Raw genomic sequence first — 222,377 nt, forward strand, 5'->3', positions numbered from 1 at the left:
CCGGCCTCTCCTCCGGGGAGGACCCCGGCCGCCACGAGCATGTCGTAGATCTCCTGCTGCTGCGGGTCGAGGCCGGAGTAGAGGAGGTCGTGGGCCTCCTGCTCGGCGCGCATCACCGCCGGCGGATCCCAGGCCACCCCGAGCGCGGTGACGACCGCGGCTCGTCGCCGCGTCTCGTGGGAGGACAGGTCGAAGTCGACCACGAATTCGGCGGGCTTACCGGTGCTGTCGTTGCTCATGGGGCGGCTTTCCGATGGGGTGGCGGACAGGTGCCGACGTGATCGGAGAAAGGCGGCCGGAGTGTCCCGGAGGGGGCGGCCGGCGCGGGGACGCCGTGGGGGACGCCGCCCCGGCACTCAACGATCACGTGACCGCGCGTCGCGCGGAGACCTTCGCGGAAGGAAGGCGGATCACTCTCTGTTTACCCGAACATGGGCCTCGGGGGGTAATCGCGGCGGCACGGGCGCCGGTACGGCGGGGTCGCGGGTTCCGGCGAACCGGGATCCGCGGCCCCGCGCGGGTCAGCACCGGCCGTCGGTAAGGACCCAGTGGTCGGGGCCGGTCTGCTTCAGCGTGTGGGTGGTGAAGGTGTTCCACAGCCCCATGGGGTCGTCGGACCCCTTGGCGTAGGTGTATCCGCCGGAGGCGTAGGCCCGGCCCGCCGTGGTGTGGGCGTAGTTGCTCGCCGTCACGCAGACCGGGGCGGTCGTCGGCGTCGCGGTCGGGGTGGCGGTCGGGGTGACGGTGGGCGTGACCGTCGGGGTCGCGGTCGGGGTCGCGGTCGGTCCGCCGCCCCCGCCGTCCAGGCCGAAGAACCGCGCGTCGTGGTAGGCCGAACAGATGGTGTCGAGGAAGTACGCCGCGGTGCCGCCGCACTGGTCGGGGCCGCCGCCCGGGTCGACCGGCAGGCCGTGGCCCATCCCGGATATCTCGTACAGGCGCACGTCGTCGTTGCCGTACACCTTCATCGACGTGCCGCCGGGGAGGCTCGACGTGGAGGCCGGGGTCTGGGAGACGCCCCGCACGTTCGTCCACTGGTCGCGCAGCTGGGCGCCGTTGGCCGGGGTGACCGTGTAGTCGGACGTGCCCTGCCATACGGCGACGCGGGGGTAGGGGCCGGAGTAGCCGCCGTAGGCGGCCCGGACCAGGTCGCCCCACTGCTGGGGGGTCCTGCTCGTGGCGTTGTACTGGCAGGAGGTGGCCTGGATCAGGCTGGTGGCGCAGCGGTAGGCGAGCCCGGCCCCGATCGACCCGGCCCTGAAGACGTCGGGGTAGGTCGCGAGCATCACCGCGGCCATGGCGCCGCCCGCCGACAGGCCGGTGACGTAGACCCGGGCGGGGTCGGTGCCGTAGGCGGTGACCGCGTGGGCGACCATGGCGCGGATCGAGGCGGCCTCGCCCTGTCCCCGGCCGGTGTCGCCGGGCTCGAACCAGTTGAAGCACTTCGAGGAGTTGTTGGAAGTGCCGGTCTGCGGCAGGACGAGGGCGAAGCCCCACTGATCGGCGTACTTGCGCCAGCCGGAGTTCGTGAAGTAGCCGTTCGCGTCCTGCGTGCAGCCGTGCAGGGCCACGACCAGCGGCCGGCCGGAGGGCAGGCCGTCGGGCCGGTAGGCGTACATGGCGAGGCTGCCGGGGTTCGAACCGAACGAGCCGACCTGGGTCAGCGACGCCGCCCGCGCGGGCGGCCCGGCGAGGGACACGCCGAGCAGGCCGAGCAGCACGAGCAGCGCGGTCGCGGCGGCGGTGAGGACGGCGGAGGGCGGCGACGGGCGGAGTCGGGGGGATGAGGGGGATCCGGCCATGACGTGCTCCTTTTACAACCGGGTTCACCGGTCCTTTCAGCGCACGGTAGATCCGCCGGAGCCTCCCGGACATGTCCCGGGCACACACTCTTCACCGCTGTGATGTGGACCACACGGCGGCCTCGCCGGGCGTCCGGAGGGGTCGTCGATGTGGTCGCCGTTCTCGCTCCAGGGCGTGGTCGTCGGGTTCGGTCCGCACCCCGCCCGGCGGCTGTTTTTGCGCGGCCCCGTCGCGGCGGGCGCCGGCTGCGTGCTGGTGGGCCCGGCAGATGGTGGAGTCCACGCCGGCTTCCCAGGTGATCAGTCCGGCCGCATCGGATCGCGCCTGCAACCGTGTGACAGCAGGCCGGCCCGGATACCTGCGCGTTGCCGGCGGCGGAACAGCCCATAGACCGTCTGCCAGGCTCCATGGGCGACGGGCGTGTCCCGCCACGGGGCGCCGGTACGCACCCCGTCGATCAACCGCCGTCGGCACCCGGCCGGACGCCCCGTCTCCGCCACGGGCAGCAACGGTTCCAGTACCGCCCACTGCTCGTCCGTTGAATCTCCACGCCCCACGCCCGGAGATCATCTCGGCGAACAGCCTCGCTTGGAGCCGACTTCTGAAACACGCCCTGGACGACGGCCGATCACGTGCCTTCCCCCGCGAGGGGGAGGTGGCCACGGCCACGAGTTCCTAGCGTGATCCGCATGACCAGAACCATCCGGACATTCGGCGCGCTCCTGTCGATCGCCGTGACCGCCGTGGGGATCTTGTGGTGGACGACTCCCACGAGTTACCCGTTCGGCGCGGCCGACCGCATCAAAGTGTCGCTCACGCACCTGCTCGAGCACGACGTGACCGGCCCGATGACCGTGGCCGCCGGAATCGTGGGCCTGGTGGTGATCTTCGGGCCAGGGCCGCTCGTGCGCGCCGGCGCGGTCGCCGAGCTGCTCTTCTTCGGCGTGGTGCTCTCCGACGCCGGCATCATGATCGTCCTCGCCTACGGCATGGCGATCCTGGGACCCGTGGCCCTGCTCGTCGTCGTGGTCATGGTGGCCGCGCGCAGGAAGGCGTTCGGCCTGGTGGGCATCACCGCGCTGGCCGTTCTGGTGGTGGCGGACACGATCACCGGGTTCGGTGCGCTGAGCCTGGTGGGACGCTATCTGGGCAATGTCGCGGGGAGCTTCGCCTCGTTCGGCGGACGGCTTAGCTGGACGCTGGCCAACGCCGCGGCCTGCGCGGTGTGGGCGGTGATCACGATGAAGGCGTTCAGGACGGGCGAGCCGCCGCGCTGGATCAGGCCCGAGTCCGCCGACAAATGGGGACGTATCGTCACGATCGGGGCGGCGATGTGCCCGCTTCCGTACGCGTTGTACCGGCTGACCTGGCTGACCCCGTGGCCCACCGACTCCGACATCACCGGGCCGCTCAGCGCCGACACACGGCTCCAGGGACTGCTTCTCGCGTTCGCCGCGTTGGCGGGCGCCGTACTGACCATCGGGCTGATCAGCAGGTGGGGCGAGGTGTTCCCACGCTGGGTGCCGATCTTCTACGGGCGTCCCGTCCCGGTACGGCTGCCGGTCATCGCCGGAGGGACGGTCGCGGGCATCTGCTGCCTGGCCTCGCCGGGGCTCGTGATCGACTCCGTCATGCGCGGCCAGCCCGTCGCGCTGCTGCTCTGGCCGTACCCGCTGTGGGGTGCGCTGCTCGCCGCAGCCGTCCTGGCCTACTGGCTGCGCCACCGGTCCGCACCGGAAAGATTCCGTGTCGGACCTTCCTGATGCATCCAGATCTCAGATCGTGGGCCCGTCGGTTCGTCCTTCGTGCAGGTCTCGCTAGAGAAGGGTGTCATCTGCGGTCTCGCGACCGTGAGGGCGAGCACCGTCCATGTCCGGACCGCGTGCCTGAGCACGCGGTCCGGACTGCGTGCCGTCGTGTCAGGTGGAAGCGTTGCCGGACCGGCCCCCCGGCCCAGCAGGGCGTTGACCATCCCCTGAAGCCGGTCGCGTCCGACGGTGCCGAGCGCGCCGGTCAGGGCTTGGGCGAGCTTGCCGAACGGGTCGTCCATCGGCGACTCCTGCACCTTCCCGGCCAGTGATCCCCCGGACGGGGGAAGAACGCCGGCGATGCCCCTGGCACTATGGCAGCTGACTGAGGAGCCGCACAGATGCCAGCACAGGGAACGCCGTCGTCCAAAGGCCAGGAGATCCAGCGGACGTTCGACAGGATCACTGACTACTACGACCTGATGAATCGCCTCATGACTCTGGGACGGCATGCCGCCTGGTGCCGGGAGATCGCGGCGGGCGCGAGAGTCCCGTCAGGTGGCAGCATGCTCGACATCGCCACCGGGACCGGCGTCATCGCGCTCGCCGCGTTGGAGAGATATCCGAACTCGACCGTCCACGCCGTCGATTTCTCGGAGCGGATGCTGGCGGCGGCGGCGAGCAAACCGGGGGCCTCCGCCATCACGTGGCAGCAGGCGGACGCCAACGACCTGCCCTTCGGCGACGAGTCCTTCGACGCCGTCACACACGGCTATCTCCTGCGGAACGTGGAGAATGTCGAGCGCGTGCTCGAAGAGCAGTACCGGGTGCTCAAACCCGGAGGCCGGGTCGTCATGCTGGAGACCTGCCCGCCGCGCGGACCGCTCCGTTACCCGGTGGAGCTGGGGGTCCGGATCGTGATTCCCCTCCTCGGCCAGGTGGTCGCCCGCGATCGGAAGTCGTACGCCTATCTGCAGGAATCCACGCTCGGCTTCATGACTCCGCAGGAGGTCTCCGAGGTCCTCCGCCGGGTCGGCTTCAGCTCCATCGCGTGGAAGAAAAGGTTCCTCGGCACCCATATGATCATATCGGCGGAAAAACGGTAAGTCTTCGGACATGCCTCTTGGTCGATATCGGCTGTGCGGGTCCCTTGGACATCCGGCCCGCCGTGCGCACGACAGCCAGGCGCCACGAGTGCACCAGGAGAACGCGAGAGATTCACAGGATCACTCTCGATGCCAGCGGCTCTTCGCCGCCTCCGCGACGCCGGTGCTGACGAGGCCGAGCTCGTAGGCGAGAACGGCCGCCTGGGTGCGGTCGCGGGCGCCGAGCTTGTTCAGGAGGTTGCCGACGTGCGTCTTGACCGTCTCCTTGGTGACGTGCAGCGCCGAGGCGATCTCCGCGTTGCTCTGCCCGAGCGCGATGTGCCGCAGCACGTCCAGCTCGCGCGGTGTCAACTCGACCGGCACGCGCTGCCGAGCGGTGCCCACATGCGGCGAGGCGATGCGGCGCAGCGCGTCGGGGAAGAGCACCGCGTCGCGCCGGTACACCAGGCGGACCGCCTCCACCAGTTCGCCGACGGGCGAGCGTTTGAGCACGTAGCCGGCGGCACCCGCGCGCAGGGCCCCCCAGACGAGCTGGTCGCTCTCGAACGTGGTGACCATGATGACGCGCGTCTTCGGGGAGCGGCGGGCGAGCTCCCGGGTCGCGGCCAGACCGTCCATGCCGGGCATGCGGATGTCCATCAGCACGACGTCCGCGCCGGTGCCGGCCGCGACCGCCGCACGGCCGTCGGCGGCCTCAGCCGTGACGTCGATGTCGTCGTGGAGGGAGAGCATGGTTGCCCAACCCGAGCGGATCAGCTTCTCGTCGTCGGCCAGGACGACCCGGATCACAGCGGCAGACTCGCCCGGACGCGCCATGTTCCACCCACCTCCTCCCAGGTGCACGTCCCGCCTGCGAGCCGGGCCCGCATGCGCATGCCGGTCAGGCCGCGCCCCGGCTCCCCGGGCGTGCCCAGGGTTGCGTTGTCCATGGTCAGGGTCAGTTCGGTGCCGACGGCGACGCCGAGCATGACCGGGCCTTGCCCGTGGCGCAGGGCGTTGGTGAGCGCCTCCCTGGCGATCGCGAAGGCGGCCCGCGAGGTCGCGGGGGACACCTTGCCGAGGTGGTCGACGCTGACCCGGACGTCGAGGCCGCGGGTGAGCGTGCCGAGCGCCTCCAAGGTGGGCGTCTGGCCCGCCGTGCCGTCGTCGAGCACACTGAGCAGCACGTCGAGCTCCTGCTGAGCGTTGCGGGCGGTAGTTGCCAGATGTCCGAGCGACTGCGCGGCGAGCGCGGGGGCGGCGCGCTGCAGTGCCACCTCGGCCGCCATGGCCTGCACCAGGACGACGCTGAGGGCGTGGCCGACGGAGTCGTGCAGTTCCAGGGCGAGTGACTGGCGGCGGCCGAGCTCGTCGATCAAGCGGGACGGCTCGGAGTGCAGCAGCCGGCGCGCGGCCCAGCGCTGGCCGAAACCCGTGGCCACCATCGCGGCCAGCGCGACAACGACGAGCAGCAGCACCTCGGTCACCTTGCCGGGGTCCACGCGCCACGCCCACGGGAGCAGCCCGGGAGACAGCGCCAGCACGGTCGCGCTGAGCGTCGCGCCGATGTACAAGTGCAGGCTGGTCAGGGCCACCAGGTAGAGGCGGTCACCGCGCTCGGACACGACGACGTCGAGCAGATCCGACAGCGCGGTCACCTCCAGGCGCCGCGTCAGCGGCATCATCGCGAGCAGCACCGAGGCGGGCAGGCACGCCGCCCACAGCCCCAGCAGTCGTCCCGGCGTCAGCTCCGTCAGGATCAGCAAGCCGAGCCCCGCAGCGACCGGAGTCAGCAGCGCGGCGCCGAGTAGCTGGTAGACCCCGGCCCGCACGGCCTGGGCGAGATGGCGCTTCACGCGACTGACGTTAGCCGACGTCTCCGGGGGTGCACTCCCCCGCCGGAGGGAGGTGACGCGGACCGGTCCTTCCTGGCGTGAGCGCCATGACGAGGACTGATCACTCACGTGCCCGACCCGGCCTACGACGGGGAGCCCACCCTGGACATCGGCGGCCGCGAGATGCGCGTGATGAACCTCGGCCCCGCCCACACCGGCGCGGACTCCGTCGTGCACCTGCCCGACACGGGCGTGCTCTTCGCGGGCGACCTGCTGTTCATCGGCTGCACGCCGATCGTGTGGAGCGGCCCGATCGCCAACTGGATCGCCGCCTGCGACGCGATGCTCGCCACCGGCACCGAGACGATCGTCCCCGGCCACGGCCCGGTCCCCGACCCCGACGGGATCCGCGCGGTGCGCGGCTACCTGGCCCACGTGGTGGAGCAGGCCGACGCTGCATACGCCCGCGGCCTGTCCTTCACCGAGGCGGTGCGGGCCGTGGACCTGATCACCGTGTTGGAGGCCATCGGGGTGTCCCGCCCGGGTGGCAGGATGACCCCTCGTGGTCCGCCTCGGCCGCGGTCACCGACGACGGCGGTCACGAGGTCGTCCGACGGGACACTCAGCGTCACGGACACGAGGTGACGGCCAGCCATGACCGCGGCGAGATCGCCCAGGACCCAACCATCTGGATGGCCGCCCGCACCTGTCCGGGACGGCCAGCCAGCACATCAACCTACTTCTAAAACACGCCCTAACCCCCGTACTCGCGGGCGGAACCCGCCGTCTGGGCGACGTCCTGGGCACCGTCCTGGATGAGCTGGGCGGCCAGGGTGGACAGCGCGCGGCCCGCCGCCAGCTCGTCGCCGATATCCGGCACCGGCTGGTCGACGGGGTTGCGCCGCGCGTGCGCGACGCCCTCGTGCCGCTTGCCGCGGTCGGTGAACAGCACGGCCCTGGCCGTGGTGACGTCGTCGTTGTCGTCCTCACTGATGGAGATCTGCACGTTCCACTGCTTGGCTTCCATGGCGAACACCCCCTATGCCACAGCGTCACCCCTGCCCGGCCCGCGGGGAAGGGACCTTGGGCCCGCCCGGAAAGGTCCTTACGCCTTCGGGACCTTCGGCCCTACTTGCCGGTGAAAAGCCAGGCGAATGCTGAGGAAAAGGGGGGTGTGAGATGTTCATCGACATCCTGTACGGGATCATTGGTTTCCTCATCGCATGGGTCGTGTCCGGCGGAGCCCGCGTGGTCAACCAGGTCGAGCGGGGCGTCGTCTTCCGGTTCGGCAGGGCGCTGCCGGCCCCGCGCCGTCCGGGCCTGGCGATCCTCATCCCGGTCGTGGACCGGATGAAGAAGGTCAACGTCCAGATCGTCACGATGCCGGTGCCCGCCCAGGAGGGCATCACCCGCGACAACGTCTCGGTCAAGGTGGACGCGGTCGTCTACTTCCGGGTCGTGGACCCCATGAAGGCGGCCATCGAGGTGGAGGACTACCTGTTCGCCGTCGGCCAGGTGGCCCAGACGTCGCTGCGCTCGATCATCGGCAAGAGCGAGCTGGACGACCTGCTGTGCAACCGCGAGCGCCTGCACGAGGGACTGGAGCTGATGATCGACAGCCCGGCGATCGGCTGGGGCATCCACATCGACCGCGTGGAGATCAAGGACGTGCAGCTTCCCGAGACCATGAAGCGGTCGATGTCGCGCCAGGCCGAGGCCGAGCGTGAGCGCCGGGCCCGCGTCATCACGGCGGACGGGGAGTTCCAGGCGTCCAGGAAGCTCGCCGACGCGGCGGGCATCATGCACGACACCCCGGGGGCCATGCAGTTGCGCCTGCTGCAGACCGTCGTGGAGGTCGCGGCGGAGCGCAACTCCACGCTGGTGATGCCCTTCCCGGTCGAGATGCTGCGCTTCTTCGACCGGATGGCGGGCGCCGTGTCGAAGAGCGTCGCGGCGAAGGGCTCCGCGCCGACGGGCGCCGCGTCACCGGGGCAGGACTCCCTCCCCGGCGGCACGCCCGTCCCGGAGAGCCTGCGCGACCTCGTACGGCCCCGCGAGGGCGAGCCGGTCGATCCGACCTGACCCGCGCGGGACCCCGCCCGAGCCGGCCGGGACTCTGCCTGACCCGCGCGGGACCCCGCCCGAGCCGGCCGGGACTCTGCCTGACCCGCGCGGGCCCCGCCTGACCCGCGGGCCCCGCCTGGTTCACGCGGGCCCCGCTTGGTTCACGCGGTCCGCCGGGGGAGCCGGCCGGGCGTCAGGCGCTCGGCTGCCGCGTGGCCGGCCGGTTGAGGTGCAGTTCGTCCAGTAGGGCCTGGGTCGCGGCGGCGACGGTCTCCACGGCCCGGTCGAAGACCTCGGCGTTGCGCGCCGACGGGGCCCGGAACCCGGAGATCTTGCGGACGTACTGCAGCGCGGCGGCGCGCACGTCCTCGTCCGTCACGTCGCTGGCGTACGGCTCACGAAGGGTCTTGATGCTCCGGCACATGACAGGACCGTACGCCATCCACGCCCCGTCGTTCCACCGTCCCGCGGCGCGGGTGTCAGCGGGAGGAGAGCAGGGCCTCCTCGGCGTGCTCGTCGTCCGGCTGCCTCTCGGCGGCCAGCTCGGCGTGGACCAGCCGGTGGTACTCCTCGGTCTCGTGCCGGATCGTCTCCGCGTTCCAGCCCAGCACCGGCGCGACGAGGGCCGCCGCCTGGGGCGCGACCGCCAGTCCCCGGTCCCGCTGCTCGATGGCGACGTGGGTACGGCGGGCCAGCACGTCCGAAAGGTGCAGCGCCTGCTCGTGCGACGCCGCGTAGACGATCTCGGCCCGCAGGTAGTCCGGCGCCGCGAACAGCGGCTCCCCGAGCATCGGTTCGGCCCCGACGATCTCCAGCAGCTCCTCGACGCCCGACCCGTAGCGGCGCAGCAGCCGCTCCATCCGGCTCACGCTGAGCCCGTACCGTTCGGCGAGGTTGCGGCGGCCGTTCCACACGGCCTCGTAGCCGGTCGCGCCCAGCAGCGGCAGCCGCTCGGTGACCGACTCCGGCACGCCGGGACCCAGCTCGTCGGCGGCGGAGTCGACGGCGTCCCTGGCCATGACGCGGTAGGTGGTGTACTTGCCGCCGCTGACCGTCACCAGGCCCGGCACCGGGTTGGCGACCAGGTGCTCGCGCGAGAGCTTCTCCGTGCCGGTCGCGGCGCCGGAGATCAGCGGCCGCAGCCCGGCGTAGACGCCCTCGACGTCGTCGTGGCCCAGGGGGGTGGTCAGCACCGCGTTGACGTGGTCGAGGATGTAGTCGATGTCGGCATGGTTGGCCACCGGGTGGTCGCGGGCCAGGGTCCACGGCGTGTCGGTGGTGCCGATGATCCAGTAGTCGTCCCAGGGGATCACGAACAGCACGCTCTTCTCGGTCCGCAGGATCAGCGCCGTGCGCAGGTCGAGCCGGTCGCGGCGGACCACCAGGTGGACCCCCTTGGACGGCCGCACGGTGGCGCTCTTCCCGGCCCCGGCCAGCCGCAGCATCTCGTCGGTCCAGACCCCGGTGGCGCCGATCACCACGCGGGCGCGGATGTCCATCCCCGAGCCGCTCTCCAGGTCCGTCACATGCGCTCCCACGACGCGTTCGCCGTCGCGGAGCAGGCCGGTGGCGCGCACCCGGTTGGCGACGGCGGCGCCGTACCGGGCGGCCGTCCGCACGATCGCCACCGCCAGTCGCGCGTCGTCGGTGTGGGCGTCGAAGTACTGCAGGGCCCCGACCAGCGAGCCGGGGCGCAGGGCGGGGGCCTCCCGCAGGGCGCCGCGGCGGGTCAGGTGCCGGTGCCGGGGCATGACGGTGCGCAGCCCGCCCAGGAAGTCGTAGAGGGTCATGCCCGCGCCGACGTAGAACCGCTCCCAGAAGCGGTGCGTGAGCGGGTAGAGGAACGGCACCGGCCAGACGAGGTGCGGTGCCAGCCGGGTCAGCAGCAGGTGGCGTTCCTTCAGCGCCTCCCGCACCAGCCCGAACTCGAACTGCTCCAGGTAGCGCAGGCCCCCGTGGATCAGCTTGCTGGACCTGCTGGAGCTGCCGGCCGCCCAGTCGTCCGCCTCGATCAGCGCGACCGTCAGGCCACGCGACGCGGCGTCGAGCGCGGTTCCCGCACCGACGATCCCACCGCCGATGACCAGCACGTCGTACTCTTTCTCACCCATCCGCCGCAGCGCCGACTCCCGGTACAGCGGTCCCAATGCCGGCTCGTTCAACGGGCACCTCCCGTGTCGTCGCCCCGCCTGCGCGGGGCGGGCGTTGTTCCCGGACCTCCCGGACCTCCCGGACCTCCCGGACCTCCCGGACCGGGCGGTCCGGCCGTGGCGGGCGGCGCGCCCGGCGGCGTGCCCGGCCGGGGTACGGCGGGGCGCGCGGTCAGTCGACGTCCACCCAGCCGAACGTGCGCTCCACGGCCTTCTTCCAGCACGTGTATCCGTGCTCGCGCTGCTCGTCGCTCCATCTCGGCTCCCAGCGCCGCTCCTCGTTCCAGTTCTGCCGCAGCCCGTCGGTGGACTTCCAGAAGCCCATCGCCAGGCCGGCCGCGTAGGCGGCGCCCAGGGCGGTGGTCTCGGCGACGACCGGCTTGGAGACGGGCACGCCCAGCACGTCGGCCTGGATCTGCATGCACAGGTCGTTGGCGGTGACGCCGCCGTCGACCCGCAGCACGTCCAGGGCGACGCCGGAGTCCTGCCGCATCGCCTCGACCACGTCGCGGCTCTGGTAGCAGATCGCCTCCAGCGTGGCCCGGGCCAGGTGGGCGTTGGTGTTGTACCGTGACAGCCCGACGATCGCGCCGCGGGCGTCGGAGCGCCAGTAGGGGGCGAACAGGCCGGAGAACGCCGGCACGAAGTAGATGCCGCCGTTGTCCGGCACCTGGCGGGCCAGCGCCTCGCTCTCGGCGGCCCCGGAGATGACGCCGAGCTGGTCGCGCAGCCACTGCACCGCCGAGCCGGTCACCGCGATCGATCCCTCCAGCGCGTACACCGGCCGGTCCGCCCCGAAGCGGTAGCAGACGGTGGTCAGCAGGCCGTTCTTGGAGCGGACCGGTTCGTGGCCGGTGTTGAGCAGCAGGAAGTTGCCGGTGCCGTAGGTGTTCTTGGCCTCCCCGACGTCGAAGCAGACCTGGCCGACGGTCGCGGCCTGCTGGTCTCCCAGGTCCCCGGACAGGGGCACCTCGCGGCCCAGGGGACCGGTCGGCCGGGTGACGCCGTACAGGGTGGGGTCGGAGGAGGGGCGGATGGTGGGCAGCATGGCGCGGGGGATGCCGAAGAACGACAGCAGCTCGTCGTCCCACTCCAGCGTTTCGAGGTCCATGAGCATGGTGCGGCTGGCGTTGGTGGGGTCGGTGACGTGGACGCCGCCGTCCCTTCCGCCGGTGAGGTTCCACAGCAGCCAGGTGTCGGTGTTGCCGAAGATCGCCTCGCCGTCCTCGGCGGCCTGGCGGACGCCGTCGACGTTCTCCAGGATCCACTGGATCTTGCCGCCGGAGAAGTAGGTGGCGGGGGGCAGGCCGGCCTTGCGGCGGATGACGTCGCCGCGGCCGTCGCGGTCCAGGGCCGAGGCGATGCGGTCGGTGCGGGTGTCCTGCCAGACGATCGCGTTGTGGTACGGCCGGCCGGTGCGCCGGTTCCACACCACCGCGGTCTCGCGCTGGTTGGTGATCCCCAGGGCGACGAGGTCGGAGGCGGTCACGAGGGACCTGGACAGCGTGGTCTCGATCACCGAGCGGGTGCGTTCCCAGATCTCCACCGGATTGTGCTCGACCCAGCCCGCGCGTGGCAGGATCTGCTCGTGTTCGAGCTGGTGGCGGGCGATCTCGTTGCCGCCGTGGTCGAAGATCATGAATCGGGTGCTCGTGGTCCCCTGGTCGACTGCTCCGACGAAGTCCGCCATGGGTGTCCCTCCTTCACGGTGCCGGTGACGTCTCTCCGGGGGAGGGTGGTTCGGGAGGCAGCCTGCCGGGTTCCGGTTTCTCCCCGGCCCGCAGGAACCGGCCGACGAGGACCTCGTACAGGGCGCCGCCCAGGACGCCGCCGATCAGCGGGCCCACGATCGGCACCCAGAAGTAGAGCTGGCCGTACTGGTCCCGCCAGGCGGTCCCGTAGCCGGTGAGGAAGGAGGCCAGGCGCGGCCCGAAGTCGCGGGCGGGGTTGATGGCGTAGCCTGCGTCGGTGCCCCAGGCCATGCCGATCGCCACCACGATCAGCCCGATGACGAGGGGGGCCAGGTTCGCGCCGGGCGGGGTGTTCAGCTCGTCGATGACGGCGAAGATGAGGAACAGCAGGATCGCGGTGCCGATCACCTGGTCGCGGAAGGCGCCCCAGAGGCCGACGGGCAGCGAGCCGTTGCCGGGCAGGGTGGAGAAGACGCCCTGCGTCTTGAGCGTCAGCCCGGGGTCGGCGGCGTGCAGCAGCTCGGTGTAGTTCCACCGCACGAGCAGCGCGGCGACGAACGCCCCGGCGATCTGCGCCACGCAGTACGGCAGCACCTTGCGCCAGGAGAAGCCCTTGAACGCGGCGAGCGCGACGGTGACGGCCGGGTTGAGGTGCGCGCCGCTGATCCGGCCGGCGGTGTAGACGCCGAAGGTGACGCCCAGGCCCCACGCCCAGGAGATGCTGTCGTGGTTTCCGATGTCGGCGGCGACGACCTGCGCCACGACGCCCACCCCGAACAGGATCAGGATCGCCGTGCCGGCGAACTCCGCGGCCAGCTCGGCGGTGAGACCGGGGAGCCTCCTCGGGTCCGCCATGCACGCCCCTTCTCGAAGCCGTACGGCCCGCCCTCCCGCTCCGAAACCGAGCAGTCTTGCCCGATAAGTAACGAAATATCCGCCTGAACCACTTGTCACACGGCTTTATCCGTCAATAAAGGTTCACGCTTATCCATGGGGAAGGTGCCGGCGAGGCCGTCCGCCGGGCGTCACCCCGGTTCGACCCGCGTTCTCCTCGCGCTCTCCCGGTGTTCTCCGGGCGTTCTCCCCGCGCCTTACCGCGGCCTTCCCATGGCCTTCCCATGGCCTTCCCGCGGCCATTCACGACCTTCCCCCTGGCTTCTCCCGGCCCTTCCGTCACTCGCCCGGGGCCCCCGCCGAAGGCCGTCCCGGGCCTCCACGGCCTTTTCCGTGATCGCCGAAATGGGTCCTGAGCTGGACGTTCCCCCGTCCCATCACACCGTAATTGTTCTGTTATGTGTTGTCCTCCCGCGCCGGGGCAGACGATCGGCAGCCGAGCAAAAGGAAGTGCGAACATGACTGTTACTGGAATCATCACCGCCATCGTCATCGGGGCCATCGTCGGTGCTCTCGGCCGTCTCGCCGTTCCGGGCAAGCAGCACATCCCGATCTGGCTGACCATCGTGATCGGCATCGTCGCCGCCTTCATCGGTACCGCCATCGCCGGAGCCCTCGGCGTCGCCCACACCTCGGGCGTCGACTGGATCGAGCTGCTCCTCCAGGTGGCCGTCGCGGCGATCGGCGTCATCCTGACCGTCAGCCTGTACCGCAGGCGCGGCGTCCGGTAAACGCCTCCACCCCCGCAACGGTGCGGGACGGTGAGAACCGCCGGCGGCCCCGCTCCCCACGCCCATCCGGGCGGGGAGCGGGGCCGCCGCCGCATGCCCGCCCCCATCCGGCCGCCGCCCGCCGACCGGCCTCCGCCCGCCCGTCCCCGGCTCGCTCCGGCCCGTCCTCGGTCCGGCGGAAGGGGCCGTCCCCGCCCGGCGGAAGGCCCGGACACTCTCAGGGGACTCCCAGGTAACCGTCAGGAAATCCCAGGTCACTGCCAGGAAAGCTCGGTAGTTTCCATGACATGAACTGGAAACGCAAGGCCAACGCCGCTGTGAGGGAGCTGACCGGGTTCCAGATCACTCGCGTCGCGAAGACGGGACCCGGGGTGAAACCCGGGGCCGGGCCGGTGGCGAAGGGCACGGGACGGGCGCCCGCCGTGGCGGCGGCCGACCTCGTCCGGCCTCCCGCCGATCCGGAGGCCGACCGGCTGCTCACCGCCCCGATCTTCATCCTCTCGCCGGTCCGGTCGGGCTCCACCCTGCTGCGCGCGATGCTCAACGCCCACCCGATGCTGCACGCCCCGCACGAGCTGCACGTGCGGCGGCTGTCCGTCGGGCTCACCACCCCCCTCGCCGCACGCGCGATGGAGGCCCTCGGCCACAACCAGGCCGATCTGGAGCACCTGCTGTGGGACCGGGTCCTCCACCGCGAGCTGGTCCGCAGCGGCAAGGCCCACATCGTGGACAAGACCCCGGCCAACGCCTTCGCCCACCGGCGCATCGCCACCTGCTGGCCCGACGCCCGGTTCGTCTTCCTGCTGCGCCACCCCGCCTCCATCGCGACCTCCTGGCACGAGGCGAGCCCCGACCGGCGCACCCCGCACGAGGCGGCGCTCGACGCGCTGCGCTACATGAAGGCCGTGGAACGTGCCAGAGGAGACCTGACCGGCCTGACCGTCCGCTACGAGGACCTGACCGCCGGTCCCGAGGCCGAGACCCGCCGGATCTGCGACTTCCTGGGCCTCCCGTGGGAGCCGGGAATGCTCGCCTACGGCGAGCAGACGGTCGTCCAGAAGGGGCTCGGCGACTGGAAGGACAAGATCCGGTCCGGGAAGGTCCAGGAGGGACGCGCCCTGCCCCGGGCGGAGGAGATCCCCGAGGAACTCCGCCCGATGTGCCGCACCTGGGGTTACCTCGACGGGGACGAGAGCCGGTGAGGATCCGCTACATGCTCCTGCACGCCTACGGCATGGGCGGCACGATCCGGACGGTGGTCAACCAGGCCAACGCCATGGCCGCGGCCGGCCACGACGTCGAGATCGTCAGCGTGGTACGGCGCCGCGCCACGCACCAGTTCCCCATCGACCGGCGCGTGGAGGTCACCACGCTGGTCGACCAGCGCGGCGGCGTGCACGCCGACTCGGTGGGCCGCCGGATCTGGCGGAGGGTGCGCGGCAAGGTCGTCCCGCGCGGGGAGTTCGCCGCGGGCTACTTCACCGAGCGCGTGGAGAAGGCCGTCATCGACTACGTCTCAGCCCTCGACGGCGGTGTCCTGGTCACCACCCGCCCGGCGCTGAACCTCATCTCCGCCCGGCGCGGCCCGAGCGGCGTGGTCCGCGTCGCCCAGGAGCACATGAACTTCGCCACCTACCGCGAGAGCGTGCGCCGGCAGATCGCCCGCCACTACGGCAGGCTGGACGCGGTCGCGGTGCTCACCGGCACCGACCGCGACGCTTACCAGCGCCTGCTGCCCGGCACGCCGGTCGTCCGCATCCCCAACGCGATCCACACCCTGCGCCGGACGCCCTCGGCCCAGGAGAACCCGATCGTGGTCGCGGCCGGCCGGCTCGTCAAGCAGAAGGGCCTCGACCTGCTCATCCCGGCGTTCGCCCAGGTCGTGCGGCGCTTCCCCGACTGGCGGCTGCACATCTACGGCACCGGCCCGAAGAAGACCGAGCTGAGCGCGCTCATCGGCGAGCTCGGCCTCGACGGCAACGTCGAGCTGAAGGGCCGCACCCCCCGGCTGGACGAGAAACTGGCTCAAGCCTCGGTGTACGCGCTCAGCTCCCGGTTCGAGGGCCTGCCGATGGTGATGATCGAGGCGATGTCCCACGCGCTGCCGGTCGTCGCGTTCGACTGCCCGACCGGTCCGCGCGACGTGCTGACCGACGGGGTGGACGGCCTGCTGGTCCCGCCCAAGGACGTCGACGCGCTGGCCGGGACGCTGATCCGCGTCATCGGGGACCGGGAGCTGCGCCTGCGGCTGGGCGCCGCGGCCGCCCGCACGGCCCGCGACTACGCCCCCGAGGTGATCATGCCGATGTGGGAGGACCTGTTCACCGAGCTGTCGGCCGCCCCGCGGACCGGCTGAGGGACCCGCCGTACTCCCGCCATGCTCCCGCCGTACTCCCGGACGGGGCACGGCGGGCGGTGACCGCCGGATGCCGGGCGCGTGCCGGTCACATCAGCAGTACGGCGGCGCCCTCGAAGCGGCCGGCGGCCAGGTCGGCCAGCGCCCGGTCGGCCACGCCGAACGGGTAGGGCACGGTCGTCACCTTCGGCGGATGGGCCACGGCGATCTCCAGGAACGCCCGGCCGTCGGCCCGGGTGTTGGCGGTGACGCTGCGCAGCGTCCGCTCCTGGAACAGGTGCCGCCGGTAGTCGAGCACCGGCACGTCGCTGAGGTGGATGCCCGCCACGGCCAGGGTGCCGCCCCGGTCCAGGGCCTCCAGGGCGACGGGCACCAGCTCGCCCGCCGGGGCGAACAGGATCGCGGCGTCCAGCGGCTCGGGCGGGGCGTCCGCCGCGCCGCCCGCGGAGGCCGCCCCCAGTTCCAGGGCCAGCTCCCGGGCCCTGGCCGAGCGGGTCAGGACGTGCACGGTGGCACCCTGGGCGATGGCGATCTGCGCGGTCAGGTGGGCCGAGGCGCCGAAGCCGTAGACGCCCAGGCGCCCGCCGCGCGGCAGCTCGCTGCGGGCCAGGGCGCGGTAGCCGATGATCCCGGCGCACAGCAGCGGCGCCAGCTTCTCGGCCGAGCCGTCCTCGGGCAGCCGGTAGGCGTAGTCCTCCGGGACGGTCAGGTAGCGGGCGTAGCCGCCGTCGGCGTCCCAGCCGGTGTAGGCGGAGTACGGGCACAGGTTCTCCGCGCCGCGCAGGCAGTGGCGGCAGCGCCCGCAGGTCGAGCGGAGCCAGGCCACGCCCACCCGCTCCCCGGCGGCGAGCCGTACGGTGTCCGGGCCCCGGGCCGCCACCCGGCCCACCACCTCGTGGCCGGGGACGGTCCGCGGGCGCCGCGGGGGCAGGTCGCCTTCGGCGAGGTGCAGGTCGGTGCGGCAGACGGCGCACGCCTCCACCTCGACCAGCACCTCGCCCGGTCCCGGCCGGGGGACCGGCAGGCGGACCCGCTCCAGGGGGCCCGAGGCGATCGGCCCGGGCCTGGCGACCACCCAGGCGTCCATCTCCTCCGGAACCGTCACGTGCCCGGCCATGGTGCCCTCCGTTCGCGTCCTTCCGTCCCTCCGCGCGGGACCGGCGAGCGTACGGCGGGCGCCCGCGCGCCGCGTCCTCCCCGTCATTCCCCGCGCGGCGGGCCGGGGAATCCGTCCCGGAGGTGATCGATGACCGGCTCTTTGGGCCGGGGTGACGGTCGGCGGGCACAAGACGAGGTGAGGACGGTCGCGAGGAGGGGTGACATGGCGACGGACGTGGTCGTGGTGGGGACCGACGGCTCGTCCCCGTCCCAGGCGGCGGTCGGGTGGGCCGCCGACGACGCGGTACGGCGCGGCGCCGTCCTGCGGGTCGTGCACGCCTGCGAGGGGATGGACTACGACCTCCCGGTGTTCTCCGAGCCCCAGTACGGCGCGGCGGTGTCGGAGCAGTGCCGCCAGGTGCTGGCGGACGCGGTCGACCTGGCGCGTGACCGCGTCCCGGGGCTGGAGGTGGAGGAGAGGCTGGAGGGCGGGCCCGCGGCCGAGGTGCTGCGCCGCGCGTCCGGGGACGCGGCGCAGCTCGTGCTCGGCCAACGCGGGCGGGGCGGCTTCCGCGAGCTGCTGCTGGGGTCGGTCCCGCAGCGGCTGGCGGGCCGCGTGGCCGTGCCGGTCGTGGTCGTCCAGGGCGAGACGGAGCGCGGGAGCGGCGAGGTCGCGGTCGGCTTCGACGGGTCCCCGCCCTCGCAGGCGGCGCTGGAGTACGCCTTCGAGGAGGCGGCGCGGCGCGGGGCCCGGGTGCGCGCGGTGCACGCCTGGGAGGCGCCGGTGATGGGACCGTACACGATGGTCTACACGCCGTTGCTGGAGGAGGTCTCCGCCGGGGCGGAGAAGACGGCGGAGCGGGCGCTCGCCCCGTGGCTGGAGCGGTACCCGCACGTCCCGGTGATCAGGTCGGTCGTGTGCGAGCATCCGGTGGTCGCGCTGCGGGAGGCGTCGGAGACGGCCGACCTGCTGGTGGTCGGCTCGCGCGGGCTGGGGAGGCTGGGGTCGGCGGTGCTCGGCTCGGTCGGTCACGGGGCGCTGCACCACGCCCGCTGCCCGGTCGTCGTGGTGCCCGCGCCCGAGTGACCTGGCGTTCCCGGCCCCCGCAACGGACGACCGTAATGCAAGATTTGCCGCAAGTACCGTAATTGCGGGAGCATCCTTTCCTATCGCCCGCCGGGCGTGGGGGTGTCGCCCGGCCGCCGAGCCGTGGCCGATGCCCGGGGGTTCAGGGAAGGGGAGCGAGGTGGCGGCTGTGTCCCGCGAGGTCCGGCGGCGGGGCGCGATCCGGGGCCTGGTCGCTTCGATCACCGCCGCGACGCTGTGCCTCGGCCCGGCCGGAGCCGGCCTCGCCGAGCCCAAGCCGACCGCCAAGCAGCTCCGCAAGGAGCTGGCGGACATGCAAAAGCAGTCCGAGTCCCTGATCGCCCGCTACTACGACTCCCGCGTCGAGCTGCAGAAGGTCCAGAAGACCGAGAAGGCGGCCCGGGACCGTCTGAGCCGGGCGCAGGGCGACCTCGACCGGGCCGCGCGGGAGATCCGCCTGCTGGCCGCCGCGCGGTACCGGAGCAGCGGGACGGAGGGCGTCTCCGCGATGATGGGCTCGGGCGACCCCGCCGCCATGCTGAACCGCCTGACGCTCGTCGAGCAGATCGTCGCCGAGCAGGACGCCAAACTCCGGGTGTTCGTCCAGGTCCGCGACGACCACCGCCGGGCCCGGGACGAGGCCAAGACCCGCGGGGCCGAGCTGAAGGCGAGCATGGCCAAGCTCGACGACGAGAAGGACCGGGCGGAGAAGCTGATCGAGAAGATCAAGGACCGGATCGACCTGCTCTACCCCACCCCGGGCGTCCGCCGGGCCGACGGCACGTGGGTCCCCCAGCTCCCGTCGGGCCCCGACAACATCACCCCGCGGATGCGGCTGACCCGGCAGCTCGTGGCCCAGCGGTTCGGCCCGCGCTTCGGGATCGGCTGCTTCCGGGTCGACGGCGGCATCGCGGGCGGCGGCGAGCACCCCCTCGGCCGCGCCTGCGACTTCATGCTCAGCGGCGGGGGCGCCATGCCGTCGGCGGCCGAGACCGGGCGCGGCGACGAGATCGCCGCCTGGGCGATCAAGAACGCCCGGCGGCTCGGCATCATGTACATCATCTACCGGCAGCGCATCTGGCAGACCCGGACCGGGAGCTGGCGCGCGATGTCCAACCGCGGCGGCGTCACCGCCAACCACTTCGACCACGTCCACATCTCGGTCTACTGACCGGCGGGGCAGGCGGGGAAGCTCGCCACGAACCGCGCGCCCTTCCCGGAGTCGCGGATCATCAGCGTCCCGCCGTGCCGTTCGGCGATCTCCCGGCAGATCGCCAGGCCGAGCCCGGTCCCGCCCTTGTCCTTGCTGCGCGCGGCGTCGAGCCGGGCGAAGCGCCGGAACACGTACTCCCGCTGCTCCGGCGGGATCCCGGGGCCGTCGTCGAGCACCTCCAGCACGCTCCGCCCGTCCTCGGACCGCACCGTCACGACGATCGCCGACTCGGCGTGCCGGTCGGCGTTGTCCACGAGGTTGGTGAGCAGCCGGACGAGCTGCATGCGGTCGGCGTCGACCAGCACACCCGGCTCCAGGCGCGTCTCGAGGGGCGTCCGGTGGACGCGGCGCGCCAGCTCGGAGCCGACCAGCTCTCCCAGGTCGACGCGCGCGTGGGGAGCGCCCGCGCCGGCCTCGAGGCGGGAGAGCACCAGCAGGTCGGTGACGATCGCCTGCAGCCGCCCGAGGCTGGCCAGCACCGCCCCGGCCACGGAGGGCCAGTCGCTCTCCTCCGGGTGCAGCAGCGCCTCCTCCACCTGCGTGCGCATCGCGGTGATGGGGCTGCGCAGGTCGTGCGAGGCGTCGGAGGCGAACCGCCGCTCCCGCTCGACGGCGGCCTCCAGCCGGTCCAGGGTCTGGTTCACCGTCATCGCCAGCTTGTGGATCTCGTCCCGGTGCGGGGGCACGGGCACCCGGCGTCCCAGGTCGGAGGAGGTGATCTCGGCCAGCTCGGTGCAGATGTCCTCCACCGGGAGGAGGGTCTTGCTGACGGTGCGGTAGGCCCCGACGATCGTGGCCCCGACCACCAGCCCCGACCCGGCCAGGAGGCTGAGCAGCAGCGAGCGGCTGACGTACCACGGGGTGGTGGGGCCGGCGCCGTAGACGATCCAGTCGCCGCCGGCGGCGGAGATCCGGACGGCCACGACGCGCAGGCAGGTGTCCGGGAACCCGGGGGCGTCGCAGACCTTCCGTTCCACCCGCGAGCTGTCATCCGGGGGCACGAGGTCGGTCAGCCTGGGTCTGCCGGCCAGTTGCGGGCTGGCCGCCGCGACCCGGCCGCCGGGGTCGACCACCTGGAGGAAAATGGACTTCCGGCTGGAGAGCACCGGGGGGACCTGGCCCTTCTCGACGAGGCGGATCACCCGCATGTTGTACAGGAGGAGCCGGTCGGACAGGTCGTTGACGACGCGGTCGTGCACACCGATCAGGATCAGCGCGCAGATTCCCCCGCACAGCGTTGTCATGATGACGCTCGCCAGCAGCGTCATCCGGACACGCAATGACCAGATGTGTCCAAATCTCACCGTTTTTCTTCGCCCCCCTGACGATCACGCTAAACGCGCTTCATTAGGGAACGGGGTGGAAATAAGTATGAAGTCGGTAATTAACTCAAAAGGCGGAGTAAAAAGCTTCAAGATGGCGAATATTCCCGGAGGGGATTCGCGGCGCTCTTCCCGGCGACGATCCGGGCGCCCGCTCCGTGGAACGCCCGGGCGATCATTCCGGGAAACCGCGCAGACGGATCGGGGAAGCCGGGTGCGAGACCCTCCCGGAATCCCACGGCCCGCGAGGCCGCCGGGTACGTGAAACGCGACGACCTCGGCGGAGCACCCCGGCATCCGCCTCCCGGACCGGGATCCACGGCGGGGGAGGGGCGGAACGGTCAAGGAACCGTCAAGCGTCCGCCCGGGAGATATGGCCGACGAGCGACGGGGTAGGGGAGCGCCCGTGAACGGCGAAACAGACATCACGGGGGCGGGCGGGGTGCCCGACCCCGTCACGGCCGACCTCCGCCTGTCGGTGAACGGCGTCCCCCGCCCGGTCACCGTGGACACCCGCGAGACGCTGCTGGACACGCTGCGCGAGAGCCTCGGGCTGACCGGCGCGAAGAAGGGCTGCGACCACGGCCAGTGCGGCGCCTGCACGGTGCTGGTGGACGGCCGGCGCGCGCTGTCGTGCCTGACGCTCACGGTGACCGCGGACGACGTGGAGATCGTCACGGTGGAGGGGCTCGCCGACGGCGACGCCCTGCACCCGCTGCAGGCCGCCTTCGTCGAGAACGACGCCTTCCAGTGCGGCTACTGCACCCCCGGGCAGCTCTGCTCGGCGGTCGGCGCGCTGGCCGAGGCCGCCGAAGGGTGGCCGAGCGCGGTCACCCCCGACCTGTCGGCCCCGCCGCGGCTGGACGAGACGGAGATCCGCGAGCGGATGAGCGGCAACCTGTGCCGGTGCGGCGCCTACCCCGGCATCGTCGCGGCCGTCGGCCAGGTGGCGCGGTGAGACCTTTCACCTACGAGCGGCCCGCCGACGTGCGGTCCGCGGTGGCCGCCGCCGGGCGGCCGGACGCCGTCTACCTCGGCGGCGGAACGAACCTGGTGGACCTGATGCGGCTCGGCGTCGCCACGCCGCGGACCCTGGTGGACGTCACCCGGATCTCCTCCCGCGCGATCGAGGAGACCGGCGGAGGCCTGCTGATCGGCGCGGGAGTGCGCAACGGCGACCTCGCCGCCGACCCGCTCGTCCGGCGTGCCCAGCCGCTGCTCGCCCGCGCCGTGCTGGAGGGGGCCTCCGGGCAGATCCGCAACATGGCCACGGTCGCCGGCAACCTGCTGCAGCGCACCCGCTGCCCCTACTTCCAGGACGTGACCAAGCCCTGCAACAAGCGGCTGCCCGGCTCCGGGTGCCCGGCCCGCACGGGCGACCACCGCAACCTCGCGATCCTCGGCCACTCGGAGCACTGCGTGGCCACCCACCCCTCCGACATGGCCGTCGCGCTGGCCGCGCTGGACGCCCTCGTCCACGTGGAGGGCCCCGACGGCGCCCGTACGGTGCCGATGCCGGGCCTGCACCGGCTGCCCGGCGACGAGCCGGACCGCGACACCGTCCTGGCGCCCGGCGAGCTGATCACCGCGGTCGAGGTGCCCCACCTGCCGTTCGCGGCGCGCTCGCGCTACCGCAAGGTGCGCGACCGGGCGTCCTTCGCGTTCGCGGTGGTGTCGGTGGCGGCCGCGCTGGACGTGGCCGGCGGGGTGGTGCGCGACTGCCGCATCGCGCTGGGCGGCGTGGCCCACGTGCCGTGGCGGGCCGAGGCCGCCGAGGCGGCGCTGCGCGGCGCGGCGGCCACCCCGGAGGAGTTCGCCCGGGCGGCCGACGCCGAGCTGGCCCGCTCCAGCCCGCTGCCGCGCAACGCCTTCAAGGCGCCGCTGCTGCGCAACGTCCTGGTCCGCACCCTCACCGACCTCGCGGAGCCCGCTGAGCCCGCGGGGTTCGCGGAGTCCGAGCCCGTGGAGACACCGTGACCGCCGTACGCCCCGGAGACGCCCCGGCCGCCGCGGCCGGCGCGGCCGGCGCGCCGCGACCCCTGGAGATGCCGTGAAGACCGAGGCCAGGCCGTACGTCGGCGCGGCGCTGGAACGCGTCGAGGGCGTCGAGAAGGTGACGGGCCTGGCCCGATACGCCTACGAGAACTTCCCGGACGACCTCGCCTACGCCGTACCGGTGCAGGCGACCGTCGCCCGCGGCACGGTCCTCGCGGCCGACGTCGACGCCGTCGTCCGGCTCCCCGGGGTGATCGCCGCCATCTGGCACGGCAACGCCCCCCGCCTGGCCCCGGCCGACAACGCCGAGCTGGCGGTGCTGCAGTCGGACCGGGTGGCCTACCGCGGCCAGTACGTCGCGGTCGTGGTGGCCGAGACGCTCCAGTGCGCCCAGGAGGCGGCCCGGCTGCTGCGGATCGACTACGACGCCGAGCCGCACGACGTCGAGCTGCGCGCCGACCACCCGGAGATGTACCGGCCCGACCGCGTCAACGCCGGCTACCCCGCCGACACCGAGCTGGGCGACCCGGACGCGGCGCTCGCCGCGGCGCCGGTCCTCGTCGACGCGACGTACCGCACCCCGGCCGAGCACAACAACCCGATGGAGCCGCACGCCACGGTCGCCGTCTGGAGCGGTGACGGCCTCACCCTCCACGACTCCACGCAGGGGGTGTCCGCGCTGCGCGAGACGATCGCCCCGCTGTTCGGCATGCCGCCGGACAACGTCCGCGTCATCTCCCCGCACGTGGGCGGTGGCTTCGGCTCCAAGGGCGCCGCGCTGCCGCCCGTGGTGCTCGCCGCGCTCGCCGCCAAGCACACCGGCCGCCCGGTCAAGCTCGCGGTGACCCGGCAGCAGATGTTCGCGGTGACCGGCTACCGCACCCCGACGATCCAGCGGGTACGGCTCGGCGCGGACACCGACGGGCGACTGACCGTGATCGTGCACGAGGCGTTCGAGCAGAGCTCCCGGCTCCGCGAGTTCGCCGAGCAGACCACCACCCCGACCCGCGTGATGTACGCCGCGCCCGACCGGCGCACCGCGCACCGCCTGGTCCGGCTCGACGTGCCGACCCCGGCCTGGATGCGCGCCCCCGGCGAGGCGCCGGGCATGTTCGCGCTGGAGTCGGCCATGGACGAGCTGGCCGTCGCCTGCGGGATCGACCCGGTCGAGCTGCGGATCCGCAACGAGCCCGCCGCCGAGCCGGAGAGCGGCCTGCCGTTCAGCTCCCGCGACCTGGTGGGCTGCCTGCGCGAGGGCGCCCGCCGGTTCGGCTGGGCCGACCGCGACCCCACGCCCGCGGCCCGGACCCGCGGCCGGATGCTCGTCGGCACCGGCGTGGCGGCGTCCACGTACCCGGTCTACCGGCGCCCCTCGCGGGCGAGCGCCCGGTGCGAGCCGGACGGCCGGTTCTCCGTGCGGATCGCCGCCGCCGACATCGGCACCGGCGCCCGGACGATCCTGACGCAGGTCGCCGCCGACGCGCTGCGCGTCACCCCGGACCGGGTCCGGGTGGAGGTCGGCGACACCGCGCTGCCCGCCGCCTCGCTGGCCGGCGGCTCGGCGGGCACCGCCTCCTGGGGGACGGCCGTGGTGCGGGCCTGCGAGGCCCTGCTGGAGGAGCTCGACCTGCGCGGCGGCGACGTGCCCGCCGAGGGCCTGGAGGCGACCGCCGACACCGCGGAGGAGGTGGGCGAGCAGCCGGAGTACGCCCGGCACGCCTTCGGCGCCCAGTTCGCCGAGGTGGGCGTGGACCTCGACACCGGGGAGACGCGGGTGCTGCGGCTGCTCGGGGTGTTCGCCGCCGGCCGGATCGTCAACCCCGTCACCGCGCGCTCGCAGTTCGTCGGCGGCATGACCATGGGCATGTCGATGGCCCTGCTGGAGGAGAGCGTCATGGACCGCGAGTTCGGCGACTACCTCAACCACGACCTCGCCCAGTACCACGTCCCGACCGCCATGGACCTGCCCGACGTCCAGGCGTACTGGATCGAGGAGGACGACCCGCACCTCAACCCGCTGGGCGCCAAGGGCATCGGGGAGATCGGCATCGTCGGCACCGCCGCCGCAGTCGCCAACGCCGTCCACCACGCCACCGGCGTCCGGGTCCGCGACCTGCCGATCCGGCTCGACAAGCTGGTGCGCTGAGCGCGCCGCGAGCCCGGCCGCCCACCATGCCCAGCCCGTTCCGCTCCGCCGCCGACCGGCTGGCCGACGCGGCGCCGGGCTGGCTGGTGGAGACCGTACGGCCCGTCCCGGCGAAACCCGCCTGGTGGCCGATGGTCCGCATGGCCCTCGCGGTGACCGTCCCGCTCCTCGTGGCCCTCGTCGCCGGGAATCTCACGCTGGGCCTGCTGCCCTCCATGGGGGCCATGGGGCCGGGCCTGGCCAACCGGGGCGGGCCGTACCGGGAGAGGGTCGCCCGGATCGGCCTGGTCGGCCTCGGCGGGGCGGCGGGCTACGCCATCGGCGCGATGGTGCGCGGCCACGGCTGGTGGACGGTCCCGGTGATCGTGGTGGTATCGGTGATCTCGGCGCTGATCAGCACGATCGGGGCCAAGGGGTCGCTGGCGGGACTGCAGCTCGTGGTGATGGCCGTGATCAGCACCGGCATCCCGCTGCCCGGCGGTCCCCTCCTCGGGGCCGCGCAGTTCCTGCTCGGCGTGGCCTGGGTGATCGTGCTCGGCGTGGCCGACTGGCCGCTGCGTTCCCGGAACCCGGAGGAGAGCGCGACCGTCACGGTCTACCGGGCGCTCGACCGGCTGATCGACGACCGCGACGCCGACGCCCTGGCCGCGTTCGACACCGCGCTGGAGAGCGGCTACGACGCCGTCTTCGGCGCCCGCTCCGCCTCCGCCGGCCAGGACCCCGGGCAGACCCGGCTGATCGCGCTGCTGAACCAGGCGTCGCTGATCCGCAACGCGCTGATCTCCCTCGGTCAGGAGGGACGCGATCCGCCGGAGGGGACGGCCGCCGCCGTCGAGGAGATCACCGCGGCGCTGGACGAGGGACGCGCGCCGCACCCGCCACCGCGTCTCCCCGGAGAGTCCCCCGCGCTGCGGGCGCTGAACTCCGCCGTGGACGGGGCCGTGGAGCTGGCCTCCGGCGGTGACGTCGAGACCGAGCAGTTGCCGTACCGGCCGGTCGGCTACGGCGAGCGGTTCCGCAACGCCTGGGCGAAGATGTGGTACGGCCACTTCACCCGCAAGTACGCCGTCCGGCTCGCCCTGTGCATGGGCGTGGCCACCGCGATCAGCGAGTTCGGCCTGTTCGAGCGGTCCTACTGGATGGTGCTGACCGTCGCGCTGGTCCTCAAGCCCGACTTCGGGTCGGTGTTCGCGCGGGCCCTGCAGCGGGCTCTCGGCACGTTCGCCGGCACGTTCGTCGGCGTCGCGGTGCTCCTGGTGGTCCCGTACGGCCCGCTGATCCTCGTCCCGATCGCGGTGTTCGCCGCGCTCATACCGTACGGCCTGCAGCGCAACTGGGGGCTGATGTCGACCTTCCAGGCGCCGCTGGTGCTGTTCCTGGTGGACCTGCTGACCCGGGGCGGCCCGCGGCTGGCGGAGGTCCGCCTGGTGGACACCGTCGCCGGGTGCGTGATCGTGCTGCTGCTGGGCTACCTGCCGTGGCCGGGAAGCTGGCACGCCCCGGTCCGGGGACCCTTCGCCGACGCGGTGTCGGCCACCGCGCGCTACCTGCGCGGCGCCTTCGACCCCGGCAACCCCGACCGGCCGGTGTACCGCCGCAAGGCGTACGAGGCCATGTCGGACCTGCGGGTCGTCTTCCAGCGCGCGGTGACCGAGCCGCCCACGGTCAGCAGGCGGATCACCACCTGGATGCCCGCGATGACCGCGCTGGAGAAGGTGGCCGACACCACGGCCGCCACCGTGGCGCGCGCCGAGCACGGCGCGTCCCCGCCACCCCCGGAGGCGGTACGGGCCCTGGCAGACTCCCTGGAGGAGATCGCCGAGGCCATCCGCCGGCGGCGCGTCCCCGCCGAGCCGGAGCCCGCCGCCGAGGGCACCCCGGAACGGCTGGACGACGCGATCCGCGCGCTGCGCGACATCGTCTCGGGCCACCACACCTGCTGAAGGCCGGTCGTGCCGTCAGGCCTTGCCGCCGAGGAAACCCTGCCGGCCGAGCCAGTCGGCGGAGACCTTGGCGGGCTCCTCGCCCTCGACGTCGACCCGCTCGTTGAGCTTCTGCATCGTGGCGTCGTCCAGCTTGTCGACCACCGGCCGGAGCACCTTCTCCAGCGCCGGGTACTTCTTGTAGGTGTCCTCCCGCAGCGTCACGGCGGCGTTGTAGACCGGGAAGAACCTCCTGTCGTCCTCCAGCACGGTGAGGCCGAGCGCGGTGACGCGCCCGTCGGTGGTGAACACCTCACCGAAGTTGCAGGTCCGGCCCTTGTCCGTCTCGGTGTAGACGACGCCGGCGTCCAGCAGGCTGACCCGGTTCTTCGGGATGGTCATGCCGTACGCCTTGGACAGTCCCGGCAGCCCGTCGTCGCGGGTGGAGAACTCCGTCTCGACGCACAGCGTGACCTCCTCCGGCTTGGTCTTCGCCAGCTTCGCCACGTCGGAGAGCGTCCTGACGCCCAGCTCCTTGGCCTTCTCGGAGCGGATCGCCAGGGCGTAGGTGTTGTTCAGCGGGGTCGGCCCGATCCAGCGGATCCCGTTCTTCGCGAGGTCGGTGGTCGCGGTGGCCTTGAACTGCTCGGCCGAGTCCTGGATGGGCTCGGCGTTCCTCAGGTGCTCGATCCACCCGGTGCCGGAGTAGTCCCAGTACATGTCGATCGCCCTGGCCTCCAGGGACTCGCGGTTGGGCACGGTGCCGCCGAGGTTGGTCTTGTCGAGGACCTCGGCCCCGTGCGCCTTCAGCACCTGCACCGCGATCTTGCCGAGGACGATGTTCTCGGTGAAGTCCTTGGAGCCGACGACGAACTTCGCCCCGGCCAGCTCGTTGCCCGCGCTGGAGGTCTCGACGGCCTCGGCGACGCCGCAGCCGCTCACGGCGGTGAGGGTCAGCGCCGCGGCGGCGAACGCGGCGGCCGTTCCGCGGAGGGGAGCCGTCTTACGGGGGGAAGCCGCCCTGCGGAGGGGATGGGAGAGACGGACACGCATGGAAGGGCACCTCTTCGTTCTTCTCGTGTCGGGGATGTCAGGAGGGGGCGGGGGACCGGCCGGCGGTCACGGGCGGCACGGCGCGCGGCGGCGCGGCGGGAGCCGGGGGCGGCCACGTACGGCGGGCGGAGCCGCGGGCGGTCGTGTACGGCGGCCCGGGGTCAGACGCCGCGGGGCCTGAGCATGTCCTCGGCGATCGCGCCGAGCCAGTCGATGAGGAAGGCGATGCACGCGGTCAGCACGCCGCCGACCACGGTCACGGGCATGCGGTTCAGCTTGAGGCCGTTGACGATCAGTTCGCCGAACCCGCCCGCGGCGACGAACGCGCCGAGCGTGGCGACGCCGACGGCCAGCACGAGCGCGGTGCGCAGCCCGGCGAGGATCGCGGGCACGGCGAGCCTGAGCTCCACCCGGCGCAGCACCTGGCCCCTGGTCATTCCCATTCCGCGGGCGGCCTCGACGAGCGCCGGGTCCACCTGCTGGACCCCGACCATCGTGTTGCGCAGGACCGGCAGGACGGAGTACGCCACCAGCCCGACCAGTGCGGTCTGGAAGCCCACCCCCATCAGGAAGGTGCACAGCACGAGGATCCCGACGCAGGGCACCGCCTGGCCGAGGTTGGCCGCGGTGAGGATGACCGGCGTGACGACCCGGTTGCGGGAGCGGGAGGCGACGATGCCCAGCGGGATCGCGATGACCACCACGAGCGCCGTCGCGGCGAGGGCCATCTCCAGGTGCTCCACGGCCTTGGCCAGGATCACCGACCGGTTGAGGCTGCGCCGCTCGATGGAGTCGAGGTCCTGGGTGCCGACCCAGACGTACAGGACGGCCAGTACGGCGCACACGGCGGCGGGGGTGAGGAGGACGCGCAGGCGCGCGGCGCGCCGGAACGGCCGCGCCCGGCCCGCGGTGCGGGCGCCGGGGGAGTCGGGAGCATCGGGGGAGTCGGGGGAGTCGGGGCTGAGGACGTCGGCGGTGAGGGTGTCAGCGGCCACCGGCGATCACCTTCTCCGGCGCGGGGAGGGAGGGCACCGCCTCCGGCTCCCGCCCGGGGGACGACGGCCGTCCGGTTCCCACTGCCCCGCACAGCGCGGCGTAGGTGAGGACGCCGGAGGGGGAGCTGCAGCGGTCGGAGCCGTGGGCGATCATGACGTCCAGGGCCTCGCGCAGGCTGGTCCCGGCCGCGACCTGCGGCAGGCCGACCGGCCGGGGCGGCGCGACGGGCGGCACGTCCTCCACGCGCAGCAGCGCGAGCCGTTTGAGCGTGGCGTCCTGGCCGACGAAGCCGGCGACGTAGTCGTCGGCGGGGCGGGCGAGGATGTTGGCGGGTGTGTCGTACTGCGCGATGCGCGAGCGCTCCCGGAGCACGACGATGCGGTCGCCCAGCTTGATGGCCTCCTCGAAGTCGTGGGTGACGAAGATGATCGTCTTGCGCAGCCGCTTCTGCAGCCGGACGAACTCCCGCTGCAGGTGCTCGCGCGTGATGGGGTCGGTCGCGCCGAACGGCTCGTCCATCAGCATCACGGGCGGGTCGGCGGCCAGCGCCCGGGCGACGCCCACGCGCTGCTGCTGGCCGCCGGACAGTTGGCGGGGGTAACGGTCGTGGAACAGCGACGGCTCCAGGTTCACCAGCGAGAGGAGTTCCTCCACCCGTGCGGCGATCCGCGCCGCGGGCCAGCCCAGCAGCTTGGGCACCAGCCCGATGTTCTGCCCGATGGTCAGGTGGGGGAACAGGCCCACCTGCTGGATGGCGTAGCCGATGTGCCGGCGGAGTTCGTCGGGGTGCAGGCTCAGGACGTCCTCGCCGCCGATGCGGATCTCACCCGACGTGGGCTCGACCAGGCGGTTGATCATTTTCATGGTGGTGGTCTTGCCACAGCCCGACGGGCCGACGAAGACCACCAGCTCCCCGGCGGGGATATCGAGGTCGACGTTGTCGACCGCGGGCGCCGGCTGCCCGGGATAGTGCTTGGTCAGTGCGCGCAGCTCGATGCGCGCTCCCTCTGTCTCAGTGTCGAACACGAAGCCCCCTGGGGACGGTCAGTTGGCGAACGGTGTAGAAGAACAGGTCGAACAGCACGGCGATGACCACGATGCCGAGCGTGCCCGCGAGCGTGGCGTTGAGCGCGTTCACCGACCCGAGCCGGGAGAGCCCCTCGAAGATCTGCGTGCCGAGGCCCGGCCCGTCGACGTAGGCGGCGATCGCCGCGATACCGATGATCATCTGGGTCGAGACGCGGACCCCGGTCAGGATCAGCGGCCACGCCAGCGGAAGCCGCACCTTCAGCAGGACGCGGGTACGGCTCATGCCCATCCCGCGCCCGGCCTCCACCGTGGTGGGGTCCACGCCGTTCAGCCCCGTCACCGTGTTGCGGACGATCGGCAGGAGCGCGTACGCGGTCAGCGCGACCAGCGTGGAGCCCCAGCCGAGGCCGGTGAGGGGGATCAGCAGGGTCAGCAGGGCCAGGGAGGGGACCGTCAGGATCGCGGCGAAGAACGTCAGTGAGGCGTTCCGGGCCTTCGGCGTCACGTGGACGAGGAGACCCGTCCCGATCCCGACGACCGCGGCGATGACGATCGCGAGCGCCGCGGCGAGGACGTGTTCGGCGGCGGCCAGCGAGAGAGTGTCCCAGCGAGAGGCCACGTACTCGCCGAAGTTCATGGGGAACCACCTTCGCTTACGCTTGCAGGGCTTGTAAACGTATGCGGCGGTTGCAGCCAGTGCAAAATAAGTTGCAACTACTGCAACAAAACGTAAAGCTTTCGCTGTGGACGGATGGGGATGAGCGAGAAGCCGCCGGTGCCCTCGGCCGGGTTGCGCCGGGACGTGGAGATCCTCGAGGTGCTCGCCGGTCACGGGGACGGCCCGGACGCCGACGGGTTCGGCGTCAACTGGATCGCCCAGCGCCTGGGCCGGGAGAAGAGCCAGGTGTCGCGGGCGCTGCGCGCGCTGGAAGCCGAGGGCATGGTGGAGCGTGACCCGATGACGCGCCGCTACCGCCTGGGCTGGCGCCTGTTCTCGCTCGCGGCGCGGACCCAGCAGTCGAGGCTCGTCCGGGTGGCCGAACCCTTCCTGCGGCACCTGGCCACGCTCTTCGACGAGGACACGCACCTGTGCGTGCTGCGCGGTGAGATGGTTCTCACGCTGTCGTCGGCGCCGTCCTCCCGGGCCTACCACCGGATCTGGGAGGGCGTCTCCGTCCCGGTGACCATGGCGGCCGCGGGGCGGTCGCTCCTCGCGGACTGGCCGGACGAGCAGATCCGCGCGCTGCTCCGGGCCGCCCTGCCCGGCGGTCTGGACTCCGCGCTCAGCGGCGAGGAGCAGTGGCTGGCCGACATCGGGCACGTGCGCGCCTTCGGGTACGCGGTGACCGACGTCGAGCTGGAGGACAGCGCGGCCGGGGTGTCGGCGCCGGTACGGGAGCACCGGGGACTGATCGCGGCCGCCATCAGCGTGTCGGTCACCCGCGCCCCGTCCACGCCCCGGCTGGGGGAGATGGGGGCCGCCGTCGCCGAGACGGCGCGCCGGCTCTCGACCGCCCTGGGCCTGCCCCCGGGCGCCCCCGGTCACTAGGATCCCGGCATGGCGGACGCCGAGGAGCTCGTCTGTCACAACGACGCCGCCCCGTGGAACCTCGTCAGACCGCCCCGGGGCTGGGTGCTGATCGACTGGGACGCCGCGGCCCCGGGCTCGCGGCTGTGGGAGCTGGCCTACGCCGCCCAGAGCACGGCCGGGATCAGTGATCGCCGTCCGCCCGGCTGCCTCAGCGGACCCGGTCGTAGACCATGGCGAGCTCGCCCAGCTCGCCGGTCTCCTGGTGCGTGAGCGTCCACTTCGTGGCCGGCAGGCCGTCGTCGAACAGCCGCTGCCCGCCTCCGGCGATCTCGGGGAAGACCATGAGGTACAGCCGGTCGATCAGGTCCGCCGACAGGAGGGGCTTGATGACGCTGGGGCTGCTGTTGACGAGGATTTCGCCCTCGCCGGTGGCCTTGAGTTCGGTGACGACGTCGGAGGCGGGGGCGTTCACCACGCGGGTGCGTTCCCACGGCGCTTCGGTCAGGGTGGTCGACAGGACCACCTTCTCCGTGTCGACCAGCCACTTGGCGTATCCGCGGTCACGCGGATCGGCGTCGTCGTCTTCGGCGACGGACGACCAGTACCCCATGAATCCCTCGGCGTTGTTCCGGCCGAGCAGCGCCGTCGTCGCGTTCTCCCAGATGCGGTTCATGTGGTTTCGCGCGAGCTCGCTGGTCACGTACGGGGCGAAGGCCGCGAAATCGCCGGGTCCACCGGGGCCGTGGTAACGCCCGTCGAGGGTGAGGCTCAGGTTCGCGGTCACCCTGCGGCCGGTCTGCTCCGTCATTTCGTGCTCCTTATATCGGTGCCGCCGGTGCCGCCGGTGCCGCCGGCGACGGCGGTGTCGTGCGGGTCCGCGGCGAGGGTCGCCGTGAGGGTCGCCGCGAGCTTGTCGAGGCTCTGGCCGAAGCCGAGTTCGATGCCCGCGATGAAGTCCGCGGAGCCGACCGTGCTGTCGGCGATCCGCCAGTGGGCGTCGAGGTCCGTGCCGGTCCCGGTGGGCCGGAGGCCGAGGTCGACGTGTGCGGTGAAGGCCGGGCCGCCGCCGGGAAGCAGCGGGGAGAGCCGGTAGGTCAGGCGCTCGGCGGGCCGTACGTCGTCGACGACCCCCTCCGCGCGCCCGGCGACCGGGTCGGAGCCGTCGGCGTCCTCGATGTCGCGGTACTCGTGGACGATCCGCCCGCCCGGCCGCGCCTCGAACACGAGCTCGGAGACGCGGAGGTCGTCGGGGGTCCACCATCGGGCGAGCAGGGAGGTCTCGGTCAGGTGGCGCCAGACCAGCTCGGGGCGTCCCGGCAGCGACCGGAGGAACCTGAACGAGCGCCCGTCGGCCCACCCCGGCTCCTCCGCGGCGAGTCGCTCCGCGTGAAGGCTGAGCCCGTACCGGTCATAGGTCGCGTGCGGGCCCTCGGCCTGGTCCGCGGTGTCGGCGAGCCGGGTGAGCGCGGCCGCCAGGTCCCGCAGGGGAGCGGGCCGGAGCGCGTAGACGCGGCGCTGGCCGGTGCGCTGGGAGGTGACGACGCCGGCGCGCTCAAGGGCCTGCAGATGCTTGGTCGTCTGCGGCTGGCGCGCCTCGGCGAGCCGGGCGAGGACGCCGACCGAACGGGGCCGTTCGGCCAGCAGGTTCACGAGCCGCCAGCGGGCCGGATCGGCCAGGGCGGCGAGGAGTGCGTCCATGGCCATGATTATTCTCCAAGGAGAATATTCGTGTCAAGGAATACTTGTGCTTCGTTCGATGACGGCGGACCGGCCGTGTCTTCTCAAGCCGTGACGTCGGCTCCGGGGCCGGGCTCCGCCTCAAGCGGCGGCGTCCGGCTCCGGGCTCCGCCTCAAACCGTGGCGTCGGCTTTGGAGCCGGACGCCGCGGTGGCGAGGAACGCGAGTTTCTCCGCCTCCGCCGAGTCCGGGGCCACGACGTAGACGACGATCAGCTGGTCGGGGTCGCCGGGCAGCGCCAGCGTCTCGTAGCCGACGTCGAGCGTGCCGACGACCGGGTGGCGGATCAGTTTGCGGCCACCGGCCTTCTCCTGGACCGTGTGGTCCTCCCACAGGGCACGGAACTCGGGGTTGCCCGCGGACAGCTCCGCGACCAGGGCGGTCATCCGGGGATCGCCCGGATGGCGCGCCGCGTCCAGCCGCAGGTACGCCGCGGTCTCGGCGGCGACCTCCGTCCAGCGCGGGTAGAGCGTCCGGGCCGCGGGGTCCAGGAACGCCCGCCGGGCCATGTTGCGCTCGCCGGGCGGCATCGCGGAGAAGCCGACGACGGCGTCGCCCAGCGCGTTCCACGCCAGCACGTCCATGCACCGGCCCAGCAGGAACGCGGGGGCCTGGATGGCGTCCAGCATCGTCCGCACCTGCGGGCGGACGGCGGCCGGGGCCGGTGGCACCGCCTCGCGCGGCGGCCGGGCCAGGTCGTACAGGTGCGCCCGCTCGGTCGCGTCGAGCCGCAGCACGCGGGCGACCGCGTCCAGCACGGCGTCCGAGACGTTGTGACCGCGTCCCTGCTCCAGCCGGACGTAGTAGTCGACGCTCACCCCGGCGAGCCGGGCCACCTCCTCGCGGCGCAGTCCGGGCACCCGCCGCCGCCGTCCCGCGTCCGGCAGGTCCGCGTCCTGAGGCCGGATGCGGGCGCGGCGGGACCGTAGGAAGCCGCCGAGTTCGTCCAGGTTGGTTCCGTTCATGCCCGTGACCTTAACGGCGGCCCCCGGTACGGCTCCGGCGTGGTGGTCCGCTGGGGCGCGGACGGCCGGAACCCGCGGCTCCGGCGGGAGCTGCCGGACGGCCGGGAGGACCGTCCCGGTGCCGAGGGGCGTCCCCGGCGAAGGTGGTAACCGCAGACCCAGGAAAACCGGTGCTCTGGGTAGGCGGCGTGGCCGGCGGCAGAGTGGTCTCACGCCGGGAGGACATCCCGGAGCGAGCGACCGGAACCCGGGGCGACCCGGCCGGGACCTCGCAGGACTTCGCCGAGCTACGCAGGACTACGCAGAACATGGAGAACACCGTGGACCACACTCCCCTTTCCTCCCTTTCCGGCCGCACCGCCGTCGTCACCGGGGCCGCGAGCGGCATGGGCGCCGCGACCGCCCGGCTGCTGGCCGCGCACGGCGCCCGCGTGGCGCTGCTGGCCCGCCGCGAGGACCGCCTCAAGGAACTCGCCGCCGAGATCGAACGGGACGGCGGCCGGGCGATCGCGGTGGCCGTGGACGTCACCGACCAGGCGTCGGTCGATGCCGGAGCCGCCCGCGTCCACGCCGAGCTGGGCGCGGCCGACCTGGTGGTCAACGCCGCCGGCGTGATGCTGCCCAACCCGATCGACGACGGCCGCGCCGACGAGTGGACCCGGATGATCGACACCAACGTCACCGGCGCCCTGCGGATCATCCGCGCGTTCACCGCCGACCTCGTCGCCGCCGCGGCCCGCGGGGCCGCCGCCGACCTGGTGAACATCTCCTCGATCGGCGCGCACGCGCTCTTCCCCGGCTACGCCGTCTACGCCGCGACCAAGGCGGCGCTGACCCACCTGTCGGCGTCGCTGCGCACCGAGTTCGGTCCGCGGGACGTGCGGGTGACCAACATCGAGCCGGGCCTGACCGACACCGAGCTGGCCTCGCACGTCGACAACCCGGCCCTGGGGGAGGAGGGCCAGCTCGGGGAGATGTTCGACGCGCTCGGCTCGCTGTCGGCCGACGAGATCGCCGACCTCGTCGCCTACGTGACCAGCCGCCCCCGCCACGTCAACCTGCGCCAGATCGTCGTCCTGCCCACCCGCCAGGCGTGACCCGCGAAGCGGAGGAACCCGAAGGTGCGCGCTGGAACAACCAGATGAAAAGCCCCAAAAGCCTTTTCTGATCATTTATTTCTTCATATAGCTATAAATGTTCATAACGGAGCACGCCGTCAGGAGGTGGTTGTTCAGCCGCATCCCGACGGAGGACCCCATGATCAGAAGGATCGTCGTCCTGCTGGCCGCCATGCTCGTCGTGCTGGGCGGCGCCGTACAGGCCGCCGTGGCCCAGCCGAACCTCAACGAGCAGGACAGGAAGTTCCTGGTCCAGGCGCACCGGGGCAACCTGGCCGAGATCCTGTCGAGCCGGCTCGCGCTGAGGAAGTCGGACTCCCAGGACATCAAGAACATCGCGCAGAAGTTCATCACCGACCACACGACCCTGGACGGCAAGCTGCGGCCGGTGGCCGAGCGGGCGGGCGTGCAGTTGCCGGACCGGCCGAACAAGATGCAGCGCGAGCAGATCAAGAAACTGTCGAGCCTCAGCGGCTCGTCCTTCGACAGCGCGTGGCTGGCCGCGCAGGCCGCGAGCCACCGCACGACGCTCAAGCTCATCGACCGGGAGCTGACCGACGGCTCCTCCCCGGCGGTGAAGAAGCTGGCGGAGGGCGCCAGGCCGATCGTCCGGGGGCACCTGCGCCTGGTGCGCGAGGCCCGCGCGAGCGAGAGCCCGAGCCCCAGCGGCAGCCCGAGCTGACCCGCCCCGGGCGCCACCTTGACCTCGACCTTGGTTGAGGCCCTAGGGTCGATCCGTCGATCCCTGAGAACCCGGTGGTGCCCTGATGAACATGGAAATGGCGGCGTGGCACTCGATGTACGCCACGATGCAGGCGCAGGAGGACAGGCGGCCGTTCTCCATGGCCACGCTGCGCCGGATCGGAGCCTTCGCCCGGCCGCACACCCGGAAGCTGGTGTTGTTCCTGCTGCTCAGCGTGGTGGGTGCGGCGCTGGCCGTCGCCACGCCGGTGCTCGCGGGCCAGGTCGTCGACGCGATCGTCAACCGCGCCCCGGTGGAGGCCGTGGTCCGCCTCTCGGCGCTGATCGCGGTCATCGCGCTGGCGGAGGCCGGGCTCGGCCTGGCGACGCGGTGGCTGTCGGCGACCCTGGGCGAGGGGCTCATCCTCGACCTGCGCGCCGCCGTCTTCGACCACGTGCAGCGCATGCCGGTCGCCTTCTTCACCCGGACCCGCACCGGTGCGCTGGTCAGCAGGTTGAACAACGACGTGATCGGCGCGCAGCGGGCGTTCAGCGACACCCTCTCCGGCGTGGCCGGAAACCTCGTCACGCTGCTGCTCACGCTGGTGGTGATGATCGGCGTCTCCTGGCAGATCACCCTGCTCTCGCTGCTCCTGCTGCCGGTGTTCGTGCTGCCCGCCCGGCGGATGGGCTCCCGGCTGGCCCGGCTGCGGCGCGAGGCGGCCGCGCACAACGCGACGATGAGCACGCAGATGACCGAGCGCTTCTCCGCGCCCGGGGCGACGCTGGTGAAGCTCTTCGGCCGCCCGGCGGAGGAGTCGGCCGAGTTCCACGCCCGGGCCCGCCGGGTGCGGGACATCGGGGTGCGCACGGCGATGACGCAGTCGGTGTTCGTCACCGCGCTGACGCTGGTCTCGGCGCTGGCGCTGGCCCTCGTCTACGGGGTCGGCGGGTTCTACGCGCTGCGGTCGCTGCTGGACCCGGGCGCCGTGGTCGCGCTCGCGCTGCTGCTCACCCGCCTGTACGCGCCGCTGACCTCCCTGGCCGGCGCCCGCGTGGAGGTGATGAGCGCGCTGGTGAGCTTCGAGCGGGTCTTCGAGATCCTCGATCTCAAGCCGCTCGTCGCCGAGCGGCCCGACGCCCGCGCCGTGCCCGAAGGACCGGTGTCGGTGGAGTTCGACGACGTCCGGTTCGCCTACCCGTCGGCGGACAAGGTGTCGCTCGCCTCCCTGGAGGACGTCGCCCGGCTCGACACGCGCGGCGGCGTGGAGGTGCTGCACGGGGTGTCCTTCCGCGCCGAGCCTGGCCGGATGGTGGCGCTCGTCGGCTCCTCGGGGGCGGGCAAGTCGACGATCGCCCAGCTCATCCCGCGGCTCTATGACGTCGACGCGGGCGCCGTACGGCTCTCCGGGGTGGACGTGCGCGACCTGACGGCCGAGTCGGTCCGCGGGACGGTCGGGATGGTCACCCAGGACGGGCACCTGTTCCACGACACGATCCGCGCGAACCTGCTACTGGCGCGGCCGGAGGCGACCGAGGAGGAGCTGCGGGACGTGCTGCGCCGCGCCCGCCTGACCGAGATCGTCGACGCGCTGCCCGACGGCCTGGACACCGTCGTGGGCGAGCGCGGCTACCGGCTCTCCGGCGGCGAGCGGCAGCGGCTGACCATCGCCCGGGTCCTGCTGGCCAGGTCCCGGGTGGTGATCCTCGACGAGGCCACCGCGCACCTGGACTCCACCTCCGAGGCCGCGGTGCAGGCCGCGCTGGGAGAGGCCCTGGACGGCCGGACGGCGGTGGTGATCGCGCACCGGCTGTCCACCGTCCGCGCGGCCGACCTCATCCTGGTGATCGAGGGCGGGCGGGTCGTGGAGCGCGGCACCCACGCCGAGCTGCTGGCGGCGGGCGGCCGCTACGAGCAGCTGTACCGGACCCAGTTCGACGAGGACGCCGGCCCCGCCGTACCCGTCATCGCGGGTACGGCCGGCTGAGCCGGGGCGGTCCCGTCGGCGGCCGGCCGGGACAGGCGGTGAACCGGCCCGGCCCGCCGCGGCCGGACGGTCACCCGGAACGGAGCGGTCAGGGCAGGCCGAGCTCGGCGAAGACCGGGCGGTGGTCGCTGCCGGGCAGGGAGTGCACGCCGAACGCGCTCACCGGCATCCGCCGGTCGGCGAGCACGTGGTCGATCGTCACGCCGGGCAGGGACGTCCACCCCAGCCGCGGCCAGGTCGGCGTCAGCCCCCGCCCGGCGGCGTCGGCCGCGTCGCGGTAGCCGCTCGCCAGCAGCTCCCGCACCGGCGGGTGGTCGAGGGTGGCGTTGAAGTCGCCGGCCAGCACCCGCGGCCGGCCGCCCGCCCGGGGCAGTGCCGCCAGGCCCGCGCCCCAGCAGGGCACCTCGCCGGTGTGCCGGGGCGCGCACGGGTGCACCGAGACGACCTCGACCTCCCGGCCGCCCGGCAGCGCGACGACGGCCCGCGACTGGCGGAAGCCGCCCAGTTCGATCATCGGCGCCTCGGCGAGCGGGTGGCGGGAGTAGATGCCCGACCCGGACACCCCCGGGCGGGAGCGGTCCACGACGTACGGCATGAGCCCCCGCAGACCCGCCCCGTCCAGGCGGCCGAGCGCGGCGGGGGTGAGCTCCTGCAGGGCGAGCACGTCCGGCCGCAGGTCGCGCACCAGCCTCATGAGCGACGCGGTGTCGCCCGCGCCCACCCTCAGGTTCGCCGCGAGCACCCGCAGCCGCGACGGCCCGGCGGGCGGGTCGCCGTCGGCGACGTACCGGGGAGCACGGCCGCGGCGAGCGCCACGCTCGCCACGAGGGCGACGGCGGCGGCCGTCCGGCGGCGCAGCGCCGCCGCGAGCAGCAGCGTGACCACCGAGAGCGCCGCCACGTACGGGGTGAACGCCACCAGCGGGACCCACTGCCAGACCGGGGTCCACCCGGCCGTCCTGACCACCGCCCACGCCGCGACCGGCAGCACCGCGAGCCACACCAGGACGTCGACCGCCTTTGACCTGATCATGACTCGGGAGCGTAACCGGCGCCGGTGCAGATTCCGTGAAGATCCGGTGCGCGCACCGCCGGACTCCCGGGACGCCCCGGTGGCGGTGGACGTCCCGGCGGCCGGGGCGGGGCCTTCCCGGCCGGGGGCCTTTCCGGTCGGGGTCTTCCCGGCCGGTGGGAGCGGGTTTTCGCCGGTCAGTAGGAGCCGGCGCGGCGCAGGGCGCGCGGTCGTCCGTCGGGGTCGTGCACGATCCGGTAGAGCGGGTCGGCCCACAGGGCGGCCCACCGGGACAGCCGCGGCGACCGGTAGGCGCGCAGCCGGCCGGGCGGCCGGGGTCCGCGCCGCCCCTCCTCGTGCCAGCGGTCGAGGCGGGCGGCGCAGGCGGCGAACGCGTCGAAGAAGGACCGCGGGTCCAGCAGGTCGCCGTCGTCGCCCTCCCGCCGGTCGAGGTGCTCCCGGGCGAGGGTGAGTCGCAGGTCGCGGGGGAACCGCCGGGCGCCGTCGCCGTGACCGCCGGGGTCCAGCGGCGCCCGGCCGTCCGGGGTCTCGTCGAGCACCGCGCAGGTCAGCTCGGAGTCGTAGGTCCAGGAGCGGCGGTTGAAGTTGTCGGAGCCGATGGTCGCCCACACGTCGTCGATGACGCAGACCTTGGCGTGGACGTAGACCGGGGTGCCGTGCCCGTTCTCCAGCCCGTACACCGCGAAGCGGTCGCCGCCGGCCTCACGGAGCACCGACAGCGCCTGGTTGCGGCCCAGCACCTGGGGGACACCGCCCAGCGCGCCGCCCTCGTCGGGGTGCAGCGGCAGGACGCTGATCATCAGCAGGCCGGGGTTGGCCCGCAGCGTGTCGGCGAAGGACTCGGCGATCTGCGGCGACCACAGGTACTGGTCCTCGATGTAGACGAGGGCGCGGGCGCGGCGCAGGGCCTTGAGGTAGCCGCGGGCGACGCTCCGCTCGCCCCGCGGCGCGAACGGGTAGCGGGTCAGCCGGTGGGCGTAGGTCCGCAGGGGCTGTACGGCGTGCGGCCCGCGGGCGGGCGGGTCGGGGAACTGCGGCGGCAGAGGGTCGGGGCGGGTGTCCTCGCGGCGCAGCAGGTCGGCCAGGCGGTGCACGGGGTTGCGGGTCAGCGGGCTGGGGTCCTCCCAGCGTTCCCGGAAGACGGCCTCGACGTCGCCCACGGCCGGGCCCTGGATCGCCGCCTGAACGTCGTGCCAGGGCGGGCGCTCGCCGTACACCCCCGCCATGGGCGCGGCCTGCGGGTCACCGGCGTGCGAGGCGTCGTCGCGGCGGCTCCAGCACAGGTCGATCCCGCCGACGAAGGCGATGTCGCGTTCGGGCCGGTCCCGGTGCCGCAGCACCACGAGCTTCTGGTGGTGGGAGCCGCCGGGCGGGACGCGCATGTCGCGCAGGCACTCGCCGCCGGCGGCCTCGATATCGTCGCCCAGGTGACGGTTCTCGGCCTCGCTGAAGCGGAGTCCGTCCCAGTGCGAGCGCCACAGCAGTCCCTTGACCACGACGCCGCGCCGGGCGGCCTCCCCGAAGACCCGGGCGACCTCCGTGCCCGGGCCGTCCAGCCGCTCGGTGGGATCGCCCCGCCAGTCGGTGAACAGCAGCAGGTCCCCGGCGCGCAGGTCACGGACCCGGGCGAGCAGTTCGGCGAAGTACGGCGCGCCGTGCGGAATGGGCCGGACCGCGTTGCCGCCCGACCAGGCGACGCCGGGGTCGTGCCGGCCGTCGACGGACGACGCCGGGTTTCCCCGTTCCTCGGGGGTGAGGAGCCAGTCGTTTACCTTCATCGCGGATGCTCTACCCGGCTTTGACCTGGTTTCACCCGTTGGTTGGCACGGCGGACCTTCCGGGGACCGGGCGCGGGCACGCCGCCGGGGCGGGAGGGGAGGCGGCGCGGGTGGTCCCCGCCGCCCGGGGGGACGGCGGCAACGATCCCCGCCGTCAGGGAGGACGGCGGGGAAGATCCCCACCGGTCGGGAGGGCGGCGGCAAAGGCCCCGGCCGTTCGGGAGGGCGGTGGCAAAGACCCCGCCAAAAGCCGCAACACCCCGATTTCCGGATGATGTTTCCCCAGGCCGGCTCCCTAGGCTGGCAGCGTCCGACGCCGCACCCGCCGAATGGGGGCAGCTCACGTGAGGATCGTCGTGGACCTCAACCGGTGCGAGGCGTACGCGCAGTGCGCCTTCCAGGCACCCGACGTCTTCGCCATGCACGGCGAGGAGGCGCTGATGTACGAGCCCTGCCCCGGGGACGAGCGGCGCGAGCAGGTCATGCGGGCCGCCGCGTCCTGCCCGGTCCAGGCGATCCTCGTCGAGTGGCCCGGCGGACCGGCCGTACCGGAGGAGGCGGGGACCGGTGCCCGCGGCTGACGGATCGGCCGAGGAGTTCCGGCGGCGCGGCCACGCCGTCGTGGTCGGCGCGTCCCTGGCGGGCCTGCGGGCCGCCGAGACGCTCCGCGAGGAGGGCTTCGCGGGGACGCTGACCATGATCGGCGACGAGCCGCACGAGCCCTACGACCGGCCGCCGCTGTCCAAGCAGGTCCTGCTGGGCCGTACCGGCGCCGGCGACACCCTGCTGCCCCGGCGCCGCGCGCTGGAGGCGCGCTGGCTGCTTGGGACGGCCGCCACCGGGCTGGACCTCGCCGGGCGGCGGGTGCGACTGGCCGGCGGGGAGGAGGTGCGCTACGACCGCCTGCTGATCGCGACCGGCACCCGCGCCCGCCCGTGGATCAAGGAGACCGAGGCCACCCTGGACGGCGTCCTCACCCTGCGCACCGCCGACGACGCGGCCCGGCTGGCCCGGCGGCTGGACGCGCGGCCCCGCCGGGTGCTCGTCATCGGCGCCGGGTTCACCGGCTCGGAGATCGCCTCGGCCTGCCGGGAGCGGGGGATCGACGTCACGGTCGCCGAGCGCGGCCCCGCCCCCCTCGTCGGGGCGCTGGGCGGCGTCGTCGGCGCGGTGGCGGCCGAGCTGCACCGCGCGCACGGCGTGGACCTGCGCTGCGGTATCACGGTCACCGCGCTGGAGGGCGACCAGGCCGGGCGGCTGCGGTGCGCCCACCTGTCCGACGGCACCGTCCTGGAGGCGGACGTGGCCGTCGTCGCGCTGGGCGCGGTGCGCAACACCGAGTGGCTCGCCGGGTCCGGGCTGGCCGCCGGGCCGCGGGGGATCGCCTGCGACGCCGGATGCCGGGCCTTCGACGTGCACGGCATCGTCACCGACGACGTCTTCGTCGCCGGGGACGTCGCCCGGTCCCCGCACCCGCTGTTCGGCTACCAGTTCCTGTCGCTGGAGCACTGGGGCAACGCGGTCGCCCAGGCCGAGGTCGCCGCGCACAACATGGTCAGCCCCGGCCCGGAACGCCGCCCGCACCTGTGGCTGCCGGCCTTCTGGTCCGCCCAGTTCGGCGTCAACATCAAGTCCGTCGGCGTCCCGCCCATGGGCCGCGAGCTGGCCGTCGTCCAGGGGTCCCTGACCGAGCGCCGGTTCGCCGCCGTCTACGGCCACCAGGGGCGCGTCATCGCCGCCGTCACCTTCGACCACGGCAGGTGGCTGCCGTTCTACGGCCGGCTCATCGAGTCGGCCGCGCCCTTCCCGCCGGACTTCGCCCAGGTGGACCGCGCCCCCGGAGGGCCGCGGCCGATCCCGGCGGAGTTCCCCGACCCCGCCCTGCCCACCCACGGCCCCACCGTCACCCTGAGCGGCTACGCGCCCAGCGAGCGGCGCGTCACGTTCGTCCCGGCCCGCGTCTGATAACCGCACGAGGAGCCCGCCATGACCTCCGCCACCCTGCTGCGGCGGATCACCGACTACGCCGCCCGCGCCGACCCCTACCCGCTGTACGCCGAGCTGCGCAGGACGCCGGTGGCGCGGCAGGAGGACGGCGTGTACGCGGTGAGCACGTACTGGGAGATCGCCGGACTGCTGCACGACCCGCGCCTCAGCTCCGACCCCCGCAACCGGGTGCCCACCGCCGGTGAGGAGGACATCCTGGAGGAGGAACAGGGGCTGCCGCCCAGCTTCCTGCGGCTCGACCCGCCCGAGCACGACCGGCTGCGCCGGCTGGCGACCCGGCCGTTCGGGCCGCCGGACAGCCCGCGGCGGGTCAGCGACATGCGCGGCGACCTCGCCCGGATGGTCTCCGGCCTGATCGACGGCCTGCGCGACCGGGAGAAGGCCGACATCGTCGAGGACTTCGCCTACCCCTTCCCGGTGATGGTGATCTGCAAGCTCCTCGGGGTGCCGCACGAGGACGAGGAGCGCTTCCACGTCTGGGCCGAGGCGATCGTCGCGGGGCTCGACCCCGGAGAGGAGGGGGAGGGCCCGGCCGAACGGCTCCGCGCCGCCCAGCGGGCCCGCATGGAGCTGGGCCGCTACCTGGCCGGGCTGATCGAGGACCACCGCCGCGCGCCCGGCGGCGACATGCTGTCCGCGCTGGCCGCCGGGCACGGCGACCGGGAACGCATGTCACCGCTGGAACTGGTCGTCACCGCGGTCCTGCTGCTCATCGCCGGCCACGAGACCACGGTGAACCTCATCACCAACGGCATGCTGACCCTGCTGCGCCACCCCGACGCCCTGCGGCGGCTGCGGGAGGAGCCCGGCCTGGCCGTGCCGCTGGTGGAGGAGCTGCTGCGCTACGAGCCGCCGGTGCAGCTCCTGCCGCAGCGCACCGCGCTGGCCGACATCGACGTCGGCGGCGTCACCATCCCCCGGGGCGCGCCCGTCTGGCTGGTCCTGGCCTCCGGCAACCGGGACCCCCGGCGCTTCCCCGACCCCGACCGGTTCGATCCCGGCCGGACCGGCAACGAGCACCTCGGATTCGGCGGCGGCATCCACTACTGCTTCGGCGCGCCGCTGGCCCGGCTGGAGGCGCAGGTCGCGCTCACCGAGCTCGCCCGCCGGCTCGTCGAACCCCGGCTGGTGGAGGATCCGCCGCCCTACCGGCGCAACCCGGTGCTGCGCGGCCCCCGCCACCTGCCCGTCGCCTTCGACGGCTGCGTGCCCTGACGCGAGGTCAGGCGCCGGGCAGGCCGTACGCCTCGGCGATCAGGCCGTAGGAGCGGATCCTCGCCTCGGGGTCGGCGACCTGCGAGGTGATCATCAGCTCGTCGGCCTCGGTGCGCTTGCGCAGCTCCTCCAGCCCCGCGCGCACCGCGGCGGCGTCGCCCAGCACCACGTTCGACAGGTGGTCGTGGACGAAGGCCGCCTCGGCCGCGGAGTAGGGGTAGGTCTCGGCCTCCTCGGGCGTGGGGATCGGCTCCGGGGCGCCGCGGCGCAGGCGGAGCATGGCCAGCGCGCCCGGCCGGGCCAGGCGCAGCGCCTCCTCGGCGGACCCGGCCGCCACGGCCGCGACACCGATCATCGCGTACGGCCGGTCCAGCGCCTCCGACGGCCGGAACGTCGACCGGTACAGCTCCAGCGCGGGGATGGTGTTGGCGGAGCTGAAGTGGTGGGCGAACGCGAACGGCAGCCCCAGCAGGCCGGCGAGCTGGGCACTGAAGCCGCTGGAGCCGAGCAGCCAGACCGGCGGGCGGCCGGACTCCGGCGAGCGGGGGACGGCCGAGAGCCGGTGCAGGGGGTTGTCGGCGGGGAACGAGGCGTCGAGGAAGCCGGTCAGCTCGGCGAGCTGCTCGGGGAAGTCGTCGGCGCCCAGGTCACCGCGGCGCAGCGCCCGCGCGGTGGCGGGGTCGGTGCCCGGAGCGCGGCCGAGGCCGAGGTCGATGCGGCCGGGGTGCAGGGCGTGCAGGGTGCCGAACTGCTCGGCGATGATCAGCGGCGCGTGGTTGGGCAGCATCACGCCGCCGGAGCCCAGCCTGATCGTGCGGGTCGCCGCGGCCAGATGGGCGATCAGCACGGCGGGGGAGGAGCTGGCCACCGATGGCATCCCGTGGTGCTCGGCCACCCAGATGCGGTGGTAACCCCACTCCTCGGCGCGCCTGGCCAGCTCGGTGCTCCCCGCCAGCGCCTGCGTGGCGGTGAAGCCCCTGCCGACGGGGGCGAGGTCGAGGATGGACAGCGGGACCTCGGCGGAGCCGCGCGCCACGCCGCGGATGTCACCGGGGATGTCATCGTGAGCCATGTCTGCGGCGAACCCGCCCCGGCCCGCGTTTATTCCGGCGCACGCTCCCCGGCCTCGGCCCCGGCCAGCTCCGAGTGCCGGTAGGAGTAGGCGAAGTACACCACCAGGCCGATCAGGAACCACACCACGAACCGCACCCAGGTCTGCCACGCCAGGAAGGTGATCAGCCAGAGCGAGAAGGCGATGCCGACGGCCGGGACGAACGGCATGCCCGGGGTGCGGAAGGTCCGCGGCAGGTCGGGCCGCCGGTAGCGCAGCACGATCACCGCCGCGCACACCACCACGAACGCCAGCAGGATGCCGATGTTGGTCAGCTCCGCCGCCTCCACGATGGGCAGGAACCCGGCGATGAGCGCCGAGACGACGCCGACGATCCAGGTCACCCGGGTCGGCACGTGCCGTACCGGGTGGGTCTTGGCGAACCACTTCGGCAGCAGCCCGTCGCGGCTCATCGAGAACCACACCCGGGTCACCCCGAGCATGAACGTGAACATCACGGTGAGGATGCCGATGATCGCCCCGACCGCGATCACATCCGCCAGCCAGGTCAGGCCCACCGACTGGAACGCCGTGGAGAAGCCGCTCACCCGGTCGATCTCGGTGTACTTCTGCATGCCGGTCAGCACCAGGCAGGCCAGCACGTACAGCGTCATCGCGATGGCGAGCGAGTACAGGATCGCCCTCGGCATGTGCCGCGTGGCGTCCTTGGACTCCTCCGCCGCGGTGCTCATCGCGTCGTAGCCGAACACCGCGAAGAACACCGTGGCCGCGCCCGCGAACACGCCTCCCACGCCGTAGGGGAAGAAGGGGACGTAGTTCGAGGACCTGATGTGGAAGGCGCCGACCACGATGACCACGATCACCACGACGACCTTCAGCCCGACGACGGCCATCTCGAACCGGGCCGCGTTGCGCATCCCGAGGTTCAGCAGCCAGGCGATCAGCAGGCACAGCAGCGCGGCGAACAGGTCCATCCGGTGCCCGTCGCCCGTCCCCGGCGCGCCCAGCATCCACGCCGGGAGATCGACGCCGAGGCTGCCCAGCAGGAAGGAGAAGTAGCCGGAGATGCCGATGGCGACCACCGAGACGATCGCGGTGTACTCCAGCAGCAGGTCCCAGCCGATGAACCAGCCCGGCAGCTCGCCGAGCACCGCGTAGCCGTAGGTGTAGGCCGATCCCGCCTTCGGGATGAGCCCGGCGAACTCGGCGTAGGAGAACGCCGCCGCCGCGCTCGCGATCCCGGCGACCAGGAACGACAGTACGACGGCGGGGCCGGCCTTGCCGTTGGCCACCGCGCCCGCGAGCGTGAAGATGCCCGCGCCGATGATGCCGCCCACCCCGATCGCGGTGAGCTGCCACACGCCCAGCACGCGGGTGAGCTGCCCGGTCTCACCGCCCCCGGTCTCTTCGATCTGTTCGAAGGGTTTGCGGCGCAGTACGCCTTTTCCCGTCCGCAGTCCGGCCACGACCCATCTCCCCCGCGCGACGCCCGCGGCGGAGCACCGCCGCCTGCCCGGCCCCCTTTTACCCTCTTTCACCTGCGGATATGCGAGCCTGCCCGGCGGATCCGGGCGGGGCTGACCGTGGCCTGGCCGGACCCGGCGGGGTACCGTCGTGTTATAGGACATAAGCCACCCGGGGGGCCGCTATGGCAAGCGATCCCGACCATGTGCTCGACGCCATCGACGGAGTCGTCGACGAATGGCTCGCCATGAGCGAGGACTCGATGCGCTGGGCGCCACCAGAGAAAGCCCCGCCCCGGCAGCGGCTCGGCCTGCCGGCGCCGCCCCTGCCGCAGATCGTCGAGGGGATACTCCAGGAGGTCGGCGCCCGCACGCAGGCCGTGGTGGAGGCCGTCCGCCCGCTGGGCGAGGGGGTGATCGAGGCGTTCGCCGCCGTGCTGGAGAACTCCCCGGTGCGGCACCTGATACACGCGGGCCCGCGTGCCCGGCCCCCGCACGGACCGGCCGGTCACGGCGGAGGCGGGGACCCGCGGACGGGTGACCCGCCGGACGGGTGACCGACCCGCCGGACGGGTGGCCCACCGGAGCCGTCCACCCGGTCACCGGCCGGGCGGAGGGCGCGTCGTGGGCCCTTCGGGCCGGGTGGTCGCGTCAGACCAGGTAGTCGCGCAGGGCCTGCGACCGGGACGGGTGGCGCAGCTTCGACATGGTCTTGGACTCGATCTGCCGGATGCGCTCGCGCGTCACGCCGTAGACCTTGCCGATCTCGTCGAGCGTCTTGGGCTGACCGTCGGTCAGGCCGAACCGCATGGACACCACGCCCGCCTCGCGCTCCGACAGCGTGTCGAGCACCGAGTGCAGCTGCTCCTGCAGGAGCGTGAAGCTGACCGCGTCGGCCGGGGTGGGCGCCTCGGAGTCCTCGATGAGGTCGCCGAACTCGCTGTCACCCTCGGTGCCGAGCGGGCTGTGCAGGGAGATCGGCTCGCGGCCGTACTTCTGCACCTCGACGATCTTCTCCGCCGGCATGTCGAGCTCGCGGCCCAGCTCCTCGGGCGTGGGGTCGCGGCCCAGGTCGGCCGTCATCTGCCGCTGCACGCGGGCCAGCTTGTTGATCACCTCGACCATGTGGACCGGGATGCGGATGGTCCGCGCCTGGTCGGCCATGGCCCGGGTGACGGCCTGCTTGATCCACCAGGTGGCGTAGGTGGAGAACTTGAAACCCTTGGTGTAGTCGAACTTCTCCACCGCGCGGATCAGGCCGAGGTTGCCCTCCTGGATGAGGTCCAGGAACAGCATGCCGCGGCCGGTGTAGCGCTTGGCCAGCGAGACCACCAGGCGGAGGTTGGCCTCCAGCAGGTGGTTCTTGGCCCGGCGGCCGTCCTCGGCGATCCACTCCAGCTCGGCGCGGACGTCGGTGGACAGGCCGTCGCCGTCGGTGGCGAGCTGCTCCTCGGCGAACAGACCGGCCTCGATGCGCTTGGCCAGCTCCACCTCCTGCTCGGCGTTGAGCAGGGGGACCTTGCCGATCTGCTTGAGGTAGTCCTTGACCGGGTCGGAGGTCGCGCCCGCCGAGACGCCGCTGAAGTCGTCGTCATCGTCGGTCAGGACCAGCGTGTCGTTGTCAACCGGGGCCGTCACCGCGATCACACCCTTCATGAGCCGAGCAGGGCGAACACCTACTCCTTCAACGTACGTCCCGTGCCGACGTGCTGCGGACACGCGGAGTTCCGCCCGCGGCCCGGGACCACCTCGGTCTTCTGCCCCGTTCCCCTCCGCCTGAATCGGCCCCGCCCCGACCACGCGGCCCGCACCACCCGTGGTGACCTGCCCGGACGTCCTCCCGGCACCGCGCCCGGCGCCGGGAGGGCACGTCCCGCGCGGCGGCGCCGTACCGCCGGCCGAGGGGGCCGAACAGAGCACGTCACCGGATGGGTCAGCGCGGTACGGCCCGCACCCATCCGCGGTCCCCGCCGATGAAGCCGTCCATCGCCAGGCCGGCGTCGTCGAGCTCCCGCGCCAGGAAGTCGTCGTCGAGGCGCCTGCTGAGGAAGAAATGGGTCCAGCGCCGGTCGCCGACCGTGTACTCCATGGTGGCCGCCAGCAGGCCCGGCTCCGGCCGGCTGACATCCGTCATGCGCAGGACGTGGCCGTCGTCGGTCAGCCGCTCGGAGGGCCCGACCGTGTCGTACCACTCCGGGGGCTTGCGCTGGAGGATCACCAGGCCGCCGTCGGCGACGTGCTCGCGGCAGGCGCGCAGGAACGCCCGGCGCAGCTCGTCGTCGGCCGTCTCGATCACGAACGACATGAGCAGGACCACGTCGAACGTCCGGCCCAGGGAGAGCGACTGGATGGGGGAGCAGACCTTCTCGGCGCCCTCGATGTGCGCGAGCATCTCGGGCGACTCGTCGACGGCGGTCACCGGGTGGCCGAGGGCCAGGAGGCTGTGGGTGATCCTTCCCGCGCCCGCGCCGAGCTCCAGGATGCTCGCGCCGGCCGGGACGGCGCCGTGTACGAGCTCCGGCTCGCCGCGCGGGGTCAGCATGGCGTAGTAGTCGACGGCGCAGCCGTCCGGGGTGATGGGGCCGGGACCGGTGCCTTGGTAGAGCCGCTTCGCTTCCATGATCCCCATCATGCGCCGCCGCCGGGGGCCGCGCGCGGCGGTACGGCGAGCCCGGTGAGAAAACCTCCGGAACGGGCATGGCACGCTGGAGACCGAGGGAGCACCCGAAGCGTGGCCGGGGTCGCGGCCCGGGTGCCGCACCAGCTGGAGGCCCATCATGGTCGATTTCCCGGATTCCGGCGTCTTCTTCGTCGGCAACGCCACGATGCTCATCCGCTACGACGGGTTCACCCTGCTCACCGACCCCAACTTCCTCCACCGGGGCCAGCGGGCCTACCTCGGCTACGGCCTGACCAGCAGGCGCCGCACCGATCCGGCGATACAGGTGGAGGACCTGCCCCCGCTCGACGCCGTCGTCCTGTCGCACATGCACGGCGACCACTGGGACCGGGTCGCCCGCCACGGGCTCGACCGGTCCGTGCCGATCGTGACCACCCGCCAGGCGGCGCGGCGGCTGCGGCGCCAGGGCTTCGGCGGGGCGGAGGGACTGAGCACCTGGCAGGAGCGGACCCTCCGCCGCGACGGCCGCACGCTGAAGGTCACCGCGCTGCCCGGACGGCACGCGCCCGGGGCGGCCCAGGTGCTGCTGCCGCCGGTGATGGGCAGCATGCTGGAGTTCTGCCGCCAGGACGGCTCGGTCGGCCTGCGCATGTACATCAGCGGCGACACGCTGATGGACCGCGAGCTCCTCGCGCCCATCCCGGAGCGCTACCCCGACATCGACGTGGGCGTCGTCCACCTGGGCGGCACCATGATCCTGGGCATGATGGTGACCATGGACGGCGCGCAGGGAGCCGAGTGGCTCTCCTTCATCGGCCCCGGGCACGCCGTGCCGATCCACTACGACGACTACGAGGCCTTCTCCTCGGGCCTCGACGACTTCCGCGAGGAGGTCGAGCGGCGCGGCATGTCCGACCGGGTGCGCTACCTCGCCCGCGGCGAGACCTGCCCGCTGCCGGTGCGCACCGCCCGCAGTGAGGCCCCGGCGCCGCAGCGGTCCTGACGGTCCCGCCGGATCCGCGCGGCGCCGGGTCCGCGGGCCCGCCCGGGGCTCCCGGACGTCCGTACGGCCCGCGCCGGGTGGATCCGGCGGGGCGGATCAGGTGAGCGAGGTGTCGCCCATGGACTCCAGCAGCACGCGCAGCAGTCCGGCGAGCTGATCGCGTTCGGCGGGGCCGAGCGCGGCCAGCAGCCGCGCCTCGTTGTCCACGTGCGGCCCGACCAGCCCGTCGACGATCTCCAGGCCGCGCGGGGTGAGCCGGATCCGCACCGATCGGCGGTCCCCGCCGTCGCGGACCCGCTCGACCAGGCCCCTGGCCTCCATCCGGTCGATCCGGTTGGTGATCGCCCCCGAGGTGACCATGGCCGCCTTGAGCAGCGCCCCGGCCGTCAGCTCGTACGGCGCGCCGGAGCGGCGCAGCGTGGCCAGCACGTCGAACTCGAAGCGCTCCAGCTCGTGCCGGGCGAAGAACTCCTTGAGCTCGCGCTCGAACAGGATGGAGAGGCGGGAGAGCCGCCCGACGATCCCCATCGGCCACACGTCGATGTCGGGCCGCTCCCGGTTCCACTGGGCGGTGACGGCGTCCACCGCGTCGCTCATCGGCACTCCTCTCAATGGGAATAATCTCAACGTTCACAGACTTGACGTTCGCAGAACGAACATGATGTCATCTCAACGTTGAGATTATCAATGAGAGGCAATCCCATGGCCACTGTCGCCCTCCCCTCGGTCGCGCGTGCCCAGCGCACCGGCGACCTCGCCCTCGCCGCCCTGGCGCCGGCGAGCTGGGGGACCACATACGTCATCACCGCGACCCTGCTGCCCGCCGACCGGCCGATGCTGGCGGCGACCCTGCGGGCGCTCCCGGCGGGCCTGGTGCTGCTCGCCGCGACCCGCCGGCTCCCCAGGGGAGAGTGGTGGTGGAAGTCGGCGGTGCTCGGCATGCTCAACTTCGGCGCCTTCTTCCCGCTCCTCTTCTTCGCCGCCTACCACCTGCCCGGCGGGGTCGCCGCCACGATCTCCTCGGTCCAGCCGCTGGTCGTCGCGCTGCTCTCGCTGCTGGTCCTGCGGGTCCGGCCGACCCGCCCCATCCTGTACGCCGCGCTGGCCGGCACCGGCGGCGTCGCCCTGCTGACCCTGACCTCCAAGGCCCGGCTGGACCCGCTCGGGATCGCCGCCATGCTCGCCGCGACCTCGCTGATGGCGACGGCCATCGTGCTGGCCAAGAAATGGGGACGGCCGGAGTCGCCCCTCGTGATGACGAGCTGGCAGCTCGTCGCGGGCGGACTGGTGCTGGCCCCGATCACCCTCGCCGTCGAAGGGGTGCCCGACACCCTCACCGGCCAGAACATCCTCGGCTTCGCCTACCTCGGCGTCATCGGCACCGCCCTCGCCTACACCCTGTGGTTCCGCGGCATCGAGCAGCTGCCGCCCACCTCGCTGTCCCTGCTCGGTCTGACCAACCCCCTGGTCGCCACCCTCGCCGGCCTCATCGTGCTCGGCCAGACCCTCACCGGCTGGCAGGTCACCGGCTTCGCCATCGCCCTCGGCGCACTCGTCGTCGGCCAGACCCTGAACAGGAGATCCTCGTGACCGCGCGGGTCGCGGGCGCCCACCGCTCAGGACCGGCGTCCCGGCGAAGACGGCCGTCGCCGTTCCGCCGGGACGCCGGGGACGCTCACCCGCGGCCGGCCGGGGCCCCGGACCCCTCCGACACGCTGTCCAGCCAGGCCCGGTGCAGGCCGGCGAAGCGGCCCCCCTCCGCGATGAGCCGGTCGGGGGAGCCGTCCTCCACGATCCGGCCGCCCTCGATCACCAGCACCCGCTCGGCGGTCTCCACGGTCGACAACCGGTGGGCGATGATCAGCGCGGTCCGGTCGGCGAGGATCGTGCGCATCGCCCGCTGCACGAGCCGCTCGCCGGGCACGTCGAGGCTGGAGGTGGCCTCGTCGAGGATCAGCACCGCCGGGTCGGCGAGGAAGGCGCGGGCGAAGGCCACCAGCTGCCGCTGGCCCGCCGACAGCCGGCCGCCGTGCTTGCCGACCTGGGTGTCGTAGCCCTCCGGGAGCGCCGAGATGAAGTCGTGGGCGCCGATCGACCGGGCGGCCGCCATGACCTCGTCCATGGTCGCGTCCGGACGGCCGAACCGGATGTTGTCGGCCACCGTACCGGTGAACAGGAAGTTCTCCTGGGTCACCATGACCACCGCGCCGCGCAGCGTCTCCTCGGCGAGGTCGCGCAGATCCACCCCGTCGAGCAGCACCCGGCCGGCGACGGGGTCGTAGAACCTGGCGACCAGCTTCGCCAGCGTGGTCTTCCCCGCCCCCGTGGTGCCGACCAGCGCCACGCTCTGCCCGGCCGGGATCACCAGATCCATCCGCGGCAGGACCGGCGTGCCGTCGAGGTAGGAGAACTCCACCTCCTCGAACCGCACCTCGCCGCGCGGCCGCTCCAGCGCCACCGGCTCGCGCGGCTCGGCCACCGCCGGCCGCTCGTCCAGCACGCCGGCGAGCTTCTCCAGCGCCGCCGCCGCGGACTGGAACGTGTTATAGAACTGGCTGATCTCCTGCATCGGCTCGTAGAACTGCCGCAGGTAGAGCAGGAAGGCCGCCAGCACGCCCACCTTGACGTCACCGCCGATGGCCCGCCAGCCGCCGTACAGCAGGACGGCCGCGATCGTGACGTTGCCGATCAGCTTGACCCCCGGCATGAACATCGCGATCAGCCGCATGCTGCGGACGTTGGCGTCCCGGTAGTCGACGTTGAGCCCGGCGAAGATCTCCTGGTTGCGCGGCTCCCGGCGGAACGCCTGGACCGCCCGGATACCGGTCATCGACTCCACGAAGTGGACGATCACCAGGGCGACCGTCTCCCGGGTCCGGCGGTAGGCGATGCTCGACTGCCGCCGGAACCACCGGGTGAACAGCAGCAGGACCGGCAGCGGCAGCAGGGCGACCAGCGCCAGGGGGACGTCCAGGACCAGCAGCAGGACCGCGGTGCCGACCAGCGTCAGCACGGCGGTGACCAGCCCGTCGAAGCCCGACTGCAGCATCTCGGAGATGGCCTCGATGTCGGAGGTGAGCCGCGCGACGACCCGCCCGGAGGTGTAGTCGTCGTGGAACGACAGCGACAGCCGCTGGAAGTGGCCGAACACCCGCCGCCGCAGCTCCAGGAGGATGTTCTGGCCGATCCGGCCCGCCATCCTGAGGAACACCTGCCGGCTCACCGCCTGCACGGCCGCCGCGACCAGGATCGCCGCGACGACGGTCACCAGCGTCCCCGGCCCCTGACCGGCGGCCATCGGCGGGATGCCGGAGTCGATGCCCACCTTGACCAGGAAGGGGATGGCCAGGGCGGCGGCGTTGCAGACGACGATGACCGTGACGAGCAGCGCGATCTGCCTGCGATAGGGGCGCAGCAGCTCGCCGAGCAGCCGCCTGGACTGGGAGCGCAGCACGAGCGACTCCTGCTGCGGCGAGTCGTCGTCCTTCTCGGCGGCGACCCCCCGCCACGCCCGCTCGTCCTGCCCGTCCTGCCCGTCCTGCCCGTGCTCCGGCCGGTCCGGGCGGGCCGTTCCCGCTGTTTCCGCCGTTTCCGCCGGTCCCGCGTGGTCCGTCGTGCTCATCGCAGCGCCCCCTCGCTGTCCAGGTCCATGCCGGCGCCCAGGCCGGTCTCCCCGTCCGGGCCGGTGTCCGGGACGGGATCGTCGTCCAGGGCGGCCGAAAGCAGCGCGCGGTACTCCGGCACGCTCGCCAGCAGCTCGTGGTGCCGGCCGACGTGCGCGATCGTGCCGTCCAGCAGCAGCGCCACCTTGTCCGCCAGCAGGACGGTGGAGGCGCGGTGCGCCACGACGATCCCCGTCGCGTCGCGCAGCACGTGCCGCAGCGCCTCCTCCACGAGGATCTCCGTCTCGACGTCCAGCGCCGAGAGCGTGTCGTCCAGCACGAGGATCCTCGGCCGGCTCAGCACGGCGCGGGCCAGGGCCAGCCGCTGACGCTGCCCGCCGGACAGCGACATCCCCTGCTCGCCGATCCTGGTCTCCAGCCCCCACGGCAGCCGGTGGACGAACCCGGCCTGCGCCGTTTCGATCGCCGCCTCGATCTCCTCCTCGGTGGCGTCGTGCCGGCCCAGCGTCAGGTTCTCCCGGACGCTCATCGAGAACAGCGTCGGCTCCTCGAAGGCCGTGGCGACCAGCGAGCGCAGCGCGGGCAGCGACAGGTCCCGCACGTCGTGCCCGTCGATCGTGACCCGGCCCGCGGTGACGTCGTGCAGCCGCGGCACCAGGGAGGTCAGCGTGGTCTTGCCCGAGCCCGTCGCGCCGACGATCGCGACCGTCTCACCGGGCCGCACGTCCAGCCAGACGTCGCGCAGCACCGGCTCGGCCGCGCCGGGGAAGCGGAACTCCACGCCCTCGAACCGCAGGTGCCCCCGGGGCCGCTCGATCTCCCCGGAACCGCCGACGATCTCCGGCTCGGTGTCGAGCACCTCCAGCACGCGGTCCGCCGCGGTCATCGCCTCCTGGCCCTGCACCAGGATGAAGCCCAGGGCCGAGATGGGCCACACGAGCTGCAGCATCAGCGTGGTGAAGGCGACCAGCGTGCCCAGCGTCAGCGAGCCCGAGCCGACCGCGAGCGCGCCCAGCAGCAGCACCAGCGCGAGCGTGACGTTCGGGACCACCTCCAGGAAGGTGAAGAACTTCGACGACAGCCGCACCTTCTCCATCGAGGAGCGGTAGACCTTGTCCGCGCCCTCGCCGAAGAGGCCCGCGACGTGCCGCCCGCGGCCGAACGCCTTGATCGTCCGGATGCCGACCGCGGACTCCTCGATCACGGTGGCGAGGTCGCCCTGCTCGTCCTGGACCCGCCGGGAGACGTCGATGTACCCCCGCTCGAAGCGCAGCGAGGTGATCACCACCGGCGCCGCGGACAGGGCGACGAGCAGGCCGAGCGGCCAGTACATGTTCAGCAGCAGCCCGGTCACCGTCACGATCTGCACGGTGATCAGGACGAGGAAGAGGATGCCGAAGCCGAGGAACCGCCGGATCACCGACAGGTCCGTGGTCACGCGCGACAGCAGCTGCCCGGACTGCCAGGAGCCGTGGAAGCTCATCGGCAGCCGCTGCAGGTGCCGGTAGACGTCGTCGCGGAGCCTGGTCTCCACGTCCAGGACGACGTCGGACAGCAGCCATCTGCGGGCGAAGATGAGTCCCGCCTCCAGCACGCCCAGCGCCAGGGCCAGCAGGGCGAGCGGGACCAGGGCGTCGGTGTCGCCGTGCGCGACGGGACCGTCGATGATCTTCCGGGCGACCATCGGGATGACGATCGCGATGCCGGTCGCCACGAGGGCGGGCAGCCAGATGAAGACCATGCGGGTGACGTGGGGGCGGAGGTAGGACCTCATCCGCCACAGGGAGGTCAGGCCGCGGCGCGGCGGGGCGGCGGGGACCGGGCGGGCGTCCTCCGCGTGCCCGGCGGTGTCGTCTGCGGTGGAGTCCTTGGAGTCCTTCTGTTCGAGGGGGTCCGTATCAGGGGGCATCAGCAGGCAGCACTCTCCTCACGGTCTAGGGGTGGTTGATCGCCGACCGGCGCACAGAACCCGCCTAGGCTAAGGCAGCCGTCAACCGGTTTTCCGGTCGGTGGGGCCGGGCTTCCCGGGCCGCGGACACCGGGCCTCGGCGCCGCGGGCTCACCCGGGAACGCCCCGGCGAGCCGGCGTCCCGGCGTCGCCCACGGCGGCCCGCCGCGACCCGTCATGACCCATCGTGACCCGCCAGAACTCACGGCGGCTCACGGCGGCTCACGGTGGCTCATCTGGCGGAGGGGTTCCTTGAGTCTCCGCCCGCCGTACGGCCTCGGCAACTCCCTCCGGGGTGGCGCTGCCGTAACCGCGGCGGCAGGCAGGGCTGCGCGCCCCCGCGCCGCCACCCGCCCTTCGGGCGGGCTCGTGCGGGTCCGGGTAGGTCACCCGGGCAGCCTGCCCCGCGCGGCCGGCACTCCGACGCCGCCATCATCACCGGCTTCCCCGGTCTGGCCGACCTCACCGGTGCCCGGGTGCTCGCCGAGATCGGTGACGACCGCGCCCGCTTCGCTGTCGTCCGCGCGCTAAAGGCCTACGCCGGGTCGGCGCCCATCACCCGCGCCTCGGGCAAGAGCCTGGTCGTCCACCATCGCAAGGTGAAAACCAGCGCCCGGGCCGCCGAGCTCCTCGCCTGGACGAACCCGCCAGGGCCTGGGATTTCCGGTCACCGGGCAGAATTCGGGGTCGACGGCGCGCGTCTTACATGCCACCAGTTCTCCCCAGTCCGCCCGGCAACTCCTTTCGGTCATCCCGGGCTGTCGCATGCAGCCGAGAAATATGATGCCCAGTTCTTGACATGACAGAGGGGATAGATCTCGCTCGACGCAACTCAGATAATCGGAGCCGAGAGCCGCACAGGTGGACGCTCCCGCACCGTCGACGTCGACGCGCGCACACCGGTCGACGACATGGAGAGCGCCCGCACAGATGATTTCTCCCCAGCGCCCGGATCCTTGCCGGCATTCGGAGACCATGACGCGTCCCTGCGTGCATCCGGGGGACGCCGAATGCACGCCGCGGCACCTCTCGAACACCGGCCGCTCGGCCGCCGCCGATCCGACCAGCGCCGTCATCAACAGGATGGTGGCGCCCAGCATGGCCAGGAGCGGCCGCACACCGCTCCCGGGTGTGCTCGATCGCATCGGAATCAATGACAATCAGGTTCGAACTTCAGGTTCAACACGCCCGTACCGCCAGATCGAGCAGAGTCCGTGTAGGTGACCCAGGCACCACGGCCCGGATACCGGTCGCGGAAATCGGAGAATTTACCGTTGATCCATTCTATGCCCTCAACCCCGGTTACGGCCTGAGATCGAAGAAGGCCTTCACCCGGCGCTCGTGGTGTTCGAGGCCGTCCTCGTCATGCTCGGCGCCCTGACGCCGAGCGTGCTCGAAATATGCCGCCTCGCGGCGCAGCCGGTGCCTGATCAGCTGGACGAGCGTCTCATCGTCCATGCCGCCCGCGGTCCCGCCGGCCTCGTGATAATCGGTGACGAAGCGGCGGCGTCGGACCGGGCTGTCGCCGTACTCATCGGCCCATTCGAGCGCTGCGGACGCCACCTCCATCTCAGGCGCTCCGACGATGGCCTCATCCCAGTCCAGGACGGCCACCAACCGGCCGTCCCTGGCGAGGGTGTTCCCCGGGTAGAAGTCCCCGTGCAGTGGCTGGCGTACGGGGTTGCGGCGATGAAAGTCCGCCAGCCAGCGGTCCAGTCCTCGATCGGCCAACTCGGGAACATCGTGTGGCGATTCCCCGTACAGGCCGGTCTCCACGAACGAGGCCACCGGGCGCGGCGGCGGCCGGTGGGAGGCCAGCGTACGGTGCAGCCGCGCGAGAAGCCGCGCGCCCTGCATCCGCACCTGCGGCTGATCCTCATCAGGCCACCCGCCCTCGACATAGGGCCACACCGACACGGGCCGGCCGTCCACCCGGATGACCGTGGTCCCGTCGCGTGCACGCAACGGGGCCACCGCCTCAGGAAGGGTGGAGGCGGCATGTACGGCGATCGAGTGACACCACTCGGCCTCGGCGCTCGTACGTCTCGCGGGGCCGACGCGTACGACGAGGTCATCGACCCGGTACGCCGCCGACTCCTCCCCGCCGTACAGCCGCACCGGGTCACCGGCGATGCGCCGTCCCCACGCGTCCTGGACCGCGCGCCGCATGGGGACGGTCAGCGGCGTATCGACGAAAGGCATCGCGACCTCCTACAGGTCCTCAGGGTCAACGCGCCCGATGGCACAGAAGGGCGGTGGCGATGGTGACCCGGGCAGGTCCCAGCGCGGGAAGGCACCTCTCACGACTCCGCTTCCCCGGTGCGGTCAGGGCTGGTCATACCAGGCGAGCGCTGTGATCCGCCAGCCTTCTGAGGTGCGGACGAGCTGGATGGTCTTGGTCCCGCCACCTTCGAACGGTTCGCCGTCCAGGACCCCTGACTTCCGGTACTCACTGAACCGTGACGCGATATCGCCCGCGATCTCGGTCCGTTCGGAGGTCTCCCACTCGGAGAACTCGACGAGCCGGCCGTCGGCCAGCAGCCGCCGGCGGGGCTCGATGAACTCGTCGACGGTGTAGACCGTAAGCTCCGGGCCGGTCTTCACGATCACACCACCCGGAAGAACCAGCCGCTTGATCCGGGCCACGTCGGCAGCCTTGCCGCCCCGGTTGTCAAAGGCTCCGAAGAAATCGGCGGTCACCGAATCGATCTCGATTTTTGACATGGCGGGACAGTAACACCGAGTCGTACGTGGTGACCGGGGCCGGCCGGCTGCCGGTGTCGGCTCTTGATTCGCAGCTCGGGTGCGCTTCGTCCGGGCGGACGTCCCGGCGCCGATGCCCTGGAGGATCTCCTCGCGTTCGGCGGCGGCCGGGTGCCGTGCGGAATGCCGCCACGGGTCTGGCGCGCGCCGCCGCTCCGCGTGAGGAAACGGCGGACGTGGCGCATCGGCGCGACCGGTGCCTATATGGTCCCGGCATGAACTCCGCTTCCGCGAACATTCCGGGCCCGTGGTCAGAGCAGCTGAGCGGCGCCTTTGAGATCCTGCTCGGCCGTCCGCTGGCGAGTTTCGACGCCGACGCCGTATATGCGACGTTCTTCGGCGGCAACCTCATCAACGAGCTCGGTTTCGCGCAGGACGCCGCCTGGGTGAATCCGGCCGCCCTCCGCGGCGCCGAGCCGGTCATCTGGGACTGCCCGGTCTTCGACCTGGACGAGCCGCTGCTGGAGTTCGACGCGAGCCGGTCGGTCTTCGAGTTCGACAAGGCCGGGCTGCCGCCGGAGTTCGAGGCGGATCTCGCAGCGGCATGCTTCGCGGACCGGCTCATCCTGGGCGGCGACCTGGATCCCCTGCTGGCGCGCCACGACCTCGCCGCGTCCGATCTGCACGGCACCTGGACCGTCTGCCACCCGCGGCTTGTCTCGGACGGCACGCTCTTCGACGCGATGCGGGTCGCCACCGCGCTCGGCACGGGCCCCGAAAGCCTCCTGCCCCTTGAAGCGGAGGCGGCCGAGGAGTGGCGGGAGGCGCTGGCCGGCCTCACGCCGCCCGAGCTGTTCACCCACCTGAGTTTCTTCTGCACCGAAGGCGAGGAGGGGCTGATGTACCTGCGGACCGAGCGGTCGGGCGGCGACCTGCTCGCCGACGAGGGCTGCACGCTGATCGCCAACTGGGAGGAGGGCCAGGGCCAGGTCGAGTTCGCGGTCGTCCAGGTCGGCGAGCCCCTGGCAGGGCCCCGCCCGTCCGCTGGCCGGCCACGCCGATGACCTGTTCCGGTTCCCTGACCTGCGGACGGCCCCGGCCTGACTCGACGCGGAAGCGGGCCGTTCCGGGGCGGCGTCCCAGTTCGGGGGTGTTCGCGGTCTCCGGGGCGTCCGCGCCGCTCCCGGCGCGGAGTCACCCCGGCGGCAGGGCGATGGCGGTGACCGCCAGGCCGTCGGAGACGAGCCAGCGGCCGGTGAAGCCGGTCAGCTCCCGGCTCTCCACCTCCGGCCCGGCCACGAGCAGCCGGGCGGTGAACGTCCCGGCCGGGTCGAACGTGACGTGGGCCTCGTCGAAGTCGAGCCAGCACCGGGCCAGCGGGAACCACGCCTTGTAGACGCTCTCCTTGGCGCTGAACAGCAGCCGGTCCCAGTGGATCCCGCCGCCGAGGCGCGCCAGCTCGGCCCGCTCCTCCGGGAGGGCCACGGTCTCCATGACCCCCTCGGGGAGCGGCTCGTGCGGTTCGGCGTCGATGCCGACGGTGAGGGCCTTAAGGGAGACCGCGGCGGCACGGTACCCCTCGCAGTGGGTGATGGCGCCCCGTACCCCGGCGGGCCAGACGGGCGCACCCAGCTCGCCGGGCAGGATCGGGGCGGGCGGCACGCCCAGGCGGGCCAGCGCCCGGCGGGCGCAGTGCCTGGCGGTGGTGAACTCGCGCCGCCGCCGCTCCACCGAGCGGGCGATGACCGCCTCCTCCTCGGGGAACAGCCGGGCGTCGGGCGGGTCGGCGAACGCCTCGGCGCTCGCCACCCACGACGGCAGGATCTCCCCGATCACGACGCCGCCGGGGGAGCGGGCAGGATGCGGCGCGGCCGGCCCGGCGGGGTGGGGCGGGGCCGCCACTCGCGCGGGTAGCCCAGCGAGACCTCCTCGAAGCGCACACCGTCGTACCAGGTGGTGCGGGGGATGTGCAGGTGGCCGTAGACGACCGCGCGGGCGTCGAACCGCAGGTGCCAGTCGGCGGTGAGCTCGGTGCCGCACCAGATCGTGAACTCCTGGTGGTGCATGACCCGGGTCGGTTCGCGCACCAGCGGGTAGTGGTTGACGAGCACGGTCGGCAGACCCCCCGGGCGCTCGGCCAGCCGCCGCTCGGTCTCGGCGACCCTGGCCTCGCACCAGGCGGCGCGCGAGGGGTAGGGATCGGGGTGCAGGAACACCTCGTCGGTGCAGACCACGCCCCTGTCGTAGGCCAGGGCCAGCGCCTCCTCGGCGGTGGCGACCCCCGGCATGCGGAAGGTGTAGTCGTACAGCACGAACAGCGGGGCGATCACGACCGGCCCGCCCGGCCCCTCCCACACCGGGTAGGGGTCCTCCGGGGTCACCACGCCGAGGTCGCCGCAGACCTTCACCAGGTGCCGGTAGCGCTCCTCGCCGCGCAACCGGACCGGGTCGCTGGAGTGGGACCACAGCTCGTGGTTGCCCGGGACCCACACCACCTTCTCGAAGCGTTCGGCCAGCAGGCCGAGCGCCCACTCGATGTCGGCGACCTTCTCCGAGACGTCCCCGGCGACCAGCAGCCAGTCGGACCCGGACGACGGCCGCATCTCCTCGACGATCCGGCGGTTCTCCTTGTAGCCGACGTGCAGGTCGCTGACGGCCAGCAGCGCCGTCACGCGTGGACCGCCCTCAGCGAGCCGAGGATCATCCGGGCGATCTCCGGTACGTGGTGGGCGAGGAAGAAGTGGCCGCCCGGGAAGACCTTCAGCTCGAAGCGGGAGCTGGTGTGCCGGCCCCACGCCTCGGCCTCCGCCACGCTGGTCACCGGGTCGGCGTCGCCGGTGAGCGCGGTGATCGGTACGGCGAGCCGCGCCTCGCCGTCGGGGCGGTGGGTGCAGACGGCCCGGTAGTCGGCGCGCAGGCTCGGCAGGATCAGTCCGCGCAGCTCCTCGTGCCGCAGCACCTCCGGGTCCGATCCGCCGAGCCTCGCGGCCAGGGCCACGAGCTCGTCGTCGCCGAGCAGGTGCGCGGTCTCCTGCCGGGTCGTGGAGGGGGCGCGCCGCCCGGACACGAACAGCGCGACGGGCCCGCCGCGGCCCAGCCGCCGGGCGACCTCGAAGGCCATGACGGCCCCCATGCTGTGCCCGAAGAACACCCGCGGCCGGTCGCCGCCGCCGAGCGCCTCGGCCGCCCGGTCGGCGAGCAGGGGCAGGTCGTCGATCAGCGGTTCGTCGAACCGGTCCTGCCGGCCCGGGTACTGCACGGCGAGCATCTCGGCGGCGGGCGCCAGGGCCGCCGACAGCGGGTGGTAGTAACTCGCGGTGCCCCCGGCGTGCGGGAAGCAGACCACCTGGACGTCGCTCCCGGGTGAGGGGTGGAAGCACCGGATCCAGCGGGCGGCTGCCGTCAAGGTCGTTCTCCTTCGGTCGGTCGGCGGGCCGCCGTGCCGCATGCGCGCCGTACGGCGGCGGCCCCGCCGCGAGACGACCCCACTGCGAGACGATAACGGGGAACGTTGATCATCACCAAGGGCGGGAACCCCGCGGGATACGGGAATCCCGGCGAATCCCCGCCGCCGGCGGCCACCGCGGGCGGTTGGGCGAGTGATCAGATCTTTACTCCGCTTTGTGGCGTCGAAGGTGTCGATTCGCCGAACACGGAACGTAATCTGACGACTACCGTAAATAACGGAGCGTTCACATGCCAGTGACATCGACCATGCAGTTGGCCGTCAGCGAGGCCTTCGCCCGCAGGGACTCCGCCGGTCACGCTCTCGCGGAGGACTCCCTGCGCATCGCCCGCGCGTGCCGGGAGATGGCGGACCGGTTCCATCGCGGCGGGAAGCTGATCGTGTTCGGCAGCGGCGGGGGCGGCACCGATGCGGCCCACATCGCGGTCGAGTTCATGCACCCGGTCATCATGGGCAAGAAGGCACTGCCCGCCCTGGCCCTCAGCAACGACGCCGCCACCGTCAGCGGGGTGAGCGCCCGGGAGGGGCCCGCAGAGTCGTTCGCCCACCAGTTGCGCCGCTGGGCCGACCCGGCCGACATGGCGCTCGGGATCTCCCGCGACGGCGACTGCCCGGGTGTCCTGCGCGGCCTCCAGGAGGCCGGGGCGCTGGGCCTGTTCACCCTCGCCCTCGTCGGCGGCGACGGCGGAGCCGTGGTGCGGGAGCGGGCGGCCGAGCACATCCTGATCGCCGCCTCCGACGACCCGGCGGTGGTCAAGGAGATCCACGTCACCGTCTACCACGTGCTGTGGGAGCTGGTCCACGTCTTCCATGACCGGCCCGGCCTGCTCGGCGGAAAGGAGACAGGATGAGCGGCGAGGACGGCTGCTGCGACACCGGACCGTGCGTCACGTGCGCGGACGAGGCCGTGCCGATGCGGGTGATCCGCATCAGGTACGGCGGGCTGGCCGTCGCCGGCGCGGGCCCGGTGACCACGGAGGTGAGCGTGGCCCTGGTGGACGCGGCCGAGGGCGACACCGTCCTCGTCCACGCGGGGGAGGCCATCGCGGTCGTCGGCAGGCATCGGCGGGCGCCGGGAGACCCGGCGACCGGGGACGCCATGACCGGGGACGCGATGAGGGACGCGGCGACCGGGGACGCGGCCGTCAGGGACGCGGTGACCCGGGACGCGGCGACCGGAGACGCGACCGCCGGAGAGGCGGCGGTCGGAGACGCCGTGATCGGCGGACGTCGGGGAACACGGTGACCAGGAGAGGAAACGGCGATGAGCACCGGTGACCAGCCGCCCGAGGGGATGGGCGGGCTCTACCCCTTTCTCTACCCGGGCCCGGGCGACCTCGACGCGGTGCTGACCGAGGCGCTGCGCTCCACCGGCGAGAAGGCCGCCGAGATCGTCCGGTTGCGCCGGGAGCTGGCCGAGTCGATGGCCGACGAGCTCGTCGAGTGCGCCGGGGAGATGGCCATCCGGTTCGCCGCCGGCGGGCGGCTGTTCGCCTTCGGCAACGGCGGCAGCAGCACCGACGCCCAGGAGGTGGCGACGGCGTTCCTGCACCCGGATCACGGGCTGTCCCTGCCGGCGCTGTCGCTGACCAGCGATGTCGCCGTGGTGACCGCCCTGTCGAACGACGTCGGCTTCGACGTCGTCTTCGCCCGCCAGCTCGCCGCCCTCGGGCGGCGCGGCGACATGGCCTTCGGCCTGACCACCAGCGGCGGTTCCGCCAACGTCGTGCGCGCCTTCGAGGAGGCGGCCCGGCAGGGCATGCTCACCATCGCCCTGGCCGGCGACAGGGGCGGCAGGCTGGCCGAGCTGGAGCTGCTGGACTACCTGTTCGTCATCCCCTCCTCCTCGGTGCACCGGATCCAGGAGGCGCAGACGACGGTCTACCACGTGCTGTGGGAGCTGACCCAGCACGCCCTCGGCGCCGTCCCCGCCCCACCGGTCCGCAACGTCGGCTGACGGCGAACCGGACACGAGAGCACGAGGAACGCGAGGAGCCCGAGGAGACACGTCATGATCCGCACCGCACGAGACCTCCCCCACCACCATCGACCACCGGCATCGAGGCATGGGGAGCCCCGGGAAGGCAGGACGGCATGACGGCACCGGCGGACCAGGAACGGCAGGGGAAACAGGGTGCGGCGGAACAGCCGGAGGAGGAGCCGATCGTCCACATCCTCTGGATCAACGCCGGGCTGAGCTGCGACGGCGACTCGGTCGCGCTGACCGCGGCGACGCAGCCCAGCATCGAGGAGATCGCCCTGGGGGCGCTGCCCGGCCTGCCGAAGGTGGCCGTGCACTGGCCGCTGATCGACTTCGAGTCCGGGCCGATGCAGGGCTCCGATGTGTTCATCGAGTGGTTCTTCCGGGCCGCGCGCGGCGAGCTGGAACCGTTCGTGCTGGTCGTGGAGGGCTCCATCCCGAACGAGTCGATCAAGCAGGAGGGCTACTGGTGCGGGTTCGGCAACGACCCGGCCACCGGGCAGCCCCGGACCACCAGCGAGTGGCTGGACATCCTCGCGCCGAAGGCGACCGCCGTACTGGCGGCCGGCACCTGCGCCACCTACGGCGGCATCCACGCCATGGCGGGCAACCCGACCGGCGCGATGGGCGTCGCCGACTACCTCGGCTGGGACTGGCGTTCCAAGGCCGGGCTGCCGATCGTCAACGTGCCGGGCTGCCCCATCCAGCCGGACAACCTGTCGGAGACGATCCTGTACCTGCTCTACCAGCTCACCGGGCAGGCGCCGATGATCCCGCTGGACGAGGCGCTGCGGCCGACGTGGCTGTTCGGCCAGACCGTGCACGAGGGCTGTGACCGGGCCGGCTACTACGAGCAGGGCCAGTTCGCCGTCGAGTACGGCTCGTCGAAGTGCCTGGTGAAGATCGGCTGCTGGGGGCCGGTCGTACGGTGCAACGTGCCCAAGCGCGGCTGGATGAACGGCATCGGCGGCTGCCCCAACGTGGGCGGGATCTGCATCGCCTGCACGATGCCCGGCTTCCCCGACAAGTTCATGCCGTTCATGGACGAACCGCCCGGGGCGCGGGTGTCGTCCACGGCCAGCGGCGTCTACGGCGGCGTCGTGCGCGGCCTGCGCCACATCACCCTCAAGACAGTCGACAAGGAACCGAAGTGGCGCACCAAGGGTCGCGCCCTGCTCACCGGTTACAAGGCGCCCTGGAGCTGAGTATGAAGACCTCACCCAAGACGGAGGAGACCGTGCCGCCCGGCGGCCGGGAGCTGGTGGAGATGTCGTGGGACCCGATCACCCGGATCGTGGGCAGCCTCGGCATCTACTGCAAGATCGACTTCGCCAACCGGGAGGTCGCCGAGTGCTACAGCACGTCGTCGATCTTCCGCGGCTACAGCATCTTCATGAAGGGCAAGGACCCCCGCGACGCGCACTTCATCACCAGCCGGATCTGCGGCATCTGCGGCGACAACCACGCCACCTGCTCGGTCTACGCCCAGAACATGGCCTACGGCGCCCGCCCTCCGGCGCTGGGAGAGTGGATCATCAACTGCGGCGAGGCCGCCGAGTACATGTTCGACCACAACATCTACCAGGAGAACCTGGTGGGGGTCGACTACTGCGAGAAGATGGTGCGCGAGACCAACCCCGGCGTGCTCGCGCTGGCCGAGAACACCGAGGCTCCGCACGCCGCCGACCACGGCTTCCGCACCATCGCCGACATCATGCGCTCCCTCAACCCGCTGGAGGGGGAGTTCTACCGCGAGGCCCTGGCCATGAGCCGGGTCACCCGGGAGATGTTCTGCCTGATGGAGGGCAGGCACGTGCACCCCTCCACCCTGTATCCCGGCGGGGTCGGCACGGTCGCCACCGTGCAGCTGTTCACCGACTACCTCATCCGGCTGACGCGCTACGTCGAGTTCCTCAAACGGGTCGTGCCCATGCACGACGACCTGTTCGACTTCTTCTACCAGGCGCTCCCCGGATACGAGGAGGTCGGCCGCCGCCGGGTGCTGCTCGGCTGCTGGGGCAGCTTCAACGACCCCGAGCACTGCGACTTCGACTACCGCACCATGAGCGACTGGGGCCGGCGGATGTTCGTCACCCCCGGCGTGATCGTGGACGGCCGCCTGGTCACCAACGATCTCGTCGACATCAACCTCGGCATCCGTATCCTGCTGGGCAGCTCCTACTACGACGACTGGGCCGGGCAGGAGCCGTTCGTCACCCACGACCCGCTGGGCAACCCCGTCGACATCCGGCACCCGTGGAACCAGCACACCATTCCCCATCCGCAGAAGCGCGACTTCACCGGCAAGTACAGCTGGGTGATGTCGCCGCGCTGGTTCGACGGCGCCGACATGCTCCCGCTGGACACCGGCGGCGGCCCCCTCGCCCGCCTGTGGTCCACCGCCCTGTCCGGGCGGGTGGACATCGGCTACGTCAAGGCCACCGGCCACAGCGTGCAGATCAACCTGCCGAAGACCGCCACGCGCCCGGAGAAGACGCTGGAGTGGACCATCCCCACCCACAACGGGCAGCCGCTGTCCAACGCGCTGGAGCGCAACCGGGCCCGCTCCTACTTCCAGGCGTACGCGGCGGCCTGCGCGCTGCACTTCGCCGAGCAGGGGCTGGCCGAGGTCCGCGCCGGGCGCACCCAGACCTGGACGCCCTTCGAGGTGCCGGAGGAGGCGATCAGCTGCGGGTTCACCGAGGCGGTCCGGGGCCTGCTGTCGCACCACATGGTGATCAGGAACGGGAAGATCGCCAACTATCACCCCTACCCGCCCACCCCGTGGAACGCCAGCGTCCGCGACTCCTACGGCACACCCGGCCCGTACGAGGACGCGGTGCAGAACACCCCGATCTTCGAGGAGAACCGGCCGGAGGACTTCAAGGGCATCGACATCATGCGCACCGTGCGCAGCTTCGATCCGTGTCTGCCGTGCGGGGTCCACATGTACCTCGGCGGCGGCAAGGAGCTGCGCAAGCTGCACAGCCCGCACGCCTTCGGCCCGGCATGACCGGCCCGGCGGCCACCGGGCGGCGGCCCGGGGCGGGGCCGCCCGCCGACGGACCCGGAGCCCGCGACGTCCGGACCGACGGATCCGGAGCCCGCGACGTCCGGACCGACGGGCCCGGCGCCCGCGGCGTCCGGGCGGGCGGGTCCCGGGGGCGGGAGGTCCAGGCGGCCGGCGAGCGCGTCGAGGCGCTGCTCGCCGACCTCGGCGCGCACGCCGACCCCGCGACACGCGCCAGGGCCGAGGAACTCGTCCGCGCCCTCGTCGAGCTGTACGGCGCCGGCCTGGAACGCGTCGTCGAGGCCGTCGTGGAGGCCGGGGCCGCCGACGTGCTGCACCGCCTGACCGGCGACGACCTCGTCTCCGGCCTGCTCATCCTGCACGACCTGCACCCGCTCGGCGCCGCCGAACGCGCCGCCGCCGCCCTGGAACGGGCCCTGGCCGGCCGCGAGGAGAAGGCCGAGCTGCTCGGCGTGGACGAGACGGGCGTCGTACGGCTCCGCCTGACGGGCGCCGGTCACGGCTGCCCCTCCTCCCGGCGCGCCCTGCTGCGCGCCGTGGAGGACGCCGTGACGCTGGCCGTGCCGGAGGCGGCGCGCGTCGAGATCACCGAGGCCGGCGACCCGGCGGCGGGCCGGTCGCCCCTGCTGCAGATCGGCCGCCGCCCGGCCGCCGCGGGCGGGGGAGCGTCATGACGGCGGCCACCGGGCTGCGCCGGTTCCGGACGCGGGACACCGAAGCCGCGCCCCGGTGCGAGCTGTGCGGCGAGGTGGCCGGGGAGGACCACGGGCACGTGGTGAACCTGGAGACCCGGGCGCTGCTGTGCTCCTGCGCCGGCTGCCACCTGCTGTTCTCCCACGACGGCGACTCGCGGCGGCGCTACCGGGGGGTGCCGCGCCGCCACCTGCACGCGCCCTCGTTCCCCCTGACCGAGGCCGACTGGGAGGAGATGCGGATCCCGGTGCGCACCGCGTTCTTCTTCCGCAACTCGGCGCTCGGCCGGATCGTCGCCTGCTATCCCAGCCCCGCCGGGGCCACCGAGTCCCTGCTGCCGCACGACACCTGGGAACGGGTCCTGTCGGCCTGCCCGGCGATGGCCGGCGTGCTGCCCGACGTCGAGGCGCTGCTGGTGGACCGCCGCCCGGAGGGCGGCTTCACCTGCCACCTGGCGCCGATCGACGCCTGCTACCGCCTGGTGGGCCTGGTGCGGCTGCACTGGAAGGGCTTCGACGGCGGCCCGGAGGTCTGGCGGGCCATCGACGGCTTCTTCGCCGACCTGCGCCGCCGCGGCCACCGTGTCCCGGAGTCACACGGGGGCGGCCGTGGATGAGATCGCCTTCACCTGCCTGGGCGCGCGGGCCGAGCCGTACGCGGCCTTCCCGACGCTGGTCTTCCGGCTGCGCGTCACCGAGCCGTCGCCCGCCGGGGTGCACGCCGTACTGCTGCGGTGCCAGCTCCGGGTGGAGCCGCACCTGCGGCGGTACGGCCCCGCGGAGGCGGACCTGCTCGGCGACCTGTTCGGCGACCCGTCCCGGTGGGGCGACACGCTCAAGCCCCTGCACTTCGCGACCGTCTCGGCCACCGTCCCCGCCTTCCGCGGCGTCACCGAGATCGACCTGCCCGTGCCCTGCAGCTACGACCTGGAGGTGGCCGCGGGCAAGTACTTCGCCGCGCTGGAGGACGGCGAGATCCCGCTGATCCTGCTGTTCGGCGGCACGGTCTTCGCCCGCGCCGGGAACGGCTTCTCGGTCACCCAGATCCCCTGGCACCGGGAGGCCCGCCACCGGCTGCCGGTCGGGGTGTGGCGGGAGCTGATGGACCGCTACTTCCCGGACAGCGGATGGCTGCGGCTGAACCGCGGCACGCTGCGGGCCCTGCGCCGCCTCAAGACCGAACGCGCCCTGGCCACCTGGGACGAGGCCGTGGAACTACTGCTGGAGGAGAGCCGGTGATGACCGCTCCCATGGAGATCGCCCGCCGGGTCGCCGACGCGGTGCTGTACGAGGGCTACCTGCTCTACCCCTACCGGGCGTCGGCCGCCAAGAACCGGATGCGCTGGCAGTTCGGGGTGCTCGTGCCGCCGGGGTTCGACACCACCTGCGAGCACTCCTCCAGCGTGACCGAATGCCTGCTGGAACGCGCCGACGACGCCGAGGTACGGCTGCGGCTGAGGTTCCTGCACGTCAGGACCCGCCTCGTCGAACGGGCCGAGGACGGCGGCCACCGGCCCGTCGCCGAGCTGACCGTCGAGACGGCCGGACCGGCCACGCCGGGAACCGGTGCGGCGGGCGGGGTTCCGGACGGGGTTCCGAGCCTGGAGACGGTCGGGGAGACGGACCCGGGGACGGCGGGTGCCGGGGCGCCGGGAGGGGTGACGACCTACCTGTCCTTCGAGGAGGCCACCGAGCGCGAGACGGAGGTGGCCTTCCCCGTCGCCGAACTGCTCGACGGCGAACGCGCCGCCGACGTGCGCCTGCCCGGGGACCGGTCCGTCGAGGCGATCACCGGGCCGTCCGGCCAGGCCCGGGGCCGCGTCGTCCGCGAGCATCTGCCGCTGCACGCCGTCGTGCGGGCCCGCGCCGAGCGGGTGGCGGGGCCGTACGACCTCGTCCGGCTGAGTGTGAGGGTGGAGAACGTCACCGGCTGGGACGACCCGGACGCCACCCGCGAGCAGGCGCTGCGCCGCTCGCTGATCTCGGCCCACCTGATCATCGGGGTGACCGGCGGCGCGTTCGTCTCCCTGCTCGACCCGCCCGAATGGGCCCGGCCCGCCGCCGAGACCTGCCGCAACGAGCGCACCTGGCCCGTCCTCGTCGGCGAGCCCGGCCACCGCGACGTGCTGCTGTCGTCGCCGATCATCCTCTACGACTACCCGGACACCGCCCCGGAGAGCCCGGGCGACATGTTCGACGCCACCGAGATCGACGAGATGCTGCACCTGCGCACGCTCACCCTCACCGAGGAGGAGCGGCGGCAGGCCCGTGCGACCGACCCCCGGGCGGCCCGGCTCCTCGACATGGTGGCGACCCTGCCACCGGAGCTGGCCGAACGGCTGCACGGCGCGATCCGCCACCTGGAGACACCCGCCCGCGGCGGCACCGCGCCCCGCTGGGGCTCGGCGGCCGGCCCCGGCGCCGCTCCGGAGGAGGGCGCGTCCCCGGCCGGTTCACGCGCGGAGCCTCCGCCGGATCCCGTGCCCGGCACCGCGAACCCCGGCGCCGCGCCCTGGGACGGACCCGGGGACGCCTTCTGGAGCGACCTCGCCGCCGGGCCCGGCTCCTCGCCGGAGACCGACGCCGTGTCCGTCGCCGGGGTGGAGGTCGCCAGGGGCAGCCGGGTACGGCTGGCACCGGGCAGGCGGCGCGCCGACGCCCACGACATGTTCCTGGCCGGCCGGACCGCCCGGGTGGAGGCCGTGCTCACCGACCTCGACGGGGCGCGTCACCTGGCGGTCACCCTGGACGACGACCCCGGCGCCGACCTGCACCGCTCTCACGGCCGCTTCCTCTACTTCGCCCCCGACGAGATCGAACCGCTCGACGCCCCCGGCCCGGCGGACGGCCCCGGCGCCGGGACGGACGCGAGGGACATGAAGGCCGCGAGGGACATGAAGGCCGCGGGGGACATGAAGGCCGCGGGGGACATGAGGGACGCGGCGGACGCGCCGGAGAGGCGGGACGCCCCATGAGCGGCATCCTCGTCGCGGGCGTCGGGAACGTCTTCCTCGGCGACGACGGGTTCGGCGTCGCGGTGGCCGCGCGTCTGGCGGAACGCGACCTGCCCGCCGGGGTCTCGGTGGCCGACTTCGGCATCCGCGGCGTCCACCTCGCCTACGAGCTCACCGGCGGCGGCCACGACACCGCGATCCTCGTCGACGCCGTGGCCCGCGGCGGCCCGCCCGGCACGCTGTACGTCCTGGAACCCACGCCCGGCGAGGTGTCCGGGCCGGTCCTCGACGCCCACGACATGACCCCGGAGACCGTGCTGGCCCTGGCAGGCGCGCTCGGCGGCCGGACCGGACGGGTGCTGCTCGTCGGGTGCGAGCCCGCCGACCTGTCGCCCGGCATGGAGCTGAGCCCGCCGGTGGCCGCGGCCGTCGGCGCGGCCGCGGACCTGGTCGCCGACCTGGTCCATCAGGAGATGGCCGCGGCACCGGTGAGCGCCCGCTCGCCGTAGCCGGCCGTAAGGAGGAGAGACCGTGTTGAGACGCCTGTTCGTCGGAGCCGTCCTGGTGGGGATCGGCGTGCTGGTCTACCAGTCGATTCCCGACCTCAAGCGCTACATGCGGATCCGCAGGATGTGACACCCGGCGAGGACCGGCGAGGACCAGCGACAACCAGTGAAGGCCGGTGGGACCGGCAAGACCAGTGAGGCGGACATGCACGAATTCGGGATCGCCGAGGCGATCCTCAGCGCGGTGGAGAAACGCGCCAGGGGCCGCAGGGTGGAACGGGCGCGGGTGCAGGCGGGCGCCATGCTCCGGGTCACCGAACCGATGATCAACCAGGCGTTCGCCATGATCGCCGGAGGGTCGGCCGCCGAGGGGGCCCACGTCGACCTGGTCGTCGTGCCCGTGCAGCTGATCTGCCGCTCCTGCGGCCAGACGGCCGCGTCCCTCGACCCCTACGCCACCTGCCCGGAGTGCGGTGGCGTCGACCTCGACATGGAGGGCGGCGACGACCTCGTCCTCGAATCCATCCAGATGGCGGAGGCCACCCATGTGCCTGGGAATCCCGGGGGAGATCGCGGAAATCCTGACCGACCGGCCTGACCTGGCCATGGTCGACGTCAGCGGCGTACGGCGCGCGATCAACATCGGCCTGCTGGAGGGTGAGCCCCTCGCGACCGGCGACTGGATCCTCATCCACGTCGGCTTCGCGCTGTCGAAGATCGACGAGGCCGAGGCGCGGGCCGCGCTCGACTTCCTCGAAAGCATCGGCGACGCCTATGACGAGGAGATCGCGGCCCTCCGAGAATCCATGATCGAGCAGGGGTGATGACCGGTGCGTTTCGTCGACGAGTACCGTGACGCCGGCCGGGCGCGGGCGCTGGCCGCGCGGATCGCCGGGCTGTGCGAGCCCGGCCGCCGCTACAAGTTCATGGAGGTGTGCGGCGGCCACACCCATGCCATCTACAAGCACGGGCTGGAGGACCACCTTCCCGAGGCCGTCACGCTCGTGCACGGTCCGGGCTGCCCGGTCTGCGTGATCCCGATGGGACGGGTGGACGACGCGATCCACGTCGCCATGCGGCCGGACGTGATCATGACGTCGTTCGGCGACATGATGCGGGTGCCCGGGGGCGGCGGTTCCTTCCTGGACGCCAAGGCCCGCGGCGCCGACATCCGCATGGTCTACTCCCCGCTGGACGCCCTGCGGATCGCCCGGGACAACCCCGGCAAGCGGGTGGTGTTCATGGGCATCGGGTTCGAGACCACCGCGCCCTCCACCGCGATGACCGTCCTGCGCGCGCGGGCCGAGGGGATCGGCAACTTCTCGGTCCTCTGCAACCACGTCATGATCATCCCGGCGATCAAGGCGATCCTCGACTCGCCCGACCTGCGGCTGGACGGGTTCGTCGGGCCCGGCCACGTCTCGGCCGTCATCGGGTGCCGGCCGTACGGGTTCATCGCCCGCGACTACGGCAAGCCGCTGGTGGTGGCCGGGTTCGAGCCCCTCGACGTGCTGCAGACGGTCCTGCGGCTGCTGGAGCAGCTCGCCGCCGGGCGGGCCGAGGTGGAGAACCAGTACGCCCGGGTCGTGCCCTGGGACGGCAACGCCCGCGCCCTCGACGTCATCAACGAGGTGATGGAGCCGAGACCGTACTTCGAGTGGCGGGGCCTGGGGTTCATCTCCTCCTCGGCGCTCGCGATGCGCGAACGCTACGCCGACTTCGACGCCGAACGGATCTTCGACCTTCCCGGCGTGCGGGTGGCCGACCCCAAGGCGTGCCAGTGCGGCGAGGTGCTCAAGGGCGTGCTCAAACCGTGGGAGTGCAAGGTGTTCGGCACCGCGTGCACGCCCGAGACGCCGATCGGCACCTGCATGGTGTCGTCGGAGGGCGCCTGCGCGGCCTACTACAACTTCGGCCGGTTCTCCCGGGACCGGGTCAGGGAGGCGACCCGCACGTGAACACCGACGCGACCACCGGCGCCGGCGAGGCGAGGGCGGAGCAGGACCGCGAGGCGCTGGTGCTGGAACGCATCGAGCGGGTGCGCCGCCGCCCCGCCCGCGTCCGGGAGGACCGCGTCACCCTCGCGCACGGCGCGGGCGGCAAGGCGACGCACACCCTCGTCGAGGCGGTGTTCCTGGAGGAGTTCCGCAACCCGCTGCTGGAACCCCTGGAGGACGGCGCGGTCTTCGACGGCCTCGCCCTCACCACCGACGCGTTCGTGGTGACGCCGCTGTTCTTCCCGGGCGGCGACATCGGCGACCTGGCCGTCAACGGCACCGTCAACGACCTGGCGATGTGCGGGGCGCGCCCCCGCTACCTGTCGGCGGCCTTCGTCGTCGAGGAGGGCTTCCCCGTCGCCGACCTGCGGCGCGTGACCGCCTCGATGGCGGCGGCGGCGCGGGCGGCCGGCGTGTGGATCGTCACCGGCGACACCAAGGTCGTCCAGAGAGGCAAGGCCGACGGCTGTTACATCACCACCGCCGGGGTGGGGACGATGGACCGCCCGGTACGGCTCAGCGCCGCCGCCGCCCGCCCCGGGGACGCGGTCATCGTGTCCGGGCCGATCGGCGAGCACGGCGTCACCGTCATGATCGCCCGCGGTGAGCTGGACATCCAGGCCGACCTCGCCTCCGACACCGCGCCCCTCAACGGGCTGACCGAGCGGCTGCTGGCCGCCTGCGGCGACGGCCGGGTGCGCTGCCTGCGCGACGCCACCCGGGGCGGGGTGGCGACGGTCGTCAACGAGATCGCCGGAGCCTCCGGGGTCGCGGTCGTGCTCGACGAGGACGCGATCCCGGTGCGGCCCGCCGTACGCGGGGCGTGCGAGCTGCTGGGACTCGACCCGCTGTACGTGGCCTGCGAGGGCCGGATGGTCGCCGTGGTCGACGGGGAGGCCGCGGACGCCGCCCTCGCGGCGCTGCGCTCCGACCCGCTCGGCTCCGGCGCGGCCGTCATCGGGCGGATCGCCGACGACCCGCCGGGGCTGGTGCTGCTGCGGACGTCCTTCGGCGGCACCCGCATCGTCGACCTGCTGGTCGGCGACCCGCTGCCGAGGATCTGCTGACGGCTCCCGCCGGAAGACCACTGAGAACCGAGACCCACGGGGGTGGCGGACATGAAGAAACCACGCGAGAAGCGGCAAGGTGCCGCACCGGACACGGCGCCGGGCACGGCACGGGACGACGGCGGCTCCGGCGGGTCCGACGGCACCGGCGGCACCGTCTGGCACGGCTTCGCACCGGCCGTGGGCCGGGCGAGCGAGGAGGTGGTCCGGGCGGGTAACCGCGCCTGGGGGCCTCCGCCCGAGGGCCTGGGACCAGAACGGGAGGTGTCGCGGGCGGAGCGCGAGGGGATCTCCTCCACCGAGCACGCCCCCGTGGGGCCGATGGGCGTCGGCGTCAGCGAGACCCGCGGCCCGGAGAAGCTCGCGGCCCGGAAACGCGAGAAGGGCCGAAGGGCGGGCGGCGTCGACGAGCGGACCGGCAGACCGTACGGGACCTCCGGGCCGGAGGAGGCCACCGGCGTCGCGCCGCAGGAGACGGTCGAGGGGGAGAGCCCCTACATGCCGCCGGGGGATCAGGCCGGTTAGAACCGGTACGGACCGAGAGCCCGTGTGGACCCCGGATCCGAACGGGCCTCCATCCCCATCGCGGGACGGGTCGCCCGGCCCGTTCCGCGATGTCACGGCGGCATGGCCGCCGAGCGCGCGGTTCAACGGTCGTATCGCCGTGATCGACGGCTCGGTCGGGTGCGGGGTGGGGGCTGCTCGATCGCGGCAGGAGCCGCCGCGAGGTTCGGCACCGGGAACCGTGAAGAAGAATTGGGGGAATCCGTCCCGGGTGATCACATCACCTTGTGTGTCGCACTCCTCCTTCTCCGTGATGAACTGCATAGAGTTGTCGGAGTGGAACCGAGCGTGAGTGGCAGGAAAAGCGGCGACGGCGCCATTGTCATGATCTCCTCGCGGGTCCGTAAGGGATGTGAAGAGGAATACCGTCGATGGCAGGAGAGAACCGACGAGGCCGCCCGCCGTTTTCCCGGATTCGAGCGTATGGAGACATATCCGCCCGGCTCCGGCGAGCAGAACACGTGGATGGCGGTGTTCCGCTTCTCCAGCCCCGACCAGCTGAACGCCTGGCTGAACTCCGACGTGCGGCGCGGCCTGCTGGAGGAGGGCAGGGCGTTCCTGGAGGAGCGCGCCGCCAGACCGGACGGTCCCGCCCCCGGCGGATGAGGGAACCGAATCCTCGTCGTTAAGGCGCATCCGGACACGCTCCCGTTCGCGAAGTCACCTTCACCGACGCAGAGGAGCGATGCCCATGGCCACCGGCACCCGCGAGACCGAGCACCGCACCGGCGAGCCGCCCGGGACGGACGACCCCGTCCCCCCGGTGAGGCGGTCGCCGGCCCTCACGGCGACCGGGAGCCGGCCCGGCGGACGGAACCCGGGCTCCCGGCCCCGCGTCCCACGACGCTCGGCGGGCCCGGCCGTGACGACCGGGGGCGCCCGATGAGCGGGACCGGCGGAATCGTGGTGATCGGCGCCGGGCTCGGCGGTCTCGCCGCGGCGATGCGGCTGGCCGGCGCCGGGCGTGACGTCACGGTCGTCGAGGCCCGCGACGTGCCGGGCGGCTGCTGCGGGACCGCGAGCCTGGACGGCTACCGCTTCGACACCGGGCCGTCGGTGCTGACCATGCCGGAGGTGCTGGCCGACGCCTTCGCCGCGGCCGGGGAGGACATGGAGAGCCGCCTGCCGCTGCGCAGGCTGGACCCGTACTACCGGATGCGCTACCACGACGGCACCCACCTCGACGTGGTCCCCGGCGAGGACGCCATGATCGAGCAGGTCCGCGCGCTGTGCGGGGCGGCGGAGGCCGACCGCTACCGGCGGTTCCGCGCCCGGCTCGGTGAGCTGTTCGCCGCCGAGTGGCCCGCCTTCATCGACCGTGACATGACCCGGCTGCGTCACCTCGTCCGGCCGCTGGTCCTGGCCCGGCTGGCCGCGCTCGGCGGCTTCCGGCGGCTCGACGGCCTGGTGCGCGCCCACCTCACCGACGACCGCCTCGTCAGGGCGCACACCTTCCAGGCCCTCTACGTCGGGCTGTCCCCGCAGCGGGCCCTCGGCATCTACGCGGTCATCGCCCACATGGACACCGTCGGCGGCGTCTTCTTCCCCCGGCACGGCGGCATGCACGCCATCCCGCAGGCCATGGCGGCCGCCGCGGAGAAGGCCGGCGCCCGGATCAGGTACGGCACGCGGGCGCTGAAGCTGGAGACCGGCCCGCACGGCGTCTCGGCAGTCCTGCTCGACACCGGCGAGCGCCTCCCCGCCCGGCACATCGTGGTCGCCTGCGACCTGCCCGGCGCCCACGACGGCCTGCTGCCGAAGGCGGCGGGCGACTGGCGGCTGCGCCGTCCCCGCCACTCGCCCTCCTGCGTCGTGCTGCACGTCGGCCTCGACCGGCGGCTGGACGGCCAGGCCCACCACACCCTGCACTTCGGCCGGGAGTGGCGCTCGACCTTCTCCGCCCTCGCCGCCGGACGGCCGCAACCCGACCCCAGCCTGCTGGTCACCTACCCCGCGACCGACACCGCCGCCGCGCCCGCCGGCCACGCCACGCTGACCGTGCTGGAACCCGCCCCCAACCTGCACGGCGGAGCCGACTGGGACCGCCTCGCCCCGAAGCTGGAGGACCGCCTGCTGGCCAGGATGGCCGACCTCGGCTACGGCGACCTGACCGGCCGCCCCCGCCTCCGCTTCGACCCGCCCGCCTGGGCGCGGCTCGGCCACTCGGCCGGCACCCCCTTCGCCCTGGACCACCGTTTCTCCCAGACCGCCTGGTTCCGTCCGGCCGGCGCCGCAAGGCGGGTTCCCGGCCTGCACTTCGCCGGCATGCACACCGCGCCGGGCGTCGGAGTGCCGCCGGTGCTGATCTCCGGCCGGCTGGCCGCCGAACGCATCCTGGAGAGCCCCCGATGACCCTCACCCGCAGCTACGAGCTGTGCCGCAGGCTCAACGCGCGGCACGGCCGCTCCTACTACCTGGCGACCCTGCTGCTGCCCGCCTGGAAACGCCCCCACGTCCACGCCCTGTACGGCTTCGCCCGCTACGCCGACGAGATCGTCGACTCGTTCACCATGACCGGCGACCGGGCCGCCGCGCTGGACACCCTCACCGACCGGACCGCCGCCGCGCTGGCCGGCGAGCCGGCGGACGACCCGGTGCTGCCGGCGTTCGCCCAGACCGTCCGCTCGTTCGGCGTCGACCACGCCGACGTCCACGCCTTCCTGCGGTCGATGCGGGCCGACCTGACCGTCACCCGCTACGCCACCTACGCCGACCTGCTCGACTACATGGAGGGCTCGGCCGCGGTCATCGGCACGATGATGCTGCCCGTCCTGGAGGCCCTGCCCGGCGCCGCCGAGAAGGCCCGCGAGCCCGCCCGCCAGCTCGGCCTGGCCTTCCAGCTCACCAACTTCCTGCGCGACGTCGCCGAGGACATCGCCCGCGGCCGGGTCTACCTGCCGCTGGAGGACCTCGACAGGTTCGGCGTGTCCGTCGACGACCTGCGGCGGCCCGCCCCCACCCCCGCCCTGCGTGAACTGCTGGCCTTCGAGGCGGGGCGGGCGCACGCCCACTACCGCCTCGCGCTGGAGGGGATCGACCTGCTCATCCCCTCGTCACGGCCGTGCATCCGCGCGGCCTACGAGCTGTACGGCGGCATCCTCGACCGGATCGAGGCCGCCGGCCACGACGTGCTGCGCACCCGCGTGGCCGTGCCCCGCCGCCGCAGGGTGGCGATCTTCACCCGGCACCTGCTCGCGGCGTCCGCCGCGGACCGGGCCGAACGCCGGGTCACCGTACGGGCACCCTGAACCGGGGCGCCCCGGGCCGGGCGGCCGCCCCCGAACCGGGTGAGCACCCCGAGCCGGGTGACCACCCCGACCCGGGTGGCGCCGGTGGAGCGGGTCCGCCCCGGACCCGGCGCCACCGCCCGCCGAGCCGGACACCGACATCACACCCTCGCGGAGGAGAACGCGATGCCCCAGCCTGTTGCCGTCGACGCCATGGGCGGAGACCACGGACCGGCCGAGACGGTCGGCGGGGCCGTCCCGGCCACGCGCGAGCCCGGCGGCCCCGTCGTGCTCGTCGGCCGCGCCGGGGAGATCCGCCGCGAGCTGGCACGCCACGGCGCCGTCGGCGAGGTCGGCGTGGTGCACGCCGAGGACGTCGTCCCCATGGCCGAGCGGGGCGCCGGAGCCGTCAGCACCGCCGCCTCCGCGATCTCCGCCACCTCCAGCCTCGGTGTCGCCTGCCAGCTCGTACGGCAGGGCACGGTCTCGGCGCTGGTGTCGGCCGGCTCCACCGGCGCGGTCGTCTCGTGCGCCATCCGGGGCATCGGCCGCGCCCCGAACGTGCTGCGCCCGGCCCTGGCGATCGCCCTGCCCACGACGGCCGGCGCGACCGTGCTGATCGACGCCGGGGCGACCTCCGATCCCACCCCCGAGATGGTCGCCCAGTTCGCGCTGCTCGGCGCCTCCTACGCCCGGCTCGTGCTCGGCGTGGCCGACCCGTCCGTGGGCCTGCTGTCGATCGGCTCCGAGCCGGGCAAGGGCAACCGGCTGACCCGGCGGGCGGGGGAGCTGCTGCCGGCCCTGCCGCTGCGCTTCCACGGCAACGTCGAGGGCCACGACGTGCTGGCCGGGACGACCGACGTGGTCGTCACCGACGGCTTCACCGGCAACGTCGTGCTCAAGAACGTCGAGGGCTCCGTCCGCGCCACGCTCTCCCTGGTGGCGCGGACCGGTGCCGCGACGCCCGAGGCGCTGCGCGAGGTGGCCCGCCGCTACGACCCCGAGACCCACGGCGGTGCCGCGCTGCTCGGCCTCACCGGCACCGTCGTGGTCGCGCACGGCGCGTCCCGGGCGGCCACGATCGCCCGGGCCTGCGCCGTCGCGCGCGACCTCGCCGACGGCGGCGTCACCGACCGCGTCGGCGACCACCTGGCGGTGGAGCCGGTCATTTGACCGGCTCCACCGGCCGCCTCAGGTCAGAGGCGGCCGGGGCCGCCGTGCCCGGCCAGGGGATCGACGCCGTTCCAGGCGCCCTCGCTGCCGTACGGGGCGAACCGGGCGAACAGCTCCTCCGAGTACCAGCTCTCGGCCCGCGTCCGCCCGATGACCCGCCGGTGCGCCGCCCCCCGGTAGGCGAAGTCGCGCACCGCGTCCGCGTCCCGCCACAGGGAGAACGTCGCCTGGCGGGCCAGCGGCCACTCGCCGACGCCGACCGAGGCCAGGCACCCCTCCTGCTCCGCCAGCAGGCGGTCCACCCGGGGGACCGACCGGTAGAACGCCACCAGCCGGGAGGGCCGGATCGCCGCCCGGGTCAGCACCGCGACCGGCCCGCTCCGGGGCCCGGAGGCGCCCGCGTCCGGTCCCGGGCACCCGGCGTCCGCCCGGCCGGTTCCGTCCGGTGCCGGTTCCGGATGTCCGGCGTCCGCCCGGCCGGTTTCGTCCGGTGCCGGTCTCGGGTGCCCGCCGTCCCGGCGGTCCGACGCCGCCCCGGGCGGGAGGCCGAACGGGTCGGCACCGCCCCACCGGCCGCGCGACGACAGCGGCCGGAGCCGTACCCGCCACGACTCCAGCGCCTCCGCGCGCCAGCGCGCCGTCACCGGCGAGCCGGCCAGGAAGCCGTCCAGGGCCGCCTCCTCCCGCCAGACCGCCAGCAGCGCCCAGCGGCGCAGGTCGGCGCCCAGGCTCATCGACGCGCCCCGGCCCGTCCCCAGCAGCCGCCAGAACACCAGCCCGGGGGTGCGCCCCAGCACCGGCCGGTCGAACGCCATGTGCTTCATGGCGCCCATGTCCGCATATCTCGTGAGATGGAAAGAAGCGATGACTCCTCTGCCCGGCCTGCCCGGCGCGCTCGCGGTGCTCGTCTCGGTCATCGGCGGCTACCTTCTCGGCTCGGTGCCGGTCGCGGTGCTCGTCGCCCGGGCGCACGGCCTCGACCCCCGGGAGGCGGGCGACCGGAACCCCGGCTTCTGGAACGTCATGGAACTGCTGGGCCGGCGGGCGGCGGTGCCGGTCTTCGCCGGTGACATGCTCAAAGGCGCCCTCGCCGGACTGCTCGCCCTGGCCGTCACCGGAGGGCGGCTCACCTGGCCCGGCGGGGTGACCGCCGCCGGCGCCGTCCCGGTGTACCTGGCGGTGGCCGCCGCGATGGCCGGCCACGCCTGGCCGGTCTTCGCCGGGTTCCGGGGCGGCCGGTCCGTCCTCACCTTCGCGGGCGGCTTCGCGGTGATCTGCCCGCCCGCGTTCCTGCTCGGCGTCGCGGCCCTGGTCGTGACGACGCTGGTCACCCGGTCCTTCGCCGCCGGCGCGCGGGTCGGCGTGTTCGGCCTGCCGGTGCTGCAGCTCCTGCTCGCCCCGGCCGGGTACGTGGCGGCCACCGGGGCGCTGATGTGCCTCATCGGTCTGCGCTTCGGGCAGGCGTCCCGGGCCGGACGGACGTCCCGGCCGTCGTGACCCCGGCCGAGTCCGGGTAGACGCGGCCACGCCAGTGGCGCACCGGCCGCAGCGTCGCCTGCGTCAGCCGCAGCGCCGCCAGCGGGTCCAGCAGCGGAGACAGCGGTACGCCCGGCCCCGGCCGGACGTAGCTGCCGCGCAGCGCCCCGGTCAGCAGCAGCCGTACGGCCAGCAGCCCCGCGTCCAGCCCGGTCGGCCGCCCGGCCGCCAGCCGCAGCACCGGCAACGCGGCGGTCAGCCACACCACGGCCAGGTCGGCGGCCCGCCGCCCGGGAGAAGTGACGTCGCGCAGCGGCAGCGACCGCCCCCACTCCCGCCACACCTCGGCCGCCGAGGAGTGCATGTCCACCTCGAGCAGGCCCCCGGCCTCCAGGAACCCCACCGACCAGCCGCCGGCCGCCAGCTCCCGGGCCAGCGCCACGTCGTCGGTCATGTGCCCGCGCACCCGGGCGAACCCGTCCGCCGCCAGCATCGCCGTACGACGGAAGGCCATGCACTGGCCGTTGGCCATCACGCGGCGCGGCGGCGGGGGAGTGGACGGGCCGATGGGACCGAGCCGGTAGACCAGCGTCGCCAGGAACGACGCGTGCAGCGCCTGCTCGGCCACCCCGTCGCAGACGAACTTCGGGCCCACGCTCACCAGGTCGTAGCGGTCCAGCGCGGCCGACAGCGCGCCGAACAGCCCCGGCTTCGGCCGGGCGTCGGCGTCGAGGGTCACCACGACGTCCCCCGAGGCCGCCCGGACGCCCTGCCGCAACGCCCACTGCTTGCCCACCCAGCCCGCGGGCAGCGGCTCACCCGCGACGACCCTCGCCCCCAGCCCGGCGGCCAGCCGTGCCGTGCCGTCGGCCGACTCGTCGTCGACGACGATCACCTCCGCCACGGCCGGGTCGGCCAGCACCGCCGCCAGACACGGGCCGATGCGGTGCTCCTCGTCGCGGGCGGGGATCACCACCGAGACCCGCCCGGCGGCGCCGGCGACGGGCGCCAGCGGGGGCAGCCGGTCACGTCCCCGCGCCAGCCGCACCGCCACGACCACCGCGGCCGCGGCCTGCGCCGCGGTGAGGAGCCTCATCCGATGGCTCCCTTCGATACGGCGGTCCCCGGTGCGGTCGTTCCCGGGACGACTCCCGGCACGGTCTCCAACGCGGTTCCCGGCACGGCGACCGTCAACGTGACCCCCGATATGACTTCCGGCATCCCTTCCGACGTGACCTCCGGTGTGGCGCTCAATACGGGAAGTCCTCCTCCACCAGCGAGGCGACGATGCGCCCGCCCATCGCCACCAGGGGCAATCCGCCGCCCGGGTGCACTGAGCCGCCGACCAGGTACAGGCCGCGCCGCGGCCCCCGGTTGCCGGGGCGGCGGAAGGTGGACAGCCGCCCGGAGTAGGCGCCGCCGTAGATCGACCCGCCCCAGGAGCCGTAGCGTTCCCGCAGGTCGGCCGGGGTGAACAGGTCCACGAACCGCAGCCGTCCGGACAGGTCGTGTCCCCGGGCGGCCAGCCGCTCCAGCACCAGGTCCCGGTACGCCTCCGGCGTCATCGGCCACCGGCCCGGGTCGCGGGCCGGGACGTTGACCAGCATCGTCCAGTTCTCCGTGCCCTCCGGCGCCTGTGTCGGATCGTGCACCGCCGAGCAGCCGATGTAGACGGTCGGGTCGGCGGGCGGCACCCGCCGGTCGAAGATGTCGCCGAACTCCCGCTCGTAGTCGGCCGAGAAGACGACGGAGTGGTGCGCCAGCCCCTCGGTCCGGCCCTCCACCCCCGCCAGCAGCAGGAACGCCGACGACGACGTGCCCAGCCGGGCGATGCGCCGCAGCCGCCGCCGGTCCGGCATCAGCCGTCCGTACAGCGCCGCCGCGTCGGTGTTGGCCACCACCACGTCGGCGCGGTCCCGTTCCCCGGAGGCGAGCCGTACACCCGTGACCCGCGTGCCGTCGTCCAGCACGTCGAGCACCTCGGCGCCGAGACGGACCTCCACGCCCGCCTTGTCCAGCAGCGCGGCCAGCGCGTCGGCGATGCGAGGCAGGCCGCCCGGCACGTACCAGCCGCCCTCGCCGTGCTCGATCCCCGGGATGCAGGCCAGCGCCGCCGGGGCCCGGTAGGGGCTGGAGCCCGCGTAGGTCGCGTAGCGGCCGACGTACTGACGCATCCGGGGGTCGGCGAAGAACCGCCGGGCCAGCCCGGCCACCGTACGGCCCGGCGCGACCGCCGTCAGGTCCGACAGGCGGGCCCCGCCGGACGGCGGCCGGGCCGGCGGCCAGGAGGGGAGGAGGGGGCCGGCGAAGAACGCCCGCCGGGCCGCCGCGAAGCAGTCCCGCGCCCAGTCGTGGAAGGCCAGCCAGTTGCGGCCCTCACCCGGGGCCAGCCGGTCCACCTCCGCCGCCATCCGGCCCGGGTCGCGCCGGGCCGACAGCGTCGAGCCGTCGGCGAAGCGGTAGCGGCACAGCTCGTCCAGCTCCACCAGGTCCAGTTCCAGGCCGAGGCCGGTGAACACCTCGGGCAGCGTCAGCAGGGACGGGCCGATCGAGAAGGTGAAGCCGTCCCGGACGTGCTCGGCCAGCTTGCCGCCCAGCCGGTCACGCCGCTCGTACAGCCGCACCCGGTACCCGCGCCGGGCCAGCAGCAGCGCCGACACCATGCCGCCCACCCCGCCGCCGACCACGACCACCTCGGCCGCCCGCTCCGCCGTTCCCGCCACCCCGTCCTCCCTTTCCACACTCACCGCCGCCTCCGCCGCCCCGGCCGCCCGTTCCGCCGTTCCGGCCGTCCTTTCCACACTCACCGCCGCCTCCGCCGCCCTTCCGCTCTCTCCGCCGCTCCGCTTCCGGGTCCCGTCCTCTTCACGGGCTTTCCCGGGGTCCCCGTTCTCTTCGCGGGCCGGGCCCCGGGGCGTCACGCCGGTCCCGCCCGGCGCCCGCGCCACCACGCCAGTACGGCGAACACGCCCATGCACGCCCCTCCCGCCGCCGCCACCAGCCGGTCCGGCGGGTCGAACACCGCCGCGAACCCGACGGTCTCCATGAACGCCATCACCGCGTAGACGGACCGCAGCCCGGCGCTCCGCGCCGCCGGGTCGGCCACGATGACGTCGATCAGCACCATGACCAGCGCCGACACCAGCAGCCAGCCGGCGAAGTTGCTCAGCGGGACACCCCGGTACGGCCCGCCGTCGTGCCACACCCACAGGCCCAGCCGGAGCATCTGCGGGTCGAGGAACAGGTCCCAGGCGGTCAGCGCCGCCGCACCCGTGGCGACCCGCGCGGCCCTGCCGTACGCCGTCGCCGCCGGGAAGACGGCCGCGGCCGTCGCGTGGGCCGCCAGCCCCATGCCGCCCCAGGCCAGGGCCACGATCACCGGCACCGAGCCGAGCTGCGGCCGCAACACGCCGGTGTAGTGGTAGGGGCCGAACGGCAGGCCGGTCCGGATTCCGATCCACTCCGCGGCGTAGCCGCTGAGAACCGCCGCGGCGAACGCCGCGACCGCCCTCGGGAAGGTGTGGGCCCGCGCCGCGAAGACCACCGCGCCCGCCGCCAGCAGGATCACCACCACGCTGGTCAGCAGGATCGGCCGCGGCTGCAGCCCAGACGCGACCTGGGCCGCGACCATCGCCAGGAGCAGGGCGCCGCCGAGCAGGCCGAGCACCCGCGGGCCGCCGGCGACCGGTGATCCCTCCCGCGCGGCGGGCCTCCCGGCTCTTCCGGCGGGCCTTCCGGCGGGCCGCATCCCCTCCGTCGCGTCCCCCGCCGCGCCGAGACCGGATCTTCCCCTGTCCACCTGTTGGCTGTGCCCCATGCAAGGTCATTCGAGCGGCGGCCCAGGGTCAGATTCACTTCCGGGATCGGAAAATCGTCCCCGCCGGGGCCGGTACGGGCCGGACCCGCGCGAGCGCCGCCGCCCTGCCCTGACCACCTTGGCGATGAGGGACGGTCAGTGGTCGTCGGCGGTGGCGAAGTCGGGTAGCTCGGCGGACAGCAGCCCGTCGGCGGCGCCGTCGAGGAGCCGGGCCGTCTCCGTGGAGCGGGGAAGCATGGTCTTCTCGTAGGCGTGGACGGCTTCGCCGACGGTGTCGTGGCGGGCGATGGCGAGGGCGAGTTCGCAGGCGTCCAGCATGGCGAGGTTGACGCCGACGCCGAGCGGGGGCATGAGGTGGGCGGCGTCGCCGAGCAGGGTCACCGTGGGGTCGTGCTCCCAGACGTGCGGGACGGGCAGGGCGAAGATCGGGCGGTCGACGTAGGGGCCGTCGTTGTCGGTGATCAGCCGGCGCAGGCGGGGCGACCAGTCGCGGTAGCGCTCCAGGAGGAGGGCGCGGATGCCGTCGGTGGCCTGTGGGGTGAGACCGCCGGCGGTGATCCAGTCGGCCGGGACGCGCTGGATGATGTAGACGCGGATGTGGTCGCCGCCGTTGCGCTGGGCGAACAGGCCGCGGTCGCCGTCGGCCGCGGCGGCGCTGCCCTGGCCGACGAGCTCGGCGATGTCGGGGTGCCGGGTCGTGACGTCGTGGAACCAGGCTTCCAGGAAACTCACGCCGCTGTAGTGGGGGGTGGCCTGGGAGACGGCGCGGCGGACCTCGGACCAGGCGCCGTCGGCGCCGATGACGAGGTCGGCTTCGATGGTGGCGCCGCCCGCGAAGTGCAGCCGCCGGGGGCCTTCGGCGGGGCCGCCGACGGTCCGCAGGGTGTGGCCCCAGCGCACGGTGCCGGGCTGAAGCGAGCCGAGCAGCAGGTCGCGCAGCCGGCCGCGGTCGATCTCCGGTTTGAACCGCTCGTCCTGCTCGGGGACGTGGTGGAAGAGGATCGTGCCGTCCGGGTCCATCTGGCGCATCTCCTGGCCCTCGGGCCGGGCCAGTCGGAAGAACTCCTCCAGGAGACCGGCTTCGCGTAGGGCGATCTGGCCGTTGTCGGCGTGCAGGTCGAGGGAGCCGCCCTGGTCGCGGGCGGCGGGGCCGGCGTCGCGGTCGTAGACGGCGGCGGTGATGCCGTGCCGCTGGAGGATACGGGCGCAGGTCAGGCCGCCGGGGCCGGCTCCGATGATGGCGATGCGGGGTGCCGGGGTGGTGTTCATGGTGGTGCTCCGTTCGTTCCGTTCGTTCCATGAGGCAGTGCAGTGACCGCCGTGACCGCCGTGCTGAAGGGGCGCCTGGACCAGGGGGTCGGCGGGGCCTCGCCGAGAGGGCGAGAGGAAAGGGCGGCCGGGCGTCGCCTCGGAACCGCTTCCCCAGAAAAGCACACCAACTCAATAAGTGCAACAACTCAACTTTTGAAGTCGGTCAACCGAGAAGGTAGGGTGCCGGTATGCCCAGCACCACGACCGCCACCTCCCCTGCGCCGGTGGGGCGCCGCGAACGCAAGAAGGCCGCCACCCGCCGGGCCATCGCCGACGCCGCGCTGCGCCTGTTCCTGGAGCGCGGATACGACGAGGTCGGCATTCGCGAGATCGCGGACGCCGCCGACGTGTCCACCACCACGCTGTTCAAGCACTTCCCGGTCAAGGAGGCCCTCGTCTTCGACGAGGACGCAGACCAGGAGGCCCGCCTGCTCGCCGCCGTCCGCGAGCGGCCCGAGGGCCGGTCCATCCCCGCCGCGCTGCGCGAGCACGCCCTGACCACCCGGCTGGCCGCCGCCGACGGCGACGCCGGCTTCGCCGCCTTCGCCGAGCTGGTGGCCGGTACTCCCGCGCTGCGCGACTATGCCCAGAACATGTGGCTGCGTCACACCGCCGTACTCGCCCGGGCCATCGCCGAGGAGAGCGGCCTCGCCGCGGGCGACCCCGTCTGCGCCGCCCTGGCCCACTTCGCCCTCGAAGCCCCCCGCGCGGCCTACGCCTGCGACGATCCCCGCGAGGCCATCACCCGGGCCTTCGACCTCCTGGAACACGGCTGGAGCGCGCTCACCCAGACCAAGGCGTGAGCAGGCGCCTCGCCGCGGAACGGCGCGTGTCCGGGCGGGCAGGCTCTCGCGGGTTGCCGGCCGCTACCCGCCCGCCGAGTCCGGCGGCCCGGTCGTCGATCATGTCGAGCCGGGTCACGCCGCCCCGGCGCCCACGGCGCTCCGGGTTCGGTCGAGGAAACAAAGCATACGTCTTGACTTATATAAGTGTTGGCTGAATCATTGTCGCGTGCACGCATTCGACGTCCTCGGGGACCCGGTCCGGCGCCGGATCCTGGAGCTGCTGGCCGACGGTGAGCTGAGCTCCGGCGAGGTGACCGCCGTGATCAGAGACGAGTACGGGATCTCCCAGCCGGCGGTCTCCCAGCATCTGCGGGTCCTGCGCGACAACGGCTTCGCCAGGGTGCGGGCCGAGGGCACCAGGCGGCTGTACGCCGTCGAAGCGGCGCCGCTGCGGGAGGTCGACATGTGGCTGGACCGCTTCCGCCGGTTCTGGGAGCAGCGTCTCGACGCGCTGGCGACCGAGCTGGCCCGCGGCAGGCGCGAGCGCCGCATCGCCGACGGCCCCGGTCCCGGACCCGGCCCCGAGGAAGACCCCGGACACGAGGAGAACCGATGAAGGACATCGTCAACGAGATCGGCCTCGCCCACCGGGAGGTGGGAGCGGACGGCGAGACCAGGACCGTCCTGATCCGGCGCCGCTACCACGCCGAGGTCAAGGACGTCTGGGACGCCATCACCACCGCCGACCGCATCGCCCGCTGGTTCTCCCCGGTCACCGGCGACCTGCGGGAAGGCGGCCATTACCAGATCCAGGGCAACGCCGGCGGCGAGATCCTCACCTGCGAGCCGCCCCGCCACCTGAAGCTCACCTGGGTCTTCGGCGGCGGGACCTCCGAGGTCGAGGTACGGCTGGCCGAGGACGGCGACGCCACGCTGCTGGAGCTGTGCCACACCGCCGCCGTCCCGCCGGAGATGTGGGACGAGTACGGCCCCGGAGCCGTCGGCCTCGGCTGGGACCTGGCGCTGCTGGGCCTGGTCCTGCACCTGCGGACGGGCAGGTCGGTCTCGGACCCCGACGGCTTCGGCCGTACCCCAGAGGGCGCGGACTTCATCGCGGCCAGCGGCCGTGCCTGGGGCGAGGCCCACCGCGCCGCCGGGGCCACCGAGGAACAGGCCACCGCGGCGGCCGAGCGGACCATCGCCTTCTACACCCCCTGAACCGCTTTCCCCACCCGCTGAGAGGAACCCGCACGATGACGCAGAAGATCACCACTTTCCTGATGTTCGAGGGCGCCGCCGAGGAGGCGATGACGTTCTACACCTCGCTGTTCGACGACGCGGAGATCCTCGCCGTCACCCGCTACGGCCCCGAGGGCCCCGGCAAGGAGGGCAGCGTGCAGCACGCCACCTTCACCCTGGCGGGCCAGGAGTACATGGCCATCGACAGCTCGGTGTCGCACGGCTTCATCTTCACCCCGGCGGTCTCGCTGTACGTCCAGTGCGACTCCGACGCGGAGATCGAGCGGCTGTACGCGGCGCTCTCGGAGGGGGGCGGGACCATGATGCCGCTCGACTCCTACGGCTTCAGCAAGCGCTTCGCCTGGGTCGCGGACCGCTTCGGCGTCTCCTGGCAGCTCAACCTCGCCTGACCGTCCCCTCCCGCGCGGGCCCGCCGTACCGGACCTCCGGTACGGCGGACCCGCGTCCGTCCGTGCCCGCGCCCCGGCACGGCGGGCCCGAGTCCATCCGTGCCCGCGGCCCGGTACGGCGGTCCCGTATCCGTCCGTGCCCGCGCCCCGGTACGGCATGGCGTCACCGGGCGGGCACCCCCACCTGTTACAACGAGAGGCGTCGTCCTGTCGCGGGGCCGCCACGCCGAGATCCACGATCGCCGGGGCCTCCTCCCGACCCCGTGCCCCGGGCGGCTCGGCCTCACGCGCGCCCGCTTCCCCGTCCCGCGCGAGCGTGCTTCCGGCAGGCACGGACACGCGCGGCCGGAAGTACGAAACGACCGCTCGTCCACGGGAGGAACCCATGACCGTCCACCGCCGCGCCCTCGCCGTCACGGCCCTTCTCGCCTCGGCGCTCCCCGCCCTGGCCTCCCTGCCCCCGGCGCTCCCGGCCGCAGCCCTCGCCGACGCCGTACCCGCCGCCCGTGCCGACGCCGTACCCGTCGCTCCCGTCGGGACCGGGACCGGGACCGGGACCGGGATCGGGACCGGAGCCAGGACCGAGACAGGGACCGGCACCGGAGCCGGGGACGGGACAGGGGCAGTGGACCGTGCCGGGGCAGGGACCGCCGCCCGCCGCCCGGCACAGCTCACCGTGATACTGGTGAACGTGCAGACCGGCAAGTGCCTGACCATCGCCGGGGGCGTGAGCGCGGAGAACAACGTCACGGCCGTGCAGTACACCTGCGACACCCACCCGTCCCGCCGCTGGTTCCTCGCCGACGTGACCGGAACCGGCCAGTACCAGGTGCACAACGTCAACACCGGCAAGTGCCTGACCATCGCCGGGGGCGTGAGCACGGCCAACAACGTCACGGCCGTGCAGTACACCTGTGACAGCAACCCCTCGCGCCGCTGGACCCTGATCGACGTCACGGGCAACGGCCAGTACCAGCTGCGCAACGCGCAGACCGGCAAGTGCCTGACCATCGCGGGAGGCGTGAGCGCGGAGAACAACGTCGAGGCCGTGCAGTACGAGTGTGACGACCACCCCTCGCGCCGCTGGACCCTGAACCTGACCGGCACCCTGTAGGACGCACCGGCCCGGTGCGGCCATCCCGATGCGGGCCGAGGTCGTTCACTGCCCGATGGGCTGGATCCTGTTGATTACATCCCGTATATGACCCTGCATCATCGCGCCTGGCCGAGGAGCCGGCGAGCGAACGTGAACGCTCGTGAACTTTTCATCCCGCCGGAGCGACGAACCATGCAGTCGACCATTACGGAGGCCGTTGATGATTTCGTCCCTCGCCGTGGAACCGCCGTCGGGCCGCCCGGGCCGATCACGGCGGCTGAGGGGACTCGGGCTGGTCGTTCTCGGCGTCGTGCTGGGAGTGCTGCTGAGTGTGGCGCTGTCCGTCGCGGCGAGGTGGCCGCGGTTCGAGGTGGTCTACCGCAGCGACCAGCCGGCCACCGTGACCTACAGCGACGATTCGAAGCACCTGCTGGGCCTGGTCCGCAGGAGGACCCTTCTCGGGGAGACGCATCTGATCGTCGTCGGCCGGGATCCCAGCCTCTCCTACGGGCACCTGGTGGACATCGAGACGTCCGCCGACACCGTGAGGACCACCGAGTGGACGACCGCCGGGGTGCGGGTGGTCTTCGACACCGGGCACGAGCTGTTCGTCCCCGCCCGGTACTTCATCGGCGGCCGGTGACCCGCGCCGGGCGGCCTCACCCGCGACTCGCTCCGGGCCGTGACCGGTCAGGCAGGGAGAGCCGGGCGCGCGGCACGATGTTCCCGGCATATGCCGCTCCTCGGTGCGGCGCGCCGTGCCGCACCGCCCCGGGGCCCGCTCGTCTGCCCCGGTCACGGCATGTCGCCACCTGAAAGATCGTCTTCCGGTGCTACAACTGAGCGTCGCCCGGTTGCGGGGCCGCCCGGACCACACGATTCACGGGCATCCTCCCGGGCCCGGCAGGCCGAGGCGACCCGGTTCCGCGTACCCGGTGCCCGCGCACGCTTCCCCGCGTGCGCGGGCACCGGTCCGCCGGAGACCTCCGCCGCCGCGCCAGCGGCGGGTCCACGGACGCGGACCGGAACGCCGTGACCACGAAACGACCAGCTCATCCACGGGAGGAACCCCATGGCCGTTCTCCGCCCAGTCCGCCGCTCCGCCCTCACCCTCGTCACCGCCGCCGCCCTGTTCGTTCCGGTGCTCCCGGCCGCGGCCTGCTCCCAGGCCGACCCCGCCGCCGACGTCTCCCCGGAGGGACAGCAGACGGCGGCCGTGACCGGGATGCTGGTGAACGGGCAGACCGGCAAGTGCCTGACCGTCGCCGGAGGCGGGCGCGCGACCGACAACCTCCGGGCGGCGCAGTACGAGTGCGACGCCTACCCGACCCGCCAGTGGACCATGACGGACGCGACGGGCACCCGCCAGTACATGCTGCGGAACGCCCAGACGGGCAAGTGCCTGACCATCGCCGGGGGCACCAGCACCGCCAACAACTACACCGCCGTGCAGTACACCTGCGTCGACCACCCCGCGCTCCGCTGGATGTTCTGGGGTACGGCCGGCGCCCGCCAGTACCAGCTGAAGAACGTGCAGACCGGCAAGTGCCTGACCATCGGCCCGGACGGCAGCACCGCCGTCCAGTACACCTGCGACAAGCAGCCCTCACGCATGTGGGGCGTGCGCTACATGTGAGCCGGACCGCCCGGCGGTAGGCGTGCTGGGCATGCCCAGCACGCCCCCGGATACCGAGCAGGCACGAGCCCAGGTGATCATGGAGTTCTCTACGCTCAGTGATCACCGGAGGGCTCGTGCCTGTCCTGCCATCATGCCTGCTCGGACCCCTGCGGGACCGGTTCGTGGCTCTGCCGCCCGAACACGTCGACGCGCACCCGCTTGGCTGCCACAATCCGCGCATCCCGGACCGGACCGTCTTCGAGCACGTGATCGCTGCGCTGGTCCACGGCTCCGGCTACGAGCGCGCGGAGCCACGCATGGATGAACGGCTTCGGCAAGTTGCGGCGCTGTACCGAGAAGCGCAGCCGCGTCGCGGACTTCTACCTCTACCTGTCCGCAGCGATCGTCACGCTGCGTATGCTCATCCGCCGCGCGACCCCGCGCTACCGCTGGGACGGCCGCCCCACCACCCGACGCCTCAAGTGATCCATTCGCCGGTCGGTCTTAGCCCCAGTCCTGCAGCCGCTGGAGCAGGTCGGCGTCGCCCTCCATCCGCAGCGAGCCAGCCGGGATGCGCATGTACATGAGCAGGGCCATCTCGCTCGCCGTGCCGTAGATGGCGGCGGTGGGCTTGCTCTCGGCGGCCTCCGCCGCGGTGAGGCGGGTGAAGCGGGAACCGGCGGCGTCCACCGTCTGGCGCCAGGAGCCGGCCTCGGCTGCGTGGTAGTCCATGGTGGCGGGCTCACCCGGCCACGGGACCGTGCCGGTGCAGACGGTGGCGAGGAACTCCTCGATGGCGTCGCCCGCCTCGGTCGTCGGCAGCTCCTGCGGGGTACCGGAGGCCAGCTGGGCGTCGTAGGTGTGGATCATCGACTCCGGGACGCGGCGGCGAGCCACGGCGGCCACCGTGTGCGGCGAGGCCAGCGGCTCCCACCAGGCCCAGCAGCCCCGGTCCGGGCCGGCCTCGCGCAGAGCGGTAAGCAACTGCTCCGTCGAGTCGGCCAGCCAGGTTATGAGGGCCTCGCGCTCCCTGGGCGCCGCCAGCCCGTCCTTGCTCGGCCGCTCGCCGCCCGGCGCGGTGTTCAGCACGATGTAGGCCCAGAAGCGGTCCCCCTCACTGAGGTGGTTCGCCAGGTCGTACAGCGTCCAGCCCGGGCAGGACGGGACATCGGCGTCGAGGCTGGGGGCCGCGGCGACGGCGGCGCGGAACGCGGCGGACCGCTCGTCGATCATCCGCAGCAGGGTGGGGAAGTAGAGATGCTCAGGCACACAGACCTTGTATCACCCGGACCGGGACTCTCACACTCGATTAAGACCGCCCAGCACGCCTACTGCCGGGCGCTCTTAATGACGTGGTTCGTCCTTGTGGAGCACTCCGGTGCGGCCGGTCCCGACGTCACCCGGAGGCCCAGGAGATCACGATTTCGACGTGGCGCTTGGCCACCACGGAGCTGCCGCGGGGCCGTACGGCTGTTCCCGCCGGATGGACGGTGTAGCGCGGGCCGGGCCCGCGGCGGTGGTCGCGGTCCCATGCCCGCACCAGGCCGGCCAGCCTGCCCGCCAGGACGGAACCCGTCCACGTCCATGCCCGCCCCGCCTCGAACGCGCGCCCCAGCGCTTCGGCGTCCGCCGGGCAGGGCTCCTCGTCGAACCGCAGCCGTACCTTCCCACCGCGCAGCGGCACCCACAGGCGCGGCCGTTCACCGGCGCCCTGCATCGGCACGAAGCCGCAGAGCTCTCTTGAGGTGCTCACCAGCCGGTCACCGGCCCTGGTGAAGCCGATCGAGCGGGTGAGGCCCCGGATTCGCAGCGGCACCGTGAGAGAACCGCCCTCGACGAGCTGCCCGGTCCACGCCGGCGGGATGTCCGCCGCCTCGACCGTCACCATGACCGCGTCGAAGGGAGCGGACGCCGGGTGGCCGAACTCCCCGTCGCCGAGCACCACCTCGATGTGCGGGTAACCGGTGGCGTTCGGCAGGCGGCGAGCCCGTCCGATGACGTCGGCGTCGATGTCGAGGGTGGTGACCCGTCCGTCCGGTCCGACGATTTCGGCGAGGAGCGCCGCGTTGTACCCGCCCGAGCCGATCTCCAGGACCCGCATGCCCCTTCTTATCCCGGCCTGTTCGATCATCCGGGTCTGCATGCGGCGCCGACACCGAACTGATGGTGGTGCCGTCGGCGGCCCACTTCGTCCGGACGACCGTCTCGGCGTCGTACGCCTCCTCCGGCGTCGCCTCGGGGGTGAACACGTGCCGCGGCACGCGCCGGAACGCCGCGGCGACCTCCTCCCTGCGGATCGCGCCCAGTTCCAGGAGTCGGCGGACCATGGCCGCACGCAATGCCTCATTCACCTGCGGAACCGTCTCGGCATTCATCCAGCCGACGGTAGTACGGTCCCGGCCCGCCCAGGCGGGAACGCGCCACGCCGAACTGTCGGACGGCCCTGGCAGGATTCGATCACCTTCCCCCCGACCGAGGAGATCCCGTGTCCCTGCCCGAGGCCCCGAACCACGACTGGTTCGAAAGCGGCGACGGCTGCTACTGCTTCACCTTCGTGCGCGACGTGGCCCCGGAGGAGGCGCTGCGCAGGATCGGCGCCGAACCGCTCGACGACGAGGAGGAGGCGGACGAGATCGACGAGGGACTGGTCGACGCCTATCCGGTCGAGGGCGGCACGCTCCTGGTGGAGCACAACGGCTACGCCGGAACCCTGGACGAGGTACAGCGGGAGCTGTCGGCCGGGACGGTGACCGCCGCCGTGTTCCGCAACGTCAACCACGACCAGATGTTCACTCACTGGACCGGCGGCCGGGAGATCCTCAACTTCGACCCGCAGTTCCCCGCCGACTCACGTGGCGGGGAGGACCCGGACCGCCATCTGGCCGAGATGCGCGCCCTCGGACTGGTCACCGAGAACGGCGAGGACGGCCCGGACGCGGGTGTGCACCGCGCCCTGGCGCTGGCCGCGCGCCTCACCGGCATGCCCGTCACCGCGCTTCCCTCTGACGGCGTCGCCCACGGCGTCCTCGACCACTGATTCGTCGCCGCGGCCGGGGCGCACCGGATGGGAGGATCTCACCGTGGCGATCCAGGTGTCGGTGTGCGGTCCGCGTGACTGCACGGGCGAGGACGAGTCCAACGCCCGCGAGGTCGGCCGGTTGCTGGCCGAGCGCGGCGCGGTCGTGATCTGCGGCGGCTACGCGGGCGTGATGGCCGCGGTGGCGGCCGGGGCCCGCTCGGCGGGCGGCACGGTGGTCGGCGTCCTGTCCCGGCCGGACCGGGAGCAGGCCAATCCGGACCTCTCCGTCGTCATCCCTACCGGCGTCGGGGAGGCCCGGAACGGCATCATCGCCAACTCCGGCGACGCCGTGATCGTCATCGGCGGGTCGTGGGGGACGCTGTCGGAGCTGGCGCTCGCGATGCGCCACGGCCGCGTCCCCGTGGTCCAGCTCGGCGGGTGGCGGATCCTCGACCACGAGGGGCGTCCGGTCCCCGGAGTCAGGCACGTCTCCTCACCGGAGGAGGCGCTGGAGGCCACCGGCCTGTGGGCTTGATCGTCCGGGGAGACCGCCGCCCTGTGGGTCCGGTCACCCGGAAACCGCCGCGCCCCGCGGGACGGACGTCCCGTGGGGCCGCGAAGCGTTCGCCGGACCACCCGGCCAGCGCGGTCCCCGCTACCCGGCCTGCTTCTTCAGGTGGTCCAGGATGGCGTGGGCCACCTCGTGCTTGGACATCTTCGGCCGCTTGAAGTGCAGGTCGGCCACCTCGGCGAAGGACGCGGCCCGGCGTTCGTACAGTTCCTTCGCCAGATCCAGCGGCTTCTTGCCGAAACGGGGGCGGTGCGGCTTCTCCTCGATCTTCTTGGCGATGAACTCGGGCTCGGCGTCCAGCCACACCACCAGGGCCGGTTTGAGCGCCTCCCGGCATCGCGGGTCGTCCAGGACGCTGGCCGCGGCGGCGATGATCGGCGCGGGCCGTTCGGCGAGACTGTCCAGCAGGTGCTCGGCCTCGCGGGCGTGCAGCTCGGTGACGCCCGCGGTCTCGGCGATCGCCGCCGCGGTGATGCCGTAGCGCTTCTCAAGGTAGTCGTCGCTGTCGCGCACCGGCCGGTTCAGGGCCTCGCCCAGCAGTTCCGAGACGCTGGTCTTGCCGGCGCCCATCAGACCGACCACCACGATCGGGACGTCCGCCACCGTGTCTGCCATGTCCGCCACCTCCGGTCCTCAGGGGAAACGAAAAAGGGGTCTTCTCGTCTCCCTTTGCCCCGGAAGCCGGCACCTAGCCCTCACCTGGCCCTTGCCCGGTCCTCGCCTGGTCCTCGCCTGGTCCTCATCTGATCCTTGCCTGGTCCTCCGGCCTCCCGGTCGTACTCCAACGCTCCCTATTTTCCGCAAAATACTCTGTTATTCTCTCCCTAAGAGGAAGATAAGGTATTCACATGGCAGATCGCTTCTACTCCGTGGAGCAGGTCGCCGAGCACCTGGGCCTGCACGTGCGCACCGTCCGCAACTACGTGCGGGACGGGCGGCTCGCCGCGGTCCGCATCGGCAAGCAGTACCGGATCGCGCATGAGGACCTGGAGGCGTTCACCGGCCGCCCGGTGCCTCCGCCGCCGGGTGAGACGGCGCGGCGACGGCACACCGACGTGTCGGCCATCGTGGAGATCGACGCGGTCAGCCGTGAGACGGCCGACCGCCTGTCCACCCTCCTGATGGCCGCGGCCACCGACCGCCGCCTCGGTGACCAGCCGTTTCGGGTCGAGACGACCTATGACGAGGAAAGGGCCCGGATGAAGGTCATCGTCCTGGGCGGCCTGCGGGACACCGCACGGCTGCTCGACTACATGGAGGGGGTGCTCGCGACATGAGCGCGATCTACCGGTCCGAGGCCGGCGCGGAGGAGATCCGGCGCCGGTACCGGGAGGCGCTGGACGACTGGCCGGTCCCCGCCGAGCAGGTACGGGTGCCCACCCGCCAGGGCGAGACCTTCGTCGTCGTCTCCGGCCCGCAGGGCGCACCGCCCATGGTGCTGCTGCACGGTGCGGGGGCGAACGCGACGATGTGGCGGGATGACGTCACCACCTGGACGCGGCGTTTCCGCACCTACGCCGTGGACCTCATCGGCGAGCCGGGCCTGAGCGCGCCGTCGCGCCCGCCCCTGGACTCCGACGCCCACGCGCTGTGGCTGGACGACGTGCTGGACGGCCTCGGGGTCACCGCCGCCTCGATCGTCGGAACCTCCCTCGGCGGCTGGGTGGCGCTGGACTACGCCGTCCGCCGCCCGCGGCGGGTGACGCGCCTGGCCCTGCTGTGCCCCGGCGGCCTGGGCCGGCAGAAGACGGGCTGGATGGTCAGGGCGCTGCCGCTGCGCCTGTTCGGGCGCCGCGGGTTGCGCCGGTCGGCGCGGATCGCCACCGGCCTGAAGTCACCGCAGGCCGGGCCGGTCCTCGACTCCCTGATGCTGACCTTCACGGAGTTCAAGCCGCGTATGGAGCGGCTGCCGGTGTTCCCCGACGACACGCTGCGCCGCCTGACCGTGCCCGTGCTGGTGACGGTCGGCGGCCGCGATGTCATGTTCGACTCCGCGGAGACCGCCCGCCGCGTGCGCCGCTGCGTCCCGCACGCCGTCGTGAACGTGCTGCCCGAGGTCGGGCACGCGATCCTCGGCCAGGCCGGGTCCGTCTCGGCGTTCCTCTCGCCTGAGGCCGCACACGGTGGCGACGCCGGTCCGTTCCGCGGGGAGATCGGCGGCTCACCCGAGGCCGCGCCCGGCGACGCCGATGGCGCGTTCACCGAGGAGGCCGCTGGTGCGCCGGCCAAGGAGGCCGGCGGTGCCTGACGACATGCGGGAACTGTCCGGGGTGCCGGTGCTGGTGTGCGACCCGGCCGGGCCGCCGGTGGCCACGATGGAGGACGCGCTGGACCTGATCGGTGCGGCGTTCCTCGGCGCCGAGGTGGTGGCCGTGCCCGCGAGCCGGCTGGACGGGCACTTCTTCTCCCTGGGCACCCGCTTCGCCGGCGAGGTCATGCAGAAGTTCGTGAACCACCGGCTGCGGCTGGCCGTCGTCGGGGACATCTCCCGGCACCTGGCGGCCAGCTCGGCCCTGCGCGCCCTCGTCCACGAGTCGAACCTGGGAGAGCACGTGTGGTTCCTCCCCGACCTCGACGCGCTCGACGCCCGGCTGGCCGCGGCCGGCTGACCGCGGCTCAGCCACCCTCGCGGGTCAGCCGCTCTTGCGGCGGAAGGAGCGCTTGCCCCCGGCCGGGCCCTGGGACCCGTGGATCTTCGAGGCGCCGTTGCCGCGGCCACCGCTGTTCAGCTCCATCTGGGCCTGCTTCTTGCGCTCCAGGGCCTCGCGGAACTTGCGCTTGAGCTCGTCGTCGGTGCTCTCCGCACCGTCGGCGCCTTCGACGGCCCGGGTGCTCTCGGTGCCGTCGGGCTCCGGCGTGACGTCAGGCATACGAACCTCCTGGTCTCGGGGCGGCCCGGCTTCGGCCGACCGGAACATCATCTTCTCATGTCCGGAACACCGCCCGGCTGGCCGGGAGACGAGCCCGGCCGGACGCGGGGTGCGGTCCGGCCCGGCTGAAGGGCCGAGGCGTGGGCGGCCCGCCGTCGGTCAGACCTGCCCGGCGGCGAAGTAGGCGGCCAGGTCCGGCGCGACCGGCGGCACCTCCCGGGGGACGGAGCCGTCCCGCAGCGACTCGGTGGCGCGGACCGCCGCCGCGACGCTGTCGCGCGCCGCCACGGGGGAGGTGTCGGTCGGTCCGCCCTCGGCGGCGAACCGGACGAACTCGCCGACCAGCGCCTCGTCCGCGCCGCCGTGGCCGCCGGCGCCCACCTCGACGGGCACCTGGAGGTCGCCCTCGGGGTCGTAGTCGCGCCGCCCGGCGTTCCACACCCGCACCACGGCCCCCTCTCCGTGGTCGCCGAAGTTCTCCAGGCGGCCCGCGGTGCCGATGACGGTGTAGTTGCGCCAGTAGTCGGGGGTGAAGTGGCACTGCTGGTAGGCGGCGTGGACGCCGTTCTCCAGGCGCATGTGCATCATGGACAGGTCCTCGACGTCCACCACCGGGTTCAGTCCCCGCTGGGCGAGCGGGGGCCAGTTGGTCTCCGGGTCGTACCAGCCGGACGGCGTCCCGGGGGAGCGGTCGGTGACCCGGCCGTAGACGGTCAGCGCGCCCATGGCGCTGACCAGCTCCGTCCTGGCCCCGGCCAGCCAGTGGATCACGTCGATGTCGTGGGAGCCCTTCTGCAGCAGCAGGCCGGTGGTGTTGCGGCGGTCGGCGTGCCAGTCCTTGAAGTAGAAGTCGCCGCCGTGCCCGACGAAGTGACGGCACCACACCGCCTTGACCTCGCCGATCGCGCCCTCGGTGATGAGCCGCCGCATGACGCGCACGACCGGCATGTGGCGCATGTTGTGCCCCACGTACAGCCGGGCGCCGTGGTCGCGCGCCGTACGGAGGATCAGGTCGCAGTCCTCAACGGTGGTCGCGAGGGGTTTCTCCACCAGTGTGGGTTTCCCGGCCCGCAGCGCGGCCAGCGCCGGCTCCAGGTGCGCGTGGTCGGGGGTGAGGATCATCACCGCGTCCACGTCCGGGGTCAGGAGATCGGCGAGGTCCGCGGTGACGCGCGTGCCGGGGCCGAAGTCGGCGCGGGCGCGCTCACGGGCCTCCGGGGCGGGGTCGCACACGGCCACCACCGCGCTGCCGTTCCCCGGCCGGTGCGCCTCGCGAGCCAGCGACCCCCTCATGCCGTATCCCGCCACCCCGATACGCAGGTCGTCGCCCATGCCCGCTCCCGTCACCGCGCGTTTTTGATCGTTTCTGCCTTGATCACTCTAGATACGCGCACGAACGAGCGCCAGGCCTGTACGGGCCCATGTGGGTCCGTGCAGGCTCATGCGCGCCGGGCCAGGTCGGACCGGGCGGGTGCGGTACGGAGGACGGGCCCCGGCGTACGGCGAGGGCCGCCGACGGCGCGGAAGGCGGGGGAGTGGAAGGCAGGGGGAGCGGGGGCTCAGTTCATGTCCATGATCATCAATAGCACCAGGCCCCCCAGGTGGCCGAGCACCACGAAGATGATCACGAAGAGGAAGACGAACCTCGCCGGGCCGTGCTCGAAGTACTTGCCCTCGCGGAGCTCGGAACGCCCCGCCTGGCGTTCGGCGATCCGCTCCTCGATCGGCTTGCGGTTGAACATGGAGCTCCTCAGGGCTGGTGATGCTTGGTGCCGCAATGCTTTGTACACCAATTACCTTACTATGTCGGTTGGAGGTGCATGTGAGTGATATGACCGAGGCGCTGCGCCTGGAACGACAGGTGTGCTTCGCCCTCGCGGTGGCCTCGCGCGGCGTCATCGGGGTCTACCGGCCGCTGCTGCAGCCGATGGGGCTGACCCACCCGCAGTATCTCGTGATGCTCGCCCTGTGGGAGCACGACCAGCTCTCTGTGAAGGAGCTGAGCAAGCTACTGAGACTCGACCCCGGTACGCTGTCACCGCTCCTCAAAAGACTTGAGGCGATCGGTTACCTCCGGCGGCGGCGTGACAGCCGGGACGAACGCGTCCTGGCGATCACGCTCACTCCGGAGGGCCGGCAGTTGAGGAGTGAGGCTGAGAGGATCCCGCCGTCCGTCGCCCGGCGACTGGGTATGGACCTGGAGGAGCTGCAGGAGCTCCACCGGGTGCTGACCAGGGTGATCGCCGCCGCGGACGACACGCATCGTTGATGCACAGAAAGGACAGATAAGGCTCATGGCTGGAAGCCACGGAGGAAGCCCCAAGTCTTGGCTTGCGGTGCTCGTTATTTTGGCCGGGTTCACGGTCGGCGGAGTGGGCCTGTGCGCCGGACCCAGCTGGATCATGTTCTGGGTGGGGGTCGGGATCGCCGCCGTCGGCGGGCTGATCGCCCTGATGGTGGACATCTTCTCCGACGTGATCATCGACGCTCCCCGTGAGCCGCTGAACCACGGCGGCTGACTCGGAGGCTCCCCCCTCCCGGAGCCTTGTTTCCGGGCGGTCTGACGGATCGCCCGGACCCGTCGCCCGCGGCCGGGTTCGCGTGCCGGCCGCCGCGTGCCCGCCGCCGGTCCGATGTCCGTAATGGCGGCGTGAGGGTGACATGGGTCACATCCGAGGTGCATAGTCATCTGACGACTTCGCATCGAGGATCGGAGGCCCTCCGCCCATGTCCCGAGACCGGACTCGCTACCTGTACCTGGCCGTCGTCCTGGCGGTGATCGCCGGCATCGCCGTAGGACTGCTGGCCCCGGATCTCGGTACGGCGCTGAAACCCCTGGGCACGGCCTTCGTCAGCCTCATCAAGATGATGATCAGCCCGATCATCTTCTGCACCATCGTGCTCGGCGTCGGCTCCGTCGCGCAGGCCGCCAAGGTCGGCCGGGTCGGCGGCCTGGCGATCGGCTACTTTCTCGTCATGTCCACCGTCGCGCTGGCCATCGGCCTGGTCGTCGGCAACCTGGTGGACCCCGGCCACGGCCTCCAGCTCACCGACGAGCTGCGCAAGTCGGCTCAAGCCGAGGCGGCCAAGGGCGGCGAGAGCGACACCGTTTCCTTCCTGCTCGGGATCATTCCGACCACGCTGGTGTCGGCGTTCACCGAGGGGCAGGTGCTGCAGACCCTCCTGGTCGCCCTGCTCGCCGGGTTCGCCCTGCAGGCCATGGGGGAGCGCGGCGTCCCCGTCCTGAACGGCGTCGCCCACATCCAGCGGCTCGTCTTCCGCATCCTCGCCATGATCATGTGGGCCGCCCCGGTCGGCGCCTTCGGCGCGATGGCCTCGGTGGTCGGCGCCACCGGCGTGGACGCGCTCCGCAGCCTCGGCCTCATCATGCTCGCCTTCTACGTGACCTGCCTGGTGTTCGTGCTGGGCGTCCTCGGGCCGCTGCTGTGGCTGGTGGCGCGGGTCAACCTGCTGTCCCTGCTGCGCTACCTCGGCCGGGAGTTCCTGCTCATCCTGTCGACCTCCTCCTCGGAGTCGGCCCTGCCCCGGCTGATCGCCAAGATGGAGCACCTGGGGGTGAGCCGCCCCGTCGTCGGCATCACCGTGCCGACCGGCTACTCGTTCAACCTGGACGGCACCGCCATCTACCTCACGATGGCCACCCTGTTCATCGCGAGCGCCACCGGCGCCCCGCTCTCGGTCGGCGAGCAGGTCTCCCTGCTCGCCTTCATGATCATCGCATCCAAGGGCGCGGCCGGCGTCACCGGCGCGGGCCTGGCGACACTCGCGGGCGGCCTGCAGTCGCACCGTCCCGCGCTGGTGGACGGCGTCGGCCTGATCGTCGGCATCGACCGCTTCATGTCCGAGGCGCGGGCGCTGACCAACTTCGCGGGCAACTCGGTCGCCACCGTCCTGATCGGCACCTGGACCGGCGAGTTCGACCGGGAACGCGCGGCCGAGGTGCTCTCCGGCCGCGTCCCCTTCGACGAGGAGACCCTCCTGGACGAGCATGACGAGCACGGCGAGGGCCGGGACCACGACGGGAACCGCGACCGTGGCGGCGATCACGGCCGCGGCGACCACGACGGCGGGAACGGCGACGGGCGCGGCCTCACCCCGCCCGGCAGGCCCGGCGAGGTCGTGGAGACCGCCTGACCCGTGGCCCCGCCTCCGGTGCGGCGAAGGGAAACGGCGCGGGCGTCAGCCCGGGGTCTCGGTGAGCGGGCGCGGGGACCTTTCCCGCAGTGGTCGTACGGCGGGGGCCGAGGTGCTCGCGCGCAGCACGACGGTTCCCGGGACGCGTTCGACGCGGCTGCGCCCGGCGGTGGCGGGCCGCAGGGCCAGCGCCATGACGCGCCTGCCGATCTCCTCCAGCGGCAGCGCCACGGTGGTCAGCGGCGGCGTCAGGTCGCCGATCACCGGGATGTCGTCGAACCCGGCCAGCGAGACGTCGCCGGGCACGGACAGGCCGTGGCCGCGGAAGGCGGCCAGCGCGCCGACCGCCATGATGTCGGTCGAGGCGAAGACGCAGGTGGCGCGCAGGCCGCGGGCGATCAGTTCGGAGGCGGCCCGGTGGCCGCCGTCGCGGCTGAAGGCCCCCTCCACGATCTGGTCCGGGGCGATCCTCACCCCCGCCTCGGCGAGCGCCTCCTGGAAGCCGGCGAGGCGGTCCACCACGGTGGTGATGACCGGCGGTCCGGTGAGCACGGCGAAGTCGCGGTGGCCGAGGCCGAGCAGTGCCCTGGCCAGCGCGGCGGCCCCGGCGCGGTTCTCGGGCAGGACCGAGTCGACGCGGAGGCCGCGGTGACGGCTGACCGCGGCGATGCGCGTCCCCGCCGCGGCGCACCGGGCCAGCTCCTCGCGCATCGCGCCCTGCCAGGCACGGTCCTCGAACCCCGAGCCGGTCAGCAGGATCGCCCGGACGCGCTGGCCGCGCATCATGGAGACATAGGACAGCTCGCGGGCCGGGTCGCGGAAGGTGCTTCCCATGATCACATGGAGGTCGTGCTCCGCGGCGGCGCGCATGACCCCGCCGGAGATCCCCGCGAAGTAGGGGTCGCTGACGTCGTGGCAGATGACGCCCACCGCCTGGCTGGAGGCGCGGGCGAGGGCCTGGGCGTGGGCGTTCGGGGTGTAGGCGAGCCGCTCCGCGGCGGCCAGGACCCGCTCGCGGAGGTCGGCGCGCACGCGGGTGGTGCCGTTCAGCGCGCGGGAGGCGGTGGCGGAAGAGACCCCCGCCTCACGGGCGACGTCGTTGAGGGTCACCTGCGACCATTTGTCCAATTCCTCCATCACCTCCTCTTGACCCGTATGTGAGGTGGCCCCTACCGTACACCGGAAAGCGCTTTCTGACAGCGCTTTCAGGTCAACAGAAAGCGCTTGCACGCGGGCCGCGCCCGTACGCGGGCGAAAGGAGGGTGCTCATCATGAGCATGAACCCCGGCGGGTCCGAGGGGCGGCTGCTCGCCGTCCTCGAACGGAGCTGGCGGCCGGTCGCGCTGCTCATCGCCTGCTTCGCCGTCTGGTGGGCGATCACCTCCACCCAGCTGGTGCCGCCCTACCTCGTTCCGTCGCCGGGGACGACCCTGGGGGTGATGGCGGAGAAGTCGTCGTATCTCTGGCAGCACACCTGGGTGACCACCTACGAGACCGTCCTCGGCTTCGTCATCGCCGTCGTCATCGGCGTCCTGGCGGCCGTGGTGATGGTCTACTCCACGACCGTGGAGAAGACGCTCTACCCCGTCCTGCTCTTCGCGCAGGTCATCCCCAAGATCGCCATCGCCCCGCTGTTCGTGGTCTGGCTCGGGTTCGGGCTGACCCCCAAGGTCGTCGTCGCCGTGCTGATCGCGTTCTTCCCCGTCGTCATCTCCATGGTGACCGGCCTGAAGTCCGTCGACCCCGAGATGCTCCAGCTCGCCGCCACCATGGGCGCGAGCCCGCTCAAGACCTTCGCCAAGATCCGTTTCCCCGCCTCCCTGCCGCACCTGTTCTCCGGCCTGAAGGTGGCCGTCACGCTCGCGGTGACCGGCGCCGTGGTCGGCGAGTTTGTCGGCGCGAACGAGGGGCTGGGCTTCGTGATCCTGCAGGCCAACGGCAACCTCGACACCCCCATGCTGTTCGCGGGGCTGCTGGTGATGTCGCTGATCGGCGTCGTGCTGTTCGTCCTCGTCGAGATCGCCGAGCAGCTGATGCTGCCCTGGCACGCCAGCCGGTGTGGCGAGGCCGCGACCACGACCCTCTGAAGCCTCGAACCGGCCACCGACCCCCCAAGGAAGGCACCCCCGTGAAATCCCGGATCGCCATCGCCGCCCTGCTGCCGGCCCTCCTCCTCACCGCCTGCGGCGGCGAGGACGGCGGCACGACCACCAGCGCGTCGGGCAAGGAACTCGACCAGGTGACGCTCACGCTCAACTGGTACCCATACGGCGAGCACGCGCCGTTCTACCTCGGCAAGAAGCAGGCCGTCTTCGAGAAGCACGGCATCGACCTGAAGATCCAGGCCGGCCAGGGCTCGCAGAAGACCATCCAGGCCACCGGGGCGGGGCAGACCGACTTCGGCTGGGGCGACACCCCCGCGCTGCTGGCCTCCGTCTCCCAGGGCGTCCCGGTCAAGAGCCTCGGGGTCTACCTGCAGACCACCCCGGCCTCCGTGCAGTTCTTCGACGAGAAGAACATCACCGAACCCGCCGGCATCAAGGGCAAGAAGATCGCCATCACCGCCGGTGACGCGCTGTCCAGGACGTTCCCGGCCTTCCTCAAGCAGAACGGCCTCGCCGAGAACGACGTGCAGCTGCAGAACACCGACCCGGCGGGGAAGATCGCCGCGGTGATCTCCGGCCAGGCCGACGCCCTGCTCGGCTACGCCTCCGACCAGGGGCCGACGATGCAGGAGAAGGCCGGCAAGAAGGTCTCCTACCTGCGCTTCTCCGAGTTCGGCCTCAACTTCTACAGCAACGGCCTGCTGACCTCCACCAAGAACCTGGAGAGCAGGGCCGACCTGGTCAAGCGCATGGTCGCGGCGACCAGCGAGGCGTGGGCCGCAGCCGAGAAGGACCCGCAGGCCGCGGTGGACGCGATGGACGGCGCCTCCGAGCAGCTCCCCGGCAAGCAGGTGCTGCTCGACCAGTTCAAGACCACCGTCACGCTGCTGCACACCGACGCGACCAAGGGCATGGCCCCGGGCGTCAACACCGCCGCGGACTGGCAGGCGACGATCGACACCTTCGTCAAGGCGGGTGTGATCACCAAGGCCGAGGCGCCGGCCGCCTACTGGGACGAGAGCGTCACCCCGAAGGGGTGAGCGCGCCGCCCCTCGGGCGGCGGGCACGCCGGCTTCCTTCCCGGAGCCGGCGAGCCCGGGGCCGGAGAGCCCTCAGGGGCGGAGAAGACCCCTGGGGTGGGAAAGCCCGGGGGCCGGAAGGCCGGGGAGACCACGTTGGAGGGATGGGGATGAAAGGCAACCTGGAGGCCGAGCGCACGCCCGGTGCCGCGACCGCGGTCGCGGCGGTGGAGCTCGACGCCGTCGCGGTCCGGTTCAGGGCCAAGAAGAAGGAGGTGACCGCGCTGCGCGACGTCTCGCTGAGCGTCGCGCCCGGCGAGTTCGTCTCGATCGTCGGCCCCTCGGGTTGCGGCAAGTCGACCCTGCTGAAGCTGGTCTCCGGCCTGCTGCGGCCGTCGGCGGGCGGCGTGCGCCTCTTCGGGGAGGCGGTCGGCAGCACCAGGCACGACATCGGGTACGTGTTCCAGCGCGCCGCCCTGCTGGAGTGGCGCTCCGCGCGCCGCAACATCCTGCTCCAGGCGGAGATGCGCGGGATGCCGGCCGCCGAGGCGGGCCGGAGGGCGGACGAGCTGATCGAGATGACCGGGCTCACCGGCTTCGAGGACGCTCTGCCGCACGAGCTGTCGGGCGGCATGCAGCAGCGGGTGGCGCTGTGCCGGGCGCTGCTGCACCGCCCGCCGGTCCTGCTGATGGACGAGCCGTTCGGCGCGCTCGACGCGCTCACCCGCGAGCAGATGAACGTCGAGCTGCACCGGATCTGGCGGGAGACCGGCACGACCGTGCTCCTGGTCACCCACTCCATCGCCGAGTCGGTCTACCTCGCCAACCGGGTCCTGGTGATGACCGCGCGGCCGGGAACCGTCGCCGAGATCATCGACGTCGACCTGCCCGGCTCCCGCGACTACGCCGAGACGATGTCGCAGCCCCCGTTCGCCGAGGCCACCGGCCGGATCCGCGATCTGCTCGGCGCCGCCACAGCGACGGACTGACCGGCTGACCGGCCCCGGCGTCCCGTACGGCGGCCCGGCGGGGCCGGGGAACCGCCCGGCCCCGTTCCCGCGCCGTGTGGCGCCACGCCCGCCGCGCGGCGTCGCCGTACGGGGGTGGGCCCGGTGGTCAGGCGGACGCGCGGAGAGGCCACAGCCTTCCGGCGAGACCGTGGAGGTCGACGCCGAGGCGGCGCAGGATCGCCGCCGAGGCGCCGGAGCCGTCGGCCAGCAGACCCCTCACCAGGTCCTCGTCCGTGGCCCCGCCCCCGGTACGGCGGGCGCCGTGGTGCAGGGCGACCTCGACGGCCTTGCGGGCCGCGACGGTGAGCCGGAGGTCGCCGGCCGGACCGGAGAGCGTCACGCGCAGCGGGCGCGTCCGGGGCCGGCGCAGCCGCCACGCGGCCGGGTCGGCGCGGCGGGCCGGGAGCCTGCGGCGGATCTCGTCCAGGTCGATGCCCAGGCCGGCCAGCAGGTCGCGGTCGCCCGGGCGGTCCGCCGGGTTCACCGGCAGCAGCGCGCGGACGGCGTCCGGGGACACCGCGAAGCCGCCCACCGGCCACGCCTCGGCCAGGGCGAGCAGCAGCATGTCGTCGTCGAGGGCGGTGCGGCCGGCGTCGAGCGACAGCAGGCCGGCCCGGACCACCGTCCGCCGGGCCTCGGGGGTGAACCTCTCGAACATCCTCATCTCCCGCCGTCGATGATCCGGTGCGCGTGCTTGCGGTGCGCCGTCTGCCGTTTCACGCCGAGCGCCGCCGCGATGGCCTCCCACGACGCGCCCTGGGAGCGGGCCTCGGTGACGTGCGCGGCCTCCAGTTCCTCCAGGAGCCGCCGCAGGGCCGCCACGGCGGCCAGCGCCGTCACCGGGTCCTCGCCGGTGGTGGCCTCGGCCAGTTCGGTTACCGTCGTCATGCTGTCAGCATATGCTGACGCGGCCCGCTTGTCAGCATATGCTGACGAACGTCCCCGGGTGGCCCGGGCCACCGTACGGCCGCCCTGATCTCCGTACGGGGCCCGGCGGCGACGGGCCGCCGGCGCGGACCGGCCGGGAACGACGGCAGGGGGCGGAGGGCGGATCAGAGGAGGCCGGCGTCGCGCACCTTCATGGCGACGTGGACCCGGTTGTCGGTCTCCAGCTTGGCGAAGATCCGGGTGATGTTCGCCTTCACGGTCGCGACGCTCATGTGCAGGCGCCCCGCGATCTCGGCGTTCGAGCTGCCCCGGGCCACCTCGACCGCGACCTCGCGCTCGCGCTCGGTGAGCCTGGCCAGCTCCCGCCGCGCCTCCGGGCCCCGCGGCTCGGGACCGCCGGTGGCCGCGGCGATCACCTGCCGCGCGACGCTCGGCGACAGCACCGGCTCGCCCCTCGTCACGGCGCGGACCGCCTCGACCATCTTCGGCGGCGGCGTGTCCTTCAGCAGGAACCCGGCCGCGCCGAGCCGCAGGGCCCGCAACACCAGGTCGTCGGCGTCGAAGGTGGTGAGCACGAGGATCCGGGGCGCGTCCGGCCGCCTCAGCAGCAGCTCGGTGGTGGTCAGCCCGTCCTGGCCGGGCATCCGGATGTCCATCAGCACCACGTCCGGCCGCAGGTCGCGGATCACCTCCATGGCCTGCCGGCCGTCCCCGGCCTCGCCCGAGATCTCCAGGTCGGGCTCGCCGCCCAGGATGAGGCGCAACCCGGTCCGCACCATCGGGTCGTCGTCCACGATCACCAGCCGAATCACCGGTCAAGCCTCCCACGGCAGCCGGGCGTCGAGGACGAAGCACCCGTCTCGTACGGCGTGGCTGAGGGTGCCGCCGGCCATCCGGGTCCGCTCGGCCAGGCCCACCAGCCCCAGCCGCCCGCCGGGACCGGCGGGCGTCCCCGGCGCCGCCGGGTTGCTCACCCGGATCCGCAGGCCGTCGCCGGGGCGTCCGCCGATCTCGGCCCGCACCCGGCTGCCCGGCGCGTGCTTGCGGGCGTTGGTCAGGGCCTCCTGCACGATCCGGTAGGCGTGCCGGCCGGTCTGCGCCGGCAGCGACCCCCGGTCCTCGACGGCGTCGGTCACCTCGATCCGCTGGCCCGCCGCCCGCACCTCGTCGAACAGGTCGCCCAGCCGGTCCAGCCCCGGCTGCGGCGCCTGCGGGGCACCGGAGGCGTCTTCGGACCGAAGGGCGCCGAGTACGGCGCGCAGCTCGTTCAGCGACTGGTGCGCGTTCTCCTGGATCGCCAGCGCCACCTCGCGGCTCTCCCCGGCGGTGAGGTCCGTCCGATACGCCAGGCCGCCCGCGAGCATCGCCAGCAGGGAGATCCGGTGCGCCAGGACGTCGTGCATCTCGTGGGCGATCCTGACGCGTTCGGCGAGCCTGGCCTGCTCGACCCGCTGCGCCTGCTCGCGCTCGGCGGCCAGCGCCGCCTCCCGCCGCGAGGCGGCCAGGTCGCGCAGCCCGCGCAGGTACAGGCCGAAGACGGTCAGCCCGCCGAGGATCGCGGCGCCGGTCACCGTGGAGACGACCGTCCTCTGGTCGATGCCGTGCCAGGCGGCGTAGGCCGTCAGGCACAGCCAGAAGACGGCCGCGACCGGGACGATCCGGCGCCACCGGCGGTGCGTGCACAGCGACACGTAGGCGACGTAGGCCGGGCCGGTGGCGGTGGCGGAGAAGGCCGTCAGCAGGGCGGTCGCCAACGCGGTCTGCCACGGCAGGCGGCGCCGCCATCGCAGCAGGACCAGCCCGGCCACGCCCAGCCCCGCGTCGACCAGCGCCTCCCCGAGGCGATCGGGCTTCCCGGAGGCGGTCATCACCATGAGGGCGCCGAAGAACAGCATCGGCACCGCGGCGCACAGGTAGCGCAGCGCGGAGTCCCGCCACGTCAGGGGCGGCTGGTGCTCCGTACGGTCGTCCACGGCCCCACAGCCTATGCACCGCGCGGGCCCGCTCCTCAGCGACCCGGGTATACATCGGGGTGGCCGAAGGTCCACAATCGCGGCGACGCCGAATCGCCCCGGGTCCGCCGGCCGTCCACCCCGGTCCGATGACCGCCGGCCCCCCGGTCCGGTGGACTGGTTCCGTGATCGAATTCAACCGCGTCAGCAAGGTTTACAAAGGGGTGAAGGCGCTCGACGACGTGTCCTTCGCCGTCGGCCCGGGAAGCGTCACCGGCTTCCTCGGGCCCAACGGCGCCGGGAAGTCGACGGCCCTGCGCATCCTCCTCGGCCTCTCCCGGGCCACCTCCGGCTCGGCCACCGTGCTCGGCCGGCCGTACGGCGAACTGGACCGCCCGGCCGCCCGGGTCGGCGCGCTGCTCGACGCCGACGCCCGGCATCCCGGCCGCACCGGCAGGGAGGTCCTCACCCTGACCGCGACGGCGCTCGGCCTGCCGGGGACACGGGTCGAGGAGGCCCTCGACCTGGTCGGGCTGTCCGGCCGGGAGAGCCGCCGGACGGTCGGCGGCTACTCGCTGGGCATGCGGCAGCGCCTCGGGCTCGCCGAGGCGCTGCTCGGCGAGCCCGAGGTCCTCGTCCTGGACGAGCCCGCCAACGGCCTCGACCCGCAGGGCATCCGCTGGCTGCGCGGGCTGATCCGCGACCTCGCCGCCTCCGGGCGCGCGGTGCTGCTCAGCTCGCACCTGCTGCACGAGGTGGAGCAGGTGGCCGACCACATCGTGATGATCGGCCGGGGCCGGGTCCTCGCCCAGGGCACCGCCGCCGAGCTCGGCCGGGACCGCGGCCTGGAGGAGACCTTCATCGAGCTGACCGCGCACGCCGACCGGGGCGCGGCATGAGCGGTATGAGCGACATGGGTGGCGTGGGCGGCATGAGCGGCGCGGGTGGCACGGGCGGCACGAGCCGCGCCGAGCGGGTCCTCGCGCCGATCCCGTTCCGCCGCCTGCTGGTGGTGGAGACCCGCAAGCTCGCCGACACGCGCAGCGGGAAGATCATGACCGCGGTCCTGGCCGCCCTGGTGCTCGCGGGCGTCGCGGGCCGCGGCTTCGTGACGGACCCGAAGCTGCAGACCCTGGCCTTCACCGCCGGGATGCCCATCGCCACCCTGATGCCCGTGCTCGCCATCCTCGCGGTGACCGGCGAGTGGAGCCACCGCACGGCCCTGACCACGTTCACCCTCGAACCCCGGCGCGGCCGGGTGCTGGCGGCCAAGTACGTGCCGGCGGTGGCCGCGGCCCTGGCGGCGTCCCTGCTGTCGGCGCTGGCCGCGGTGCCGGCGACGGCCGTGGTCGCCGCCGTCCGGGGCGTCCCGGCCGTCTGGGAGATGAACCTCCTTGCCCTGCTGGGCTGGGCCGGGACGAACGTCCTCATGGTCGCCATGGGGCTCGCCCTGGGCACCCTGCTGCTGAACGCGCCCGCCGCGATCGTGGTCTACCTGGTGAACCCGATGCTGTGGAGCGTCGTCGGCAGGCTCGGCGACACCGGCGAGACCCTGGCCGGGTGGCTCGACCTGAACACCACCGTCGCGCCGCTCGTGACCGGTGACATGACCGGCGGCGGCGCCGCGCGGCTGGCGATGTCGGCCGCCCTCTGGATCGTCGTCCCCGTGGCGGCCGGGGCGGTACGGGTGGCCCGCAAGGAGGTCGGCTGACGCCACGACACGCTCCCGGGAGGGCTCAGGAGGTCCCGGCGCGGTAGACCTCCCGGGCGAGCCGGGTGATCTGGGACGTCGAGCGCTGCCAGGAGGTCCCGGCGGGGTAAGCGGTGAGCAGGACCATGATCCAGCGTTCCTTCGGGCCGACCAGCCCGGTGGTGTGCAAGACGGGTCGGCCGTAGTCCGGAACGATCCTGGGCGCGGACCCGGGGGCGGCCGGCCCGGCGGCGTCCGCCGGGGCGACCGGCACCGGGACGCCGGAGACGGGCCCGGCCGGGGCGGGGGCGCCGGCCGGGCGCCCGGGAGGCGCCGGAGCCTCCGCGGCGGCCGGGACCGCCGAGGGAACCGGAACCGACTGTGATCCCGGTGAACCCGGTGAACCCGGCGCTCCCGGGGCCGCCGGAGACGACGGCCGGCACCGGACCGGCGGCCTGAGGCCGTACCCCGACCAGCCCTGCTTGACCGCCCACGGCCGGGCGACCCCGCGGGGGATGCCGAAGTACTGGTCGAAGCCGTCGGAACCGCACTGCCCGGCCCGGCGCAGGTGGCCGAGGATCAGGTCGGAGACCCGCGGCTCGGCCCGGTCGAGCAGGTAGCGGTAGACGCGCACCGTGTCCAGCGCGCTCAGCGAGGTGTAGCCCCAGAACCCCGGCTTGTCGGCGGGCGGCGGAGCGGTGTCGGTCAGCCCCAGCCTCCGCGCCGTCCGCTCGATGAGCCTCCCCTTGCCGCCCCGGTCCCAGAACGCCGACGCCGCGTCGTCGTCGCTGACCCGCAGCATCACCTTCAGCAGGGCGAGATCCCGGGCGGGGACCTTCCGGTGCGACTCCAGGTAGTCGATGGCGATCATGATCTTCACCACCGAGGCCGACCGGAACCTCCGGTGCGCGTCGCGGTGGGCGGTGAGCCTGCCGGTCTGCCGGTCGAAGACCGCGTAGCCGGCGGCCACCCCGGCCGGGACGTGTGGCGCGGCCGGAGCCGCCGCGAAGGCGGGGACGGCGGACGCCAGGAGGGGGAGGGTCGCGGTGAGGAGCGCCAGGGAACGGATCATGCGCAAATGCCTACCAGATCGGCGGACCGCGGTGGGGACGGACGGTCCCGTCGAGGACTGCCGGGGGATCGATGCCGGGACCCGGCGGCCGGGCCGTACGGTGCCCGTCCGGGGACGGGTCCGCCGACGCGCGGGGCCGGCGGGGCCGGCGGGGCCGGTCGGTCCGGTCGGTCCGGACATGCGTACGGCCCGGCGCGTGGCGCGCCGGGCCGTACGGTGCCGCCGGGGTCAGGCCCGGTTGGCGATGGCGGTGATGAGCGGCTGGACCAGCCGGGCCGCCAGCGGGCCGAACGCCGCGAGGATGAGCACGTACGCCGCGGCCAGCGGGCCGAGGTCCGGATGGACCCCCGCCGAGACCGCCAGCCCCGCGATCACGATGTTGAACTCGCCGCGCGGGATGAGCGCGATGCCCGCCCGCGCCCGGCCCGCCCGGGCGATCCCCGCCCGCCGGGCGGCGTAGAAGCCGGTGAGCAGCTTGGTGATCATGCTGACCAGCGCGAGCAGCGCCGCCAGCCCCGCGACCGGCCCCATCTTGGTCGGGTCGGTCTGCAGCCCGAAGAAGACGAAGAACACCGCGGCGAACAGGTCGCGCAGCGGGCTCAGCAGCGCCTGGGCGTCGTGGGCCAGCTGCCCGGACAGCGCGATGCCGACCAGGAAGGCGCCGACCGCGGCCGACACCTGAAGCTGCTGCGCCACCCCGGCGACCAGCAGCGCCAGCCCGACGACCTTCAGCATCAGCACCTCGGAGTTGGGGCTGGAGACGAAGGACTCGATGAACCGGCCGAAGCGCAGCGCCACCACCAGCACGACGCTGACCGTGCCCAGCGCGATCGCCACGGTGACCGCGCCGGCGGCGAGGCTCAGCCCGGCCAGCATGGCGGTGAGGACCGGCAGGTAGATCGCCATGGTGAGGTCCTCGAAGACCAGCAGCGACAGCACCACCGGGGTCTCGCGGTTACCGATCCACCCCAGGTCCGACAGGACTTTGGCGGTGATGCCCGAGGAGGTGGCGTACGTCACGCCGGCCATGGCGACCGCCGCGACCGGGCCCCAGCCCAGCAGCAGCGCGCAGATCGCGCCGGGCGCCGCGTTGAGCACCAGGTCGACGAGGCCGGCCGGGGCGTTGCCCTTGAGGCTCGTCAGGAGCTCGTCGGCGTTGTACTCCAGGCCGAGGGTGAGAAGCAGCAGGATGACGCCGAGTTCGGCGCCGACCGAGATGAACTCCTCGCTGGTGGCCAGGGGCAGGATGCCGCCCTGGCCGAACGCCAGGCCGGCGAGGAGGTAGAGCGGGATGGGAGAGATGCCGACGCGCATGGCCAGCGCGCCGAGGATGCCGAGCCCGAGGAGGACGGCACCGAGTTCGAGGAAAAGTATCGCGATGTCGTGCACCCGGTGGCCTATCCGTTGGTGAGGATGTCGGCGACGGCGGAGGTGCTCTCCGGACTGCCCACCACGACGATCACGTCGTCGGCGGCGAGCCCGAAGTCGGGTCCGGGGCTGGCGAACACCTGGCCTCCGCGGACCACGGCCACGATGGAGGCGCCGGTGCGGCTGCGGACCCGCGCGTCCCCCATGGTCCGCCCGGCGTACGGCGTGCCGGCCAGCACCGGGAGCTGGACGCTGACCAGGCCCTCGACCTCCCGGTGCAGGTCGTTGAGGCGCTGCACGATGCGCGGGGCGCCGAGCAGCTCGCAGAGGACGTCGGCCTCCTCGTCGTTGAGTTTCACGGCCTCGCATGCCCGGTCGGGATCGTCGCGGTCGTATATGACCAGGTCGCGGCGTCCCGTCCGGTGGGAGACGACCCCGACCCGGCGCCCCGACCGCGTGGTGAACTCGTGCCGCAAACCGATTCCGGGCAGCGCCGTCTGCTCGACCTCCACCGTTCCCAACCCTTCGTTCGTTCAGGAAAATGTCTGTTTTTTGCAACGAACCTATAGGTCGAGGCGTTCCTGAGCCGAACCGGAGGATGCCATCCCGGTCCCTGGACAGGTTTTATTCTGCTGCGGTGATCACGCCGTGCCCCCCGTCGCCCGTCCCGCCGCCGGCTCGACCGCCGTCCGCGTCCGACAGGCCGGTCTCACCTGGGGGAGGGCCGCCCGCGTCCGCGGCGACGCCCCCGCTCAAGGGGAGGGACGAGGACCAGCGGGTCCTCGACGACCTCCTGGCGGCGGCGCGGACCGGACGCAGCGGCTCCCTGGTGCTCCAGGGTGACCCGGGCATCGGCAAGAGCGCCCTGCTGGAGTACGCGGCCGCCCGCGCGGAGGGCTTGCGGGTGCTGCGCAGCACCGGGGTGGAGACCGAGGCCGAGATGCCGTTCGCCGCACTGCACCAGCTGCTGCGGCCGGAGCTGACCCGCGTCCGGGCGCTTCCCGGGCCGCAGGCGCTCGCGCTGAACGGCGCGCTCGGCCTGGGCGACGCCGCCGGGGACGACCGCTTCCTCATCGGGCTCGCCACGCTGTCCCTGCTGTCGGAGATCGCCGAGGACGGTCCGCTGCTCTGCCTGGTGGACGACGCCCACTGGCTGGACCGGGCGTCGGCGGACGCCTTGCTGTTCGCGGCCAGAAGGCTCGACGCCGAGGGCGTCGCGCTGGTCTTCGCCGCGCGTGACGGGTTCGACGCCCCCGGCCTGCCGGGGCGGCGGCTGGGACCGCTGGACGCCGGGGCGGCGGCCGAGCTGCTGGCCGAACGCGACCCGCACCTGGCCGAGGGGGTCAGGAACCGCGTCCTGACCGAGAGCCGCGGCAACCCGCTGGCGCTGATCGAGCTGCCGCGCACCGCCGATCCGTTCACCCCGATGCCGCTGCCCCGCAGGATCCAGGAGGCGTACGAGGCCCGCATCGCGGGGCTGCCGGACGGCGCCCGGTCGATGATCCTCCTCGTCGCCGCCGAGGACACCGGTGACCTGGGCACCGTGCTGCGCGCCGCCGGACGGCTCGGGCTGGGCGCGGCGGACCTCGGCGTGGCGGAACGCGCCGGGTTCCTCACCGTCGGCGGGGGCGCCGCCGCCTTCGTCCACCCCCTCATGCGGGCCGCCGCCACGCACTCCGCCCCTTCGACAGGCGGCTCGCCGTACACCGGGCGCTGGCCGACGCGCTGGACGGCGAGGACGACAGGCGGGCCTGGCACCTGGCCGCCGCCGCGTTCGGCCCCGACGAGCAGGCCGCGGCGGCGCTGGAGCGCTCCGCCGGGCGCGCCAGGGAACGGCACGGCCACGCGGCCGCGGCGGCCGCCCTCGAACGCGCCGCCGAGCTCACCGCCGATCCCGGGCCGCTGGCCAGGCGGCTGACCGAGGCGGCCGTGGCCGCCGCCGACGCGGGGCTGCCGGAGCGGGCACAGGCGCTGGCCGAACGGGCCGTCCGCCTCGTCGAGGAGCCGCGCTCCATCGCCAGGCTCGCCGAACTGCGCGCCAGGATCGCCTTCGAACGCGGCTCCGTCCACACCGCGCACGACATCCTGCTCTCCGGAGCCGACCGGGTCGCCGAGCTCGACCCGGCGGCGGCCGGCCTCATGCTCGTCGACGCCGGACGCAACGCCTGGCAGCTCAGCGACCCGCGGCGGGTCGAGGAGGCGGCGGCACGGCTCCGCCGCCTGCGCCTGCGCCCGGAGGACGGCCTGGACGCCGCGGTGGACGCGGTCGAGGCCGCCGCCGTGTCGCTGAACGCCGGCCCGGCCGGGGCGCTGCCGGCCATGCGCCCCCTGGCGCGCGACGCCCGCGGCATCGAACGCGGCTCCTACGGCCTGCGGATCAACGGCGCGTTCGTGGCGGGACTCGTCGGCGAGTTCGAGACACAGCGGCAGATCTCCGTCGCGCTGGTCGAGGAGTGCAGGACGCTCGGCATGACCGGCCTGCTGCCGATCGCCTACGTCACGCTCGCCGGGGCCGAGCTCTACCTCGGCCGGTTCCGCAGCGCCGCCGCCGACGCCGCGGAGGGGCTGCGCATCGCCACCGACACCGGCCAGCCGCACCGCACCGGCTACCTGGAGGGCATCCTCGCCTGGATCGCCGCCGTCGAGGGCGACGAGGACCGCTGCGCCGGGCTGGCCGTCCGCTGCGCCGACCACTTCGCCGCGACCGGGATCGCCAACGGCCTGGCCTGGTCGGAGTGGGCGCTGGCGGCACTCGACCTGAGTCTCGGCCGCCACACGCGGGCGCTGGACCGGCTGGAGGCCGCCCTGGCCGGGCCGGTGCGCCACCAGATCCAGGCGGTCTACTTCGCCCCCGACCAGATCGAGGCCGCCGTGCGGGCGGGCCTGCCGGACCGCGCGAAGGAGCCGCTGGAACGCCTGGCGGAGTGGGCGGACGTCGCGCGGCTCGACTGGGCCGACGCGGTGCTGGCCCGCTGCCGTGCCCTGCTGGAGCCGGACGACGAGATCTTCTCCGCCGCACTGCGGCCGCACGGCCGCCCGCTGGAGCGGGCCAGGGCCGAGCTCGGCTACGGCGAGTGGCTGCGCCGCGAGCGTCGCAGGCGCGACGCCCGGCCCCACCTGCGGGCCGCGCTGGAGACCTTCCAGCGGCTCGGCGCCGGCCCGTGGGCACGGCGGGCCGCCGCCGAGCTGCGCGCCGCGGGTGAGGCCACCGCGGCGCCCGCCGCCTCCGACCGGCTGGCCGCGCTGTCGCCCCAGGAACTGCAGATCGTACGGCTGGCCGTGACGGGCCTGACGAACCGGGAGATCGGCGCCAGGCTCTTCGTCAGCCCCAAGACCGTCAGCCACCACCTCTACCGGGCCTTTCCCAAGCTCGGCGTCTCCTCCCGGGTGGAACTGGCACGTCTCGGCCCGGACCTGGACCCCGACGCCGCGACCTAGACGAGTAGGTCCGGGTGTGCGAGGGGTAGCGGCCGCCGCAAGGGGCATGACGTCTCGGTGAGTGAGTCTTCGGAGTCCGGTTACCGTCATGGTGACGGGCTGACGCAGCCCCCGGTGGAGCCGGAGCCCGAGCTCGAGGATGCCTTCGACCGCCTGGTCAGTGAGGGTTCGGGGCGGTTGGCGCGGCCGTGGTCGACGCTGGTGGTGACCGGCCTGCTCGGTGGGATCGACATCGGCACCGGGGTGCTGGCGTACCTGCTGGTCAAGGAGGCGAGCGGGTCGGCGGTTCTGGCCGGACCGGCGTTCAGCATCGGTTTCGTCGCGCTGGTGCTGGCCCGCAGCGAGTTGTTCACCGAGAACTTCCTGGTGCCGGTGGCCGCGGTCGCGGCGCGGCATGGATCCGTGGGCGGACTGGCCAGGTTGTGGGCGGTATCGCTGGTGGCCAACCTGGCCGGTGGGTGGGGAATCGCCTGGTTGATCATGCAGGCCTTTCCCCGGCTGCATCCGACCGCCGTGGAGGCCGGCACCCACTTCGCGGATCTGGGGATGAACCTGCAGTCGTTCTCTCTGGCGGTGCTGGCCGGCATGGTGATCACGTTGATGACCCGGATGCAGCACGCCACCGACAGTCTCGGGGTCCGGTTGGTGCCCGCCGTGTTGTTCGGCGCTCTGCTGGCCGGAGGCCAGCTGTTCCACAGTGTGCTGGACTCGATCCTGATGTTCACCGCCCTGATCACCGGCCAGGCTCCGTTCGGCTACCTGGACTGGCTGGCGGCGTTGGGCTGGGCCGTCATGGGCAACCTCGTCGGCGGTGTCGGGCTGGTGACCTTCCTGCGGCTGGCGAGGGTGCCGCACCGCCTCGCCGAGGAACGCGGCCACCACGGCTGACGGTGATCGCCCAAAGCCACTGACCGGACTCCGGACTCACCCGCCCAGCGGCTCCGGCCCCGACTCCGGTCCGGCCCTGACCCCGGTCTGGCCCCGACTCCGGTCCGGCCCCGACTCCGGTCCGGAGCGGCGGTCCGCCGCCGCGCCCCGGCCGCGGCGGCTCAGCCCCAGCTCGGCCCCGGCGCAGCCCCGGTTCAGTCCCGGCGCAGCAGCGGCACCGCGGCGGCCAGGGCCGCCAGCACCGCGCACCCGGCGGCCACCGCGCCGACCTCGGGCCACGGCAGGCTGACCGCGACCGGCCCGGCGATCTGCACCAGCGAGCCCCACAGCCCCGCCAGGCCGACCGCGGCGACGGCGGCGGCCAGCACCACGCCGACGGCCACCACCAGCAGCGACTCGCCCATGGCGTACCGCAGCACCTGGCCGCGGGTCGCGCCCAGCAGCCGCAGCGCCGCCCGCTCCGCCGTCCGGTCCGACGCCGCCATCAGCAGGGTGTTGACCAGCGCGATCGCGGTGTAGGCGAGGATGATCCCGAGCACCACCAGCAGCCCGAGGCGGCTGGCCGAGCCGTGCCGGTCGCCCGTCGCGCGGGCCCAGGCGTCCCTGGTGAGCACCCGGACGTCGTGCCCGGCCGCGGCGCGCCGCAGCGCGGACCCGGCCGCGTCCGGAGAGGTGCCCGGCCGCAGCCGCACGTACGCGGTGGTCACCGGCGCGGAGAAGGCGTGCGCGGGGGTGACGTAGGAGTCGGCCGGGGATCCGGCGCCGAGCAGCGCGACCACCTTGAGCGACACCTGGCTGCCGTCGGCCCGCCACAGCTTCGCGGTGTCGCCCAGCGCCAGCTCCCAGGTCTCGGAGACCGCGATGGTCCGGTCGTTCAGCGCCGTCAACGACCCCGCGGTCACCGGCGGGTCCAGCACGTTCACCAGTCCCGCCGGGTCCATCGCCTCGGCGGGCCGCCTGATCAGCGCGGTCGCGCCCTCAAGGGTGTAGACGCCGGTCGGCGCCGCGGCGACGACCTCCACGCCGGGCACGTCCCGCAGACGGCCGAGGAGCCGGTCGTCCAGGCCCGCCGCCCCCTCGGGCAGCACCAGATAGTCGGCCCTGACCGGCGCCGTCCGCATCGCCGCCTTGGCCGCGTCGTTCATCGCGGCCGCGCCGAGCAGCGCGGTGGCCAGTCCGACCGCGACCAGCACGGGCGCCGCGGTCGCCGCGGTCCGCCGGGCGGAGGCGGTGGCCGACGCCGTCACCACGGTGGCGCCCGCGCCGCGGAGCCGGCCCAGCGGCGCGGCGACCAGCCGGGTGACGGGCCGCACGACGGCCGGGGCGAGCAGCCCGGCGGCCGTCACCAGCAGCATCACGACCGGCATGAAGGACTTGTCGTTCGCGGCGCTCAGCGGATCGCGCACCGCGGTCACCACCATGGAGGCCAGGGCGGAGCCGAGCAGCCCCACCCCGAGGATCCGGCGCCCCCAGGTCATCACGCCGGGCTCGACCACCGCCTCACGCATGGCCTCCGCCGGATGGACGCGCCCGGCCCGCGCCGCCGCGACGGCCACCCCGGCCAGCGCGACCACCGCGCCGACGCAGAAGGCGGTGACGGACGGCCAGGTGTATGTGCCCGGCACCAGCCACGACGGCGCCATCCCGAGACCCACCAGCCGGTCCAGGATGGGCCCGGCGAGCACCGGACCGGCCGGCGCGCCCAGCGCGGAGGCGGCCACGGCGACGAGCAACGCCTCGCCGTACACCATGAGGCGCACCTGGCGGCGGGTCGCGCCGAGGGTCCGCAGCAGCGCGAACTCCCGGCGCCGCTGCGCGACCGCGAACGCGAACGTCGAGGACACCACGAAGACCGCGATGAACACGGCGAACCCGGCGGCGATGCCGACGATCGTGACGGCGTTGTCGCGCGCCCGCGCGTCGTCCTCCCGGCTCGGGTCCGCCAGCGCCCGATCCTGCCCGGTGAGGAGCCGCGTCCCCGGCGGGAGCGCGCCGCCCGGCGCGCTCCACAGGGCGAGCGCGTCGACGCGCGGCGACAGGGCGGCGGCCCGCCGGTCGGTGAAGAACACGGTGGGCGGGCCGTCCGTCACCCCCACCACGGTGTACGACTCGGCCCCAGCCCGGGTGAGCACGGTCACCGTGTCGCCCACACGCGCCCCGGTGCTCACCGCGATCTCCCGCGGGCTCCGCGGCGCCCGCCCCGCGAGAAGCCGCTGCGGCGCCGTACGGCGCGCCGCCCAGGGCCGGCCCGTCACGTCCGGCCCGCCCGCGAGCCGGGCCGGGAAGGCCCGGTCCACGACGGCGCCGGGAGAACGGGCCACCAGCTCCGCGTCCAGACCGGCCTTCTCCACCAGGGGCAGGCTCTGCTCGCCCCGCCAGGTGCGCACGTGCACCCGCCCGTCCGGCACGATCACGAACGGCGCGGCGGCGTAGCGCTGCGGACCGCGGTCGGGGGAGTCCACAGTGACGGCCAGCAACTGCCCCATCGCGGCGATCAGCGCCGTGCCGAGGGCGAGGGCGAGGAAGGTGCCGAGGAAGGAGACCAGCCGGGTGCGCAGGGTGCTCCACGCGACGCTCAGCACGACTCCTCCAGCAGCAGCATCCGGGCGGAGACGTCCTCGGCCGTCGGGTCGAGCAGCTCACCGCGGATCCGGCCGTCGGCCAGGAACAGCACCCGGTCGGCGTACGCGGCCGCCGCCGGGTCGTGGGTGACCATCACGATCGTCTGCGCGTGCCGGTCCACCAGCGAACGCAGCAGCCGCAGCACGTCCCGGCTGGTGTTGGTGTCCAGCGCGCCGGTCGGCTCGTCACCGAAGAGGACGGCGGGCCGGGCGGCCAGCGCCCTGGCGATGGCCACGCGCTGCTGCTGGCCGCCCGACAGCTCGGCGGGACGGTGCCCGGCCCGGTCGCCCAGGCCGACGGCCTCCAGGCTCCGCCGTACCAGCTCGTGGTCCACCCGGCGGCCCGCCAGCTTCAGCGGCAGCGCGACGTTCTGCTCCGCGGTGAGCGAGGGCAGCAGGTTGAACGCCTGGAACACGAAGCCGACGCGGTCGCGGCGCAGCAGCGTCAGCTTCCGCTCCGGCAGCCGGGTCAGGTCCCTGCCGTCCAGCGTGACCTGGCCCGACGTCGGCCTTTCCAACCCGGCCGCGCACTGCAGCAGCGTCGACTTGCCCGAGCCGGACGGTCCCATCACGGCGGTGAACGTGCCCTGCGCGAAGGAGACGGTCACGTCGTCCAGGGCGACGACGCCGTGCGCGTGGCGTTTGGTGACTCCCGTCAGCTCGACCGCCGAGCCCAGGGCTTCCATGAGTTTCACGACTGGAACGCTACGGAGGCCACCTCCCGTCCGGTATCGGACAGATGACTGGAACCTGCCGGACGGGAACCGCCGCGGATCGGGCGTCCGGCCCGTCCGGGACCCGGGCGGGCCGGTGCGGTACGGACGGACCGGTGTGGTCCGGGCGGGCTGCGGTCCGGACGGACCGGTGCGGTCCGGTGCGCCGGGAGGCCCCCGGAACGCCCAGAAACACCCCGGAACACTACGGACCCGTCAGGGACATCCCGGCGGGGTGCATGGCGGCTCCCGGAGCGGGGAGTCTCATCCCATGCCCGAAGATCGCCCGTACGACATCGTGCTCCTCGGCGCCACCGGTTTCACCGGTGGCCTCACCGCCGAATACCTCGCCCGCCACGCCGGTCCCGGCGTCCGCTGGGCCGTCGCCGGCCGTAACCGCGCCAAGCTCGAAGCGGTCGCCGAGCGCGTCGGACTCCCCGGCCTGCCGCTGCTGCACGCCGACGTCACCGACCCCGCCTCGCTCGCGGACGTCGCCCGCCAGGCCAGGGTCGTCGCCACCACGGTCGGCCCGTACACCCTGCACGGCGAGCACGTCGTGGCCGCCTGCGCCGAAGCGGGCACCCACTACGCCGACATCACCGGTGAGCCGGAGTTCATCGACCTGATGTACCTCCGACACCACGACCGGGCCGTGCGGACCGGCGCGAAACTCGTGCACGCCTGCGGGTTCGACTCCGTTCCGCACGACCTGGGCGCCTACTTCACCGTCAAGCGGCTCCCCGAGGGCGTGCCGATCGAGATGGACGGGTTCGTCCGGGCCGGCGGCCGGCCGTCCGGCGGCACCCTGGCCTCCGCGCTCCTGGTGCTCTCCCGTGCCCGCCGTACGGCCGAGACCGCGCTGGCCCGCCGCCGGATCGAGGAACGCCCCGCCGGCCGCCGCGCCCGGGGCCGCGCCGGGACGCTCCGCCACGTCGGCGGCTGGGCGCTGCCGCTGCCCACGCTCGACCCGCAGATCATCGCCCGCTCGGCCCGCGCGCTGGAACGCTACGGCCCCGACTTCACCTATCGCCACCACGTCGCCGTCCGGCGGCTGCCCACCGCGCTCGGCCTCGCCGCGGGCGCCGGGGCCCTCGCCGCACTCGCCCAGATCCCCCGGCCCGCTCCTGGCTGGCGGGCCGGATCGCCGCGGGCGACGGCCCCACCCCGGAGCAGCGCGCCAAAGGCTGGTTCAAGGTCACCTTCCTCGGCCGGGGCGGCGGCGAACGCGTCGTCACCGAGGTCGCGGGCGGCGACCCCGGCTACGACGAGACCGCCAAGATGCTCGCCGAGTCGGCCCTGTGCCTGGCCTTCGACGACCTGCCCGAGGCGGCGGGCCAGCTCACCCCGGCCGCGGCGATGGGCGACGCGCTGACCGACCGGCTGCGCCGCGCGGGCGTCACCTTCCGGGTGCTGAGCGACTCGCGCGCCTGACCCGCCCGGCGGGCCGTCCGATGGGGAGAGGGCCTGGCCGACCGAATGGACCAGGGTGCCCACCCGCCGCTGACCTCACCGCGGGCCCGGGGTCGTCCCGTGCGTCCCCGCCGCGGTGAGGACGCTAGCCGAGCCGTACGGTGACCGTGTGCGAGGCGCCCTCGCGGTCCGCCAGCCGGCCCCAGGTGAGGGTGAGCCTCCGCCCGGTCGCCGCGGCGGTCAGGAGCGGGTGACCGCGCGGCACCGCCGACACCGGCCGCTCCCAGGTCACGGTCAGCTCGTCCAGGTCGCGCCGGGGGTCTGCGACGGTCAGCGTGGCCGTGCCGTCGCCGCGCTCCCTGACCAGCACCGCGCACGGGGCCGAGGCGGTCAGCGGCCCGGCGGTCCCGCCGTTCCAGAAGTTGACGGCGGTGACCCCCAGCGACGGCACGTGGACGCCCTGCCGGTGGCGGCTGCCGGCCAGCACGCGGACCCAGCCGGGGTCGGCGGCGCGGGCCCGGGTCGCGTCCGGGCTCGCCCCCGGCATCAGCAGGTAGAAGTAGCCGGCCGAGGCGGGATCGGCGCCGTGGTCCAGCCAGAGCGTCACGTAGCTCCTGGTCACCGCGCGCCCGGCGGCCGTGCGTTCCTCACGGAGCGTGCGCAGCCGGGCGCAGGGCAGCACGTAGCCGCCGTGCCCCTCAAGGTGCGCCCAGCCCGCCGTACGGTCCACCGTGAGGCGCGCGCCGGTCCTGCGGTTGTCCACGACGGTCTCCACCGGCACGCCGTCCGCGCAGCTGATCCCGGCGCCCAGGCAGACCACGGCGTCGTCGAGGAAGAACCAGGACTTGAACGCCTCCAGCGTGCTCTCCAGGCCGGTCAGGTGCTGGCCGACCGCCGCGTACCGGCCGTCGGTGGCGCCGCCCACCCAGCGGCCCGGCGGGCGGGTGTCTCCCCACGCCTCGCCCGTGCCGTCGGCGGGCCGCCGGGTGGAGACCGTCGTGCCGGGCAGGCGGCAGGGGTCCACGGTGTCCCAGAAGAAGTCGGAGTACTGGTCGCCGTGGCCCTCGGCCCACCAGTAGAGCATCCCGGAGCCGGTGTGCCAGCCGCGGAGGTTCTCGCCGTTGCCGTGCTCGTAGTGGCCGATCCGGTCCGAGGCCATGCTGAGGCCCGCGCACCAGCCCCGGCCCCGGTGGACGGCGCGGGCGCTTTCCGGGAACAGCCGGTGCCCGGCGGGCTCGGCGGCGGCGGGGACCCCGTCGTCGTTCAGGAGCGCGACGAGCCGGGCGTGGAACCCCAGGTCCTCGCGTTCGGCCGCCCGCGGCATGGGCCGGACGGCGTCGCGCAGCGCCCACCCCTTGACCATGCTCCGCCAGCGGGCCCGCTCGGCGGCGGAGGCCGTCTCGCCCAGCAGCAGGACCGCCGCGGCGATCGCGCGTCCCCGGGCGTGGTCACCGTACGGCCCGCGGCCGACGGCGCGCCCGCTGACGAGGTCCATGCACAGGCCGTCGTGGACGAACGGGGCGAACGACCTCTCCACCGCGTCGAGGACGACCTGCCGGTTCGGGTCGGTGACCTCCCACGGCGAGCCGCGCAGCACCGCGAACAGGGTCGCGAGCCCCGACAGCAGCGACGCCCCGTAGGTGCCCTGGTAGGGGACCCAGGTGTGCTGGACGAACGATCCGTCGCGGTGGAACCCGTCGCCCTCGGTGACATGGGGGAAGACCGGAGACAGCGCGGCGACGGCCCGCGCCGCGCCGTCCGGGTCGGCGGCGAGGACGGCGCGCAGCAGCCGCACCGTGCACAGGTCCACCCGGTTGGCCCCGGTGCTCGTCCCGTCGTAGTCGTCCAGGACGCACTCGGGCGCGAAGTGGTCCACCGCCTCCAGCAGCGCTCCGGCCCGTCGTTCCCCCAGGTGGTGGTCTGTCAGCAGGGCCGCGTCGAGGAGCGCCCGCGGGACGCCGATCCGCCAGTGCCACCAGTTGCCGGTCGCCTCGGCGCCCGCCGCGTACACCCGCCGCCGGTAGTGGTCCACGCCGTCGGCGACGGCCGCGGCGAGGCCCGCGTCGCCGGTCAGGCCGGTCCCCGGCAGCGCGTACGCGCGGGCCATGGCCCGCAGCCGGGCCGGGGTGGCGGTGAAGGAGGGGAACGGCAGTCCGGGCCAGAGCGACGACGTGCCCGGACGCATGGCGTCCCGGTGCCGCGCCGCCGCCGCGCCCAGCTCCGCCAGCCGGCTCCGGTACGGCTCGGCCGCCGCGTCGAACCCCGACCCCGCCGTGACGTCCCGCCAGGCGCGGCGCAGCGCGACGAAGCGGCCGTCCTCCCGGGGATCTTCCCGGCGGGCGCCGTCCCGGTGCCCGGTCCACGGATGTCCGGTCCACGGGTGTTCGGCCGGGGGCAGGACCAGAGCCCCGGCCGCGACGGTCCCGCCGAGGCGGAGCAGCGATCTCCGGGAGTATCCGATCATGCCGGTCATGCCGGGATTATCACGCGTGAGACCCGCCGCGTGATCGGAACGGCCGGGAGACCGCCTGCCGGTCCGGCGGCCGACGGTGAAACGGCCGTGCCCGCCCCGCTGGAGGACCGGGCGGGCACGGGACGGCGTCGCGGTGCCCGAACGGCACCGCGCCGGGGCCTTCCGGGAGGTCAGCCCGTCGGCGCGTGAACCTCCCGCAGCAGCCGCGATCCCCACGGGCACCAGTGGCCGCCGGGCAGGAACGCGCCGCCCGCCTCGTCGAGGTGGTCCTCGACGTACCGGATCGAGGCGTCGCACACCTCGATGGCGACCTCGAAGAACGAGGTCGTGGCCGGGTCGAGGGTGAAGTCCCAGCCGGGGTTGTAGGGCGCGGGACGCTTGACGATCCTGCCCATGACGTGGGTGCGGTCCCGCTCCGCGCCGCTCAGGATGTCCCGCGCCTGCTTGATCTTGGCGGGGTCGCTGAGCTTGAAAATGAACTTCTCGGGGGCCGGCGGGTAGTCGAACTCGAAGTAGGCGTCGCCGTCGGTGGCGCGCGGGCTCACGTCGTCGGCCTGCTTCGCCGCGGCGGGCTGGGCGAGGGCGAGCATCGCGACCGCCGCGAGGATGCCGATCCGGGTGGTGATGGTGCGTCGCATGGGCAGCTCCGGTGCTGTCGGGCCGTGTCCACGGCCGTTCGTGGCGCAATGTAACAGCGAAGCAACTAAGAGTCACCGATCCGAAGTGGCGCCACGCTGTCAGGCGGAAGGCGGAAGGCGGAAGGCGGAAGGCGGAAGGCGGAAGGCGGAAGGCGGAAGAACGGATGACCGGACAGCCCTGGGACACGTCGCACCACGACGGCCCCGTGTCCCTGGGACATCGAACGGCCGCAATCGGCCGTGGCACGCCTGGCGGCCGAGGGGCGACTCACCGGAACGGTGCTCCGCGGCCTCGGACGCGAGCGGTCGGGACCCGCCTCACCGGCGAGTTCGTCCTCGCTCTTCCGTCCTGGCGTGGAAGCGGGCTTCGATCTGTTCGGCGCTGCGGCGTGCCGCCCGGACCGTCACCCCCGGGCGGGACTGACCGCGGAGGTGTTCCCCGGGGCCGGCCATCGCGTCCGGATGGGCGGTGACGGCCCCCTGGCATCCCACCACCTCGCCACCCTGACCCGATGGATCGGGCACCACACGCCCATGACTCCCACGTCGTGACATGACCGGCACCACCTCGGCACTTCGTCGATCATGACAACATGGCGGGATCACCCCACGGGAGACCACCATGCGGAAGCCCGCGACCGGAAGCCGGCGGATCGCCGGCCGACCGCGATCAGGCCGGCGCGGTCAGAGGTCAGGGGCGGCGGGGCGGACGATACCGCTCTCGTAGGCGAAGACCACCACCTGGGCGCGATCACGCAGCCCGAGCTTGACCAGTACGCGGCTCAAATGCGTCTTGACCGTCGCCTCGGCCAGATGCAACACCGCGGCGACCTCGGCGTTGGACAGCCCACGCGCCACCTGCGTCAGCACCTCGTGCTCGCGCGCGGTCAGCTGCGCCAGCCGTTCGTCCCGCTCAGCGGGCCCCGGCGTCATCTGCGGCGCGAACCTCTCCAGCACGCGGCGGGTGACGCGTGGCGACAGCGCCGCCTCTCCCGCCGCGACGGCGCGGATCGCGCCCAGCAGCTCCTGCGGCCGTGTGTTCTTCGGCAGGAACCCGGCCGCTCCGGCCCGCAGCCCGGCGAAGGCGTACTCGTCCAGATCGAAGGTGGTCAGGATGAGCACGCGTGAGCGCGGGCTGTCGCGCACGATCCTGCGGGTGGCCTCGATGCCGTCCAGGCCGGGCATGCGCACGTCCATCAGCACCACGTCCGGACGCAGGTGCCGCGCCAGCCGGGCTGCCTGCCCGCCGTCATCCGCCTCCCCGGCCACCTCCATGTCCGGCTCGGCCTCGAAGACCATGCGGAAGGCCATCCGCAGCAGCGACTCGTCGTCGGCGATCAGCAGCCGGATCATCGTGGCGCCCCCAGGTCCAGTACGGCCAGCACCCGCCATCCGCCGTCCGCCACCGGCCCGGCGTCCAGGGTCCCGCCGTAGGCGGCCACCCGTTCCCGCATGCCCGCGATCCCGCGCCCGTCGCCCGGGAGCCCGGAGCGGGGCCCGGACGCCCAGGTCCCGGCGCCGAGGAGCCCAGGGGAGCCGGGCACGGCCGGGTCGCGAACATCGGTGACCTCCACCTCGGCGCGGCGCGACGACACCTCGACCCGCACATCGGCACGGGCCCCGGGCGCGTGCCGCAGCGTGTTCGTCAGCGCCTCCTGAACCAGCCGGTAGATCGTCAGCTGGGCGGTGGCGGGAACCGCCTCGGTATCACCGGCCACCCGGACACACGTCGCCAGCCCGGCCGCGCGCATCCGCTCGGCCAGCGGACCGAGCTCGGCGATCCCGGGCGCAGGCCGAAGCATCTCCTGGAGGCGGTCCTCGCCCGAGGCGGCGCGGCCGCGGCCGGTGCCCAGGGAGCGGCGCATGTCCTGCAGGGCCTGGCGTCCCGTCGCGGCGATCTGCTCCATCGCCGCCGCGGCCCGGTCCGGCGCGCTGTGGCGGACGTAGGCGGCGCTGTCGGCCAGCGCCACCATGACCGACAGGTTGTGGGTGACGATGTCGTGCATGTCGCGGGTCATCCGCGCGCGTTCCTCGGCGACGGCCAGCCGTGCCCGCCGCTCGCGGTCGCGTTCCAAGGAGGTCACGTACGCCCGCCGTGCCCGCATCCACAGGCCGGCCATGAGGGCGGCGGCCGCCATCGCGCTCAGCGCGGCCACGGTGAAGGGGAACCGGCCGGGCGGCGCCCAGCGGGCGGCGGCCAGCAGCACCCCGGCCTGCAGCGCGAGCGCCGCCAGCAGGGTGTGGCGCAACGGGCGGCGCGCGGCGACCGTGTACAGGGCCGTCAGGAGGGCGGCGTCGGCGGGAAGCTGCACGTCCAGCGCCCACTGGACGGCGGCGGCGAGGCCGATCGCGCCCAGGACCGTCATCGGAGCGCGCCGTCTCCAGGCCAGCGGCGCCACCAGCGCCGTCTGCAGCGCGAGCAGCCACGGGGGACCCGCCGGCACCTGGCCGGGTCCGAGCGTGGCCAGGAACAGCGCGGCGGCGAGCAGCGCGTCGGCGGGCACGGTCGACCATCGGCTCAGCGCGGTGAGACGGGCCGCCAGATGGCCGGCTGGTTCCATGCACGTCACCCTAGGCGTCCTGCGGGCCGGCTCCCGGTCATCCCCGGGGATGACCGTCATCCGAAAGTCGCATGCGCGCGTGCGACCTCCGCCGCTGGCCCGCGGGCGTGCCGGGCTGCCAGCCTCGTCGGACATCCTTTTCCGTTCGAGGAGCTTTCACATGTCCTATGCCAGGAGAAATACGGATCGGACGATGGGTGCCGAGGCCACCGGCCCGTCCGCCGTTTCCAAGAGCCCGGCGTCCGCCGTCTCGAAAACCGCGGGTAAGGCCGCGGGGCTGGCCGTGCTGGTGCTGGCGGTCTCCCTGCCCGCGGCCGGCGCCGACGCCGGGAGCCCGATCGGAGTGAGCCTGCCCGCGCCCGGCGGTCCCTATCCGGTCGGGACCGTGGCCATGCGGCTGGTCGACCGCTCGCGGCCCGATCCGCTGGTGGCGGCCAGGCCGTACCGGGAGCTGATGATCAGCCTGTGGTACCCGGCGGCGGGCGGTGGGCCGCTCGCGCCGCACATGGCGCCGCTGGCCGCCGCCGACTGGGATCGGCACTCGGCGCCGCCCCTGGGCATCGCCAAGGGCTCCGTCGCCTGGGTCGCCACACGCACCCACGCCCGCGTGGGCGCGCCGGTCGAGCCGCGTGCGGGCAAGCTGCCGGTGGTGCTGTTCGGTTCGGGAGACGGCGGGCCGCGCACGCTGGGCACCACCCTGGTCGAGGACCTGGCCTCACGCGGCTACCTGGTCGTCACCGTCGACCACACCTACGAGGCCGACCAGGTGGAGTTTCCAGGCCGACGCCTGGTGCGCGCCCTGCCGCTGCCCGCGAAGCTGACGCCGAAGGTCATCGCCGAACTGCTGGCCGAGCACGCGGCGGCGCGCCTGGCGGATATGCGCTACGTCCTGGACCAGGTCACCGCCCTGGCCCACGGCCGTCCGATCGGCGGCGCGCTGCCCACGGGGATGCTCGGCGCGCCCGACGTCTCGCGGGTGGGGGCGCTGGGACAGTCGCTGGGCGGGTCGGTCGCCGCGCAGCTGACCCGCGAGGACGCCCGCGTGGACGCGGGCGTCAACCTCGACGGCGCCTATGTCGGCCCGGTGGCCACATATGGCGTGACCAGGCCGTTCCTGCAGCTGGCGGCCGAGACCCACACGCGTGACAGCGAGCCGGGCTGGAAGTCGTTCTGGCGGGCCTCGACCGGATGGAAGCGGGAGCTGCGCTTCAGGGGCGCGGCCCACGGCTCGTTCACCGACCTGCAGCCGCTGCTGCCGCAGATCGCGGTCAAGCTCCCCAAGGTGCCGCTCGCGGACTACGTGGGCACGATCGATCCCGGCCGTTCGGTGGCGGCCCAGCGTGCCTACGTCGGGGCCTTCTTCGACCTGCACCTGCGGGGCAGGCCGACCCACCTGTTCGAGGGCTCCGGCACCCGCTTCCCCGAGGTCTCCCTCATCCCCTGACAAGGCCGCCCCATGGCAGGGTAGGCGGTGCCGATCGGCTGCCGAGATCCGTGGTGTCCGGTTCTTCCCAGCCCCCCGGAACCGGATGTCCCGAAGGCCTACCGACGATGAGTAAGGATCACGCAGTGACGCTTGAAGCCCAGCGCGCGCATATTCTCTCGGGCCGGATGTACAACGACCTCACCGACGAGCTCGTCGAGGCACGCCGGCGCGCCGTGCTGCTGACCACCGAGTACAACAACGGTTTCGGGCAGCCGCAGCACGACCGGGAGGCGATCCTGCGCCGCCTGCTGCGCGAGGTCGGGCGGGACTGCCACTTCGAGCCGACGTTTCGCTGCGAGTTCGGTTTCAACATCAGCATCGGTGACCACTTCTACGCCAACTTCGACTGCATCATGCTGGACGGCGGGGGCATCACCATCGGCCACCGGGTGCTCTTCGGCCCCCGCGTCGGCATCTACACCAGCAACCACGCCATCGACGCCGCCGAACGCGCGGCCGGCGCCTGCTACGCCAAGCCGGTGACGATCGGAGACCGTGTCTGGATCGGCGGCGACGTCACCATCAACCAGAGCGTGACGATCGGCGACGACACGATCATCGGTTCCGGCAGCGTGGTCACCCGCTCGATCCCCTCCGGGGTCATCGCCGTCGGCTCCCCGGCCCGGGTGCTGCGCGCGATCACCGAGGCGGACAAGAGCGGTTACCGGCCCTGATCTTCGGAACCGCCTCCTGGTCCGCCCGGTGGTGATGCGCCACCTCAAGGAGAACGTCGCTCCGCCGCCGCACGGACGGTACGACGAGGTCGGGGCCGAGCTCGTCTCGCAGGTTCCTGAGGACGGATTCGAGAAGCGGGCGTGCCGTACGGCGAGCGGGCGCCGGACCGCCCGCCGGTCGTGATCCGGCCTCGCCCGCCGTACGCGATCAGTGGACCGGTCGTTCCCTGGGGGAGCGGCGGTCGGCCAGGACATCGGCGAAGGCCACCGCCAGCGTCACCACCACGAATCCGATGGTGACGTACAGCGCGTGCCGGAACGCCGTGGCGTAGTCGCCGTGGGAGGAGGTCACCTGGGTGAAGAACGCCGAGCCGACCACGGCGATGCCGACGGCGGTGCCGATGCGCTGCCCGGTCTGCAGCACGCCGCCGGCGCTTCCGGCGTGGGCCACCGGCACCTCCGACAGGGTGAGCGTCTGGTTGGGGGAGATCACCAGGCCGCTGCCCACGCCGGCGACCAGCAGCGGCACCGCGATCGCCCAGGCCACGTGCTGGCCGGGCACCAGCCGTACGGCGATCTCCACGGCGATGAGGCCGACACCGACCAGCACCAGGCCCACCGCCACCAGCGGGCGGCCGAGCCGGGTGACGATCCGGCCGCCGAACACCGAGGCCGCGGCCGACCCCGCCGCGAACGGCGTGCTCGCCAGGCCCGCCGCCAGCGGCGAGTAGTGCAGGCCCTCCTGCAGGTAGAGGGTCAGGATGAAGAAGATCGCGGTGAAGCCCGCGAAGTAGAGCGCCGCGATCAGGGCGCCGAGGCCGTAGGAGCGCCTGCGGAACAGCGCCAGGTCGACGACCGGCTCACCGCGCCGGGCGTACCGGCGCTCCCAGGCCACGAAGACGCCGAGCACCGCGATCCCGGCGGCCGGCAGCAGCCACTTCACCGTGCCGTGCCACTCCTGGCTCTCCACCAGCGGCAGCAGGATCAGCACCACGCCGATGCCCAGCAGCAGCACGCCGACCGGGTCCATGCTCTTGCGCGGCCGTTTCTCCGCCGGTTTGGGGATGTAGCGGTAGGCCAGGACGATGGCGAGGACGCCGATCGGCACGTTGACGTCGAAGACGTAGCGCCAGCCGTCCTGTTCGCCGCCGAGGCGGATGATCACGCCGCCGAGCATCGGGCCGATGGCCGTGGATATGCCGATGGTGGCGCCGAGCAGCCCGAACGCCTTGCCCCGCTCGGCGCCCCGGAAGAGCTGCTGGATGAGCCCGCTGACCTGCGGGTTGATCAGCCCGCCCGCGATGCCCTGGACGAGCCGGGCGACGACCAGCCAGGTCGAGTTCTGCGCGATCCCGGCGGCGGCGCTGGACAGGGTGAACAGGGCGACGCCGAAGGCGAAGGCGTTGCGCCGGCCGTACATGTCGCCGAACCGCCCGGCGGGCACCAGGACCAGCCCGAAGGTGAGCGCGTAGCCGGAGACCACCCACTGCAGGTCGCTCTGCGGGGCTTCGAGGCCGGTGCGGATGGAGGGCAGGGCGACGTTGACGATGCTGACGTCCAGCAGCGTCATGAAACCCGCCACCAGGCAGACGCTCAGCGCCTTCCAGCGGCGCGGGTCGGCGGCCTGGTCGTCCCGCGTGGTCGAGGTGCCTCCCTGCCGGGCCCCGGCGCTCACAGGACCGGAAGCCGGCGCGTGCCGGTCCGTCCAGCGCCGTGCCGGGTTCCGAGCGGCGTCGGCCGCGGGATGGGAGTCATCGTTACCGCCTCGTTCTCTCCGTCGGGGAGCACTTTCCGCTGTTCAGAAGCGCGTACCTACCCCTTTTCGTCAGGTCATTCACCATACCGACCGTCCGGTGCAGGTCATGGCGGAGAACCCGTGAGCGGAGGAGAGGGAGAAACGGGTACGGCGGGCGGCCGTGGCCGCCCGCCGTACCGGGTCGCGGAGCCGTCAGCGGGTCAGGTCCGCTGCCACAGCGCCGGGACGTTCGGCGGCTCCCAGCCGGGCACCGAGGTGTGCCCCTGCAGGCACCGGTAGCCGACGCCGTTGTAGGTCACCGTGTCGCCCACGGCGTAGGAGGTCCAGGCCGCCCAGGTGCCGCCGCCCTGGCCGTCGCCGCCGACGGTGAGGGTGAGCTGCGCCGTGTGAACGGCGTCCGGACCGGTCGCGGTGAGGGTGACCGCGTACGTCCCCGCCGGGGTGTTCGCCGAGGTGGCGACCGTGACGGTGGCGGACTGGCCGGAGCTGATGGAGGCCGGGCTGAAGGACGCGGTCGCCCCGGAGGGCAGGCCCGAGGCGCTCAGCGTGACGTTCTGCGCGTTCCCGGAGGTCACCTGGGTGGACAGCGTCGCGGTCGCCGACCCGCCGGGCTGCACCGTGGCCGAGGACGGGCTCACCGCGACCGAGAAGTCGTTGCCGGTCGGGTTCGGGGTGCAGGTCGGCTCACCGCTCTGCGCCGGGACGCTGACGGCGGACCAGGCGGCCTTGACCGCGTTGACCTCGGTGCAGCCGCCGGGGAAGAGCTGCCGGGCCGCGGCCACGGTGGCGGCGCGGGCCTTGGCGTGCGTCCACGGGGTGGTCTTGCTGTTCAGCCCGGCCATGAAGATCTGCCCGGCCTTCTGGATGCCGATGCCGGTCAGGGACGGGCCGGAGCAGACGGGGCTGGACGGCTTGCCCGCCGGGTTGCTGCCCTCGGCCAGCAGGTAGAACCAGTGGTTCTGCGGGCCGGCCGCCGCGTGCACCTCGGTGTTGGGAATGGCGGAGCTGTAGCAGTTCGGATCGCCCAGCGCGCCCGGGTTGTACATGTTGCGGATCGGGCCGTTGCCGGTGAGGTTGACCTCCTCGCCGACCGTGTAGTCCGGCGGGTCGGCGGAGTTGGCGGCGAAGTGCTCGGTCAGCGCGCCGAAGATGTCACCGGTCGACTCGTTCAGGCCGCCGGCCTCGTTGCCGCTGCCCGCGCCGCCGGACCCGGAGAACTGGAAGATCGCGTGGCCGAACTCGTGGGCCACCACGTCCATCGGCGTGGCCTGCTGGCTGCCGGCCTGGTTGCGCCCGAAGTTGGTGAAGGAGCCGTTCCAGTAGGCGTTGACGTCGGTCAGCCCGACCCGGGCCGGGAACGCGCCGCCCGAGCCGTTGAACCCGTTGCGGCCCAGCCAGGAGCGCAGCATGTCCCACTCCCGCTGGGCGGCGTACAGCGCGTCCACGCAGGCGGTCTCCAGGTCGGTTCCCCGCCCGTTGCCCCAGGAGTCGTCGGTGCCGGTGTAGGCGGCTCCGTTCTGCCCGCCGCAGCGCAGGCCCGACCGGGTGCCGTCGGTCATCGAGTAGGACCCGCCGGAGCCGGAGGTCTGGATGGTCACCGGGTTGCCGTTGTAGAAGGAGTTGCCGGTGCCGGCGCGCACGTCGTCGTAGGAGTCGACGACCGAGCCGTCCCGGGCGTCCACGAAGACGTGCAGCACGCTCGGGGTGCCGTTCGCGGTGGCGCCGGTGACCACGACCTCCCACGCCGTACGGGGCCGCGGACCGGCGGCGTGGACGACGAGGCGGGGCGTGTCGGTGCTCTCCACGGTCGGCAGCAGGCGGCGGGCGGTGGCGGCCGCGGCGTCGGCGCCGATCTTGCTCTTCACGTCCACCTTGATCTCGGCCTGCTGGCCCGAGACCACGGACCCGACCTGATCGCCCGTGCCGTCGGTGGCGACGATCACGTCGCCACCGTAGACCGGCAGCCCGCGGTAGGTGCGCGCGTAGGTGAGGTACTGCAGGCCGCGGGTTCCGATGACGGTCCTGGCCAGGGTGAAGGTGTCGTCGGGGCTCTTGAACAGCGCGCCGGACCTGGCGGAGAGGGCGTCGGCGGCGCTGGCGGCCGCGCGCCTGCGCGCCTCGGGGCCGGGCGGCGCGAACGCCGGCGGGTCGGCGGGCGCGGTGCGGGCGGCGGGGACCGCCTGCGCCGCGGCGGCGGGGACGGCGGCGCTCGCCGCCGGGCCCGTGGTCATGGCGACGGTCGCCAGTACGGCGACCGCGCCCAGTTTGGCCTTGGAATTCACGCGGGGTGACTCCTTCTCGGTTTCCCCTGGGGGGTGGAGGGACGCGAGGAGCCCGGGACGCCCGGTGGCGGGCCCCGCGGGGACGGGGACCCCGCCGGGAGGCGTTCCGACGGTTCGGGCTGGACCAAAACTGACATCGCCGCGGCGGGCCGAATACCCCACGAAATTGCATAACCCGGCCATATGGGGAAGGCGGGGCGGTGGGGCCGGGCGGGCCTCAGGCGGATTCGGGCGGGGCTTCAACCGGGTCCGGGCAGACCTCCGGTGGGCCGGGGCGGCCTCGGGCGCGCCCGGCGAACGCCGGGCGGGCCTCAGGTCAGCGAGGCGAGCGGGCCGTGGCGGTCCAGCCACGCGGCGTAGACCGGGGAGCGGCCCACTCCGGCCCAGTAGGCGGCGGTGACCGCCTGGACCAGCGCGGCGGAGTGCGGGGCCACCGGACCCAGTTCGGTCCATCCGATCATGTGGCGGAAGCGCAGCGGGGTCCCGGTGAGGGGCCGGATGGCGATCCCGGGGTAACCCTTGCTCGTCGCCTGGAACATCCCCACGCACCGGGCCGAGGCGATGAGGTCGAGGGCGAGGCCGAGGTCGGCGGAGTAGGCGATCTGCGGCGTGAAGCCCTGCCCGGCGCAGGCCGCCCAGAAGTGCTCCCGGTGCCCGGTCTCGGCCAGCGCGTGCAGGCTCCAGTCCTCGGCCGCGAGATCGCGCAGCTCGATCTCCTCCCGCCCGGCGAGGGGGTGAGACTCGGCCATCCCGACGAAGATCGGCTCGACGGCGACGCCCGCGTACCGCACGCCCGGGGGCGGCGACAGCTCGTGCCCCGGGTAGTCGCCGAGGGTGGCCAGCTCCAGCCGCTCGGACTCCAGCAGCCCCGGCAGCAGGTCCATGGCCTCCTCGGTGCGGACGACGACGTCGGCGCCGGGCAGGAGTTCCCCGAGGCACTTGATGACGTTGATCGCCAGGTGGCTGGACATGCAGCCCACCCGGACCGTGACCCGCTCGGCGGCCTGCCCGGCGTAGCGCATGCCGTCCCGGCGCAGCTCGTCGAAGGCGGGCAGCAGCGAGCGCGAGCGCACCAGCACCCAGGCGCCGAGCTGGGTGGGCCGGGCTCCGTCCCGGCCCCGCTCGAACAGCGGCCCGCCGAACATCCTCTCGATGCGCCGCAGTTGCGTGGCGAGCGCCGGCTGGGACATCTTCAGCGTGGTCGCCGCCTTGGAGATGCTGCCCGAGTCGGCGATCGCACAGATCGCGCGTAGATGACGTACTTCCAGGTCCACACCGGCAGATTAATAGTTAATAATCTTTCCGATAAGCCTTGTGGCGGAAACGCCGGGAAACGCCTGGAAACGGCGCCCCCGCCTGGCCGCGTGGCCGGGCGGGGAAGACTGGGCGTGGCCGCCTGCGGCCTGCCCGGATCGGGACGTCCCGCCTCGCGCCGTCAGTGGTGGTGGGCGTGGGCGACGGCGTGCCCCCGGCCGCGGGCGATCATCCAGCGGTTGACCGGCACCGTCACCACGAAGGCCAGGGCGAGGGAGAAGGCCAGCGACGCCCAGAACAGCACGGTGGTCAGGCCCGCGTCCATGGCCCCGGGGACGGCGACCATCACGGTGTTGTCGATGATCTCCATGACCACGATGGACACGGTGTCGGCGGCCAGCGCCACCTTCAGCGCCTGGCGAAGGCTCAGACCGGCCCTGAGCATGCCGCGCATGGTGAGCGCGTAGCCGAAGACGAAGGCCAGCGCGACCGACAGCGCCACGGTGGCGCCCGCGTGCAGCCCGGCCGCGGTCCCGATGACCATGCCCAGGACCTCTCCGATGGCGCAGCCGGTCAGGCAGTGCAGGGTCGCCTGTGCGGCGGTGCGCCAGGAGGCGTCACCGTGGCCGTGAGGGCCGCCCTGGGAGCCGTCGTGCCCGCCGGAGCCGGTGCCGGTGTGGTCGTGCCCGCCGGGGTGGATGCCGCCGTGCGGGTGCGCGCCGCCGCCATGGCCGGCGTGGTCCGTGTGGTCCATGCTCGTCGCCCCTTCCTTTCTTCCCGGATCGCGAACCGGCCGGCCCGCGACCCATGGAACCGGATACCCCGTTCGGGTATCACGGTAACGCGAGGACGAACCGGCGGCGTTCCGGGAGGAACGTGCGGGGCGCGGCCGGCCGCGGATCCAGGCGGCGGATCGGGCGGCGGATCGGGCCCGGACGCGGCCGGGCCCTTCAGTCCGAGGTGTGCTGCCAGTAGGGATCGCGGTAGAGCACGACCGAGGGTCCGCGCAGCATCTCGTCGGGGGCCGAGACCAGGATGAGCTCACCCGCCGCCTCCAGCCGGCGGAGGATCTCCCGGACCCGCGGGCCCACCGGCAGGCGGCCCACCGGAAGCCCCAGGGCGTCGCGGACGGCGTCGGCCACCTGCGACAGGCGGAACGGCTCCCTCATCGGCGCGATGATCGTGCGGACGACGTCGGGGGTGATCATCCTCTCGGCCTCGGCGTAGGCGAGGTTCCAGGTGACCTGGACCTTGCGGCGGCCGGTGCCGGCGCAGGCCGTGCACGTCTGCGAGTAGCCCGGCACGACGTCCTCGGTGGTGGAGCCCAGGCAGGCGGTGCACTGCTGCGTCTCCAGGGCGTGCAGTTCGGCCGAGGCCCGGTAGGGAAGCCGCTTGCCGCAGAAGCAGAGATAGGTCCGGTAGCCGCCCCTGACCAGGGCGAGATCGTCGGCGTCCTCGGGGATCTCATCCCACATCGCGGTGATCGTGTGCTTTTCCATCAGATCCTCCCGAGGGGATCGTCGTCTTTAGACGACGGGGGAATCGGGAGCGGGAGGGCCACCAAGGCCCGAGCGTGCCCTGACCGACCGGGTCTGCGCATCGGAGTTCTCCAATCATCGCGCGTTAGATAGATAGTGCTGTTGTAATGATCGTGTGACTCGTCAGGTGCGCACCTCCCCCGGCGCGGCGTACGACCTCGGATACCACGTCGTGTGATGCCCGAAGTACCGCCGCCCCGTTCTGGGCGGCCGGGTCAAAGACCGCCTGGAGGAGTCGATCTGCGCCAAGGCCGCCGCACACGGCTGGGGAACCGGGGCGCTGGAGGTCATGCCCGGCCACGTGCACCTGTTCGTCAAGCCGCACCCGAAGAGCGCGCCCTCGTATGTGGCCGACCGGTTCAAGGGCTTCACCTCCCACCACCTGCGCGGCGAGTTTCCGCACCTGCGCTCCCGGCTCCCCACGCTGTGGTCGCGGTCGTACTTCGTGGCCACGGCCGGCGCGGTGTCCGCCGAGACGGTGCGGTACCACATCGAAACCCAGTACGAGCGCACCCCCACGGGGGAGAGCCGTGCGTAGGTCGTACAAGTTTCTGATCCGCCCGACCAGCAAGCAGGCCGCCGCGCTGACGGCGTGCCTGGAGGATCATCGTGCCCTGTACAACGCCGCGCTGGAGCACCGCCGCACCGCCTACGCCAAGACCGGGGTGAGCATCCGCTACGGTGATCAGTCGGCCGAGTTGAAGCACATCCGTGCCGACGACGCCGACGGTCAGGGCCGGTGGTCGTTCTCCTCCCAGCAGGCCACCCTGCGCCGTCTCGACAAGGCGTTCGCGGCGTTCTTCGCCCGCGTCAAGGCCGGGCGCACGCCGGGGTTCCCGAGATTCAAGGGCAAGGGCTGGTTCGATACCGTGACGTGGCCGAAGGATGGCGACGGCTGCCGGTGGGACTCCCAGCCCGACCACCCGACCGCGACGTTCGTCCGCCTCCAGGGCGTCGGGCACGTCCGTGTTCACCGGCACCGGCCCGTAAGGGGCACCGTCAAAACGATCAGCGTGAAGCGGGAAGGTTCCCGCTGGTACGTCGCGCTGTCGTGTGATGACGTTCCCGCCCGGCCGCTCCCGGCGACGGGTGCGGTCGTCGGACTGGACCTGGGCGTCGCCTGGCTGGTCACCACCTCGGATGGGGAGCACCTGGCCAACCCGCGCCACCTGACCGCGTCCGCCGAACAACTGACGGCGGCACAGCAGGCGCTGTTCCGCAAGAAGCGCGGGTCCAAACGTCGCCGCAAGGCCGTGGCGCGAATCGCCGCCCTGCACGCCAAGGTGCGCCGCCGGCGCCTGGACGGCGCGCACAAGGCCGCCCTCGCCGTGGTGCGCGGCTACGACGTCATCGTGCATGAGGACCTGCGGATCGCGAACATGACCCGTTCGGCGTCCGGCACGATCGACGCCCCAGGGCGGAGCGTCGCCGCGAAGTCCGGCCTCAACCGTTCGATTCTGGACGCGGGTTGGGGGGTGTTCCTGACGATCCTGTCGCACAAGGCTGAAAGCGCCGGTCGAGAGCTGATCACGGTGAACCCCGCCAACACCTCCCGCACCTGCTCGCGTTGCGGGCACGTGGCGAAGGAGAACCGCCTCACCCAGGCCGCGTTCCGGTGCGTGACGTGCGGGCATGCCGCGCACGCCGACGTGAACGCGGCCAAGAACATTCTCAGGGCAGGGCTTGCCCTTCGCGGCGTCGCGCAAGCGGCTTAGCGAGAAGCCGCTCTCTTCAGGGAGCGGAGGAGTCACGGTCGTGCGACTCTACCGATCCCGGCCTCGCACCCGCCCGTTCCGGGGGCCGTGCCGCCCGCAGAACCCACGCGGGACCGGCCCCGCGCCGCCCGCCGCGCCGGCGGGCCGTCAGGTCGCCGACGCGACGGGGACCAGCCGCATCGGCGCGCTCCAGAGCCACTCCTCGGTGACGTAGACGCCGGTCAGCAGGGTCATCAGCGCCAGGATCCGCTCGGCGGAGGTGGAGGGGTGCGCGCCGCAGTCGCCGAAGTGGCACATCCACAACTCCAGCGGGCTGTCGTCGCTGAGCTGGTCGTAGACGGAGGGCCGCCCGACGTTGAACCCGTCGCGCCAGATGTCCACCGAGGAGCCGCAGTCGGGGAAGGCCCCGGCCAGCACGCCGCCCCCGGTGGTGACCATCCGGGCGACGCCGTCCCGCACCGGCAGGGAGCCTTCGGGCTGGGCGAGCACCACCCCGCCGCCGGGCGGGCAGGCCACCCGCAGCACCTCGCCGCCGCGGGTCAGCTCCGTCTCCCGCAGCGCGCCGGCCGCCACCGGCGGGCACAGGCCGGGGGAGGACCCCAGGCGCCGGACGACCTCCTTCTCGCTCACCCCGCCGACGAAGGCCAGGCAGAAGCCCTCGGCGTAGTCCTCGTAGGAGAACATCATCTCGTCGACGGTCTCCTGGAGGTCGCGCAGCCGGTGCCCGATGCGCGGCGCCCCGGGCAGGTCGGCGAACATGTCGGCCAGTTCGGTGAAGAGGGCCTGCACGCCGGGGGAGCGTCCGGCGATGCACGGCCGCCACGGGTCGGCGCCCGCGTCCAGCAGCGTCCGGACGGCGTCCTCCTGGCCGTGCCGTACGGCCTCCCACAGCGGGGTCGCGCCGTACCGGTCGGCGGGATCGACCTCGGCGCCCGCGGCGAGCAGCAGCTCGATCACCTGCGTCGCGCCCTCCTGGGCCGCCTGGTGCAGTGGCGTCGAGCGCAGCCAGAAGAGCCGCCGGCCGGGGTCGAACCCGCTCGCCAGGCGCGCCCTGATCTCCTCCAGGTTCGTGTCACGCCAGACGCCGACGTCGCCGCTCCACCCGTCGTCACTCACATTCCGGTCCCATCTCATCACGCTGAAGGATCAAACACGCTGAAGGATCAAACCAGCCTAAGCCGACATTTTCCTCGGTGTCCGGATCAGAGACCCGCCAGGGCCCGGCGGGACAGCCGGTCGGCGACGCGGGTGGTCTCCGGGAGACGGTAGGAGGGGGTCAGCGCGAGGACGTTGTGGCAGGCCGTGTCCAGGTCGACACGGTGGCCCACCGAGACGAAGACCGGCTTGACCCCGTCCCGGGTGCGCAGCACGCGGCCGACCACCTCGCCGTCCAGCGTCAGGTCGCTCGCCGAGCCCCGCTCCGGGCCCGGCTCGGCATAGGAGCCGACGAAGGCCGTCTTGCCGACCCCGATCGCCGGTAGGCCGGTCAGCACGCCCAGGTGGCAGGCCAGGCCGAAACGGCGGGGGTGGGCCAGGCCGTACCCGTCGCACACGACCAGGTCGGGGGTGACGGTCAGGCGGCCCAGCGCGTCGAGGAGGGCGGGCAGCTCCCGGAAGGCCAGCAGGCCGGGGACGTAGTCGAAGGCCACCGGGGCGCCGACCGTCACCTGCTCGACGACCTCCAGCGTGCCGCCGTCCAGCACCGCCACCGCCGCGGCCAGCCGGTCCCCGGCGTAGGCCACGTCCACCCCGGCCACCAGGGCGGGCCGCCGCGGCCCCGGCCCGGTGAGGTCCAGCAGCGGCCGCAACTCGTCCTGGATCGCCTCGGCCTCGGCGACGGACCGGGGGGCTTGTGTCTGCATGAACCTATGATCGGTATTTTTGTGGCATGAGTGTGTATCGGGGTCGTGTCCAGCGGGTCCTCAGGTGGCCGGTGAAGTCGCTGCGCGGCGAGGAACTCGAAGGGGCGCGCCTCGACGAGCGCGGCCTGGCCGGGGACCGCGCCTACTCGCTGGTCGACGGGCGCGAGCACCACGGCGGCAAGGTGCTGACCGTACGGCAGCGCGCCGAGATGCTCCACTGGAGCAGTGCCCTGCCCGCAGCGGACATCCTCCCGTCCGGTACGGACGTCCCGGACGGCACGGAGCGCGGCGCGGGCGGTACGGCGGGCGGGCCCGTGCTGACCGCCCCCGACGGCACCGTCTGGCACTGGGACGACCCCGGCCTGACCGCCGCCCTGCGGGAGTCCCTGGGCGTCCCGCTGAGCCTGCGCGCCGCCGACGGCCAGCAGGACCGCGGGCCTACCGTCCTGGTGACCTGCGAGGCGTCCCGCGCGGCGCTGGAGGAGGAACTGGGCGCGCCGCTGGACGTGCTCCGGTTCCGGCCCAACCTGCACCTCGACCTCGACGCGCCGGCCTTCGCCGAGGAGGACTGGGGTCCGGGGACCGTCATCACCGCGGGCGAGACGGAGCTCACGGTGACCGGCCCCCACACCGGGCCGTGCATCCGCTGCGCCGTGCCGAGCTGGGACCCGCACGGCCTGGAGCGCTGGCCCGAGCTGCAGAAGTGGCTGATCGCCGAGCACGCGAACAAGTTCGGCGTCATCATGCGGGTCACCCGCCCCGGCACCGTACGGCGGGGCGACCCGGCGACCGCGAGCCCCGCGCCCCCGGAGGCGCCGGCGGGCGGTTCCTGAGGCCGCGAGGGAGAATCCCCGGCGGCCGGGCCCGAAACCGACGGAGACCGGTACCCGATGCGCATCGCCTATGAGACCGCCGCGGCTCCCGGCCGCCCGCACAACGAGGACTTCGTGGTCGCCGGTCCCGACTGGGTCGCGGTGCTCGACGGCGCGACCGCCCCGGCCGGCGTCGCCTCCGGCTGCGTGCACGACGTGCCGTGGCTGGTCGCCCGGCTCGGCGGCGCCCTGGCCCACCGGCTCGCGACGGGGCCGCGGGAGGGCCTGCCCGACCTGGTGGCCGCCGCCATCCGGGACACGATGGCGGCGCACGGCAACGTCTGCGACCTGACCAGCCCCGACAGCCCGTCGTCGACGATGGCGGTCCTGCGCCGCCGCGGCGACGTGCTGGACCACCTGGTGTTGTGCGACTCGCCGATCGTGCTGCGGCACACCGGCGGCGCCGTCACCGTGGTCGACGACGACCGCCTCGATCACCTGCCGGGCGGCCGGCCGTACAGCCGGGAGCTGGTCCGCGGCCTGCGCAACCGGCCGGGCGGGTTCTGGGTGGCGTCCGTCGTCCCCGAGGCGGCGTACGAGGCGCGGGCCGGGTCGGTGCCGCTGGCGGACGTGTCGGGCGCGCTGCTGGCCACCGACGGCGTGACCCGCCTGGTCGAGGCGTACGGCTGGACGTGGGAGCGGCTCGTCGCCGTCGCCGGCTCCGACGGACCCGGCCGGCTCATCGCCGAGGTGCGGGCGGCCGAGCTGGAGCACGGCGCGCCGTACCCCACCGCCAAAGTCCACGACGACGCCACCGCGGCCTGGGTGACCTGGTGACCGTCGACGGGCTGGGCCGCTGAGCGTCGCCGCTCCGCCGGATTCCGGTCGATCTCAATGACGGGCGGCAGGGTGGCCCATGCCGGGATGCCGCTCCGCCGGACCGTCTCAGACGCCTTGAGATGATCCGTCACGGAACGTTCAGTGCGGGCCGGCCGTCTGATCGATCATGAACCTGCGGCACCTGAAACGCTCACCCGCTCTGCTGGGGGCTCTGGCGGCGCCGTTGCTGTACGCCGGAGCGACCATGATCGCGCTCCGGTCGGCCGCCCAGACAGGGCTCGACTCCTTGCACGAAAACCCCCTGCTGCCGAGCCGGCTGGACGGGGAGATCGCGTCGGCGCGGGGGGTGGCGCTCTGCATCGCTCTCATCCTCGCCGCCGAGGCCGCCGTGCTCGCCGCGCTGGTCGTCTGGCTGTCCGCCGCGGTCAGACGGACCTCGGCCTCCTGACGGCCGACGCCGCGGCCACGGTGGCCACGGTGGCCACGGCGTCGTCTGCCCGCCGGCACCCCATGCCGGCGGCGCCGCGGTCAGGTCAGCTCGGCCAGTACCGCCGCCAGGTCGTCGTAGGTGCCGCGGACGCCCCCGGTGTCGCCCAGGCGGTGGCGCTCCAGGCGGATGGCCCCGATATGGCGGGCCTCGTAGATCCGCGAGCGCCACACCGCCGAGGGAGAGCGGTCCGGCGCGCCGTAGCCGTCGTCGTCCCAGAACGCGTCACGCTCGGTACCGGGCCTGGCCAGCGCCATCCGGATCGTCCAGTCCGCCGCTGGATCGCCCCACAAGGTCCGGTCCAGGTCCAGGACCCCGGTGATCAGGGGCTCCGGGGCGGTGGCGTCCAGCATCACGTTGACGGTCCACAGATCGCCGGAGAGCATGCACGGCTCCGTGATCTCGTCGAGGAGCAGGTGGTGCTCGGCGGCCAGGGCCGTTACCTCGCGCAGGTCGGCGGCGTCCAAGCCGATACCGTCCAGGTCGGCGGCGATGTCCCGCAGGGACGCGATCACCGCCTGACTCCAGGTGATGTACGACGGACCCGCGACGGGGCCGAAGTGCGGGCCGCGCACCGCGTGCACCGCTTTGGCGATCGAGCCCATCTGCCGGAAGAACCCGGGCCGGGCCGAACGCGGATAGGCGCCGAGGCGGTCCGGGGCGGGCACGCCGTCGAGCAGGCTCTGGATCATCCAGTCCCGGCCGATCACCTCGTGTGACCAGTCCGCCGCGACCACCTGCGGCATCAGCGGCGCGATCGCCGTGAGCCACGGCAGGCTCGCATACTCGTTGCGCATCAGTTGCCGCTCGGACCGGAACTGCCGCTCCGGCTCCGGGGCGACCCGCAGGATCACCGGTCGTTCCTGCCCGGTCACGGTGACGCGGTAGGTGGTGTTGTACATCCCCAGGCCCAGTTCGACGGCGGAGACGGCACGGGCGTCAGCGCCGAAGACACGATGACAGATCGCCTGGATCTCCTCTGCGGTCACCGACTGCTGGAACGCCTGCGCGCAGCGCTCGATCGGCTGGAATTCCATGGGGACTCCTCGGTCTGGTGGGGATGCGGGCAGCCGGGATCGGCGCCGTCGCCGGCCGAAGGCGGTCGGCACGGAGGTGGTGACTCCACCTTGACGCAGGCGGGTTCCGGGGTCAGTGCACCTTTTGTCCCCGAGCGGCGATCTGCTGGTCGCGGCATGACCGCGGGTTTGGTGTTCGGCCGGCGACGTGAGAAGCCCCTGGTAGAGGGATTGATCACCCCAACCGGATCTGTCGCCACCGGGGGCTTCCGGTGTTGTTCTACCGTGCCGCGGTCGATTTGTCGCGTCCGACGCCGGACTGCGTGGCCGGACCGGTCTCGCCTTCGAAGAGGACCGGAGTTCGGGTGAGCGCCGACCTGCGGTGATCTACGGCGTCGGATTTCTCACCCTCGCGGGGAAGCAGGCCCGCGCCCACGCGGTTGGGCATGCACGGGCGGGTGGGCAGAATGGGCTGTCCGGCTGGGCCGAGGGCGTCGCCGCCGGGGGAGGAGAGGGTCATGTCGGTGCTGGTGGCGTTCAGCGTGACGCCGATCGGGGCGGGGGAGGACGTCGGCGAGCTCGTCGCCGACGCGGTGCGGGTGGTTCGCGACTCGGGCCTGCCGAACCGTACGGACGCCATGTTCACCACGATCGAGGGTGACGACTGGGACCAGGTGATGGGGGTCGTCAGGGACGCGGTCGCGGCGGTGGAGGCCCGGTGCGGCCGGGTCAGCCTCGTGCTGAAGGCCGACATCCGCGCGGGTGAGGGCGGCCGGATGGAGAGCAAGGTCGCCACCGTGGAGCGGCACCTGGCACGGTGACCGTCCGCGGCGCCGGGGACCACGAGGGCGGCCCCCCTGCCGGGTCCCGTACGGCGAGGCGGAAAAATGACCCCGGAAGACATACCAGGCACATTCCAGGAAGTGGTGACCGATGGCGGGAAGAGGATCGGCCGGGAAGCTCCTCGCGGGCGGGCTGGCACTGGCCGCGCTCGGGTGGGCGGTCAGGGAGGTGCCGTCCGAGCTGGGCGGCCGGGCCAGGGGGGAGAGGCTGGAGCGGATGCGGCGCTCGCCGCGGTTCCGCGACGGCGCCTTCCACAACCCCGTGCCGAGCACGTACACCCCATCGCCGAGCAGCTTCCCGGAGATGCTCAGGGAGATGGCCGCCGGCAGTGACGGGCGGCGGCCGAGCGCGCCGGTGCCCCTGGTGGCGTCGCCGGCCGTACCGCCGTCGGAGAACGGCCTGAGCGCCGTCTGGTACGGCCATGCCACCACGCTGGTGGAGATCGAGGGGCGGCGGGTCCTGTTCGACCCCGTGTGGAGCGACCGGGTGTCGCCGTCCCGGCTGGTCGGCCCGCGGCGGCTGCACCCGATGCCGGCCCCGATGGAGAGCCTGCCGCCGGTCGACGCGATCGTGATCTCCCACGACCACTACGACCACCTCGACCGGGCGACGGTCCGCGCGCTCACCGCATCGCACACCGCGCCGTTCCTGGTCCCGCTCGGCATCGGCGCCCACCTGGAGCGCTGGGGCGTGCCCGCGCCGCGGATCGTCGAGCTCGACTGGGAGGAGGAGGCGAGCGTCGCGGGGCTGCGGTTCGTCTCCACCGCCGCCCGGCACTTCTCCGGGCGCACGCTCACCCGCAACGACACCCTGTGGGGGTCGTGGGCGGTCATCGGCGAGAACCGCCGGGTCTTCTACGCCGGGGACTCCGGCTACTTCGACGGCTACGCGAAGATCGGCGCGGCGCACGGCCCCTTCGACCTGACGCTCATGCCGATCGGCGCCTACAGCCCCGCCTGGCCCGACATCCACATGACGCCGGAGGAGGCGGTCGCCGCCCACCTGGACCTGGGCGGGCGGCTGTTCCTGCCCGTTCACTGGGCGACGTTCAACCTGGCGTTCCACGCGTGGGCCGAGCCGGTCGACCGTCTCTGGCGGGAGAGCAAGGCCCGGGGCGTCGGCATCGCCGTCCCGCGTCCGGGGGACCGGATCGACGTGGACGACGTCCCGCTGGTGGAGAGCTGGTGGGAGATGTTCGGCCCCCGCTGAGCGTCCGGCCCCGCCCACCGCCCGGGCCCCGGCCGGTCGGCTCCTCCACGCTGACCGCAGGGGCCCGGCCGGCCGGTTCCGCCGCACTGACCGCCGGGGCCCGAGCGGCGCCGCTCCGGTTCCGGGCCGCCCGCCGGAGCCGCCGCGCCGCGTTCCGCGCTAGGCGTTCCGTGTTCCGTGTTCCGTGTTCCGTGTGGAGCGTCGCCACCTGTCCAATGAGGTGAGCGCTTGATTCGTTATCCGCCCGATATTGCAGAAGAAGATTGTTTCGCAGGAGATTGACCGGAGTCGTTGATTCCCCGACCCCCCGGAGTCTCCCGCGATGCGCAGATGGAAGACAGCTCTGATCGCCCTGGCGGTGGCCGTACCCTCCGGCGCGCTGCCCGCGGCGGCCGCGCGATCCGCGACCGCGCCGATCCAGAACAACGAGACCCAGCCGGTGTACTCACGCGCCGACGCCGTGACCCAGACCGTGTTCGTCGAGGTCGCGGGTACGGACAGTGACGCGGACGGCCGGCTCGACCGGGTCGCCGTCGACATCATGCGGCCCAAGGAGACCGAGTCCGGGCTGAGGGTCCCGGTCATCATGGAGGCCAGCCCCTACTACGCCGGCGGCAACGACGTGCCCAACCACGTCGTCGACCTCGACCGCTCCGACCCGGCGGGCATGGACTACCGGCGCAACAAGTTCAACGAGCTGCGCGACGAGATGTTCGGCCTCGACGAGCAGCAGGGCGTCGCCCGCGCCGACCAGCCGCCCTTCCCGGGTTACTACGACAACTACTTCGTCCCCCGCGGCTACGCCGTCGCGCTGGTGGAGAACCTCGGCTCGGGTCGCGCGACCGGCTGCCCGACGACCGGCCTGGCCAACGAGACCGCCGGCCCCAAGGCCGCCATCGACTGGCTCAACGGCCGCGCCCGCGGCTTCGACGCCGACGGCAACGAGATCAGGGCGACCTGGTCCACCGGGAACGTCGGCATGATCGGCGTCTCCTACAACGGCACCCTGCCCAACGCCGTGGCCGCCACCGGCGTCAAGGGCCTCAAGACGATCGTGCCGATCGCCGGGATCTCGTCCTGGTACGACTACTACCGCTCCGGCGGCGGCGTGGTCGCCCCCGGCGGCTTCCAGGGCGAGGACGCCGACGTGCTCGCCCGCTACGTCCTCACCCGTGAGAACGGCCAGGAGGCGTGCGGCAGGCTGATGGACGCGATCGAGCGCGACCAGGACCGCGTCACCGGCGACTACACCGCCTTCTGGGCCGCCCGCGACTACCTCCGCGACGTGAACAGGGTCCGCGCCAGCGTCTTCCTCGTCCACGGCCTCAACGACTGGAACGTCAAGACCTCCCAGGCGGTGCAGTGGTGGGACGCCCTGGCCAAGCGGGACGTGCCGCGCAAGATCTGGCTGCACCAGGGGGCCCACTTCAACCCCTTCTCCTTCGCCGACCGCAACGCCGAGTGGCTGCGCCAGCTGCACCGCTGGTTCGACTTCAACCTGTACGGCCTGCGCAACGGCATCATGGACGAGCCACAGGCCGACGTGGAGTCCGGTCCGGGCCAGTGGGGCCGGTACGCCTCCTGGCCGCTGCCCGGCACCCGCGACGTGACGCTGCGCCTGTCCGCCGGGAAGGCCGGGGAGGACGGCGGCAACGGCGCCCTGGGCGCCGAGGGGCGGCGCGGCCACGCGATCGAGTCGTTCACCGACCAGAACGCCCGCACCGCCGAGCAGCTCGCCGAGAACGTCACCGTTATCGACCCCAACCGCCTGGCCTACCTGTCGCCCGCCCTGACCAAGGACGCCCGGATCTCCGGCACCCCGTCCGTGTCGGTCCGGGCGGCCTACGCCAAGGGGCGCTCGCCGTACCTGACGGCGCTGCTCGTGGACTACGGCACCGATGCCCGCGCCTACGGCCGCGTCGCCTACGACGCCACCCCGGTCTGCTACGGCCAGGGCGTGCCCGGTGACACCGGCTGCGCCCGCCTGGCCCGGCACGTCACGGAGACCGCCCCCTACAAGATCATCACCAGGGGATGGCTCGACGTGCGCAACCGCCACTCGGCTGCCCGGACCGAGCCGCTGCGTGAGGGCGGCTTCTACGACTTCGACCTGAAGCTCCAGCCCAACGACTACATCGTCAAGGCCGGACACCGGATCGGCGTCGTGCTCATCTCCACCGACCGCGACTTCACCCTCCGCCTGCCCGCCGGAACCGTCGTCTCGGTCGACCCGGGCGCGAGCTCGGTGACCCTGCCCCTCGTCGGTGGCCGGTCCGCCTTGTGACCCGACCGCGCATGACAGGCACCGGAACCGCCGGGACCCCGCGAGCCGCGGAGTCCCGGCGGTTCCGGTGGCCCGGATGGGCGTCCTTCGTCCTGGTGGCGCTGGGCCTGCTCGTCGCGGGAATCGCGGCGAGCGCGATCCGGCCCGGTGCCACGTTCCACCTGCGAGCCCTCGCCCCCGACCCGCCCGCCGGGGTGACCGGCCCGCTACCGCTCACCCCCGATCAGCTGCCGCTGATCGGGGAGGGCGAGCTGGGCGACGCCCCCTTCTGGGCGGTGGTGGTGCTCGGCGCCGCGATCGCCACCCTCCTGCTGGTCACCTTCCTCCGGGCGCTCTCCCGCCTGGAGTACGGGTCACCCGACGCCGCCCCGGCACACGAGGAACCGGCGGCCGGAGCCGACGACGGTGAGATCCGGGCCGCGCTCCGGGCCGGCCTGGCCGACCTGGACGCGGGCGGCGACCCGCGCCGCGCGGTGATCGCCTGCTGGCTGCGCCTGGAGCACGCCGCCGCCGGCGCGGGGACTCCGCGCCTGGCCTCCGACACCCCCGCCGAGCTGGTCGCCCGGCTGCTGGCCGGTCACCGGGTCGGCGAGCCGGCGCTGAACCGCCTCGCCGCCGCCTATCGCCTGGCCCGCTACGCCCCGCACGAGGTGACCGGCTCGCTGCGCGCCGAGGCGCGGGCGGCGCTGGCCGAGGTGGACGCGGAGCTGACGTCGTGACGGCCCCGCCGCGACACCCCGGCGTGCCGGTCGCCGCCTCGCCGGCCGCCGCGCCGGCCGCGGAGCCGGCGTCGTGACGGCCCTGCTGTGGCACCTCGGCGTGCTGGCCGCCGCCGCCGTACTGGCCGCGATGACCATCCGGAGGATCCCGGTGCCGCCGTCCGAGCCGCCCGATCCGCCCCCGGCGCCCGGCGGCCCCGAGACGTCCGACCGGGCGTTCGCCGCGGCCCGCTGGTGGGAGCACCGGCTCGCCTCCACCCGGAACGACCCGCAGCGGTTCCACACGCTGGTCCAGCCGCGCCTGGCCGAGATCGCCGCCGAACGGCTCCGCCGCCGCCACGGCCCGGCGGGTCCCGGCCGCGCCGCGGAGATCCTCGGCCCCGACCTGTACGAACTGCTCACCGCCCCCGTGACGGCGGTCCCTACCCGCGCCGAGCTGGCCCGCCTGCTCACGCGCATCGAGGAGATATAGATGGAGCTCGCCGACGTCGGCGCGCGCGCCCGCGAGGTGCTCGACAGGGTCGGCACCGTCGTGGTCGGCAAACGCGACGCCCTGGAGATGGTGCTCGCCGGGATCCTGGCCGGCGGCCACGTGCTGCTCGAGGACTTCCCCGGCCTGGCCAAGACCCTCACCGCCCGCTGCTTCGCCCAGACCCTCGGCCTGGATTTCACCCGCCTGCAGTTCACCCCCGACCTGCTGCCCGCCGACGTGACCGGGTCGTTCCTGTACAACCAGCGCGAAGGCGACTTCGTCTTCCGGCCCGGCCCGGTCTTCACCCAGCTCCTGCTGGCCGACGAGATCAACCGCACCCCGCCCAAGACCCAGGCGGCGCTGCTGGAGGCCATGCAGGAGCGCCAGGTCAGCGTCGAGGGCGTCACCCACCCGCTGCGGGCGCCGTTCCACGTCCTGGCCACCGCCAACCCGATCGAGTACGAGGGCACCTACCCGCTGCCGGAGGCCCAGCTCGACCGGTTCCTGCTGCGGGTGTCCTTCGGCTACCCCTCCCCGGAGGAGGAGTGGACGATGCTGGGGCGGCGGATGGCCCGCCGCAGGGAGGAGACCGTGCTGGAGCCCGTGGTGGACGCCGCGACGCTCGGCGAGATGCAGCGGGCGCTGGAGGACGTCGCCGTGGAGGACTCGGTGGGCCGCTACATGGTCGCGCTGGTCGCCGCGACCCGGGAACACCCCCAGCTCCAGGTCGGCGCCTCCCCGCGCGGCTCGCTCGCCCTGCTGCTGACCGCCCGCGCCCGCGCGGTGCTCGACGGCCGCGACTACGTGGTCCCCGAGGACGTCAAGCGCGTCGCCCCGGCCGCGTTGTCCCACCGGATCGGGCTGCGCCCGGAGACCTGGCTGCGCCGCGTCGACCCCGTCTCGGTCATCGAGGAGATCTGCGCCCGCACCCCGGCCCCGTTGTCGGAGCAACTGCCCGCCCACACCGGCGGCACGTGATGCGCTCGCGTCGCAGGACCCCCGAACGGGCCGCCACCCCGGTGCCCGGACCGGCTCCCGCGCAGGCCGGCACCGCTTCGGCCGCCGCGCGGCCGGCCCCCGTACCGGCGGGTCCGGGCGGATCGGCCGCCGGCTGGGCGCCCACCGCCGCGCTGCGCCGCGCCGCCGTGTTCGGCTGCGGCCTGTGCCTGCTCGCGGTCGGGCTCGGCCGGCCGGATCTGCTGGCCATGGCCGTGCCGTTCGCGCTGGGCACCGTCTGGACGCTGCGCACCCGCCCGGGGACGCGCCGCGCGCCGTCCTGCGTCTGTCCGGCACCGACGTCACCGGCGGCGTCGCCCTCGACGCCGTCGAGGGCGACGCCGTCGAGGCCGCGGTCGCGGTGGAGGCCGGCGGCGCGACGCTGTGCGTGGTCAGCCCCACCGCCTCTCCCGCGCTGGACCTGGCGGCGGGCCACCACGTCGCGGTGCCGCCCGACACGGTGGAGATCACCGGTACGGCACGCCGCTGGGGCGTCCACCCGCTGGGGCCGGTGCGGGTCCGCGTGGTCGCCTGCGACGGCCTGCTGGCGTTCCCCCCGCTGACCCTGCCCGCGACCGGCGTGCGGGTCCTGCCGCTGGCCGGACCGTTCACCTCGCGCGCCCCGGTGCCCCGCCCCGGCGGGATGTCGGGAGTGCACCGCTCCCACCGCTTCGGCGAGGGCGGGGAACTGGCCGGGGTGCGCCCCTACGGGCCCGGTGACCGGCCGCGCCGCATCGACTGGCGGACGACCCTGCGGACCGGCGAGCCGTACGTCGGCGCCACCCTGCCGGAGCGCGACGCCGAGATCGTGCTGCTGCTGGACGTCCTGCAGGAGGCGGGCGGCGAGGAGCACGGCGTGCCGAGCGTGCTGGACACCGCGGTCCGGGCCGCCGCCGCGATCGCCGAACACCACGTCCGGCAGGGCGACCGGGTCTGGCTGATGGAGTTCGGGCCCTGGATGCGGCGGCTGCGTCCCGGCACCGGGCGACGCCATCACCTGGCCCAGCTCGCCTGGCTGGCCGAGACCAGGCCCATGCCCGAGGGGCGGGAGACGTCCGGCGACCGGCTGCCGGTGGCCGGGCTGCCGCCGAACGCCCTGGTCGTCATGCTGACCCCGCTCCTGGACCCCCGCAGCGCCGCCGCCCTGGCCGCGCTGGCCCGCGCCCGCCGCCCCCTGGTCGCGGTGGACACCCTGCCGCCCGGGCTGCGCCGCCGGGCCACGGGCGAGTGGTCGGACGTCGCCGAACGCCTCTGGCGCCTGGAACGGGAGAACACCGTCGGGCGGCTGAGCGAGGCCGGGGTCCCGGTCGAGGCATGGCACGGCGCGGAAAGCCTGGACGCGGTCCTGCGGGACGTCGCCCGGATCGCGGCGGCGCGCCGATGAGCGGTCCGCGCCCCGCCGGGCGTCCCGGACCCGGGCGGGCGGACCCCGGAGGGGCGGAACCGCGCTCCGGAGGCCCGGACCGCCGGGCGGAGGGAGGTCCGGATCGCCGGGCGGAGGGAGGTCCGGGCCACCGGGCGGCGACGGGCGCGCCGTCCCGGACGGCGAAGGTCGCGCTGCCCTCCCTGGTCTGGCGGTTCCTGGTCTGGGCCTGCGGGACGGCGGCGCTGCTCGCGGCGATGCCGCCGGACTACCGTGCCGGGGCCATGATGCCGCTGTTCGCCGCCCTGCTGGGCCTGCTGGCCGCCGCCGAGCCGGAGGGGGTGTGGGTGCTCGCGCTGGAGGTCACGACGGTCGGGGCCTGGCTGGTGACCACCGTCGCCTACGGCCACGACCCGTCGCCGCTCACGGCCCTGGCCATCGGGTCGCTGCTGTACGTCCACCACGCCATGGCCGCCCTGGCGGCCCACGTGCCGGTGCGCGCCCGGCTCCCGGTGCCGCTGCTGACCGCCTGGGCTGGCCGTACCGGGGGAGTGCTGGCCGCGTCGGCCGCCGTCTGCGCGGCCCTCACCGCGCTGGTCGCCCTGCCCGCCGGGCCGTCCCCGGCCGTGGCCGTCGTGCTCGGCGCCGCAGGGGCCCTCGCCGTCGCCTTCGCCCTCACCCGGTCCTGATGCCCCGCCCGCTCCTCGTACCCCCGTTTCCCGCTCCCCGTGCCCCGCTCCGTCCCGGGGCAGGGGAGTCGGGAGGCTCCGCGGCGGTCGCCGTACGCGGGGCACGGGCCCGGGTCTCAGGGGGAGCGTCCCGGATCACGGATCGCGAGGTGAGGGAAAACCCTGGCTCGCCCCTGACATCGGCGTCCGGACCCGCCACGGGCCGGTGCCCCGGCGTAGCGTGGTGGCCATGGGACGAATCCTCCTGATCGTGGCGGCCGTGGTGCTCGCCTTCTTCCTGCTCGGCTCGATCCTGGGCTTCCTCGTCGGACTGGTCAAGTGGGCGCTGATCATCGGCCTGGTGGCCGTGGTGGTCACGTTCGTGACCAGGCTGCTGCGCTCCTCCGGGGCACGCCGCTGATCCGGGTTCCGTTCCGCGGGTCTCCGCCTGACCGACCGCGGCGGGCGGGACGGTCCGCGGAACGGAACCCGGTCTCCGGCCGTGCCCCCGGACACGCGGGCGGCCCGCGTCCACCGGCCGCGACGAGATGGCCACCGGGCGCGGGCCGTCCGCGGGGCGGTCGGCGGGCCGCCGTCTAGAAGCGGTGCTCCTCGCCGCCCAGACCGGCGGCCCTGGCCACGTCGCCGATGTTGCGGAACCTCTCCCCGGCGGGCAGGGTCCGCAGCACGGCGACCACGCCGTCGGGGACCGCCTTGGCGTCGGCGTGCGCCAGCAGCTCGTCGCGGTCGGCCGGCCACTCGGCGTCGGTCAGCCACCGCGCCATGTCGCTGCGCCGGTCCACGCCCTCGGCGCTGATCCCCTCGGCGGCGCCGGGCTCATGCCCCGGTGGGTAGCTCCTGGGCGCGGCGTCGTCGTCGGAGGCCCTGATGCCCTCCGGGTCGGCCCACTCCTCCGCGTGGGTGGGGCCGCCACCGCGGATCGCGCCCTCGCTCTCGTGCTTCTGGTACTCGTCCATCTGCGGACCGTGCTTGGCGCTGCCACGTTCGGCGCTCATCTGCATCCTCCAGTGTGAAGATCCACGAGACGTCCGTCTCGGTCAGGGAAAACGCGGCGCGATGCCGCGGGTCATTCGGAACGGGGATGTCACGAGAGGGGCCGTACCCGTTACGGCGCTCCCAAACATCGCCGGGCCCCGGCCAGGCCGTCCCGTTTCCCACGGTCCTGAGCGGATAGGTCTTCCCTGTCCAGTTCCCTGCCCACCGGTGCCGACCGTCCGGCGTCGCCCGGGACGGCGGCGGCCGAGAAGGAGGCACCGATGCCGATCGCGACGATCAACCCGGCCACGGGCGAGACCCTGAAGACCTTCGAGCCGCTCGGCGACGAGGAGGTGGAGGAACGCCTCGCGCTCGCCGCCACCGAGTTCGCCACCTACCGGACGACCGGTTTCAAGCAGCGGTCCGAGTGGATGCGCGCCGCCGCCGACCTCCTTTCGTCCGAGCAGGAGGACGTGGCCCGGCTCATGACCACCGAGATGGGCAAGACGCTGGCCGCCGCCCGCGCCGAGGTGGCCAAGTGCGTCAAGGGGATGCGCTACTACGCCGAGCACGCCGAGGAGTTCCTGGCCGACGAGCCGGCGGACGCCCCGGCCGTGGGGGCGCGGCGGGCGTACTCGCGCTACCAGCCGCTCGGGCCGGTCCTGGCGGTGATGCCGTGGAACTTCCCCCTGTGGCAGGCGATCCGCTTCGCCGCGCCCGCGCTGATGGCGGGCAACGTGGGGCTGCTCAAGCACGCCTCGAACGTGCCGCAGACCGCCCTCTACCTCGGGGAGCTGTTCGCCAGGGCGGGCTTTCCCCGGGGCTGCTTCCAGACCCTGCTGATCGGCTCCGACCAGGTAGAGCGGGTGCTGCGGGACCGGCGGGTGGCGGCGGCGACCCTGACCGGCTCCGAGCCGGCCGGCCGGTCGGTCGCCTCCGTCGCCGGCGGGGAGATAAAGAAGACCGTCCTGGAACTGGGCGGCTCCGACCCCTACGTCGTGATGCCCTCCGCCGACCTCGACGCCGCCGTGTCCACCGCGATCACCTCGCGGGTGCAGAACAACGGCCAGTCCTGCATCGCCGCCAAGCGGTTCGTCGTGCACGCCGACGTCCACGACGCCTTCGCCGAGCGCTTCGTGGCGCGGATGGAGGCCCTGCGGGTCGGCGACCCGATGGAGGAGGGGACCGACGTGGGACCGCTCGCCACCGAGCAGGGCCGTGACGACGTGGAGATGCTGGTGGCCGACGCGGTCGGGCGCGGGGCGCGGGTGCTGTGCGGGGGCTACATCCCCGACCGGCCGGGCTGGTTCTACCAGCCGACGGTGGTCGCCGGCGTCACCCCGGAGATGCGGATGTTCTCCGAGGAGGTGTTCGGCCCGGTGGCGGCGCTGTACCGGGTCGCCGACGTCGACGAGGCGATCGAGCTGGCCAACGTGACCGACTTCGGCCTCGGCGCCAACGCCTGGACCACCGACCCCGCCGAGCAGGAGCGCTTCGTCACCGACCTCGCGGCCGGGGCGGTCTTCGTCAACGGCATGGTCACCTCCTACCCGGAGCTGCCCTTCGGCGGCGTCAAGAACTCCGGGTACGGCCGGGAGCTGTCCGCGCACGGCATCCGCGAGTTCTGCAACCTCAAGGCCGTCTGGATCGGCTGACCACGGCGCCGCGCGGGGGAGCCGGACCCAGGGTGCGGACCCCGCCGATGCGGCCGGAGGGCCGTTCGCGATCCGCGGCGCCGTGAGAGGAGGACGGACCGGCCCGCCAGGGGACGAGCCCCAGGGGGTCGAGCGGGCCGGTCCGGGATCGTGGGACGGCCGCGGCGGCGTGCCGCGGCCTTCCGGGAGGACCGCGAGGGACGGCTCGGCGAAACGGCGGTCGGTACGGCCGGCACCGAGGGCCGCCGTCCCTCGGCATAGATTCTTCCGATATTCGCGCTTCTTTTCAGGTATATCGGTCAATAATATTAATTTTCCTGATCACCGAGAGGTGACCGTACCGGCCGCACCGGCGGCACCGATCGCACCGGCCGCGCCGCGGGCCCGGACATGGAACCTCCGGGTGAGAACTCCCTCTCCCACCCCGGTTCACCCGCCGCGTCGCGGTGTGGCGCGGGCGGATCCGGGCACGGTTCCGCGGGTGCTGCAGTTGATCAGCGACTTCGTCACCCTCGTGGTCGTCTTCGCGCTCGTCTGGCTGGCGCTCCTGCTCGTCTCGGTGGTCCTGCTCACCGGCCTCGCGGTGCTGGCCCTGGCGACCGTATGGGAGCAGGATGGTGACAGGGGACCAGGGAGGTAGGAGATGCGGCAGCTCAACCCGGTGGACGCGCAGTTCCTGAACTTCGAGACGCCGACGAACGTCGCGAACATCGCCGGCCTGGCCATCCTGGAGGGCGGGCTGACCCGCGCCGGCCTGCTCTCCCTGCTCGCCCGGCGGCTCCACCTCGCCCCGCCGTTCCGGCGCAGGCTCGTCACGGTGCCGCTGGGCCTGGACCGTCCCTACTGGGCCGACGACACCCGGGTCGACCTCGACTACCACGTGCGTGAGATCGCGCTGCCCGCGCCGGGCGGCGACGAGCAGCTCGGCGACCAGGTCGCGCGGCTGCACGCCCGCCCGCTGGACCGCGGCCGTCCGCTGTGGGAGATGTACCTGATCCACGGCCTGGCGGGCGGCCGGACGGCCCTGTACATGAAGGTCCACCACGCCGCGATCGACGGCGTCACCGGCGCCGACGTCCTCGCCGCGCTCCTGGACACCTCACCCGATCCCACCGAGGTCCCGTCGGTGCCCGAGCCGGCGCCGGACGGCGGCGTCGACACCGCGGAGATGATCGCCAGGGGGGTGGCGGGCGTCGTCCTCAACCCGGCGAACACCGTGCGGTTCCTCGTCAACGCGGTCCCGCACCTCGACGAGATCCCCGTGCTGTCCCAGCTGCCGGGGGCCCGGCCTATCTCCCGTGTCACCCGCGACCTGGCCCGCCGCCTGTCCGGGGAGCCCGAGACCCCGGTCATGCCCCGCCTCACCGCCCCCCGCACGCCGTTCAGCGGGCGGATCACCGCGCACCGCAGGTTCGCCTTCACCGCCCTGCCGCTGGCGGACGTCAAGCAGGTCAAGAACGCCTTCGGCGTCACGGTGAACGACGTGGTGATGGCCGTCTGCGCCGGGGCGCTGCGGCAGTGGCTGATCAAGCACGACGCGCTGCCGGAGCAGCCGCTGGTGGCCGGGGTGCCGTTCTCGCTGCGGGTCCCCGAGGGCGACGGCGCCGGCAACCAGGTCACCCTGATGATCACCACGCTCGCCACGCAGGTCGCCGACCCGGTGGAGCGGCTGATGGCCGTGCACGACGCGATGTCCCTGATCAAGGGCCGCGCGTCGCTCGCCCCGGCCCGCTGGATCCAGGAGGTCAGCGACATGATGCCCTCGGCGCTGACCGGTCTGGCCGCCCGCGCGGCCTTCAATCTGCTGGCCGGTACCGCGGGCCCGATCAACGTGATGATCTCCAACGTCCCCGGCCCGCAGTTGCCGCTGTACGTGAGCGGCGTCCGGCTGCTCGCCTACCATCCCGTGTCGGTGATCACCGACGTGAGCGGCGGCCTGAACATCACCGTCTTCTCCTACGACGGCTCACTCGACGTCGGCGTGATCGCCTGCCGGGAGATGGTCCCCGACGTCTGGCTGGTCACCGACTACCTCCGGGACTCCCTATCCGAGCTCAAGCTCCTCGTCGAGCAGGAGTGAGCGCCCGGGGGCGTCGTCCACGAACCGCAGGTTCTTCTCCAGGCAGACGATCGACCCCCGCTCGGGCCGGTTGACGAACCTGACGTCGTCGGCCAGCGCCTGCATGATGAGCAGCCCGCGGCCGTGCTCGGAGGTGGGGGAGGGGGCGCGCGCCATGGAGGAGTCGAAACCGTTGCCCGCGTCCACCACCTTGATGACGCACCTGTCGCGGATCAGTTCGGTGCTCACCATGTAGTCGTCGCTCGGCTCGGCGTGCTGGATGACGTTGGAGCACGCCTCCGAGAGCATGAGCTGGATGTCGTCCCGGATCTGCGGCTCCACTCCCAGGGCGCCGAGCGAGGCGTTCAGAAGCTGCCTGATCACCGGGACGCTCGCGGCGTCACGCGGCAGGCGCAGCGAGATCGTGGCCTCCACAGTTCCTCCTTCAACAGATGGCTCTCCAGTGCCCTGCCCTCACCCTGCGGTCTTAACCGGAAAGGGGCGGCGGGCCGCTCCGGGCGCGGCCCGCCGCCCCCTGCCTGGCCGGAGGACCGGGACGGTCAGGCGGAGAAGGCGTCCATCGCGGCCTGGCAGAAGGCCTTGAGGTCGTCGGGCTTGCGGCTGGTGACCAGGGTGTTGGGTCCCCCGGTGCACACGACGACCTCCTTGTCCTCCCAGGTGGCCCCCGCGTTGCGCAGGTCCGTCTGGAGGCTGGGCCAGGAGGTGAGCGTCCGGCCCCGTACCACGTCGGCCTCGATCATCGTCCAGGGCGCGTGGCAGATCGCCGCCACCGGCTTGCCCGACTCGAAGAACTCCTTGACGAACCGTACGGCCTCCGGAACCGTCCGCAGGAAGTCGGGGTTGGCGACGCCGCCCGGCAGCACCAGCCCGTCGAAGTCGGCGGCCCGGACGTCGCCGGTCGTCCCGTCGACCGGGAACCTGTCGGCCTTGTCGAGGTGGTTGAACGCCTGGACCTCGCCCGCCTCGGTGGAGATCAGCTTGGGCGTGCCGCCCGCCTGCTCGACCGCCCTCCACGGCTCGGTGAGCTCGACCTGCTCGATGCCCTCCGGGGCGACGAGGAACGCGATCGTCTTGTTGTTGAGCATGATGCCCCCCTTTGACGTGCTTTCTTGGGCTTCAAGGGGCCCATGCCCCGGTCATGGGCATCCATGCGAGCCGCGGCGGGGCGATGACGGGCACGCGGAGGCGCTCGGAGGCGCGCGGGCGGCGGGCTCGGCGGCGGGTCCGGCGCGGGCTCACCGCGCCGGGCTCACCGCCGGACGAGGTCGAGGGCGACATCCAGCGCCGCCGTCCGGCGCTCGTCGTCGGTGAGCGTCTCGTCCCGCAGGACGAACCAGGCCGCGTGCAGGGCGAACAGCGCCATCGCGCTCTTCAGCCGGGCCCTGGGCGGATCACCGGGCTCGATGAGGAAGTCGAACAGGCTGAACATCCGCTCGTGCATCTGCTGCATGACCGGGTGGCCCTTGAGCGAGGTCTGGTTGCGCTCGAAGAAACGCATGACCTCCCGGTGCTTGCCCCGGTGCAGGTCCGCGGAGTAGCGGCGGACCAGCTCACGGCGGCTCTCCTCGGTGCGGGGCTGCCTCCCGGCCCAGGCGATCAGCTCCTCCAGCGTGCGGATCCGGTCCTCCACGAGGCTGGTGATGATCTCTTCCTTGCTCTTGAAGTGGTAGTAGAGTGCCGCCTTGGTCACGCCGAGGGCCTCCGCTATCTCCCGGAGAGAGGTGGCCTCGTAGCCCTGCTCGGTGAAGAGCCGGAGGGCGGTCTCCTGGATGCGCGTGCGGGTGTCGGCGTGTTCGCTCATGGTTCCCTTTGCGGCGGAATTGACTTGACGGCCGGTAAGTGATCGTCCTACATTCCCATCATATCTGACACTAGCCGGACGGCAAGTAAGCAAGATCTTTAGGGGGCGGGAGAAATGACGGAGACCGCGGTCGCGCCAGGGCGACGGCGCGAGGTGATGGTCGTCTTACCGGGGCTGATGCTCGCCATCATCCTCGCGATGCTCGACAACATGATCGTCGGTACGGCGATGCCCCGCATCGTGGGGGAACTGGGGGGCCTGTCGCACCTGTCGTGGGTGGTCACCGCCTACGTCCTCGGTACGACCGTCTCGACCCCCATCTGGGGGAAGATCGGCGACCTGTACGGCAGGAAGAACATCTTCATCGCCTCCATCGTCATCTTCATGGTCGGCTCGGTGCTGTGCGGCATGGCCGGATCCGACCTGCTGGGCGGCCCCGAGGACGGCATGGCGCAGCTCATCGCCTTCCGCGCGCTCCAGGGCCTCGGCGGCGGCGGCCTCATGGTCAACGCCATGGCCATCGTCGGAGACCTCGTCCCGCCGCGTGAGCGCGGCCAGTACCAGGGCATCATGGCCGGCGTCATGTCCCTGGCCATGATCGCCGGACCGCTCGTCGGCGGCTTCATCACCGACCACCTCGACTGGCGCTGGGCCTTCTACGTCAACCTGCCCGTCGGGTTCGTCGCCCTGGCGCTGCTGATGGTCACGCTGAAGCTGCCCAAGCTGCGCACCGAGCACCGCATCGACTGGCTCGGCGCGATCCTGCTGTCCATCGGCATCACCGCGCTGGTCCTCATCACCACCTGGGGCGGCAACGACTACGCCTGGAACTCGCCGCAGATCATCGGCCTGGCCGCGACGGCCCTGGTGACCCTGGTGCTGTTCATCCCGGTGGAGCTCCGCGCCGCCGAGCCGATCATGCCGCTCCAGCTGTTCCGCAACCGCAACTTCACGCTCATCTCGCTGATCGGCTTCCTGCTCGGCTTCGCGATGTTCGGCGCCATCACCTTCCTGCCGCTGTTCCAGCAGACGGTCCAGGGCGCCACGGCCACCAACTCCGGCCTGCTCCTGCTGCCGATGATGGCCTCGTCCATGGTGATCTCGCTGTTCGTCGGCCAGGCCATCACCAAGACCGGCAAGTACAAGATCTACCCGGTCATCGGCGGCGTGATCATGGCGTTCGCGATGTGGCTGCTCTCCCTGATGGACGCGAAGACCCCCACCTGGCAGACCGGCGTGTTCATCGCGGTGCTCGGCCTCGGCATGGGCTTCCTGATGCAGACCACCATGCTGATCGCCCAGAACAGCGTGGAGCAGAAGGACCTGGGCGTCTCCAGCAGCGCGGCGACCTTCTTCCGGTCCATCGGCGGCTCGTTCGGCGTCTCCCTGTTCGGCGCCATCTTCAACCGCCACCTGTCCGACAGCCTGACCCAGAAGCTCGGCCCCGCCGGCGCCGAGCTCGCCGGCGGCGGCGGCCGGGCCGACGCCGCCACCCTGGCCCACCTCCCGGCCCAGGTGCGGGTCGGCTTCCTGGACTCGCTGGCCTCCTCGATCGCCGGCGTCTTCTGGTGGGCGATCTTCTTCGCGGTCCTGGTGCCGGTGCTGGCCGTCTTCGTCAAGGAGATCCCGCTGCGCGGCGCCCCCGAACAGGGCGGCCCGGCCGAGGAGACCAAGACCCCGGCCCCCGTCCTGGAGTAGGGACCGGGGCGGCCGCCAAGCCGCGGCCCAGCGGGAGGCAAGTCGGGCCGGACACACTCGGGGACATGGAAGACACCATCGAAGCGCCCCCCGTCCACGAGCCCGGCCACGCCACCGTGCCGGCCGTCACGGCCGCCGGGTACACCACCCGGCGGCCCACGGCCGGCGACGCCGGGGCCGTCCACGAACTGATCTCCCTGTGCGACACCCAGGTGATCGGCAAGGCCGACATGACCCTGGACGACGTCGCCGACCAGCTGAACGACCCCTCCTTCGATCCGGGCGCCGACGGCTGGCTCGTCCACGACCCCTCCGGGCGCCTGGTCGCCTGGGCCTGGGCCTGCCGCAGGGGCGACGGCGGCGCCGTGGAGATCGACGTGGTCGTCCACCCCGCGGCCCCCGAGCTGACCGGCCGCCTGTGGGACACCGTCCTCGACCGCGCCCGCCGCATCGCCACCGGCCTCGGCCACGACCGCGCCGTGACCGACATCGCCATGTACCGCGAGGACAGCGGTAAGCGCGCCCTCGCCACCGCCCGCGGCTTCGCCCACACCACCAGCTTCATCCGGCTCCGGGCCGACCACGGCCCGTCCCTCACCCCGCCGGAGCCGCCGCCCGGCGTGACGGTCCACCGGGGCGCCACCGAGGAGGTACGCCGCCAGGCCCACGCCGTCGAGCAGGCCGCATTCGCCCGGCACTTCGGGTTCGCCCCCAAGGACTACGACGAGTGGCACGCCGAGCTCGGCTCCTCCGCCAGCATCGACTGGGCGCAACTCGCCGTCGCCCGGCTCGACGGCGAGCCGGTGGCGATGCTCCTGGGCACCGACGCCTTCGCCGGCGACGAGAACTGCGGCTATGTCCGCCGGCTCGCCGTACTGCCCGCCTTCCGGGGGCGCGGCCTGGGCCGGTTCATGCTGCGCGCCGCCTTCGCCGACGACGTACGGCGCGGCCGGATCGGCACCTACCTCCACGTGGACGCGGGCAACGTCACCCCCGCCCTGGACCTGTACCTGTCGGTGGGCATGCGCCAGGTACTGGCCATCGACGTCTGGCGGCGGACCCTCTGACCGTCCCGGGGCGCCTCAGTGGTCGGCGGCCACCCGGTGCTTGGCCAGGTGCGCCAGCACCGCCTGGTTGGCCTCCCACCCGTCGGGGAACTTCACCGGCACCCCGAGCTGCACCGGCTCGGCCGACGGGTGGGCGTCCAGCAGTTCGGGGATGCCCGCCCTGGCCACCACCACGCAGGCGTGCCGGTGCCGCGAGGTCAGCACGCACAGCCGCCCCGACTCCAGGTGGAACGCGGTGGCGTCGCGGCGGCCCGACAGCGGGTGCAGCACGATCGTCACGTCGTACTCCCGGCCCTGCAGCCGGTTGGCGGTGTCCACCGTGATCTCCTCGGGCACCCCGGCGGCGCGGATCGCGGCGACCTGGTCGCGGTGCGCCGCGCCGATGGCGATCCGGTCGGCCGTGACCCGGTGGCTGCCCCGCTCCGAGTGCGCCATCGGCGCCCGCTGCAGCAGCCGCACCGCCAGCACCGCCACCGCCTGCACCGCCTCGGCGTCGGTGCGCACCGTGTGGCGGCTCGGCAGCTCGTACAGCGCCCACCCCGAGGCCGCCGCCTCCTCCAGCGCCCGGTCGTAGGAGGTGCGCATGCCGTTCACGGTCAGCTCCAGCGCCCGGTCGGCGTCACCGGTCCCGGCGCGGAACCCGGTGAACGGGTAGAACGCCTCCGACACCACCGGCGCCGCCGAGGCGGGCAGCCGCCAGGACACCGGCAGCCGGTGCACCGGCAGGTCGGGGTTGTGCCGCAGCAGCACCGAGACCGCGCTCTGCACCGGGTCCCACGACAGCCCCGCCCAGCGGTCGCCGTCCACGATCGAGAACGGGTCGAGCTGCCCCGGGTCGCCCACGAACAACGCCCGCTCGAACAGCGAGGCGATGCGCAGCAGCTTGTCCGAGCGCATCTGGTACGCCTCGTCCACGATCGCCCACGGCCAGGTGCGGTCGCCGATCCAGGCCCACTTGTCCGCCGTGGCCACCACCACCGCCGGATCCCCCAGGTCGGGCAGCTTGCCCGCCACCGACACGTTGGGGTGGCCCAGGACGCGGCCGGGCGTGACGTAGCCGCTCGCCGACAACCGGCCGATCGTCAGGTCCGGGTGCTCGGTCGCCAGCCGGTCCACCAGGTCGTCGACCTGTTCGTTGGTCTGCGCGACGATCATCAGCGGCTCGCCGGTCTCCGCGATGTGCCCGGCCGCCCGGACCACCAGCGTCGACTTGCCCGCCCCGGGCGGGGAGTCGACCACCACGCCCCGGTGACGCGGCAGGTCGGCCAGCACCGCCTCGACCACGGCCGCCGCCTCCCGCTGCGGCGACACGACGGGAACCGCGCCGCGCGTCCCGGCCGGGCCGTACGGCAACGCCTCGGGGCGCGCCTCCGGCACCACCCCGAGCACCCCCGTGCGGCGCGCCCCCGGCGTCCCCCGGTGAACGTTCACGACCATTCCTCCCGCGCGTCGTCGTCATCGGGCACGTACTCCTCCGGCGGGCCGCCGTGGGTCCACGGCGTCCGCTCGGGCTCCGGCAGCGCCGCCGAGGACTGGAAGTCGTCGGTCAGCGTGGTGTAGGTGACCCGCTCGCCCGGCTCGGGCACCGCCCCGGGGGCGGCCACCTTCCCGCGGCCCATTCCCTTGGTCACCTTCAGCGTGATCTCGTCGCCGTCGACCTCCACGACCTCGGCGGCGTGGCCGCGCCGGTCGGGGCTGCCGAGCACGGCGCCGGGCGTCAGCCGCGCCGGGTCGGCGGTGCGGACCGTGACCAGCGGGCGCAGCTTGCGCGAGCGGCCCTCGCCCTCGGTGTTCTCCGGATCGGCGGAGACGACCGTCCCGGTGAACGCCTCACCGGTCAGGCGGTACTCGGCCATCACCAGCGGGTCGTCGTAGGCGCGCTGCACGTCGTAGCTCGCCCGCGCCCGCTCCAGGGCCGCCAGCCGCGCCGCGGCGCCGACCGCGCCGTCCCGGCGCGCCTGCGGAGGCCCGCCCTCGGCGATCAGTTCGAGGAACCGGGTGAACGACCCCCGGTCGGTCTCCCAGCGACCGGCCACCCGCGAGCCCTCCGGCAGGGCGCGCAGAAGCTCCACCGCCCGCCACATCAGCCGCCAGGTCGGCTCCAGCTGGGTGCGCAGCGCCTGGGCGACGCGCTCCACCGCCCGCGCGGTCGGCGCCTCCTCGTAGGCGCGGACGGCCGGGCCGAGCACCTCGTTGTCGAACCCCGGGTCGGTGGCCGGACCGGCGGGCGGCCACAGCAGCGGGTCCTCGGCCTCCTCGGCGGCCCGCCTGCCGTCCATCCCGGCGGGCGGGTCGATCCACCCCACCAGCGCCGCCAGGTTGGCGTCCTCCAGGGCGCTCTGCCCGGTCGCCCAGTGCGCCGACAACGCCTCCGTCATCGCCGTCATCAGGCACGACCCCGGCCGCCGCGACCGGTCGGCGAAGTACGTCAGCCACCGACCGAGCAGCGGCACCGACGGGTGCACCGGGTAGGGGCCGTCGGCCCGGCGGAACCGGGTGGAGCGGCCCAGCAGCCCGGTGAAGGCCGCCGCCGAGCGGTTCGGCACCAGGATCTGCGGCGCGTCCAGGCACCGCTCGTACGGGTCGCCGCTCTTGCGCTCCACCGTCTCGGTGGTCTTGGCGAACCCCTCGACGTACGGCAGCAGCACCTCGGCCAGCTCCGCGGCGAAGGCGAACCGCAGGTCGCGGTTGCGCGGCTGGGGCACCACCAGCAGCCGAGGATGGTCCGGGTCGGTGCCGACCATGGCGGCCAGCGGGGCGAGGGCCTCCCCGGCGAGCTGGAGCGGCACGAACACCATGGGGCGCGGGGCCAGGTGACAGTGGCGGACCGTGGTGATCCGCTGCGCGGTCCCGTCGCGGACGGCTTTGAGGCGGGCCAGCGCCGTCAGCGTGCTCATCCGAGGCTCTCCTCACGCAGGCGGTGGGCCAGGCGGAGCAGCTGGGCGATCTCCTCCTGCCCCTCGGCGGGCTCCGCGGCGCCCTCGGCCAGGGCGAGCGCCTCGGCCACGCCCGAGACCCCGCCGAGCTGGTCGCGCACCTGGCGGCCGAGCTGGTCGGTGGAGCCGCCGCAACGGGCCTCGTCACGGCAGAACATGCACATGTCGCACGTGGACAGGCAGTCCGGCGCGTACCGGGCCGGGACCTGGCGCAGCGCGTCGGCCACCTCCCGCGCCGGCCGGGTCGGCGTCCCCTCCGCGTCGGGTGCCAGGTCGAAGGTGATCCCCGGGGGCAGCTCCTCGACGAGGTGGTCCACCCGGGTCATCCGGTCGAGCTGCCGCCGGAGCACCGCGAGCTGCCTGCGCACGTCCACCAGCGTCGCGACCGGCCGGTTGGCGAAGTTCTCCGGGCACACCAGCACCACGTCGTGTGACACCCGCTCCGGGTCGTGCCCGAGATCGGCCAGCAGCGCGCGCAGCGCCAGCACGTACACGGCGGCCTGCCGGGCCGCCGCCGCGACCTTCTCCGGCTCGGCCTGGCCGTCGATCACCGCGAACGACTTGATCTCCACGATGTGGAAGCGGCCCCCCACCTGGAAGGCCACCACGTCGGGCTCCAGATAGGAGGTCTGACCGGCGATGCGGAGGCTGAGCAGCGGATGGTCGTAGAAGACCGCCGCGTCGTCGCCCTCACGCGCCGCCCGGTCGATCAGGGCGCGCGTGTGGGAGTGGCGCAGGTGGGAGCCGACGCTCTCCACGTCCTGGTAGCCCACCTGCGCGATCGGCAGCCCGAGCAGCTCGCGCAGCAGCCGCAGCAGTTCGGCGCAGCCGTTCTCCTTCACCAGCGCCTCGAAGACGTTCCCGCGGGTGATCGCGAACTGGGACTGGCCGAACGGGGCCGGGAAACCGACGTGCCGCGCCGTGAGGTCCTTGTCCACCCCGGCGGCGTCCAGCACCGCCCGGCGGGCGCAGCCGGGGTTCGCGGCCAGCGCCGAGATGGCCCTGGCGTCGTGGGCGCGGGGCGGCACCGGCCCGCGCAGCTCGTCCAGCCTGCCCCTCAACAGGCCGCCTCCTTCAGCGCGCCCAGCGTGGCGGCGCCGAACAGGCGCTCCACGTCCGGCAGGCGCCTGCCCGCCCGCGCCGCGACCTCTGCCCGCTGCGCCGCGTCGGCCGCCCGGTGCACCTCCAGCTCGGCCCGCGCGGCGCGGATCGCGGTCACCGGGTCGGCCGGGGCGAAGCCCTCGGCCGCGCCGGGGATGTTCTGCGCCATCCGCGTCAGCAGCCGCACCGCGCCGGGTGGCGGCTCGGGCAGCCGGGCCAGGTGCTCGGCGACGCGCACCGCGGAGGTCAGGAAGTCGACGCGCGGGCTCAGCGGCCCCAGCACCCGCAGCTCCGGCGCCCACGTGCTGACCGCGAGCAGCCCGCGGGCGGGGGAGAGGCGGTCGGTCAGCGCCGCGCACAGGTAGTACGGCCGCGCATACGGGTCGCTCCGGAACGAGCGCTCCTCGTCCCGCCGCAGGCTGGTGAACTGGGAGCCGCGCAGCGCGCGGGAGAAGAACGCGTCGTTGACCGCGACGATCAGCTTGGGGGCGGCGGGCACGCCCAGCAGGGCCAGGGCCTGGTGCACCTGCTCCCGGATGGGGAGCAGCGGCGCCTCCGGCTCGGGGGCCGGGAGCTCCTCGGCGCCGACGGCCCGGTCCCACTCGTGCTCCATCCGGCGCAGCTCACCGCGCAGCGACCGGGCCAGGGAGTGCTCCCTGGCCTTGACCGCGCGGCGGACCTCGGCGCGAAGGTCGGCGATCCGCCGTTCCAACGCGTCCAATGATTCACTCACGGCACGGAGCGTAACAGGAGTTCCACCAGTCTCCTGGGAATTCCAGCGAATTCCAGTCTTCGGGTCGCGCCGCCCGGTGCCCGCTCTTCAGGTCGCGCCGCCCGGTGTCCGCTCTTCGAGTCGCGCCGCCCGGTGTCCGCCGCGGGAGCGGGCGTCCCTCACCCGTGCGGTGAGCCGTCCGGGCTCACCCGGAGACGCCCGTCCCCGCCGCCGTCAGACCTCGATCTCCGTACGGTCGCCGGACCACAGCGTGTGGAAGGTCCCCTCCCGGTCGGACCGCTGGTAGGTGTGCGCGCCGAAGAAGTCGCGCAACCCCTGGACGAGCGCGGCGGGCAGCCGGCCCGCCCGCAGCGAGTCGTAGTAGGCCAGCGCCGTCGAGAAACCGGGCGCCGGGACGCCCGCCCCGGCCGCCGTCGCCACCACCCGCCGCCACGGCTCCTGCGCCAGGCCCAGCGCCTCGGCGAACAGCGGCGCCGTCAGCAGCGTCACCGGAGGGCTCTCCTGCTCGTACGCCTCGCGGATGCGGTCGAGGAAGACCGCCCGGATGATGCACCCGCCACGCCAGATCGTGGCCAGCGCGCCCGGATCGACGTCCCAGCCGTACTCGGCGCTGCCGGCCCGGATCTGGTCGAACCCCTGCGCGTAGGCGATGATCTTCGACGCGTACAGCGCCCGCCGTACGTCCTCCACGAACTCCGCGCGGCCCTCACGGTCCCCGGCCGGCGGGGCCTGCGGCGCGTCCGCCGGGCCGGGCAGGTCCCGCGCGGCCCGCCGCAGCTCCGTGTGGCCGGACACCGACCGGGCGAACACCGCCTCGGCGATGCCGCTCACCGGGACGCCCAGCTCCAGCGCGTTCTGGACGGTCCAGCGGCCGGTGCCCTTCTGCTCGGCCCGGTCGGCGATCACATCCACCAGCGGCCGGCCGGTGGCGGCGTCCACCTGCCGCAGCACCTCCGCCGTGATCTCGATGAGGTAGGACGACAGCTCGCCCCGGTTCCACTCCTCGAAGACGTCGGCGATCTCGGCCGGGCTCATCCCGAGGGCCTGCCGCAGCAGGTCGTACGCCTCGGCGATGAGCTGCATGTCGGCGTACTCGATGCCGTTGTGGACCATCTTGACGAAGTGCCCCGCGCCGTCCGGCCCGATGTGCGTGCAGCAGGGCACGCCGTCCACCTTGGCGGCGATGTCCTCCAGCAGCGGACCCAGCGCCTCGTAGGACTCCCTGGACCCGCCCGGCATGATGCTCGGCCCGAGCAGCGCGCCCTCCTCGCCGCCGGACACGCCCGTGCCGACGAAGTGGATCCCCCGCTCCCGCAGCGCCGCCTCCCGACGCCGGGTGTCCAGGAAATGGGCGTTCCCGCCGTCCACCAGCATGTCGCCCGGCTCCAGGAGCGGGGCGAACTCCTCGATCACCGCGTCGGTCGGCGCGCCCGCCTTCACCATGATGAGAACGCGCCGGGGCCGTTCCAGCGCCGCGACCAGCTCCTCCGGGGTGTCACAGGCGACGAACTCCCCTTCGTGGCCGTACTCCTTCAGCAGGGCGTCGGTCCGGTACCGCGAGCGGTTGTGCACGGCCACCGTGTGCCCGTGCCGGGCCAGGTTCCGCGCGAGGTTGGCTCCCATCACGGCCAGACCGGTGACTCCGATACGCGCCTTCGTCATCTTCAACTCCCGATCATGGGCTTTCTCCCACGATTTCATGGGCCCATGTCCGGAGGTGCCGGGGCCCCCCGAAGCGCCGCCGAGGAGAGCGTCGAGGGGGACCCCTCAGGACTACGAAGCGATCGGGTACGGCGTGCGGTCGGCCTCACCGCCGGCCTCACCGGGGGTCTCGCCGCGGACCTCGCCGCGGGTCTCCTCCCGGGTCTCGCCGCGGGTCTCGTCGCGGACCGGGAGCGTCTCGACGCCGCCGCGCGCCGTACGCTGAAGATCGTCGAGCAGCGCGTCCCACCTGGCGCCGACCGCGTCAAGGGAGTAGGCGGGCACCGTGCGCAGGGCGTTCCGGCCGAGGGTACGGCGCAGCCCGGGATCCTCGATCAGCCGCGAGATCGCCTCTGCCAGGAGCGCAGGCTTCTGCGGGCGCACCAGCAGCCCGTTGTGCCCGTGGGTGATGATCTCCCTGGGACCGTGCGGGCAGTCGAAGCTCACCACGGGCACGCCCTTGCTCATCGCCTCCAGGATCGTCATGCCGAACCCCTCGTAGCGGGAGCTGACGACGTAGATCGACGACCTGGCCAGCTCGGCGCCGATCTCGCTCGAACTGCCCATGAGGAGCACCCTGCCCGTCAGACCGGCCTTCTCGATCCTGGCGCGGAGCCGCTCCTCGGCCTTCTGGGTACCGCCGCCGTAGATGCGCAGCACCCAGTCCGGGTGCGCCTCCGCGACCGGCGCCCACGCCTTGACGAGGCGGTCGAAGCCCTTGGCGTGCACCAGCCTGCCGATGGCGGCCACGCTCTTCTCCTCCAGGGAGGAGACGTCACCGGTCAGCTCGGGGACCGCGTTCGGAATGCACAGCAGACGGGCCGGAGGGTCGTGTCGCAACACCTTGGCGTAGTGCGCACGGTCGGCCTCGGTGAGGGTGACGAACGCGTCGAACCTGCCGTACCGCCGTTTGATGAGCCGTCGCATCTCGGGGGCGTGGACCTCCAGCGCCACGTGCTCTTGGCCGATCGTCAGCACCTCCGGCGGCGCGAACAGCGCGGTGATCAGGTTGAACCCCGGCCGGGTGGAGATGACCACGCCGGTCCGCATGGACCGCAGATAGGCCACCAGGCGGAGGTCGGTCCACAGCGAGACGGACCCGTACACGTTCTCCTGCTTCGGCACCAGGACGCTCGGGAAGCGCGACAGCAGGCGGGCGACCGGGCCGCGCGGTCGCGTCCGGTCGTCCAGGAACGTCACCCGCACCCCCGGCGGGATCGGGAAGAACGGATGCTCGGCCGCGCGGACCACGCTGACGATCTCCACGTCGCGTTCCCGGGCGAGATGGCCCGCCAGGTTCAGCACCGTCCGGATGGTGCCGCCCATGCCGTAGGCGTGCTGGAGCAGGATCCGGACCGTTCCGGTGTCGGCCGCCGGCGCGCGCCGCGCGCGCCTCCCGTTGACCGTGTCCAGCAGACGTACCCCCGCACGCCTGGCCGCCACGCGCATTCTCCCCGTCACCTGCGTGTCCCCCCCTGTAGAAGTGGCTCGTGTGGATGCTCACGCGGAGGTGAACGTCCACACGGCCTTGAGAACCGTTCCGCGTGTCTCCTGGTTGCCCGGGAACGCGAAGAACATTCCCGGGCAGGGGGCGGAGCCACGGCTTCGTCTCCGCGGGGACAGGCACCCTCCGTCCCTGCTTCGCTGCGGGTCCGTTCTCGCTTTGCCGCGGGTCTGTTCCCGCTTTGCCGCCAAGCGGCGGGGCGGCTCTCGCGTGGGACGCCCATCGCCGGTACGGGATCAGGCCGGGGGCACGGCGTTCGTGCCGGGGAGCGTGTTCTGCCAGCGGACGCGCTCTCCGGTGGAGGCGGAGATCCGGGAACAAACCCGGCGATCCACTTGTTCTTCTTAATAGCACCGGTATCGGGTCCACGCTCCGGGTCCACGGAGGGTGGGGCCGGGTGCCGGTGGGAGGCGTCAGAAGGCGCCCTTTCCCCGGCCGGAGGGCCGGCGGACCAGCGAGGGCCGCAGGCGCGCGGTCGATTTGACGATGCGGCCCGGTGTTCATAAAGTTCACCAGGCCTGAGGGAGACGGCGGAGTCGCCGTGATCTCAGAGCCACCCCACTACTTGATCCATCCGTTGGGATCTCTGTGTCCCGGCGGCGTTCGATTCGACATGAATCGGATGACGGAGTAAGTTAGAGGGGTTGTCCCGGAAACGGGACGCCCGAATTCCCTTCGGGTCGGTGGAATCGAAGAAAATCGCTCCGAAAGAGCGGTTTGACACGAAAAAGCCGGTCTGAAAGAATAAAGGCACAACGAAACGAACGAAACGCCCCGGAGAAACGGGCCTGAGGGTCCGGATCGACGGTGAACGCGTCCGTTTCTTGAGAACTCAACAGTGTGTTAAAAGCCAGTGCATGATGCACAACCCCGTCCCACCCGCCTCGGTGGGAGGACGGATTCCTTTGGTTGATGCACCTCGTCTCCTTTGCCGGGACGGGGATGCTTTCAGCCGGGAGAAACTCTGTAGACATTGTTTGGAGAGTTTGATCCTGGCTCAGGACGAACGCTGGCGGCGTGCTTAACACATGCAAGTCGAGCGGAAAGGCCCTTCGGGGTACTCGAGCGGCGAACGGGTGAGTAACACGTGAGTAACCTGCCCCTGACTCTGGGATAAGCCCGGGAAACTGGGTCTAATACCGGATACGACACGCTTCCGCATGGGATGCGTGTGGAAAGTCTTTTCGGTTGGGGATGGACTCGCGGCCTATCAGCTTGTTGGTGGGGTAACGGCCTACCAAGGCGACGACGGGTAGCCGGCCTGAGAGGGCGACCGGCCACACTGGGACTGAGACACGGCCCAGACTCCTACGGGAGGCAGCAGTGGGGAATATTGCGCAATGGGCGGAAGCCTGACGCAGCGACGCCGCGTGGGGGATGACGGCCTTCGGGTTGTAAACCTCTTTCAGCAGGGACGAAGTTGACGTGTACCTGCAGAAGAAGCGCCGGCTAACTACGTGCCAGCAGCCGCGGTAATACGTAGGGCGCAAGCGTTGTCCGGAATTATTGGGCGTAAAGAGCTCGTAGGTGGCTTGTCGCGTCGGATGTGAAAGCTTGGGGCTTAACTCCAGGTCTGCATTCGATACGGGCTGGCTAGAGGTAGGCAGGGGAGAACGGAATTCCTGGTGTAGCGGTGAAATGCGCAGATATCAGGAGGAACACCGGTGGCGAAGGCGGTTCTCTGGGCCTTACCTGACGCTGAGGAGCGAAAGCGTGGGGAGCGAACAGGATTAGATACCCTGGTAGTCCACGCCGTAAACGTTGGGCGCTAGGTGTGGGGGCCTTCCACGGTTTCCGCGCCGTAGCTAACGCATTAAGCGCCCCGCCTGGGGAGTACGGCCGCAAGGCTAAAACTCAAAGGAATTGACGGGGGCCCGCACAAGCGGCGGAGCATGTTGCTTAATTCGACGCAACGCGAAGAACCTTACCAAGGCTTGACATCGCCCGGAAAGCTCTGGAGACAGAGCCCTCTTCGGACTGGGTGACAGGTGGTGCATGGCTGTCGTCAGCTCGTGTCGTGAGATGTTGGGTTAAGTCCCGCAACGAGCGCAACCCTTGCTCCATGTTGCCAGCACGCCCTTCGGGGTGGTGGGGACTCATGGGGGACTGCCGGGGTCAACTCGGAGGAAGGTGGGGATGACGTCAAGTCATCATGCCCCTTATGTCTTGGGCTGCAAACATGCTACAATGGCCGGTACAGAGGGTTGCGATACCGCAAGGTGGAGCGAATCCCTAAAAGCCGGTCTCAGTTCGGATTGGGGTCTGCAACTCGACCCCATGAAGTCGGAGTCGCTAGTAATCGCAGATCAGCAACGCTGCGGTGAATACGTTCCCGGGCCTTGTACACACCGCCCGTCACGTCACGAAAGTCGGCAACACCCGAAGCCCGTGGCCCAACCCTTTGGGGGGAGCGGTCGAAGGTGGGGCTGGCGATTGGGACGAAGTCGTAACAAGGTAGCCGTACCGGAAGGTGCGGCTGGATCACCTCCTTTCTAAGGAGCACCGGCTGATCCGGTTCACCCGCTGGGTGGCCTGGTCGGTCCATGCCGTGGCCGCGAGCGAACGTCTCGCGCACGGTGCGCTCATTAGTGGAGCACTGGCTAGTCAGTCGGACCGGGTCGCCGGGCCGCTAGTACCGCCTGCCTCCTTCGGGGGGACGGGAGTGGGAACGGGGTCGTCGGGGTGAGGTCCGGGTGAACACACTGTTGGGTCCTGAGGAAACGGACCAGGCGGGCCCGCTGTTCGGGCGGGCTCGCTGGTTTGGTTTTCCCTCTGCGGGACCGTCCGCCTGTCATACCGGCTCGCCTCTTTGTGGGGTGGGTGTCTGGTGGTGGGGTCGTGATGGTCGCTGCGTGTTGTTTGAGATTTGCATAGTGGACGCGAGCATCTTTGTGGCCAAGTTTTTTAGGGCACACGGTGGATGCCTTGGCATCAGGAGCCGATGAAGGACGTGGGAGGCTGCGTTAAGCCCCGGGGAGTCGCCAACCAGACGTTGATCCGGGGATGTCCGAATGGGGAAACCTAGCACCAGTCATGTGGTGTTGCCTCCGCCTGAATGTATAGGGCGGTTGGTGGTAACGCGGGGAAGTGAAACATCTCAGTACCCGTAGGAAGAGAAAACAATAGTGATTCCGTGAGTAGTGGTGAGCGAAAGCGGAAGAGGCTAAACCGGGCGCGTGTTAAAGCCGGCGGGCGTTGCGTGTTCGGGGTTGTGGGACCTTCTGACAGTCTCTGCCGGGACTGTGAGCAGTGAGAAATCGATGGGGTAGCCGAAGCTTCTGGGAAGGGGCGCCGGAGACCGTGAGAGCCGGGTAGGCGAAATCCTGTCGACTGCTGGAGGGGATCCCAAGTAGCACGGGGCCCGAGAAATCCTGTGTGAATCTGCCAGGACCACCTGGTAAGCCTAAATACTCCCTGATGACCGATAGTGCACTAGTACCGTGAGGGAAAGGTGAAAAGTGCCCCGGTGAGGGGTCGTGAAACAGTACCTGAAACCGTGTGCCTACAAGCCGTAGGAGCGTGAGCGGGGTTCGCCCTGCTCGTGATGTGACTGCGTGCCTTTTGAAGAATGAGCCTGCGAGTTGCGGTGTGTGGCGAGGTTAACCCGTGTGGGGTAGCCGTAGCGAAAGCGAGTCTGAATAGGGCGTTTGAGTCGCATGCTGCAGACCCGAAGCGGAGTGATCTAGGCATGGGCAGGTTGAAGCGCGGGTAAGACCGCGTGGAGGACCGAACCCACCAGGGTTGAAAACCTGGGGGATGACCTGTGTTTAGGGGTGAAAGGCCAATCAAACTCCGTGATAGCTGGTTCTCCCCGAAATGCATTTAGGTGCAGCGTCGCGTGTTTCTTGCCGGAGGTAGAGCACTGGATGGCCGATGGGCCCGACAAGGTTACTGACGTCAGCCAAACTCCGAATGCCGGTAAGTGAGAGCGTGGCAGTGAGACTGCGGGGGATAAGCTCCGTAGTCGAGAGGGAAACAGCCCAGACCACCGACTAAGGCCCCTAAGCGTGTGCTAAGTGGGAAAGGATGTGGAGTCGCAGTGACAACCAGGAGGTTGGCTTAGAAGCAGCCACCCTTGAAAGAGTGCGTAATAGCTCACTGGTCAAGTGATTCTGCGCCGACAATGTAGCGGGGCTCAAGTACACCGCCGAAGTCGTGGCATTCACACATCAACCCTGGCTTTTGTCGAGGGGTGTGGATGGGTAGGGGAGCGTCGTGCGGCCGGCGAAGCAGCGGAGTGATCCAGTTGTGGAGGCCGTGCGAGTGAGAATGCAGGCATGAGTAGCGAATCAGAAGTGAGAAACTTCTGCGCCGGATGACCAAGGGTTCCTGGGCCAGGCTAATCCGCCCAGGGTAAGTCGGGACCTAAGGCGAGGCCGACAGGCGTAGTCGATGGACAACGGGTTGATATTCCCGTACCCGCTGTGATGCGCCCATACTGAACCCAGTGATACTAAGGGTCCTTAAGCCCTCCGGGCCTTCGGGTCTGGGGTGAGGCTGAACGCCTGACCTGATCTGGTAGTAGGTAAGCGATGGGGTGACGCAGGAAGGTAGCCCATCCCAGGCGATGGTTGTTCCTGGGGTAAGCGTGTAGGACGAGGGGTAGGCAAATCCGCCTCTCATGGGTCTGAGACGTGATGCCGAGCCGATTGTGGCGAAGTGGGTGATCCTATGCTGCCGAGAAAAGCCTCTAGTGAGTGTCATGGCGGCCCGTACCCGAAACCGACTCAGGTGGTCAGGTAGAGAATACCAAGGCGATCGGGTGAACTGCGGTTAAGGAACTCGGCAAATTGCCCCCGTAACTTCGGGAGAAGGGGGCCTTCGCTGGTGATGAGTCTTGCACTCGGAGCTGGTGGGGGCCGCAGAGGCCAGGGGGAAGCGACTGTTTACTAAAAACACAGGTCCGTGCGAAGTCGTAAGACGATGTATACGGACTGACGCCTGCCCGGTGCTGGAACGTTAAGGGGACCGCTTAGCATGCCTTCGGGTGTGCGAAGGTGAGAACTTAAGCGCCAGTAAACGGCGGTGGTAACTATAACCATCCTAAGGTAGCGAAATTCCTTGTCGGGTAAGTTCCGACCTGCACGAATGGCGTAACGACTTCCCCGCTGTCTCAACCGCAGACCCGGCGAAATTGCACTACGAGTAAAGATGCTCGTTACGCGCAGCAGGACGGAAAGACCCCGGGACCTTCACTACAGCTTGACATTGGCGTTTGGAACGGTTTGTGTAGGATAGGTGGGAGACGGTGAAGCTGGGACGCTAGTTCCGGTGGAGTCATTGGTGAAATACCACTCTGGTCGTTTTGGACGTCTAACTTGGGTCCGTGATCCGGATCAGGGACAGTGTCTGGTGGGTAGTTTAACTGGGGCGGTTGCCTCCTAAAGGGTAACGGAGGCGCCCAAAGGTTCCCTCAGCCTGGTTGGCAATCAGGTGTCGAGTGTAAGTGCACAAGGGAGCTTGACTGTGAGACCGGCGGGTCGAGCAGGAGCGAAAGCTGGGACTAGTGATCCGGCGGTGGCATGTGGAAGCGCCGTCGCTCAACGGCTAAAAGGTACCCCGGGGATAACAGGCTGATCTTCCCCAAGAGTCCATATCGACGGGATGGTTTGGCACCTCGATGTCGGCTCGTCGCATCCTGGGGCTGGAGTAGGTCCCAAGGGTTGGGCTGTTCGCCCATTAAAGCGGTACGCGAGCTGGGTTTAGAACGTCGCGAGACAGTTCGGTCCCTATCCGCTGCGCGCGCAGGAGACTTGAAAGGGGCTGTCCCTAGTACGAGAGGACCGGGACGGACGAACCTCTGGTGTGCCAGTTGTTCCGCCAGGAGCACGGCTGGTTGGCTACGTTCGGGAGGGATAACCGCTGAAAGCATCTAAGCGGGAAGCTTGCCTTGAGATGAGGTCTCCCACCCCGTGAGGGGGTAAGGCTCCCAATAGACGATTGGGTTGATAGGCCGGAGGTGGAAGCGCAGTAATGTGTGGAGCTGACCGGTACTAATAGGCCGAGGACTTGACCATAAAGCGTTCGTGTGGTTTTCTGCAGCGCTCTGTACTCTTCGCCGGGTCCGGAGCAGCGCGTGATCACTGGTTTTGCTCGCGTCCACTGTGTGATTCTGAGGCAGCAGGCACCGCCTGCACCCCCGGAACTGGTTTTCGGGTTGGGTGCGTGTGTTTGTGTGTTTCATAGTGTTACGGCGGTTATGGCGAAGGGGAAACACCCGGTTACATTCCGAACCCGGAAGTTAAGCTCTTCAGCGCCGATGGTACTGCACCGGGGACGGTGTGGGAGAGTAGGTCGCCGCCGGACAATCTTTTGGAGAGGGCCGCCCCCTGGTTTCACCAGGGGAGCGGCCCTTTCCGCATTTCCCGAGCTTTTCCCGGCCTCAGTGGTTCCCGCTCTCTGTGGTTCCGGGCCTCCCGGGCCTCCGCGGTTCCCGGTTTCCCGGTCTCTGTGGTTTCCGGTTTCCCGGGCTTTTCCCGCTCTCGTAGGTCAGTGGGTGAGGTCGAGCTCCTTGACCCGGGGGTCACCCTCGTCGGCGAAGTAGTGGTCGGGCTGGGTGACGTCGTTCCCTTCGCCGAGCCTGGCGCCCCGGGCGACGAACGTGCCGATGACCGCGACGGCCAGGTTGACGAGCAACGCCAGGATGCCCGCGTAGACGGTCATCTTGGTGTCGAAGCCCAGCTGCTCCAGCGGGAACGCCGATCCGGCGAAGTGCATCTTGCCGGTGGCGGGGTTGGAGATGTTGTAGAGCATGATCATCCCGGCCGCCATTCCGGCGATCCAGCCGGCGATCAGGCCGGCCCGGTGGAACCAGCGGGTGTAGAGGCCGAGCGCCACGGCCGGAAGGGTCTGCAGGATGATGACGCCGCCGATGAGCTGCAGGTCGATGGAGAAGCCGGTGTCCAGGAACAGGATGCACAGCACCGCGCCGACCTTGACGAGCAGCGAGGTGATCTTCGAGACGCGGGCCTCGTCGGCGTCGGTGGCGTCCCGCTTCAGGTATTCGCGGTAGATGTTGCGGGTGAACAGGTTCGCGGCCGCGATCGACATGATCGCGGCGGGGACCAGCGCGCCGATGCCGACGGCGGCGTAGGCGACCCCGGCGAACCAGTCGGGGAACATCTTGTCGAAGAGCTGCGGGACGATCGTGTTGTTGTCGGTGCCGATGGGCTTGACCCCGGCGGCGATGGCCATGTAGCCGAGCAGTGCGATCAGGCCGAGCAGCAGGCTGTAGGCGGGCAGCGCGGACATGTTCCGTTTGATCACGTCGCGGTTCCTGGACGCCAGCACACCGGTGACGCTGTGCGGGTAGAGGAACAGCGCGAGTGCCGAGCCCAGCGCCAGCGTGACGTACTGGAGCTGGTTGTTGGCGTTGAGGAGGGGACCGTCACCAGGTGCCGGGGAGGCGTCGAACTTGGCCTTGGCCGCGTCGAAGATCCCGTCCCAGCCGCCCAGCTTCGCCGGGATGACGATGACCGCGACGATGATCACCAGGTAGATCAGCGTGTCCTTGACGAAGGCGATCAGCGCCGGGGCGCGCAGGCCCGACTGGTAGGTGTAGGCGGCCAGGATGGCGAACGCGATGATGATCGGCAGGTGGCCGGTCACGCCCATCGTCTTGAGCACGGCCTCGATGCCGACGAGCTGCAGCGCGATGTAGGGCATCGTCGCGACGATGCCGGTGACGGCGATCAGCAGCGCGAGGGTGGGGGAGTCGAACCGCGCCCGGACGAAGTCGGCCGGGGTGACGAAGCCGTGGACGTGCGAGACCGACCAGAGCCGGACCAGCACGAGGAACACGATGGGGTAGACCACGATCGTGTACGGCACGGCGAAGAAACCGGTGGCCCCGGCTCCCCACAGCAGCGCCGGCACCGCGACGAAGGTGTACGCGGTGTAGAGGTCGCCGCCGACCAGGAACCAGGTGATCCACGAGCCGAAGCTCCGGCCGCCCAGTCCCCACTCGTCGAGCGTGGCCAGGTCGTTGGGGCGCCGCCAGCGCGCGGCCACGAAGCCCATGCCGCTGACCAGCAGGAACAGGAAGGTGAAGATGATGATCTCGGTCAGGTGTTCGCTCATCGGCTCACCGCTTCCGCTTGGTCATCTGGTAGACGATCGTGGTGCAGGTGACGCCGACCACGATGAACGCGAGCTGGAGCCAGTAGAAGCGGGGGAAGCCGAAGAGCCGGGGCCCGTCGGCGTTGAAGAGAAATGGCAACAAAGGCAGGACGATCGGTACAATCAACAGCCAGTTCCACGGACTGCGATCGCTGCGATCCTTTCCGGGAGTGGTCAACACATCTCCTAGGACTGGAGAGGGGCTGGCGGGACGGCCGGCCCCTTCGGCTGAGCGGCAGCGTAATTACGGGGTCCGCCTGCTGCGGTCATCCAGCGCCGAGTGGGCCGGTCGGCGCGGCGAGCGGTAGCCCCGGCGACCATCCTCGGTGTCACCTGCGGCATCGCCGCGCGGCTCGCCCGAGCCGGTCCGTTCGGCGACGGGGGCACGCCGGTCGCCGCATTCCACGCCCTGCCTTCTTGACGCCGGGCCCCGGGGATGCGGGGATCATCGGCGCCGGTTCCGGCGCGCTTCCAGACGCGGTTCGGAGATCATCGGCGCCCGTTCCAGTGCGCTTCCAGACGCGGTCGGTCGGGGACGCGCGTACGGCTCGCACCTCCGCGGAGGTGCGAGCCGTACCCGGTGCCGGACGGTGCGTCCGAGGTCAGAGCTTGGTGACGCGGATGGCGTCGGCGATGACGTAGCCGGTGCCGGCGGTCCAGCGGCTCACGCCGACGACGTTGTAGGTGCCGGCGTTGAGGGAGAAGGTGCCGATGCTGCGCCATGCTCCGCCGCCGGAGCGCTGGTCGACGTAGACGGTCTGGTTGCCGCCGGAGGTGGCCACGATGTACGGCGCGGAGCTGTTGTAGCCCGCGTCGGCCGGGTACCACACCTCGACCTTGTAGCTTCCGGCGCTGGGGATGCTCGCCTGGTACCAGGCCACGTCGCTGGAGGAGACGGGGTCGGCGAACCGGTAGTCGGCGCCGTAGCGCTGGCCGGAGTAGGTGGAGGTGCCCCAGTTGGCGCTGGCGGTGAACTTCCCGGCGGTGGTGTTGTCCACGGTGGCCGACCAGGCGGTGCCGCCGCCGCTGCCGGTCACGTACTGCATGTACTTGGTCCAGTTCCAGTACGTGCCGGGGTCGGTGTGCGTGGCGCCGGGCACCTCATTGTGCCCGATGATGTGGGAGCGATCCTTGGGGATGCCGTACTTGTCGCAGATCGCGCGGGTCAGCGCGGCCGAGGAGCGGTACATCGCGTCGGTGAACCAGGAGGCGTCGCTGACGTAGCCCTCGTGCTCGATGCCGACGGACCGGGTGTTGTAGGTCCAGTTCCCGGCGTGCCAGGCGACGTCCTTCTCGCGGACCATCTGGGTGACGGCGCCGTCGGAGGAGCGGATCACGTAGTGCGCCGAGACCTGGGCGCTGGGGTTCTGGAACCACGAGATCGAGCCGGCGTAGGAGCCCTGGGTCACGTGGATGACGACCCGGTCGATGGCGTAGCTCGACGGGCGGCTGGAGGCGGTGTAGTTGCTGGAGCTGGCGGCCACCCAGGACGCGGCCGGGTAGTCGGCGCTGGCGGCCAGCGTGTTGGCCGGCGCGTTGAGGTCGGCGGCCTTGGCGTACTCGCCGCGGTCGGCGGTGACCTCCTGCGGGGCGACCTTGACCTTGGGCGTGTCGATGCCGGTGCCGAGGAAGTTGTAGACGGTGTCGGCGTACAGCCGGGCGACCTCGGGGGTGGAGGCGTTGCCGTACTTGGCGACGGCGCCGTACCAGCGGCCGGCGTCCTTGCGGGCGGCGGCGTCGAGGCCGATCTCGTCGGCGTAGGACCGCAGCACCGCGGCGCCGCCGAGGATGTTGGCGGCGTCGTCCCCGCGCAGCGTCCTCGCCGGCTGGCCGGTGATCTGGGCGGCCTTCTCCAGGCTGTGCGCGGCGGGGTTGCTGACCAGGTGCATCACGCCGTAGCCGCCGCTCGCGCTCGGCGCGCCGCCGTGCCCGTCGAGGTGGGTCTCGGAGTAGGCGAGCGCGACGAGCAGGTCGCGCGGGACGTCGTAGGTGGCGGCGGCGCGGGCGAACGCGGCGGCCATGGGCCCCTCGGACGCGGCCGGGGTGGTCGGGGCGGCGGATGCCGGATGACCTCCGAAGATCAGGAGGGCGGAGAGTAAGCCGGCGGCTGTGGCTGCTGACCGGGCACGGGTGAGCGTCATGGTCGCTCCTTGATTGGGGGGTGCCAACGGCTGCACAGTACGGCCTTTATCTGACAAATGTCGATAATTGACATTACTGGCGAGTTAGAAGAAGATTTCCGTCTTCGCCGAACGTTCGGCTTGCCTGATCCGGGCATCTTTGTTATGGCACGTTCCAAAATCTTTGGGCTCGTCCCGTCCGCCTCCGGCCCCGCGGAGGGGCGATGAAGACTATTGCACTTTCGGGGGATTGGTCTGAAACTTCTTTTCTGTGACGACGCCTCGAGCGGGCCGCAAGCGGCGGCTCGCCGCCCTCGGCCGCATTGCCGCGACGGCCCTCGCCTTCGCCCTCACCTTCGCCTTCACCCCCACGACCGCCGCCACCGCCGCCGTGACCACCCCGCGGACGGCGCACGCGGCCACCGCCCTCGCCGCCTGCGCCACCGACCCCGCGACCCCCAAACGCCAGCTCCGCGCGATGTGGGTGGCCAGCGTGGCCAACATCGACTGGCCGAGCCGGACCGGCCTGAGCGCCTCGGCGCAGCAGGCCGAGTTCCGCGCCTGGCTGGACCTCGCGGTGCAGAAGCGCATGAACGCCGTCGTCGTGCAGATCCGGCCGACGGCCGACGCGTTCTGGCCCTCGCCGTACGAGCCCTGGTCGCAGTGGCTGACCGGAACCCAGGGCGGAAACCCCGGCTACGACCCCCTGGCGTTCATGGTCAGCGAGGCGCACGCCCGGAACCTGGAGTTCCACGCGTGGTTCAACCCGTACCGGATCGCCAACCACGCCGACCCCACCCGCCTGGTGTCCACCCACCCGGCCCGCCAGCACCCCGACTGGAGGTTCGCCTACGGCGGCAAGCTCTACTACAACCCGGGGATCCCGGTGGTCCGCGACTTCATCGAGGACGCCGTCATGGACGCCGTCACCAGGTACGACATCGACGGCGTGCACCTGGACGACTACTTCTACCCCTATCCGGCCAGCGGTGAGACGATCCCTGACGCGGCCGCCTACGCCCAGTACGGCGGCGGCTTCGCCAACATCGCCGACTGGCGCCGCGACAACGTCAACCTCCTGGTCAAGGAGCTGGACCAGCGGATCCACGCGGCCAAGTCGTGGGTGAAGTTCGGCGTCAGCCCGTTCGGCATCTGGCGCAACGCCTCGACCGACCCGCTGGGCTCGCAGACCTCCGGCATGCAGTCCTACGACGCCATCTACGCCGACACCCGGCTGTGGGTGAAACAGGGCTGGGTCGACTACATCGCGCCGCAGATCTACTGGAACATCGGCTACAACGTGGCCGACTACAAGACGCTCACCGCCTGGTGGGCCGGCACGGTCCGGGGCACCGGCGTCCAGCTGTTCGTCGGCCAGGCCGCCTACCGGGCCGGAGCGTCCGGCGAGAGCGCGGCCTGGCAGCGGCCCGGCGAGCTCAGCGACCACCTCACCTACAACCGCCAGCACCCCGAGGTGCTCGGCGACGTCTTCTTCAGCGCCAAGGACGTCAGGGCGGACCGGATCGGCGCCGTCTCCACGCTGGTGGCCGCCCACTACTCGAAGCCCGCCCTGGTGCCCGCGTACGGCGCCGGCACCGCGCCGGCCGGCCCCTCGATCACCTCGGCGACCCGGGGGACCGGCGGGGTGGCGCTGTCATGGCAGCGCGGCGGCACCGGCACCCCGGTCTCGTACGCGGTCTACCGGGTGGACGGCTCCCAGAGCGCGGCCGACCCGTGCTTCTTCGCCGACGCCCGCAACCTGGTCGGCACCACCCGCGCGACGTCCTTCACCGACGCCGGCGCGGCGGCCGGTTCCGCCTACACCTACTACGTGACCGCCCTGGACCGCCTGCACACCGAGAGCGGGCCCAGCGCGGGCAAGGTGGTCACCGGCAGCGGGTCCGGCCAGTTCAGCGTGATCGTCGACAACTCCGGCCCCGGGTTCACCGCGGGTTCCAGCTGGGGCACCTCCACCTACTCCGGCCAGCGCTACGGCGCCGACTACCGGTTCGCCGACCCCGTCTCCTCCAGCGACGTGGCCTGGTACCAGGCGAGCATCCCCAGCGCCGGAAGCTACAAGGTCGAGGTGTGGTACCCGGCCGACGCGGGCTACAACAGCTCCGCGCCGTACATCGTGGCCACCTCCGGCGGCAACCAGACCGTCTACGTCGACCAGCGCTCCGGCGGCGGAGCATGGCGCAGCATCGGCACCTTCTCCCTCAACGCCGGCACCTACAACGTCGTCGGCGTGAGCCGCTGGACCGCCGGCACCGGCTACGTCATCGCCGACGCCGTCCGCGTCACCAAACTCTGAGGACCCGCGCGGACGGGAGTGAGGGACCGTCCGCGCGGGCGGGGAACGGGGAACGACGACGGACCGCGGGGTGGCCCATGACGGGGCCGCCCGCGCGGGCGGAGGACGAGGGCGGAAGGTCCCACGCCGGTGGGACCTTCCGCCCTGCCGTTCCGGAGGCCCCCCTCCCGACCATGGGAGGGGGTGAGAAGGATGACCGAGACCCGCGAGGTGGTCGTCGGCTACGACGGCTCGGACTTCTCCATGCAGGCCCTGGAATGGGCGATGGACGAGGCGGAGCTGCGGCAGCTGCCGCTGAGGGTGGCCCACGCCTGGCGCTGGCCGTACGGCCAGGCCGAGGAGGAGGCGAAGCTCCACCTGCGCAAGGCGGCCGAACACGTGCTGTACCACGGCGCCGACTGCGCCCGCTCGTGCAGTTCGATCGCCGAGGTGACCACCGACCTGTACGAGGGGTCCGCGGCCGAACGGCTGGTGGAGCTGTCGGCCCGCGCCGAGCTGGTCGTGGTCGGATCGCGCGGCATGGGCGCCCTGGCCAGGACGGTCCTGGGGTCGGTCGCCGGCTACGTCGCGGCGCACGCGTGCTGCCCGGTGGTCGTGGTGCGCGGTCCCGGCCCGATCCCCGTGCCGCTGCGCCGGGGAGCCGTGGTCCTGGGCATGGCCGCGGACACGCGCGACGAGGCGATCGGGTTCGCCTTCGGCGAGGCGGACGTGCGGCAGCTCAGCCTGGTGGCGGTGCAGGGCGTCTCCCTCCAGCCGGCGTCGTGGCTGTCGCAGGGGCCGCCGACGGCCGAGCCGGGGACCGTCGCGAAGACGACCGAGGGCGAGATGGCCGAGCGGCTGCGGCCGTGGCAGTTCAGGTACCCGGAGGTGGCCGTCCGGATCCACGGCGTCGCCGGGCCGCCGAAGGACGTCCTCGCCGACCTCTCCAGGGAGGCGAGCCTGGTGGTGGTCGGCGGGGCGCGCGGGCACGGGCGGCTGGGCTCGGTCACCAGGTCGATCCTCCAGCGCAGCGCGTGCGCCGTCGCGGTCGTCCCGGTGCCGGCCCTTCGGGAGGAGGAGGACGTCGCGCCCGCCGGGGTCGCGCGGGCCGGGGCCGACTAGGTTGGGAGGAGACCATGGTCATGCGGGTCAAGGACGTCATGGGCAGGGTGGCCATCGCGGTCCAGCGCGACGCGACGTTCGCCGAGCTCGTCGCGACCATGCGCCGTTTCAAGGTGGACGCCGTCGCGGTGGTGAACGCCGACGGGCGTCCGGTCGGCACGGTGTCGGAGGAGGACCTGCTGCCCGGCGGGGAGGGTTTTCCGCGCGGCGAGGAGGCGCCCGCGGGCGGCGGGCGGCATCCGGACCGCCGGAGGATCATGGAGATGACCGCCGAGGAGCTCATGGCCAGCCCGGCGCCCACGGTCGTGGGAGAGACCTCCATCCGGGAGGCGGCCCTCCTGATGCACGTCAACGGGGTCAGGCAGCTACCGGTGATCGACGCCGTCAGCGGCCGGATCGCCGGGACCGTGCACCAGGCCGACCTGCTGAGGATCTTCGCCCGGCGGGCGCCGGAGGTCCTGGCCGACGTGGCGGCGGCCGTGGCCCGGCTGCGGCTGGACCCCCGTACGCTCACGATCTCGGTGGACGCCGGCGTGGTCCACATCCAGGGGAGGCTGGCCAGGCGGTCGCAGATCGCCAGGCTGGCCGAGGCCGCGCAGCAGGCGGACGGCGTCGTCGATCTGCGGATCGACGTCACCTACGACCACGACGACCTGGCCGGCGACCTGACCGGCGAACCCGCGGACCGCCCGGCGGAGGCGGCCGGAACCGGCCGGGCCACCCTGGCGAGGACGGCCCCGGAGGACTGAGCGCGACCCCGGAGGGCCGGGCACGGAAGGAGCGGCTCCGGCGGGCCCCGCCGGTCCGGACGGGTGATCCGTCCCGGCGGCCCCCGCGGAGCGCGTGGCTACCGGCCGCTCCAGGCCGGGGTGTCGTCCAGGGTCCACCGCAGATCGTCCACCACGTCGACCACCCCGTTGACCCGCTGCACCATCCGTGTCGCCAGGCGGGCGTCGCTGCGCCGGTGCATGCGCCCGGTCAGGGTGACGACGCCCTGATGGACCGTGACGGAGACGGTGCTGGGCTCGGCCCACAGGGTGCGGTCGAGGATGTCCCGGCGCACCTCCTCGGCGATGTCGGCGTCGTCGCGGACGAAGACCCTCAGCAGGTCGTGGCGGCTGACGATGCCCTGGAGGACGCCCTCGGCGTCCACCACGGGCAGCCTCTTGACCCCGTGCTCCTCCATCAGCCGCATCGCCGAGACGATCGAGGCGTGCGCCCGTACGGTGACCGCGGGGGCCGTCATCAGCTCGGCGGCGGTGTCGCCGCGGGCCTTGGCCCGGCCGTCCCCGCCCTTGGTGCTCAGGCGGTCGCGCAGCCTGGAGCGCAGCGGCGGCTGGTAGCCCTCGCGGTAGTAGCGCTCCCTGAACTCCTCCTTGCGCAGCAGATCCGCCTCCGAGACGACGCCGACGACGTGCCCCTCGGCGTCCACCACGGGGGCCGCGCTCACACCGTGGGCGATGAGCACCTCCGCCACGTCCTTGAACGGGGTGGAGCCGTTGACCGACGCCACCTCCGTCGTCATGACGTCCTTGACCTTCACGTGCATGGCCGGACCTCCTCCGGGCTTCCCGTGCCGCTCGCATCTCTCATCACACCGCCGCGGGGGCCCGCCGGGCAGCGGCCGGAGGTCCTCAACGACGGGGACCTTCGGCCACCGGGGGAGGAATCACCGCGTACCGGGGGTGTCGGGAAGAGTCGTGACACCGGCCGCCAAATAGTTGATCTTAAATGGCGGCCGGGCGACGGCGGCTGGGCATGACCGGCGACGAGGGCGGCCCCGACGAGAGGGGCGGCGCGGGCGTCGGCGCCCGCCCCCAGTCGGCCAGATCACATCTTGCGGACCTGCCCGCCGAGCCAGTCCTGGAAAGTGAGCAAGCCGGGAAAGTGGTCACGCAGCCCAGCGAGGTCGGCCTGGTAGCCGCTCTCTGCGAACCACTCGAACATCCTGCCCTCGACCGGCAGGGGGACGAGGCGCGTCGGCACTCCGGTGATCTTCTCGTAGATTCCGGCCACCTGGGAGAAGGTCAGCTCGTCACCGGCGATCTCGAGTTCCCTGCCCAGGTAGTCGTCCCGGTGGTCGATGACATGCGCGGCAATACGGCCGATGTCGTCGGTGGAGATCAGCTGCATCGGCCGGTCGGGGAGCACCGGGAGCTCCATCACCCGTTCGCCTGCGGCGCCGGCGTAGTGCAGCAGGTTGTCCATGAAGAACACCGGCCGCAGGATGGTCGCGGGCAACCCCAGAGCCCGGATGTAGGACTCGATTGCCGCCTTGCTCTCGAAATGCTCGATTCCAGTGCGTCGCTCGGCACCGCCGACCGAGCTGTAGACCAGGTGCCCGACTCCGGCATCCAGGGCGACGTCGGCGACGAGCATGCCCTGCCGCACCTCGGCCTTGAGGGTCTCCGGCTCGTAGGCCAGGGCCTGCATGCTGAACACGGCGTCGACGCCACGCACGGCCCGCTCCAGGGACGCGAGGTCTCCCAGATCACCGACCGTGAGCTCGGTGCCGGCCAGGCGGCGCGCGGCGGGGCTCTCCGGGTCGCGGACCAGGGCGCGGACCTGCCAGCCGCGGCTCAGCAGGTGACGTGCGGTGGCGCCGCCTTGCCGGCCGGTGGCGCCGATGACCAGAGCCACGCTCATGGCTTCACCACCGGGGTGGTCTGGGCCAGCGCGATCCGCCAGGTTCCGCCGTCTTTGACCAGCACGAACGTCAGCGCTCCCGTGCGGTCGTCGTTGACGTGCTTGATCAGGCCGGCCAGCGCCACGTCCGGCCGCAGGAACGTGACGTCGAGCAGTTCGTTCTTGGTCAGCACGTCCTTCAGCGGGGTGCGCAGCGCCTCGGCCATGACCTTCTTGACCTGCTCGCGGCCGCGCAGGCGGGTCCCGGTGAAGTTGACCAGGGTCACCTCCTCGGTCAGCAGCCCGGTGAAACCGGTCACGTCGCTCTGCAGCTCTTCGGCGGCGCGGACGACCTGCTCGATCGCCTCGATATCGGAGTTCATGTCGTATCTCCTCAAATGGCGGAGCGTTTCGCTCCGCGCCGAGACTATGCCGGAGCGAGTCACTCCGCAACTGGTAAGGTACGTGGTGATGATCACGCGCAAAGACATCGCAGAACGCAACGACCGCGCATTGCTCCAGGCCGCTCGGGATGTGCTCGCCGAAGACGGGGCGCACGCCTCCGTCGCCGCCATCGCCGCCCGGGCGGGCATCGGCATCGGCAGTCTTTACCGCCGTTACAAGACGAAGGAAGAGCTGTTCCAGCGGCTCAGTGTGCTGTCCCTCGACCACTGGAACGAGGCGGCCGAGCAGGGCCTGGCTGATCCCGATCCGTGGATGGGCCTGGCGGCATTCGTCTACGGTTGCGTCGAGTTCGGGCAGGGCTCGCTGGGGCCCATCGCCGGTGCCATCGAGGTGACCCAGGAGATGGACGCCAAGTCCCGCCGCGGCGATGAGCTGTTCGACGAGCTGGTGCGCCGAGCGCACGAGGCCGGCGTCCTCCGCAGGGATGTGACCGCGGTCGACATCTCGCTGCTCATCGAGCAGTTCGGCCGTTCCCCCGTGGTCGATCAGCTTCGCAAGCAGGGCAGGGGCGACCTGCTGTCCGCCGCTACCGAGGCCCGCCGACGGCTGATCGCGATAGCGCTCGACGGGTTGCGGCCGGGACATGACCCGTTGCCCGGTTCGCCGCCGGGCGAGGAGCTCTTCACCGGCCGCTGGTCGAGCCAGTAGGGGCGGCCGAGGGCCGGGAGCCTGGCGCCCGTGTGCTCGACCTGGTGGCGCAACTGCGCAAAGAGCGTGAACGCATCACCCATGCGATCGAAGATCTGCAGGCGTCACAAGGCATGCTCGACGCGGTCATCGCCGCCGGCCCGGCCGACGCCGCCCTTGCCGAAGTGGATGATCGAGTCACCGGCGTTCCCTGACTCGGACACGTCCAGTCCGGTATTGATCTCGTGTCGCGGCTCTCGATCCCACGGGTGGCGGGCCACGAGCCGTGTTCGTCGGCGGCGACCGCGCGGATGCCGGTGTCACGGTTGTAAGTTCCGGAGAAAAATGGCCGGGATCTCCGGAGCTATTTGGCCAGCGTGATCTGTTGACAGCAAGAATATGGCCCCGCCGTGGCGGGGCCGGAGCTTGTCGATGTGGTGGATCGCGGGTTCGAGGCGGGCGCCTCACATGACTCCGATGATCAGGTTTTCGCGGGCGGCTTCGACGACTTCCTTGGTCACGGTGGTGAGCTGGTTGATTTCCAGGACGCGTTCGATCTGGTCGACGAGGCGGGTGATGAGGCGGAAGTTGCCGCTGGTGATGCGGGTGATGGCGGCGATGGCTTCGGTGGTGGCGAAATCATCGCTTGTGCCGAGGCGGAGGTGGGGCCACTTGCGGTCGAGGACGTGAGCCTGCTCATCGATCGAGAGGGGTTTGTAGTGGTGGATGAAGCCGACCCGGGAGTAGAGCTGGGGGTAACGGGCCAGGCGCTTTTCAATGCCCGGCATGCCGATGAGGATCACGCCGATGCCGATGCGGTCGTGGTGATCGCGGAGTTGTTCGAGTCCTGCGGTCTTGAGCCGGTCGGCTTCGTCCACGATGAGCAGTTCGGCGCCGGTGGAACTGGTGCCTGGTGGAGGGCTGTCGCCATTGCCTCGGCCGGTCTGCAGCATCAGGTCGACGGTGCGGCCGAGCCGGTCGCACAGCAGGGAGATCTCCTTGTCGAGTTTGTCCGGGGTGCTGTGGACCTTGGGGGTGTACATGACGGCGCGGACGGCCAGGACGTCGTCGGCCTCGGGCGCGGCGGCCGAGCCTTGCCCGTTGAGGTGCGGGGCGAGCTGGTCCCAGCGGGTGTAGGCGCGGGCGGATTCGGTCTTGCCGACGCCGGGGCCGCCGTAGCACAGGCCGATGTAGCGCTTGCGGCGGACGGCTTCGGCGAACTCACCGAATCGGCGGTGCTCCTTGGTCACCATGAGCGGCGCGGGTGCCGGCTCGGATCGGTTCGCCGGAGCGGGGCCGGGCGCGGGACGGTCGGTGGTGTAGGCGCGTGCCGTGGGGTCGGGAGCGCTGGACGGGCTGGTCAGGGGCGGGGCTGGATGGGGGTCGGGAGTGCTGTCGCCTGAGGCAGAGGACTCATCCACGCCGGGTGTCTTTCCGGCCGGAGCGCCGTTCACTCATTCCAGTAGCGTTTGAGTCGCGGACCGTCACCAGGGGTAGGAGTGTCGCTTGCGTCGTGCGTGTAGGCGGGGCCGGCCTGATCACAGGTATCCCACTGGCGCAGCCCGGTCGTGGCCGGGTAGGCGGCGGGCAGCGGTTCGTCGTGCAGGGCCAGCAGGGTGTCGACCACGGTGCTGCGGGTGGCCAGTTGGCCGCGCAGCTGTTTGCGGCGCGCGTTGCGCGCGGCGGCGATCTCTTTGAGGCTGACGGTCTCACCGGACAGCTCGGGGCAGATCGCCCGGCACAGGAACGTGTCGTCGGTGCCGTCGGGGTGGCGCAGGTAGACGCGGATCTCGATGATGTCGCGCGGGTCGTAGCGGATGGCGACCTGTTCGCCGACGTAGTCGGCCAGCACCGGGTCGATGTAGCGCAGGGCCAGGAACTGGATGCCGTCGGTGTGAACCTTGCGCGGTTTGGCGACGGTGCACAGCAGCAGGTCCAGCTGCTCCAAGGAGTCGGGCATGCGCGGGATGAACGCGCCGGCCTCCCACCGAGCTTGCGGCGGGGTGCGGGTTTCCGCATGCGGGCGCAGGTTGTAGACCTCGCGGAAGAACCGGCCGATCGCGGCGTCGAGCTCTGCAAGGGTGAGCTTGGCCTGAGCGGCACGGTCTTTGGTGCCCTTGGGTGCGTAGCCGGGCAGGTGGGCCAGGCACATCTGATTGACGGTCTCCATGAGCCGTTCGATTTTGCCGTGGCCGTGCGGCTGGCCCTTCCTGCTGAACACCGGTCGCACCCGCAGGTCTGCCATCACCTGCTCCAGGTGCGCCGAGGTGAAGTCGCTGCCGTGGTCCAGGTGGAACACCTCGGGGATCCCGCACACGTGCCAGCCCGGTTCGGCCTTGCGCCAGATCGCCTGCCGGAAGGCCAGCGCGGTGGACAGCGCCGAGGGCGCCTCCAGGTTGACGGCGTACCCGGCGATCGCGCGGGAGTGGTCGTCCTCGATGGCGGTCAGCCACGGCCGGGCCGGCTGGCCCTTGGGATCCAGCACCCAGATATCCAGTTCGGTGTGGTCAGCCTGCCAGATTTCGTTCGGTTTGGACGCCTCCCTGCGATGCACCAGCTCAAACACCTCCCGGTACCGTTTGGTGCCCTCCACACCGAGCGCGACAAGCGCCGGATCAAGGTTTCGGACGATCTCGTGCACGGTGGAGTATCCGGGGACCGGCCACCCCCGTGCGGTAGCGACGCTGACAGCCTGCCGGTGGATCACCGCGACGCTTGTGCGGGGCGGCCGTAGCGCCAAACCCTCGATCAGCAGCCGCAACTGCTCGGGCATCCGCGCCCGCCCGCGGTCCGAACGCGGCCGGCGTACCAGCCCGGCCAGGCCCTTGGCCTGGTAGGCGGCACGCCAGCGGCGCAGCGTCCGCTCGGGGACCCGGCAGGATTCGGCGACCTGGGCCAGGGGGACCTGGTCTTCGAGGTGGGGCCGAAGCAGTCGCCAGCGCTCGATCGCCGCCAGACGTTGAGCGTCACTGAAGCCCGTCAGCGGGGCGGGATCCCTGTCGTTTGCGGCTACTTCCATCAACCGTCCCTCCTGGCCGCCATTCCCTGATCGACCTGGCCCCTCACTTGGACTATTCCCGCTCCGCTCACGAAACTCGCCGACAGCCGGGGAGTTTTGCGCGGTGCGGATGGCGGCCGGCGGCCGGTGAAGGTGTTGGAGTTGACCTTGGTGTTGATGACGGTGGTGGCCAGGTAGGTGTCGACGCCGACCTCCACACCGTCGACGTAGAGACGGCCGTGGCCCCGGCGCTGCTCACAGTCCATGGTCCGAATCCGCGCCGGACACGCCGCCACCCTCGCCGTCGCTTCGTGATGCGGGGCCGGCGCTGTCGAGGTGAGTGGCGGCTCCCACGACGCCAGGGCCGTGACTGTACTTGTAGAGCGTGGAGCGGCTGACACCCAGGAGCCGGGCGATGGAGGAGACGGTCGCGTCGGGCGGGGTGAGCAGGGCGCGGGCGTGCCGGACTTGCTCGGGTGTCATGGCGGGTGACCGCCTGAGGCGGACTCCGCGGGCCTTGGCGGCGGTCAGGCCTCGTTGGTGCCCTCGATGATGAGCTCGCGGATGAACTCCGGCCAGGGCGGCGAAGACGTGGAAGACCAGGCGTCCTCCCGGCGTGGTGGTGTCGAGGGACTCCTTCGGTGACCGGAACCCGACGCTGCGGCGGCGCAGGTCGGCGACGATCGTGATGAGGTCCTGCAGCGGGCGGGCGAGCCGGTCCAGCGAGGGAACGACCAGTGTGTCGCCGGGCCGCAGGTAGTCCAGCGCCTTGGCCCAGCTCAGGTGGGGTCCCCTGACCGGGCAGAAGAGGTCGTTCTGTCCGGTGCCCTGCTGGCGCGGCGCGTTCCGCCGCATTCCGGTGGCACCGCCAGTGCGCCGGTCACTCCGGCGTCGATGGCCTGTCGGTACAGCCGTTCGACTCCCTCCCAGTCGCTGGGTCCCAGCGGTCGAGGCCGCCCGCGCCAGTCGACCATTTCCATAAACTATGAATATAAAAATGCTATGCTTCGAGCATGAGCCGCCAAGACACCCCTCCTGGCGCGTCCGCCGCCATCGGGGCAACCCTCTACGGCCTGGCCACCAGAGCCGCAAGACGCCTGCCCCGGGACATGAGCCTGACGTCCGCCGCCACCCTGGCCACCCTGGACCGCACCGGCCCGCGGCGCATCACCGATCTGGCCGCGATCGAGGGCGTCACCCAGCCCGCGATGACCACCCTGGTCCGAGTGATGGAGGAGTCCGGCCTGGTCGAGCGGCGGGGCGACGCGTCCGACAAGCGGGTCACGCTGGTCTGCCTGACCGAGGCCGGCGCCTCCTACGTCCGGACGCGGCGCCAGGCCGGCATCCACGCGTTCGAACGATTGATCGACAAGCTCACCGGCGACGAGACCGAGGCGCTGGTGGCGGCACTCCCGGCGCTGAAGCATCTGGCAGAACTCGAAAGCCAGGACCGCGAAGAGCCGAAGCAGTGAAGGCATTCCCGGTGGCGCGTTCCGAGGCGCGGCTGGTCCCCGCTCTGATGTTCATCGCTTTGGTCGTGGCGGCGGTCGCCAGCCTCGGGGCGCCGCTCATCACCAGCGTGGCGACCTCGTTCCACGTCTCGCTCGGCAGCGCGCAGTGGACGCTGACTGTCGCGCTGCTCAGCGGCGCCGTCGCCACGCCGGTCCTGGGCCGGCTCGGAGCCGGCCCGCACCGGCGGGCCGCGATCCTCGTCACGCTGGCGGTCGTCGTCGCCGGCAGTGCGCTCACCGTGCTGCCGCTGCCGTTCGCGTGGCTGCTGGCCGGCAGGGCGGCCCAGGGCGTCGGGCTCGGGCTGACGGCGCTGATGATGGGCGTGGCCCGGGACCACCTCCCCGAGGAGCGCAGCGCGGCCGTGATCGCCCTGATCTCGGTGGTCTCGATCATCGGGGCCGGCGTCGGCTACCCGCTGGCCGCACTGCTCGCCGAGCTCGGCGGGGTACGGGCCGCCTACGGCCTCGGCCTGGTCGTCACCGCCGCCGCCCTCCTGACCGCGTGGCGCTCCATGCCTCAAGCCCCCGAAGGCCGCTCCGCCCACGTGGACGTGGCAGGCGCGGTCGTCCTGGCCTCTGCGCTGCTCCTGGCGCTGTTCCTCGCCGGCGAACCGAATCTGTGGAGCCGGCACCTCGCCGTGGCGGCGGGCCTCGCCGCCGTCGCGGTGGTGCTGCTCTGCGTCTGGGCCGTCATCGAACTGCGCAGCACGACGCCCCTGATCGATGTGCGGGCGGTGCGGCACCCGGCGGTCGCCGGGGCGAACCTCGCCATGTTCGTCGGCGGGATCGGCATGTACCTCCTGCTCACGCTCATCACCCGGTACGCGCAGACGCCGCACGGCGCCGGCTACGGCTTCGGGCTGACGACCTTCGTCGCCGGGCTGGTCCTCATCCCGTTCTCGGTGCTGGGGTTCGTCGCCGGCAAGCTCACGCCACGGGTCCGGACGCGGATCGCCGACCCCCTGCTCCTGGTCGGCAGCGCCGTCGTGGTCGGCGGCGGGTTCGCCCTGTTCGCGGCGGCCCGGTCGGACCTGCCCGAACTGTTCACGGCGATGGGAGTGCTCGGCTTCGGCGTCGGCGGCTTCTCGGCCGCGATGCCCGGCGTCATCCTGGCCGTCACCACCAAGAGCGAGACGTCGAGCGCCATGAGCTTCAACTACGTCGTCCGCAGCGTCGGGTACTCCCTGGGCAGCGCCATCGGCGGCCTGATCCTCGCCGCGGGCACCGGCACCGGCCACCTCTTCCCCGACGACAGCGCCTACACCACCGCGGCGCTGGTCGGCATCGGCGCCATGGCGATCACGACGCTGACAAGCCTCGCTCTCGCCCGCCGACGCTCGTCCGAGACCAACCCGTAAGTCAGATCCACTCACTCATCCCAACACTGGAGGTTCCATGCCCAAGGGCTACTGGGTCAGCGTCTACCGCACCATTTCAGACCCTGAGAAGCTGGCTGCTTACAACAAACTGGCCCGCCTGGCCGTCGAGCCCGGGGGCGGCCGGACCATCGTCCTTGGCGGTCGGGTCGTGGCGCATGACGCCGGAATCGCCGAGCGCACCGTCCTGGTCGAGTTCGACAGCTTCGAGCAGGCCGTCGCGGTGCGCGAGAGTGCGGCCTACCAGGCGGCGCTGGCCGTCCTCTCCGACGGCGTCGAGCGCGACTTCCGCATCGTCGAAGGCCTTGGCTGACCGAGGTCCAGTCGGATCTTCACTGAAGATCCACACCCGCAAGTACCCCGCCATCGGGATCATCAGTGACAGCTCCTCCGTCGAGAAGAACGCGGACAGGCGGACAAGTAGCCATCCGCGCTGCTCGCTGAGAAGTCAAAGGTGCTGTCCCGGTGGCGGGAGCGCAAAGCCGAAGCATCCGGCTGAGTTACTCGCCTGTACCGCCAACGGCTGTTGGCAGGGTTCCTCCCCTCCGACCTCGCGGCTGGGGACAGGTGCCGAGAGCCCTATGCAGGGCAACCTACATGTACGTGATAATGGTCTATTATCACGTACATGAGAGATCATGACGCCCCGGCGACCAGGGCAACCGCTCGCCGGGGAGGTGCGCGACTCACGTACGTTATCCGGTACATGATCCCAGCCGGGGTGGGCAGCACCACTGGGCGGCCGGCATGAGCGCCGCGCCGAAGATCACCGCCCTGCGCGGCGGGGACATCACCCTCGCCGAGGCCGCCGACGCCTTCCTCGCCACGGCGCGCACCGCCAACCCCAACACCCACCGCGCCTACGCCTCCGCGATCGACCGGGTCATCGCCTGGCTCGGCCACACCCGGCCGCTCGCCGAGGTCGCCGACGCCGAGATTGGCCACGCGCTCGCCGCCCTGTGGGGTGCCAGCGCGCCGGCGACCTGGAACCGCAACCGCGCCGCCGTCACCTCCTGGCTGCTCTGGTGCCAGACCAAGAAACATTGGGCCGCACCCTCGGTCCCGGCCGACGCCGAACGCCGCAAGGAGAACGCCGACCAGATCCGCGCGGTCGCCCAGAGCAACATCTACCGGCTGCTGTCCCGCCGCGACATCCCGCTTCGGGAGCGGGCGCTCTGGAGGATGCTCTATGAAACGGCGGCCAGAGCCGCCGAGATCCTGGCGCTGAACGTCGAGGACCTCGACCTGGAGCACCGGCGTGCCCCGGTCCGGTCCAAGGGCGGCGACACCGAGTGGGTGTACTGGGAGAGCGGCACCGCCCACCTGTTGCCCCGCCTGCTCCGACTCCCCGACGGCAGCGCCCGCACCCACGGTCCGCTGTTCCTGTCCGAACGCCGCCCCGTCCCGGCTCGCCGCCCGGCCGCCGGCGACATCTGCCCGCACACCGGCCGCGCCCGCCTCGGCTACGACCGCGCCCGCGTCCTGCTCGACACCTACGCCGGGCTCGACCTGCACCAGCTGCGCCACAGCGCCGCCACCCACCTCGGCGACGCCGAGATCCCGCTACAGCTCATCATGGGCAAGACCCGGCACAAGAACCCCCGCACCGCCATGCGCTACATCAAACCCGGAGCTGAGGCCATCGCCAAGGTCACCGAGGTTCTGGCACCGCGTCGCCGTACCCACTGACCCGCGCATCCCTCGGCCAGATAGCGCTGAGAATTCCCGGCCGCTTACCGCCGGAACTTACAACGGTTCTTGCCAACACCCCTGCCGGTGTGGGTGCAATACGTATTTCGTGGGGAAACTGATATGTATGGCAGATGTTGAGCCATATGTCCTGACTCCACACATGCGGCTGGACGAGCTGCTGGCGGAGCTGCAGGTGCGGCTGGAGGCGGTGCTGGCCACCCGCGACCGCATGCAGGCCCTGCTGAACGCGGTGGTGTCGGTGGGCAGCGACCTCGACCTGGAGACGGTGCTGCGGCGGATCGTGGAGACCGCCGCGACGCTGGTGGACGCCCGCTACGGCGCGCTGGGCGTGGTGGGCGAGGAGAACACGCTCGTACAGTTCCTCCCGGTGGGGCTGAGCGAGGAGGAGATCGCCCGGATCGAGCACTGGCCGCACGGCCTGGGCCTGCTGGGCCTGCTCATCAAGGACCCGTGCCCGGTACGGCTGGCCAACATCGCCGACCACTCCGAGTCCTACGGCTTCCCGCCCGGCCACCCGCCGATGGGCTCCTTCCTGGGGGTGCCGATCCGGATCCGCGAGGAGGTGTTCGGCAATCTCTACCTCACCGAGAAGCGCGGCGGCGGGGAGTTCGACGAGGAGGACGAGGCGATCGTGGTGGCGCTGGCAACCGCGGCCGGCGTCGCCATCGAGAACGCCCGCCTGTACGAGGAGACCCGCCGCCGGGAGGTGTGGCTGCAGGCGTCCTCCGACGTCACCACCGCCCTGCTGTCGGGCGCCGAGCCCACCGAGGTGCTGACGCTGATCGCCGGGCGGGCGCGGCGGATGGCGGGCGCCGACGCGGTGGCGGTGCTGCTGCCGGACGGCGACGGCCGCCGGCTGCGGGTGGTCATCGCCGAAGGCCCCGGCGCCGCAACGGACGTCCCGGGCGTCCCGGACGCTTCGGACGCCGCAGAAGGTGGCCGGGACGCACCGGGAGCGCCGGACGAGTGCGGCGGCCACGCCGGCGGACGGCTGTGCCCGAGGGTGGGCGCGTTCACCCTCGTGTCCGACTCGCTGGCCGGGCAGGCGTTCGCCTCCGGTGAGCCGTTCATGGTGACCGACCCCGTCGGCGGCTCCCTGCCGGGCAGGGCCGACCCGGCGGCGCCCGGACCGGCCGCGGCGGTGCCGATCGGCGCGGCCGGCACGGTGCGCGGGGTGCTGTCGCTGGCCAAGCGCCCCGGCCGCATCCCGTTCAGCCAGGTCGAACTGCGCACCCTGCACGCCTTCGCCGGGCAGGCGGCGATCGCGCTGGAGCTGGCCGAGAGCCGCATCCACGCCGAGCGCCTCGGCCTGCTGGAGGACCGCGACCGCATCGCCAAGGACCTGCACGACGTGGTCATCCAGCGCCTGTTCGCGGTCGCGATGACGCTGATGAGCGCGGTGCCGCTGATCGAGCGGCCGCAGGCCACCACCCGGGTGCAGAACGCCATCGACGAACTCGACAGCACCATCCGGCAGATCCGCTCGACCATCTTCGCCCTGCAGAGCCCCGACGGCGGCGACACCGGAGGGCTGCGCGGGCGGATCACCACGCTGGTCGAGGACGCCGGCGCACACCTGGGCTTCCGGCCCGCCCTGATCATGGACGGCCCCCTGGACAACGGGGTCCCGCCCGAGATCGGCGACCACCTGCTGGCCGTACTGCGCGAGGCGCTGTCCAACGTGGTCCGCCACGCCAAGGCCACCCGCGTCGGCGTGCACGCCAGGCTCGCCGGTGATCGGCTGACACTTCTCGTCGAGGACGACGGCGTCGGCCTTCCGGCCGACGGCCGCTGCAGCGGCCTGCGCAACCTGCGGGAACGCGCCGACCGGCTGGGCGGCGCCTTCCACGTCGACGTCCCGCCCGGCGGCGGAACCCGGCTCACCTGGAGCGTTCCGCTGGGCTGAGCACGTGGCGTGCCGAAGAACGGTGGACCCGTCGCGGGTCGTCACGGCGTACCGGGTTGCGGCCGCCCGGCCGACGCGCCGTTCGAACTCCTCCGCCGGGGGTCGCCGTCGGCCTGCATGCCCCGAACCCCTCCGCCGGAGGTCCGCCGTCGGCCTGCGCGCCCCCGGCGGCGCCGCTAACGGTGGACGCGCCGGCCGGAGATCCGCTCGATGTGAAGCACGATGAAGTGGTCCCCGCAGCCCGTGGTCCACGCCGTCAGCGGCAGCCCGGTCAGACGGGTGACCTCATCGGGGTCACGGACGGTCCGGGTCCGCCCCACGGCGGTGACCGACCAGCCGGTGCGGGCGTCGGTGTCGAAGTCGTCCGCCTCGAAGGCCACCACGGTGTCCCGGGTGGCGGTGGCCACCTTGGAGAAGGAGTCGGTGCAGATCACGATCTTCCCGCCGTCGACGTAGAAGTCGACCGGCTCCACCGCGGGAAGGGCGCGGTCGGTGAAGACGACCCGGCCGATCGGCGCCGACGACAGCAGCCTCACGCACTCCTCCCGGGAGAGCGTGTGCGGCCGGATCGAGTCGATGTCCATACCTGAAGCTTCGTCGAGGAAGGCCCCGGCGGTTGAGGGGAGAAGGTCCCCTTCTCGCGGACCATGGCCCCGTGCCGTACGGACCTTCGGCCCCACCGCGCCACGCGGTCACCGAACCGGCGGATCATCGGCGTCGAGGGCGATGGCGGTGCGGCAGCCGGTCCGAGCCCAGGGTGGCGAGGCCGTCGTGACGGCGCAGTGTCACCCGGCCGGGGCCCCACGTGCCACGCAGGATCCGCTTGGACGGCGGCGGCCGATCGTAGGGCGGCCGCCGCTCCTGCCCGACCAGGGTCAAGGAACCGGCGAACCCGTTGCGGCGCAGGGCCTCGGCGGCGGTCGGACCGGCCGCCGAAGCCCTGCGACCACGATGCGAGAAAGCCGGTTCACGACATGGTCAGCCGGATGGCCAGGGCCGGGCAGATGCGGGCGGCCTCACGAACGTCCTCCTGCAGCCCCGGTCGCGGGCTGTCGTGGAGGAGCGTGACGATGCCGTCCTCGTCACGCTGGTCGAACGTGTCGGGGGCGATGAGGACGCATTGCCCCGAACCGGCGCAGGCGTCTTGGTCGACGGTGACCTTCATCTGTTCCCTCCTTCTCGGTTCACCAGGTGACGGGCAGTTCGCGGACGCCGTAGAAGACGGCGTGGTGCTTGAACGTCAGGTGCTCCAGCGGCACGGCCAGGGCCAGCGTCGGGATACGCCGGTAGAGGGTGCCGTAGACGACCTGCAGTTCCACTCGGGCCAAGGGCTGGCCCAGACACTGGTGGGCGCCGTATCCGAAGGCGATGTGGTGGCGGGCCCTGCGGTGGACATCGAGAGCGTCGGGGGCGGCGAAGGCCGACGGGTCGCGGTTGGCGATGCTCTTCACCACGATGATGCCCTCCCCCTTGCGGATCAGCCGGCCGCCGATCTCGAGGTCCTCCCGCGCGACGCGCCGGGCCTCGGTGTGGGTGATGGACAGGTAGCGCAGAAGTTCTTCGACGGCGCCTGCCACCAGCTCGGGATCCCCGTCGCGGACCGCTGCCAGCTGCGCCGGGTGCGCCAGCAGGGCGGCCGTACCCAGCGCGATCATGTTCGCGGTGGTGTCATGCCCGGCCACCAGCAGGAGCTGACCCATCGTGGAGATCTCCCGCCGGGTCATCGCGCCGCTGCGGTACTGTTCGACGGCCAGCCTGCTGAGGATGTCGTCGCCCGGTTCGGCGTTCTTCGCCTCCACCAGGGCATCCAGGTAGACGTTCAGTTCCTCGCTGGCGGCCATGGCCTGTGCGGGGTCGCCCTCATCCATGACCAGCGCGCCCGCCACGCGCTGGAAGAAGGCGCGGTCGGCGTAGGGCACTCCCAGCAGTTCGCAGATCACCAGCGTGGGAACCGGCAGCGCGATCGCCTCCACCAGATCGGCCGGGTTCGGGCCGGCCAGCATCTCATCGATGAGGTCATCGATGATCCGCTGAATTCTGGGCCGCAGCGCCTCCATTTTCCTGATCCTGAAGTCTGCGGTCATGAGCCGTCGCTGCGCGATGTGCTCCGGCGCGTCCATCTGCATCAGCGTCTTCATCTGCGCGTCGCGTGCCTTGCTCACCGCATTGGTGTGCGGGAAGCCGGGTTCCGCGACGTCGACGCTGACGCGCGGGTCGGCGAGCACCGCACGGGCGTCATCGTAACGGGTGACCGCCCAGGGAGTGCTGCCGTCCCACAGTCTCACGCGTGAAACCGGCGTCTCTTCGATCAGGCGGCGCAGCTCCGGTGCCGGATCGAACGGACACCGCGCCGCACGGGCCATCGGGAACATCTGCGGCTCTGACAGGTCGTCAGCCATGAGATCTCCTTGTTTCGCATTGCGGTCGGTGATGATGTCGGGCGTGTGCTGACCAGGGGATCGAGGCCCTGAGCCGGACATCGGGTCACGATCCTTGGTGAAGCGGGGTTCGATCGGCGGACTTCGTCCGGCTCGTGCGATCGGCGGCGTGTGCGGTCAGAGCGCCGATGGCGCAGATGATCGCGAGCCCGAACAGCACATACCGTGCCGCGTCCAGCATCGAGTCGCCGGCCAGGTTGACCAGGATCCCGGCCACCGCGGTGCCGAACGCGATCGCCAGGCTCGTCACGGTGGCGATCGCCGCCGCCGCCCGCCCGCCTTCCTCCGGGTCGGAGGTGCTGGACATCGCGGCCACCGACAGGTGAGGGTAGGCCAGGCCGATTCCCGCCCCGGCGACGAACAACACCGGCACCCAGACCAGCACCAGCCAGATCGGCGTGTCCGCGCGCTGCAACAACCCCTGGACGAACAGACCGAGCGCGAGCAGGATCGGGCCGAGGACGCGCAGCCGGCGCACCGCACGCTCCCCGGTCACCGACGAGCTGCCGATCTGCGTCACCGACCAGCCGAGCGAGACGGCCGCCGCGAAGAACCCCGCCACGATGGGCGGCAACCCGGCCAGCCGCTGGCCGAACAGCGGCAGGAACGACTCGACCGCGACGCCGAAGGCCAGCAGCCCCAGCGTCAGGTACACCCACTTCAACGACGAACCCCGCCGGTACGTCGTCCGCGGGAAGACCCGCAACTCGCTGCGCCGCTCATGCACGATGAACCCGGCCACCAGCAGCAGCGCCACCCCGATACCGGCCGCCTTCGCGAGCGTGCCCGCCACCACCCCCGTCACGCTCACCGCGCCGGCGGCGGCCATGACCAGCAGCAGCGACCCAGCCGGAATCGGCACCCGTATCCCGCCGCGTTCGCCGCGCGGCAGCACGCGGGGCACCATCGCGCCGCATCCGGCCGCGATCACGGCCATCACCCCGAACGCCGGCCGCCACGACCCGAACTGGGCGAACAGTCCGCCGAGCGCCGGACCGGCGAAGTTCCCCACGCCGTACATCGCCGACATCAGCGCCGCGCCGCGCGTCCACAGCCGGGCCGGCAGCGCGGCCCGGATGACGGCGAATCCCAGCCCGGACAACAACCCGGCCCCGAGCCCCTGCACACCCCGGGAGATCAGCAGCACCGCCATCGCCGGGCTCAGCGCGCAGGCCAGCGAGCCCGCGGTGAACGTGGCGAAACCGAGGACATAGGCGCCGACGTTCCCCCATCGGGACAGCAACCGGCCGGTGAGCATCGTCGCGATCACCATGGCGACGAGATAGACCGTCATGTTCCAGGCGTAGAAACCCGCGCCGCCGAGGTCGGCCACTGCGGTCGGCAGCAGGCTCGCCGCCAGGTAGATGTTGATCGCACCGACCAGCACTCCGCCGGCCAGCACGATTGCCGCGCCGAGATACTCCCGGCCCAGCAACTCCCGCCACGCGGGCGGGTCGGAGGGCGGGTTCATGCGCTCACCTTCACGATGCGCTGAGGCCCGCCTTGCGCCTCCCCAGGTTCGGACCCGCCGCCCACGGCTGAGGAGCGGTGCCGCGCCACGGCCGGTCCGCAGCGCGGCAGCGGGACGAATGTGTCGATGGCGGGCCCCGCGCCGCCGGGCTGTTCGTCGTAGTCGGCACTCATGACTTCAAGGCTGTCGTTGAACCGTTCCCGGAAGCTTTCCGCCGCGTGTTGTCCACGGTGCTGGGCCGATGGAGGAAAAGCTTCAAGCCGCGGAGGAACCTTGCCCCCACTCGCCGTCGGCGAAGATGCCCTGTCCCGTCAACCTGAGGTACGGGGTGGCGTGGTCACCGCGGCGTACTGCTCGGGCGTCAGCGCGGCGACCGGATGCTCCGGCCCGGCCACGGCGGCCAGGCGGGCGAGGAGATCCGCGGGACCGGCGCTAAGGGCCCTGCCGGACGGGCACGTTGTCCCGGTCCCACAGCAGTTCGTCGATCACGCCGACGACGCCGTCGACCCGCAGCGTCATCGTCAGGGCGGTCCGGGTGTCGCCGCGGAGGGTCATCGTGCCGCTCAGCGTCACCACGCCGTTCCTGACGGAGACACGCACCCGCGAGGTGTCCATCCACAGCGAGCGGGTCAGGACGTTCCGGCGGACCTCGCGCTCGATGTCCCGATCCGGCCGGACGAACGGCTTCAGCAGGTCGCGGCGGCTGACGATGCCCACCAGCCGGCCCAGACGGTCCACCACCGGCAGCCGCTTGACGCGGTGGTCACGCATCAGGCGGCAGGCGTCCGCCAGCGGCGCGGTCTCCCGGACGGTGATCGCGGGGGAGGACATCAGCCGCCGGGCGACGTCGCACCGGCCCGCGCGGCGGTCGCCGTCCCAGAGCGCGGTCCCGGGCGGGCCCTCCGGCTCCGCGCGCAGCAGGTCGGACTCGGAGACGACGCCGGTCACCCGGCCCTCGCCGTTCAGCACCGGTACGGCGCCGACCGTGTGGGCGACGAACATCGCGGCGATCTGCTTGAAGCAGGCGTCCTCGCGGACCGAGATCACCTTCCGGGTCATGACGTCTCCGACGTTGACGCACATCGTGCCTCCAGCCCCGCCCGGACGGAGCGGGCGCCCGCGAAGGATCCCGGCCCGCACGTGTGAGGCGACGGTACGGACGGCGCATGCGAAGAGCTGACTCACCTCACACCCAGAAGACTGGGCGCGCGATTGGCCGTCCCCTAGAGGCTAAATGCCCTTTTTGTCAGGGACTGTCGGCCCTGTTCGGGGCGCGGCGCGGAAACCACCCGCCTCGCACGGAAACGCTCCGGTCCGGACGGAGATCGGGGCGGAGATCGGGACGGAGATCGGGGCGGAGATCGGGGCGGTGGCCGCCGCGATGCCCGCGCTCACCCGGGCTCCAGGAGGGGGCGGTGGAACCGTACGGAGGACGGCTCCGGGGCGGGGCCGATCACCGCCAGCGCCCGTTCGAGCGACCGCTCCAGCGGGACGCCGGTGTCGATCCCGACCGCGCCGGGCCACGGCGCGGCCCGCGCCGCCAGCTCCGCCGCGATCTCCGGACCGGCGTCCGAGATCCCCCCGGTACGGCTCGAGAGCCGGTCGGCGACCACCTGCGGCGGGGCGGTGCAGCGCAGCGCGAACAGGTCGCTGGATGCGTCGTCGGCGACGGCTCCGGCCGCCGCCCGGTGCGCGGCGTCGGTCCAGGAGGCGTCGAGGACGACCGGCTCGCCGTTCCGCAGCAGCCTGCCGGCCCGCGCCAGCAGCTCGCCGTAGACGCGTTCGGTGTGCTCACGGTCGTAGACGCCCTCGCCGAAGGGGGCGGCGGCGGACCGCTCGGGGGTGACGCCGGCCAACTCCTTGCGGACGCGGTCGCTGCTCAGCAACGTCACGCCGAGCCGGTCGGCGATGGCCGCGGCCAGGGTCGACTTTCCGGTGCCGGGCGTCCCGCCGACGAGGATCAGCGGCACCGCGCCGGCCCGCAGGTGACGCAGCGTGAGGCCGGCGAGCTCACCAGCCTGCCGCGCCGCGCCGGGGTCGTGCTGGGCGTGCCGCAGGCAGGCCACCTTGACGCGGACGAAGGCCCGGTAGGCGACGTAGTGGTGCCACAGCGCGGGCGGGGCGGGGTCGCCGGAGAACTCGGTGTACCAGTGCAGGAACAGCTCGGCCGCCCGAGGCGCGCCCAGCCGTTCCAGGTCCATGGCGAGGAAGGCCGCGTCGTCCAGGCCGTCGAGGAAGCGCAGCCGCTCGTCGAACTCCAGGCAGTCGAGGATCCGCGGCCCGTCGTCCAGGCAGAAGACGTCCTCGGCGAGCAGGTCGCCGTGGCCGTCCACGATCCGGCCGTCGGCGACGCGGGCCGCGAACAGGGGGCCGCGGCCGTCGAGGAAGCGCAGCGTACGCTGTTCGATCTCGTCCAGCACCGGGGCGCCGACCACCTGCTCGGGCAGCGCCCTGACCTGGCCGAAACTCGCCGTCCACCGCGAGCGCAGCGCCGCCACGCCGCCCTCCCGGTCGATCCGCGGGTCGCGGCGGGCCCGGCCGTGCATGCCGGCGAGCGCCCTGGCGATCCGGCGCAGGTGGTCGTCGACCGGCTCACCCGCCCGGACCAGCGCCGACAATCGCCGCTCCTCGGGCATGCGCCGCATCACGACGAGGTGCTCGCAGACCCGCCCGTCGGGGCCGACCACGTCGGCGACCCCCTCGTAGACGTCCGGGGCCAGCCGCCGGTTGAGCTCCACCTCCTCCTGGCAGACGGCCCGCCGGGCTTCGACGGAGGTGAAGTCGAGGAAGCCGAGGTCCACCGGCTTCTTGAGCTTGACGGCGTGATCCCCGAGGAGGATCACGACGCCGGAGTGCGTCTCCCTGACCTGCGCCCACGGTTCCATCGATCACGCCTCCGCGTCCCGGTCCGGCCGTACGGCCCCGCGCGGCGGGGCGGACGTCCCCGATGCCCGTCCCTTACCCCCGGCCGCGCCTCCCGACGCGGCCGAGCGGGGGCGGGTACGGGCCCGATCGGGGCCGTCTCCCCGGGCGTCGTGCGGGCAGGCGGCGGGGGACAGTAGAGAAGCGGCAAAAGTCCCATCGCGGTACTCCCATGGCGCCAAAGGGGCGAACCGGTCGGGTTCATCATGGGTCTATGAACGCGGCCGCCCGCTGGGACGCCTTCCGCGCGCCGGCCGGTCGGCGCGGCTGAGACGGCCGCCCGCCGTCCCCGGACACGGGCATCGAGGGGAGCATCGAGGGGAACAGCATGGCGAAACCGCGGACGAGACGACGCAGGGTCGTGACCGGCTACGACGGCTCGGACCACTCGCTGCAGGCCCTGGAGTGGGCCATGGACGAGGCCGAGCTCAGACGGCTTCCGCTGACCGTCGTCCACGCCTGGCAGTGGCCGTACGGCGAGACCGGCGAGACCGGCGAGATCGGCGGGGACACCGGGGACACCGGGGACCGGGGCCGGGCGGCGGCCGGGCGGGTGCTGGGGCACGGCGCCGACTGCGCCCGGGCGTGCAGCACGATCGTGGAGGTGGCCACCGACCTCTACGAGGGGCCCGCGGCCCGGCGGCTGGTGGAGCTGTCCGCCGACGCCGAGCTCGTCGTGATCGGCTCCCGCGGCCGGAACTCCCCGGCCCGGTCGATGATCGGCTCCACGGCCTCTGCCGTCGCCGTCCACGCGCGGGCCCCGGTGATCATCACCCGGGGGGCCGGCCCGATCCCCGTGCCGCTGCACCCCGGTCCGGTGGTCCTCGGCCTGAAGGACACCACCGCCGACGAGGTGCTGGAGTTCGCCTTCGAGGAGGCGGCCCTGCGGCGGCTGCGGCTGCTCGTCATGCACGCCGGCCATCCGCGCCACCTGACGGCGTGGGGCGTCGCCATGGCCCCGCTGCCCGACGTCGACGACTCGGCCCGGGTCTGCCGGGAGTGGGTGGACGAGCGCCTCGCCGGCTGGCAGGAGAAGTACCCGAAGGTCGCCGTCGACGTCCGGCTCAGCACCACCGCGCCGAAGGAGGCGCTGCTGGACGCCTCGGCCGAGGCGACCCTCCTCGTGGTCGGGGCCGGGCGGTCGGCGCTGCTGTCCGGGCACCTGGGGCTGATCACCCGTTCCCTGGTCAGGCATGCCTCCGGCCCCGTCGCGGTCGTGCCCCCGCCGCGGGACCCGCCGGGCCCGGCGGGTCCCTGAGAGCAGGCCCCTCCGGGAGCGGGCCCCCGGCAACGCGGACCCCGACAGCGCGGATCCCGACAGCGCGGACCCCGACAGCGCGGATCCCCCGAGAGCAGCCCCCCGGGAGCAGGAGACAGGGGACGGAGACACGGACGGGAGGAGAAGCCATGGGCGGGCAGGTGGTGGTCGGCACGGACGGATCGAGGCCGGCGTCGATCGCGGTGAAGTGGGCGGCCGACGACGCCGCCCGGCGCGGGTGCGGCCTGCGCGTCGTCCACGTCTGCGAGCCGTGGGCCTACGACCTGCCGTACGTGCAGGTGCCCGGTGTCCAGGCGCCCGGAGCGCAGGTGCCCGGCGCACGGGTGCCCGGAGCGCCCGTGGGCGTGTCGCGCGCCTGCGAGGAGATGCTCGCCACCGCCGTGGACCTGGCCCGCGACCAGGCGCCCGGCGTGGAGGTGACGCCGGTGCTCGTCACCGGGCGGATCATCGAGACGCTGCTGGAGGAGTCCCTCCGGGCGGCCCAGGTCGTCGTCGGCAGCCGGGGCCTGGGCGGCTTCGCCGGCATGCTGGTCGGGTCGGTCGGGGTGGGCCTGGCCGGCCGGGCGGCCTGCCCCGTGGTCGTGGTGCGCGGCGCCCAGGAGGCCGTGCAGGGCGAGGTCGTCGCGGGCTTCGACGGGTCGGAGGCCTCCCGCGCCGCGCTGGAGTACGCCTTCACCGAGGCCGCCCGCCGCGGCGCCCGCCTCCGCGTGGTCTACGCCTGGCACGCGCCCGTGATGACCCCGTACGCGGCCGGCTGCTCGTCGCTGGCCGAGGACGCCCTCGCCTCCGGCCGGGAGGCGGTGCGCGGGGTGCTGGAGTCGTGGATCGAGGACCACCCCCAGGTGGAGACGGCCGAGACGTCGGTCTGCGCCCACCCGGTGTCCGCCCTCTGCGAGGCCTCGGCCCGGGCCGACCTCGTGGTCGTCGGCTCGCGCGGCCTGACCGGGCTCGGCTCGCTCCTGCTGGGCTCGGTCAGCCGCGGCGTGCTGCACCACGCCCACTGCCCGGTCGCGGTGGTGCCGTCCCCGGGGGAGGAGTGAGGCGTGCGGCCCCCGGCCGTGGCGCGCCCGCGCCGCCCCGCGCCGCCCCGCGCCGTCCCGGGCCGGGCCGGGCACACGGACGGTACCGGTCCCCGGCCGTGGCGCGCCCCCGTGACGCAGCACGCGGACGGTGCCGGCACCCGGACCGGAAGTCCCGGGCGGACGGGTCCTTCGGCCGCTGCGGCGGCCCCGGGCCCAGGTGTCGGATGGACGGTGACGGACCCAAGGAGGGTGACATGACAGCGCACGTACTGGTGGGCACGGACGGCTCCGCTCCGGCGCGGGCCGCGGTTCGATGGGCCGCCGACGAGGCGGTCCGGCGCGGCTGGGCCCTGCGGATCGTGCACGTGTGCGAACCGTGGACCTACGACCTCCCGCTCCAGACCCCGCCGGGCTTCCACGACTCCATGGCCGCGTACTGCCGGGGGATGCTCGACGACGCCGTCGACCTGGCCCACGAACACGCCCCGCAACTGGAGGTGAACAGCGTGCTGGAGCCGGGCAGGACCGTGGAGGTCCTACGCCGCGAGGCCGCCGACGCCCGGGAGGTCGTGGTCGGCAGCCGAGGTCGCGGCGGGTTCACCGGCCTGCTGCTCGGCTCGGTCTCCCTGGCCCTGGCGGGGCGCGTGAGCGCTCCCGTCGTGGTGGTCAAGGGCGAGCCGAGGGAGCAGCCGTTCGGCGAGGTCGTCGTCGGCTTCGACGGCTCGGCCCACTCGGCGGCGGCCCTGGAGCACGCCTTCGAGGACGCCGCCCGGCGCGGAGCCCGGCTGCACGTCGTGCACACCTGGCAGATGCCCGTCGTGGGGCCGGGCGCCACCGCCTACACGCCGCTGATCGAGGAGATCGCCGCCTCCGAACGGCACATCACCCAGGAGGCGCTCGCCCCGTGGCGGGACAAGTACCCGCAGGTGGAGGTCACCGAGACGGCGGTCTGCGGGCACCCGGTCGCGGTCATCCGCGACGCGTCGCGGAACGCTGACCTGGTGGTCGTCGGCTCCCGCGGGCTGGGCCGCGCCGGCTCCGCCCTGCTCGGCTCGGTGAGCCACGGCGTGCTGCACCACTCCCACTGCCCCGTCGCCGTGGTACGCGCCCCCGGGGAGGCGTGATGGACGTGAAGAGCCCGTCGGACGTCCGCGACCTCACGGTCGGCCAGGTGATGAGCCGGACGCTCGTCGCCGTCGACCCCGACGAGTCCCCGCTGCTGGCCTGGGAGATCATGCGCCGGGCCGGTGTCCACCACCTGCCGGTCGTGGACGGCGACCGCCGCCTGGTGGGCGTTCTCACCCGGGAGGACATCACCGCCCGCTGGTCGGGCGGCCCGGCCGAGCAGTCCAGGGTCCGCGTCCAGGACCTGATCGCCGGGCACCGCTGCCCCCGCATCTCGGCGCGCGCGCCGTTGCGGGAGGCCGCGGCGGCCATGATCGGCGCCGGGACGGCCGCGGTCCCGGTCCTGGGGGAGTCGGGGACCATCGTGGGGATGGTGACCACCACCGACATCCTGCGGGCGGTGGCCGGCCGGATCGCCGAGGAGACCGGCGAAGGGGAGCCGCCGGAGCTCATGACGGGGATGTTCCGCCTGGTCCCGGTGCTGCCGCATGACTCATGGCGTTGACGCGCAGCTCGCCGCGCGGATCCACTTCCTGGCCCGGGTCGCGTACGGCGCCGCGTCCCGCCCCCGCGCGGGACGCGAGATCATCGTCGCGTTCGACGGGTCCCCGCAGAGCCGCGCCGCCGTCGGGTGGGCGGCGCGGGCGTGCGGGGTGCGCGGCGGGAGGCTGACCGTCTGCCACGTGTGGGACGGCCCCCGGGCCGAGCGCGAGGCGGCGGTGACCACGCGCGAACGCGGCCTCGCCGGGCTCATCCTGTCGGAGGGCGTGGAACTGGCCGAGCGGCTGCTGCCCGGCCGCGCCGTGCGGTCGGCGCTGCTACGGGGAGATCCCGGGACGGAACTGGTCTCGCTCGGCCGGACGGCGGAGATGCTGGTGCTCGGCACCCGGGGCCGCGGCGGCATGGCAGAGCTGCTCGTCGGCTCGGTGAGCGCCCATGTCGCCACGCACGCGGCCTGCCCCGTGCTGGCCGTACGCGGGACCGCCGAGGCGGCGGGGGGCGCGGAGACCGTCGTGGTCGGGGTGGACGGGTCGGACTGCTCGCTGGCGGCCCTGCGGTTCGCACTCGAGTACGCCCGGGGGCACCGGCTGCCGGTGCACGCGATCCACGCCTGCCGGGACGGGCCGGGCAGGCAGGGGGAGGAGCTGGAGCGGTGGGTCGCCGAGGCCGTCACCGCGCTGCCCCGGGGAACCGCCGGGGTGACCGTCACGACCAGTACGGTCGGCGGCCCGCCGCTGCCGGTGCTGCTGCCCGGCAGCCACCGGGCCCGGCTGCTGGTCGTCGGCTCGCGCGGGCTCGGCCCGGTGCGAAGCCGCCTGCTCGGCTCGGTCAGCCGGGAGCTGCTCCGGCGGGCCGGATGCACGGTGGCGGTGGTCAAGGACCGCGACTGAGACCCGCGCGGACCGGCGGGCGCTCCCCGGAGGGGCACGGGTCGCGAAGCGGGGCGGGCCGGGCCGGGCCGGGAGACGGGTCACGCGACGGGGCTTTTCCGGGCCGGAGGGGATCCGGCGACGGCCCCGGCCGGGAAACGGGCCGAAAGTCCCCCGGCGGCGGGCCCAGCGGCTCTGGGAGCCCCGCCGCCCCGCGCCGACGCTTGAACCGACTGCCCCCTACCCGAGGAGGAGACCATGTCCTCGAACGACACCGGCCGGCCGGTCCCCGGAGCGGCCGGCCCCGTCATCGTCGCGGTGGACGGCTCACCCGACGCCGCCAGGGCGGTCCGGTGGGCGGCCGACGACGCCTTCCGGCGGCGGCTGCCGCTGCGCCTCGTGCACGTCGTGGAGCGCGGGCCGTACGACATCCCCCGGTTCTCCGCCCCCGAGTGGCCGGGAACGCTCGTCGTGAGCGGCCGCCGCGTCCTTGAGGAGGCCGAGAACCAGGCGCGCGCCCGCCAGCCCACGCTGGAGGTGAGCACCGAGCTGATCGAGGGGTCCCGGACGAGGAGCCTGTGCGAGCAGGCCGCGGACGCCGCCCAGATCGTGCTCGGCAGCCGCGGCCTGGGCGGCTTCGCCAGCGCCCTGCTCGGCTCGGTGAGCACCTACGTCGCCGGGCACGTCCGCTGCCCGGTGGTCGTCGTCCGCCCCGGCGGCGAGGAGCACCGCCGCGAGGTCGTCGTCGGCGTCGACGACTCCCCGCAGTCCGACCCCGCCCTCGCCTACGCCTTCGAGCAGGCCAAAGCGCGCGGCTGCCCGCTGCGCGCGGTCCACGCCTGGCAGCTCCCGGTGCACGCCTTCGCGCCCGACGTCACCTACGACATGGACGAGGTCCGCCGCTACCAGGACCGCATGGTGCGGGAGAAGCTCACCGCCTGGCGGGAGAAGCTCCCCGAGGTGCAGGTGATCGAGGACGTCTCCAGCGCCCACCCCGTCGATGCCCTCGTCGAGGCGTCGGCGGACGCCGACCTGGTCGTCGTGGGCTCCCGGGGCATGGGCACGATCGGCTCGGCGATCCTGGGCTCGGTCAGCCGAGGGGTGCTGCACCACGCCCGCTGCCCGGTGGCGGTCGTGCGGGCATGAACCCCGGCCGCGCCGCGCATCGGGCCACCGCCGTCCTGCTCGCGGTCACCGTGGCCGGGCTGGTGTGCGGCGGCGCGCTGTACCTGGCGGGCGAGGTCACCGCGGCCGATGTCGTGTGGGCGGTGGTCACCGCCGTGGCCCTGGTGCCCGCGGCGTGGTGGGTGGTCTCGGCGCTGCGCGGCGGCCGGATGGGCGTGGACGCGATCGCCGTCCTCGCCCTGGGCGGCGCGCTCGCCGTACGGGAGTACCTCGCCGGCGCGCTGATCGGCGTGATGCTCGCCACCGGCCGGGCCCTGGAGGAGCACGCGCTGCGCCGCGCCCGGCGCGACCTCACCGCGCTGTACGAGCGCGCCCCCCGCTCGGCCCGGCGTTACGAGGACGGCGAGCCCCGCCTCGTCCCGGTGGACGTGGTCCGCCCCGGCGACCTGCTGATGGTCCCCGCGGGCGAGACCGTCCCCGCCGACGGCGTGGTCGCAGCCGGCTCGGCGCTGCTGGACGAGTCGGCGCTGACCGGCGAGTCGCTGCCGGTGGAGTACGGCACCGGCCGGCCGGTGCGCAGCGGCACCGTCAACGCCGGCTCCGCGTTCGACCTGCGCGCCACCCGCACCGCGGCCGACAGCGCCTACGCCGGCGTCGTGCGGCTGGCCAGGGAGACCGAGGCGGCGAGCGCCCCCGTCGTACGGCTCGCCGACCGCTTCGCCGCCTGGTTCCTGCCCGTCACGCTGCTCGCGGCCGGGGCGGCCTGGTGGCTGTCCGGTGACCCGGTCCGCGCCGTCGCCGTGCTGGTCGTCGCCACCCCTGTCCGCTGCTGCTGGCCGCGCCCGCCGCGATCGCCTCCGGCCTGTCCCGCACCGCCCGCCACGGCGTGGTCGTCAAGGGCGGCGGGGCGCTGGAGCGGCTCGGGCAGGCCCGCACGCTGGTGCTGGACAAGACCGGAACGCTGACCTCGGGCCGGCCGCACGTCTCCGGCGTCGTGGCCGCGCCCGGCGCCGACCCCGGTGACGTGCTGTGCTGGGCCGCTGCGGTGGACCGGATGTCGTCCCACGTGCTCGCCGAGGCGATCGTCCGCGCCGCCCGGGAGCGCGGCGTCTCCCCTCCGCAGCCGTCCGGCGTCGTCGAGCGGCCCGGCACCGGCACCGAGGGGCTGGTGGAGGGCCGCCGCGTCGAGGTCGGCAAGGCCACCGCCCCCTCCCACCCGGAGTGGGAACGCGTCCAGCGGGCGCGGGCCGCCCTGGACGGCGCCATGACCGTCTGGGTGACCGCCGACGGCGACCCGGCCGGGGTGATCCTGCTCCGCGACACCGTGCGGCCCGACGCGGCGCGGACCCTGCGCCGGATGCGCGACGCCGGGATCGAGCGGGTGGTCATGCTCACCGGTGACCGCCCCGAGGTCGCCGAGAGCGTCGGCGTGGTCCTCGGCGTGGACCGGGTGCTGGCCGGGCAGACGCCCGCGGACAAGGTCGCGGCGGTACGGCGGGAGACCGGCCGGGCGGTGACCGTGATGGTCGGCGACGGCGTCAACGACGCCCCGGCCCTGGCCGCCGCCGACGTCGGAGTCGCCATGGGCGCCCGGGGTTCGGCCGCCTCCACCCAGGCCGCCGACGTGGTGCTCACCGCCGACCGGCTGGACCGCCTGGCCGACGCCATGGACGTCGCCCGCCGCTCCCGGCGCATCGCCGTACAGAGCGCCGCCGCCGGGATGGCGATGTCACTGCTCGCCATGGCCGCCGCCGCGGCCGGGATGCTGCCGCCCGCGGCCGGCGCGCTGCTGCAGGAGGCCATCGACATCGCCGTGATCGTCAACGCGCTGCGGGCGCTGCGCTCGGCGCGCGGCACCCGCCCGGCGGTGGACGCCGCCACCGAGTCCCTGCTGCGCCGCTTCGAGCTGGACCACTCCTCGCTGCGGCCTCCGCTGGAGCTGATCCGCCGGACCGCCGACGAACTGGGCGAACGTCCCGGCCCCGAGGATCTCGGGCGTCTGCGGGAGGTCCACCGCTTCCTCACCGGACGGCTGCTCCCGCACGAGCGGGCCGAGGAGCGTGCGCTGTACCCAGCGATGGGGCAGGTCCTCGGCGGTCCGGAGGTGACCATGACGATGAGCAGGGCGCACGCCGAGATCGAGCGGCTCGTCCGCCGGCTGGGCCGCCACCTCGACCTCGCCGAGAACGCCGGGCTCCGCCCGGAGCAGCTCGACGACCTGCGCTCCTGCCTGTACGGCCTGCACGCGGTGCTGCTGCTCCACTTCGACCAGGAGGAGGAGGCGTACTTCTCCCTCGCCCTCGGCGCCGGCTCCCCGGCGTGACCTCCGTCGCGGTCCGGGGCGGCGGCCGGGCCTCGGCGCGGCCGCACCGGGCGCCCGGTGGGGGACGGGCCCGTACCGGGGCCATGGTCCCTGCCATCGGGGACTTTCGCCGCTGACCGCCCGGCCGCCGCCCGGGGACGATCGACACAGGAGGCGATGATGACGACCAGGGATGGCACGGGCGCGCGGACCGCCTCCGCGTGGACGCCCGGCGGAGGACGGTCATGAGCGCTCACCCGATGGAGGAGATCATCTCGGCGACGAGGGCGGCGGTCCAGGCCGCGGTGTGGGCGCCGTCGGTGCACAACACCCAGCCGTGGTCCTTCACCGTCGAGGGCGACGAGATCGCCATGCGCGCCGACGGCGACCGCAGGCTGCGGATCGGCGACGCCGCCGGCCGCGAGCTGCTGATCAGCTGCGGCGCGGCCCTGATGAACGTCCGGCTCACGCTGCGCCGCCTCGGCCACGAGCCCCTCGTGCGGGTCCTGCCCGATCCCGACCGTCCCGCCCTGGTGGCGACCGTGCGGATCGGCGGGACGGTCGTCCCCGACGAACACACCGTCCGGCTGCACGCCGAGATCGAACGCCGCCGCACCCACCGCGCCGGGTTCACCGAGCTGCCCGTCCCCGAGCGCCTGGAGGAGACGCTGGCCGCCCAGGCCGCCGCCGAGGGGGCGCGGCTCACGCCGATCCGCGCCGAGGCCGCCGTCCGGGTGCTCGCCGCGCTCACCTGCGCCGCCCAGGACGTGCAGTCGCAGGACCGGCTGTTCTCCCTGGAGGTGGTCCGCTGGGCCCGGCCGCCGGGCAGCACGCGCGGCGACGGCGTCCCGGCCGGCGGCTACCCCCGCGAGCCCCGGCGGACGCGCCCGCACTTCGCCCAGCGCGACTACGCCCACGGCCACCCCTGGGGCAACGACAGCGACCAGTTCTTCGGCACCTCCACCGGTACGGTGGCCGTGCTGACCACGCGCGGCGACTCCCGCGAGGACTGGGTCACCGCCGGCCAGGCCCTGCAGCGCGTGCTGCTGCACGCCTCGGCGTACGGGCTCAGCGTCGCCTTCCACACCCAGGCGCTGGAGGCGCACCACCTGCGGGAGTTCATCCGGCAGGAGCTGCTGTCCGGCGAGTACCCACAGATGATCATGCGCCTCGGGTTCACCTTCGACGAGAACGCCGCCACCCGGCGGCCGGTCTCCGAGGTGCTGGAGGAACGCCCGCCGCGCCGACCCGCGGGCCCGTGAGAGCAAGGGAGGACACCGTGATCCTGGTGGGAGCCGACGGCTCGCGCGCCGCTCTGGACGCCGTGAGCTGGGCGGTCCAGGAGGCCCGCCTGCGCCGGACCGCGCTGCGCGTCGTGCACGTCATGCCGGCCTGGCCGCTTCAGATGGCCGAGGACGCCCCGTACGCCGACGTGGGCCGGTGGATGCGCGACGGGGCCGCCGCCACGCTGACCGACGCGCTGGGGCGGGTGGAGGAGGAGGGCGGCGGCGTCGAGACGGACACGGAGCTGCTGCCCGGCGAGCCCCGGAGCGCGTTGCTGGAGGCCGCCCGGGAGGCGGAGCTGCTGGTGGTGGGCAGCCACGGGCTGGGCGGTTTCCGGGGGATGCTGCTCGGCTCGGTCGCGCTCGGCGTGACCGGCCGCGCCCCCTGCCCGGTGGCCATCGTGCGCGACCTGCCCGCCCGCTCGCGCGGCGAGGTGGTCGTCGGTGTCGACGGCTCCCCGGAAGGCGCGGCGGCCGTCGACCTCGCCTTCACCGAGGCGGCCCTGCGCGGCGCCCCGCTGCGGGCCGTCCACGCCTGGGGACGGCCCGCCGTCCCGCTCCAGGTGCGCGCGGCGGCCGGGAGCGAGCGGCGGGCACTGGCCGAGGCCCTGGCCGGCCGGGGTGAGACCAACCCGGACGTCAAGGTCATCGAGCAGGTGGAGCAGGGCCACCCGGTCGCCGTGCTCAGGGACCTGTCCGCGCGGGCCGACCTGCTGGTCGTAGGGTCGCGCGGGCGCGGCGAGCTGGGCGGCCTGCTGCTCGGCTCGGTGAGCCACTCGCTGATCCACCACGCCGCCTGCCCGCTGATCGTGGTCCCCGGCCCGCCGGAGCGCTGAGCCCGGCCCCTCCGAAGTCGTTCCGCGGCGGCTTGATAGGTTGTCCGGCGGGGTGAGCCGGGAAGACTGGTCGGCGCTTCCGTTGTCGACCCCGAAAGTGCCGGTGCATTCGATGCGCGCCCGTGACCTCGTCAGCGAGTTCCCGACCATCCCTCTCGACGCCCCGGCGGCCGACGCCGCCCGGATCGTGGCCGACCGGCACCTGCTGGCGCTGATCGTCGTCGACGCCGGCGGCTCGCCCGTCGGCGTGCTGCCCGCCACCTCGGTGCTGCGCCTGGCCGTGCCGCGCTACTGCCTGGACGATCCCGCGCTGGCCCGGGTGGTGGACGAGGCGCACGCCGACGCGTTCCTGCGGTCGCTGGCCGGGCGCACCGTCCGCGACTGCATGCCGGACGACCCCCGTGAGCTGCCGGTGACCGACCCCGACGCGACCGTGCTGGAGGTGGCCGCGCTCATGGCGCGCACCTCCAGCCCGCTGGTCGCGGTCATGGACGAGGGGCGCCTGCTGGGAGCCGTCCTGCTGACCAGGCTGCTGGGCCGGGTGCTCTCGTCGTGACGGTCACCGCGTGGCTGACGGTCGCGATCTTCCTTGTCGCGTACGCGCTGATCGCCACCGAGAAGGTCAACCGCGTCGCGGCGGCGCTCGGCGGGGCCGGCATCATGCTGGTCATCCACGCCACCGACGGCCGGGCCGCGTTCTTCTCCGAGCACTCCGGGATCGACTGGAACGTCATCTTCCTGCTGCTCGGCATGATGATCATCGTCGGGGTGCTCAAACAGACGGGCGTCTTCGAGTATCTGGCGATCTGGGCCGCCAAACGGGCCAGGGGCCGCCCCTTCCGGCTCATGGTGCTGCTCCTGGTGATCACGGCGCTCGCGTCGGCGCTGCTGGACAACGTCACCACGGTCCTGCTGATCGCCCCGGTGACGTTCCTGGTGTGCGAGCGGCTCGCGCTGCCGGTCGCGCCGTTCCTCATCGCCGAGGCCATGGCGTCCAACATCGGCGGCACCGCCACCCTGGTCGGCGACCCGCCCAACATCATCATCGCCAGCCGCGGCGGGCTGACCTTCAACGACTTCCTCGTCCACCTGGCGCCGCTGGTGGTGGTGCTGATGGTCGTGTTCATCGGCCTGTGCCGCCTGCTGTTCCGCAGGGCGTTCGTCTACGACCCCGAGCGCGCCGCGGAGATCATGCAACTGAACGAGCGCGAGGCCATCGCCGACCGCCGGCTGCTGTGGCAGAGCCTCACGGTGCTCGTCCTGGTGCTGGCCGCCTTCGTCCTGCACCCGGTGTTGCACTACGAGCCGTCGGTGGTGGCGATCCTCGGCGCCGGGATCCTGGTGGCGGTCACCAGGGTCACCACCGAGGAGGCGATCCGCGAGGTCGAGTGGCCCACCCTGGTGTTCTTCGCCGGGCTCTTCGTCATGGTCGGCGCGCTGGTCGAGACCGGCGTCATCAAGCAGGTCTCCCAGGCCGCCGTCGAGGCCACCCAGGGCCGCCTGGGGGTGGCCACGCTGGGCCTGCTGTGGATCTCCGCCGTCATCTCGGCGATCGTGGACAACATCCCCTACGTGGCGACCATGAGCCCGATCGTCGCCGAGCTGGTGAACGCCAACGGAGGCAACGGCCCGGCGCAGGTGCTGTGGTGGGCGCTGGCCCTCGGCGCCGACCTGGGCGGCAACGCCACCGCGGTCGGCGCGGCGGCCAACGTGGTCGTCCTCGGCATCGCCGCGCGCAACCGGACGCCGATCAGCTTCTGGGAGTTCACCAAGTACGGCCTCGTCGTCACCTTCGTCACCGTCGCGGTCGCCACGCCGTACCTGTGGTTCCGCTACCTCGCCTAGTCCCGTCCTACCGCTCCGGGTCATCGTGCGCTGCGCAGCCGTGCACGATGACCCGGACCGTGTTCCGGACGACGTCCCTGCCGACGCTCCCGGGCGGCGCGGTGACCAGGGTGAACAGCGCGCCTCCGTAGAGCGCGATCAGGGCGGGGATCTTCTCGCGCGGGATGGCGAGGCCTAGTTCGTCGTGGTGGCCGGCGGTGATCCGCAGCGACGTGTCCTGCAGGCGCGCGAGCGCCGAGGCGAGCGCCGGTCGGCGCACGGCCTCCAGCCGTAGTTCGAAGATCGCCAGATAGCGGTCGCGCAGCGTGGTCGCCGCGGTGAGCAGCGACTCCGTCAGCAGGTCCACCAGCGTCGCGGGGTGCCCGACGGCCCGGCCGGTGTCGGCGTGGTGGAGCTCGACGATGCGCTCCGCGGCGGCCACCAGCAGCGCCTCCCGGTCGCGGAAGTAGTTCGAGGCCGTGCCCGGCGGAAGTCCCGTGTGCCTCTCCACCGCTCGGTGGGTCAGTCCGTGCACGCCCGATGACGCCAGCAACTCGATGGCGGCATCGGCCAGAGCCCGGCGACGGGCCGGATTGGTGGGCGGCATGCGGCCATGGTACCAATAGGCGTACTAGTACGATCGTAGTGAATAGGCGGGAGGCCCGATGAGGATCGTGGTGGTCGGCGCCGGGCTCGGGGGACTGGCGGCCGCGGTGGGCCTGCACCGCCTGGGACATGAGGTGACGCTCTTCGAACGGGGTGCCGAGCTCCGGGAGGCGGGCACCGGGATCGTGGTCATGCCCAACGGGCTCCGCGCGCTGGACGAGCTGGGGCTGGCCGAAGGCGTCCGCGGGCACGCCGTGCACGCCGCCCGCGCGGGACTGCGGGACCGGCGCGGGCGTCCGCTGTTGGTCACCGACGCGGTTCAGGCGCAGCAGGACGTCGGGACCCCCGCCATCGTCGACCGGGCGGAACTGCACCGGACGCTACGCGCCCCGCTGCCCGCCGACCTGGTGCGGACCTCGGCTCCGGTCGAGTGCCTGGAGTCCGACCCCGACGGGGTGACCGTGATCGGCGACGGAGAACCCGTTGCGAGAGCGGACGCCGTGATCGCCGCCGACGGCATCCGCAGCGCGTTGCGCGGGCAGCTCTTCCCCGGCCACCCCGGGCTGCGGCGGACCGGCCGGATGGACCTGCGCGGCATGCTGTCCCGTCCTGCCGGCCTGACGACGGACCTGCTCGCCAATCAACTGGTCGACCGCCGCACCGGGGCGATGTTCGGTCTGTTCCCCGTCGGCGAGGACCGCCTGTACTGGTTCACCGACTCCGTCCTGCACGGCGCGCCCCCCGGCGCGGAGGAGGCGCGCCGGGAGATGCTGACCCTGATGGCCGACTGGCATCCCCTCGTCACGGAGCTGATCGAGGCCACCCCGCCCGCCGACATCCACGTCGATCCGATCACCCGTCTGGCCGGACCCCTGCCCTCGTTCGCGGTCGGCAGGATCGCGCTCCTCGGCGACGCCGCGCACGCCATGCCGCCCGATCTCGGCCAGGGCGCCAGCCAGGCCTTCGAGGACGCGGCCGCGCTGACCCGCCATCTGGCCGGCGCCCGGCCGGCGGACGCGGCCCGTCGGCTCCTGCGCTACGACGCCGAGCGCAGGCCCGCCGCCAACCGCATGATGCGGGCGGCGTCCCGGCAGTCACGGCTGACCTCGCAGACCGGAGCCGCCGCCTGGCTGCGCGACGCGCTGCTGCGCGCCGTACCGTCCCGGCTGGCCACCCGGCGGCTCGCCGCCCTCTGGCGCGCCTAGCGGGCGCGCACCCCGGGGCGGGTGGAGGATCACCGGGAAAACATGACAATGGGTGTCCTCTTTCGGCGGCAGCATCGTCGCCATGCACAACACGCTGAAGGACAAGGTCGCCGTGGTCGCCGGGGCGACGAGGGGGACCGGCCGGGCCATCGCGGTGGCGCTGGGCGAGGCGGGCGCCACGGTCTACTGCACCGGCCGGACCACCCGCGGGGCGCGTTCGGAGATGAACCGCCCCGAGACCATCGAGGAGACCGCCGAGCTGGTGACCCGCGCCGGCGGCCGGGGCGTCGCCCAGCGGATCGACCACCTGGAGAGCGACCAGGTGCGCGCGCTGGCCGAGCGGATCGACCGCGAGCACGGCCGCCTCGACATCCTCGTCAACGACATCTGGGGCGGCGACATGTTCGCCAAATGGGACGTCCCGGTCTGGGAGCACCCGCTGGACGACGGGCTGCGCCTGATGCGCCTGGCGATCGACACCCACCTCATCACCAGCCACCACCTCCTGCCCCTGATGATCAGGAATCCCGGCGGCCTGCTCGTCGAGGTGACCGACGGCACCGCCGAGTACAACGCCGCCAACTACCGCCTCTCCGTCTTCTACGACCTGGCCAAGACCTCGCTGAACCGCCTGGCGTTCTCCATGGACCACGAGCTTCGCCCGCACGGCTGCGCCGCCGTCACGCTGACGCCCGGCTGGATCCGCTCGGAGGCGATGCTGGAGCACTACGGCGTCACCGAGGAGAACTGGCGCGACGCCACCGCCCGGGAACCGCACTTCGCGATCTCCGAGTCGCCGGCCTTCGCGGGCCGGGCCGTCGCCGCGCTGGCCGCCGCCGACGACCGCGCCCGCTGGTCGGGACAGACCGTCTCCAGCGTCCGGCTCGCCCGCGCGTACGGGGTCACCGACGTCGACGGCAGCGTGCCCGACGCCTGGCGCTACATGGAGGAGGTGCAGAGCAAGGGCAAGCCGGCCGACACCACCGGTTACCGCTGACCGGCCCCACCCGGTCCGTCCTCAGCCCGGCACGTCCTCGTCCCCGGGCCCGCCGTACAGGGCGTTCATCCGCGCGGCCGCCCCGGCCATGAGCGCGCGCAGCTCCGGCGGATCGAGGACCTCCACCTCGGGCCCCAGCCCCAGGAGCTGGCCGTAGGCGACCTCCAGCGACTCGACGGGCAGCGACACCGTGACCCGGCCCTGCCCGTCGGGCTCGGTGGCCGACGCCAGCGCCTCGTCCAGGGCCGCCGGGTCGGCGAAGACCCGCAACCGGCGGTGGCCGACGGGGCTGAGCCGTACGGTGACCCGCGTCCGCAGCAGCGAACGGGCGAACTCGGCGGCCCGCTCCTCCCAGAACGCCGCCAGGTCGAAGCCGCGGTCGCGCTCGAAGCGCCGGTCGGTGTGCGCCTCGACCCCCGAGAAGCGGTCCACCCGGTAGATCGCCGAGCGCGTCGCCAGGTACCAGACCCCGGCCTTGAGCACCAGCCCGTACGGCTCCAGCGTCCGGGGCGCGCCCCGGTAGAGGCCGGTGACGGGGTGGTCGCCCCACACCGCCCTGGCCAGCGGGGCCAGCGCCTCCGGAGGAGGCCCGCCCCCGGCGAACCAGCCGGGGGCGTCGAGGTGGAAGCGCTGCGCGGCGCTCGCGGGGGCGTCGCGCGCGCCGGGCGACAACGCCGCCGCCGCCTTCAGCCGCGCCGAGGCCGCCACCTCGCCGAGCCCCATCTCCCGCAGCGCCCGCGGCACCCGGACAGGAACAGCGCCTCCGCCTCGGCCCGGTCCAGGCCCGTCAGGCGGGTGCGGTACCCCTCCAGCAGGCGGTAGCCGCCGCCCCGGCCGCGGTCGGCGTAGACCGGCACCCCGGCCTCGGCCAGGGCGAGCACGTCGCGGTGGACGGTCCGCTCGGAGACCTCCAGCTCGCGGGCGAGCTCCGCGGCGGTCATCCCGCCGCGCGCCTGGAGCAGCAACAGCAACGACATCAGCCTGGCCGCACGCACCCGCCGACCCTAACCCGCCCGCCGTACGGCCCGGCCCCGCCGCGCCCCCGAGCGTCGCGCCGCCGTACGGTCTCCGCCGTGAGCCTCCGGACCCGGGCACCGGGCCGCCGCGCCCGCCGCGCCCGCCGTACGACCCGCTCACCGTGCGGCCCGGCCCGGTGCGGGCACGTTGCATGATCACGGTTTCCGCCGGTACCCTTGCGGCATGCGAGACCTCGACACCCTCCAGTGGTGGCGCCGCTGCTAGGCGGCGCGTGTTTCGCATTCGCGAAGTGGACAGACGGCCGCCCGGGAAGGCGGCCTTTTCTGTTTCCGCCTCCTTCCGGGCATCGAGCGACCAAAAGGGACGAGGCTGCAAGTGGAGACCAGCGGATATACCACTGCCGGTGGCATCGGCGTCGAAGTCACGACGTCCGATGTGCCGGAGAGCATGCTGGAGGACGTCGTCACCGCTCTCGGCGAGCGCCGCGGCGGCGTGCTCTCCTCGGGGATGGAGTATCCCGGCCGCTACAGCCGGTGGCACCTGGCCTACGCGGACCCCTGCCTGGAGATCGTCGCCCGCGGGCGCAGGATCTCGGCCCGCGCCCTGAACGACCGCGGCCGGGTCGTGCTGCCCGCCGTCGCCTCGTGCATGCTGGCCGCCGGCAAGCCCACCGGCGAGCCGACCGCCGACCACGTCGAGGTCCACGTCGCAGAGTCCGAGGACATCCTCCCCGAGGAGATGCGCAGCCGCCGGCCCACCGTCTTCACCGCGATCCGCGAGATCATCGCCGCCTTCAGCGGCGAGGACGAGCACCTGGGCCTGTACGGCTCCTTCGGCTATGACCTGGCCTTCCAGTTCGAGCCGATCCGGCAGGTCCTCACCCGGGCCGACGACCAGCGCGACCTCGTGCTGCACCTGCCCGACCGGATCATGGTGGTCGACCGCAAGCGGGAGACCAGCAGGGAGTACCTCTACGAGTTCACCGTGGACGGCGTCTCCACCCGCGGCCTGGCCCGCGAGGGCGAGAGCGTCCCGCTGCCTCCCGCCCCCGCCGAGGTCCCCGCCGCCCCCGCCAAGGGCGCCTACGCCGAGGTCGTCGCCGCGGCCAAGGAGAAGTTCGTCCGCGGCGACCTGTTCGAGGTCGTCCCCGGCCAGGTCTTCCACGGGGTGTGCACCGACCCGGCCGGCTTCTACCGCACCCTGCGCAGGCGCAACCCGGCACCGTACGAGTTCCTGTTCAACCTCGGCGACGGCGAGCACCTGGTCGGCGCCTCCCCGGAGATGTACGTCCGCGTCAACGGCGACCGCGTCGAGACGTGCCCCATCTCCGGCACCATCGCCCGCGGCGGCAACCCCATCGAGGACGCCGAGGCCATCCGCACCCTCCTGAGCAGCGTCAAGGAGGAGTCGGAGCTGACCATGTGCACCGACGTCGACCGCAACGACAAGTCCCGCATCTGCGTGCCGGGCAGCGTCCAGGTCATCGGGCGGCGCCAGATCGAGATGTACTCCCGCGTGATCCACACCGTCGACCACATCGAGGGCCGCCTGCGCCCGGAGTTCGACGCCCTGGACGCCTTCCTCACCCACATGTGGGCCGTCACCGTCACCGGCGCCCCCAAGACCTGGGCGATGCAGTTCATCGAGGACCACGAGGAGACCACCCGCCGCTGGTACGGCGGAGCCGTCGGCTACATCGGCTTCGACGGCTCGATGAACACCGGCCTGACCCTGCGCACCGCGCAGATCCGCGGCGGCGTCGCCACCGTCCGGGCGGGCGCCACCCTGCTGTTCGACTCCGACCCCGGGGCCGAGGAGCGCGAGACCGAGCTCAAGGCCAGCGCACTGCTCGAAGCCCTGGCCGCGGTCGGCGAGGAGCGTGAGCAGGCGCCGGCCCCCGAGGCCCCCAGGACGGGGGAGGGCCTGAAGGTGCTGCTCGTGGACCACGAGGACTCCTTCGTCAACACCCTCGCCGACTACTTCCGCCAGCAGGGCGCCGAGGTCGTCACGCTGCGCCACGGCTTCCCGGCCGCCATGATCGACGAGATCGCGCCGTCCCTCGTGGTGCTCTCGCCCGGCCCGGGCTGGCCCGTCGACTTCGGCCTGTCGTCGCTCATCGACGCCCTCTACGAGCGCGACCTGCCGGTGTTCGGCGTCTGCCTCGGCCTGCAGGGCATGGTCGAGCAGGCCGGCGGCACGCTGGAGCTGCTGGCCAGCCCCGAGCACGGCAAGCGCGGCCAGGTCAGGAGGACCGGCGACAGCGCCCTCCTCGACGGCCTGCCCGAGGAGTTCGTCGCCGCCCGCTACCACTCGCTGCACGCCAAGCAGCCCGGCCTGGTGGGCTTCACCGCCACCGCCCTCACCCCCGACGGCGCGGTGATGGCGATCGAGGACGCCGAACGGCGGCGCTTCGCCGTGCAGTTCCACCCCGAGTCGATCCTCACCGCCGAGGGCGGCGCGGGGGCCCGCATCATCTCCAACGTGCTGCGGCTCTGCCGCACCGACGCGGCCGACGCGGTCGGCGCGCAGCGGGCCCGGTAGCCGGCGTCCCGGCGGGCGCGGGCGGTACGGCCCGCGCCCGCCGGGGCCACCGGGCGGGGTGCGGGCCCGCCGGGGTACGGCAGGGTACGGCCCGCGCCCGCCGGGGCCACCGGTCCTCCGCCGTCCCGGTGCGTACCCGATGGCCCCCCGAGCCCCTGACGTGCCCGGTTCCGGTCGCGGCGCACCGGCCCGTCCCCTCCGGGCGGCTCCGGCGGACGGCGCTAGGCTTGCCTGTGCCCGCGAACCGCCACCGGAAGGTCTACCGCCCATGGACGACAGTCAGCCGCGTTTCCTCGACGACGTCACCGTCGAGCTGGTCAGGAACAGCGCCTCGGACACCGACGTGCTCTGGGCCGCGCGGGTGTCGACCGCGGGGGAGCAGTCCCTGGAGGAGATCAACAAGGACCCGGAGCGGTCCAGGGGACTGATCAACTACCTCATGCGCGACAGGCACGGGAGCCCGTTCGAGCACAACTCCATGACCTTCTTCATCAGGGCGCCCATCTTCGTCTTCCGGGAGTTCCACCGCCACAGGGTGGGATGGTCGTACAACGAGGAAAGCGGGAGATACAGGGAGCTTCAGCCCGATTTCTACGTTCCGGGCCGGGAGCGCAGGCTCGTCCAGGAGGGGCGGCCGGGCAAGTACGTGTTCGTCGAGGGGACCGACGAGCAGCACAAGCTGGTGACCGAGGCGATGGAGGACTCCTACCGGCAGTCCTACGCCGCCTATCAGGAGATGCTGGAGGCCGGCGTCGCCCGCGAGGTGGCCAGGGCCGTGCTGCCGGTGGGCCTGTTCTCCTCGATGTACGCCACCTGCAACGCCCGGTCCCTGATGCACTTCCTGTCGCTGCGCACCAAGAGCGAGCAGGCCAAGGTGCCCTCGTTCCCGCAGCGGGAGATCGAGATGGTGGCCGAGAAGATGGAGGCCGTCTGGGCGGGGCTGATGCCCCTCACCCACGCCGCGTTCGTCGCCAACGGCCGCGTCGCCCCCTGACCGGCGTCCTACGGCGGCGCACGGCCCGCCGGAAGGCGCCGTCTCCGGCGGCGTGCTCCCGTGA

The 222,377-nt window shown here is 72.8% G+C and carries 213 protein-coding genes, 3 rRNA genes and 4 pseudogenes (1 of these 220 cut by a window edge); 123 read left to right on the forward strand and 97 right to left on the reverse strand.

Going from position 1 to position 222,377, the window contains the following annotated elements:
- From ACQP10_RS15570 to ACQP10_RS15580, 3 genes are all read right to left on the reverse strand, one after another.
- On the reverse strand, positions 1-239 hold the 5' portion of the coding sequence (locus tag ACQP10_RS15570) for a DUF6400 family protein (protein ID WP_433541611.1). 16 nt of this gene lie to the left of the window's left edge; 239 of the gene's 255 nt are visible here — the first part of the coding sequence; its start codon is at positions 237-239; its stop codon lies off the left edge, out of view.
- A gap of 282 nt (positions 240-521) precedes the next feature.
- Positions 522-1,802 carry an extracellular catalytic domain type 1 short-chain-length polyhydroxyalkanoate depolymerase gene (locus ACQP10_RS15575; protein ID WP_433541612.1) on the reverse strand — a complete coding sequence of 427 codons (1,281 nt, stop codon included), beginning with the start codon at positions 1,800-1,802 and terminating at the stop codon, positions 522-524.
- Between the two features lie 300 nt (positions 1,803-2,102).
- Positions 2,103-2,360 (reverse strand): transposase, encoded by a 258-nt coding sequence (locus tag ACQP10_RS15580; RefSeq protein ID WP_386148852.1) that lies wholly within the window; start codon positions 2,358-2,360, stop codon positions 2,103-2,105.
- A 132-nt stretch (positions 2,361-2,492) separates the two neighbouring features.
- On the opposite strand from ACQP10_RS15580, the gene ACQP10_RS15585 reads away from it, so the two are divergent.
- Together ACQP10_RS15585 and ACQP10_RS15590 are read left to right on the forward strand one after the other, a co-directional pair.
- Positions 2,493-3,566, forward strand: coding sequence for a hypothetical protein (locus ACQP10_RS15585; protein ID WP_346023362.1), 1,074 nt, complete (start codon positions 2,493-2,495; stop codon positions 3,564-3,566).
- A 386-nt stretch (positions 3,567-3,952) separates the two neighbouring features.
- A complete protein-coding gene (locus ACQP10_RS15590; RefSeq protein ID WP_179817846.1) occupies positions 3,953-4,657 on the forward strand; it encodes a ubiquinone/menaquinone biosynthesis methyltransferase in 705 nt (234 codons plus the stop codon).
- 120 nt (positions 4,658-4,777) lie between these two features.
- On the opposite strand, the gene ACQP10_RS15595 is transcribed toward ACQP10_RS15590, so the two are convergent.
- Both ACQP10_RS15595 and ACQP10_RS15600 read right to left on the reverse strand, forming a co-directional pair.
- Positions 4,778-5,446, reverse strand: coding sequence for a response regulator transcription factor (locus tag ACQP10_RS15595; protein ID WP_346023363.1), 669 nt, complete (start codon positions 5,444-5,446; stop codon positions 4,778-4,780).
- Positions 5,443-6,492 carry a sensor histidine kinase gene (locus ACQP10_RS15600; protein WP_346023364.1) on the reverse strand — a complete coding sequence of 350 codons (1,050 nt, stop codon included), beginning with the start codon at positions 6,490-6,492 and terminating at the stop codon, positions 5,443-5,445. The genes ACQP10_RS15595 and ACQP10_RS15600 overlap by 4 nt, the downstream gene beginning before the upstream one ends.
- A 108-nt stretch (positions 6,493-6,600) precedes the next feature.
- On the opposite strand from ACQP10_RS15600, the gene ACQP10_RS15605 reads away from it, so the two are divergent.
- Positions 6,601-7,116: an MBL fold metallo-hydrolase gene (locus ACQP10_RS15605; protein ID WP_346023365.1), complete on the forward strand. Its 516-nt coding sequence runs from the start codon at positions 6,601-6,603 to the stop codon at positions 7,114-7,116.
- Positions 7,117-7,225: 109 nt separating this feature from the next.
- On the opposite strand, the gene ACQP10_RS15610 is transcribed toward ACQP10_RS15605, so the two are convergent.
- Positions 7,226-7,498 (reverse strand): DUF1876 domain-containing protein, encoded by a 273-nt coding sequence (locus ACQP10_RS15610; protein WP_179817842.1) that lies wholly within the window; start codon positions 7,496-7,498, stop codon positions 7,226-7,228.
- A gap of 152 nt (positions 7,499-7,650) precedes the next feature.
- Here ACQP10_RS15610 and ACQP10_RS15615 point away from each other — a divergent pair, with 152 nt between their 5' ends.
- Positions 7,651-8,553, forward strand: coding sequence for a slipin family protein (locus ACQP10_RS15615; RefSeq protein WP_399500367.1), 903 nt, complete (start codon positions 7,651-7,653; stop codon positions 8,551-8,553).
- Positions 8,554-8,728: 175 nt separating this feature from the next.
- Here ACQP10_RS15615 and ACQP10_RS15620 read toward each other — a convergent pair whose 3' ends face one another.
- The 4 genes from ACQP10_RS15620 to ACQP10_RS15635 form a co-directional block, all read right to left on the reverse strand.
- Positions 8,729-8,959: a DUF2277 domain-containing protein gene (locus ACQP10_RS15620; RefSeq protein WP_346023367.1), complete on the reverse strand. Its 231-nt coding sequence runs from the start codon at positions 8,957-8,959 to the stop codon at positions 8,729-8,731.
- 55 nt (positions 8,960-9,014) lie between these two features.
- On the reverse strand, positions 9,015-10,697 hold the full coding sequence (locus ACQP10_RS15625) for a glycerol-3-phosphate dehydrogenase/oxidase (protein WP_433541613.1): 1,683 nt from the start codon (positions 10,695-10,697) through the stop codon (positions 9,015-9,017).
- A gap of 160 nt (positions 10,698-10,857) precedes the next feature.
- Entirely contained in the window at positions 10,858-12,375 is a 1,518-nt protein-coding gene (gene glpK, locus ACQP10_RS15630; protein ID WP_346023368.1) for a glycerol kinase GlpK, read from the reverse strand.
- 13 nt (positions 12,376-12,388) lie between these two features.
- The gene (locus ACQP10_RS15635) at positions 12,389-13,231 is read right to left on the reverse strand and encodes an MIP/aquaporin family protein (RefSeq protein WP_346023369.1); all 843 of its coding nucleotides are present in this window, start codon (positions 13,229-13,231) and stop codon (positions 12,389-12,391) included.
- Between the two features lie 497 nt (positions 13,232-13,728).
- Between ACQP10_RS15635 and ACQP10_RS15640 the strand changes: the two genes are divergently transcribed.
- The 3 genes from ACQP10_RS15640 to ACQP10_RS15650 all read left to right on the forward strand — a co-directional run bounded on the left by ACQP10_RS15640 (position 13,729) and on the right by ACQP10_RS15650 (position 16,357).
- Positions 13,729-14,001 (forward strand): GlsB/YeaQ/YmgE family stress response membrane protein, encoded by a 273-nt coding sequence (locus tag ACQP10_RS15640; protein WP_179817837.1) that lies wholly within the window; start codon positions 13,729-13,731, stop codon positions 13,999-14,001.
- Between the two features lie 287 nt (positions 14,002-14,288).
- Positions 14,289-15,203 (forward strand): sulfotransferase family protein, encoded by a 915-nt coding sequence (locus ACQP10_RS15645; RefSeq protein WP_346023370.1) that lies wholly within the window; start codon positions 14,289-14,291, stop codon positions 15,201-15,203.
- Positions 15,200-16,357 carry a glycosyltransferase family 4 protein gene (locus tag ACQP10_RS15650; protein WP_346023371.1) on the forward strand — a complete coding sequence of 386 codons (1,158 nt, stop codon included), beginning with the start codon at positions 15,200-15,202 and terminating at the stop codon, positions 16,355-16,357. Before ACQP10_RS15645 ends, ACQP10_RS15650 begins: the two co-directional genes overlap by 4 nt.
- A gap of 88 nt (positions 16,358-16,445) precedes the next feature.
- Here ACQP10_RS15650 and ACQP10_RS15655 read toward each other — a convergent pair whose 3' ends face one another.
- Entirely contained in the window at positions 16,446-17,474 is a 1,029-nt protein-coding gene (locus ACQP10_RS15655; protein WP_386149374.1) for a zinc-binding alcohol dehydrogenase family protein, read from the reverse strand.
- Positions 17,475-17,678: 204 nt separating this feature from the next.
- On the opposite strand from ACQP10_RS15655, the gene ACQP10_RS15660 reads away from it, so the two are divergent.
- Together ACQP10_RS15660 and ACQP10_RS15665 are read left to right on the forward strand one after the other, a co-directional pair.
- Positions 17,679-18,542, forward strand: coding sequence for a universal stress protein (locus ACQP10_RS15660; RefSeq protein ID WP_346023372.1), 864 nt, complete (start codon positions 17,679-17,681; stop codon positions 18,540-18,542).
- Between the two features lie 160 nt (positions 18,543-18,702).
- Positions 18,703-19,713, forward strand: a complete 1,011-nt coding sequence (locus tag ACQP10_RS15665; RefSeq protein WP_346023373.1) for a coiled-coil domain-containing protein — start codon at positions 18,703-18,705, stop codon at positions 19,711-19,713.
- On the opposite strand, the gene ACQP10_RS15670 is transcribed toward ACQP10_RS15665, so the two are convergent.
- Positions 19,707-21,023 carry an ATP-binding protein gene (locus ACQP10_RS15670; RefSeq protein ID WP_433541614.1) on the reverse strand — a complete coding sequence of 439 codons (1,317 nt, stop codon included), beginning with the start codon at positions 21,021-21,023 and terminating at the stop codon, positions 19,707-19,709. The genes ACQP10_RS15665 and ACQP10_RS15670 overlap by 7 nt on opposite strands.
- A gap of 460 nt (positions 21,024-21,483) precedes the next feature.
- Here ACQP10_RS15670 and ACQP10_RS15675 point away from each other — a divergent pair, with 460 nt between their 5' ends.
- The 4 genes from ACQP10_RS15675 (at position 21,484) to ACQP10_RS15690 (ending at position 27,161) form a co-directional block, all read left to right on the forward strand.
- Entirely contained in the window at positions 21,484-22,035 is a 552-nt protein-coding gene (locus ACQP10_RS15675) for a 2Fe-2S iron-sulfur cluster-binding protein (RefSeq protein ID WP_346023375.1), read from the forward strand.
- Positions 22,032-23,054: an FAD binding domain-containing protein gene (locus ACQP10_RS15680; RefSeq protein WP_389995568.1), complete on the forward strand. Its 1,023-nt coding sequence runs from the start codon at positions 22,032-22,034 to the stop codon at positions 23,052-23,054. Before ACQP10_RS15675 ends, ACQP10_RS15680 begins: the two co-directional genes overlap by 4 nt.
- Before the next feature lie 73 nt (positions 23,055-23,127).
- Positions 23,128-25,218 (forward strand): xanthine dehydrogenase family protein molybdopterin-binding subunit, encoded by a 2,091-nt coding sequence (locus ACQP10_RS15685; RefSeq protein ID WP_386149371.1) that lies wholly within the window; start codon positions 23,128-23,130, stop codon positions 25,216-25,218.
- 26 nt (positions 25,219-25,244) lie between these two features.
- The gene (locus ACQP10_RS15690; RefSeq protein ID WP_433541615.1) at positions 25,245-27,161 is read left to right on the forward strand and encodes an FUSC family protein; all 1,917 of its coding nucleotides are present in this window, start codon (positions 25,245-25,247) and stop codon (positions 27,159-27,161) included.
- Positions 27,162-27,176: 15 nt separating this feature from the next.
- Here ACQP10_RS15690 and ACQP10_RS15695 read toward each other — a convergent pair whose 3' ends face one another.
- From ACQP10_RS15695 to ACQP10_RS15710, 4 genes are all read right to left on the reverse strand, one after another.
- Complete coding sequence (locus ACQP10_RS15695) at positions 27,177-28,193, reverse strand: glycine betaine ABC transporter substrate-binding protein (protein WP_346023379.1); 1,017 nt, start codon at positions 28,191-28,193, stop codon at positions 27,177-27,179.
- A gap of 161 nt (positions 28,194-28,354) precedes the next feature.
- Positions 28,355-29,188 carry an ABC transporter permease gene (locus tag ACQP10_RS15700; RefSeq protein ID WP_346023380.1) on the reverse strand — a complete coding sequence of 278 codons (834 nt, stop codon included), beginning with the start codon at positions 29,186-29,188 and terminating at the stop codon, positions 28,355-28,357.
- Positions 29,178-30,215, reverse strand: a complete 1,038-nt coding sequence (locus ACQP10_RS15705; protein ID WP_346023381.1) for an ABC transporter ATP-binding protein — start codon at positions 30,213-30,215, stop codon at positions 29,178-29,180. The genes ACQP10_RS15700 and ACQP10_RS15705 overlap by 11 nt, the downstream gene beginning before the upstream one ends.
- A complete protein-coding gene (locus ACQP10_RS15710; RefSeq protein ID WP_346023382.1) occupies positions 30,202-30,855 on the reverse strand; it encodes an ABC transporter permease in 654 nt (217 codons plus the stop codon). The genes ACQP10_RS15705 and ACQP10_RS15710 overlap by 14 nt, the downstream gene beginning before the upstream one ends.
- A 120-nt stretch (positions 30,856-30,975) precedes the next feature.
- Here ACQP10_RS15710 and ACQP10_RS15715 point away from each other — a divergent pair, with 120 nt between their 5' ends.
- Both ACQP10_RS15715 and ACQP10_RS15720 read left to right on the forward strand, forming a co-directional pair.
- Complete coding sequence (locus tag ACQP10_RS15715; protein ID WP_346023383.1) at positions 30,976-31,767, forward strand: IclR family transcriptional regulator; 792 nt, start codon at positions 30,976-30,978, stop codon at positions 31,765-31,767.
- Between the two features lie 9 nt (positions 31,768-31,776).
- Positions 31,777-32,019: a phosphotransferase family protein gene (locus ACQP10_RS15720; protein ID WP_346023384.1), complete on the forward strand. Its 243-nt coding sequence runs from the start codon at positions 31,777-31,779 to the stop codon at positions 32,017-32,019.
- Here the strand turns inward: ACQP10_RS15720 and ACQP10_RS15725 are convergent.
- The 3 genes from ACQP10_RS15725 to ACQP10_RS15735 all read right to left on the reverse strand — a co-directional run bounded on the left by ACQP10_RS15725 (position 31,958) and on the right by ACQP10_RS15735 (position 34,451).
- Positions 31,958-32,557, reverse strand: coding sequence for a dihydrofolate reductase family protein (locus ACQP10_RS15725; protein WP_346023385.1), 600 nt, complete (start codon positions 32,555-32,557; stop codon positions 31,958-31,960). The genes ACQP10_RS15720 and ACQP10_RS15725 overlap by 62 nt on opposite strands.
- The gene (locus ACQP10_RS15730; RefSeq protein ID WP_346023386.1) at positions 32,554-33,447 is read right to left on the reverse strand and encodes a metalloregulator ArsR/SmtB family transcription factor; all 894 of its coding nucleotides are present in this window, start codon (positions 33,445-33,447) and stop codon (positions 32,554-32,556) included. Before ACQP10_RS15730 ends, ACQP10_RS15725 begins: the two co-directional genes overlap by 4 nt.
- Before the next feature lie 152 nt (positions 33,448-33,599).
- Positions 33,600-34,451 (reverse strand): helix-turn-helix transcriptional regulator, encoded by an 852-nt coding sequence (locus tag ACQP10_RS15735; protein ID WP_346023387.1) that lies wholly within the window; start codon positions 34,449-34,451, stop codon positions 33,600-33,602.
- Positions 34,452-34,621: 170 nt separating this feature from the next.
- Between ACQP10_RS15735 and ACQP10_RS15740 the strand changes: the two genes are divergently transcribed.
- The 3 genes from ACQP10_RS15740 to ACQP10_RS15750 all read left to right on the forward strand — a co-directional run bounded on the left by ACQP10_RS15740 (position 34,622) and on the right by ACQP10_RS15750 (position 38,238).
- A complete protein-coding gene (locus tag ACQP10_RS15740; RefSeq protein ID WP_433541616.1) occupies positions 34,622-35,548 on the forward strand; it encodes an SDR family oxidoreductase in 927 nt (308 codons plus the stop codon).
- A 160-nt stretch (positions 35,549-35,708) separates the two neighbouring features.
- On the forward strand, positions 35,709-36,251 hold the full coding sequence (locus ACQP10_RS15745) for a DUF4142 domain-containing protein (protein ID WP_346023389.1): 543 nt from the start codon (positions 35,709-35,711) through the stop codon (positions 36,249-36,251).
- Positions 36,252-36,336: 85 nt separating this feature from the next.
- Positions 36,337-38,238: an ABC transporter ATP-binding protein gene (locus ACQP10_RS15750; RefSeq protein WP_433541617.1), complete on the forward strand. Its 1,902-nt coding sequence runs from the start codon at positions 36,337-36,339 to the stop codon at positions 38,236-38,238.
- A gap of 88 nt (positions 38,239-38,326) precedes the next feature.
- Here ACQP10_RS15750 and ACQP10_RS15755 read toward each other — a convergent pair whose 3' ends face one another.
- The 3 genes from ACQP10_RS15755 to ACQP10_RS15765 form a co-directional block, all read right to left on the reverse strand.
- Positions 38,327-38,932: an endonuclease/exonuclease/phosphatase family protein gene (locus ACQP10_RS15755; RefSeq protein WP_433541618.1), complete on the reverse strand. Its 606-nt coding sequence runs from the start codon at positions 38,930-38,932 to the stop codon at positions 38,327-38,329.
- Between the two features lie 29 nt (positions 38,933-38,961).
- Positions 38,962-39,270 carry a hypothetical protein gene (locus ACQP10_RS15760; RefSeq protein ID WP_433541619.1) on the reverse strand — a complete coding sequence of 103 codons (309 nt, stop codon included), beginning with the start codon at positions 39,268-39,270 and terminating at the stop codon, positions 38,962-38,964.
- A 176-nt stretch (positions 39,271-39,446) separates the two neighbouring features.
- Entirely contained in the window at positions 39,447-41,048 is a 1,602-nt protein-coding gene (locus ACQP10_RS15765) for a phospholipase D family protein (protein WP_433541620.1), read from the reverse strand.
- 344 nt (positions 41,049-41,392) lie between these two features.
- On the opposite strand from ACQP10_RS15765, the gene ACQP10_RS15770 reads away from it, so the two are divergent.
- The 3 genes from ACQP10_RS15770 to ACQP10_RS15780 are packed head-to-tail and all read left to right on the forward strand — an operon-like array spanning position 41,393 to position 44,270.
- The gene (locus tag ACQP10_RS15770) at positions 41,393-41,629 is read left to right on the forward strand and encodes a ferredoxin (RefSeq protein ID WP_179817818.1); all 237 of its coding nucleotides are present in this window, start codon (positions 41,393-41,395) and stop codon (positions 41,627-41,629) included.
- The gene (locus tag ACQP10_RS15775) at positions 41,616-43,013 is read left to right on the forward strand and encodes an NAD(P)/FAD-dependent oxidoreductase (protein ID WP_346023393.1); all 1,398 of its coding nucleotides are present in this window, start codon (positions 41,616-41,618) and stop codon (positions 43,011-43,013) included. The genes ACQP10_RS15770 and ACQP10_RS15775 overlap by 14 nt, the downstream gene beginning before the upstream one ends.
- Before the next feature lie 21 nt (positions 43,014-43,034).
- Positions 43,035-44,270, forward strand: coding sequence for a cytochrome P450 (locus ACQP10_RS15780; protein ID WP_346023394.1), 1,236 nt, complete (start codon positions 43,035-43,037; stop codon positions 44,268-44,270).
- Between the two features lie 7 nt (positions 44,271-44,277).
- On the opposite strand, the gene ACQP10_RS15785 is transcribed toward ACQP10_RS15780, so the two are convergent.
- Both ACQP10_RS15785 and ACQP10_RS15790 read right to left on the reverse strand, forming a co-directional pair.
- Positions 44,278-45,342: an LLM class flavin-dependent oxidoreductase gene (locus tag ACQP10_RS15785; protein ID WP_346023395.1), complete on the reverse strand. Its 1,065-nt coding sequence runs from the start codon at positions 45,340-45,342 to the stop codon at positions 44,278-44,280.
- A 29-nt stretch (positions 45,343-45,371) separates the two neighbouring features.
- The gene (locus tag ACQP10_RS15790; protein WP_389995609.1) at positions 45,372-46,808 is read right to left on the reverse strand and encodes an amino acid permease; all 1,437 of its coding nucleotides are present in this window, start codon (positions 46,806-46,808) and stop codon (positions 45,372-45,374) included.
- Between the two features lie 182 nt (positions 46,809-46,990).
- Between ACQP10_RS15790 and ACQP10_RS15795 the strand changes: the two genes are divergently transcribed.
- Positions 46,991-47,362, forward strand: coding sequence for a hypothetical protein (locus ACQP10_RS15795; RefSeq protein ID WP_179817813.1), 372 nt, complete (start codon positions 46,991-46,993; stop codon positions 47,360-47,362).
- 94 nt (positions 47,363-47,456) lie between these two features.
- Here the strand turns inward: ACQP10_RS15795 and ACQP10_RS15800 are convergent.
- Together ACQP10_RS15800 and ACQP10_RS15805 are read right to left on the reverse strand one after the other, a co-directional pair.
- Positions 47,457-48,419 (reverse strand): annotated as a pseudogene (locus tag ACQP10_RS15800) (RNA polymerase sigma factor); the annotation flags it as partial.
- A 319-nt stretch (positions 48,420-48,738) separates the two neighbouring features.
- The gene (locus ACQP10_RS15805; RefSeq protein ID WP_179817812.1) at positions 48,739-49,425 is read right to left on the reverse strand and encodes a class I SAM-dependent methyltransferase; all 687 of its coding nucleotides are present in this window, start codon (positions 49,423-49,425) and stop codon (positions 48,739-48,741) included.
- 157 nt (positions 49,426-49,582) lie between these two features.
- Here ACQP10_RS15805 and ACQP10_RS15810 point away from each other — a divergent pair, with 157 nt between their 5' ends.
- Positions 49,583-50,428 (forward strand): MBL fold metallo-hydrolase, encoded by an 846-nt coding sequence (locus tag ACQP10_RS15810; protein WP_399500350.1) that lies wholly within the window; start codon positions 49,583-49,585, stop codon positions 50,426-50,428.
- Positions 50,429-50,524: 96 nt separating this feature from the next.
- Here ACQP10_RS15810 and ACQP10_RS15815 read toward each other — a convergent pair whose 3' ends face one another.
- Complete coding sequence (locus ACQP10_RS15815) at positions 50,525-51,025, reverse strand: MarR family winged helix-turn-helix transcriptional regulator (RefSeq protein WP_179817810.1); 501 nt, start codon at positions 51,023-51,025, stop codon at positions 50,525-50,527.
- Positions 51,026-51,130: 105 nt separating this feature from the next.
- Here ACQP10_RS15815 and ACQP10_RS15820 point away from each other — a divergent pair, with 105 nt between their 5' ends.
- Complete coding sequence (locus ACQP10_RS15820; protein ID WP_346023400.1) at positions 51,131-52,018, forward strand: EamA family transporter; 888 nt, start codon at positions 51,131-51,133, stop codon at positions 52,016-52,018.
- Positions 52,019-52,103: 85 nt separating this feature from the next.
- Here the strand turns inward: ACQP10_RS15820 and ACQP10_RS15825 are convergent, their stop codons facing one another.
- Together ACQP10_RS15825 and ACQP10_RS15830 are read right to left on the reverse strand one after the other, a co-directional pair.
- On the reverse strand, positions 52,104-54,050 hold the full coding sequence (locus tag ACQP10_RS15825) for an ABC transporter ATP-binding protein (protein ID WP_433541621.1): 1,947 nt from the start codon (positions 54,048-54,050) through the stop codon (positions 52,104-52,106).
- Positions 54,047-55,960, reverse strand: a complete 1,914-nt coding sequence (locus tag ACQP10_RS15830) for an ABC transporter ATP-binding protein (RefSeq protein ID WP_346023402.1) — start codon at positions 55,958-55,960, stop codon at positions 54,047-54,049. Before ACQP10_RS15830 ends, ACQP10_RS15825 begins: the two co-directional genes overlap by 4 nt.
- A gap of 266 nt (positions 55,961-56,226) precedes the next feature.
- On the opposite strand from ACQP10_RS15830, the gene ACQP10_RS15835 reads away from it, so the two are divergent.
- A complete protein-coding gene (locus ACQP10_RS15835; RefSeq protein WP_428837534.1) occupies positions 56,227-56,802 on the forward strand; it encodes a transposase in 576 nt (191 codons plus the stop codon).
- A gap of 499 nt (positions 56,803-57,301) precedes the next feature.
- Here ACQP10_RS15835 and ACQP10_RS15840 read toward each other — a convergent pair whose 3' ends face one another.
- Both ACQP10_RS15840 and ACQP10_RS15845 read right to left on the reverse strand, forming a co-directional pair.
- Positions 57,302-58,201, reverse strand: a complete 900-nt coding sequence (locus ACQP10_RS15840; protein ID WP_346023403.1) for a phosphotransferase — start codon at positions 58,199-58,201, stop codon at positions 57,302-57,304.
- Positions 58,202-58,324: 123 nt separating this feature from the next.
- On the reverse strand, positions 58,325-58,723 hold the full coding sequence (locus tag ACQP10_RS15845; RefSeq protein ID WP_346023404.1) for a nuclear transport factor 2 family protein: 399 nt from the start codon (positions 58,721-58,723) through the stop codon (positions 58,325-58,327).
- Positions 58,724-58,977: 254 nt separating this feature from the next.
- On the opposite strand from ACQP10_RS15845, the gene ACQP10_RS15850 reads away from it, so the two are divergent.
- A complete protein-coding gene (locus ACQP10_RS15850; RefSeq protein ID WP_433541622.1) occupies positions 58,978-59,766 on the forward strand; it encodes a hypothetical protein in 789 nt (262 codons plus the stop codon).
- 130 nt (positions 59,767-59,896) lie between these two features.
- Here ACQP10_RS15850 and ACQP10_RS15855 read toward each other — a convergent pair whose 3' ends face one another.
- The 3 genes from ACQP10_RS15855 to ACQP10_RS15865 are packed head-to-tail and all read right to left on the reverse strand — an operon-like array spanning position 59,897 to position 62,108.
- On the reverse strand, positions 59,897-60,538 hold the full coding sequence (locus ACQP10_RS15855) for a 4'-phosphopantetheinyl transferase family protein (protein WP_433541623.1): 642 nt from the start codon (positions 60,536-60,538) through the stop codon (positions 59,897-59,899).
- Entirely contained in the window at positions 60,535-61,374 is an 840-nt protein-coding gene (locus ACQP10_RS15860; RefSeq protein WP_346023407.1) for a metallophosphoesterase family protein, read from the reverse strand. Before ACQP10_RS15860 ends, ACQP10_RS15855 begins: the two co-directional genes overlap by 4 nt.
- A complete protein-coding gene (locus ACQP10_RS15865; protein ID WP_346023408.1) occupies positions 61,371-62,108 on the reverse strand; it encodes a thioesterase II family protein in 738 nt (245 codons plus the stop codon). Before ACQP10_RS15865 ends, ACQP10_RS15860 begins: the two co-directional genes overlap by 4 nt.
- A 290-nt stretch (positions 62,109-62,398) precedes the next feature.
- Here ACQP10_RS15865 and ACQP10_RS15870 point away from each other — a divergent pair, with 290 nt between their 5' ends.
- The 20 genes from ACQP10_RS15870 (at position 62,399) to ACQP10_RS15965 (ending at position 79,360) form a co-directional block, all read left to right on the forward strand.
- Positions 62,399-63,019, forward strand: a complete 621-nt coding sequence (locus tag ACQP10_RS15870; RefSeq protein WP_179817782.1) for a D-sedoheptulose-7-phosphate isomerase — start codon at positions 62,399-62,401, stop codon at positions 63,017-63,019.
- Positions 63,016-63,414, forward strand: a complete 399-nt coding sequence (locus tag ACQP10_RS15875; RefSeq protein ID WP_346023409.1) for a HypC/HybG/HupF family hydrogenase formation chaperone — start codon at positions 63,016-63,018, stop codon at positions 63,412-63,414. Before ACQP10_RS15870 ends, ACQP10_RS15875 begins: the two co-directional genes overlap by 4 nt.
- 18 nt (positions 63,415-63,432) lie before the next feature.
- Positions 63,433-64,125, forward strand: a complete 693-nt coding sequence (locus tag ACQP10_RS15880; protein WP_179817780.1) for a D-sedoheptulose-7-phosphate isomerase — start codon at positions 63,433-63,435, stop codon at positions 64,123-64,125.
- Between the two features lie 137 nt (positions 64,126-64,262).
- A complete protein-coding gene (locus ACQP10_RS15885) occupies positions 64,263-65,354 on the forward strand; it encodes a hydrogenase expression protein HypE (RefSeq protein ID WP_346023410.1) in 1,092 nt (363 codons plus the stop codon).
- A 2-nt stretch (positions 65,355-65,356) separates the two neighbouring features.
- On the forward strand, positions 65,357-67,162 hold the full coding sequence (locus ACQP10_RS15890) for a nickel-dependent hydrogenase large subunit (protein WP_433541624.1): 1,806 nt from the start codon (positions 65,357-65,359) through the stop codon (positions 67,160-67,162).
- The gene (locus tag ACQP10_RS15895; RefSeq protein WP_389995643.1) at positions 67,159-67,854 is read left to right on the forward strand and encodes a NifU family protein; all 696 of its coding nucleotides are present in this window, start codon (positions 67,159-67,161) and stop codon (positions 67,852-67,854) included. The genes ACQP10_RS15890 and ACQP10_RS15895 overlap by 4 nt, the downstream gene beginning before the upstream one ends.
- The gene (locus tag ACQP10_RS15900) at positions 67,851-68,489 is read left to right on the forward strand and encodes a DUF5947 family protein (RefSeq protein ID WP_389995646.1); all 639 of its coding nucleotides are present in this window, start codon (positions 67,851-67,853) and stop codon (positions 68,487-68,489) included. Before ACQP10_RS15895 ends, ACQP10_RS15900 begins: the two co-directional genes overlap by 4 nt.
- The gene (locus ACQP10_RS15905; protein WP_433541625.1) at positions 68,482-69,111 is read left to right on the forward strand and encodes a DUF6084 family protein; all 630 of its coding nucleotides are present in this window, start codon (positions 68,482-68,484) and stop codon (positions 69,109-69,111) included. The genes ACQP10_RS15900 and ACQP10_RS15905 overlap by 8 nt, the downstream gene beginning before the upstream one ends.
- Positions 69,111-70,847, forward strand: a complete 1,737-nt coding sequence (locus tag ACQP10_RS15910) for a hypothetical protein (protein WP_433541626.1) — start codon at positions 69,111-69,113, stop codon at positions 70,845-70,847. Before ACQP10_RS15905 ends, ACQP10_RS15910 begins: the two co-directional genes overlap by 1 nt.
- Positions 70,844-71,335 carry a hydrogenase maturation protease gene (locus ACQP10_RS15915; RefSeq protein WP_179817774.1) on the forward strand — a complete coding sequence of 164 codons (492 nt, stop codon included), beginning with the start codon at positions 70,844-70,846 and terminating at the stop codon, positions 71,333-71,335. Before ACQP10_RS15910 ends, ACQP10_RS15915 begins: the two co-directional genes overlap by 4 nt.
- 22 nt (positions 71,336-71,357) lie before the next feature.
- Complete coding sequence (locus ACQP10_RS15920) at positions 71,358-71,462, forward strand: DUF6893 family small protein (protein ID WP_373287446.1); 105 nt, start codon at positions 71,358-71,360, stop codon at positions 71,460-71,462.
- 75 nt (positions 71,463-71,537) lie between these two features.
- Entirely contained in the window at positions 71,538-71,930 is a 393-nt protein-coding gene (locus ACQP10_RS15925) for a hydrogenase maturation nickel metallochaperone HypA (protein ID WP_179817773.1), read from the forward strand.
- A complete protein-coding gene (locus ACQP10_RS15930) occupies positions 71,878-72,156 on the forward strand; it encodes a HypC/HybG/HupF family hydrogenase formation chaperone (protein ID WP_386149352.1) in 279 nt (92 codons plus the stop codon). Before ACQP10_RS15925 ends, ACQP10_RS15930 begins: the two co-directional genes overlap by 53 nt.
- Positions 72,157-72,162: 6 nt before the next feature.
- Complete coding sequence (gene hypD, locus ACQP10_RS15935; protein ID WP_179817771.1) at positions 72,163-73,290, forward strand: hydrogenase formation protein HypD; 1,128 nt, start codon at positions 72,163-72,165, stop codon at positions 73,288-73,290.
- Positions 73,287-74,396, forward strand: coding sequence for a hydrogenase expression/formation protein HypE (gene hypE, locus ACQP10_RS15940; RefSeq protein ID WP_312872862.1), 1,110 nt, complete (start codon positions 73,287-73,289; stop codon positions 74,394-74,396). The genes hypD and hypE overlap by 4 nt, the downstream gene beginning before the upstream one ends.
- Positions 74,397-74,447: 51 nt before the next feature.
- Complete coding sequence (locus ACQP10_RS15945) at positions 74,448-74,921, forward strand: hypothetical protein (RefSeq protein WP_433541627.1); 474 nt, start codon at positions 74,448-74,450, stop codon at positions 74,919-74,921.
- Between the two features lie 363 nt (positions 74,922-75,284).
- Positions 75,285-75,566: a hypothetical protein gene (locus ACQP10_RS15950; protein ID WP_389995910.1), complete on the forward strand. Its 282-nt coding sequence runs from the start codon at positions 75,285-75,287 to the stop codon at positions 75,564-75,566.
- Between the two features lie 276 nt (positions 75,567-75,842).
- Positions 75,843-77,312, forward strand: a complete 1,470-nt coding sequence (gene crtI, locus ACQP10_RS15955; protein WP_433541628.1) for a phytoene desaturase family protein — start codon at positions 75,843-75,845, stop codon at positions 77,310-77,312.
- Positions 77,309-78,208, forward strand: a complete 900-nt coding sequence (locus ACQP10_RS15960; protein ID WP_179817768.1) for a phytoene/squalene synthase family protein — start codon at positions 77,309-77,311, stop codon at positions 78,206-78,208. The genes crtI and ACQP10_RS15960 overlap by 4 nt, the downstream gene beginning before the upstream one ends.
- 165 nt (positions 78,209-78,373) lie before the next feature.
- Complete coding sequence (locus ACQP10_RS15965; protein ID WP_433541629.1) at positions 78,374-79,360, forward strand: phosphate acyltransferase; 987 nt, start codon at positions 78,374-78,376, stop codon at positions 79,358-79,360.
- Positions 79,361-79,383: 23 nt separating this feature from the next.
- Here the strand turns inward: ACQP10_RS15965 and ACQP10_RS15970 are convergent, their stop codons facing one another.
- Entirely contained in the window at positions 79,384-80,193 is an 810-nt protein-coding gene (locus ACQP10_RS15970) for a spheroidene monooxygenase (RefSeq protein ID WP_433541630.1), read from the reverse strand.
- A 31-nt stretch (positions 80,194-80,224) separates the two neighbouring features.
- On the opposite strand from ACQP10_RS15970, the gene ACQP10_RS15975 reads away from it, so the two are divergent.
- Positions 80,225-80,857: a glycerol-3-phosphate acyltransferase gene (locus tag ACQP10_RS15975; protein WP_433541631.1), complete on the forward strand. Its 633-nt coding sequence runs from the start codon at positions 80,225-80,227 to the stop codon at positions 80,855-80,857.
- Here the strand turns inward: ACQP10_RS15975 and ACQP10_RS15980 are convergent.
- The 4 genes from ACQP10_RS15980 to ACQP10_RS15995 all read right to left on the reverse strand — a co-directional run bounded on the left by ACQP10_RS15980 (position 80,799) and on the right by ACQP10_RS15995 (position 85,922).
- Positions 80,799-81,932, reverse strand: a complete 1,134-nt coding sequence (locus ACQP10_RS15980) for a glycosyltransferase (RefSeq protein ID WP_399500339.1) — start codon at positions 81,930-81,932, stop codon at positions 80,799-80,801. The two genes, ACQP10_RS15975 and ACQP10_RS15980, sit on opposite strands and share 59 nt — an antisense overlap.
- Before the next feature lie 154 nt (positions 81,933-82,086).
- Positions 82,087-83,583, reverse strand: a complete 1,497-nt coding sequence (locus ACQP10_RS15985; protein ID WP_399500338.1) for a phytoene desaturase family protein — start codon at positions 83,581-83,583, stop codon at positions 82,087-82,089.
- 170 nt (positions 83,584-83,753) lie between these two features.
- Positions 83,754-84,653, reverse strand: a complete 900-nt coding sequence (locus ACQP10_RS15990) for a carotenoid biosynthesis protein (protein ID WP_389995681.1) — start codon at positions 84,651-84,653, stop codon at positions 83,754-83,756.
- Between the two features lie 135 nt (positions 84,654-84,788).
- Positions 84,789-85,922 (reverse strand): FAD-dependent oxidoreductase, encoded by a 1,134-nt coding sequence (locus tag ACQP10_RS15995; protein WP_389995684.1) that lies wholly within the window; start codon positions 85,920-85,922, stop codon positions 84,789-84,791.
- 230 nt (positions 85,923-86,152) lie between these two features.
- On the opposite strand from ACQP10_RS15995, the gene ACQP10_RS16000 reads away from it, so the two are divergent.
- The 8 genes and pseudogenes from ACQP10_RS16000 to ACQP10_RS16035 all read left to right on the forward strand — a co-directional run bounded on the left by ACQP10_RS16000 (position 86,153) and on the right by ACQP10_RS16035 (position 91,598).
- On the forward strand, positions 86,153-86,767 hold the full coding sequence (locus ACQP10_RS16000; protein WP_346023424.1) for a TetR/AcrR family transcriptional regulator: 615 nt from the start codon (positions 86,153-86,155) through the stop codon (positions 86,765-86,767).
- A 208-nt stretch (positions 86,768-86,975) separates the two neighbouring features.
- Complete coding sequence (locus ACQP10_RS16005) at positions 86,976-87,365, forward strand: ArsR/SmtB family transcription factor (RefSeq protein ID WP_346023425.1); 390 nt, start codon at positions 86,976-86,978, stop codon at positions 87,363-87,365.
- Complete coding sequence (locus ACQP10_RS16010; protein ID WP_346023426.1) at positions 87,362-87,967, forward strand: SRPBCC family protein; 606 nt, start codon at positions 87,362-87,364, stop codon at positions 87,965-87,967. The genes ACQP10_RS16005 and ACQP10_RS16010 overlap by 4 nt, the downstream gene beginning before the upstream one ends.
- Positions 87,968-88,002: 35 nt before the next feature.
- Positions 88,003-88,398 (forward strand): VOC family protein, encoded by a 396-nt coding sequence (locus ACQP10_RS16015; protein WP_389995689.1) that lies wholly within the window; start codon positions 88,003-88,005, stop codon positions 88,396-88,398.
- Positions 88,399-88,783: 385 nt separating this feature from the next.
- Positions 88,784-89,512 carry an RICIN domain-containing protein gene (locus ACQP10_RS16020; RefSeq protein ID WP_433541632.1) on the forward strand — a complete coding sequence of 243 codons (729 nt, stop codon included), beginning with the start codon at positions 88,784-88,786 and terminating at the stop codon, positions 89,510-89,512.
- Between the two features lie 202 nt (positions 89,513-89,714).
- Positions 89,715-90,137, forward strand: a complete 423-nt coding sequence (locus ACQP10_RS16025; protein WP_346023429.1) for a hypothetical protein — start codon at positions 89,715-89,717, stop codon at positions 90,135-90,137.
- A 429-nt stretch (positions 90,138-90,566) separates the two neighbouring features.
- Positions 90,567-91,130, forward strand: coding sequence for an RICIN domain-containing protein (locus ACQP10_RS16030; protein ID WP_346023430.1), 564 nt, complete (start codon positions 90,567-90,569; stop codon positions 91,128-91,130).
- A 116-nt stretch (positions 91,131-91,246) separates the two neighbouring features.
- Positions 91,247-91,598 (forward strand): annotated as a pseudogene (locus ACQP10_RS16035) (hypothetical protein).
- Between the two features lie 18 nt (positions 91,599-91,616).
- Here ACQP10_RS16035 and ACQP10_RS16040 read toward each other — a convergent pair.
- The gene (locus ACQP10_RS16040) at positions 91,617-92,381 is read right to left on the reverse strand and encodes a maleylpyruvate isomerase family mycothiol-dependent enzyme (protein ID WP_346023431.1); all 765 of its coding nucleotides are present in this window, start codon (positions 92,379-92,381) and stop codon (positions 91,617-91,619) included.
- 127 nt (positions 92,382-92,508) lie between these two features.
- Positions 92,509-93,255, reverse strand: coding sequence for a methyltransferase domain-containing protein (locus ACQP10_RS16045; protein WP_433541633.1), 747 nt, complete (start codon positions 93,253-93,255; stop codon positions 92,509-92,511).
- A 342-nt stretch (positions 93,256-93,597) separates the two neighbouring features.
- On the opposite strand from ACQP10_RS16045, the gene ACQP10_RS16050 reads away from it, so the two are divergent.
- Both ACQP10_RS16050 and ACQP10_RS16055 read left to right on the forward strand, forming a co-directional pair.
- On the forward strand, positions 93,598-94,149 hold the full coding sequence (locus ACQP10_RS16050; protein WP_433541634.1) for a DUF6461 domain-containing protein: 552 nt from the start codon (positions 93,598-93,600) through the stop codon (positions 94,147-94,149).
- A gap of 43 nt (positions 94,150-94,192) precedes the next feature.
- Complete coding sequence (locus tag ACQP10_RS16055; RefSeq protein ID WP_433541635.1) at positions 94,193-94,666, forward strand: TIGR00725 family protein; 474 nt, start codon at positions 94,193-94,195, stop codon at positions 94,664-94,666.
- Between the two features lie 120 nt (positions 94,667-94,786).
- Here the strand turns inward: ACQP10_RS16055 and ACQP10_RS16060 are convergent, their stop codons facing one another.
- Complete coding sequence (locus ACQP10_RS16060) at positions 94,787-95,317, reverse strand: shikimate kinase (protein WP_346019908.1); 531 nt, start codon at positions 95,315-95,317, stop codon at positions 94,787-94,789.
- A 233-nt stretch (positions 95,318-95,550) separates the two neighbouring features.
- On the opposite strand from ACQP10_RS16060, the gene ACQP10_RS16065 reads away from it, so the two are divergent.
- Genes ACQP10_RS16065 through ACQP10_RS16075 form a run of 3 tightly spaced genes read left to right on the forward strand, consistent with a single transcriptional unit; the run spans position 95,551 to position 97,311 of the window.
- On the forward strand, positions 95,551-95,979 hold the full coding sequence (locus tag ACQP10_RS16065; RefSeq protein ID WP_433541636.1) for a helix-turn-helix domain-containing protein: 429 nt from the start codon (positions 95,551-95,553) through the stop codon (positions 95,977-95,979).
- Positions 95,976-96,950, forward strand: a complete 975-nt coding sequence (locus ACQP10_RS16070) for an alpha/beta fold hydrolase (protein ID WP_433541637.1) — start codon at positions 95,976-95,978, stop codon at positions 96,948-96,950. Before ACQP10_RS16065 ends, ACQP10_RS16070 begins: the two co-directional genes overlap by 4 nt.
- Complete coding sequence (locus ACQP10_RS16075) at positions 96,943-97,311, forward strand: DUF4180 domain-containing protein (protein WP_346019905.1); 369 nt, start codon at positions 96,943-96,945, stop codon at positions 97,309-97,311. Before ACQP10_RS16070 ends, ACQP10_RS16075 begins: the two co-directional genes overlap by 8 nt.
- A 24-nt stretch (positions 97,312-97,335) precedes the next feature.
- Here ACQP10_RS16075 and ACQP10_RS16080 read toward each other — a convergent pair whose 3' ends face one another.
- From ACQP10_RS16080 to ACQP10_RS16090, 3 genes are all read right to left on the reverse strand, one after another.
- A complete protein-coding gene (locus ACQP10_RS16080) occupies positions 97,336-97,572 on the reverse strand; it encodes a DUF5302 domain-containing protein (protein ID WP_179817752.1) in 237 nt (78 codons plus the stop codon).
- 159 nt (positions 97,573-97,731) lie between these two features.
- Entirely contained in the window at positions 97,732-98,904 is a 1,173-nt protein-coding gene (locus ACQP10_RS16085) for a Gfo/Idh/MocA family protein (protein ID WP_399500333.1), read from the reverse strand.
- A 227-nt stretch (positions 98,905-99,131) separates the two neighbouring features.
- Positions 99,132-99,314 carry a hypothetical protein gene (locus tag ACQP10_RS16090; protein WP_179817750.1) on the reverse strand — a complete coding sequence of 61 codons (183 nt, stop codon included), beginning with the start codon at positions 99,312-99,314 and terminating at the stop codon, positions 99,132-99,134.
- Between the two features lie 89 nt (positions 99,315-99,403).
- Here ACQP10_RS16090 and ACQP10_RS16095 point away from each other — a divergent pair, with 89 nt between their 5' ends.
- The 3 genes from ACQP10_RS16095 (at position 99,404) to ACQP10_RS16105 (ending at position 101,727) form a co-directional block, all read left to right on the forward strand.
- Positions 99,404-99,841, forward strand: a complete 438-nt coding sequence (locus tag ACQP10_RS16095) for a MarR family winged helix-turn-helix transcriptional regulator (protein WP_179822532.1) — start codon at positions 99,404-99,406, stop codon at positions 99,839-99,841.
- A gap of 25 nt (positions 99,842-99,866) precedes the next feature.
- A complete protein-coding gene (locus ACQP10_RS16100; protein ID WP_179817749.1) occupies positions 99,867-100,091 on the forward strand; it encodes an HGxxPAAW family protein in 225 nt (74 codons plus the stop codon).
- 208 nt (positions 100,092-100,299) lie between these two features.
- A complete protein-coding gene (locus tag ACQP10_RS16105) occupies positions 100,300-101,727 on the forward strand; it encodes a cation:dicarboxylate symporter family transporter (protein ID WP_399500332.1) in 1,428 nt (475 codons plus the stop codon).
- Between the two features lie 45 nt (positions 101,728-101,772).
- Here the strand turns inward: ACQP10_RS16105 and ACQP10_RS16110 are convergent, their stop codons facing one another.
- Positions 101,773-102,864: a LacI family DNA-binding transcriptional regulator gene (locus tag ACQP10_RS16110; protein ID WP_346019902.1), complete on the reverse strand. Its 1,092-nt coding sequence runs from the start codon at positions 102,862-102,864 to the stop codon at positions 101,773-101,775.
- 134 nt (positions 102,865-102,998) lie between these two features.
- Here ACQP10_RS16110 and ACQP10_RS16115 point away from each other — a divergent pair, with 134 nt between their 5' ends.
- The 3 genes from ACQP10_RS16115 (at position 102,999) to ACQP10_RS16125 (ending at position 105,840) form a co-directional block, all read left to right on the forward strand.
- Positions 102,999-103,814 carry an ABC transporter permease gene (locus tag ACQP10_RS16115; protein WP_433541638.1) on the forward strand — a complete coding sequence of 272 codons (816 nt, stop codon included), beginning with the start codon at positions 102,999-103,001 and terminating at the stop codon, positions 103,812-103,814.
- A 41-nt stretch (positions 103,815-103,855) separates the two neighbouring features.
- On the forward strand, positions 103,856-104,872 hold the full coding sequence (locus tag ACQP10_RS16120; RefSeq protein ID WP_399500331.1) for an ABC transporter substrate-binding protein: 1,017 nt from the start codon (positions 103,856-103,858) through the stop codon (positions 104,870-104,872).
- Between the two features lie 149 nt (positions 104,873-105,021).
- Positions 105,022-105,840, forward strand: coding sequence for an ABC transporter ATP-binding protein (locus ACQP10_RS16125; RefSeq protein ID WP_433541639.1), 819 nt, complete (start codon positions 105,022-105,024; stop codon positions 105,838-105,840).
- A 127-nt stretch (positions 105,841-105,967) separates the two neighbouring features.
- Here the strand turns inward: ACQP10_RS16125 and ACQP10_RS16130 are convergent, their stop codons facing one another.
- The 4 genes from ACQP10_RS16130 to ACQP10_RS16145 all read right to left on the reverse strand — a co-directional run bounded on the left by ACQP10_RS16130 (position 105,968) and on the right by ACQP10_RS16145 (position 108,722).
- Entirely contained in the window at positions 105,968-106,519 is a 552-nt protein-coding gene (locus ACQP10_RS16130; protein ID WP_346019899.1) for a hypothetical protein, read from the reverse strand.
- A 2-nt stretch (positions 106,520-106,521) separates the two neighbouring features.
- Positions 106,522-106,749, reverse strand: coding sequence for a helix-turn-helix domain-containing protein (locus ACQP10_RS16135; protein WP_399500330.1), 228 nt, complete (start codon positions 106,747-106,749; stop codon positions 106,522-106,524).
- 164 nt (positions 106,750-106,913) lie between these two features.
- A complete protein-coding gene (locus tag ACQP10_RS16140; RefSeq protein ID WP_399500329.1) occupies positions 106,914-107,561 on the reverse strand; it encodes a response regulator transcription factor in 648 nt (215 codons plus the stop codon).
- A 3-nt stretch (positions 107,562-107,564) separates the two neighbouring features.
- Entirely contained in the window at positions 107,565-108,722 is a 1,158-nt protein-coding gene (locus tag ACQP10_RS16145; protein ID WP_433541640.1) for a sensor histidine kinase, read from the reverse strand.
- A gap of 164 nt (positions 108,723-108,886) precedes the next feature.
- Between ACQP10_RS16145 and ACQP10_RS16150 the strand changes: the two genes are divergently transcribed.
- Together ACQP10_RS16150 and ACQP10_RS16155 are read left to right on the forward strand one after the other, a co-directional pair.
- Complete coding sequence (locus ACQP10_RS16150) at positions 108,887-109,600, forward strand: ABC transporter ATP-binding protein (protein WP_433541641.1); 714 nt, start codon at positions 108,887-108,889, stop codon at positions 109,598-109,600.
- Positions 109,601-109,605: 5 nt separating this feature from the next.
- Entirely contained in the window at positions 109,606-110,412 is an 807-nt protein-coding gene (locus ACQP10_RS16155) for a hypothetical protein (protein WP_433541642.1), read from the forward strand.
- Positions 110,413-110,437: 25 nt separating this feature from the next.
- Here ACQP10_RS16155 and ACQP10_RS16160 read toward each other — a convergent pair whose 3' ends face one another.
- The 3 genes from ACQP10_RS16160 to ACQP10_RS16170 all read right to left on the reverse strand — a co-directional run bounded on the left by ACQP10_RS16160 (position 110,438) and on the right by ACQP10_RS16170 (position 113,343).
- Positions 110,438-111,463, reverse strand: a complete 1,026-nt coding sequence (locus ACQP10_RS16160) for a hypothetical protein (RefSeq protein WP_433541643.1) — start codon at positions 111,461-111,463, stop codon at positions 110,438-110,440.
- 228 nt (positions 111,464-111,691) lie between these two features.
- Positions 111,692-112,852 (reverse strand): cation:proton antiporter, encoded by a 1,161-nt coding sequence (locus tag ACQP10_RS16165; protein WP_346019892.1) that lies wholly within the window; start codon positions 112,850-112,852, stop codon positions 111,692-111,694.
- Positions 112,853-112,860: 8 nt separating this feature from the next.
- A complete protein-coding gene (locus ACQP10_RS16170; protein ID WP_179817738.1) occupies positions 112,861-113,343 on the reverse strand; it encodes a cation:proton antiporter regulatory subunit in 483 nt (160 codons plus the stop codon).
- Positions 113,344-113,468: 125 nt separating this feature from the next.
- On the opposite strand from ACQP10_RS16170, the gene ACQP10_RS16175 reads away from it, so the two are divergent.
- From ACQP10_RS16175 to ACQP10_RS16185, 3 genes are read left to right on the forward strand one after another with little or no spacing between them, the layout of a single operon-like run.
- Positions 113,469-114,749 (forward strand): AAA family ATPase, encoded by a 1,281-nt coding sequence (locus ACQP10_RS16175; protein WP_433541644.1) that lies wholly within the window; start codon positions 113,469-113,471, stop codon positions 114,747-114,749.
- Between the two features lie 11 nt (positions 114,750-114,760).
- Positions 114,761-116,269: a helix-turn-helix transcriptional regulator gene (locus ACQP10_RS16180; protein WP_433541645.1), complete on the forward strand. Its 1,509-nt coding sequence runs from the start codon at positions 114,761-114,763 to the stop codon at positions 116,267-116,269.
- A 57-nt stretch (positions 116,270-116,326) separates the two neighbouring features.
- Complete coding sequence (locus tag ACQP10_RS16185) at positions 116,327-117,157, forward strand: formate/nitrite transporter family protein (protein WP_346019890.1); 831 nt, start codon at positions 116,327-116,329, stop codon at positions 117,155-117,157.
- A gap of 194 nt (positions 117,158-117,351) precedes the next feature.
- Here the strand turns inward: ACQP10_RS16185 and ACQP10_RS16190 are convergent, their stop codons facing one another.
- The gene (locus ACQP10_RS16190) at positions 117,352-119,739 is read right to left on the reverse strand and encodes an FtsX-like permease family protein (RefSeq protein ID WP_433541646.1); all 2,388 of its coding nucleotides are present in this window, start codon (positions 119,737-119,739) and stop codon (positions 117,352-117,354) included.
- On the reverse strand, positions 119,733-120,464 hold the full coding sequence (locus ACQP10_RS16195) for an ABC transporter ATP-binding protein (protein WP_346019923.1): 732 nt from the start codon (positions 120,462-120,464) through the stop codon (positions 119,733-119,735). Before ACQP10_RS16195 ends, ACQP10_RS16190 begins: the two co-directional genes overlap by 7 nt.
- A 298-nt stretch (positions 120,465-120,762) precedes the next feature.
- On the opposite strand from ACQP10_RS16195, the pseudogene ACQP10_RS16200 reads away from it, so the two are divergent.
- A pseudogene (locus tag ACQP10_RS16200) lies at positions 120,763-121,922 on the forward strand (saccharopine dehydrogenase family protein).
- Positions 121,923-122,046: 124 nt separating this feature from the next.
- On the opposite strand, the gene ACQP10_RS16205 reads toward ACQP10_RS16200, so the two are convergent.
- The 4 genes from ACQP10_RS16205 to ACQP10_RS16220 form a co-directional block, all read right to left on the reverse strand.
- Positions 122,047-124,374 carry a polysaccharide lyase 8 family protein gene (locus ACQP10_RS16205; RefSeq protein WP_433541647.1) on the reverse strand — a complete coding sequence of 776 codons (2,328 nt, stop codon included), beginning with the start codon at positions 124,372-124,374 and terminating at the stop codon, positions 122,047-122,049.
- Between the two features lie 170 nt (positions 124,375-124,544).
- Positions 124,545-125,012 (reverse strand): calmodulin-binding protein, encoded by a 468-nt coding sequence (locus ACQP10_RS16210; protein ID WP_433541648.1) that lies wholly within the window; start codon positions 125,010-125,012, stop codon positions 124,545-124,547.
- A 684-nt stretch (positions 125,013-125,696) separates the two neighbouring features.
- Positions 125,697-126,365, reverse strand: a complete 669-nt coding sequence (locus ACQP10_RS16215; protein WP_433541649.1) for a response regulator — start codon at positions 126,363-126,365, stop codon at positions 125,697-125,699.
- On the reverse strand, positions 126,362-127,573 hold the full coding sequence (locus ACQP10_RS16220) for a sensor histidine kinase (RefSeq protein ID WP_433541650.1): 1,212 nt from the start codon (positions 127,571-127,573) through the stop codon (positions 126,362-126,364). The genes ACQP10_RS16215 and ACQP10_RS16220 overlap by 4 nt, the downstream gene beginning before the upstream one ends.
- Before the next feature lie 193 nt (positions 127,574-127,766).
- Here ACQP10_RS16220 and ACQP10_RS16225 point away from each other — a divergent pair, with 193 nt between their 5' ends.
- The 3 genes from ACQP10_RS16225 to ACQP10_RS16235 all read left to right on the forward strand — a co-directional run bounded on the left by ACQP10_RS16225 (position 127,767) and on the right by ACQP10_RS16235 (position 129,917).
- Entirely contained in the window at positions 127,767-129,017 is a 1,251-nt protein-coding gene (locus ACQP10_RS16225; protein ID WP_346019884.1) for an alpha/beta hydrolase family protein, read from the forward strand.
- A gap of 125 nt (positions 129,018-129,142) precedes the next feature.
- Complete coding sequence (locus tag ACQP10_RS16230) at positions 129,143-129,733, forward strand: sugar O-acetyltransferase (protein WP_346019883.1); 591 nt, start codon at positions 129,143-129,145, stop codon at positions 129,731-129,733.
- A 28-nt stretch (positions 129,734-129,761) separates the two neighbouring features.
- Positions 129,762-129,917, forward strand: a complete 156-nt coding sequence (locus tag ACQP10_RS16235; RefSeq protein ID WP_346019882.1) for a hypothetical protein — start codon at positions 129,762-129,764, stop codon at positions 129,915-129,917.
- 24 nt (positions 129,918-129,941) lie between these two features.
- On the opposite strand, the gene ACQP10_RS16240 is transcribed toward ACQP10_RS16235, so the two are convergent.
- The 5 genes from ACQP10_RS16240 to ACQP10_RS16260 all read right to left on the reverse strand — a co-directional run bounded on the left by ACQP10_RS16240 (position 129,942) and on the right by ACQP10_RS16260 (position 136,524).
- Positions 129,942-131,408 carry an MFS transporter gene (locus ACQP10_RS16240; RefSeq protein WP_346019881.1) on the reverse strand — a complete coding sequence of 489 codons (1,467 nt, stop codon included), beginning with the start codon at positions 131,406-131,408 and terminating at the stop codon, positions 129,942-129,944.
- Positions 131,409-131,689: 281 nt separating this feature from the next.
- Positions 131,690-133,771 carry a M4 family metallopeptidase gene (locus ACQP10_RS16245; RefSeq protein ID WP_346019880.1) on the reverse strand — a complete coding sequence of 694 codons (2,082 nt, stop codon included), beginning with the start codon at positions 133,769-133,771 and terminating at the stop codon, positions 131,690-131,692.
- 311 nt (positions 133,772-134,082) lie between these two features.
- A complete protein-coding gene (locus ACQP10_RS16250; RefSeq protein WP_346019879.1) occupies positions 134,083-135,045 on the reverse strand; it encodes a LysR family transcriptional regulator in 963 nt (320 codons plus the stop codon).
- A 161-nt stretch (positions 135,046-135,206) separates the two neighbouring features.
- On the reverse strand, positions 135,207-135,779 hold the full coding sequence (locus tag ACQP10_RS16255) for a DUF4396 domain-containing protein (RefSeq protein ID WP_346019878.1): 573 nt from the start codon (positions 135,777-135,779) through the stop codon (positions 135,207-135,209).
- Positions 135,780-135,975: 196 nt separating this feature from the next.
- Positions 135,976-136,524, reverse strand: coding sequence for a hypothetical protein (locus ACQP10_RS16260; RefSeq protein WP_346019877.1), 549 nt, complete (start codon positions 136,522-136,524; stop codon positions 135,976-135,978).
- A gap of 166 nt (positions 136,525-136,690) precedes the next feature.
- On the opposite strand from ACQP10_RS16260, the pseudogene tnpA reads away from it, so the two are divergent.
- Both tnpA and ACQP10_RS16270 read left to right on the forward strand, forming a co-directional pair.
- A pseudogene (gene tnpA / locus ACQP10_RS16265) lies at positions 136,691-137,101 on the forward strand (IS200/IS605 family transposase).
- Positions 137,094-138,278: an RNA-guided endonuclease InsQ/TnpB family protein gene (locus ACQP10_RS16270; RefSeq protein WP_346019876.1), complete on the forward strand. Its 1,185-nt coding sequence runs from the start codon at positions 137,094-137,096 to the stop codon at positions 138,276-138,278. The pseudogene tnpA and the gene ACQP10_RS16270 overlap by 8 nt, the downstream one beginning before the upstream one ends.
- Before the next feature lie 147 nt (positions 138,279-138,425).
- Here ACQP10_RS16270 and ACQP10_RS16275 read toward each other — a convergent pair whose 3' ends face one another.
- Entirely contained in the window at positions 138,426-139,394 is a 969-nt protein-coding gene (locus ACQP10_RS16275) for an ankyrin repeat domain-containing protein (RefSeq protein ID WP_346019875.1), read from the reverse strand.
- Positions 139,395-139,480: 86 nt separating this feature from the next.
- Complete coding sequence (locus tag ACQP10_RS16280; protein ID WP_346019874.1) at positions 139,481-140,140, reverse strand: endonuclease V; 660 nt, start codon at positions 140,138-140,140, stop codon at positions 139,481-139,483.
- 26 nt (positions 140,141-140,166) lie between these two features.
- Between ACQP10_RS16280 and ACQP10_RS16285 the strand changes: the two genes are divergently transcribed.
- From ACQP10_RS16285 to ACQP10_RS16295, 3 genes are all read left to right on the forward strand, one after another.
- Positions 140,167-140,973, forward strand: a complete 807-nt coding sequence (locus ACQP10_RS16285) for an MOSC domain-containing protein (RefSeq protein WP_346019873.1) — start codon at positions 140,167-140,169, stop codon at positions 140,971-140,973.
- A 57-nt stretch (positions 140,974-141,030) separates the two neighbouring features.
- Complete coding sequence (locus ACQP10_RS16290; protein ID WP_399500310.1) at positions 141,031-141,789, forward strand: protein phosphatase 2C domain-containing protein; 759 nt, start codon at positions 141,031-141,033, stop codon at positions 141,787-141,789.
- 169 nt (positions 141,790-141,958) lie between these two features.
- Positions 141,959-142,240: a hypothetical protein gene (locus ACQP10_RS16295; protein ID WP_433541651.1), complete on the forward strand. Its 282-nt coding sequence runs from the start codon at positions 141,959-141,961 to the stop codon at positions 142,238-142,240.
- Between the two features lie 80 nt (positions 142,241-142,320).
- On the opposite strand, the gene ACQP10_RS16300 is transcribed toward ACQP10_RS16295, so the two are convergent.
- Positions 142,321-143,316, reverse strand: a complete 996-nt coding sequence (locus ACQP10_RS16300; RefSeq protein ID WP_433541652.1) for a phosphotransferase family protein — start codon at positions 143,314-143,316, stop codon at positions 142,321-142,323.
- Between the two features lie 497 nt (positions 143,317-143,813).
- Between ACQP10_RS16300 and ACQP10_RS16305 the strand changes: the two genes are divergently transcribed.
- The 9 genes from ACQP10_RS16305 (at position 143,814) to ACQP10_RS16345 (ending at position 152,270) form a co-directional block, all read left to right on the forward strand.
- Positions 143,814-144,116 carry an MTH1187 family thiamine-binding protein gene (locus ACQP10_RS16305; protein WP_428837512.1) on the forward strand — a complete coding sequence of 101 codons (303 nt, stop codon included), beginning with the start codon at positions 143,814-143,816 and terminating at the stop codon, positions 144,114-144,116.
- Between the two features lie 112 nt (positions 144,117-144,228).
- Positions 144,229-145,347, forward strand: coding sequence for an MBL fold metallo-hydrolase (locus tag ACQP10_RS16310; RefSeq protein ID WP_346019869.1), 1,119 nt, complete (start codon positions 144,229-144,231; stop codon positions 145,345-145,347).
- 322 nt (positions 145,348-145,669) lie between these two features.
- Positions 145,670-147,631 (forward strand): Xaa-Pro dipeptidyl-peptidase, encoded by a 1,962-nt coding sequence (locus ACQP10_RS16315; RefSeq protein ID WP_433541653.1) that lies wholly within the window; start codon positions 145,670-145,672, stop codon positions 147,629-147,631.
- Positions 147,632-147,642: 11 nt separating this feature from the next.
- Complete coding sequence (locus tag ACQP10_RS16320) at positions 147,643-148,350, forward strand: DUF4129 domain-containing protein (protein WP_433541654.1); 708 nt, start codon at positions 147,643-147,645, stop codon at positions 148,348-148,350.
- 73 nt (positions 148,351-148,423) lie between these two features.
- Positions 148,424-148,822, forward strand: coding sequence for a hypothetical protein (locus ACQP10_RS16325; protein ID WP_433541655.1), 399 nt, complete (start codon positions 148,424-148,426; stop codon positions 148,820-148,822).
- On the forward strand, positions 148,823-149,800 hold the full coding sequence (locus ACQP10_RS16330; protein WP_346019865.1) for an AAA family ATPase: 978 nt from the start codon (positions 148,823-148,825) through the stop codon (positions 149,798-149,800). It begins immediately after the preceding gene.
- 184 nt (positions 149,801-149,984) lie between these two features.
- On the forward strand, positions 149,985-151,202 hold the full coding sequence (locus tag ACQP10_RS16335; protein ID WP_433541656.1) for a DUF58 domain-containing protein: 1,218 nt from the start codon (positions 149,985-149,987) through the stop codon (positions 151,200-151,202).
- Positions 151,199-151,870: a hypothetical protein gene (locus ACQP10_RS16340; RefSeq protein WP_346019864.1), complete on the forward strand. Its 672-nt coding sequence runs from the start codon at positions 151,199-151,201 to the stop codon at positions 151,868-151,870. The genes ACQP10_RS16335 and ACQP10_RS16340 overlap by 4 nt, the downstream gene beginning before the upstream one ends.
- A 229-nt stretch (positions 151,871-152,099) precedes the next feature.
- A complete protein-coding gene (locus ACQP10_RS16345) occupies positions 152,100-152,270 on the forward strand; it encodes a hypothetical protein (protein ID WP_179817711.1) in 171 nt (56 codons plus the stop codon).
- Between the two features lie 175 nt (positions 152,271-152,445).
- On the opposite strand, the gene ACQP10_RS16350 is transcribed toward ACQP10_RS16345, so the two are convergent.
- Positions 152,446-152,865: a DUF2795 domain-containing protein gene (locus ACQP10_RS16350; RefSeq protein WP_433541657.1), complete on the reverse strand. Its 420-nt coding sequence runs from the start codon at positions 152,863-152,865 to the stop codon at positions 152,446-152,448.
- Between the two features lie 261 nt (positions 152,866-153,126).
- On the opposite strand from ACQP10_RS16350, the gene ACQP10_RS16355 reads away from it, so the two are divergent.
- From ACQP10_RS16355 to ACQP10_RS16365, 3 genes are all read left to right on the forward strand, one after another.
- A complete protein-coding gene (locus ACQP10_RS16355) occupies positions 153,127-154,500 on the forward strand; it encodes an NADP-dependent succinic semialdehyde dehydrogenase (RefSeq protein ID WP_346019862.1) in 1,374 nt (457 codons plus the stop codon).
- Between the two features lie 481 nt (positions 154,501-154,981).
- Positions 154,982-155,140: a hypothetical protein gene (locus ACQP10_RS16360; protein WP_179817708.1), complete on the forward strand. Its 159-nt coding sequence runs from the start codon at positions 154,982-154,984 to the stop codon at positions 155,138-155,140.
- A 3-nt stretch (positions 155,141-155,143) separates the two neighbouring features.
- A complete protein-coding gene (locus tag ACQP10_RS16365) occupies positions 155,144-156,580 on the forward strand; it encodes a WS/DGAT/MGAT family O-acyltransferase (RefSeq protein ID WP_389995839.1) in 1,437 nt (478 codons plus the stop codon).
- Here the strand turns inward: ACQP10_RS16365 and ACQP10_RS16370 are convergent.
- The 3 genes from ACQP10_RS16370 to ACQP10_RS16380 form a co-directional block, all read right to left on the reverse strand.
- Complete coding sequence (locus ACQP10_RS16370) at positions 156,545-156,994, reverse strand: ATP-binding protein (RefSeq protein ID WP_346019860.1); 450 nt, start codon at positions 156,992-156,994, stop codon at positions 156,545-156,547. The two genes, ACQP10_RS16365 and ACQP10_RS16370, sit on opposite strands and share 36 nt — an antisense overlap.
- Positions 156,995-157,119: 125 nt before the next feature.
- A complete protein-coding gene (locus ACQP10_RS16375) occupies positions 157,120-157,665 on the reverse strand; it encodes a type 1 glutamine amidotransferase domain-containing protein (RefSeq protein ID WP_433541658.1) in 546 nt (181 codons plus the stop codon).
- 164 nt (positions 157,666-157,829) lie between these two features.
- Positions 157,830-158,381, reverse strand: a complete 552-nt coding sequence (locus ACQP10_RS16380; protein ID WP_346019858.1) for a TetR/AcrR family transcriptional regulator — start codon at positions 158,379-158,381, stop codon at positions 157,830-157,832.
- Between the two features lie 156 nt (positions 158,382-158,537).
- Here ACQP10_RS16380 and ACQP10_RS16385 point away from each other — a divergent pair, with 156 nt between their 5' ends.
- Both ACQP10_RS16385 and ACQP10_RS16390 read left to right on the forward strand, forming a co-directional pair.
- Entirely contained in the window at positions 158,538-160,079 is a 1,542-nt protein-coding gene (locus ACQP10_RS16385; protein WP_433541659.1) for an MDR family MFS transporter, read from the forward strand.
- A gap of 65 nt (positions 160,080-160,144) precedes the next feature.
- Entirely contained in the window at positions 160,145-161,146 is a 1,002-nt protein-coding gene (locus ACQP10_RS16390; protein ID WP_433541660.1) for a GNAT family N-acetyltransferase, read from the forward strand.
- 15 nt (positions 161,147-161,161) lie between these two features.
- Here the strand turns inward: ACQP10_RS16390 and ACQP10_RS16395 are convergent, their stop codons facing one another.
- The 6 genes from ACQP10_RS16395 to ACQP10_RS16420 all read right to left on the reverse strand — a co-directional run bounded on the left by ACQP10_RS16395 (position 161,162) and on the right by ACQP10_RS16420 (position 169,066).
- Positions 161,162-162,577 carry an AAA family ATPase gene (locus tag ACQP10_RS16395; RefSeq protein ID WP_346019855.1) on the reverse strand — a complete coding sequence of 472 codons (1,416 nt, stop codon included), beginning with the start codon at positions 162,575-162,577 and terminating at the stop codon, positions 161,162-161,164.
- Positions 162,574-164,043: a hypothetical protein gene (locus ACQP10_RS16400; RefSeq protein ID WP_346019854.1), complete on the reverse strand. Its 1,470-nt coding sequence runs from the start codon at positions 164,041-164,043 to the stop codon at positions 162,574-162,576. The genes ACQP10_RS16395 and ACQP10_RS16400 overlap by 4 nt, the downstream gene beginning before the upstream one ends.
- Positions 164,040-165,143, reverse strand: a complete 1,104-nt coding sequence (locus ACQP10_RS16405; protein WP_346019853.1) for a hypothetical protein — start codon at positions 165,141-165,143, stop codon at positions 164,040-164,042. Before ACQP10_RS16405 ends, ACQP10_RS16400 begins: the two co-directional genes overlap by 4 nt.
- On the reverse strand, positions 165,140-165,916 hold the full coding sequence (locus ACQP10_RS16410) for a hypothetical protein (RefSeq protein WP_346019852.1): 777 nt from the start codon (positions 165,914-165,916) through the stop codon (positions 165,140-165,142). The genes ACQP10_RS16405 and ACQP10_RS16410 overlap by 4 nt, the downstream gene beginning before the upstream one ends.
- 213 nt (positions 165,917-166,129) lie before the next feature.
- Entirely contained in the window at positions 166,130-167,578 is a 1,449-nt protein-coding gene (gndA, locus tag ACQP10_RS16415; RefSeq protein WP_179817698.1) for an NADP-dependent phosphogluconate dehydrogenase, read from the reverse strand.
- Between the two features lie 111 nt (positions 167,579-167,689).
- Positions 167,690-169,066 carry a glycosyltransferase family 4 protein gene (locus tag ACQP10_RS16420; RefSeq protein ID WP_346019920.1) on the reverse strand — a complete coding sequence of 459 codons (1,377 nt, stop codon included), beginning with the start codon at positions 169,064-169,066 and terminating at the stop codon, positions 167,690-167,692.
- A 1,029-nt stretch (positions 169,067-170,095) separates the two neighbouring features.
- Between ACQP10_RS16420 and ACQP10_RS16425 the strand changes: the two genes are divergently transcribed.
- From ACQP10_RS16425 to rrf, 3 genes are all read left to right on the forward strand, one after another.
- Positions 170,096-171,613: ribosomal RNA gene (locus ACQP10_RS16425) — 16S ribosomal RNA — on the forward strand.
- Between the two features lie 401 nt (positions 171,614-172,014).
- A 23S ribosomal RNA gene (locus tag ACQP10_RS16430) occupies positions 172,015-175,138 on the forward strand.
- Between the two features lie 172 nt (positions 175,139-175,310).
- A 5S ribosomal RNA gene (gene rrf / locus ACQP10_RS16435) occupies positions 175,311-175,427 on the forward strand.
- The 16S, 23S and 5S rRNA genes sit together here, the layout of an rRNA operon.
- Before the next feature lie 183 nt (positions 175,428-175,610).
- On the opposite strand, the gene mctP is transcribed toward rrf, so the two are convergent.
- The 3 genes from mctP to ACQP10_RS16450 form a co-directional block, all read right to left on the reverse strand.
- Positions 175,611-177,200 (reverse strand): monocarboxylate uptake permease MctP, encoded by a 1,590-nt coding sequence (mctP, locus tag ACQP10_RS16440; RefSeq protein WP_179823927.1) that lies wholly within the window; start codon positions 177,198-177,200, stop codon positions 175,611-175,613.
- Between the two features lie 4 nt (positions 177,201-177,204).
- On the reverse strand, positions 177,205-177,420 hold the full coding sequence (locus tag ACQP10_RS16445) for a DUF3311 domain-containing protein (RefSeq protein ID WP_312873453.1): 216 nt from the start codon (positions 177,418-177,420) through the stop codon (positions 177,205-177,207).
- 421 nt (positions 177,421-177,841) lie between these two features.
- A complete protein-coding gene (locus tag ACQP10_RS16450) occupies positions 177,842-179,260 on the reverse strand; it encodes an N-acetylmuramoyl-L-alanine amidase (RefSeq protein ID WP_433541661.1) in 1,419 nt (472 codons plus the stop codon).
- Positions 179,261-179,630: 370 nt separating this feature from the next.
- Here ACQP10_RS16450 and ACQP10_RS16455 point away from each other — a divergent pair, with 370 nt between their 5' ends.
- From ACQP10_RS16455 to ACQP10_RS16465, 3 genes are all read left to right on the forward strand, one after another.
- The gene (locus ACQP10_RS16455; protein ID WP_433541662.1) at positions 179,631-181,673 is read left to right on the forward strand and encodes a family 10 glycosylhydrolase; all 2,043 of its coding nucleotides are present in this window, start codon (positions 179,631-179,633) and stop codon (positions 181,671-181,673) included.
- Positions 181,674-181,865: 192 nt separating this feature from the next.
- Positions 181,866-182,774, forward strand: a complete 909-nt coding sequence (locus ACQP10_RS16460; protein WP_346019849.1) for a universal stress protein — start codon at positions 181,866-181,868, stop codon at positions 182,772-182,774.
- A 20-nt stretch (positions 182,775-182,794) separates the two neighbouring features.
- Positions 182,795-183,523, forward strand: a complete 729-nt coding sequence (locus tag ACQP10_RS16465) for a CBS domain-containing protein (protein ID WP_346019848.1) — start codon at positions 182,795-182,797, stop codon at positions 183,521-183,523.
- A gap of 98 nt (positions 183,524-183,621) precedes the next feature.
- On the opposite strand, the gene ACQP10_RS16470 is transcribed toward ACQP10_RS16465, so the two are convergent.
- The 3 genes from ACQP10_RS16470 to ACQP10_RS16480 all read right to left on the reverse strand — a co-directional run bounded on the left by ACQP10_RS16470 (position 183,622) and on the right by ACQP10_RS16480 (position 185,782).
- The gene (locus ACQP10_RS16470; protein ID WP_346019847.1) at positions 183,622-184,323 is read right to left on the reverse strand and encodes a CBS domain-containing protein; all 702 of its coding nucleotides are present in this window, start codon (positions 184,321-184,323) and stop codon (positions 183,622-183,624) included.
- A gap of 281 nt (positions 184,324-184,604) precedes the next feature.
- Positions 184,605-185,420: an NmrA/HSCARG family protein gene (locus ACQP10_RS16475; protein WP_346019846.1), complete on the reverse strand. Its 816-nt coding sequence runs from the start codon at positions 185,418-185,420 to the stop codon at positions 184,605-184,607.
- Positions 185,417-185,782 (reverse strand): SgcJ/EcaC family oxidoreductase, encoded by a 366-nt coding sequence (locus ACQP10_RS16480; RefSeq protein ID WP_346019845.1) that lies wholly within the window; start codon positions 185,780-185,782, stop codon positions 185,417-185,419. The genes ACQP10_RS16475 and ACQP10_RS16480 overlap by 4 nt, the downstream gene beginning before the upstream one ends.
- A gap of 88 nt (positions 185,783-185,870) precedes the next feature.
- Here ACQP10_RS16480 and ACQP10_RS16485 point away from each other — a divergent pair, with 88 nt between their 5' ends.
- Positions 185,871-186,512, forward strand: a complete 642-nt coding sequence (locus tag ACQP10_RS16485) for a TetR/AcrR family transcriptional regulator (protein WP_390001485.1) — start codon at positions 185,871-185,873, stop codon at positions 186,510-186,512.
- A gap of 32 nt (positions 186,513-186,544) precedes the next feature.
- Positions 186,545-186,706, forward strand: a complete 162-nt coding sequence (locus ACQP10_RS16490) for a hypothetical protein (RefSeq protein ID WP_346019843.1) — start codon at positions 186,545-186,547, stop codon at positions 186,704-186,706.
- Positions 186,707-186,955: 249 nt separating this feature from the next.
- Here ACQP10_RS16490 and ACQP10_RS16495 read toward each other — a convergent pair whose 3' ends face one another.
- The 4 genes from ACQP10_RS16495 to ACQP10_RS16510 form a co-directional block, all read right to left on the reverse strand.
- On the reverse strand, positions 186,956-187,744 hold the full coding sequence (locus ACQP10_RS16495) for an AAA family ATPase (RefSeq protein ID WP_433541663.1): 789 nt from the start codon (positions 187,742-187,744) through the stop codon (positions 186,956-186,958).
- A 197-nt stretch (positions 187,745-187,941) separates the two neighbouring features.
- On the reverse strand, positions 187,942-189,510 hold the full coding sequence (locus tag ACQP10_RS16500) for a Mu transposase C-terminal domain-containing protein (RefSeq protein ID WP_433541664.1): 1,569 nt from the start codon (positions 189,508-189,510) through the stop codon (positions 187,942-187,944).
- Positions 189,510-189,755, reverse strand: coding sequence for a hypothetical protein (locus ACQP10_RS16505; protein ID WP_346018894.1), 246 nt, complete (start codon positions 189,753-189,755; stop codon positions 189,510-189,512). Before ACQP10_RS16505 ends, ACQP10_RS16500 begins: the two co-directional genes overlap by 1 nt.
- Positions 189,745-190,344: a recombinase family protein gene (locus tag ACQP10_RS16510; protein ID WP_346018895.1), complete on the reverse strand. Its 600-nt coding sequence runs from the start codon at positions 190,342-190,344 to the stop codon at positions 189,745-189,747. The genes ACQP10_RS16505 and ACQP10_RS16510 overlap by 11 nt, the downstream gene beginning before the upstream one ends.
- Positions 190,345-190,502: 158 nt before the next feature.
- Between ACQP10_RS16510 and ACQP10_RS16515 the strand changes: the two genes are divergently transcribed.
- From ACQP10_RS16515 to ACQP10_RS16535, 5 genes are all read left to right on the forward strand, one after another.
- Entirely contained in the window at positions 190,503-190,961 is a 459-nt protein-coding gene (locus ACQP10_RS16515; RefSeq protein ID WP_346018896.1) for a MarR family winged helix-turn-helix transcriptional regulator, read from the forward strand.
- Positions 190,962-190,972: 11 nt separating this feature from the next.
- Positions 190,973-192,358 carry an MFS transporter gene (locus ACQP10_RS16520; protein ID WP_346018897.1) on the forward strand — a complete coding sequence of 462 codons (1,386 nt, stop codon included), beginning with the start codon at positions 190,973-190,975 and terminating at the stop codon, positions 192,356-192,358.
- Positions 192,359-192,395: 37 nt separating this feature from the next.
- The gene (locus tag ACQP10_RS16525; protein WP_346018898.1) at positions 192,396-192,689 is read left to right on the forward strand and encodes a DUF1330 domain-containing protein; all 294 of its coding nucleotides are present in this window, start codon (positions 192,396-192,398) and stop codon (positions 192,687-192,689) included.
- Between the two features lie 434 nt (positions 192,690-193,123).
- Complete coding sequence (locus ACQP10_RS16530) at positions 193,124-194,065, forward strand: tyrosine-type recombinase/integrase (protein WP_433541665.1); 942 nt, start codon at positions 193,124-193,126, stop codon at positions 194,063-194,065.
- Positions 194,066-194,192: 127 nt separating this feature from the next.
- Positions 194,193-195,995, forward strand: a complete 1,803-nt coding sequence (locus ACQP10_RS16535) for a sensor histidine kinase (RefSeq protein WP_399500603.1) — start codon at positions 194,193-194,195, stop codon at positions 195,993-195,995.
- Positions 195,996-196,171: 176 nt separating this feature from the next.
- Here ACQP10_RS16535 and ACQP10_RS16540 read toward each other — a convergent pair whose 3' ends face one another.
- From ACQP10_RS16540 to ACQP10_RS16570, 7 genes are all read right to left on the reverse strand, one after another.
- Entirely contained in the window at positions 196,172-196,579 is a 408-nt protein-coding gene (locus ACQP10_RS16540) for a pyridoxamine 5'-phosphate oxidase family protein (protein ID WP_346019841.1), read from the reverse strand.
- Positions 196,580-196,962: 383 nt separating this feature from the next.
- Complete coding sequence (locus ACQP10_RS16545; protein ID WP_179823895.1) at positions 196,963-197,160, reverse strand: ferredoxin; 198 nt, start codon at positions 197,158-197,160, stop codon at positions 196,963-196,965.
- A gap of 19 nt (positions 197,161-197,179) precedes the next feature.
- Positions 197,180-198,394: a cytochrome P450 gene (locus ACQP10_RS16550; RefSeq protein ID WP_433541666.1), complete on the reverse strand. Its 1,215-nt coding sequence runs from the start codon at positions 198,392-198,394 to the stop codon at positions 197,180-197,182.
- Between the two features lie 85 nt (positions 198,395-198,479).
- Positions 198,480-199,904 carry an MFS transporter gene (locus ACQP10_RS16555; RefSeq protein WP_433541667.1) on the reverse strand — a complete coding sequence of 475 codons (1,425 nt, stop codon included), beginning with the start codon at positions 199,902-199,904 and terminating at the stop codon, positions 198,480-198,482.
- A complete protein-coding gene (locus ACQP10_RS16560; RefSeq protein ID WP_346019837.1) occupies positions 199,901-200,077 on the reverse strand; it encodes a hypothetical protein in 177 nt (58 codons plus the stop codon). Before ACQP10_RS16560 ends, ACQP10_RS16555 begins: the two co-directional genes overlap by 4 nt.
- A gap of 259 nt (positions 200,078-200,336) precedes the next feature.
- Positions 200,337-200,963 carry a CBS domain-containing protein gene (locus ACQP10_RS16565; protein WP_399500607.1) on the reverse strand — a complete coding sequence of 209 codons (627 nt, stop codon included), beginning with the start codon at positions 200,961-200,963 and terminating at the stop codon, positions 200,337-200,339.
- Positions 200,964-201,295: 332 nt separating this feature from the next.
- Complete coding sequence (locus ACQP10_RS16570) at positions 201,296-202,789, reverse strand: AAA family ATPase (RefSeq protein WP_346019835.1); 1,494 nt, start codon at positions 202,787-202,789, stop codon at positions 201,296-201,298.
- A gap of 365 nt (positions 202,790-203,154) precedes the next feature.
- On the opposite strand from ACQP10_RS16570, the gene ACQP10_RS16575 reads away from it, so the two are divergent.
- The 12 genes from ACQP10_RS16575 (at position 203,155) to ACQP10_RS16630 (ending at position 215,013) form a co-directional block, all read left to right on the forward strand.
- The gene (locus ACQP10_RS16575; RefSeq protein WP_399500608.1) at positions 203,155-204,084 is read left to right on the forward strand and encodes a universal stress protein; all 930 of its coding nucleotides are present in this window, start codon (positions 203,155-203,157) and stop codon (positions 204,082-204,084) included.
- A 149-nt stretch (positions 204,085-204,233) separates the two neighbouring features.
- Positions 204,234-205,145, forward strand: a complete 912-nt coding sequence (locus tag ACQP10_RS16580) for a universal stress protein (RefSeq protein WP_433541668.1) — start codon at positions 204,234-204,236, stop codon at positions 205,143-205,145.
- A gap of 236 nt (positions 205,146-205,381) precedes the next feature.
- Entirely contained in the window at positions 205,382-206,251 is an 870-nt protein-coding gene (locus tag ACQP10_RS16585) for a universal stress protein (protein WP_346019832.1), read from the forward strand.
- Positions 206,251-206,757: a CBS domain-containing protein gene (locus tag ACQP10_RS16590; protein ID WP_433541669.1), complete on the forward strand. Its 507-nt coding sequence runs from the start codon at positions 206,251-206,253 to the stop codon at positions 206,755-206,757. Before ACQP10_RS16585 ends, ACQP10_RS16590 begins: the two co-directional genes overlap by 1 nt.
- Positions 206,741-207,643: a universal stress protein gene (locus ACQP10_RS16595; RefSeq protein ID WP_346019830.1), complete on the forward strand. Its 903-nt coding sequence runs from the start codon at positions 206,741-206,743 to the stop codon at positions 207,641-207,643. The genes ACQP10_RS16590 and ACQP10_RS16595 overlap by 17 nt, the downstream gene beginning before the upstream one ends.
- Positions 207,644-207,880: 237 nt before the next feature.
- Positions 207,881-208,768, forward strand: coding sequence for a universal stress protein (locus tag ACQP10_RS16600; protein WP_346019829.1), 888 nt, complete (start codon positions 207,881-207,883; stop codon positions 208,766-208,768).
- Entirely contained in the window at positions 208,765-209,712 is a 948-nt protein-coding gene (locus ACQP10_RS16605; protein WP_433541670.1) for a hypothetical protein, read from the forward strand. Before ACQP10_RS16600 ends, ACQP10_RS16605 begins: the two co-directional genes overlap by 4 nt.
- Positions 209,610-211,070, forward strand: a complete 1,461-nt coding sequence (locus ACQP10_RS16610; RefSeq protein ID WP_433541907.1) for a heavy metal translocating P-type ATPase — start codon at positions 209,610-209,612, stop codon at positions 211,068-211,070. Before ACQP10_RS16605 ends, ACQP10_RS16610 begins: the two co-directional genes overlap by 103 nt.
- 224 nt (positions 211,071-211,294) lie before the next feature.
- Complete coding sequence (locus ACQP10_RS16615) at positions 211,295-212,311, forward strand: Acg family FMN-binding oxidoreductase (RefSeq protein ID WP_433541671.1); 1,017 nt, start codon at positions 211,295-211,297, stop codon at positions 212,309-212,311.
- Positions 212,312-212,328: 17 nt separating this feature from the next.
- Positions 212,329-213,168: a universal stress protein gene (locus ACQP10_RS16620; protein WP_399500611.1), complete on the forward strand. Its 840-nt coding sequence runs from the start codon at positions 212,329-212,331 to the stop codon at positions 213,166-213,168.
- A gap of 112 nt (positions 213,169-213,280) precedes the next feature.
- Complete coding sequence (locus tag ACQP10_RS16625) at positions 213,281-213,724, forward strand: CBS domain-containing protein (RefSeq protein WP_346019825.1); 444 nt, start codon at positions 213,281-213,283, stop codon at positions 213,722-213,724.
- Entirely contained in the window at positions 213,721-215,013 is a 1,293-nt protein-coding gene (locus ACQP10_RS16630) for an ArsB/NhaD family transporter (protein WP_346019824.1), read from the forward strand. Before ACQP10_RS16625 ends, ACQP10_RS16630 begins: the two co-directional genes overlap by 4 nt.
- 7 nt (positions 215,014-215,020) lie before the next feature.
- Here ACQP10_RS16630 and ACQP10_RS16635 read toward each other — a convergent pair whose 3' ends face one another.
- The gene (locus ACQP10_RS16635) at positions 215,021-215,599 is read right to left on the reverse strand and encodes a TetR/AcrR family transcriptional regulator (RefSeq protein WP_346019823.1); all 579 of its coding nucleotides are present in this window, start codon (positions 215,597-215,599) and stop codon (positions 215,021-215,023) included.
- A 58-nt stretch (positions 215,600-215,657) separates the two neighbouring features.
- Here ACQP10_RS16635 and ACQP10_RS16640 point away from each other — a divergent pair, with 58 nt between their 5' ends.
- Complete coding sequence (locus ACQP10_RS16640) at positions 215,658-216,803, forward strand: FAD-dependent oxidoreductase (protein WP_433541672.1); 1,146 nt, start codon at positions 215,658-215,660, stop codon at positions 216,801-216,803.
- Between the two features lie 82 nt (positions 216,804-216,885).
- Positions 216,886-217,800 carry an SDR family oxidoreductase gene (locus tag ACQP10_RS16645; RefSeq protein WP_433541908.1) on the forward strand — a complete coding sequence of 305 codons (915 nt, stop codon included), beginning with the start codon at positions 216,886-216,888 and terminating at the stop codon, positions 217,798-217,800.
- A 21-nt stretch (positions 217,801-217,821) separates the two neighbouring features.
- Here the strand turns inward: ACQP10_RS16645 and ACQP10_RS16650 are convergent, their stop codons facing one another.
- Both ACQP10_RS16650 and ACQP10_RS16655 read right to left on the reverse strand, forming a co-directional pair.
- Positions 217,822-218,544 (reverse strand): WYL domain-containing protein, encoded by a 723-nt coding sequence (locus tag ACQP10_RS16650; RefSeq protein WP_433541673.1) that lies wholly within the window; start codon positions 218,542-218,544, stop codon positions 217,822-217,824.
- Positions 218,487-218,795, reverse strand: a complete 309-nt coding sequence (locus ACQP10_RS16655) for a helix-turn-helix transcriptional regulator (RefSeq protein WP_433541674.1) — start codon at positions 218,793-218,795, stop codon at positions 218,487-218,489. The genes ACQP10_RS16650 and ACQP10_RS16655 overlap by 58 nt, the downstream gene beginning before the upstream one ends.
- Before the next feature lie 358 nt (positions 218,796-219,153).
- On the opposite strand from ACQP10_RS16655, the gene ACQP10_RS16660 reads away from it, so the two are divergent.
- Together ACQP10_RS16660 and thyX are read left to right on the forward strand one after the other, a co-directional pair.
- Entirely contained in the window at positions 219,154-221,319 is a 2,166-nt protein-coding gene (locus tag ACQP10_RS16660; protein WP_433541675.1) for an anthranilate synthase component I, read from the forward strand.
- A 268-nt stretch (positions 221,320-221,587) separates the two neighbouring features.
- Positions 221,588-222,313, forward strand: coding sequence for an FAD-dependent thymidylate synthase (gene thyX, locus ACQP10_RS16665; protein ID WP_399500614.1), 726 nt, complete (start codon positions 221,588-221,590; stop codon positions 222,311-222,313).
- Positions 222,314-222,377 lie beyond the last annotated feature (64 nt).

Source organism: Streptosporangium sandarakinum (genome assembly GCF_050942225.1).
Taxonomy (GTDB): domain Bacteria; phylum Actinomycetota; class Actinomycetes; order Streptosporangiales; family Streptosporangiaceae; genus Streptosporangium; species Streptosporangium nondiastaticum.

What these genes read in the sequence shown, in the direction of transcription:
- ACQP10_RS15575 (WP_433541612.1), bottom strand. Translation starts at nt 1,802, where the DNA reads ATGGCCGGATCCCCCTCATCCCCCCGACTCCGCCCGTCGCCGCCCTCC.
- ACQP10_RS15585 (WP_346023362.1), top strand. Translation starts at nt 2,493, where the DNA reads ATGACCAGAACCATCCGGACATTCGGCGCGCTCCTGTCGATCGCCGTG.
- ACQP10_RS15590 (WP_179817846.1), top strand. Translation starts at nt 3,953, where the DNA reads ATGCCAGCACAGGGAACGCCGTCGTCCAAAGGCCAGGAGATCCAGCGG.
- ACQP10_RS15610 (WP_179817842.1), bottom strand. Translation starts at nt 7,498, where the DNA reads ATGGAAGCCAAGCAGTGGAACGTGCAGATCTCCATCAGTGAGGACGAC.
- ACQP10_RS15615 (WP_399500367.1), top strand. Translation starts at nt 7,651, where the DNA reads ATGTTCATCGACATCCTGTACGGGATCATTGGTTTCCTCATCGCATGG.
- ACQP10_RS15620 (WP_346023367.1), bottom strand. Translation starts at nt 8,959, where the DNA reads ATGTGCCGGAGCATCAAGACCCTTCGTGAGCCGTACGCCAGCGACGTG.
- glpK (WP_346023368.1), bottom strand. Translation starts at nt 12,375, where the DNA reads ATGGCGGACTTCGTCGGAGCAGTCGACCAGGGGACCACGAGCACCCGA.
- ACQP10_RS15635 (WP_346023369.1), bottom strand. Translation starts at nt 13,231, where the DNA reads ATGGCGGACCCGAGGAGGCTCCCCGGTCTCACCGCCGAGCTGGCCGCG.
- ACQP10_RS15640 (WP_179817837.1), top strand. Translation starts at nt 13,729, where the DNA reads ATGACTGTTACTGGAATCATCACCGCCATCGTCATCGGGGCCATCGTC.
- ACQP10_RS15645 (WP_346023370.1), top strand. Translation starts at nt 14,289, where the DNA reads ATGAACTGGAAACGCAAGGCCAACGCCGCTGTGAGGGAGCTGACCGGG.
- ACQP10_RS15655 (WP_386149374.1), bottom strand. Translation starts at nt 17,474, where the DNA reads ATGGCCGGGCACGTGACGGTTCCGGAGGAGATGGACGCCTGGGTGGTC.
- ACQP10_RS15660 (WP_346023372.1), top strand. Translation starts at nt 17,679, where the DNA reads ATGGCGACGGACGTGGTCGTGGTGGGGACCGACGGCTCGTCCCCGTCC.
- ACQP10_RS15670 (WP_433541614.1), bottom strand. Translation starts at nt 21,023, where the DNA reads ATGACGCTGCTGGCGAGCGTCATCATGACAACGCTGTGCGGGGGAATC.
- ACQP10_RS15690 (WP_433541615.1), top strand. Translation starts at nt 25,245, where the DNA reads ATGCCCAGCCCGTTCCGCTCCGCCGCCGACCGGCTGGCCGACGCGGCG.
- ACQP10_RS15695 (WP_346023379.1), bottom strand. Translation starts at nt 28,193, where the DNA reads ATGCGTGTCCGTCTCTCCCATCCCCTCCGCAGGGCGGCTTCCCCCCGT.
- ACQP10_RS15710 (WP_346023382.1), bottom strand. Translation starts at nt 30,855, where the DNA reads ATGAACTTCGGCGAGTACGTGGCCTCTCGCTGGGACACTCTCTCGCTG.
- ACQP10_RS15715 (WP_346023383.1), top strand. Translation starts at nt 30,976, where the DNA reads ATGAGCGAGAAGCCGCCGGTGCCCTCGGCCGGGTTGCGCCGGGACGTG.
- ACQP10_RS15720 (WP_346023384.1), top strand. Translation starts at nt 31,777, where the DNA reads ATGGCGGACGCCGAGGAGCTCGTCTGTCACAACGACGCCGCCCCGTGG.
- ACQP10_RS15725 (WP_346023385.1), bottom strand. Translation starts at nt 32,557, where the DNA reads ATGACGGAGCAGACCGGCCGCAGGGTGACCGCGAACCTGAGCCTCACC.
- ACQP10_RS15730 (WP_346023386.1), bottom strand. Translation starts at nt 33,447, where the DNA reads ATGGACGCACTCCTCGCCGCCCTGGCCGATCCGGCCCGCTGGCGGCTC.
- ACQP10_RS15735 (WP_346023387.1), bottom strand. Translation starts at nt 34,451, where the DNA reads ATGAACGGAACCAACCTGGACGAACTCGGCGGCTTCCTACGGTCCCGC.
- ACQP10_RS15745 (WP_346023389.1), top strand. Translation starts at nt 35,709, where the DNA reads ATGATCAGAAGGATCGTCGTCCTGCTGGCCGCCATGCTCGTCGTGCTG.
- ACQP10_RS15750 (WP_433541617.1), top strand. Translation starts at nt 36,337, where the DNA reads ATGAACATGGAAATGGCGGCGTGGCACTCGATGTACGCCACGATGCAG.
- ACQP10_RS15755 (WP_433541618.1), bottom strand. Translation starts at nt 38,932, where the DNA reads ATGAGGCTGGTGCGCGACCTGCGGCCGGACGTGCTCGCCCTGCAGGAG.
- ACQP10_RS15760 (WP_433541619.1), bottom strand. Translation starts at nt 39,270, where the DNA reads ATGATCAGGTCAAAGGCGGTCGACGTCCTGGTGTGGCTCGCGGTGCTG.
- ACQP10_RS15765 (WP_433541620.1), bottom strand. Translation starts at nt 41,048, where the DNA reads ATGAAGGTAAACGACTGGCTCCTCACCCCCGAGGAACGGGGAAACCCG.
- ACQP10_RS15780 (WP_346023394.1), top strand. Translation starts at nt 43,035, where the DNA reads ATGACCTCCGCCACCCTGCTGCGGCGGATCACCGACTACGCCGCCCGC.
- ACQP10_RS15785 (WP_346023395.1), bottom strand. Translation starts at nt 45,342, where the DNA reads ATGGCTCACGATGACATCCCCGGTGACATCCGCGGCGTGGCGCGCGGC.
- ACQP10_RS15795 (WP_179817813.1), top strand. Translation starts at nt 46,991, where the DNA reads ATGGCAAGCGATCCCGACCATGTGCTCGACGCCATCGACGGAGTCGTC.
- ACQP10_RS15805 (WP_179817812.1), bottom strand. Translation starts at nt 49,425, where the DNA reads ATGGAAGCGAAGCGGCTCTACCAAGGCACCGGTCCCGGCCCCATCACC.
- ACQP10_RS15810 (WP_399500350.1), top strand. Translation starts at nt 49,583, where the DNA reads ATGGTCGATTTCCCGGATTCCGGCGTCTTCTTCGTCGGCAACGCCACG.
- ACQP10_RS15815 (WP_179817810.1), bottom strand. Translation starts at nt 51,025, where the DNA reads ATGAGCGACGCGGTGGACGCCGTCACCGCCCAGTGGAACCGGGAGCGG.
- ACQP10_RS15820 (WP_346023400.1), top strand. Translation starts at nt 51,131, where the DNA reads ATGGCCACTGTCGCCCTCCCCTCGGTCGCGCGTGCCCAGCGCACCGGC.
- ACQP10_RS15825 (WP_433541621.1), bottom strand. Translation starts at nt 54,050, where the DNA reads ATGAGCACGACGGACCACGCGGGACCGGCGGAAACGGCGGAAACAGCG.
- ACQP10_RS15830 (WP_346023402.1), bottom strand. Translation starts at nt 55,960, where the DNA reads ATGCCCCCTGATACGGACCCCCTCGAACAGAAGGACTCCAAGGACTCC.
- ACQP10_RS15840 (WP_346023403.1), bottom strand. Translation starts at nt 58,201, where the DNA reads ATGCCTTTCGTCGATACGCCGCTGACCGTCCCCATGCGGCGCGCGGTC.
- ACQP10_RS15845 (WP_346023404.1), bottom strand. Translation starts at nt 58,723, where the DNA reads ATGTCAAAAATCGAGATCGATTCGGTGACCGCCGATTTCTTCGGAGCC.
- ACQP10_RS15850 (WP_433541622.1), top strand. Translation starts at nt 58,978, where the DNA reads ATGAACTCCGCTTCCGCGAACATTCCGGGCCCGTGGTCAGAGCAGCTG.
- ACQP10_RS15870 (WP_179817782.1), top strand. Translation starts at nt 62,399, where the DNA reads ATGCCAGTGACATCGACCATGCAGTTGGCCGTCAGCGAGGCCTTCGCC.
- ACQP10_RS15875 (WP_346023409.1), top strand. Translation starts at nt 63,016, where the DNA reads ATGAGCGGCGAGGACGGCTGCTGCGACACCGGACCGTGCGTCACGTGC.
- ACQP10_RS15880 (WP_179817780.1), top strand. Translation starts at nt 63,433, where the DNA reads ATGAGCACCGGTGACCAGCCGCCCGAGGGGATGGGCGGGCTCTACCCC.
- ACQP10_RS15885 (WP_346023410.1), top strand. Translation starts at nt 64,263, where the DNA reads ATGACGGCACCGGCGGACCAGGAACGGCAGGGGAAACAGGGTGCGGCG.
- ACQP10_RS15890 (WP_433541624.1), top strand. Translation starts at nt 65,357, where the DNA reads ATGAAGACCTCACCCAAGACGGAGGAGACCGTGCCGCCCGGCGGCCGG.
- ACQP10_RS15895 (WP_389995643.1), top strand. Translation starts at nt 67,159, where the DNA reads ATGACCGGCCCGGCGGCCACCGGGCGGCGGCCCGGGGCGGGGCCGCCC.
- ACQP10_RS15900 (WP_389995646.1), top strand. Translation starts at nt 67,851, where the DNA reads ATGACGGCGGCCACCGGGCTGCGCCGGTTCCGGACGCGGGACACCGAA.
- ACQP10_RS15910 (WP_433541626.1), top strand. Translation starts at nt 69,111, where the DNA reads ATGACCGCTCCCATGGAGATCGCCCGCCGGGTCGCCGACGCGGTGCTG.
- ACQP10_RS15915 (WP_179817774.1), top strand. Translation starts at nt 70,844, where the DNA reads ATGAGCGGCATCCTCGTCGCGGGCGTCGGGAACGTCTTCCTCGGCGAC.
- ACQP10_RS15925 (WP_179817773.1), top strand. Translation starts at nt 71,538, where the DNA reads ATGCACGAATTCGGGATCGCCGAGGCGATCCTCAGCGCGGTGGAGAAA.
- ACQP10_RS15930 (WP_386149352.1), top strand. Translation starts at nt 71,878, where the DNA reads ATGTGCCTGGGAATCCCGGGGGAGATCGCGGAAATCCTGACCGACCGG.
- ACQP10_RS15945 (WP_433541627.1), top strand. Translation starts at nt 74,448, where the DNA reads ATGAAGAAACCACGCGAGAAGCGGCAAGGTGCCGCACCGGACACGGCG.
- ACQP10_RS15950 (WP_389995910.1), top strand. Translation starts at nt 75,285, where the DNA reads ATGATCTCCTCGCGGGTCCGTAAGGGATGTGAAGAGGAATACCGTCGA.
- crtI (WP_433541628.1), top strand. Translation starts at nt 75,843, where the DNA reads ATGAGCGGGACCGGCGGAATCGTGGTGATCGGCGCCGGGCTCGGCGGT.
- ACQP10_RS15960 (WP_179817768.1), top strand. Translation starts at nt 77,309, where the DNA reads ATGACCCTCACCCGCAGCTACGAGCTGTGCCGCAGGCTCAACGCGCGG.
- ACQP10_RS15965 (WP_433541629.1), top strand. Translation starts at nt 78,374, where the DNA reads ATGCCCCAGCCTGTTGCCGTCGACGCCATGGGCGGAGACCACGGACCG.
- ACQP10_RS15970 (WP_433541630.1), bottom strand. Translation starts at nt 80,193, where the DNA reads ATGGGCGCCATGAAGCACATGGCGTTCGACCGGCCGGTGCTGGGGCGC.
- ACQP10_RS15975 (WP_433541631.1), top strand. Translation starts at nt 80,225, where the DNA reads ATGACTCCTCTGCCCGGCCTGCCCGGCGCGCTCGCGGTGCTCGTCTCG.
- ACQP10_RS15980 (WP_399500339.1), bottom strand. Translation starts at nt 81,932, where the DNA reads ATGAGGCTCCTCACCGCGGCGCAGGCCGCGGCCGCGGTGGTCGTGGCG.
- ACQP10_RS15990 (WP_389995681.1), bottom strand. Translation starts at nt 84,653, where the DNA reads ATGGGGCACAGCCAACAGGTGGACAGGGGAAGATCCGGTCTCGGCGCG.
- ACQP10_RS15995 (WP_389995684.1), bottom strand. Translation starts at nt 85,922, where the DNA reads ATGAACACCACCCCGGCACCCCGCATCGCCATCATCGGAGCCGGCCCC.
- ACQP10_RS16000 (WP_346023424.1), top strand. Translation starts at nt 86,153, where the DNA reads ATGCCCAGCACCACGACCGCCACCTCCCCTGCGCCGGTGGGGCGCCGC.
- ACQP10_RS16010 (WP_346023426.1), top strand. Translation starts at nt 87,362, where the DNA reads ATGAAGGACATCGTCAACGAGATCGGCCTCGCCCACCGGGAGGTGGGA.
- ACQP10_RS16015 (WP_389995689.1), top strand. Translation starts at nt 88,003, where the DNA reads ATGACGCAGAAGATCACCACTTTCCTGATGTTCGAGGGCGCCGCCGAG.
- ACQP10_RS16020 (WP_433541632.1), top strand. Translation starts at nt 88,784, where the DNA reads ATGACCGTCCACCGCCGCGCCCTCGCCGTCACGGCCCTTCTCGCCTCG.
- ACQP10_RS16025 (WP_346023429.1), top strand. Translation starts at nt 89,715, where the DNA reads ATGATTTCGTCCCTCGCCGTGGAACCGCCGTCGGGCCGCCCGGGCCGA.
- ACQP10_RS16030 (WP_346023430.1), top strand. Translation starts at nt 90,567, where the DNA reads ATGGCCGTTCTCCGCCCAGTCCGCCGCTCCGCCCTCACCCTCGTCACC.
- ACQP10_RS16045 (WP_433541633.1), bottom strand. Translation starts at nt 93,255, where the DNA reads ATGCAGACCCGGATGATCGAACAGGCCGGGATAAGAAGGGGCATGCGG.
- ACQP10_RS16060 (WP_346019908.1), bottom strand. Translation starts at nt 95,317, where the DNA reads ATGGCAGACACGGTGGCGGACGTCCCGATCGTGGTGGTCGGTCTGATG.
- ACQP10_RS16065 (WP_433541636.1), top strand. Translation starts at nt 95,551, where the DNA reads ATGGCAGATCGCTTCTACTCCGTGGAGCAGGTCGCCGAGCACCTGGGC.
- ACQP10_RS16070 (WP_433541637.1), top strand. Translation starts at nt 95,976, where the DNA reads ATGAGCGCGATCTACCGGTCCGAGGCCGGCGCGGAGGAGATCCGGCGC.
- ACQP10_RS16080 (WP_179817752.1), bottom strand. Translation starts at nt 97,572, where the DNA reads ATGCCTGACGTCACGCCGGAGCCCGACGGCACCGAGAGCACCCGGGCC.
- ACQP10_RS16085 (WP_399500333.1), bottom strand. Translation starts at nt 98,904, where the DNA reads ATGGGCGACGACCTGCGTATCGGGGTGGCGGGATACGGCATGAGGGGG.
- ACQP10_RS16090 (WP_179817750.1), bottom strand. Translation starts at nt 99,314, where the DNA reads ATGTTCAACCGCAAGCCGATCGAGGAGCGGATCGCCGAACGCCAGGCG.
- ACQP10_RS16095 (WP_179822532.1), top strand. Translation starts at nt 99,404, where the DNA reads ATGACCGAGGCGCTGCGCCTGGAACGACAGGTGTGCTTCGCCCTCGCG.
- ACQP10_RS16100 (WP_179817749.1), top strand. Translation starts at nt 99,867, where the DNA reads ATGGCTGGAAGCCACGGAGGAAGCCCCAAGTCTTGGCTTGCGGTGCTC.
- ACQP10_RS16105 (WP_399500332.1), top strand. Translation starts at nt 100,300, where the DNA reads ATGTCCCGAGACCGGACTCGCTACCTGTACCTGGCCGTCGTCCTGGCG.
- ACQP10_RS16110 (WP_346019902.1), bottom strand. Translation starts at nt 102,864, where the DNA reads ATGGAGGAATTGGACAAATGGTCGCAGGTGACCCTCAACGACGTCGCC.
- ACQP10_RS16115 (WP_433541638.1), top strand. Translation starts at nt 102,999, where the DNA reads ATGAGCATGAACCCCGGCGGGTCCGAGGGGCGGCTGCTCGCCGTCCTC.
- ACQP10_RS16125 (WP_433541639.1), top strand. Translation starts at nt 105,022, where the DNA reads ATGAAAGGCAACCTGGAGGCCGAGCGCACGCCCGGTGCCGCGACCGCG.
- ACQP10_RS16130 (WP_346019899.1), bottom strand. Translation starts at nt 106,519, where the DNA reads ATGTTCGAGAGGTTCACCCCCGAGGCCCGGCGGACGGTGGTCCGGGCC.
- ACQP10_RS16135 (WP_399500330.1), bottom strand. Translation starts at nt 106,749, where the DNA reads ATGACGACGGTAACCGAACTGGCCGAGGCCACCACCGGCGAGGACCCG.
- ACQP10_RS16155 (WP_433541642.1), top strand. Translation starts at nt 109,606, where the DNA reads ATGAGCGACATGGGTGGCGTGGGCGGCATGAGCGGCGCGGGTGGCACG.
- ACQP10_RS16160 (WP_433541643.1), bottom strand. Translation starts at nt 111,463, where the DNA reads ATGATCCGTTCCCTGGCGCTCCTCACCGCGACCCTCCCCCTCCTGGCG.
- ACQP10_RS16195 (WP_346019923.1), bottom strand. Translation starts at nt 120,464, where the DNA reads ATGGAAGCCCTGGGCTCGGCGGTCGAGCTGACGGGAGTCACCAAACGC.
- ACQP10_RS16205 (WP_433541647.1), bottom strand. Translation starts at nt 124,374, where the DNA reads ATGACCGGCATGATCGGATACTCCCGGAGATCGCTGCTCCGCCTCGGC.
- ACQP10_RS16210 (WP_433541648.1), bottom strand. Translation starts at nt 125,012, where the DNA reads ATGCGACGCACCATCACCACCCGGATCGGCATCCTCGCGGCGGTCGCG.
- ACQP10_RS16215 (WP_433541649.1), bottom strand. Translation starts at nt 126,365, where the DNA reads ATGATCCGGCTGCTGATCGCCGACGACGAGTCGCTGCTGCGGATGGCC.
- ACQP10_RS16220 (WP_433541650.1), bottom strand. Translation starts at nt 127,573, where the DNA reads ATGGAACCAGCCGGCCATCTGGCGGCCCGTCTCACCGCGCTGAGCCGA.
- ACQP10_RS16225 (WP_346019884.1), top strand. Translation starts at nt 127,767, where the DNA reads ATGGGTGCCGAGGCCACCGGCCCGTCCGCCGTTTCCAAGAGCCCGGCG.
- ACQP10_RS16255 (WP_346019878.1), bottom strand. Translation starts at nt 135,779, where the DNA reads ATGGACCACACGGACCACGCCGGCCATGGCGGCGGCGCGCACCCGCAC.
- ACQP10_RS16260 (WP_346019877.1), bottom strand. Translation starts at nt 136,524, where the DNA reads ATGGAAAAGCACACGATCACCGCGATGTGGGATGAGATCCCCGAGGAC.
- ACQP10_RS16280 (WP_346019874.1), bottom strand. Translation starts at nt 140,140, where the DNA reads ATGCAGACACAAGCCCCCCGGTCCGTCGCCGAGGCCGAGGCGATCCAG.
- ACQP10_RS16285 (WP_346019873.1), top strand. Translation starts at nt 140,167, where the DNA reads ATGAGTGTGTATCGGGGTCGTGTCCAGCGGGTCCTCAGGTGGCCGGTG.
- ACQP10_RS16290 (WP_399500310.1), top strand. Translation starts at nt 141,031, where the DNA reads ATGCGCATCGCCTATGAGACCGCCGCGGCTCCCGGCCGCCCGCACAAC.
- ACQP10_RS16295 (WP_433541651.1), top strand. Translation starts at nt 141,959, where the DNA reads ATGAACCTGCGGCACCTGAAACGCTCACCCGCTCTGCTGGGGGCTCTG.
- ACQP10_RS16300 (WP_433541652.1), bottom strand. Translation starts at nt 143,316, where the DNA reads ATGGAATTCCAGCCGATCGAGCGCTGCGCGCAGGCGTTCCAGCAGTCG.
- ACQP10_RS16305 (WP_428837512.1), top strand. Translation starts at nt 143,814, where the DNA reads ATGTCGGTGCTGGTGGCGTTCAGCGTGACGCCGATCGGGGCGGGGGAG.
- ACQP10_RS16310 (WP_346019869.1), top strand. Translation starts at nt 144,229, where the DNA reads ATGGCGGGAAGAGGATCGGCCGGGAAGCTCCTCGCGGGCGGGCTGGCA.
- ACQP10_RS16315 (WP_433541653.1), top strand. Translation starts at nt 145,670, where the DNA reads ATGCGCAGATGGAAGACAGCTCTGATCGCCCTGGCGGTGGCCGTACCC.
- ACQP10_RS16320 (WP_433541654.1), top strand. Translation starts at nt 147,643, where the DNA reads ATGACAGGCACCGGAACCGCCGGGACCCCGCGAGCCGCGGAGTCCCGG.
- ACQP10_RS16330 (WP_346019865.1), top strand. Translation starts at nt 148,823, where the DNA reads ATGGAGCTCGCCGACGTCGGCGCGCGCGCCCGCGAGGTGCTCGACAGG.
- ACQP10_RS16340 (WP_346019864.1), top strand. Translation starts at nt 151,199, where the DNA reads ATGAGCGGTCCGCGCCCCGCCGGGCGTCCCGGACCCGGGCGGGCGGAC.
- ACQP10_RS16345 (WP_179817711.1), top strand. Translation starts at nt 152,100, where the DNA reads ATGGGACGAATCCTCCTGATCGTGGCGGCCGTGGTGCTCGCCTTCTTC.
- ACQP10_RS16350 (WP_433541657.1), bottom strand. Translation starts at nt 152,865, where the DNA reads ATGAGCGCCGAACGTGGCAGCGCCAAGCACGGTCCGCAGATGGACGAG.
- ACQP10_RS16355 (WP_346019862.1), top strand. Translation starts at nt 153,127, where the DNA reads ATGCCGATCGCGACGATCAACCCGGCCACGGGCGAGACCCTGAAGACC.
- ACQP10_RS16365 (WP_389995839.1), top strand. Translation starts at nt 155,144, where the DNA reads ATGCGGCAGCTCAACCCGGTGGACGCGCAGTTCCTGAACTTCGAGACG.
- ACQP10_RS16375 (WP_433541658.1), bottom strand. Translation starts at nt 157,665, where the DNA reads ATGCTCAACAACAAGACGATCGCGTTCCTCGTCGCCCCGGAGGGCATC.
- ACQP10_RS16380 (WP_346019858.1), bottom strand. Translation starts at nt 158,381, where the DNA reads ATGAGCGAACACGCCGACACCCGCACGCGCATCCAGGAGACCGCCCTC.
- ACQP10_RS16385 (WP_433541659.1), top strand. Translation starts at nt 158,538, where the DNA reads ATGGTCGTCTTACCGGGGCTGATGCTCGCCATCATCCTCGCGATGCTC.
- ACQP10_RS16390 (WP_433541660.1), top strand. Translation starts at nt 160,145, where the DNA reads ATGGAAGACACCATCGAAGCGCCCCCCGTCCACGAGCCCGGCCACGCC.
- ACQP10_RS16400 (WP_346019854.1), bottom strand. Translation starts at nt 164,043, where the DNA reads ATGAGCACGCTGACGGCGCTGGCCCGCCTCAAAGCCGTCCGCGACGGG.
- gndA (WP_179817698.1), bottom strand. Translation starts at nt 167,578, where the DNA reads ATGACGAAGGCGCGTATCGGAGTCACCGGTCTGGCCGTGATGGGAGCC.
- ACQP10_RS16420 (WP_346019920.1), bottom strand. Translation starts at nt 169,066, where the DNA reads ATGCGCGTGGCGGCCAGGCGTGCGGGGGTACGTCTGCTGGACACGGTC.
- mctP (WP_179823927.1), bottom strand. Translation starts at nt 177,200, where the DNA reads ATGAGCGAACACCTGACCGAGATCATCATCTTCACCTTCCTGTTCCTG.
- ACQP10_RS16450 (WP_433541661.1), bottom strand. Translation starts at nt 179,260, where the DNA reads ATGGCCGCCGCGTTCGCCCGCGCCGCCGCCACCTACGACGTCCCGCGC.
- ACQP10_RS16460 (WP_346019849.1), top strand. Translation starts at nt 181,866, where the DNA reads ATGACCGAGACCCGCGAGGTGGTCGTCGGCTACGACGGCTCGGACTTC.
- ACQP10_RS16465 (WP_346019848.1), top strand. Translation starts at nt 182,795, where the DNA reads ATGCGGGTCAAGGACGTCATGGGCAGGGTGGCCATCGCGGTCCAGCGC.
- ACQP10_RS16470 (WP_346019847.1), bottom strand. Translation starts at nt 184,323, where the DNA reads ATGCACGTGAAGGTCAAGGACGTCATGACGACGGAGGTGGCGTCGGTC.
- ACQP10_RS16475 (WP_346019846.1), bottom strand. Translation starts at nt 185,420, where the DNA reads ATGAGCGTGGCTCTGGTCATCGGCGCCACCGGCCGGCAAGGCGGCGCC.
- ACQP10_RS16480 (WP_346019845.1), bottom strand. Translation starts at nt 185,782, where the DNA reads ATGAACTCCGATATCGAGGCGATCGAGCAGGTCGTCCGCGCCGCCGAA.
- ACQP10_RS16485 (WP_390001485.1), top strand. Translation starts at nt 185,871, where the DNA reads ATGATCACGCGCAAAGACATCGCAGAACGCAACGACCGCGCATTGCTC.
- ACQP10_RS16495 (WP_433541663.1), bottom strand. Translation starts at nt 187,744, where the DNA reads ATGGTGACCAAGGAGCACCGCCGATTCGGTGAGTTCGCCGAAGCCGTC.
- ACQP10_RS16500 (WP_433541664.1), bottom strand. Translation starts at nt 189,510, where the DNA reads ATGGAAGTAGCCGCAAACGACAGGGATCCCGCCCCGCTGACGGGCTTC.
- ACQP10_RS16505 (WP_346018894.1), bottom strand. Translation starts at nt 189,755, where the DNA reads ATGGACTGTGAGCAGCGCCGGGGCCACGGCCGTCTCTACGTCGACGGT.
- ACQP10_RS16510 (WP_346018895.1), bottom strand. Translation starts at nt 190,344, where the DNA reads ATGCGGCGGAACGCGCCGCGCCAGCAGGGCACCGGACAGAACGACCTC.
- ACQP10_RS16515 (WP_346018896.1), top strand. Translation starts at nt 190,503, where the DNA reads ATGAGCCGCCAAGACACCCCTCCTGGCGCGTCCGCCGCCATCGGGGCA.
- ACQP10_RS16525 (WP_346018898.1), top strand. Translation starts at nt 192,396, where the DNA reads ATGCCCAAGGGCTACTGGGTCAGCGTCTACCGCACCATTTCAGACCCT.
- ACQP10_RS16530 (WP_433541665.1), top strand. Translation starts at nt 193,124, where the DNA reads ATGAGCGCCGCGCCGAAGATCACCGCCCTGCGCGGCGGGGACATCACC.
- ACQP10_RS16535 (WP_399500603.1), top strand. Translation starts at nt 194,193, where the DNA reads ATGGCAGATGTTGAGCCATATGTCCTGACTCCACACATGCGGCTGGAC.
- ACQP10_RS16540 (WP_346019841.1), bottom strand. Translation starts at nt 196,579, where the DNA reads ATGGACATCGACTCGATCCGGCCGCACACGCTCTCCCGGGAGGAGTGC.
- ACQP10_RS16545 (WP_179823895.1), bottom strand. Translation starts at nt 197,160, where the DNA reads ATGAAGGTCACCGTCGACCAAGACGCCTGCGCCGGTTCGGGGCAATGC.
- ACQP10_RS16550 (WP_433541666.1), bottom strand. Translation starts at nt 198,394, where the DNA reads ATGGCTGACGACCTGTCAGAGCCGCAGATGTTCCCGATGGCCCGTGCG.
- ACQP10_RS16555 (WP_433541667.1), bottom strand. Translation starts at nt 199,904, where the DNA reads ATGAACCCGCCCTCCGACCCGCCCGCGTGGCGGGAGTTGCTGGGCCGG.
- ACQP10_RS16560 (WP_346019837.1), bottom strand. Translation starts at nt 200,077, where the DNA reads ATGAGTGCCGACTACGACGAACAGCCCGGCGGCGCGGGGCCCGCCATC.
- ACQP10_RS16565 (WP_399500607.1), bottom strand. Translation starts at nt 200,963, where the DNA reads ATGACCCGGAAGGTGATCTCGGTCCGCGAGGACGCCTGCTTCAAGCAG.
- ACQP10_RS16570 (WP_346019835.1), bottom strand. Translation starts at nt 202,789, where the DNA reads ATGGAACCGTGGGCGCAGGTCAGGGAGACGCACTCCGGCGTCGTGATC.
- ACQP10_RS16575 (WP_399500608.1), top strand. Translation starts at nt 203,155, where the DNA reads ATGGCGAAACCGCGGACGAGACGACGCAGGGTCGTGACCGGCTACGAC.
- ACQP10_RS16580 (WP_433541668.1), top strand. Translation starts at nt 204,234, where the DNA reads ATGGGCGGGCAGGTGGTGGTCGGCACGGACGGATCGAGGCCGGCGTCG.
- ACQP10_RS16585 (WP_346019832.1), top strand. Translation starts at nt 205,382, where the DNA reads ATGACAGCGCACGTACTGGTGGGCACGGACGGCTCCGCTCCGGCGCGG.
- ACQP10_RS16590 (WP_433541669.1), top strand. Translation starts at nt 206,251, where the DNA reads ATGGACGTGAAGAGCCCGTCGGACGTCCGCGACCTCACGGTCGGCCAG.
- ACQP10_RS16595 (WP_346019830.1), top strand. Translation starts at nt 206,741, where the DNA reads ATGACTCATGGCGTTGACGCGCAGCTCGCCGCGCGGATCCACTTCCTG.
- ACQP10_RS16600 (WP_346019829.1), top strand. Translation starts at nt 207,881, where the DNA reads ATGTCCTCGAACGACACCGGCCGGCCGGTCCCCGGAGCGGCCGGCCCC.
- ACQP10_RS16605 (WP_433541670.1), top strand. Translation starts at nt 208,765, where the DNA reads ATGAACCCCGGCCGCGCCGCGCATCGGGCCACCGCCGTCCTGCTCGCG.
- ACQP10_RS16615 (WP_433541671.1), top strand. Translation starts at nt 211,295, where the DNA reads ATGAGCGCTCACCCGATGGAGGAGATCATCTCGGCGACGAGGGCGGCG.
- ACQP10_RS16625 (WP_346019825.1), top strand. Translation starts at nt 213,281, where the DNA reads ATGCGCGCCCGTGACCTCGTCAGCGAGTTCCCGACCATCCCTCTCGAC.
- ACQP10_RS16635 (WP_346019823.1), bottom strand. Translation starts at nt 215,599, where the DNA reads ATGCCGCCCACCAATCCGGCCCGTCGCCGGGCTCTGGCCGATGCCGCC.
- ACQP10_RS16640 (WP_433541672.1), top strand. Translation starts at nt 215,658, where the DNA reads ATGAGGATCGTGGTGGTCGGCGCCGGGCTCGGGGGACTGGCGGCCGCG.
- ACQP10_RS16645 (WP_433541908.1), top strand. Translation starts at nt 216,886, where the DNA reads ATGCACAACACGCTGAAGGACAAGGTCGCCGTGGTCGCCGGGGCGACG.
- thyX (WP_399500614.1), top strand. Translation starts at nt 221,588, where the DNA reads ATGGACGACAGTCAGCCGCGTTTCCTCGACGACGTCACCGTCGAGCTG.